The following is a 227523-nucleotide window of genomic DNA, read 5'->3' on the forward strand; positions in this document are numbered from 1 at the left end:
CGTCACGGCAGGTAAGAAGATCTAAAACCGTCCACCATGTCTCCGAACATGTGTCCACCATGTCTCCGGTACATACACCGGGAGAGGGCTAGGGCGAGGGGCTTTTGATTTTCAGCCCACAATCCCGCGAACAATGAAGAACAACAGCGACGGCCCAAGCAAACACCCCAGCCCGGTATGGAACGTAGCGGTCAACGCCCCATAAGGCACCAACCGCCGATCCGTCGCCGCCAGCCCCGCCGTCACACCGCTCACTGTCCCGGCCAAGCCACCAAACACCATCGCCGAACGCGGGTTATCCAACCCCATCCAGCGCGCCGCGACCGGCGTGCCGACCATCACCAGAATCGCCTTGATCAACCCGGTGGCAATCGACAGCGCCATCACATCCGAGGTCGCGCCAATCGCCGCACCGGTCACCGGCCCGACGATATAAGTCACCGCGCCCGCGCCAATGGTGGTCATGCTCACCGCATCGCGATAACCGAACGCCCAGGCCATGCACGCGCCGACAATGAACGGCAGGATCGTGCCCAACAACAGCGCGATCACACCAATCAACCCAGCTTTTTTCGCCTCGGTCGCCTGCACTTCAAACGCAGTGGCCACAATCGCAAAGTCACGCAGCATCGCCCCGCCCATCAGGCCGATGCCGGAGAACAACGTCAGATCCGCCAAGCCCTTCTGCCCGCCGGTCATGGTGCCGCCGACCCACGCCAAAACCAAACCAATGACGATGGCAATCGCCGAACCGTGAATGCGTCCGAACGTCAGGCGTTTGGACAGAACCACCGACACCCACATGATCACGCCGACGAAGGCGAATGCAGTGACCAGCCCATTGTGTTCCAGACCTTTCTCGATGAGATCCCACATATCAGCGACCTCCTACTGGCGTGCCGACCGGGGAAATTTCCGCCGGTTCGTCAGGCAATGGCTCGCCTTTATGCGTGCGGCTGATCAAGGCAATCGTGCAGCCACAAACCACCACCGAACCGATTGCCGCCAGCACCGCCACCGGGCCACCGTGCAGCGCAGTGACAACGTTCTGTTGCGCCGCCATCGCCACCACCACCGGAATGTACATCGCGCCCCAGAAGCCGACGCCCATCTCGCATTCCTTGGTCATGCCGCCGCGTTTCTGCATCCACAACCGCGCGCAGATCAACAGGATCATGGCGATGCCGACCCCGCCGACATTGGATTTGACGCCCAACAACACGCCGAGCATGTCACCCATGATCACCCCTGCCAGCGTACAGATCGCGAGCAGCGCCACACCGTAAATAATCATTGTTGTAGTCCTCAAAGTGCATCGTCGAATGTTGTTTTTGTTGTTCGAAGCTTGAGTCGGCGGTTTTAAGGTTGGCGACCACCCTCCTCACGCAACAGCGCCTGCAAGGTGTCGAGACGCGCACTGTCGAAGGCTGTGACCGTGCCTTGCTCGAACACCCGGCGCGCCAGCCCGGTCAGCACCGCACCGGGCGGCAGTTCGATCTGTAAACGCACGCCGCGCTCATAAGCGCTTTGCACAGTGCCGCGCCAATCCACCACGCGGCACATGTTGAAGGCGAGGTCGTCGCGCAGCGCTTCTACTTTGCTCACAGGGCGTGCGCGACTGCCGCTCAGGTAGGCGACCCGAGGGGTTTTCAGTTCAATTTTGGCGAAAGCTTCGGCGAGGGTTTGCGCCGGTTTTTCCAGCAATGGGCAGTGCGACGGCACGCTCACTGCCAAACGTTTTGCCAGACCAGCGCCGCGACTGCGCGCCAGTTCGGCCACGGTTTGCATGGCCTTGTCGCTACCCGCAATCACCACTTGGTTATCGGCGTTGATGTTGGCCAGATACACCGGCAAATCCTCGCTGTGCACCTGCGCCAGCAGCGTTTCGACTGTGGATAACTGCAGACCGATGATCGCGGTCATGCCGTAGCCTTGTGGATAAGCCTGTTGCATCAGTTCGCCGCGCAGGCTGACCAGATGCAACGCGTCGCTGAAGCTCAAAGAACCGGCAACCACCGCTGCCGGGTAAGCGCCGATGGACAGACCGGCGACGTAATCCGCTGTGAGTCCGTCCTGCAATAACTGCCGTGAAGCAGCGACACCAGCGATCAGCAGGCAGAGTTGAACCGCTCTTGTCGTGCGCAGTGCTTCGCTGGAATCGAGCAGCAAAACATCCTCACCAAGCACATCACTGGCTTCGACCAAGGTTTCGCGAGGCAAGCGCTGAAGCATGCCCGCTTGCTGCGCGCCCTGGCCGGGGAACACCAGCAGGCTGCTCACGCTGCCTGCTCCTGCGGGTTCCACGGATCAATCACCAGGCAAGCCTGATGAGCATTTTTCAGCAACACGCGCGCCGAACCGCTGGCCCATTCACGCAACGCCACAGCGCCTAGCGGCGTCTGCAATTGCATATCGACCCGGCACACGGCTTGATCGAAAATCGCGACGAATTTGCGTGCCTGATTACGGGTGATCAGTTGCGGTGTACGCAGAATCAAATCGAGGTCGCTGGCCGCGTGCATCGCGGTAGAACCACTGGCCAGTTCAAACCCGACACTGCCGCTGACACCCCAGACCCAACCGCAATCATCAAGCATTGGCCGCAGTTGTTTGAGCGCCTGCATGACCGGCAGATCGCGCTCGCTGTCGACGTGACACAGCGCTTCCGGACTGACCCGACAGGCAATCGAATCGACCGCCATAAACGCCGCCAGCCGCTGCTCGCGCAATACACCGCGCACCCCGACCGCGACGAAACCTTCCTCGCTCAACGCCCGCCGCACCACCACCGGTTGTCCGGCGGCCAGCGACTCGACTGCCCACAATGGCGCATCCGCCGGCAACTGCGCTGGGGTCATGCCCCAGAGCAGATCGTGGGCCAGAGGCGTGTTCACCACTGCGCCCTCAACAATTCGCGCACGCGGCTGGAGGCAGCACGATTCTTCGCGCCGAGACGATTGCTCAAGTCAGTGCTGGAGATATCGCCGATGGCTTGTTTGAGGCATTCGTTCACCCGTGCCAGATCCTCTGCGGTTGGCTGCTCAATCTGCTGCACCGACAGGGTTTCCCAGAGCAAACCGAGGCTCGCATAACTGTCGATGTCATAAGCCATTGGCGGCACACTGGCGGCCAGCGCTTCCAGCTCTTCAACACTGCGCAACGTCACCCGCGCCGCCGAAGCCTTGCCCATCGCATGCACCATCACGCCCGGATCACGCAGCGCGATCAATCGATTGGCCTGATAGCCATGAGCGAGAAACGCCCCGGACATCGCTTTACCGACCAACAACGCAATCACCGGATGCCCGGCCAGACGCGCACGGGCATAACTGTCCGCCGCACCGGCCAGCGCCTGATGAATGCCGAGCGCTTCTTCACGGCGACCGTAAGCCTGGCTCGGCACATCGACGATGGCGATGATCGGGCGCTTCTGCGCTTTATCGCGGTCACCCGTGATCGCGTCATCCACAGCCTTGGCCAGACCCCAGCCTTCGAGCAAACCGACTTCGCCATTGCGAGCGCGCGGGAAACGATTGTCCGGATCAGCAACCACCGCGATAAAACGCCCCAGCTCACCGTCAGCAACCTTCAACGAGGCCGGCAGCCCTTCAACAGCCACAGCGCCCGCGCTCAAGGCGTTGAACCAGTTCAAACCGCGCAATGAATAGCCACTCATGAGCGCTCTCCTTGATACAGATCGCGAACCACCGACGGTTCGATTTGCGGGTCAGTGTTCAGACTGCTGAGGCGTTGCAGAAACCACTCGGCGCGCTGGCTGCGCGGTTGCTTCGGCAAACCTTGCTGAAGCAATTCGCCGACCTGCTGACGAATCTTCGCCACGTCATCAGCGACATAACGATCGACCAGACCGCTGGCGAAACGCTGCTCGCCACCGGTCAGGCTCCAAATGAACGGCCGGTCGCGGGAGTCGTATTCTTCGATCCCGGCTTCTTGCTCAATCACCTGCGGGCCGTTCAAACCGAGACGTGCTTCCTGAGTCACCAGCAAATAGCTGCACAACGCCGCCGCAATCGACATACCACCGAAGCAACCGACGCTGCCCGCAACCACGCCGACCACCGGTTGGTACTGCTGCAAATCGACAATCGCTGCGTGAATATCAGCAATTGCCGCCAATCCGAGATTGGCTTCCTGCAAGCGCACACCACCGGTTTCCAACAGCAGCACCGCGCGGGTCGGAATGCCTTTGCGGTTGTCTTCAGCCGCCAGCTCCAGCGCGCCGGCAATCTTCGCCCCGCCGACTTCGCCGAGGCTGCCGCCCTGAAACGCGCCTTCAATCGCGGCAATGACTACCGGCAAACCGTCGAGGCTGCCCTTGGCGATCACTACACCGTCATCGGCCTGCGGCACCACGCCCTGACGTTCGAGCCACGGCGACATCACCCGTTGAAACGGGTCGAGCAATTCGCGAAAACTGCCGGCATCGAGCAAGGCTTTCGCCCGTTGCCGCGCGCCGAGTTCGACGAAGCTGTGTTTGTTGAGCAACGCGGCGCTGTCAGTCATGGCCGATCTCCTCGAAACCTTGTTCCAGACGCAAGCGCACCACCCCCGGCGTCGCGCCGAAATCGTGGATATCAATAGCCATGGCCGGCGGCGTGGTGCCGTCGAACATCCGCGCAAACAGGTGCTGCCAACGCAGTTGCGCGCCGTTGACCGAGGTCTGCACATTGATCGTCAGCTTGCCGGCCAGGCCCGGTTCGATCAGCACTTCCAGATCACCCGAGCCGACACAACCGACCAGCGCACGACCGCGTGGCGGCTGCCCGGCGGGGAATTCAAACGATAGGGTTTCCATCAAAACGCTCCCTGAAGGATGCCGTCGCGCTCGATGCGATCGAGCAGCAGCGTGGCGGCGAGCAAGTCGGCGGCGCCACCGGGCGAGGCATTCAACGCGATGAGTTGTTGATCGAGTTCGTGCAGGCGCCGACGCCCGCTGAGGCTGGCGCTGCCACCAGCGTCGAGCACCGCTTGCGCGCCGGACTGCATGGCGTGCAGGCCCTCTTCGCCGGCGCGATAGAGCACGCAGGTGTCAGCGAGGTTGGTCATGATTGCGAGCAACGCGTCGAGCCGGGCGTTTTGTTCACCGTGGCCGTTGGCGCGGCTGCGTTTGAGTTGTGGCAGGCCGCGTTGCAGCACCGATGGGAAGCCGAGTTGCGCTTCTTCACGAGCGCCGCGTGCGCCGTAACGCAGGGCGACTTGCGCGCCATGGCTCAAGGGTTTGGGTGCGTGGCGATCATCCAGCAAGGCCAGACGTGCGGCGCGCAGAGTCACGGCACCGGCGCTGGAGGATTGCGGTTCCAGTGCAGCGGCCGTCACCAACAGACCCAAGGCCCAGATCGCCCCGCGATGAGTGTTCACGCCGTTAGTGGTGGCGAGCATCGCTTGTTCACCTTCACGCCCGATACGGCCAATCGCTTCGCGCAACGTTGAATCGACTTCGCCGATCTCAACCGCCGCCTCAGCCATTTCCTTGAACGCCGGCCACAACGACAGCGCCGAAGCGTGCATCAGGCCCAGGTGCAAATCGGTGTGCGCGCCATTGCCGCGACGGTCGACCAGTGCCGGTTTCGGCGATAGATCGGCTTCGTCAATCAACGCGTCCACCGCCAGATCGGCCAATCGATCAGCCAGAGATATTGGTTTCGCTTGCAGGTTAAATGCGTGCATTACCAGCTCCTGAATTTCGCGGGCGGGTTGTACAGGCCGCCGGACCACTCGACCAGATCGGCCACGCTTTTCGCCGCGAGCAGTTCGCGGGTGGCGTCGGTGCGGCGGATACCGAGGTCTTCGGGCAAGGCGATCAGGCCTTCGCGGCGCATGCGTTCGGTGTCTTTCGGGTTGTGGCGCAGGCCGATGGCGGTGACACCCGCGACGGCGGCGATCATCGCCTGGCGCTCTTCCAGCGAGCGTGCCTTGTACAGGTAAGCGATGCCTTCTTCGGTGAGCAAGTGGGTGACGTCGTCGCCGTAGATCATGATCGGCGCCAGCGGCATACCGCTTTTCTTCGCCACTTCCACCGCGTCGAGGGTTTCGACGAAGGTCGGTTTGCCGCCCTCCTGGAACGTCTCGACCATTTGCACCACGAGTTTTTTGCCGCGTTCGAGCATCGGCTGCTGCGAGTCGTCGTGACGCATGTCCAGCCACGCCGGGGTGCCGTGACGGCGACCGCGCGGGTCGTGGCCCATGTTCGGCGCACCACCAAAACCGGCGAGGCGGCCACGGGTGACGGTCGAGGAATGGCCATCGCCATCGACCTGCAGCGTCGCGCCGATAAACAGATCCACCGCGTATTGCCCGGCGAGTTGGCAGAACATCCGGTTGGAACGCAGCGAGCCGTCACGGCCGGTGAAGAACACGTCCGGGCGCGCGGCGATGTAGTTTTCCATGCCCAGTTCGGTGCCGAAGCAATGCACGCTTTCGACCCAGCCACTCTCAATCGCCGGGATCAATGTTGGGTGCGGATTGAGCGTCCAGTTGCGGCAGATCTTGCCCTTGAGGCCGAGGGATTCGCCGTAGGTCGGCAGGATCAATTCGATGGCGGCGGTGTTGAAACCGATGCCGTGGTTGAGCGACTGCACGTTGTGTTTTTCGTAAATGCCACGGATCGCCATCATCGCCATCAACACGTGCACAGGCTTGATATGGCGTGGGTCGCGGGTGAACAGCGGTTCGATGTAGAACGGCTTGTCGGCGACCACGACGAAATCGACCCACGACGCCGGGATGTCCACGCGGGGCAGCTCGCTGACGTCGTCGACCAACTGGTTGACCTGGACGATGACAATGCCGTCGCTGAACGCGGCCGGTTCGATCAGCGCCGGGGTGTCTTCGGTGCTCGGGCCGGTGTAGATGTTGCCGGCGCGGTCGGCCATGAAACCGGCCGAGAGCACGACGTTGGGGATCAGGTCCACCACCAGTCGGGCGTAGAGTTCTATGTAGGTGTGGATTGCGCCGATTTCCAGCAGACCGTCTTCGAGCAACTGGCTGATGCGCAGGCTCTGGGTGCCGGCGAAGGAGAAATCGAGCTTACGGGCGATGCCGCGTTCGAACAGGTCGAGGTGCTCGGAGCGACCGACGCTGGGCATGATCATGTGCAGGTCGTGGAGCTTTTCCGGGTCGGCTTTGGCCAGCGAGCGCGAAAGGAAATCCGCTTGCTTCTGGTTGTTGCCTTCCAGCACCACACGGTCGCCGGGATGGATCAGCGCTTCGAGCGCGGCGACGATCTTGTCGGTGGGCAACACCACACCGTCGGCCAGCCCGCGCACCTTGTCGAGGCGGCGCTGCTTCTCATCGCGCCGCCGCGTCCAGCGCGAGTCGGGGGAAATTGTTGTTGTCATGCTCACTCCACGGGGTTCGCTGTCGTGGAGCTAAGGTAGGCGTGTGGGGTGGGGGCATCAATCAAGCGCGGTGGTGAATCGTTACGCTCAGGGTAATGATCAAGAGCCGCCCTCACCCTAGCCCTCTCCCGGAGGGAGAGGGGACTGAACGGGGGATGCTTTAGAGATACGCCGACCTGATCGTGCTTTACCGAATCCATAATCGACTCGGTTTTTCAGGTCGATGTATGACGCCAGACACCTCGGTCGGCCCCCTCTCCCTCCGGGAGAGGGCTGGGGTGAGGGTCAGCTTTTAAGTCACTCCGTCGGCACCAACCTGTCCAACAAACGGTTGACGGCCATCTCCGCCACCATCACCACCTGCGCAATACCTTGCACAGTCTTGCGGTGTGTACCTTCCACCATTGCGGCATGGTTGTTGAGCATCACCGTAGCCGAGCCGAGGGTTTCGCTGGCGTCGGCCAGCAGGGATTCGGTGTCGGCATTGGGGTTGGCCATGTACAGCGTGTTCGGGGTGTAGGGCGTGGCCATGAGGTCGGCGTTGGTCGGGCCGAGGTAATGGTCGAGGGCGCGTTCGGCGGCTTCGTGGAATTTCTTCGAATCGGGGGATTCGTAGGGGGATGCCGGGTCTGCGAGCGGGGGGTTAGGCGTTGGTTTAATCATCTTCAGGTTCCGAAATAAAGCTGGAACCACTTCTCTGCTAAAAGAAGGGGTGGCAGCTGAACGCAGGTTAGCAGACCGGGGAACCTAAGGAAGCCGGCGCGCCGAAGCGCCCTGCGCACAGCCGCCATCGAATGCAGGCGCTGAGCCTGACGATGATGCATGTGCACCCTTAGATTAACCACGAGCTGCTAAACCCGATCACTGGGAATCAGTGACGGAATCAAGTTACGCAGCATGCCCAAGGCGCACAAGCCGGCGGATTCTGGTGCATGCGTAGGCAGCGGCGCAAGGATTTGTAGGCTAGGGAGCCGTAACACCGGGTGTCTTTAAACAGATGTGCCTGGATGCGTTTATTGCGCTGCGGGGATTGAGGATTTGTCTGTCGGATTTTGGTGGATGCCGCAGGCGCTATCGCGAGCAGGCTCACTCCTACAGGGGAATGCATTCCAACTGTAGGAGTGAGCCTGCTCGCGATGAGGCCAGTCAGGCCAATGAAAATTCTGGATCAGTGAACCAGCCCAGCATCCACCAACAACTGCTCCAACCCCAACAAATCCGGCACCTTCGCCACCTGTTCCCCGACCTGCACCGCCGCCTGCTCCAACCCACACAACGGCACATCGACATAACTCAACTGACTGTCGAGCTTGTACGACCGCGGAATCCCCTGCACCAGCAGCGCGATGAACTTCAACTCCGGCAACCCGCCCAGCGCATTCAAAATCACAATCCGCGCGCGCTCGCCAATGACAATTTTCTGCCCGCACGCCGACTCAAAACTCAGCAACGGAATCTGCCGCTCGCGCCACTTCACTCGCCCCAGATACCAAGGCGGCGTATCGAGATCGAAGGCACTGGCCTGATAGTCAATCAACTCAGCGACAGCGACGTTAGGCAAAATCAAATTGCGATCCGCCAACGGCAGCAGCAACCCGGTCAGCTGACTGCTGCGCTGATTATGCCGGCGCTCATGCATGTTTCTTGCTCCAGTGGGCAATGCTTTCAAGCAGCACCGACTCTTGATACGGCTTGCCGAGGTAGTCGTTGACGCCAATCGCCATGGCGCGGTCGCGGTGTTTCTGCCCGGTACGCGAGGTGATCATGATGATCGGCAGGTGTTGCAGGCGTTCGTCGTTGCGCACCTGGGTAGCGACTTCGAAGCCGTCCATGCGCGGCATTTCGATGTCGAGCAGCATCAGGTCAGGCATGTGTTCTTCCAGCAGTAGCATGGCGTCGACACCGTCCTTGGCCGTCAGCACGTTCATACCGTGGCGTTCGAGCAAGCGGCTGGTGACCTTGCGCACGGTGACCGAGTCGTCGACCACCATCACCAGCAGCGGTTTGTGTGGTTCGCTGTCGATCTCCGGCAGCGTCGGTGTCTGCGCAACTCGCGCCTGCATCGCGCGGATTGGCGCGAGCAGATCGAGAATCAGCACCACCCGGCCATCGCCGAGAATCGTCGCGCCGGACACGCCCTGCACCGCAGCGAATTGCGCGCCGAGGCTCTTGACCACGATCTCCCGGGTGCCGGCCATGGTATCCACCAGCACCGCGATGCGCCGGTCGTTGTAGTGCACCAGCAGCACCGGCAATGGCAGATTCTGGCCAAGCAGTTTCGGCCGTAGCGCGGTTTTCAGCAGTTCACCGAGGTAGCACAGTTCATAGGTCTGGCCGCCGTACTGGTAACGCGGCGGATCAACCCGGAAGTGTCCTTCCAGATCATTCGGCAACACGCGAACGATGCCTTCGATGGTGTTCAGCGGGATCGCATATTGATCCTCACCGCACTGCACCATCAGCGCACGGTTGACCGACACGGTGAACGGCAGGCGAATGCGGAAATGCACGCCCTGCCCCGGCACCGAGTCGATGCTCATGCTGCCGCCCAGTTGCCGCACCTCTTCGTGCACCACGTCCATACCGACGCCACGTCCGGAAATCTGGGTGATCTTCTCCGCTGTGGAAAAGCCCGGCTGAAGGATGAACTGCAACACGTCGCGGTCGCTGATCTCGGCTTCCGGCGCGAGCATGCCACGCTTGATCGCCTTGCGCCGCACCGCTTCCAGCGGCACCCCGGCGCCGTCATCGCGAATGTCGAAAACGATGTCGCCGCCCTCGCGGGACAGGTCGAGGCTGATCTGCCCTTGCGCCGGTTTACCCGCCGCCAGCCGCACTTCGGCAGACTCCAGACCATGGTCGACGGCATTGCGCAGCATGTGTTCCAGCGGCGCCGCCATGCGTTCGAGCACATTGCGATCCATCTCGCCTTCGGCGTTGCCGACGACAAACGCGACGTCTTTATTCAGCTCTTCAGCGACCTGGCGAACGATGCGTTTGAGGCGCGGCAACATGCGCTCGAACGGCACCATGCGCGTACGCATCAGGCCTTCCTGCAATTCGGTGTTGATGCGGCCCTGTTGCTGCAACAGGTTCTCGGCGTCGTGATTGCGGCGGTCGAGGGTTTCCTTGAGGTCGAGCAAATCGGAGGCGGATTCAAACAGCGCCCGCGACAGTTGCTGCAACTGCGAATGGCGGTCCATTTCCAGCGGGTCGAATTCCTCGTAGCCGAGGCGTTCGGCATCGACTTGCTGACGGCTGAGAATCCGCCCCTGAGTTTCAGTGTCGAGACGGCGCAACTGATCGCGCATCCGTTCGATGGTGGTTTCCATCTCGTTCAGCGCGATCTGTGCGTCGTTGACTTGCTGTTCGATACGACCACGGAAGATCGAGGTTTCGCCGGCCAGATTGACCAGTTCATCAAGCAGTTCGGCGGAGACCTTGACCATGTCTGCGCCCGCTTCGGAGGTCGGTGGCGCCGCATCAGTCTTGACCGGCACAGGTAGCACTGGCGGCGTTTTTACCGTCACCGGATGGCTGAAATTCTGGATCGCGTTGATCAGCCGATCCGCTGGCGGACACGGTTGCCCGGCGCGCACGCCATCGAGCATTTGCGCCAAGCGATCATGCCCGCGCTGCACCAGCGCAAACAGCTCCGCCGATGGCTGCAACGCGCCGCTGGAAAGACTTTCGTAAAGGTATTCCAGCTCATGGGCGAGGTCGCCGATCGGGCCGATCTCGACCATCCGCGCACCACCCTTGAGGGTGTGCAGATCGCGCAGCAGGGTTTCCACCTCCTGACGATTGCCCGGCTCGGCCTGCCAGCGCAGCAATGCGGCGCCAGAGTTTTCGATGATGTCGAAACCTTCTTCGAGGAAGATCTCCAGCAGCTCCGGGTCGTGGCCGGCGCTGTCGTGATCAATCGTTGCTGGCGGCGTTTCGGCGACGATTGGGCCTTGGCGAACCTGACGAATCGCGTCGATCAGATCCTGCGCCGGGGTCAGCGGCTGATGGTTTTGCAACTGATCAAGCAACAGCGCCAAGCGGTCATGACTCTTGAGCAGCAAGCGCCCCAGGCTTTCGCTGTAGTGATAACGACGATCGACCAAACCTTCGTAAAGGCTTTCCAGCTCTTGAGCCAGATCGCCGATGGCCTCGACTTCAGCCATCCGCGCGCCGCCCTTGAGCGTATGCAAATCGCGCTGCAAAGAGGACAGCGGCGCAACGTTGTCCGGGTCGTTCAGCCAGCGCTGCAGGGCTTGGCCTGAGCTGTCGAGAATGTCCACCGCCTCTTCGAGGAAGATCTCGACGATCTCGTCATCGGGTTCAAGCGCCGTTGCCTTTTGCTGCAACTCGGCGGTGGCGCTGCCCAGTTCACGGATGCTCAGGGTGCGGCTGCCATCGCTGCGAATCAGGCCCATCGACGACGGGTCGAGACTCTCATCGAGCAGGTCATGCAGGGCCCGAATCCGCGCCGGTTGCGGCGTGACTTCCTGTCCGGCCGCCAGTTCGTCGAGCATGTTGATCAGCGCTTCGTGAGCGTTTTGCGCTTCCTGGAAAAACCGCTCGCTGACCGCCAGGCTGCTTTCTTCCACCGCGCCATACAGGTCGAGCAAGGCTTCACAGAGCACATCGACCGGCAGCAGATCGGCCATGTGTGCGCCTTCGCCAAGGGTGGTCAACTCATCCAGCAAGGCGCTGAGTTCCTGACGCTCGCCGGGGTGTTGCTGCCAGCGCTGCAAGAGGCTTTCGGCGTCGAGGAGGATGTCCATGCCTTGAGCGAGGAAGTTGTTGATCAGTTGCGGATCACGCTTGATCCGCAGGCCGGTGTTCGGCGCATTGAGGATGGTTTCCAGGCGCTCGGCGAGCAGTGTGTCGGTGCGTTTGATCAGCGACTGCGCACCGACAATCGGCGCCAGCGGATCATGCTTGAGCTGGCGCAAGCCGATACGAAACAGGCCTTCGGCTTCCAGCAGCAATTCCACTTCATCGAGGTCCAGCGGCAACTGATGCGCCTTGAACTCCCGAGCCAATTGATCGAGCGATGCGGCCAGTTCGGCAATCGGCAACACGCCTGCCATCGACGCGCTGCCCTTGAGCGTGTGCAGGGCGCGCTGCAATTCGTCGCTGGCCTGCAACGGCACATGCTCGGCGGCCTGATCAAGGAAGCGATTGAGGCTGGCGAGGTGGGTTTCGGCTTCCTTGCGGAAGATCTCCAGCAACAGCGGATCGAGCGCTGCGACATCGTCGACGTCTTCGGCGGCCAGCGGCTCGTCCCCCTTGGCCAAGGCGTGAGCGCGTGCAGCGAGTTGATCGACATCGCTGCGCTGCCGTTGGCTGTTGGTGGCGAATTCGCTGATCAACTCGGGCAACAACAGCACGGTGTCGGTCAGCACTTGCTGCACCACCGATCCCGGCTCGACACTTTGTTCAAGCACACGGTTGAGCAGGTTTTCCACCGACCAGGCCAACTCGCCGAGAATCAGCGCGCGGACCATGCGCCCGCTGCCCTTGAGGGTGTGGAAGGCGCGGCGCAGTTCAGTCAGCGCATCGCGATCCTGCGAATTGGCGATCCAGCGCGGCAGGTATTCGTGGAGAACTTCGAGGACCTCATCGGTCTCTTCGAGGAACACTTCGCGCAGTTCATCGTCGACCGGTTCTTCATCGGCCGGCGGCGGCATCAGGCTGCCGGGGGTGATCAGGGCCGGCGGGTTGAGCGCTGAAACCGGGCTGGCCAGAACGTCGGCCAGCGACTGCACGATTTCCGGGTCATCCAGCGCCTGCATGTCCTGCATCACCAGCGCTTCGCTCGGGCTGAGGACATCATCGAGTACTGGCACATGCGGCGCGCCGGGCTGTTCATCGGGAAAGAAACCGAGACTGGCGAGGGATTTCTGCGCGACATCCAGCAGTTGTTCGCCGGGGGCCTGCGGATCGTCGCTCAAGCGTTCGAGGTAATACTCAAGGCTGCTGATGACATCCGCCAGATGATCCAGTTGCTCCCAGCCCGGCTCATGCGGATCGATTAGCAAATGTTCGCGGATAAAACCGTTGCACGCCTCGACAAGACTCGCCGCGCGATTCAACGGAATCATCGCCAGCGCACCGCGCACCTGAGTCAGCAGCGCCGGCAACGGTTGCAGTTGCTGGCGATCCCAATCGGCGTCGATGTAATCGACGATCATGTCCTTGGCCTGTTGCAGGCAGATGCGCGCTTCCTTGATCACGATCTGGTGAATCTGCGTCAGGTCTGTGGTTGGCAGGCGCGCGTCTTCCGGATTTTCCGGCTCGACGGTGCCGACCATTCCGGCCAGCGTCGCTTCGACGTAGAGCAGCGCGCCGGCAACATCCATCAGGATCGCGTCGTTCGGTTCGCGCTGGCCTTGGGCAAGGCTGAGCACCACCGCCAATTGATCAATGATGACTTTGCGCGGCTGACCAAAACCGAGCACGGCGAGGGTGTCGGCGATCTGCCTTAATGGCGCGAGCAGGCTTTCCAGATCCGAAGTGTGCTGGCGGTCGCTGCGCACGAACAGGTCGAGGCGTTCCTTGACCCGCACCAGTTCCTCACACAGTGCAGCCAGCACCGAGCGCATCGCATCGCGGTCGGGGCCGGCCAGGCGCGCGCGTTCTTCATCGACCATCGCACTGTCGGGCAACGCGTCGTCCAGGGAGTAGCGATCTTTCATGGTCAGCATCTGCCCGGTGGGATGTTCGGCTTTGGCAATATAGAACAACAGGCTTTTCAGCAGCTCCGCCGGCGCCGGTTGATTAAGGCCGGACAGGCCTTGCTCGAGCAGGCGCTTGAGTTCTTTGTCGGCGTCCTTGAACAGGCTGCGCAGCGCCGGACTGTTGGCGATCACGCCTGCGCGCATGCCTTCGACCAGCGCCGAGGCGACCTGCCACAACGGGCTCAGGGGCGAATCACCGCTCAGCGCTTCGAGGCGGGTGAAGACTTTGGCCAAATATTCGAGGTGCGTCTGGTCATCTTGTTCGCGCAGTAAACCGACCAGCGCCATTTGCAGCATCTGGCGTAATTTGCGCAGTACGTTCGGCAGTTCCGTCGGTTCGAGCAGTGCCAGTTCGTCGGCCCGCAGCGGCGCCAGTTCGGGGAGCTGCGGGCTGAACAGACTGGTTTCCGAGAGCAGGCTTTCGCCCCGGGCGCTGCGCAGATCGTTGATCAGCGGCAGCACCACTAACGGCAAATCACGCCGAGCGCTCTGCACGCGGTCGAGGTAGACCGGCAATTGCCCGAGGGCTTGCAGCAACAGGTGCAGCGCTTCGTCGCGATGGCTGACGCGCTCGTGCTGCAGGGCTTCGACCAGATGTTCCATCTCTTCGGCGAGCAAGGCTGCGCCGTAGAACTCGACCATCTGCAGGCTGCCGTGGACCTGATGGATGTAATCCAGGCACTCGTCCAGCCCGGGAAAGGCCTGCGGATCATCGAGCACGGCTTCAATCGCCTGATGCGCGAGCCTCAGCGTTTCGGCAATTTCGCCTTTGACCCATTCGAGGGCCACATAGTCGTGCCGATCACCCATAACCACTCCACTCACGCTTTATCTGTCGCCGCCGGCAAGGTGAATCCGGACACCGAGCGCCGCAGCTGACTGGCCATCTTCGCCAGGTTGCCGATGCTTTCGGCGGTGGCCGTGGAGCCGGACGAGGTCTGCGAGGTGATCTGCTGGATCACGTTCATCGTCAGCGAGATCTGCCCGGCGGAAGACGTTTGCTGCTGCGCCGCGTTGGAGATGCTTTGAATCAGCGCCGCAAGGGTCTTCGACACACCTTCGATTTCTTCCAGGGCCACACCGGCATCCTGCGCCAGTCGCGCGCCGCGCACCACTTCGGTGGTGGTTTGCTCCATGGAAATCACGGCTTCGTTGGTGTCGGTCTGAATCGCCCGCACCAGGGTTTCGATCTGCCGGGTGGCGGCGGACGAGCGTTCGGCCAAGCGCTGCACTTCGTCGGCGACCACGGCAAAACCGCGCCCGGCATCACCGGCCATCGACGCCTGAATTGCCGCATTGAGGGCGAGGATGTTGGTCTGGTCAGCGATGTCGTCGATCAGGCTGACGATGTCGCCGATTTCCTGCGACGACTCGCCGAGACGCTTGATGCGTTTGGCAGTGTCCTGGATCTGTTCGCGAATGTTGTCCATACCGTGGATGGTGTTGTGCACCACCTCGTTGCCCTTGTTGGCGATCTCCACGGAGCGCTCGGCTACGGCAGAGGATTCGGCAGCGTTGGCCGAAACCTGATCGATGGATTCGGCCATGTCGCTGATTGCCGTCGAGGCTTCGGAAATCTGCTGGGCCTGATGCTCCGAGGCTTGCGCCAGATGCATCGCGGTGGCCTGGGTTTCCTGCACCGCTGCGGCGACCTGGCCGGCGGTGAGGTTGATCGTCGCGACCAGATCGCGCAATTGGTCGACGGAGTAGTTGATCGAGTCGGCGATGGTGCCGGTGAAGTCTTCGGTCACCGAGGCGGTCACGGTGAGGTCGCCATCGGCGAGGTCTTCGATTTCATCGAGCAGGCGCATGATCGCGTTCTGATTGCGCTCGTTCTTCTCGGCGGTTTCGCGCAGTTGCCGGTTGGTTTCGCGGACCATCACCAGACCGATGAGGATGATCGAGGCCAACGCCAGCAAGCCCAAAACGTAGCCACCGATGGTGTCGGTGTTGCGCCCGCCGGCAAGGTTCTCAAAGCGAGTGGCCAAGTGCGAGGCTTCGTCGAGCAGGGTTTGCGAGAGGCTGAAAATGTTGCTCGCCGATTCACGCACCTTGAACAGCTCTGGCGAGGTCTCGAGGATTTCATCCACCGAGCCGGAAACGAACTGGAACAGCTCGGAGATTTCGCTCAAACGCGCACGGGCGTCGCGGTCTTCGACCTGGCTGATTTTCAGTGCCGGGTTGCCTTGCAGCATACCGTTGAGCACTTGGCCGAAACGGGTGGCGTCGCGGCCGAAGGCATCGGCGGCTTGCTGGGAGTTTTCGTCGCCGGCGAGCACGGTGTTGACCGCGCCGAGGATGCGCTCGGCCAGCAGCGATTGACGCTGGGCCATCGCCACTTGCGCGGCCGGTGCACCACGCTGAAGGAGGATTTCGACGACTTTTTCGTATTCGATCTGCAACTGCGGCACGGTTTCGGCCAGGGTCGCGGCGACCTGATGCAGCGACAGCACGGTCTGTTCGCTGGAAAGAATCGCGTCGGTGTTTTTCAGCAGGCGCTCCCAATCCAGCTGCACAGCGCGCATTTCCGGGCGCACGGTGGCCGGGGCGGGAGGCAGGCCGGTGGCCGGGTCGCCCTTCTTCAGGTAACCCCAGCGCTGGGCGAAATCGTTGCGCGCATCGCTGAGCAACTTGAACGCGGCAGCCTTGCCGGCGGCGGCTTCGGTGGCGTTCTTGGCAATACGTTGCGAGAGCACGCGCAGTTCACCGGCGTGGCCGATGTACTGTTTGTCGTAGTTCGCCTGGGTGTTGAGGTAAGCGAAGTTGGCGAACAGCAGCATGATGAACACGATCAGTGCGATGAACAGCACGATGATCTGCGAGCGACTGCGCGATCCTTCCGCCGGCTTGCCTGTTTTTGCTTTTATCATCGGTCCTCGCCTGTTTGAAGCTCACCGGTAGAACCTGTAGGAGTGAGCCTGCTCGCGATTGAACGATAACGCGGTGTACTTGATACACCGCGGTGCCTGAATCGCGAGCAGGCTCACTCCTACAAGGGATCTTTGTTGTAACGGCTATATCGCAACGCTCATGAACACCGGGGATTTCGCCAACGCGAACAAGCTGAACACCCGCCAGTTCTGCTCACGGCGGAAATAGCCTTTGACGAACTCGGCCTTGGAGCCCTGGCGCTTGCTGATCGAGATCGGTTCGAAGCTGTCCTGCTCGAAATGTTGCAAGCCAATAACCTCATCGACCATCAGCCCGGCAAACACATCGCCATGCTCGACCACCAATACCCGCCGCTGTTTACGAAGCGGCGACAGCTCATGCCCGAAGAACCCGCACAGGTCCATGATCGGCAGCAGCCGCCCGCGCAGGTTAGCCACGCCCTTGACCCACGGCTTGACCCCGGGCAATTGAGTGAAGCGCGGTTCGTGCAGCACTTCGCTGACTTCGCCCATCGGCGCCACATACCAATGCTCGCCGAGGCGAAAGCCGATGCCGCTCCAGCGATCCTGGCGCGCCGGTTGCGACGGCAGGTCCGCCGCCAGCAAGCGGCAGCGCTGGTCGATTTGCCAGAGCAGTTCGAACGCGGTCAGCGATTCGCTCATGGTCGCGCGATCAGCCTTTGAGTACGTTGTTCAGGGTCTTGATCAGGGTGTCTTCATCGACCGGTTTGGTCAGGTAGTCCTTGGCGCCCTGACGGGTGCCCCAGACCTTGTCGGTTTCCTGATCCTTGGTGGTGATGATGATCACCGGGATGTGGCTGGTGTCGGCATCCTTGGTCAACTGGCGGGTCGCCTGAAAACCATTGAGACCGGGCATGACGATGTCCATCAGTACCGCGTCGGGTTTTTCCTGACGGGCCAGGGCCACGCCATCGGCGCCGTTTTCGGCCTTCAACACTTCATGACCGTGCTTTTCCAGCATGCCGGTCAGTTTGTACATTTCAGTCGGCGAATCATCGACGATCAGGATACGTGCCATGGTTTTCCCCATTTTTCTTGTCGACGCGCGGCCCGCTGGCCGAGCGTCACTGTACGTGTCTTACTGCGGCAAAACGGCGGCAAAGCCCGGAACATGGGCCTGAATCGCGTTGAGCAGTTCTTCCTTGCTGAAAGGCTTGGTCAAAAATTGATCAGAACCGACAATCCGCCCCTTGGCCTTGTCGAACAGCCCGTCACGCGATGACAGCATGATCACCGGCGTGGCCTTGAACGCACTGTTGTTCTTGATTAAAGCGCAGGTCTGATAGCCATCCAGACGCGGCATCATGATGTCGACAAAAATGATCCCGGGATGGTTGTCGGCGATCTTCGCCAGGGCGTCGAAACCGTCGATCGCCGTGATCACTTCGCAACCGACATTCTTCAACAATGTTTCGGCGGTGCGACGAATCGTTTTCGAGTCGTCGATCACCATGACCTTCAAGGCGCTGGACTGCTGTTCCATAAGAGGGCTCTACCGTCGCCTTTGCGAATCAAATTGTCCGTTTTGCGATGAGTAATGGCTGGAAACCCTTGATGTTCAAGGGCCAGCACCGCTTGGCAGTCTTTTTAGCACAGTCTCCAGATGCAATCTATCGACGGGTTTTTCCTTGACCGAAAACCCGCCCGGCGCCACTCTGGCGGCACTTTTTCAATACCGATCCGGTAGCCAATTTTCGAGGAAAACCCAATGAGCGTTCGCGTCGGGATTGTCATGGACCCTATCGCCAGCATCTCCTATAAAAAGGATAGCTCGCTGGCCATGCTGCTGGCCGCGCAGAAGCGTGGCTGGGAACTGTTCTATATGGAACAGCGCGACCTGTATCAGGGTGAAGGTCAGGCCCGGGCGCGCATGAAGCCGCTGAAAGTCTTCGCCAACCCGGAAAAATGGTTCGAACTGGACGCCGAGCAGGACAACCTGCTGAGCGATCTCGACGTGATCCTGATGCGCAAGGATCCGCCGTTCGACATGGAGTTCGTTTACTCCACCTACCTGCTCGAACAGGCCGAAACCGCTGGCGTGCTGGTGGTGAACAAACCGCAAAGCCTGCGCGACTGCAATGAAAAACTGTTCGCCACGCTGTTCCCGCAGTGCACGCCGCCGACCATCGTCAGCCGCCGCGCCGACGTGCTGCGCGAATTCGCCGCCAAGCACGGCGACGTGATCCTCAAGCCACTGGACGGCATGGGTGGTACTTCGATTTTCCGTCACCGCGCAGGCGATCCGAACCTGTCGGTGATTCTGGAAACCCTGACCGCCCTCGGTGGCCAGCAGATCATGGGCCAGGCTTACCTGCCAGCAATCAAGGACGGCGACAAACGCATCCTGATGATCGACGGCGAGCCGGTGGATTACTGCCTGGCGCGGATTCCGGCGCAGGGCGAAACCCGTGGCAACCTGGCTGCCGGTGGCCGTGGTGAAGCACGCCCGCTGACTGACAAGGATCGCTGGATTGCTGCTCAGGTCGGCCCGACCTTGCGTGAGAAAGGTCTGCTGTTCGTTGGCCTCGATGTGATCGGCGAAAGCCTCACCGAAATCAACGTCACCAGCCCGACCTGCATCCGTGAAATCGACAACGCCTTCGGCACCGACATTGGCGGCATGTTGATGGACGCGATCGCCAAGAAGCTGCAAGCCGCCGGCAAAATGCCACAAGCTTGATGCACGTCACATGCAGTCTGTCGCTTGAAGCGTGAAGCCCAAGGCGTGAAACCAACATTGCGTTATCATGCGCAGCCTCTGAAAAACGCGATGTTGGTTTTCTTGTCATGACCCTCCCGTCCGATCTGCCCGCAGAACTCGCCCACCGTGGCGTGCGCCCGGCCGATCGCCTCGGATTTACCCTGTTTCTTGCGGCGCTGATCCACTTGGCGCTGCTGCTCGGCATCGGCTTCACGATGGTCGAGCCCAAGCAAATCAGCAAAACCCTGGAAATCACCCTCGCCACCTTCAAGAGCGAAAAGAAGCCGGAGAAGGCTGACTTTCTCGCCCAAGAACATCAGGAAGGCAGCGGCACGCTGGACAAGAAGGCGATTCCAAAGACCACCGAGGTCGCGCCATTCCAGGACAATCAGGTCAAGAAAGTCACCCCGCCACCGGCCGCCAAGCCGCAAGTGCAGGAAGCCGCGCCCAAGGCTGCGGTGACCACCGTTGCGCCGAAGCCGAAAAAGGCGCCGACCAAGAAAGAAGAAACCAAGACCGAGATCAAACCGACGGTCGACGCGCCGGAGTTCGATAGCTCGCAGCTGTCCAGCGACATCGCCAGCCTCGAAGCCGAACTGGCCAAGGAACAACAGCTGTACGCCAAGCGCCCGCGTATTCACCGCTTGAGCGCGGCGTCGACCATGCGCGACAAGGGTGCCTGGTACAAGGACGACTGGCGCAAGAAGGTCGAACGTATCGGCAACCTCAATTATCCCGAAGAAGCACGGCGCAAGCAGATCTACGGCAATCTGCGCCTGATGGTCTCGATCAACCGCGACGGTTCGCTGTATGAAGTGCTGGTGCTGGAGTCTTCCGGCCAGCCGCTGCTGGATCAGGCGGCGCAGCGCATTGTTCGACTGGCGGCACCGTTTGCCCCGTTTACCGGGGACTTGTCGGATATCGACCGTCTGGAAATCATTCGTACCTGGAAATTCGCCCGGGGCGATAAGCTCTCAAGCAACTGACACACCACAGCCCCCCTGTAGGAGTGAGCCTGCTCGCGATAGCGGTATGTCAGAACCTGAACATTTGACTGACACACCGCTATCGCGAGCAGGCTCACTCCTACAGTTGATCGGTGTGTTGCTTACATCTCCAGCTTGTCAGTTTGCCCCCCGAACGCCACACTAGCGCACATGAAAAACGTCAGCCCCAGCTACCTCAAGCATCAATTCCTGATCGCCATGCCACACATGGCCGACCCGAACTTTGCCCACACCTTGACCTACATCGTCGAGCACACGGCCAATGGCGCTATGGGAATTGTGGTCAACAGGCCGCAAGAGCTGAACCTGGCCGACATTCTTGAGCAACTGCGCCCGGACATCGACCCGCCAGCACTGTGCCAGCATGTACCGATCTTTATCGGCGGCCCGGTGCAGACCGATCGCGGTTTTGTCCTGCACCCGACGGGCAAGACCTTCCAGGCCACCGCGCAGCTGGACGGCGATCTGGCTCTGTCGACCTCGCAGGACGTGCTGTTCGCCATCGCTGACGGCGTCGGCCCGGCAAAAAGCCTGATTGCCCTCGGTTACGCCGGTTGGGAAGCCGGGCAACTGGAAGCGGAACTCGCCGACAACGCCTGGCTGAACTGCCCGTACGACGCCGATATCCTCTTCAACACCAGCAGCGAATTGCGCCTCGAAGCCGCAGCCAAGCACCTGGGGATCAACCTCAGCCTGCTGACCAGCCAGGCAGGACACGCCTGATGGCCCTGCGCCTGATTCTCGGCTTCGACTACGGCACCAAACAGATCGGCGTTGCCGTCGGCCAGGTCATCACCGGCCAAGCCCGCGAGCTGTGCACCTTGAAGGCACAGAACGGCGTGCCGGACTGGAACCAGGTCGAAGCTCTTATAAAAGAATGGAAACCCGACGCCGTCGTCGTCGGCCTGCCGCTGAACATGGACGGCACGCCAAGCGACATGTGCGTACGCGCAGAAAAATTCGCCCGCCGCCTCAATGGCCGCTTCAACCTGCCCTTCTATACCCACGACGAGCGCCTGACCACGTTCGAGGCCAAAGGCGAGCGCCTGGCCCGTGGCGGCCAGAAAGGCAGTTACCGCGACAACCCGGTGGACGCCATCGCTGCCGCTCTGCTGTTGCAGGGCTGGCTCGATGAAAACACTGCATTGTTTGAATCCTGACAAGCGCTTCGGCGCTTTTCTTTTGAGTGAAAAACCGAGTCGTGTCCAAGGACCCTACTCGCCCCCAACAAGGAGCAACCATGAGCCTGCCAAATCCCGCCGATCTGATCAGCCAGATGGCGACCCGCCTCAAGGCGCACCTTGCCCAGCGTGAGATCACTGAACCGCGTTACATCGGCATTCGCACTGGCGGCATCTGGGTCGCGCAGGCCTTGCTCAAGGAACTGGGCAGCGACGCGCCACTGGGCACGCTCGATGTGTCCTTTTACCGCGACGACTTCAGCCAGAACGGTCTGCACCCGCAAGTGCGCCCGTCCGCCCTGCCCTTCGAGATCGAAGGCCAGCATCTGGTGCTGATCGACGACGTATTGATGAGCGGCCGCACCATCCGCGCCGCCATGAACGAATTGTTCGACTACGGCCGCCCGGCCAGCGTGACCCTGGTCTGCCTGCTGGACCTCGACGCCGGCGAGCTGCCGATCCGCCCGAACGTGGTTGGCGCAACCTTGTCGCTGGCCGCCCACGAGCGGGTGAAGCTGTCCGGCCCCGAGCCGCTGACGCTCGAACTGCAAGACTTCAACCTTTAATCCGCCCTATTGAGAGTCCCCTTCGCGATGACGCCTCTAGATACCAAGCGCCCGCTGCAGCTCAATGATCAGGGCCAGCTGCGCCACTTCCTCTCGCTCGACGGCCTGCGCCGCGAGTTGTTGACGGAAATCCTCGACACTGCCGACTCGTTCCTCGAAGTCGGTGCCCGGGCGGTGAAGAAAGTCCCGTTGCTGCGCGGCAAGACCGTGTGCAACGTGTTCTTCGAAAACTCCACGCGCACCCGCACCACCTTCGAACTGGCGGCCCAGCGGCTGTCGGCGGACGTGATTACCCTGAACGTGTCGACCTCGTCGGCAAGCAAGGGCGAAACCCTGCTCGACACCTTGCGCAACCTTGAAGCCATGGCCGCCGACATGTTCGTCGTGCGCCACGGTGATTCCGGTGCAGCGCACTTCATCGCCGAGCATGTTTGCCCGCAAGTGGCGATCATCAACGGCGGCGACGGCCGTCACGCTCACCCGACGCAGGGCATGCTCGACATGCTCACCATCCGTCGGCACAAGGGCGGTTTCGAAAACCTCTCGGTGGCCATCGTCGGCGACATCCTGCACTCGCGGGTGGCGCGCTCGAACATGCTCGCGCTGAAGACCCTCGGTTGCCCGGACATCCGCGTGATCGCGCCGAAAACCCTGCTGCCGATCGGCATCGAGCAATACGGCGTGAAGGTCTACACCGACATGACCGAAGGCCTGAAAGACGTCGACGTGGTGATCATGCTGCGCCTGCAGCGTGAGCGCATGACCGGCGGCCTGTTGCCGAGCGAGGGCGAGTTCTACCGCCTGTTCGGCCTGACCACCGCGCGTCTGGCCGGGGCCAAACCCGATTGCATCGTCATGCACCCGGGGCCGATCAACCGCGGGGTGGAAATCGAGTCCGCAGTGGCCGACGGCCCGCACTCGGTGATCCTCAACCAGGTCACCTACGGCATCGCGATTCGTATGGCTGTGCTGTCCATGGCCATGAGCGGGCAAACGGCCCAGCGCCAATTCGAGCAGGAGAACGCCCAGTGAAGCTCAGCATTCTCGGCGCACGCGTCATCGATCCAAGCAGCGGCCTGGATCAAATCACCGACATTCACGTTGAAGCCTGCAAGATCGTCGCCCTCGGCGCGGCCCCGGCCGGTTTCAGCGCAGTAGAAACCATCGACGCTCAAGGCCTTGTCGCCGCTCCGGGCCTCGTCGATCTGAATGTGGCCCTGCGCGAGCCGGGCTACAGCCGCAAAGGCTCAATCATCAGCGAAACCCGCGCTGCTGCGGCCGGTGGCGTGACCAGCCTGTGCTGCCCGCCGAAAACCAAACCGGTGCTCGACACCTCCGCCGTGGCCGAACTGATCCTCGACCGCGCGCGCGAAGCCGGCAACACCAAGGTGTTCCCGATTGGTGCGCTGAGCAAAGGTCTGGACGGCGAGCAACTGGCAGAACTGGTGGCGCTGCGCGACGCCGGTTGCGTGGCGTTCGGCAATGGTCTGGAGAGTTTCCGCAACACCCGCACCCTGTGCCGGGCGCTGGAATATGCGGCGACGTTCGACCTGACGGTGATTTTCAACTCGCAGGATCATGATCTGGCCGAAGGTGGTTTGGCTCACGAAGGTGCGGTTGCCAGTTTCCTCGGCCTGCCGGGGATCCCGGAAACCGCTGAAACCGTGGCCCTGGCCCGGGATCTGTTGCTGGTTGAACAAACCGGCGTGCGCGCGCATTTCAGCCAGTTGACCAGCGCTCGCGGCGTGGCCCTGATCGCTCAGGCGCAGGCGCGTGGTTTGAAGGTGACGGCGGATGTCGCGCTGTATCAGCTGATTCTGACCGACGAAGCGCTGATCGACTTCAGTAGCCTTTACCACGTGCAGCCACCGCTACGTACCCGCGCGGATCGCGATGGCCTGCGTGAAGCAGTGAAGTCCGGCGTGGTCTCGGCGATCTCCAGCCATCACCAGCCGCACGAACGTGACGCCAAATTGGCACCGTTCGGCGCGACCGAACCGGGCATCAGCAGTGTTGAGCTGTTGCTGCCATTGGCGATGACGCTGGTGGAGGATGGCTTGCTGGATCTGCCGACCTTGCTGGCGCGTTTGAGCGCTGGCCCGGCTGAAGCGCTGCGCTTGCCGGCGGGCAAACTGGCGGTGGGCGGTGCGGCGGATATCGTCCTGTTCGATCCGCAGGCTTCGACGGTGGCCGGTGAAGGCTGGTTGTCGAAGGGTGAGAATTGCCCGTTCATTGGGCACACTTTGCCGGGTGTGGTTCGCTACACGCTGGTGGATGGGCGGATCAGTCACCAGGCTTGATACCGGGTTGAGCCGATCGCGAGCAGGCTCATTCCTAAAGGGGATTTGTGTCGTTCACAGATCCCCTGTAGGAGCGAGCCTGCTCGCGAAGACTTACTGGAAGGCGCCTCTGCCTTCGGCGTTACGCACCGAGACCTGATCATTCAGCGTCCAGAAGTCATACAGCACGCCAAGAAAGAACAACCCGCCCGTCAGCAGATAGATCAGTCCGCTGATCCATTTCCCCTGATACATCCGGTGCACGCCCAATGCTCCAAGGAACGTCAGCAGAATCCACGCCACGTTGTATTCGATCGGCCCTGCGGTAAAACGCAGATCCGCCTCGCGATCCATCGCCGGGATCAGGAACAGGTCGATCAACCAGCCAATCCCCAGCAGACCGAAGGTGAAGAACCAGATCGTCCCGGTCACTGGCTTGCCGTAATAGAAGCGGTGAGCGCCGGTAAAACCGAAAATCCACAGCAGATAGCCGATGACTTTGCTGTGTGTATCTTGCGGCTGTGCAATTTGTTGATAGCGGTTCATGAAGACCTCGATTCACACGATAGATAAATATTCTTGAATTCTTTGTGACTTTTTTACAGGTAGCCGACGTACGGCAAATGTTACCGTTGCTACCGTCAAAGCCTTATAGCACCTGACTTCTGTCCGACAATTGCGTCCATTTGCCGCTTATTTGGTTCCGTTGGCTGCCAACTGAATCGACCAACGGACTCGGAATGAAAAAAAACTCTGTTATAAAGTTGCGCGCTATCACTGAAGAGCCACGCCTAATGCGACCATTTTTCAAGACATGGCTGACCATCTGCCTATTAATGCCACTGGCCGCCCACGCCACCAATCGTGAGCAACGTCTTCCTAACGTTAACGGCTTTACTCCTAAATCCCATGCTTCGGCTCCATCGAGCAAAAGCAGCAAAAGCAAAACCACCACGCTGAGCAGCAAGAGCCACAGCAAGCTGGTGCCACCGATGGCGAGCAAGGAAAGCAGCAACGTGCTGAGCCGTGCGGTAAACGTCCTCGGTACGCCTTATCGTTGGGGCGGCAGCAGCCCAAGTAAAGGTTTCGATTGCAGCGGTCTGGTGAAATACGCGTTCAACGACGCCACGTTCGACCTGCCACGCACCTCGAATGCCATGGCCAGCGGCCACGGCGAGAAAGTCGAGCGCAAGGATCTGAAGCCGGGCGACCTGATTTTCTTCAACATCAAGAGCCGTCGGGTCAACCACGTTGCCATCTACCTGGGCAACGACCGCTTCATCCACGCACCGCGTCGTGGCAAAGCGGTGAGCATCGATACGTTGAACAAGCCGTACTGGCAGCAGCACTACGTAGTGGCCAAGCGTGTGTTGCCGAAAGAACAGAGCCAGCTGCGCGTGGTTCAGCGCTAACACCATACCGATCGTTCCCACGCTCCGCGTGGGAATGCCTCAATGGACGCTCCGCGTCCGCTTCGGCAGGGACGCAGAGCGTCCCGGGCTTCATTCCCACGCAGAGCGTGGGAACGATCACTCCCTCAGAAATTATCCGGTGTACGCGCCTTCTCCCGCGCATGCTCGCGGCTGATCAAGCCCTTGGTCACCAGATCCTTCAGGCACATGTCCAGTGTCTGCATCCCCAACGACCCACCGGTCTGAATTGCCGAATACATCTGCGCGACCTTGTCCTCACGGATCAGGTTACGGATCGCCGACGTGCCCAGCATGATCTCGTGGGCCGCCACCCGCCCGCCGCCGATCTTCTTGATCAGCGTCTGCGAGACTACCGCCAGTAGCGACTCCGACAGCATCGAACGGACCATCGACTTCTCGTCACCGGGGAATACGTCGACCACCCGGTCAATGGTTTTCGCCGCTGAGGTGGTGTGCAGCGTGCCGAACACCAGATGCCCGGTTTCCGCAGCGGTCAACGCCAGGCGAATGGTTTCCAGGTCACGCATCTCGCCGACCAGGATCACATCCGGGTCTTCACGTAGCGCCGAGCGCAAAGCGGTGGCGAAACTGCGGGTATCACGATGGACTTCACGTTGATTGATCAGGCATCTGCGCGATTCGTGAACGAATTCGATCGGGTCTTCAATGGTGAGGATGTGGTGATGCCGGTGGGTATTGAGGTAATCGATCATCGCCGCCAGCGTGGTCGACTTGCCCGAACCGGTCGGCCCGGTGACCAGCACCAGCCCGCGCGGGGCGTCGGTGATCTTGCGAAAGACATCGCCCATGCCGAGGTCGTCCATGCTCAGCACTTTCGACGGAATCGTACGGAATACGGCGCCGGCGCCACGGTTCTGGTTAAAGGCATTGACCCGAAAACGCGCGACACCCGGCACTTCGAAAGAAAAGTCGGTTTCCAGATGTTTCTCGAAGTCGACCCGCTGGGTGTCGTTCATGATGTCGTAGATCAATTCGTGCACTTGCTTGTGATCCAGCGCCGGCAGATTGATCCGCCGCACATCGCCATCGACACGGATCATCGGCGGCAGACCGGCCGACAGGTGCAGGTCGGAAGCTCCCTGTTTGGCGCTGAAGGCCAGCAGTTCAGTGATATCCATAGCGCTCCTCAATTCCAGTAGAATGCCGCGAACCTTCAGACCGCCGGCGCCTCTTGATGTCCACGATAGCAGACAACATTCTTCAGGTTGGTTCGCGCATCCAGGCAGCAGCCAACGCTGCGAACCGCGACGAAAACAGCATTCAGTTGCTCGCCGTGAGCAAAACCAAACCCGCCGAGGCGTTGCGCGAAGCGTATGCCGCCGGCCTGCGTGACTTTGGTGAGAACTACCTGCAGGAAGCTTTGGGCAAACAGCTCGAACTGGCCGACCTGCCCTTGATCTGGCACTTCATCGGCCCCATTCAATCGAACAAGACTCGGGCGATTGCCGAGCATTTCGACTGGGTGCACTCCGTGGATCGCCTGAAAATCGCTCAACGCTTGTCCGAACAGCGCCCGGCTGAACTGCCGCCGCTGAACATCTGCATTCAGGTCAATGTCAGCGGTGAAGCCAGTAAATCCGGCTGCACCCCGGCGGATCTGCCGGCGCTGGCCGAAGCCATCAGCGCCCTGCCTCGGCTGAAGCTGCGCGGCTTGATGGCAATTCCCGAGCCAACCGAAGATCGCGCCGAGCAGGACGCGGCCTTCGCCGCCGTGCAGAAATTGCAGGCAAGCCTCGATCTGCCGCTCGACACACTTTCCATGGGCATGAGCCACGACCTCGAGTCGGCCATTGCCCAAGGCGCCACTTGGGTGCGTATCGGTACGGCCCTGTTCGGCGCCCGCGATTATTCCCAATCTTGAACGTTTCCAGATAAGGACCACACATGAGCAACACACGTATTGCGTTTATCGGTGCGGGCAACATGGCGGCCAGCCTGATCGGCGGCCTGCGCGCCAAAGGTCTGGAAGCGGCGCAGATCCGCGCCAGCGATCCGGGCGAAGAAACCCGCGCCAAGGTCAGCGCTGAACACGGCATCGAGACCTTCGCCGACAACCCTCAGGCCATCGACGGCGTCGATGTGATCGTGCTGGCGGTCAAGCCGCAGGCGATGAAAGCCGTGTGCGAGGCGATTCGCCCGAGCCTGAAACCGAATCAACTGGTGGTGTCGATTGCTGCCGGCATCACTTGCGCAAGCATGACCGCGTGGCTCGGCGAGCAGCCGATCGTGCGCTGCATGCCGAACACCCCGGCGCTGCTGCGTCAGGGTGTCAGCGGTTTGTATGCGACCAGCGAAGTGACCGCCGAACAACGTCAGCAAGCCGAGGAGCTGCTGTCCGCCGTGGGCATCGCCCTGTGGCTCGACGAAGAGCAGCAACTGGACGCGGTCACTGCGGTGTCCGGTTCCGGCCCGGCGTACTTCTTCCTGCTGATCGAAGCCATGACCGCTGCCGGCGTCAAACTCGGCCTGCCGAAGGACGTTGCTGAACAACTGACTCTGCAAACTGCCTTGGGCGCCGCACACATGGCGGTTTCCAGCGATGTCGACGCCGCCGAACTGCGCCGTCGCGTGACGTCGCCAAATGGCACAACCGAAGCCGCGATCAAATCATTCCAGGCCAATGGCTTTGAAGCCCTGGTCGAAACCGCACTCGGCGCCGCCGCGCACCGCTCGGCCGAAATGGCCGAACAACTGGGCAAATAAGGAGCCTTACATGATTGGATTGAACACTGCAGCGGTTTACGTGCTGCAAACCCTCGGCAGTCTGTACCTGCTGATCGTGCTGCTGCGCTTCGTGCTACAACTGGTGCGGGCGAACTTCTACAACCCGCTGTGCCAGTTCATCGTCAAAGCCACCCAGCCGCTGCTCAAGCCACTGCGCCGGATCATCCCGAGCCTGTTCGGCCTCGACATGTCGTCGCTGGTCTTGGCGATTCTGGTGCAACTGGCGCTGATGGCGCTGACCCTGCTGCTGACTTACGGCACCACCGGTAACCCGCTGCAACTGGTGATCTGGTCGCTGATCGGGGTGACCGCGCTGTTCCTGAAGATCTTCTTCTTCGCCCTGATCATCAGCGTGATCCTCTCGTGGGTCGCGCCGGGCAGCCACAATCCGGGTGCTGAGCTGGTTAATCAGATCTGCGAACCGGCATTGGCGCCGTTCCGCAAAATCCTGCCGAATCTCGGCGGTCTGGATCTGTCGCCGATCTTCGCCTTCCTGGCGCTGAAGCTGATCGACATGCTGGTGATCAACAATCTGGCGGCGATGACGATGATGCCGGAAATCCTCCGTCTGCTGATGTGAGCTGGTTTCGATGGGACGGTGACGACTTGATCCTCGAGTGTCACCTGCAACCGGCAGCCCGCAGCGATGACTTCGCCGGGCTGCACGGCGATCGTCTGAAGATTCGGCTGACTGCGCCGCCGGTCGAGGGCAAGGCCAATGCTTACCTGATGGGCTTTCTGGCCAAGGCATTTGGCGTTTCGAAGAGCCAGGTCAGTTTGCTCAGTGGTGAGTTGAACCGGCAGAAGCGGGTGAAGATCTGCTCGCCGAAGAAGTTGCCGGATTTGCCGGGGTTGGTTGGGCGCTTGTCTTGAGTTTTGCGGCGTCTGTGCCCCTCACCCCAGCCCTCTCCCCCTGGAGAGGGAGCCGATCCAGGGTGTTTTCGGAACCTGAGTTCAGCCCGGATAGATCAGGTCGGCGTAGCTCAAAAGAACACCTCGGTCGGTCCCCTCTACCTCTGGGAGAGGGCTAGGGTGAGGGCCGCTTGCCGCTAACCCCCCCGGTCTTTAGACTTACGCCTCATTTCAACGAGAGCAGGGTCGATGCCAACTGCCTTTCCCCCCGATTCTGTTGGTCTGGTGACGCCGCAAACCGCGCACTTCAGCGAACCGCTAGCGCTGGCCTGTGGCCGTTCGCTGGCCGCCTATGACCTGATCTACGAAACCTACGGCACGCTGAACGCGCAAGCGAGCAACGCCGTACTGATTTGCCACGCCTTGTCCGGTCACCACCACGCCGCTGGCTATCACAGCGTCGACGACCGTAAACCCGGTTGGTGGGACAGCTGCATCGGCCCCGGCAAACCGATCGACACCAATAAATTCTTCGTGGTCAGCCTGAATAATCTGGGCGGCTGCAACGGCTCCACCGGCCCGAGCAGCATCAACCCGGAGACCGGCAAACCGTTCGGCGCCGACTTCCCGGTACTCACCGTGGAAGACTGGGTGCACAGCCAGGCTCGCCTCGCTGATCTGCTCGGCATCGGCCAGTGGGCGGCGGTGATCGGCGGTAGCCTGGGCGGCATGCAGGCGTTGCAATGGACCATCACTTACCCGGATCGCGTGCGTCACTGCCTGGCCATCGCCTCGGCACCGAAGCTGTCGGCGCAGAACATCGCCTTCAACGAAGTCGCGCGCCAGGCGATCCTGACTGACCCTGAGTTCCACGGCGGTTCGTTCCAGGAAGCCGGCGTGATCCCCAAGCGCGGTTTGATGCTCGCACGCATGGTCGGCCACATCACTTACCTGTCCGACGATTCCATGGGCGAGAAATTCGGCCGTGGGTTGAAGAGCGAGAAGCTCAACTACGACTTCCACAGCGTCGAGTTCCAGGTCGAAAGCTACCTGCGTTATCAGGGCGAAGAGTTCTCCGGACGCTTCGACGCCAACACCTATCTATTGATGACCAAGGCGCTGGACTACTTCGATCCGGCGGCGAACTTCGACGATAACCTGGCGAAAACCTTCGAAAACGCCACGGCAAAATTTTGCGTGATGTCGTTCACCACCGACTGGCGCTTCTCCCCGGCCCGCTCGCGGGAGCTGGTGGATGCGTTGATGGCGGCGCGCAAGGACGTCAGCTATCTGGAGATCGGTGCGCCGCAGGGCCACGACGCCTTCCTGATTCCGATCCCGCGCTACTTGCAGGCGTTCGGCAATTACATGAACCGCATCACGTTGTGAGAAAGCCATGAGAGCTGATCTGGAAATCATCCAGGAATGGATCCCCGCCGGCAGCCGCGTCCTCGACTTGGGCTGCGGTGACGGCGAGTTGCTGACCTGGTTGCGCGACAACAAGAACGTCACCGGTTATGGCCTGGAAAACGACGCCGACAACATCGCCGAGTGCGTGGCCAAAGGCGTCAACGTTATCGAGCAGGATCTGGACAAGGGGTTGGGCAACTTCGCCAGCAACAGTTTCGACATCGTCGTCATGACCCAGGCCCTGCAAGCCGTGCACTACCCGGACAAGATCCTAGACGAAATGCTCCGGGTCGGTCGCCAATGCATCATCACCTTCCCGAACTTCGGTCACTGGCGCTGCCGCTGGTACCTGGCGAGCAAGGGCCGCATGCCGGTCTCCGAGTTTCTGCCGTACACCTGGTACAACACGCCGAACATCCACTTCTGCACCTTCGAAGACTTTGAAGAACTTTGCCGCGAACGTGATGCGAAGGTCATTGATCGGCTTGCCGTGGATCAACAGCACCGCCACGGGTGGGCCAGTAAGCTATGGCCTAATCTGTTAGGTGAGATCGGTATCTACCGCGTCAGCAGCCCGCAGCTTGCAGACCACAAAGTCGCGGTCTGAATCCCGTCATTTCGAGGAGACGATCATGGGTCGTTTAGCGTTGTTGTTATTGACTGCCTGCCTGAGCGCCAGCGCTCTGGCGGCCGACGTCATCAAGGGCGAACGCAAGGAAACCTTTGGCGACGTCACGGTGCACTACAACACCTTCAACTCGACGTTCCTGCAACCGGACATCGCCAAGGCCGCGGAGCTGATCCGCAGCAAGCATCAGGGCGTGATCAATGTCTCGGTAATCAAGGACGGCAAACCGTTGATCGCCAACGTCACCGGCACGGTCAAAGACCTGACCAGCAACAGCGTGCCGCTGAATTTCCGCCAGATCACCGAACAGGGCGCGATCTACTACATCGCCCAGTATCCGGTGGAACAGCAGGAAACCCGCACCTTTGAAATCAAGGTGCAGAACGGCGACAAGATCAACACCATCAATTTCAACCAAGAACTCTTTCCCGGCGAATGATGAACATCAAGCAGCTCGTACTGGCCAGCCATAACGCCGGCAAACTCAAAGAACTCCAGGCCATGCTCGGCGACTCGGTGCAACTGCGCTCGATTGGCGAGTGGAGCAAGGTCGAGCCGGAAGAAACCGGTCTGTCGTTCGTCGAGAACGCGATCCTCAAGGCACGCAACGCTGCGCGCATTTCCGGGCTGCCGGCGCTGGCCGATGACTCGGGTCTGGCGGTGGATTTCCTCGGCGGTGCGCCGGGCATCTATTCGGCGCGCTATGCCGATGGCAAAGGCGATGCGGCGAACAACGCGAAACTGCTCGATGCCTTGAAAGACGTCCCGGAAGCAGAGCGCGGCGCGCAGTTCGTCTGCGTATTGGCGCTGGTGCGCCACGCCGATGATCCGCTGCCAATCCTCTGCGAAGGCCTGTGGCACGGACGGATTCTGACCGCTGCCAGCGGCGAGCACGGTTTCGGTTATGACCCGCTGTTCTGGGTGCCGGAGCGCGACGTGTCCAGCGCTGAACTGAGCCCGGCCGACAAGAACCAGATCAGCCACCGCGCCCGAGCAATGGATCTGCTGCGCCAGCGTCTGGGCTTGAAATGACCCGTGCCTCTTCTGCGTCGTCGCTGATTGTCGGCGGCGCCGCTTCTTCGCCTCGGGCGCCGCTGCCGACGCTGCCGCCCTTGGCGCTGTACATCCACATCCCGTGGTGTGTGCGCAAATGCCCGTATTGCGATTTCAACTCGCACACCGCAAGCCCGGTGTTGCCGGAGCAGGAATACGTCGACGCCTTGCTGGCCGATCTCGATCAGGATCTGCACGCTGTTTACGGCCGCGAAATCAGCTCGATCTTCTTTGGTGGCGGCACGCCGAGCCTGTTCAGCGCCGAAGCCCTTGGGCGTTTACTCGAAGGCGTCGAGCAGCGCATTCCGTTTGCCGGTGACATCGAAATCACCCTGGAAGCCAATCCGGGCACCTTCGAGCAGGAGAAGTTCGTCGCGTACCGCAAGCTGGGGATCAATCGCCTGTCGATCGGTATCCAGAGCTTCCAGCAGGAAAAACTCAAGGCGCTGGGGCGGATTCACAACGGTGACGAAGCGGTACGTGCGGCCGGCATGGCGCGTCAGGCCGGGTTCGATAACTTCAACCTCGACTTGATGCACGGTTTGCCCGATCAATCGCTGGACGATGCCTTGAGCGATCTGCGTCAGGCCATCGCGCTGAATCCGACGCACATCTCCTGGTATCAGCTGACACTGGAACCGAACACCGTGTTCTGGAACCAGCCGCCAGTGCTGCCGGAGGACGATACGCTGTGGGACATTCAGGAAGCCGGGCAGGCGCTGCTGGCCGAGCACGGTTACGCGCAATACGAAGTGTCGGCTTATGCCCTGGCCGGGCGCCCGGCGCGGCATAACCTCAATTACTGGAGTTTTGGCGACTTCATCGGCATTGGCGCCGGTGCGCATGGCAAGCTGAGCCATCCGGACGGACGCATCGTGCGTACCTGGAAGACCCGTTTGCCAAAGGACTACCTGAATCCGGCGAAAAGCTTTCAGGCTGGCGAAAAAGCGCTGAGCAATGACGAGATGCCGTTCGAGTTTCTGATGAACGCTTTGCGCCTGACCGCAGGCGTCGAATCGCGCCTGTATCCGCAGCGCACTGGCCTGTCACTGGAAAGCCTCGCCGAGGGCCGGGCAGCGGCAGAACAAAGCGGTCTGTTGCAGGTCGAACCGTCACGTCTGGCGGCCACCGAGCGCGGACAGCTGTTCCTCAACGATTTGCTGCAACAATTTCTGAACTGATTTCAGTGCTAAGGGAAAACGCATGGATTTGATACTCGACCTGCTCGCCACCGTCTCCCGCTGGAGCCGCAGCAACCTCTCGGAAATCGCCCTGGCGCTGGTCGGCTGCCTGCTGGTGCTGTTCGGCGCTGACTTCAAAGGCTGGGTCGAGCAACGTCTGGGCAGCATCGCCGGCGCCTTGCGCGTACCGCTGATGTCGCTGCTGTGCGTGATCGGCAGCGGCGCGGCGCTGATCTATGCCACGCCTTGGGTGGTCAAGGGTTTGAGCCAGTTCAACAACTACAGCCTGGCGCCGGTGCTGCTGGTGGTACTGGTGCTGATCGGGGTGGTTGCTGATCGCCGCTGACTTGCCAGCCGATTGGGCGTTCCTACGCTTCGCGTGGGAACGATCAGATCAAAAGATCGCAGCGTGCCGCAGCTCCTACAGCGCGTGGTTCTTCCTTTTTTACTGTTAGTCAGGGACGTTCATGAGTAAAAAAACGCTGGACGAAACAAGCAAGTTTCTCAGCTTCGTGTTGCGTCACGAGCCTCAAGCGATTGGTCTTACGCTGGATTCGGATGGCTGGGCAGATATCGACGCACTGATTAATGGCGCTGCGCGTGACGGTCGTAACCTCGATCGCGATTTGATTGAAACGGTGGTGGCAAGTAGCGACAAAAAGCGTTTTGCCATTTCTACTGACGGCTTGTGCATCCGCGCTGTTCAGGGCCACTCGACGAAGACTGTCGAGTTACAGTTCGACGAGAAACCCCCACCGCAAACGCTGTATCACGGCACCGCGACGCGTTTTCTCGATTCGATCAATGAACAAGGTTTGATCCCTGGATCACGCCATCACGTGCATCTTTCGGAAGAGATCGCCACTGCCACTTCCGTAGGTCAACGCTACGGCAGCGTAGTGGTGCTCGCAGTCGCCACGCAGCAGATGCTGGAAGAAGGCTTCAAGTTCTATCAGGCCGAAAATGGCGTCTGGTTGACAGAGCAGGTGCCCGCTCGATTTCTTGCGCCCTTGTAATCTCCTAATACACAAACAACTGTGAGAGCGAACCTGCTCGCGAAGGCGTCTTAACATCCAACAACATCGTTGATTGTCAGACCGCTTTCGCGAGCAGGCTCGCTCCCACTATTGGGCCTTGGTTCAATGATTCTTCGATAAGCGGCTCTGCGCCTGAAGGATCGCCTTGAGGCCAACGGAATCCTTGCAGCCCAGCGCTATCGCTTTATCGAAGTGTTCGATATTGCCGCTGTCGCGCATATCGCTGCCGTTCACACGAGTCAACGCGAGTATGTAGTAGGCCTCAGCCCGAAACTGGTCTTCGGACAATACCAAGCCAGCTGCGCGAGCTCGCATGGCGGCCATCGGCCCGACCTTGCCGGCAGGCGCCCCGTGTTCTTCGAAACACAGCGAACGTTTGGCCTGCAACGGATAGTCGTCAGCATGCGTATCAGGCTTGAGCAGCAACTGCTCGAGAGACTGCAAGAATTTCAAATGATCAGGATTTTGCGCATCAAATCGTTCATACGCTTTGTCGCACAAATGGTAATAGCCCACCGCAGCCGCTAACAATCCATCATCCATGGCCCGCTGATAAAGACCACAGGTCTGTAAGCGCGTCTGCTCGGAAAACATCGGGTTGTCCTGCAGGCTGGCCAGAACATAGGTGGCCAGCGTGTGCCCGCCGCCCGACGCATGCTTGAGGTTGTCCACAAGAGCCTCGAGATCACCTTCGGCAACGCGCAACTGTTCAGGGGTGTATTGCACGCTTTCCCCGGCGGCCTCACGCTTGATCCGGTCATTGGCGTCGCGCTCGATCTTTGCCGCCGTTCTCTGCGCACTCGCGAAGTATTCCTCGGGGCTGACTACCCGTTCGCACGCTGCGCAACAAATGAGACCCAGAACCAGCGTGCAGGCAAAAATGGCTTTCAAGATTTGTCGTCCTTTACAAATGGGGGCCTCGAGCTTTCGGCGGATCATAGCCAAACTTGAGCAAACTCCAGAAACAACTGTAGGAGCTGCGGCACGCTGCGATCTTTTGATCTTGAAAATCAGGATCAAAAGATCGCAGCGTGCCGCAGCTCCTACAGGGGGTATTGCCTAGGACTCAGGACTGTTTTTCGAACTTCAGATCCCACACGCCATGGCCAAGACGTTCGCCGCGGCGTTCGAACTTGGTGATCGGGCGTTCGGCCGGGCGCGGTACGCATTTGCCGTCTTCGGCGAGGTTGCGGTAGCCCGGGGCGACGTTCATCACTTCCAGCATGTATTCGGCGTACGGTTCCCAGTCGGTGGCCATGTGCAGAATTCCGCCGACCTTCAACTTGCTGCGCACCAGTTCAGCGAACGAGGCCTGAACGATACGACGCTTGTGGTGACGGCTCTTGTGCCACGGATCCGGGAAAAACAGCATCAGGCGATCGAGGCTGTTGTCGGCGATGCAGCGGTTGAGCACTTCGATCGCGTCGCAATCGTAGACCCGCAGGTTGGTCAGGCCCTGAGTCAGCACGCCATTGAGCAGCGCGCCGACACCCGGACGGTGCACTTCAACGCCGATGAAATCCTGCTCCGGTGCCGCCGCGGCCATTTCCAGCAGCGAGTGGCCCATGCCGAAACCGATCTCCAGCGAGCGCGGTGCCGAACGGCCGAACACTTGATCGTAATCCACCGGCGCGTCGGCCAGCGGCAGCACGTACAGCGGCGCGCCCTGATCCAGACCGCGTTGCTGGCCTTCGGTCATGCGCCCGGCGCGCATCACGAAACTCTTGATGCGGCGGTGTTGGCGCTCGTCGCCTTCTTCCGTCTGGATAGGCGTGTCGTTCGATTCAGTCATCAATGGCTCTTACTTGATCAGACCATCCAGCGGCGAAGAGGCGCTGGCATAGAGTTTTTTCGGCATACGGCCAGCGAGGTAGGCCAGACGGCCTGCAACGATGGCGTGTTTCATGGCTTCAGCCATCATCACCGGCTGCTGGGCGTGGGCGATGGCCGAGTTCATCAGCACCGCATCGCAACCCAATTCCATGGCGATGGTCGCATCGGACGCAGTACCGACACCGGCATCGACCAGCACAGGAATCTTGGCTTCTTCGAGGATGATCTGCAGGTTGTACGGATTGCAGATCCCTAGGCCGGAACCGATCAGGCCGGCCAGCGGCATCACTGCGATGCAGCCGATTTCCGCCAGTTGCCGGGCGATGATCGGGTCATCGCTGGTGTAGACCATCACGTCGAAACCTTCTTTGACCAGCGTTTCGGCGGCCTTGAGGGTTTCGATGACGTTCGGGAACAGGGTCTTCTGGTCAGCCAGTACTTCCAGCTTCACCAGGTTGTGGCCGTCGAGCAGCTCACGGGCCAGGCGGCAGGTGCGCACGGCTTCGATGGCGTCGTAGCAACCGGCGGTGTTCGGCAGGAAGGTGTAGCGCTCCGGCGACAGCACATCGAGCAGGTTCGGCTCGCCCTCGATCTGGCCCAGGTTGGTGCGGCGCACGGCGAAGGTGACGATCTCGGCACCCGAGGCTTCGATGGCCTGACGGGTTTCTTCCATGTCACGGTACTTGCCGGTACCAACCAGCAAACGCGACTGGTAAGTACGACCGGCCAGAACAAAAGGCTTGTCGCTACGAACGATGCTCATGGGGAATCCTCTTTAGGGGTGAGGGTCTTGCAGAATTCTGTGCCCGTACGGGCCGCCCGGTCAGCCGCCGCCGATGGCGTGCACGACTTCGACGTTGTCGCCGTCGTTGAGCGTGGTGACGGCATGCTGGCTGCGCGGGACGATATCCAGATTGAGTTCGACTGCCACTCGACGTCCGGTCAGTTCCAGACGAGTGATCAGGGCCGCAACGGTCTCGCCGTCGGGCAGTTCAAGGGATTCGCCGTTCAACTGAATGCGCATGCGCAACGCCGCCATCATTTTTAGGGGCAGGCATTCTAGCCCGATCATGACCTAAAGGTCAGCACCAAGCGTCAAGCGGTTGGTTGCAAGCGCCAGGCGGCCAGCCCGAGGCAAACCCAACCGGCCAGAAACGCCAGGCCACCGAACGGGGTGATGATGCCAAGCTTGCTGATACCGGTCATGGTCAGCACGTACAGGCTGCCGGAGAACAGCAGGATGCCGGCGGCGAACGACACGCCAGCCCAAGCAACCAGTCGCCCTTGTATCTGCGTGGCCAACAGCGCCACACCGAACAGTGCCAGGGTGTGCACCAATTGATAGGTAACGCCGGTGTGGAAAATCGCCAGATACTCCGGCGTCAGGCGGTTTTTCAGACCATGGGCAGCGAATGCGCCCAAAGCGACTCCGGTGAAACCGAAAAAAGCGGCCAGCATCAAAAAGCCACGCAGCATGGGGAACTCCAGTCAGACTCGATCGGCAGGGTCTGTATAATGGCCCGCTCCACGGGTTCGGCCAAGCCATCTCTATGCTGCGTACTATTTTCCGTCGTCTCACGAAGGCCCTGCTCTGGTTCGCGGGCGGCAGCGTATTGCTGGTGCTGGTGTTTCGCTTCGTGCCGCCGCCGGGCACGGCGCTGATGGTCGAGCGCAAGGTCGAATCCTGGGTCGATGGCGAGCCGATTGATCTGCAGCGAACCTGGAAGCCGTGGGACGAGATCTCCGATGATCTCAAGGTAGCGGTGATGGCTGGCGAGGATCAGAAATTTCCTGAGCACTGGGGTTTTGACTTCAGTGCGATCCAGGCAGCGCTGGCCCACAACGAACTCGGCGGTTCAATTCGCGGCGCCAGCACCTTGAGTCAGCAAGTGTCGAAGAACCTGTTTCTCTGGGCCGGTCGCAGTTATCTGCGTAAAGGTCTGGAGGCGTGGTTTACCGCGCTGATCGAAGTGTTCTGGCCCAAGCAGCGGATTCTTGAGGTGTACCTGAACAGCGTCGAGTGGGATGACGGGGTGTTTGGTGCCGAGGCTGCGGCCCGCCATCACTTTGGCGTGAGCGCGAAGTCGCTGTCCCGGCAGCAGGCGAGTTATCTGGCTGCCGTACTGCCAAACCCACGCGTCTGGAGTGCCAGCCATCCGACCGCTTATGTGTCGCGTCGGGCCGGGTGGATTCGGCAGCAGATGAGTCAGTTGGGTGGGGATAGTTATTTGCTGGGGCTGAATGATTCGCGGCGAGCGCCTTGGTCTCGATAACACCGAGGATCTAAATGTAGGAATGAGCCTGCTCGCGATAGCGGTACATCAGTGACGGCAATGCTGACTGTCACACCGCTATCGCGAGCAGGCTCACTCCTACATTGGTTTGTGGCGAAGCAGAAATGAAAACGCCCCGATCATCGCTGATCGGGGCGTTTTTTATTGCCTGCTCGCCGGTTAGGCGGCGATCGACAACTTGAGCTTGTTCATCGCGCTCTTCTCGAGCTGACGGATCCGCTCGGCCGACACGTTGTACTTCTGCGCCAGGTCGTGCAGCGTGGCTTTCTCTTCTGCCAGCCAGCGCTGGTAGAGGATGTCGCGGCTGCGTTCGTCCAGCACTTCCAGTGCTTCGTGCAGATTGCTGTTGGAGTTGTCGCTCCAGTCGGCATCTTCCAGTTGACGGGCCGGGTCGTACCGGTGGTCTTCCAGGTAATTGGCCGGCGACTGGAAAGCGCTGTCGTCGTCGGCTTCAGCAGCCGGGTCGAAGGCCATGTCATGGCCGGTCAGGCGACTTTCCATCTCGCGCACTTCACGCGGCTCGACGCCGAGGCTTTCCGCCACACGGTGGACTTCCTCGTTGTTCAGCCACGCCAGACGTTTCTTCTGGCTGCGCAGGTTGAAGAACAGCTTGCGCTGGGCCTTGGTGGTCGCGACTTTCACAATGCGCCAGTTGCGCAGGATGAACTCGTGAATTTCCGCCTTGATCCAGTGCACGGCGAACGACACCAAACGCACACCCATTTCCGGGTTGAAGCGCTTAACGGCCTTCATCAGGCCGACGTTACCTTCCTGGATCAGGTCAGCCTGAGCCAGACCGTAGCCGGAATAGCTACGGGCAATGTGTACGACAAAACGCAGGTGGGCGAGCACCATCTGCCGAGCCGCCCCCAAATCCTGCTCATAGTAGAGACTCTCGGCCAGTTCACGCTCCTGCTCCGGCGTCAGCAATGGAATGCTGTTGACGGTGTGCACGTAAGCTTCCAGGTTCGCACCCGGAACCAACGCATACGCAGGTTGCAAAGAATTGGTCATACGAAAAAACCTCCCACTTACATACTCGTGCCTCTCGGCACTGCGAAAAATTGACCGGAAACTCAAGTACAAGTTCCCAAAAAACCGCGAGGTCAATCACGCGCAAAAAAGATTCTACTTCGGCGCCAGCTCCCTGAGATGGCGTGCGACTGCAATCCATGCACCGATATAACCCAACAGCACCGCGCCAAGCAAGAGCGACAGACCGTCGGCAACTGGCACTCCGGCCAGCGCGAAATCACTGCCGTACAAGCCGGCCAGCCCAACCACCGCGTCGTTCAGCCAGTTCAGGCCGAACGCCAATACACCCCAGGACAACAGTCCCGCACCGAAGCCATACAACGCACCCATATAAAGGAAGGGACGTCGCACATAGCTGTCAGTGCCGCCGACGAGTTTAATCACTTCTATCTCGGTGCGGCGGTTTTCAATATGAAGACGAATGGTATTGCCTATCACCAAAAGTAATGCAGAAACCAAAAGCACCGTCAAACCGAAGACAAAACGATCGCCGAGCTTGAGGATGGCGGCCAGACGCTCGACCCAGACTAGATCAAGTTGCGCCTGTTGTACCTTGGGCAGCTCGGAAAGTTTTTGTCTTAATGCTTCCAGGGTCGGCTTGTCGACTTCGTTCGGGGTGACCAGCACCACGCCCGGCAACGGGTTCTCCGGCAGCTCGCGCAGGGCTTCACCCAGCCCGGACTGCTGCTGAAACTCTTCCAGCGCCTGATCGCGGCCGACATATTCAGCATCAGCTACACCGGGCATGCCCTTGATCTGCTCACGCAACGATTCGCCCTGCTGCGGGCTGGCGTCGAGTTGCAGGTACAGCGAGATCTGCGCCGCTCGCTGCCACGAACCGCCGAGACGCTCGACGTTGTTGAGCAACAGCGAAAGCCCCATCGGCAGGCTCAACGCCACCGCCATCACCATGCACGTGAAGAAGCTGCCGATCGGCTGCTTGCCGAGACGACGCAGGCTGTCGAGCAGACTGGCGCGATGGCTTTCGATCCACGCACGAAACAGTGTGGCGAAATCCGGGCCATCGTCATCGTCGTGCTTTTTCTTCTTCGGCGGCTGCGGATCGGCGGCTTTCGGGGCCACGCGCTCGGAAACCTTGGGACTGCGTGTCGCACTCATACCCCGGCCTCCCCGTCGCCGATCAATCGGCCACGTTGCAGGGTGAGCATACGGTGGCGCATGCGCGCGATCAGCGCCAGGTCGTGACTGGCGATCAGCACGCTGGTGCCCAGCCGATTGATATCTTCGAACACGCCCATGATTTCCGCCGCCAGACGCGGGTCGAGGTTACCGGTCGGTTCGTCCGCCAACAGCAAGGCCGGGCGGTGAACGATGGCGCGGGCAATGCCGACACGCTGTTGTTGACCGGTGGACAGATCGCCCGGGTACAGATCGGTTTTATCCGACAGCGCCACGCGCTCCAGCGCCGAATCGACACGTTTGGCGATTTCGGCCTTGGACAGCCCGAGAATCTGCAGCGGCAAGGCAACGTTGTTGAACACGGTGCGATCGAACAGTAACTGGTGATTCTGGAACACCACGCCGATCTGCCGGCGCAGGAACGGAATCTGCGCGTTGCTGATCGTGCTCAGGTCTTGCCCGGCCAGCAGCAGTTTGCCGCTGGTCGGACGCTCCATCGCCAGCAACAGGCGCAACAAGGTGGATTTACCGGCACCGGAGTGGCCGGTGACAAACAAGAACTCGCCACGGCGGACTCGAAAGCTCAGCTCATGCAAGCCGACGTGACCGTTCGGGTAGCGTTTACCGACCTGTTCGAAACGAATCATGAACGCTCCCGCTCGGCAAACAGTGCCTGGACAAAGGGTTCGGCTTCAAAGGTACGCAAGTCGTCGATGCCTTCACCGACGCCGATGTAGCGGATCGGCAAGCCGAACTGCTTGGCCAGGGCGAAAATCACCCCGCCCTTGGCGGTACCGTCGAGCTTGGTCAGCGCCAGACCGGTCAGTTCGACGGTCTGGTTGAATTGCTTGGCCTGGTTGATGGCGTTCTGGCCAGTACCCGCGTCGAGCACCAGCAGCACTTCGTGCGGCGCGTCGGCGTCGAGCTTGCCGATGACCCGGCGAACCTTTTTCAGTTCTTCCATCAGGTTGTCTTTGGTGTGCAGACGACCGGCGGTGTCGGCGATCAATACGTCGATGCCACGGGCCTTGGCCGCCTGCACGGCGTCGAAGATCACCGAAGCCGAGTCGGCGCCGGTGTGCTGGGCGATCACCGGAATCTTGTTGCGCTCACCCCAGACCTGCAACTGCTCAACAGCTGCGGCGCGGAAAGTGTCACCGGCGGCGAGCATGACTTTCTTGCCTTCCAGTTGCAGTTTCTTCGCCAGTTTGCCGATGGTGGTGGTTTTGCCGGCGCCGTTGACGCCGACCACCAGAATCACGAACGGTTTGTTCTGCGAAGCGATTTTCAGCGGCTGTTCGACCGGTTTGAGCATCGCGGCCAGTTCGGCCTGCAGGGATTTGTACAGCGCGTCGGCGTCGGCCAGCTCTTTGCGGGCGACCTTCTGGGTCAGGCGCTGGATGATCTGCGTAGTGGCTTCGACACCAACGTCGGCGGTGAGCAGACGGGTTTCGAGGTCATCGAGCAGATCGTCGTCGATGGTTTTGCGGCCGAGAAACAGGCTGGCCATGCCCTCGCCGATGCTGGCGCTGGTTTTCGACAGGCCTTGCTTGAGACGGGCGAAGAAGCCGGCTTTGGTTTCTTCGGTGCGCGGGGCTTCGATGGAGGCTTCGGCAACCACTTCGACCGGCACGACTGGAGCGGCAACTACGGGAGCAGGTGCCGGTGCCGGTGCCGGTGCCGGCTCGGGCTGTTGCACGACTGGAGCAACAGGAGCAACAACGACCGGAGCAACAGGCTCAGGCGCAATAATTTCAGGAGCAGCTTCAGCCACAACGGGCGCAGGCTCGATGATCGGCTCAACCACTGACGCCGGCGCCACTTCAGGCACAAACGCAGCAGGCGCAGGGATCACTGGCGTAACGTGCGGCGCAGCCTCTTCAACCAACGCCACCGGCTCTTCCGCCACCGGCAAGGTCAGCCACGGCTCGGCCGCCGGGGTCAGCGGCAGTTCAGCCGCTACAGGCATTTCAGGCTCCGGCTCTGGCTCAACCGGTTGCAACACCGGCTCGGCAATCGGCAGGACAATCGGTGCCGGCTCTTCTTCTATAACCGGAGCAGGTTCCGGAGCAGGCTCAGGAATCGCGGGCGGCTGTTCGACGACGGGTTCCTGCGGTTTCTTACGCAGCCATCCGAACAGGCTTTTCTTCTCGCCAGCCGCAGCTGGGGTCTTCTTGTCGTCGTTGGAACCAAACATGGAGGACGGCTATCTCACGGTAGCGACGCGCCATAAGGGCGCCCCGGCAAATAAATATTCGATGCAGAACAGACTGTGTTTCATCCAGCTTGTTCACGCGCAACATTTTGTCGAGGCGCCACAGGCACCTCAAAGGTCGATTAATACGAAGGACTGGAACGGCATCGTCGGCGAAAACGCAGAGTTTAGCTGACAAACTCAAAGCTTCTTCCGGGAACCCATACAACCTATCGACCGATCAGTGGCTTGATAGGCGTGGCCGCCAGTAAAACGGATCAGTATCCTAGCACCCTCTCGCCCGCCGACGCTAAGACCAAGCGGGCAGCCCAACAGGTTAAAAAACGAATGAATGCTCTAGCCCGCCGCGCTGCAGGCCTGCTGCTCAGCACAGTCTGCCTGCCCCTTTCGGCCCTGGCGGCCGACCCGCAACCGACCCACGAATTTACCCTCGACAACGGCCTCAAGGTCGTCGTGCGCGAAGACCATCGCGCGCCCGTGGTGGTCTCGCAGGTCTGGTACAAGGTCGGTTCCAGTTACGAAACCCCGGGCCAGACCGGTCTGTCCCACGCGCTTGAGCACATGATGTTCAAGGGCAGCGAGAAAGTCGGCCCCGGCGAAGCGTCGCTGATCCTGCGCGATCTCGGTGCTGAAGAGAACGCCTTCACCAGCGACGACTTCACTGCTTACTACCAGGTGCTGGCCCGTGACCGTCTGGGCGTGGCGTTTGAACTGGAAGCCGACCGCATGGCCAATCTGCGTCTGCCGGCCGACGAGTTCGCCAAGGAAATCGAAGTCATCAAGGAAGAGCGCCGCTTGCGCACCGATGACAAGCCGATGTCCAAGGCTTACGAGCGCTACAAGGCCATGGCCTATCCGGCCAGCGGCTACCACACGCCGACCATCGGCTGGATGGCTGACCTCGACCGAATGAAGGTCGAAGAGCTGCGCCACTGGTATCAATCCTGGTATGTGCCGAACAACGCCACACTGGTGGTGGTCGGCGACGTCACCCCGGACGAAGTCAAAACCCTCGCCCAACGCTATTTCGGCCCGATCGCCAAGCGCGACGTGCCGCCGGCAAAAAAACCACTGGAATTGGCTGAACCGGGCGAACGCCAGATCACCCTGCATGTGCAGACGCAATTGCCTAGCCTGATGCTCGGTTTCAACGTACCAAGCATTGCCACGGCTGAAGACAAACGCTCGGTCAACGCCCTGCGCCTGATCTCGGCACTGCTCGACGGCGGTTACAGCGGGCGCATCCCGACGCAATTGGAGCGCGGCGAAGAGCTGGTCTCCGGCGGTTCGTCGAACTACGACGCCTACACCCGTGGCGACAGCCTGTTCACCTTGTCGGCAACGCCGAACACGCAGAAGAAAAAGACCATGGCGCAAGCCGAGGCCGGTCTGTGGAAACTGCTCGAACAGCTGAAAACCACCGCGCCGTCCGCCGAAGAACTGGAGCGCGTACGTGCGCAAGTGATTGCCGGTCTGGTCTTCGAACGCGATTCGATCACCAGCCAGGCCACGGCGATTGGTCAACTGGAAACCGTCGGCCTGTCGTGGAAACTGATGGACACCGAACTCGCCGATCTGGAAAGCGTGACCCCGCAAGACATCCAGAACGCCGCCAAGCTGTATTTCACCCGCGAACGTCTCAGCGTCGCCCACGTCCTGCCACTGGAGACGACTCATGAGTGAGCGCAAATCCCCACGCCTGATGCTGCTCGGCCTGATCGCCATTGCGGTGATCGGCTCGACGGCTTTCTATCTGTCGCCAAGTGCTGACAGCAAAGCCAGTGAAGCCCTCGACAACGCCAAGTCCAGCCAGAAGCTGCAATCACTCACCGAACTCGACGGCAAAGCCCCGGCCAGCCGCAAGCTCGACGTGCAGACCTGGAGCACCGCCGAAGGCGCCAAAGTGCTGTTCGTCGAAGCCCACGAACTGCCGATGTTCGACATGCGCCTGATCTTCGCCGCCGGCAGCAGCCAGGACGGCAGCGCCTCGGGCCTGGCGGTGCTGACCAATGCGATGCTCAACGAAGGTGTTGCCGGCAAAGACGTCGGCGCCATCGCGCAGGGCTTTGAAGGTCTCGGTGCGGATTTCGGCAACGGTGCTTTCAAGGACATGGCGCTGGCTTCGTTGCGCAGCCTGAGTGCTGCCGACAAACGCGAACCGGCCTTGAAGCTGTTCTCGGAAGTCATCGGCAAACCGACCTTCCCCGCCGACTCCTTCGCACGCATCAAGAACCAGATGCTCGCCGGATTCGAATACCAGAAACAGAACCCCGGCAAACTCGCCAGCCTTGAGCTGATGAAGCGTCTGTACGGCGATCACCCGTACGCGCATTCCAGCGACGGTAATCCGCAGAGCGTACCGAAGATCACCCTCGCGCAATTGCGTGAATTCCACGCCAAGGCCTACGCGGCCGGCAACGCGGTGATCGCGCTGGTCGGCGATCTGTCGCGCGCGGAAGCCGAGGCAATTGCCAATCAGGTCTCCTCGGCCCTGCCGAAAGGGCCGGCGTTGGCGAAGATCGCTCAGCCGCAGGAACCGAAGGCCAGCGTTAATCACATCGAGTTTCCGTCGAAGCAGACCAACCTGATGCTCGCGCAACTCGGTATCGACCGTGACGATCCGGATTACGCGGCGCTGTCGATGGGCAACCAGATCCTCGGTGGCGGCGGTTTCGGCACGCGCCTGATGAGCGAAGTGCGCGAGAAGCGCGGCCTGACCTATGGCGTGTACTCGGCGTTCAGCCCGATGCAGGCGCGTGGCCCGTTCATGATCAATCTGCAGACCCGTGCGGAAATGAGCGAAGGCACCCTGAAACTGGTGCAGGACGTACTCGCCGACTACCTGAAAACCGGGCCGACGCAGAAAGAACTCGACGACGCCAAGCGCGAACTGGCCGGCAGCTTCCCGCTGTCGACCGCAAGCAATGCCGATATCGTCGGCCAACTCGGGGCGATGGGCTTCTATAATCTGCCGCTGAGCTACCTGGACGACTTCATGCGTCAGTCGCAAAGCCTGACCGTGGAACAAGTCCGCGACGCCCTGAACAAACACCTGAGCACGGACAAAATGGTCATCGTCACCGCGGGTCCAACCGTGCCGCAAAAGCCGTTACCGGCCCCTTCTGATAAACCTGCCGAGCAACCGCTCGGGGTTCCGGAGCATTAATGGCAACTCGTTCTCCTAAAAAACCTGCGCACAACGTTCACAACGGTGTGAACCAGTTGCGCATCATTGGCGGCCAATGGCGCAGCCGCAAGCTGAGCTTCCCCGACGCACCTGGCCTGCGCCCGACGCCGGATCGCGTGCGTGAAACCCTGTTCAACTGGCTCGCGCCGTACGTTGAAGGGGCCAAGGTGCTCGACCCGTTCGCCGGCAGCGGCGCGCTGTTTCTCGAAGCGTTGTCCCGTGGCGCGGCCATGGGCCAGGCGCTGGATGCCAGCAACATTGCCGTCTCCAGCCTGAAAGAACACCTCGGCACCCTGCGCTGCACCAACGGTCAGGTACAGACCGCCGATGCGCTGCGTTATCTGGAAACCCAGACCGCAACACCGTTCGACCTGGTGTTCCTCGACCCGCCGTTCAACCAGAACCTGCTGCCGGCCGTGTGCACCTTGCTTGAAGAGCGTCAGTGGCTGGCGCCGGATTCTTGGATCTACACTGAAAGCGAGACGGCACCCTCGATTCTCGGCCTGCCGGGCAACTGGCGCCTGCACCGCGAGCAGAAATCCGGGCGAGTGCACTACGCCTTGTGGCAACGTATGGCAGAGATCGCCGGTTAACCGACCGGCCTGAACAAGCGGCGCGCTTCACCAGAGGCGCCGCCGCGCTGCATCGAGAATCATCGTGCCCCCTCCTTCAGAACGCTTCACTCCCGCCCTCGGCCTCGGCAATCCACACCTGCAAACCTTGTGGGGACCGCTGTGGCGCAAAACCGTGCATATCGAACGCGAGCGCGAACGCTTGTGGCTTGAGGACGGCGACTTCCTCGACCTCGACTGGCATGGCCCGCACACGGCTGACGCGCCGCTGGTGCTGGTGCTGCACGGCCTGACCGGCTCCTCCAATTCGCCCTATGTGGCGGGCGTGCAAAAGGCCTTGGCCGCGCAAGGCTGGGCCAGTGTCGCGCTGAATTGGCGCGGCTGCTCGGGCGAGCCGAATCTGCTGCCTCGCAGCTATCACTCCGGCGCCAGCGAAGACCTCGCCGAAGCCATCAAACACCTGCGTGCGAAACGCCCCTTGGCGCCGTTGTATGCCGTCGGTTACTCCTTGGGCGGCAATGTGTTGCTCAAGCATCTGGGCGAAACCGGCAGCGCCAGTGGTGTGCTCGGCGCGGTGGCGGTGTCAGTGCCGTTTCGTCTGGATCAATGCGCCGACCGCATCGGCCAGGGGTTTTCCAGGGTTTATCAGGCGCACTTCATGCGCGAGATGGTCGCGTACATCAAAAACAAGCAACGGCAGTTTCAGCATGATGGTCGCGAGGATGGCCTGGCGGCGTTGGCAGCGCTCGGCTCACTGGAGAACATGCGCACGTTCTGGGATTTCGATGGCCGCGTGACCGCGCCGCTGCACGGTTTTAACGATGCCGAGGATTACTACCGGCGTGCGTCGAGCCGCTATTTCCTCGGCGAGATCCGCACGCCGACCCTGATCATTCAGGCGGCGGACGATCCGTTCGTGTTCCCGCACAGCTTGCCTGCGGAAAACGAACTGTCGGCGTCGACCGCCTTTGAATTGCAGGCACGCGGCGGACACGTTGGATTCGTCGACGGCTCAGTGCGCCAGCCAGGCTACTACCTCGAACGCCGTATCCCGCGATGGCTGGCCAGCGTGCCCGCATGAGCGACCAGGGCGAATCGATCCGATTCTGGCAATCGGCGCCGCTGCCCGGCGTCGAACTGTTGTCGGCGCGCTATATCGAACAGCGCTTCGCCCCGCATGTGCATGACGGTTTTGTGATCGGCATGATCATGGCCGGCGCTCAGCGTTATCGCTACCGCGGCGCCGAGCATCTGGCGGGCAGCGGGACGCTGGTGCTGATCAACCCGGACGAGTTGCACACCGGGCACAAGGGCACCGACGACGGTTGGCTGTATCGAGCCTTCTACCCGGATACCGGCAAGATTGTTTCGCTGCTGGATGAACTTGAACTGCCCACGACAAGTTTGCCGGCATTCGGCGCCACGCTGTATCGCGACCCCGATCTGGTCAGCGGATTTGCACAATTGCACCGGTTGCTCGAAAGCCCTGCCACCGCGCTGCAACAGCAAACGGTGTGGCGCGAGATGATGTTGTTGCTGTTGCAGCGCCACGCGGCGGTGCGAGAAATCGGTAACCCCGGCAAGGAGCACCGCGCGGTGCTGATCGCCAAGGATCTGCTGCACACGCACTTGGCAGCGCCGCCGTCGCTGGAGGAGCTGGCCGCAGCGGTCAACCTGTCACCGTTCCATTTCGCCCGGGTGTTCCGCCGCGCGACTGGTATGCCGCCACACACTTGGCTGGTGCAGCAACGCATCGCCAAGGCGCGGGCACTGTTGCAGAGTGGTTGCTTGCCGCTGGAAGTCGCGACGCAGCTGGGGTTTGCCGATCAAAGCCACTTGAGCCGACAGTTCAAGCAGGCTTACGGCGTCGGGCCCGCGGCGTATCGCAGCGCCCGGATGGAAAGCTAAAAGATCGCAGCCTTCGGCAGCTCCTACAGGGAAATGCATTCCAATGTAGGAGCTGCCGAAGGCTGCGATCTTTTGATCTTATTCGCCGGTGGCGATGCCGCGAGCCGGTTCGTTGATCCATTCGCTCCACGATCCGGCATACAACGAAGCCAACGGATAACCCGCCAGGCACAACGCAAACAGGTTGTGACAGGCCGTCACCCCAGAGCCGCAATACGCAACCAGATCCGCTGGCGAACGTTCGCCGATCTTCGCGGCGAAACGCTGCTTGAGCTGATCGGCTGGCAGGAATCGTCCATCACTGGCGAGGTTGTCAGTGAACGCCGCGCACTGTGCACCCGGAATATGCCCGGCCACCGGATCGATCGGTTCAACTTCACCCTTGAAGCGCGGCAAGGCCCGAGCATCGATCAACGTCAGCGCCGGCTGCCCGAGGCGCTTTTGCAATTTCTCGGCGCTGATCAACAAGCTCATGTCCGGCTGACCACTGAAGTTGCCACGGCTCACCGTCGGCGCATCCAGGCTCAGCGGCAAACCCGCCGCGTGCCAAGCCTTGAGTCCACCATCGAGAATGAACACGCCGTCACGTTTGCCCAGCCACGCCAGCAACCACCAGGCCCGCGCCGCGTAGGCACCGGGTCCGTCGTCATACAGAACCACGTCGCTGTCATTGTCGATTCCCCAAGCCTGTAGACGCTCGATCAACGCCGCCGGCTCGGGCAGCGGATGCCGCCCGGTCACGCCCTTGACCACTGTGCCGCTGAGATCGCGCTCGAGATCGGCGAAGCTCGCACCGGCAATGTGCCCTTCGGCATAGCTGCGTTGCCCGTAATCCGGGTCTTCGAGGGCGAAACGACAATCGAGAATCACCAGCCCCGGCTGTTCCTTGCGGGCATCCAGCGTTTGCGGGCTGATCAGTTGCGCAATCGGCATAACGGGCTCCTGTGGAGTTTCAACAGAACGGTTTATTTCACGTCTTCGAGGGCCTGGGCCAGCGGTACGTAAAACTCATCAAACAATGCGTTGACCTGTTCACGCGCCTCGTCAGTGACGAACCCGGCTTCGAGGACCAATACCTGATACACGCCACGTTTAACAGCTTGCTCGCTGAGGTGGTTGGAGTTTTCACGGGTGGTGCACAGAAAGCGCACCCATGACGTCAGGATGATCCACGCGTTGAGGGTCAGGGATTCGATCTGCACGCGATCCATCTTGAGGATTCCGGCGGCGACAAAACCTTCGTAGATGGCGGCGCCTTGAATCACGCAGCGCTGGGAAAAGCGCCGGTAACGCGCAGCCAGTTCCGGATCGCTGTCGAGCAAATGTTCAAGGTCACGGTGCAGAAAGCGGTAACCCCACATCGCCGACAGCAGCTCCTTGAGATAGAAACGCTTGTCTTCAACCGTCGCGGCACGCCCCTGCGGCGGGCGCAGAAAGCTATCCACCAAGGCTTCGTACTCACTGAACAGCACGGCGATGATCGCCTGCTTGTTGGGGAAGTGGTAGTACAGGTTGCCCGGAGAAATCTCCATATGGGCGGCAATGTGGTTGGTGCTGATGCTGCGCTCGCCCTGCTGATTGAACAGCTCGAGGCTGTTCTGCACGATGCGCTCGCTGGTTTTTATTCGTGGGGCCATGGCTTGAGCTTTAATTCAGAGTGCGATGAGGGGCATCTTACGACCTATCCGGAAATGGATAAAACAAAGCTGCGCACGGAAGTCATTTGACTTTATAGAGCATAGACTCTAAAAAGTTCACCACTACAATAAATCCGGAGCCTACGATGACTGCCGACATTGCCTACCTGCAAACGCTGCAACAGCCACTGGAGGAGCTCAATCGGCTGTTCAATGCGCAACGGGCAGCGTATGCCGCCAACCCGATGCCGCCTGCCGCCCAACGCCAGCAATGGTTGAAGGCACTGCGCGATTTGTTGAGCAGTGAACGTCAGGCGTTGATCGAAGCCATCAGCGCGGATTTCAGCAACCGCAGCGCCGATGAAACCTTGCTCGCCGAATTGATGCCCAGCCTGCACGGCATTCATTACGCCAGTCGCCACCTCAAGGGCTGGATGAAACCCTCGCGGCGCAAGGTCGGCATGGCGTTCCAGCCCGCTGCGGCGAAAGTGGTCTACCAGCCGCTGGGCGTCGTCGGCGTCATTGTGCCGTGGAATTACCCGCTGTATCTGGCCATCGGGCCGTTGGTCGGCGCACTTGCGGCGGGCAATCGAGTGATGCTCAAACTCAGCGAATCGACCCCGGCCACCGGGCTGTTGCTCAAGGAATTGCTGGCGCGCATCTTCCCCGAAGATCTGGTGGGCGTGGTCCTCGGCGAGGCCGACGTGGGCGTGGCGTTCTCCCGCCTGCCGTTTGATCACCTGCTGTTCACGGGTTCCACCAGTGTCGGCAAGCACGTCATGCGCGCCGCGGCCGAAAACCTCACGCCCGTGACGCTCGAACTGGGCGGCAAATCCCCCGCCATTGTCTCCAGAGACGTGCCGCTGAAGGACGCTGCCGAACGCATCGCCTTCGGTAAAACCCTGAATGCCGGGCAAACCTGCGTCGCCCCCGATTACGTGCTGGTGCCGGAAGACCGTGTGGGCGGCTTCGTCGAAGCCTATCGTCAGGCGGTGCAAGGTTTTTATCCGAGCCTCAGCGACAACCCGGACTACACCGCGATCATCAATGACCGCCAACTGACCCGCCTCAATGGTTATGTCAGCGATGCCACCAGCAAGGGCGCGCTGCTGATTCCGCTGTTCGAGCAGGCTCAGGGCCGACGCATGCCGCACAGTCTGCTGCTGAATGTCAGCGACGACATGACCGTGATGCAGGACGAGATCTTCGGCCCGCTGCTGCCGATCGTGCCGTATCGCGATCTGGAGCAGGCATTTGCCTACATCAATCAGCGACCACGTCCTCTGGCTCTTTACTATTTCGGCTACGACAAAGGTGAGCAGACCCGCGTGCTGCACGAAACCCATTCCGGTGGGGTGTGCCTGAACGACACGCTGCTGCACGTGGCGCAGGACGACATGCCGTTCGGCGGCATCGGCCCCTCCGGCATGGGCCATTACCACGGTCACGAAGGTTTTCTGACCTTCAGCAAGGCCAAAGGCGTGTTGGTGAAACAGCGCTTCAACGCGGCCAGGCTGATTTATCCGCCGTACGGGACGTCGATCCAGAAACTGATCCAGAAGCTGTTCATTCGCTAAACATTTGTCATTGCCGGGTAATAACAATAATGCACCCAAGCCTGACCGAAACACCTGCGCTGTCGCGCCGTGGCCTGCTGAAATTCAGCCTCGGCGCCACGGCGTTCCTCGCCACTGCTGGCCTCGGCGCCAGCCTCAGCGGTTGTTCTTCCAACGTCGCAGCCAACGGCTTCATCACCTTGCGCGACGGCGATCTGCTGTTTTTGCGCGCACTGATACCAGTGATGCTCGAAGGCGCCGTGGCCACTGAAAAGATGCCGAACGCGATTGAAGGCACGTTGAAGTCGCTGGATTACAGCCTCAATCATCTGTCGCCGGAAATGCTCAAACTCACTCGCCAACTGTTCGACGTGCTCGGCATGGCCGTGACGCGCGGGCCGCTCACCGGGATCTGGGGCAGTTGGGAAAACGCCAGCCCTGAGGCGATGCGGCATTTTCTTGATCGTTGGGAGAACAGCTCACTGAGCCTGTTGCGCATGGGACATAGCTCGTTGCAGCAGATGGTGATGATGGCCTGGTACACCCGCGCCGAATCCTGGGGGCATTGCGGTTACCCCGGGCCGCCTACCGTCTGAAATCAGCGCAACGGCCTTCGCGAGCAGGCTCGCTCCCACATTGAAATGCATTCCCCCTGTAGGAGTGAGCCTGCTCGCGATGAGGCCCGCCAGAACAACAAAAACAAGAGAACCTGATCGATGCCCGTACCCGACCCATTCCGCGAAGGCCTCGCCCGAGGCTGGAAAACCTACAACGGCGCACAACTGAGCGACGACCTGAGCCTGGAAGCCGACGTAGCAATCATCGGCAGCGGTGCCGGTGGCGGCACCACCGCAGAAATCCTCAGCGCCGCCGGCTACAAGGTTCTGCTGATCGAAGAAGGCCCGCTGAAGACCAGCTCCGACTTCAAGATGCTCGAAGATCAGGCCTACAGCAGCCTCTATCAGGAAGGCATCGGGCGCATGAGCAAGGACGGCGCGATCACCATCCTGCAGGGCCGCGCGGTCGGCGGCACGACGCTGATCAACTGGACATCAAGCTTTCGCACCCCGGAGCCGACCCTCGATCACTGGGCCAAAGAACACAACGTCAAAGGCCACAGCCCGGAGGAAATGGCACCGTGGTTCGAGAAAATGGAGCAACGCCTCGGAGTCGCACCGTGGATGGTGCCGCCCAATGCCAACAACGATGTGATCCGCAAAGGCTGCGAGCAGCTCGGCTACAGCTGGCACGTGATCCCGCGTAACGTGCGCGGCTGCTGGAACCTCGGCTATTGCGGTATGGGCTGCCCGACCAACGCCAAACAATCGATGATGGTCACCACCATTCCCGCGACCCTGGAAAAGGGTGGCGAGTTGCTCTATCTGGCCCGCGCAGAAAAACTGCTGATCAGCGACGACAAGGTCACAGGTCTGCAATGCGTGGCGATGGATGAACGCTGCGTCGAACCGACCGGGCGCACCATCACCGTCAAGGCACGGCATTACGTGCTCGCGGGCGGCGGCATCAACAGTCCGGCACTGCTGCTGCGCTCCGCTGCACCGGATCCGCATAAAAACCTTGGCAAGCGCACCTTTCTGCACCCGGTGAACATGTCCGCCGCGCGCTTCGACGAAGTGGTCAATCCGTTTTACGGCGCGCCGCAATCAATCTATTCCGACCACTTCCAATGGAAGGACGGCACCACCGGACCGATGGCATTCAAACTCGAAGTACCGCCATTGCATCCCGCGCTGGCGGCGACGCTGCTCGGCGGTTTTGGCCAGGAGAGCGCGCAACACATGGCTGATCTGCCGCACACCCACGCCATGCTCGCGCTGTTGCGTGACGGCTTTCACCCGGACAGCAGTGGCGGCGCGGTCGAGTTGCGCGGCGATGGCTCACCGGTGCTCGACTACCAGGTTTCGCCGTACGCTTGGGAGGGTTTGCGCAAGGCCTTCCACGTCATGGCCGAAATCCAGTTCGCCGGTGGCGCGAAATCAGTGATGCCGATGCACGCCGACGCGCGTTACGTGAACACCTTGGCCGAAGCCCGCACGCTGATCGATGGCCTGAGCCTTGAGTTGTATCGCACACGCCTGGGCAGCGCCCACGTCATGGGCGGCTGCGCGATGGGCGAAGACCCGAAAAGCGCGGTCACCGACAGTCTCGGTCGTCATCATCAACTGGCCAATCTGTCGATTCACGACGGCTCGTTGTTCCCCACCAGCATCGGCGCCAACCCGCAGTTGTCGGTGTACGGCCTGACCGCGCAACTGGCGAGTGCACTGGCCGATCGGCTGAAAAACCCGTGAATATCCGGATTATTGCCATCGTCTATAGTGCTTTCTTACCCAACAGGCGACTTGGCCGACCGGGACGGCTGCGATACCATCCGACTCCCCAACGGACTCCCGCCAGGACGACGCGATGAACCGAGTGTTGTACCCAGGTACCTTCGACCCTATTACCAAGGGCCATGGCGATCTGGTCGAACGCGCCTCGCGCCTGTTCGATCACGTGATCATTGCGGTCGCTGCCAGCCCGAAAAAGAACCCGCTGTTCCCGCTGGAACAACGGGTTGAACTGGCTCGCGAGGTCACCAAACACCTGCCGAACGTGGAAGTGGTCGGTTTCTCGACGCTGCTCGCGCATTTCGCCAAAGAGCAGAACGCCAATGTGTTCCTGCGTGGTCTGCGCGCGGTGTCGGACTTCGAATACGAGTTTCAGCTGGCCAACATGAATCGCCAGTTGGCTCCGGATGTGGAGAGCCTGTTTCTCACCCCGTCCGAACGTTATTCGTTCATTTCTTCGACACTGGTGCGGGAAATTGCCGCATTGGGCGGCGATATCAGCAAATTCGTCCACCCCGCCGTGGCCGATGCCCTGACCCTACGCTTCAAGAAGTAGGAGCTGCCCCAGGCTGCGATCTTTGGCTTTTTGATCGCAGCCTTCGGTGCCCTTGATCGCGCCCGCGTGCACTGCGCTCGCCAATGCGGCACAATTGCGCGCATTGATTTATAGCGCCCGGGCCTGCCGCCCCGGCTGGAGTTAGCATGTCCCTGATCATCACCGACGATTGCATCAACTGCGACGTCTGCGAACCCGAGTGCCCGAACGCCGCCATCTCCCAAGGCGAAGAGATCTATGTGATCGACCCGAACCTGTGCACCCAGTGCGTCGGCCACTACGACGAACCGCAATGCCAACAGGTTTGCCCGGTGGATTGCATTCCGCTGGACGAGGCGCATCCGGAGACTGAAGAACAGTTGATGGACAAGTACCGCAAGATTACCGGCAAGGCCTGATTTTTCAGCGCCTGTACCGACGCCATCGCGAGCAGGCTCACTCCTACATTGGAACGCATTTCAACTGTAGGAGTGAGCCTGCTCGCGATGAGGCCATCAGCCACACAGCAAAACCCTGATCAGCTCACTCGCGCTGCTCAAACCCCTCCCCGATACACCCCAGGCACCGCACAAAAGCGGCTTTCGCCGGATCCACCACCAGCGCCTGCCCCGCATCGCCCACCCCGCCACCCAGCGCGGTAAACGGCAACGACACGACAAACGCCCCCGCACCGATCACCGTCGCCACCACCAATAAAGGTCGGGCAATCAGCAAGTCGCCGATCATCGCGTAGGCCGGTGGATTCTGGATGGTGTAACGCGGATCACCGCTGCCGTTTTCCGTGGCCTGAACAGCCAGACTGGAACACAGCAGCAGCGTAACAACGAGGACTTGCAAGGACTTCATGGCACGATCCTTCGGGCTGAACAGTGAGACAACTCACTATAGACCGTAGGACTTTTTCAGCCGTTTGCCTCAGCTCTGGCAGCGCGGGCAGAACACACTGGCCCGCTGACCCAGCTTCACTTCACGCAGCCCGGTGCCACAGACCTTGCAGTGTTCGCCGCCACGGCCATAAACAAACAGCTCCTGCTGGAAATAGCCCGGCTGGCCGTCGCCACCGATGAAATCACGCAGCGTGGTGCCGCCACGCTCGATGGCGGCGGCAAGAATACGTTTGATCTCGATCGCCAGCTTCAGATACCGCCCCCGGGAAATGCCTCCGGCCTCGCGGCGCGGATCAATCCCGGCAGCAAACAGCGCTTCGGTCGCATAAATATTGCCGACGCCCACGACCACCGCGTTGTCCATGATGAACGGCTTGACCGCCATGGACCGCCCCCGCGACAGCTGAAACAGACGTTCACCATCGAACAGATCGGTCAACGGCTCCGGGCCAAGGCGAATCAGCAGTTCATGATTGAGTGGATCATTGCTCCACAACATCGCGCCGAAACGTCGCGGGTCGGTGTAGCGCAGCGCCAGCCCCGATTCCAGCTCGATGTCGACGTGCTCATGCTTCAACGCCGGCAACCCGACTTCGACCAGACGCAAATTGCCCGACATGCCCAAATGGCTGATCAACGTGCCGACTTCGGCGTTGATCAACAAATACTTGGCGCGGCGCTCAACCAGCACGATGCGCTGCCCCGACAAGCGCACATCGAGGTCGTCCGGGATCGGCCAGCGCAGGCGCCGGTCACGCACGATCACCCGGCTGACACGCTGGCCTTCCAGGTGCGGGGCAATCCCCCGGCGGGTGGTTTCGACTTCCGGCAATTCAGGCATGGTGTTCTCGAATCAATGCGCGCCGAGGTCGCGGATCGTTTGTTTGAGGGTTTCGAAGTCGTAATCCGACAGTCCTACATAGTCGAGTACCAGCGGCCCGACGGCGTTCCATTCGAAATCTTCGGTCTGGTTGCCCAATACCCGATACGAAGCGCAAATGTGTTCGGCCATTTTCAGGATCGCCAACAGGTTTTTCATCTGGCTGTTGCGCGACGACTCATCGTTGAAGATCGCCAAGGCATTGTGGTGATTGGCGATGGCAGCGCTGACATGTTCCGGCAGGCGCCAGGACTTGGCGGTGTAGTAGCCAACCACCGCGTGGTTGGTGTTGAACTCGCTGTTCTCGGTGTCGACCACCCGACATTCGGCGCTGGCATTGGCGTAAGCCTTTTCCAGAACCGTCATGTAATTGGGGAACCGCTGCAGCATCAACGGCACGCCGCAATCGTGGAACAGGCCCAAGGCATAGGCTTCGTCCCCGGCCTGGGTACCGATGCGCTTGGCCAGCGTGAGGCAAGTCATCGCCACGTCCTGGGCGGTGTCCCAGAAACGGTTGAGCGTGACGATGGTGTCGTCGTTCATCTCGCCCTTGATCGACTGCGCGTTGATCAGATTGATGATCGAACGGCTGCCCAGGAGGTTCACCGCACGCTGAATCGAGGTGATCTTGTTGCTCAAGCCGTAATACGGCGAGTTGACGATTTTCAGCAGCGAGCCGGACAGGCCGGGATCCTGGGCGATCAGCTTGGCGATCACCTCCAGGTCCGGGTCGGGCATGTACTGCTCCATTTGCAGATCCACCATGATCTGCGGTTGCGCCGGCACACTGATGCCTTGCAGCGATTGTTGAATCTGTTCGGTGGTCAGCTCTTGGGACATAAGTACACACTCTGGGACAGGCGGCGATTCTAACCCCTGAAACCGCAGGGCGACACACCGATGGGCATATCGGCGGAACTTTCATTCAAGCTCAGGCTTCGGATTTTGTAGGGCGCAACGGGCAATTTCTGTTCGCTGTGCCAGCAAATTCCCGCAGACTCAGGAGCTTATCGATGACCACCTCACTCAACGGCAAGCGCGTCGCTTTTTTGGTAACCGATGGTTTCGAACAGGTTGAATTGACAGGTCCCAAGCAAGCGCTGGAGCAGGCTGGCGCGCAGGTCGACATCCTTTCCGCAGAAACCGGCAAGGTCAAAGGCTGGAATCACGACAAACCGGCGGACGATTTCCAGGTCGACCAGACGTTTCAGGGCGCCAGCAGCGAGCAGTACGACGCGATCGTCCTGCCGGGCGGCGTGCAGAACTCCGACACTATCCGCATCGATCAGGACGCCCAGCACCTGGTCAAGACCGGCGCCTCTGCCGGCAAACCGATCGCAGTGATCTGCCATGGCGGCTGGTTGCTGATCTCGGCAGGACTGGTCAACGGCAAGACCATGACCAGTTACAAGACGGTAAAGGATGACTTGGTCAACGCTGGCGCGCACTGGGTCGATAAAGAGGTGGTCAAGGATGGCAACCTGATCAGCAGCCGGCAGCCGGATGATATTCCGGCGTTCAGTCGCGAACTGATCGACGCACTGTCGGCGTAGCATTGGGGACCGCTTTCGCGAGCAGGCTCGCTCCCACAGAGGTCTTGTGACCGACACAAGACTAATGTGAGAGCGAGCCTGCTCGCGAAGAGGCGATCAGCGTTTCATCGCTCATCAAACCCGGCACAAGTCGCAACACGCTATACTCCCGCTCTTTTTTCCGGAGCGACGTCATGTCCCTGCCAAGCCTGCGCCTCAAAGCCAATGCCGACCGTCGCCTGCGCAACGGCCACCTGTGGGTCTACAGCAACGAAATCGATGTGGCCGCCACACCATTGCACGGCTTCAAGGCCGGCGATCAGGCGATCCTCGAAGCCGCCGGCGGCAAGACCTTGGGCATCGTTGCGATGAGCCCGAACAACCTGATCTGCGCCCGTCTGGTGTCCCGCGACATCAAGGTGCAACTGGACAAGTCGCTGCTGGTGCACCGTCTGAACGTTGCCCTGTCGCTGCGCGATCGCTTGTTCGACAAGCCGTTCTACCGCCTGGTCTACGGTGACTCCGATCTGCTGCCGGGTCTGGTGGTAGACCGTTTCGGCGACATCCTCGTAGTCCAGATCGCCTCGGCGACCATGGAAGCGCATAAAGATGACGTGATCGCAGCACTGACCCAAGTGCTCAAGCCAAGCGGCATCCTGTTCAAGAACGACTCCGCCGCGCGTGATGCCGAAGGCCTCAACCGCTACGTCGAAACCGTGTTCGGCCTGGTACCGGAGTGGGTTGCGCTGGAAGAGAACGGCGTGAAGTTCGAGGCCCCGGTCATCCAGGGTCAGAAAACCGGCTGGTTCTACGACCACCGCATGAACCGTGCACGCCTGGCGCCTTATGCCAAGGGTAAGCGCGTCCTCGACCTCTATAGCTATATCGGTGGCTGGGGCGTGCAGGCTGCGGCGTTCGGTGCCAGCGAAGTGTTCTGCGTCGACGCTTCGGCCTTCGCCCTCGACGGCGTTGAGCGCAACGCTGCGTTGAACGGTTTCGCCGACAAGATGACCTGCATCGAAGGCGACGTCTTCGAAGCCTTGAAAGAGCTGAAAGCCAGCGAAGAGCGCTTCGACGTAATCGTTGCCGACCCACCAGCGTTCATCAAACGCAAGAAGGACATGAAAAACGGCGAAGGCGCCTACCGTCGCCTGAACGAGCAAGCCATGCGCCTGCTCAACAAGGACGGCATTCTGGTCAGCGCTTCGTGCTCGATGCACCTGCCGGAAGACGATCTGCAGAACATTCTGCTGACCAGCGCCCGTCACCTGGATCGCAACATCCAGATGCTCGAGCGTGGCGGTCAGGGCCCGGATCATCCGGTGCACCCGGCCATCGCCGAAACCCGCTATATCAAAAGCATCACTTGCCGGCTGCTGCCTAACAGCTGATTGGCAAATCGACGGGGAGCCTTACGGCTCCCCGTTTGCGTTTACACGCACGCCCCCCTGCCTTTTTTAACGTCCAGCCTTTTACTTCCCACACCGGACTTCCGTTTGGCGTGCAGGAAATTTCCTTGCATCTTTTAACTATCTAACTTTATCCCACAAGTTCTTTCCAGCCTAAAGATGCATCCGACAAAATTACTGGAATTTTCCTACTTAATATCCGCTTGCCATTAATCCATTACAAACTATTATTGAGTTGTCACCACGAGGTGGCACTTACCAAAAATTGAACAAGGAGTTCACGTTATGAAAGTTATCTCTATGGAAGGCAACAAAATCGCAAACCTGGCTTTTCTCGTAGCGCCTAAAGCCCGCTAAGCAAGTCTAGACGCCGGAGAGTGCCGGCACTCCGGCGTCTTTCAGACTTCCAACCAGAGAAGCCCCTACATGCATATCAATCCATACTTGTTCATCCTGCCGCGCACACCAACTCAAGTAGTCTGGAATTATAAAGACCATGTTCAGCACGAACTGGATTTCGACTATTCGTCACGCCTGACACAATTAATCAGCAATCCCGAACTATTCAATAGTCGAAACACCATAGACATACAACTATTGAATGCCGGGATATTAACCATTTCAGAAACCGACAATACGGAATGGGGTTGGGATGAGTTGTCGAAAATCTATCACATCGGCACACAGAACATTCCATGCAAACATATTCCGCAAAATATTCATGAGTGGAGCAGAGAATATCTGGACCACTGCAACGAAGTATTGGCTGACCCTGCGCCTCAAGCAGGACGTGTGCTCAAAAACTCCAGCGCACGCATTGCGCTGCCCACCCCGACCACACCCGGTCACGACAACCTGACCCACGTCCTGACTCAGCGAAAAACCTGTCGCTCCTTCACGGGAGCCGCCATTTCCCTCAGCGACGTCAGCTCATTGCTGTACCTGTCCTTCGGCTACCTGCGCGAACGCGACAGTTCTGCAGACGGCATTGCTGAAGGCCTCGACGCGCGACGCAGCAGCCCATCCGGGGGCGGCTTGAATGCCTGTGAGTGTTTTTTGCTGGCACAGAACATTGAGGGCCTGGACGCCGGCGTGTATGCCTACCACCCAGCCGAACATGTCCTTACCCCCGTGAGCCCATCGCCGCAATGCGCGCTCGGCCAACTACTCGGCGGGCAGCACTTCATCAACAACCTGCCGCTGGGCCTGTTCATCACCGCTCGCTTCGACAGGTTATGGTGGAAATACCAACACTCGCGCGCCTATCGCATGGCCTTCATCGAGGCCGGTCATCTCTCGCAAACCTTCCAGCTGGTCGCCACGGCGCTGGGCCTCAATACCTGGCTGACCGGCGCGTTCGCCGATGATCAGGTCGAGTCCTTGCTCAAGATCGAAGGCAGCGCCGAACAACCGTTGTTCTTTGTCGGCTGCGGTGAAAGCGATGGTCAGGCGATGTGTCAGGAAATGCTCGATCTGTTGCACGAGGAACAGGCATGAACGAGTCCCTTGTCGAACAGGAAGAGGCTCCGGCTTCCTGGGCGCTGCGCTTTACCCTCGGCGACTGGGACACTCGCGCTTCAGTGCGCACCAGTCAGCACGACCATCAATTACCCGATGACGTGCAGCAGCAGTTGCTGAGCCGTCACTGGTTTCCTCCGGCCTTTCTGCCGTATCTGGCCCACCCGGCCATCGTCGCCGCGGGTCGTGACGTCACCCATCGCCTGACAGCCAATCATCTGGTGCATTTTCTCGACTACACAACACTGCTCGAGCACCGCATCGTCAACCGCGCTGTCGAGGTGATCGTCCACGGCGAGCTGCCTGCCTTCGTGCCAGAACGCATGAAAACCGCCGCGCTCCAGCTCTATACCGACGAGGGCTACCATGCCCTGTTCTCCAACCGTCTCGCAGAACATATCGCCAGTCTGTACGGCTTCACCCAACGCCCGCAGATGCCACTGCGCATCAGCCGGCTGAATGCCCTGATCGCCCGCACTCCCGAAAACAACCGCACGCTGGCCTGGTTTCTGCTTGGTTTCGTTTCGGAAACCATCATTGCCCGCGAGTTGCTGGACGTCTGCCGCGATAGCCTGGTGTCCAGCGTCAATGACATGTTGCGTGATCACCTTGCAGACGAAGCCCGCCATAGCCGCTACTTCACTGAGGTGTTCCATTACCTGTGGCTGACGCTGAACACTCGTCAGCGCAGCTTTGCGGCCAGAACCCTGCTGAACGTTATCGATATTTTCTTTGAGGTCGACGAGCGTTGGTTGCGACAGAGCCTGCGCAGCAACGGCATCGCCGAGCCAGCCATCGATGAAATCCTCGTCAGCCTGACCCACGCGCAAGCCAAACGTCTGCGCACCAGGACGGGTGCCATCGCCACCCTCGACGCACTGAAAAAGGCCGGTTTTTTCGCATTGCCCTACAACCGAGAACTCTTTTCCAAGGCAGGACTGCTCGATGAGTGAAGGAAAACCTGCAGTCACTGCCCAGCAACGACGCGGCGCTGTCAGCCTGTTATTGGCCATGGTTCTGCTCGGCGTGTTTCCGTTGGATGTACTGCTGCCGTCGTTCCCGGCCATGGCCGAGCACTTTCGCAGCAGCCCGGCGGATATAGCACTGTCGATCAGCCTGTTCGCCGTCGGCATTGCCTTTGCGCAATTGCTGATCGGGCCCCTGTCGGACGTGATCGGACGCAAAGGGCTGCTTCTCGCCGGCATGGCGGTGTCGATGCTCGGCGCGCTTGGTTGCACGCTGTCCAGCGATTACTCGCTGTTCCTGTTCTTTCGTCTGGTGCAGGCCTTGGGCTGCGGCTGCTTCGTGCTGTCCCAGGCGCTCGTGCAGGACCTGTTCGAAGGCGAGGAACGTGATCGCCTGCGCATCCTGATGGTCACGGCGACGGGAATTTTTATTTCAGTATCGCCATTGGCCGGCACCTTCCTGCAGGCCAGCCTCGGCTGGCGTGGCAGTTTCTGGGTGTTTGCCGCACTGGCGGCAGCTGTGCTGATCAAGGCGTGGCGCTTTCTGGACAACGGGCGGCCGGTCGCCAGCGGCAGCCCCGTCCAGTTCTTCAACGCTTACCGACGGGTGCTGGGGGACCGCGATTTCGTTGGCCTGTGGCTGATTTCGGCCTTCGCGTTCGCCTGCCACTTTTCCTTCATCGTGATTTCACCGCTGATCTTCATGAATCAATTGCAGCTGTCGCCCTACGACTTCTCAATGATCCTGCTGATATACGGTGCGGCTTACGTGGTCGGCGGCATTGTCGCCACCGTGCTCAGCCGGCGGATCACGCCCGGCCAGCAGATCGTTACCGGACTGAGCCTGATCCTGCTGTCGGGGCTGGCCATGCTGACGCTGTCGACCAACGTCGAACTGTCCGCCATCACCGTGCTGATCCCGATGTTGATCTGCACCGCTGGCACCACCATCGCACGCCCGGCAGCCACATCCCGGGCCATGGGCCTGTTTGCGGACATGGCAGGCACATCGGCCTCGGCGGGCAGCACGATCATCTTCATCTGTGGCGGCTTGATCAGCGCACTGATCAGCCTGAGCCCTGCCAATCTCCAGTCGATGCTCGGCTACTGCTTTGTGCTGCTCAGCGGCGTGGCGCTGGTACTGAACAGCCGCATCAGCGCGCGTGCCCGAAACCTTGAGGCCGCCATCATTCTGCGGCCGGGGGCGGATTGAACCTGCCGGTCGTCATCCCACAGACACCGTCGGCACTGCAACAACACTTTGCGCCATTCCCTCCAGACGCCAGCGGTGTAGAATCGGCTGATTCATCGCCATTCATCCCCCGGCGGGTTTATGAGCTCAGGCTGAGACCAGCGGCGATCCCGCAACGTCATCGGCAACTTCCGGACACACGGCCATTTCTGAGTGTTCCAGAGGTCAATAGAAGCTCACTCCCATTTAGTACCTGATTAGCCGCCCGGAGTGCTCCATGCCAGATTACCGCTCGAAAACATCCACCCACGGCCGCAACATGGCCGGCGCCCGCGCACTGTGGCGCGCCACCGGGATGAAAGATGACGACTTCAAAAAGCCGATCATCGCCATTGCCAACTCGTTCACCCAGTTCGTACCGGGCCACGTGCATCTGAAAGATCTGGGCCAACTGGTCGCCCGTGAAATCGAACGCGCCGGCGGTGTAGCGAAAGAATTCAACACCATCGCCGTGGATGACGGCATCGCCATGGGCCACGATGGCATGCTGTATTCGCTGCCGAGCCGCGAGATCATCGCCGACTCCGTCGAGTACATGGTCAACGCCCACTGCGCCGACGCCATCGTCTGCATTTCCAACTGCGACAAGATCACCCCGGGTATGTTGATGGCTGCCTTGCGCCTGAACATTCCGGTGATCTTCGTTTCCGGCGGCCCGATGGAAGCCGGCAAGACCAAACTCGCGTCCCACGGCCTCGACCTCGTCGATGCCATGGTGATCGCCGCCGACGAAAGCGCTTCTGACGAGAAAGTCGCCGAGTACGAGCGCAGCGCCTGCCCGACTTGCGGTTCGTGCTCCGGCATGTTCACCGCCAACTCGATGAACTGCCTGACCGAAGCATTGGGTCTGGCCTTGCCGGGCAACGGTTCGACCCTCGCCACCCACAGCGATCGCGAACAACTGTTCCTGCAGGCCGGTCGTACCATCGTCGAGTTGTGCAAGCGTTACTACGGCGAGAACGACGAATCGGTGCTGCCGCGCAACATTGCCAACTTCAAGGCGTTCGAGAACGCGATGATGCTCGACATCGCCATGGGCGGTTCGACCAACACCATCCTGCACTTGCTCGCTGCCGCCCAGGAAGCCGAAATCGATTTCGACCTGCGCGACATCGACCGTCTTTCGCGCAGCGTTCCACAGCTGTGCAAAGTCGCGCCGAACATCCAGAAGTACCACATGGAAGACGTGCACCGTGCCGGTGGCATCTTCAGCATCCTCGGCTCACTGGCCCGTGGCGGTCTGCTGCACACCGACCTGCCGACCGTGCACAGCCGCAGCATGGAAGAAGCCATCGCCAAGTGGGACATCACCCAGACCACCGATGAAGCGGTGCATCACTTCTTCAAGGCCGGTCCTGCCGGTATCCCGACGCAGACGGCGTTCAGCCAGTCGACCCGCTGGGAAACCCTGGATGACGACCGTGAAAACGGCTGCATCCGCAGCTTCGAACATGCCTATTCGCAGGAAGGTGGTCTGGCCGTGCTCTACGGCAACATCGCTGTCGATGGCTGCGTGGTGAAAACCGCCGGTGTCGACGAATCGATCCACGTCTTCGAAGGCAACGCGAAGATCTTCGAAAGCCAGGACAGCGCCGTACGCGGCATCCTCGCTGACGAAGTGAAAGCCGGTGACATTGTGATCATTCGCTACGAAGGCCCGAAAGGCGGCCCGGGCATGCAGGAAATGCTCTACCCAACCTCGTACCTGAAATCCAAAGGCCTGGGCAAAGCCTGCGCCTTGCTCACCGACGGGCGTTTCTCCGGCGGTACTTCGGGTCTGTCGATCGGCCACGCTTCGCCAGAAGCCGCTGCCGGCGGTGCGATCGGTCTGGTGCAAGATGGCGACAAAGTGCTGATCGACATTCCGAACCGCTCGATCAACCTGTTGGTCAGCGATGAAGAAATGGCGGCACGCCGCGCCGAGCAGGACAAGAAAGGCTGGAAACCGGTCGAGATTCGTCCACGCAAAGTGACCACCGCCCTCAAGGCTTACGCCTTGCTGGCGACCAGCGCCGACAAAGGTGCTGTGCGTAACAAAGCGATGCTTGACGGGCTGTAAGCGTCAAATCGCGGCAACAAAAAAGCCCCGCCAAAGTGCGGGGCTGATCGTTCCCACGCTCTGCGTGGGAATATCTCAAGGGACGCTCCGCGTCCAGTGACGCGGAGCGTCACGGGCTGCATTCCCACGCAGAGCGTGGGAACGATCAAACGCATTCCAATTGTAGGAGTGAGCCTGCTCGCGATGGGAGCGACCCGGTCTTACTGAATTTCTTCAGGCTTGACGATCACCCAGTTCTTGTCCGCAGTCACCGGCAACCCTTCTTTCGCCTGCGCCGCCGCGTGCTTGGCCATCATGCCGTTGATTTGCGTCATGTACTTGTCCTTGCGGTTGATCCACAAGTGAATCCCGCCCTTGGCCACGTCGACATCGTGGAACAGCATGTAACCATCGCTGGTCGGGGTATCGCCGCCAACCAGTACCGGTTTTTTCCATTCGTCGATGTAGGTGAGAATCGCCGCGTGCTTGCCGGCCATCCAGGTCGCCGGGGTCCACAGGTATGGGGTCAGCTCCAGACCGAGGTTGGCCTTCTCGTCATATTTACCGGCGGTGATCTGTTTGCGCGCGGTGGTCAGTTCGCCGGTCTTCGGATCCTTGAGCAACATCGAAACGCCAATGACGTTCTGCGGTTTGACGTTGTAGCCATACTTCGGATCTGCCGCGACCATGCGCACCAACTCTTCAGAAGCGGCAGTCATCACGTAGACCTCGATGCCGTTCTCCATCAGCTTGTTGTACAGCTCTTGCTGGCCGGTGAAGATCTTCGGCGGATTGACGTCGAGCTTCTTGACCACATCGCCTTCGTAATAAGTCGCCGGCACCGGTTTGCCCGAAGCCATCAGCTCGTCGACGTAGCCTTTGAGTTCTTTGAGGGTGAAACCGGAAAACACCTGTGCCACCCACGGGTAGCAGACCATGTCGTCGACTTCGCAGAGACGATAGTAGTAGCTGAACAGGCTCTCCTTGTGGTCGGCGGTGTCCTTGAACGGCATCAGTTTCAGGGAGGGATCGAGCTTGTCGCGGGTAATCAGGCCCTTGTTTTCCATGAACGGCAGCAAGGACTCTTCGAGGTCGTAGCGGTAACTGGTGTTGTCCATGTCGAACACCGCGTAGTTACCCTTGTTGGCATTGGCGGCGATCATCGCGTCCAGCGCCTTGGCCTGATCCGCCGGCCAGTGTTTCAGGTCGGTGGCGAAGGCTTGAGTGGCCAGACCCATGCCCACAGCCAGTGCGACAGCCAGAAATTTCGGTGCAAACTTCATAAGCCTCTTCTCCCTGATTCAAAGAGATCGACGCTAACAAATATGTGTGACAGTCCTCGTCTGTCAGCGACCGCTCACGTCCCTGTTTGCGCCAGATGCATTGCCGAGAGCGACACGCGCTTATTCCAAAAACGACGGACGCCCTGCGATTTCGGTATTAAATCATTGCAAATCAAACTGTTAGGCTTGCCGGTTCGCAGTTGCCCAAGAATGCGACTGGCACAAGTCTTATCGGAGTTTTCATGAATCTGCCGCTGATCCTCAATCTGCTGGTGTTCCTCGCCCTGCTCTTCGGTCTGGCGCAAACCCGCCACACCACGTGGAGCCTGGCGAAAAAAGTCCTGCTCGCCCTCGCGCTGGGCGTGGCCTTCGGCGTCGCGCTGCACACCGTTTACGGTGCCGGCAACCCGGTGCTGAAAGCCTCGATCGGCTGGTTCGATCTGGTCGGCAACGGCTACGTGCAGTTGCTGCAAATGATCGTCATCCCGCTGGTGTTCGCCTCGATCCTCAGCGCCGTGGCACGCCTGCACAACGCGTCGTCGCTGGGCAAAATCAGCTTCCTGACCATCGGCACCCTGCTGTTCACCACCGCGATTGCCGCCCTGATCGGTATCGGCCTGACCAACCTGTTCGGCCTCACCGCCGAAGGTCTGGTCGCCGGCACCCAGGAAATGGCCCGTCTGCAAACCATTCAGACTGACTACGCCGGCAAAGTCGCCGACCTGAATGTGCCGCAACTGCTGCTGTCGTTCATCCCGCAGAACCCGTTCGCCGATCTGGCGCGGGCCAAGCCGACCTCGATCATCAGCGTGGTGATTTTCGCTGCATTCCTCGGGGTTGCCGCGCTGCAACTGCTCAAGGATGACGTCGAGAAAGGTCAGAAAGTGATCAACGCTATCGACACCCTGCAAGCCTGGGTAATGCGTCTGGTACGTCTGGTGATGAAGCTGACCCCGTACGGCGTCTTGGCGCTGATGACCAAAGTGGTCGCCGGTTCCAACCTGCAGGACATCATCAAACTCGGCAGTTTCGTCGTGGTCTCGTACCTCGGTCTGGGCCTGATGTTTGTCGTACACGGTTTGCTGGTGTCGGCCGCCGGGATCAATCCGCTGCGATTCTTCCGCAAGATCTGGCCGGTGCTGACGTTCGCGTTCACCAGCCGCTCCAGCGCGGCGAGCATTCCGCTGAGCATTGAGGCGCAGACCCGTCGTCTGGGGATTCCGCAATCGGTGGCGAGTTTTGCCGCCTCGTTCGGTGCGACCATCGGCCAGAACGGTTGCGCCGGTCTGTACCCGGCGATGTTGGCGGTGATGGTTGCGCCGACCGTGGGCATCAACCCGCTGGATCCACTGTGGATCGCGACGTTGGTGGCGATTGTGACGTTGAGTTCGGCGGGCGTAGCCGGTGTTGGTGGCGGCGCGACGTTCGCGGCGCTGATCGTGCTGCCGGCGATGGGCTTGCCAGTGTCACTGGTGGCGTTGCTGATTTCGGTTGAGCCGCTGATTGATATGGGCCGCACGGCGTTGAACGTGAGCGGTTCGATCACGGCTGGGGCGATTACCAGTCAGGTGATGCAGCAGACCGATAAAGAGTTGCTGGATGCTGATGAGCATGCGGAGTTGGCTCAGGCTTAAGTAACGCCTGACAGACCGCTATCGCGAGCAGGCTCACTCCTACAATTGGAATGCGTTCCCCCTTGTAGGAGTGAGCTTGCTCCGGGCGGCGTTCCGACGATGCTTTTTAAGCCTTTTCCCAAACCTCAAAGCTGTACGCGGGTTTATCGCCTTCAGCCGGATTCGGCACATTCGACACCAGTTTCCACTGGTTCAAATCAAACTCAGGAAACCACGCATCCCCCTCCGGGCTCAACGCCACGCGGGTCAGATACAGACGATCCGCCTGCGCCAGCCCTTGCGCGTACAACTGCGCACCACCAATCAGCATCAGCTCATCAACGCCCTGCGCCTTCGCCCACTCCTCGGCGCGAACCACGGCAGCTTCCAGCGACGGATACACCTCGGCACCTTCGAGCAGCAGATCGGCCTGACGGCTGACCACGATGTTCAAACGCCCCGGCAGCGGACGACCGAGCGAATCCCAGGTCTTGCGCCCCATGATAATCGGCTTGCCGAGCGTCGTGGCCTTGAAGTATTTGAAGTCCCCCGGCAGGTGCCAGGGCATGCTGTTGTCGACGCCGATCACGCGGTTTTCACCAAGGGCTGCGATCAGGCTGAGGGGGAGTGATTTAGTCATGCCGGCGAGGATACCAGAGCCGCGCGTACCCGGATAAGCGCCACAGCGGTTATGCTCAGCGCTCAATTGAGCGACGGGATGCCGCGTGACTGAACTGACTCCACTGCAAAACCTCTGGCTCACCGAGACCGTGCGCCTGCGCGAAGAACACGCAGGCCCCTTGGATGACCTGGAAGCCAATCGTCTGGCGCGTACGGCCGGCGGCGATCTGCCGGGCCGCATTCAACGCCGCGCGCTTTGGCTGGCCGAGCGTGACGGGCTGACCAATGCCCTCAGACACTGGCTGCAAGGCGCGCGTCTGGCGCTGGTGTTGCTGATGATCTTCGCGGTATTGAGCGGCGCCGGTCTGGCCTTCGCCGCACTCGGCCAAACGCCGGTCAATGTGTTCTGGGCCTTGGGCAGTCTGCTCGGGCTGAACCTGATACTGTTGCTGAGCTGGCTGCTGGGTTTGATCTTTGCCGGCGAACACGGTGCCACGCTCGGACGGTTGTGGTTATGGCTCAGCGAGAAAATGGCTCGCGACGCCAAAGCCGCGCAACTGGCGCCCGCCCTGCTGCTGATGCTGCAACGCAAGAAACTCAATCGCTGGGCGCTCGGTTCGCTGGTCAACGGTTTGTGGCTGCTGGCGATGTTCAGCGCATTGATTCTGCTGCTGACATTGATGGCGACCCGGCGCTACGGCTTTGTCTGGGAAACCACGATTCTCAGCGCCGACACCTTTATCAACGTCACTCATGCCCTGGGCTATCTGCCGTCGCTGCTCGGTTTCAATGTGCCGACGGTGGAGATGATCCGCGCCAGCGGCGACGGCGCGCTCGACATCGAAAGCGCCCGTCAGGCCTGGGCGACATGGCTGGTCGGCGTGTTGGTGGTCTACGGCGTGCTACCGCGTCTGCTGCTGACGCTGTTGTGTTTCTGGCGCTGGAACAGCGGCAAAGCCGCGCTGCGTCTGGACTTGAACCTGCCCGGCTACGCGCAGCTGCGCGAACGTCTGATGCCGACCAGCGAACGCCTCGGCGTCAATGATCCGGAGCCTGCGCAATTGCATCGGGTTGAAAGCAGCGTTGGTGAGCTGGTCAGCGAAGGCGCGTTGCTGGTCGCCATCGAACTCGACGAACAACGCCCATGGCCACCGGCATTGCCGAAAAACGTCAGCGACGCCGGCATTCTCGACAGCCGCGAATCACGCCATAAACTCCTCGAACAACTCAGTCGCTTTCCGCCAGCACGTCTGGCGATTGCCTGCGATCCACGGCGCTCGCCGGATCGCGGCAGCCTCGCGCTGATTGCTGAACTGGCGCGTAGCGCTGGCGAAACCCGCGTGTGGCTGCTGCAAGCGCCGCCCGGCGAAGCACTGGATGCCGAACGCCTCGGCGACTGGCACATCGCGCTGCAACAGCTTGATCTGAAGTTTGCCGATTGCGCGCCGCTGAACTGGTTGGAGACTGGCCATGACTGAAGCCTGGAAAGCGCCGCTGAAACTCGCGGTGGTCGGCCACACCAACGTCGGCAAGACCTCCCTGCTGCGCACGCTGACCCGCGATGTCGGCTTCGGCGAAGTCTCGCATCGCCCGAGCACCACGCGGCATGTCGAAGGCGCGCGGTTGTCGGTAGACGGCGAACCGTTGCTCGACCTGTACGACACGCCGGGACTGGAAGACGCCATCGCCCTGCTGGATTTTCTTGAGCGCCTGGAACGCCCTGGCGAACGTCTTGATGGCCCGGCGCGACTGGCGCGGTTTCTCGACGGCAGCGAGGCGCGCCAGCGTTTCGAGCAGGAAGCCAAAGTCCTGCGACAGCTGCTCGCCTCGGACGCCGGGTTGTATGTGATCGACGCGCGCGAACCGGTGCTGGCTAAATATCGTGATGAGCTGGAAGTGCTCGCCAGTTGTGGCAAACCGCTGCTGCCGGTGCTGAATTTTGTCAGCAGCGCCAATCATCGCGAGCCGGATTGGCGCGAGGCACTGGCGCGGCTAGGGCTGCATGCGCTGGTGCGTTTCGACAGCGTGGCGCCGCCTGAAGATGGCGAGCGCCGGCTGTATGAAAGCCTCGCGCTGCTGCTGGAAAACGCCCGGCCACAACTGGAGCGGTTGATAGCCGATCAGCAGGCGCAGCGCCTCGCACGGCAGCAAAGTGCGGCGCGTTTGATTGCTGAATTATTGATCGACTGTGCGGCTTGCCGGCGCAGTGTGGTCAGCGAGGCCGAGCGGGAACAGCAGGCCATCAGCGAACTGCGCAAGGCTGTGCGCCAGCGCGAACAGAAGTGTGTTGAGGCGTTGCTCAAACTCTATGCGTTTCGCCCGCAGGATGCGGCGGCGAGTGATTTGCCGTTGCTGGATGGGCGTTGGGGCGATGACCTGTTCAACCCGGAAACCTTGAAGCAACTCGGTGTGCGCGTGGGCGGCGGGATTGCTGCCGGCGCGGCGGCCGGGGCTGGCGTGGATTTGCTGGTTGGCGGGATTACTCTTGGTGCAGCGGCGTTGGCGGGGGCGATTGCCGGTGGCGCGCTACAGACGGCGCGCAGTTATGGCAGTCGCTTGCTGGGCAAGATCAAAGGGCAGCGTGAGCTGACGGTGGATGACGGGGTGTTGCGATTGTTGGCGTTGCGTCAGCGGCAGTTGGTGTTGGCGCTGGATCAGCGTGGGCATGCGGCGATGGACGCGGTTCAGGTGGCGACGCCGCAGGACAAGAACTGGCGTGAGGGCAAGTTGCCGGAAGCGCTGAACAAGGCGCGGGCGCATCCGCAGTGGTCGTCGTTGAATCCGCAGGCGAAGTTGAATCAGGCGGAGCGGCAGGAGCAGATTGAGTCTTTGGCCAAAGATTTGTAGCGGCTGATCTGGCGCTATCGCGAGCAGGCTCACTCCTACAGTGGATCGCGTTCACCTTGTAGGAGTGAGCCTGCTCGCGATGGCAGCACCTCGCTCCAGCGACTTACGCAGCCAACAATCGCGCCGCTTTCTCCTTCAATACGGCCAGATCAATCACCGGCACCGCCATCTCCTTGGCCAGCTCATCCCATTGCCTCATCCGCAAGCTGACCGCACACAACGGATCCCGCTCAAACACATCCGCCTCCGCCTCCGTCATCACCCCGCCCTGATACTCCAGCGTCCGCCGACTCGCCTCACTCAACCGATCAAAATACTCCGGCTCACGCAACGTCAGATACCGCTTGGCCTGCACGTGATATTCCACCAACCGCGCCATGCGCTCGCTGAAACCGGCCTCACGCAAATAATCCGCGCCCAGCCGCTCATGACTGACCACGCCATAACCGCCCATATTCTCCGCGCCTTCGGCACACAAATGGCCGATGTCGTGGAAGAACGCCGCCAACACCACTTCATCATCAAAGCCTTCGGCGATTGCCAGTTCGGCGGCCTGAGACATGTGCTCGATCTGCGACACCGGTTCGCCGATGTAATCGCTGGCGCCGAAGCGTTCATACAACCCGAATACACGCGCGACGACTTGCTCGTGAAATGTCATCAAACTTCCTCCAGCAACTGCGCAACATTGCGTTCAGCCAGCGCCGGGCCGACGCTCATGCCGACCCCGGTGTGCATCAGCGCTACACTCAACCCCGGTGCCGGGCGCAGCGACGAAAACGGCCCCGGCCCCCGAGCACCATAGACGCCCTGCCAACGCTCGACCACTTGCACTTTGCAGCCTAGCGTCTGCTCGGCCAGCTCAAGCATCCAGTTATCGACTTGCTCGGCGTTGAACGGTGAAGGGTCGCTGCCGTAATGGTGTGAGTCGCCGATGATCAGTTCGCCGTACGGCGTCGGGCTGATCAGCAGGTGGATGCCGTTGTCGTGCAGGTGCGGTTGCTCACGCAGGATCTGCGCCTGCACCGCCGCCGCTTCCGGCAGATCGGCGAAGGCGCCGTAGTGCACGCAGCTCAGGCCGGTGAGCAAGGCGTGCTGCAGATTCAGGTCGATCTGCGGTTTGGCGCGGAGCATTTGCAGGCGGCAGATTTGCGGGTCGAGCGCGGCGATCGGCTCCGCGAGCAAGGTCTGATAATCGTGGCCGGAGCAGACGATGATCTGCTTCGCGGTGAAGCTGCCGACGGTACTGTGCAGGTGACCGGGTTCGACGTCGCGCACTAATGTCGAGAAGTGAAACTCGACGCCGAGGTCGCGGCGCAGGTAGTCGATCAGCGCTGGGATCGCTTCACGCGAATACAGCTGTTGATCGTCGATGCCGTGGAGGGCGGCGCGGTGGTGGCTGAACTGGCCGTTGTAGAGATCACGCAGGGCGGCGCCGCGCAGCAGGTCGACGTTGTAGCCGTGTTCCACGGCGCGGCCGGCACAGAAGGTGTCGAGCAGGTGTTCTTCGGCTTCGGTTCTTGCGAAGAGATAAGAGCCGTTGCGCTTGATTTGCAGGCCGGCGAGTTGCGCCCAGTCGCCCCAAATCTCGCGGCTGGCCTTGGCTAGCTCAAGCATTTGGCCGGGTGGTTGGCCAGTGACCAGCGCCTGGCCGAAGTTGCGCACCGAGGCGCCGAGAGGGGTGGCGGTGCGTTCGAAAACGGCGACCTTGAGACCGCGTTTGGCGGCGGCGTAGGCATGGGACAGGCCAAGGATGCCGGCGCCTACGATCAGCAGGTCTTTGAGTTGTGTCATGAGGCTACCTCAATGATCGTTCCCACGCTCCGCGTGGGAATGCAGCCAAGGACGCTCTGCGTCCATAGTGACGCGGAGCGTCACGGGATTCATTCCCACGCGGAGCGTGGGAACGATCGGCAACGGTTACTTGGCCGCCACTTTCTCGGACTTGCCGTCATAGCGCTTGCGCCACTCGGTCAGGATTTCGTCGCGATTCTTCGAGGCCCAGGCAAAGTCGTTCTTGATCAGGCGCTGCTCGTAGTCGGCCGGCAGTTCGGTCTGCGGCTTGGCGATGCCCGGTTGCGCAAGAACAGCGAAGTTCTCCTTGTACAGATCCATCGCCTCAGCGCTTGCGGAGAAGTCAGCCAGTTTCTTCGCGGCCTCTTCATGCGGCGTGCCTTTGATCACGGCGGTCGCTTCGATCTCCCAGCCCAGACCTTCCTTCGGCAGAATGATGTCCAGCGGCGCGCCTTGACGCTTGAGCTGTACCGCTGGGTATTCAAAGGAAATCCCGATCGGAAACTCGCCCGCCGCCGCCAGTTTGCAAGGCTTGGAACCGGAGTGAACGTACTGGCCGATGTTCTGGTGCAGACCGTCCATGTAGGCCCAGCCCTGCTTCTCGCCGAAGGTTTGCAGCCAAGCGCTGACGTCGAGGAAACCGGTGCCGGACGACGCCGGGTTGGGCATGACGATCTTGCCCTTGTACTCAGGCTTGGTCAGATCCTGCCAGCTCACTGGCTTGCTCAGACCTTGCTTCTCGGCCTCGACGGTGTTGAAGCAAATCGTTGCGGCCCAGACGTCCATGCCGACCCACGCTGGCGGGTTGGCGGCGTCGCGGTAGTTCGCGCCGATCTTGCCGAGATCCTTCGGCGCGTAGCTTTGCAGCATGCCTTGCTGATCGAGGATCGCCAGGCTCGAAGCAGCCAGGCCCCACACCGCGTCAGCCTGCGGACGGGCCTTTTCGGCGAGCAGTTTGGCGGTGATGATCCCGGTGGAATCGCGTACCCATTTGATCTCGACGTCCGGGTTGGCCTTTTCGAAGGCATCCTTGTAGGACTTCAGTTGCTCGGCTTCGAGGGCGGTGTACACCGTCAACTCGGTTTTTGCCGCGAAGGCATTCAGGCTGAAAGTAGCGAACACAGCAGCGGCCAGGGCCAAAGGCTTGAACATGATCGGTATCCTGTCTTTTGAGTTGAGGGTGTGAATCAGTGACCAGGCGCGGTTTGTCGCCAGGCTTGAGAACGGCGCAGCAAGCCGCGCGAAGCCCACGCCAGCAGCAAGGACACGCCCGCCGAAGTGAACAGAATCAGGGTCGACATCGCCGCCGCGCCGCCGACGTTGCCGGCGTCATCCATGTTCAGCACCGCGACCGCCGCGAGGATGGTGTCGGGGCTGTAGAGGAAGATCGCGGCAGAAACCGTGGTCATCGCCGAGACGAACAGGTAGCGCACGATGTCGAGCAGCGCCGGCAGGCAGATCGGTACGGTGACGCGCAGGTAGTGGCGGTACAGCGGCGCCTTGAGCGACAACGCGGCGGCTTCGAACTCGCCGTCGAGTTGGCGCAGCGCGGTGGTCGCGGTCATTTGTGCAGTGGTCAGGTAGTGCGCAATGGTGCAGACAATCAGCAGCGTCATCGTCCCGTACAGCACATGCAGCGGGTTACCCGTGAGGTTGAAGAAGAAGACGTAACCCAGACCGAGCACCAGCCCCGGCACCGCCATCGGCACGAAACTGAGCATGCGCAAGGTCAGGTTGAGGCCACGTTGGCTGCGGGTTTTCTCCATCAGATAGGCGCCGGTAAAAATCAGCACGCTGCCGATCAGCGCCGTGCCCAATGCCATCTTCAAACTGTTGCTGTAAGCCAGCCAGCCACCGCCAGCGGTTTCGTTGAACTGGTAGTGGTTGAGTGACAGCGACAGGTTGTACGGCCAGAATTTCACCAAGGAGGAGAACACCGCCATGCCGAACACCAGAATCAACGCGGCACTGATCAGCAAGACAATCGCCAGATAGCAGCCATCACGTAACTTCGACGGCGCCGGTTTGAACACCTGCGCGCGACCGCTCATGGAATCACCGTGACGCCGACGTAGCCAGGCGTCGACGCCGAAGCTGAACAGCGCCGGCAGCAACAGCACCATGCCGATCAATGCGCCGCGACCGAACTGTTGTTGGCCGACCACAGCTTTGTAGGCTTCCAGCGCCAGCACTTGATAGTCGCCACCGACCACCACCGGCACACCGAAGTCGGTGATGGTCAGGGTGAACACCAGACAGAACGCGGCGAACACAGCCTGACGCGTCGCCGGCCAGGTGATGCTGCGAAACGCCTTGGCCGGACTGGCGCCCATGCTCGACGCTGCATCGAACAGTCGCGCATCGGCCAGCGACAACGCCGAGAGCAGAATCATCAACGCATGCGGGAAGGTGTAAATCACCTCGCCAAGCACAATCCCCCAGAACCCGTAGATGTTGTCCGAGAGCAACCCGCGCAACATGCCCTGGTTGCCGAACAGATAGACCAGTGCAATGCCTGGCAGCATCGACGGCGCCATCAGCGGCAGCAGGGAAATCCCGCGCCAGATGCCTTTCGCCGGAATCAACGTGCGTTGCAGCGCGTAGGCAAACAGGTAGGCCAGCGGTACGACGATGGCCGCGACGCTGAGGGAAACTTTCAGGCTGTTGCCGAGCAGCCAGTGGAAATTCTCGCTGGTCACCAGCTCCTTCGCCGCGACCCAGCCACCGCCCTGCTCGGCTTCACTGCTGAAGCCACGCCAGAAGATCGCCAGCAACGGCAGCAATACCGCGACGCCGAGTAACAGCAGCAAGAGCACTTTGCCGCCGACGACAAAAATGCGATCGCCGATCTCGGCTTTCGAAGTCTGGCGCACCTGCTTGTGCGGTAGCGGCAGCGCGAGGTTGCTGTTCATCAGGCAAACACCTGCAGGCTGCGCGGCGGCAAGGCGACCATGATTTGCTGGGCGCCGAGGCGCGGCATGGCTTCCGGCGCGAGTTCGGCGAGCAAGGCGTGGCCCGGCAGTTGATCGAGTTCGAAGCTCATGCGGCAGCGGTTGCCGAGGAAGGTGATTTCGCGGACTTTGGCCGGGAACAGGTTTTCTTCGTGCACCGGTGGATTGACGTTGATCGCTTCCGGGCGGCAAAACAAACGGCCCGAGGCGCGCTGAATGCTGCCATCGCTGAGGCGCAGATTCATCCCGCCGACCTGCGCGTGGCTGTCACTGCTGCGCTGGAACGGCAGCCAGTTGCCCTGCCCGACAAACTCGGCCACGAACGGTGTGGCCGGGCGGTTGTAGATTTCCTGCGGGGTGGCGTACTGCTCGACGCGGCCGTTGTTCATCACGGCGATGCGATCAGCCATGAGCATCGCTTCGTCCTGATTGTGCGTGACCATCAGGGTGGTGATGCCGAGGCTGCGTTGCAGTTGGCGCAGTTCGGTGCACAGATGCTCACGGACACGGGCGTCGAGGGCGGACATCGGTTCATCGAGCAACAGCAGCGACGGTGCCGGCGCCAAGGCCCGAGCCAGAGCAACGCGCTGTTGCTGGCCGCCGGACAACTGGCCGGGGTACTTTTTCTCGCTGCCGGTGAGGCCGACCAGTTCCAGCATCTGTCCGACGCGCTGGCGCACTTCATCGCGACCGCTGCCAGCAAGGCCGTAGGCAATGTTCGCCTCGACGGTCAGATTGGGGAACAGCGCGTAAGACTGGAACAGAATCCCGTAGTCGCGGGCTTGCGGGGCGAGGTGCGAGACGTCGCGGTCACCGAGGTACAGCTCGCCGCTGTCCTGCTTCTCCAGACCGGCGATGCAGCGCAGCAAGGTGGTTTTGCCGCAGCCCGACGGGCCGAGCAGGCACACCAGTTCACCGGCGGCGACGTCGAGGGAGACATTATCCAGCGCAGTAAACGCGCCGAAGCGTTTCTGCACGCCGCGCACTTTCATCGGCGCACCGGGGTTGGTCAGGGCAGTTGCGATGGCAGGATTCATGGACAGACCTCATCAAGCAGATGGGGCCAATCCTAGAGTTGTAATGCGTCCGTCATGTGGCAACGAGGCAAAAACGGCCGATAGTGGTATTCAGGGATTTTGGTTCACCAGAGATCGTTCCCACGCTCTGCGTGGGAATGCCTCATCGGACGCTCCGCGTTCGGCTGTTGGGACGCAGAGCGTCCCGGGCTGCGTTCCCACGCGGAGCGTGGGAACGATCATTACGCGGGGGACATTTCTTGGGCCAAGCCGAGGAACGCCGCCGGCAACCGCGCGCCCTTGCGCTCTTTCAGGCAATAGAGGTACTCAGGAATCTGCGGCGCATTCTCGATCGTCAGCACGCGCAACTGCGGATCATGCGGCACTTCCTGGCGGGCAATGATGCTGATGCCGATATTGCGCAACACCGCCTCACGAATCGACTCACGACTGCCAATCTCCAGCAACGGACCGAAACTCACCCCCGCAGTCGCCAGCAACTCTTCGGTCAACCGCCGTGTAGTCGAACCGGATTCACGCATCAACAACGTGTGCCCGGCCAGTGCACTCAACGCCACATGTTCCTGTGCCGCCAGCGGATGATTGCGATGCACCGCCAGCACCAGCGGATCCGTGCCCAGCACCCGGCGGATCAACCGCGCGTCATCGAGCAATTGCGACGACGCGGCGATATCCACCCGATAGTCCTCCAACGCTTCGAGCACCTGCTGCGAATTACCGATTTCCACCGACACTTCCACCTGCGGCAGGCGCTCGCGAAAGGTCTTCACCAGATCGAGGATGTAATAAGGCGCCGTAGCGGCGATGCGCAACGTGCCCTGCACCTGACCGCTGTTGCGCAGGAAAAATTCGATGTCGGCTTCCTGCTGCAACAGCGTCTTGACCATCGGCAGCAACCGCGCGCCTTCGTCGCTGACGCTCAGGCGTCGACCGCCACGGTAGAACAGCTCCACCGAATACTGACTTTCCAGATTGCGGATCTGCGTGGTCACGGTCGGTTGGCTGAGGCCGAGTTTTTTCGCCGCCAGCGTGATGCTGCCCAGGCGGGCGACCATGTAAAACGCTTTCAGCTCGGCACTCAGCACAACCTTTCCTCATCTATTTGCGCAGCAGGCGCAAACCGTTGAACACCACCAACAGGCTCACGCCCATGTCGGCAAACACCGCCATCCACATGGTGGCGAGTCCGGCGAAGGTTACCGCAAGAAAGATAGCCTTGATCACCAGCGCCAGCGCGATGTTCTGTTTCAGGATGCTGGCGGTATTGCGCGACAGGCTGATGAACGCCGGGATCTTGCGCAGATCATCGTCCATCAGGGCGACATCGGCGGTTTCAATCGCGGTATCAGTACCGGCAGCAGCCATGGCAAAACCGATCTCGGCGCGGGCCAGTGCCGGCGCGTCGTTGATGCCGTCGCCGACCATGCCGACCCGCCGACCCTGTGCATAAAGGTCTTCGATGGCTTGCAGTTTGTCGGTCGGCAGCAAATAGCCACGTGCCTCGTCGATGCCGACCTGCGCGGCAATCGCCTGGGCGGTGTGGACGTTGTCGCCGGTGAGCATCAGGGTTTTCACCCCCAGTGCATGCAACTGGCGGATCGCTTCGCGGCTGGTTTCCTTGACGGTATCGGCCACGGCGAACAGCGCCAGCGGGCCGGAGCTAGCGAGCAGCAGCACCACGGATTTGCCCTGTTTCTCCAGGGCGAAGAGTTTTTCTTCCAGTGCTGGCGAGCACAGGCCGAGTTCTTCGACCAGACGATGGTTGCCCAAATGGTAAGTCTGGCCATTGATTTCGCCTTTGACGCCACGACCGCCCAGCGCTTCGAAGTTATCCACAATCAGCGCGGCGAAGTTTTTATCCACAGCAGCGTTGGCGATGGCCAGCGACACCGGGTGATCGGAGCGACCGGCCAGTGCAGCGGCGATTGCCGGTGCGGTGGCATCGGCGATTGGGTCGAGGGACAGGTAATCGGTCTGCACCGGTTTGCCATGGGTGATCGTGCCGGTTTTATCCAGCGCCAGATAATCCAGTTTGAAACCGCCCTCCAGATACACGCCGCCCTTGACCAGAATGCCTTTGCGCGCCGCTGCGGCGAGGCCGCTGACGATGGTCACCGGGGTGGAAATCACCAGTGCACATGGGCACGCCACCACCAACAGCACCAGCGCGCGGTAGATCCAGTCGAACCACACGGCGCCCATGAACAGCGGCGGAATGATCGCCACGGCCAAGGCAAACACGAACACCACCGGCGTGTAGATTTTCGAAAACTGATCGACGAAGCGCTGGGTCGGTGCGCGCGCGCCTTGGGCCTGCTCGACGGCGTGGATGATTCGCGCCAGTGTCGAATTGTTCGCCGCTGCGGTCACCGTGTATTCCAGCGAACCGGCCTGGTTGATGGTGCCGGCGAAGACTTTATCACCGACGGTTTTTTCGACCGGCAGGCTTTCGCCGGTGATCGGTGCCTGGTCGATGGTCGAGTTGCCGCTGAGCACTTCGCCGTCTAGCGCAATGCGCTCGCCGGGTTTCACTCGTACGCGGGCGCCGAGTTCGACGCTTTTCACGTCCAGCTCAATCCACGAACCGTCAGCCTGCAACACCGTGGCTTGCTCCGGCGTCATCTGCATCAGACCACTGATCGCGTTGCGCGCACGGTCCAGCGAGCGCGCTTCGATCAACTCGGCGACGGTGAACAGGAACATCACCATCGCCGCTTCCGGCCATTGGCCGATAAGGATGGCACCGGTGACGGCGATGCTCATCAGCGCGTTGATGTTGAGGTTGCGGTTTTTCAGGGCGATCCAGCCCTTTTTATAGGTGGTCAGGCCACCGCTGAGGATCGACACCAGCGCGATGATCGCCACCACCCAGGTCGGTGCCGCGTTGGTGAAGTGGATGACTTCAGCGGCGAGCGCGCCGACACCGGACAACGCCAGCGGCCACCAGTGTTTTTTAACCGGTGCCGGGGCCGGCGCTTCGACGCCCGCCTCCAGCGGCTCGGCGTGCATGCCGAGGGATTTGATCGCCTCGATGATCGGTTCGGTGCCTGGCAGATTGTGGGTCACACCGAGTACGCGATTGATCAGATTGAATTCCAGTTGCTGCACACCGGCGAGTTTGCCGAGCTTGTTCTGAATCAGGCTTTGCTCGGTCGGGCAGTCCATCGCCTCGATGCGGAAGCTGCTCAGGCGCGCATCGGCACTGGTTTTTTCGCCCAATTGCACCAACGCAGGCGCAGCGACTTTCGACGAGCAGCAGGAATCTGCGTGCGCATGAACCGGTGCCGGCGCTGCGACTTTTGACCCACAGCAAGCATCGCCGCCGTGTGAATGTTTATGCACAGGCTGCAATTTATGACTGTGATCGTGGCCGTCGCCGGGCTTATGGGTGTGCTGGGAATCGCTCATTGGTCGCGTCCGTGAAGGTGCCTGTTGCCAAGTAAAGACCCTGTAGCCACTATAGGGTCAAGCACCCTTTTGGAGATTGCCGTCATGAAGATCGGAGAACTGGCCAGACTCACCGACTGCGCCGTGGAAACCATCCGCTATTATGAGCGCGAAAACCTGCTGCCGGAACCGGCCCGCAGCGACGGCAACTACCGCGTCTACACTCAGGCCCACGCCGAACGCCTGACCTTCATCCGCAACTGCCGCACCCTCGACATGACCCTCGAAGAAATCCGCAGCCTGCTCGCCTTGCGTGATAGCCCGCAGGACCAATGCGAGAGCGTCAATGCATTGATCGATGAGCATATTCAGCATGTGAAGGCGCGGATTGATGGCTTGTTGGCGTTGCAGACACAGCTGCTCGACCTGCGCCAACGTTGTGGCGAAGGGCCGATGGCTGATCAATGCGGGATATTGCAGCGGCTGGAAGTGAGTGGCGGGGTTGTCGCGACGGAAGTGGAACACTCCCACGTAGGCCGCAGCCACGGCCATTAAGACTCACGCAAAACCAAATGTGGGAGCGAGCCTGCTCGCGAAAGCGGTGTATCAGTCGACATCTCTATGACTGACACGCCCTCTTCGCGAGCAGGCTCGCTCCCACAGGGGTTTTATGCAACGGCTTAGACCGCCATTGGCGCGGTCATTGGCGCGTGGTGCTCATAGCCTTCCAGCGAGAAGTCGCTCGGTTCGACCAGTTCCAGCCATTCCGGCTGGTACACACCCGTCTTGGCAAACTCCGGCACGCGGTCGGAGATTTTCAGTTTCGGCATGGCGAATGGCTCGCGCTTGAGCTGTTCGTTGAGCATGTCCAGATGGTTCTCGTAGACGTGCGCATCACCGATGAAATAGGTGAACCAGCGCGGCGTGTAGCCGGTCAGGCGACCGATCAGGCTCAGCAGCGCGGCGCCTTCGGTGAGGTTGAATGGGGTGCCCAGACCCAGATCGTTGGAGCGGATGTAGAGGGTCAGGGAAATTTCCTTGGTCTCGACATTCGGGTGGAACTGGTACAGCAGGTGGCACGGCGGCAGGGCCATTTCATCCAGCTGGGCGACGTTCCAGCCGTGGAACAGAATACGACGACTGCCCGGATCGTTGATGATCGTGTCGACGCACTGACGCACCTGGTCGATGGCTTTGTACAGCACCACGTAGGCCTGGCCGTCTTCTTCGCCCTGAGCGATCTGCTTGTAGCCGTTGCTCAAGGTTTGCTCGATGGCGGCGGTGTTGCTCAGCGGGATCTGCTTGTACGCCGGCCATTTGCGCCATTGCACGCCGTAGATTTCGCCGAGGTCATCGTCGCCCTGACGGAACGGGTTGGCCAGCCACTGCGCGTTTTCGTTGGCGTTCTGGTCCCAGACCTTGCAGCCCAGCGCACGGAATTCAGCGGCGTTGTTCACGCCACGGAGAAATCCGCACATCTCGCCGATGGCCGATTTGAAGGCCATTTTGCGCGTGGTGATCGCCGGAAAACCTTCCTGCAGATCGAAACGCAGCATCGCACCCGGAAAGCTGATGGTGTTGATGCCGGTGCGGTTGGCCTGTTTGCTGCCGTTCTTGATGACGTGCGAGACCAGTTCGAGATATTGCTTCATGAGTTACCTGTGTCCTTTGAGCCCCGGCGTCGCGCGCCGGGGTTCGTAGTTTAAGCCGTCGGCGCGAGCGGTGCTGCCGGTGCGCGACGATAGGCCAGCCAGATCAGGAACAGCCCGCCGACGATCATCGGCACGCAGAGCACCTGGCCCATGGTCAGCCAGTTCCAGGCCAGATAGCCCAACTGCGCATCCGGTACGCGGACGAATTCGACGATGAAACGGAAGATGCCGTAGAACAGCGCGAACATGCCAGAAACGGCCATGGTCGGACGCGGTTTGCGCGAGAAAATCCACAGGATCAGGAACAGCGCCACGCCTTCGAGCGCGAACTGATACAGCTGCGACGGGTGACGCGGCAGCTGCGCCGGATCGCTGAATGGCGGGAAGACCATGGCCCACGGCACGTCGGTGGCTTTGCCCCACAACTCGGCGTTGATGAAGTTACCGATGCGCCCGGCGCCCAGACCGATCGGCACCATTGGCGCGACGAAGTCCATCAACTGGAAGAACGACTTGCCATTGCGCTTGCCGAACCACAACGCGGCCAGCATCACCCCGATGAAGCCGCCGTGGAACGACATGCCGCCCTTCCACACTTCGAAAATCAGCGTCGGGTTGGCCAGATAAGCGCTCAGATCGTAGAACAGCACATAGCCCAGACGTCCGCCGACGATCACGCCCATCGACATCCAGAAGACCATGTCGGAGAGTTTCTCCTTGGTCCAGGTCGGGTCGAAACGGTTGAGCCGGCGCGACGCCAGCAGCCACGCACCGCCGATGCCGATCAGGTACATCAGACCGTACCAGTGGATTTTCAGCGGACCGATGGCCAAAGCCACCGGGTCGATCTGCGGGTAAGGCAGCATTGCGACTCCTCGTTAGAGTTGAAACCAAAATTCCCGGGCGACGCTGCCACCTCAGGATTAAGCCAGGATTGCGACGGTTACAGCAGGAAGCTCACACCCACGCTGAACAGCAAAGCGGCGAACAGCCGTTTCAGCAAGCGCGGCGACAACCGATGCGCCAAACGCGCGCCGATACGGGCGAAGATCATGCTGGTCAGGGCGATGCCCAACAACGCCGGCAAATACACAAAACCGAGACTATGCGGCGGCAACAACGGATCGTGCCAGCCCAGAATCATGAAACTTAATGCACTGACCAAGGCGATTGGCAGACCGCAGGCCGACGAGGTCGCCACCGCTTGCTGCATCGGCACGCTGCGCCAGGTCAGGAACGGCACGGTCAGCGAACCACCGCCGACGCCAAAAATCGCCGAGGCCCAGCCGATCACACTGCCGGCCACGGTCAGACCGAGTTTACCCGGCACCGTTCGGCTGGCCTTGGGTTTGATGTCCAGCGCCAGTTGCACCGAGATGATCAAGGCAAACACGCCGATGATCTTTTGCAAGTGCGGGCCGGAAATCGCTTCAGCGGTCAGCGCACCGAAACCTGCACCGAGCAGAATGCCGACGGCCATCCACATGAAGATCGGCCAGCGCACCGCGCCTCGTCGATGATGCTCACGCACGGCGTTGACCGAGGTGAAGATGATCGTCGCCAGCGACGTCCCGACCGCCAGATGGGTGAGAATCGATTGATCAAAGCCCTGCAAGGTGAAACTGAACACCAGCACCGGGACGATGATGATCCCGCCGCCGACGCCAAACAGTCCGGCCAGCACGCCCGCACAGGCGCCCAGCGCCAGATAGAGCAGAAATTCCATGACCGTCTCCCCAGACCGCATCCCAAAACCGGAGCGGCATGGTAACGGATGCACACCCTTTGGCTCCACTGGCGATGGATGCACGGACGCCGGATGCGTAGAGTGAGCAAAAAACACACAAGGACCACCTTATGTGCCTGATTGTTTTCGCCTGGCGCCCGGGCCATGCCCAGCCGCTGATCGTCGCGGCCAACCGTGACGAATTCTACGCCCGGCCGAGCCTGCCGCTGGCGCAATGGCCGGAAGCGCCGCATGTGCATGCCGGGCGTGATCTTGAAGCCGGCGGCACCTGGCTGGGGATTGGTGCTAACGGGCGCTTTGCGGCGCTGACCAATATTCGTGATCCGCAGCAGCCGCCGGCGCGTAAATCGCGAGGGGAACTGGTGGCGCGGTTTCTGACCGGTGATCTGTCGATTGATGATTATTTGATCGATGTGGTTGGGCGTTCGGCGGAATATGCCGGGTTCAACCTGCTGCTCGGCAATAGTCATGAGCTGTGGCATTTCAATGCGCGGCTGTCAGAGCCGATCATGCTGGAGCCCGGTGTTTACGGGCTCTCCAATGCCGGGCTGGATACGCCGTGGCCGAAGTTGCTCAAGGCCAAGGCTGGGTTGAGTGCGGTGCTGGATGATCCGCAACCACAGCACTTGCTCGATTTGCTAAGCGATGCCCAGACCGCGCCGGATGTGGAATTGCCGGATACCGGGGTGGGTCTGGCGACGGAGTCATTGTTGTCGAGTGTGTTTATTGCCAGCCAGAGTTATGGGACGCGGGCGAGTACGGCGTTGGTGGTGCAGGCGGATGGGACGCGGCGGATGGTCGAGCGGAGTTTTGGGCCGTATGGCGGGCATCTTGGGGAAGTTGAGGTTTGTGTCTAAGAGCAAACCCTCACCCCAGCCCTCTCCCAAAGGGAGAGGGGGCCGACCGAGGTGTCTTGGGCCATACATCGACCTGAAAGACTGAGTTGATTATGGATTCAACACAGAACTTTCAGGTCGGCGGAGTTCTGCAGCATCCCCCAATCAGTCCCCTCTCCCTCTGGGAGAGGGTTAGGCGGGCGGCGTTCCGATGAGGGGCTTTTGATCTTCAGAGCGCTTTGACCACTGCCGGCGGATGCATCTTCGACAACCCAAGGTTCTTCAGCGCCAATTGCAGCGAGCTGTGGATAACTTGCGGGTTATCAATGGTCATCAGCTCCGCCAGCAGATCCTTGGCCTTGCTCAGATTGACCTGGCGCAGCATCCACTTCACTTTCGGCAAGTTGGTGGCGTTCATCGACAAACTGTCGAAGCCCATCGCCATCAACAGCACCGCCGCCGCCGGATCGCCGGCCATCTCGCCGCAGATACTCACCGGTTTGCCTTCGGCATGGGCATCGCGCACCACGGTTTGCAGGGCTTGCAGCACCGCCGGATGCAGATAATCGTAGAGATCGGCCACACGTGGGTTGTTGCGGTCAACCGCCAGCAGATACTGGGTCAAGTCGTTGGAACCGACGGACAGGAAGTCGACCATCCGCGCCAGTTCCTTGGTCTGATACACCGCCGCCGGAATTTCGATCATCACGCCAATCGGCGGCATCGGCACGTCGGTGCCTTCGTCGCGCACTTCGCCCCAGGCCCGATGGATCAGGTGCAGGGCTTCTTCGAGTTCGTGGGTGCCGGAGATCATCGGCAGCAGAATCCGCAGGTTGTTCAGGCCTTCGCTGGCCTTGAGCATTGCGCGGGTCTGCACCAGGAAGATTTCCGGGTGGTCGAGAGTCACGCGAATACCGCGCCAGCCGAGGAACGGGTTGTCTTCCTTGATCGGGAAGTACGACAGCGACTTGTCACCGCCGATGTCGAGGCTGCGCATGGTCACCGGTTGCGGGTGGAACGCGGCGAGCTGCTCGCGGTAGATCGCCAGTTGTTCCTTCTCGCTCGGGAAGCGCTGGTTGATCATGAACGGCACTTCGGTACGGTACAGGCCGACACCTTCGGCGCCGCGCTTCTGCGCCCGCGCCACATCGGCGAGCAGACCGGTGTTGACCCACAGCGGCATGCGGTGACCATCGAGGGTCACGCACGGCAGGTCGCGCAGGGTGTCGAGGCCCAGCGCCAGTTGTTTCTCTTCTTCGACGACTTCGGCGAACTGCTTGCGCAGCACTTCGCTCGGGTTGGTGTAAACCTCGCCGCGTGTGCCGTCGACGATCATTTCGATGCCGTCGACCTTGGCGTACGGCAGGTCGACCAGACCCATCACCGTCGGAATACCCATCGCCCGGGCCAGGATCGCCACGTGGGAGTTACCCGAACCGAGTACCGAGACCAGACCGACCAGCGTGCCTTCCGGCACTTCGCCGAGCATCGCCGGCGTCAGCTCTTCACTGACCAGAATGGTCTTTTCCGGGTAGACCAGATTCTGCTGACGCTCTTCCTGCAAGTAGGCGAGCAGGCGCCGACCGAGGTCTTTGACGTCCGAGGCGCGCTCACGCAGGTAGGCGTCGTCCATCAGTTCGAAACGGTTGACGTGTTCCGTGACCACCTGGCGCAGCGCGCCCTGGGCCCACTGGCCGGTCTTGATCACGGTGGTGATTTCGCTGCCCAGCGACGCATCGTCGAGCATCATCAGGTAGACGTCGAACAGCGCGCGCTCTTCCGGGCGCAGTTGGGTCGCGAGCTTGGCGGACAGCGCGCGCATGTCGGCGCGCACGCCTTCGATGGCGGTCTTGAACAGCGCCAGCTCGGCGTTGATGTCGGTGATGGTCTTGTCCGGCACCACGTCCAGATCAGCCGGCGGCAGCATGACCACTGCAGTACCGACCGCCGCACCCGGCGAACCCGGCACGCCGACGAACTTGGCTTCCTGAATGCCTTTGCCCTGACGGCCCAGACCCCGGATCGAACCTGTGGCCTCGGCGTGGGCGATAACGCCGGCGAGCTGCGCGCTCATCGTCACGAGGAAGGCTTCTTCACCTTCGTCGAACTGACGGCGTTCCTTTTGCTGGATGACCAACACGCCGACGACGCGGCGGTGGTGGATGATCGGTGCACCGAGGAACGAGGCATAACGCTCTTCACCGGTTTCGGCGAAGTAACGGTAGCGCGGGTGATCCGCAGCGTTTTCGAGGTTCAGGGGTTCTTCACGCGTGCCGACCAGACCCACCAGACCTTCGTTGGGTGCCATGCTGACCTTGCCGATCGAGCGCTTGTTCAAGCCCTCGGTGGCCATCAGGACGAAGCGGTTGGTCTCGGGATCAAGCAGGTAGACCGAGCAGACCTGGCTGCCCATGGCCTCTTTGACGCGCAACACAATAATCCCCAACGCCGCCTTGAGATCCTTGGCGGAGTTAACTTCCTGGACGATCTTGCGCAGCGTATTGAGCATGGCTCGGGGTCGAACTCCGTCGTCAGTCGCGCGCTAAAAGGCGCGGGGCAAGCTCTTTGAGGGCGCGGCGATACACCTCGCGCTTGAATGTCACCACCTGGCCCAACGGATACCAATAGCTGACCCAGCGCCAGCCATCGAACTCCGGTTTACCGGTCAAATCCATCCGCACCCGCTGCTCGTTGGAGATCAGGCGCAGGAGAAACCATTTCTGTTTCTGGCCGATGCACAGCGGTTGGCTGTGGGTACGCACCAGACGTTGCGGCAAACGATAGCGCAACCAGCCCCGAGTACAGGCCAGTATTTCAACATCTTCACGTTCCAGGCCAACTTCTTCGTTCAGCTCGCGGTACAAGGCGTCTTCCGGCGTCTCTTCAGGGTTGATTCCCCCTTGCGGAAACTGCCAGGCATCTTGATTGATACGGCGAGCCCATAGCACCTGGCCGGCGTCATTCGTCAGAATGATCCCGACATTGGGGCGGAAACCATCGGGGTCGATCACGGCAACAACCTCGCAAACGCATGTCGCCGCATTGTTCCACAAAGGTTGATAAGGCGGCAACGAAGCTTCCTACCTTATGTGCACTCTTGTGAAAAGACCGTATTCTTGTCGCCTTTTTACAGACTTATCAGCGGGTAACTGCAATGCGCCTGGCACTCTTCGATTTGGACAACACCCTTCTGGGCGGCGACAGCGATCACGCTTGGGGCGACTATCTGTGTGAACGCGGCTTCCTCGATCCGATTGCGTACAAAGCGCGCAACGACGAGTTCTATCAGGATTACCTGGCCGGCAAACTGGATAACGCCGCGTACCTGAACTTCTGCCTGGAGATCCTCGGCCGCACCGAAATGGCCGTGCTCGATCAGTGGCACAACGATTACATGCGCGACTGCATCGAACCGATCGTGCTGCCGCAGGCGCTGGAACTGCTGAAAAAACACCGAGACGCTGGCGACAAACTGGTGATTATCACCGCGACCAACCGCTTCGTGACGGCGCCGATTGCTGTGCGACTGGGCGTTGAAACCCTGATCGCCACTGAATGTGAAATGGTTGATGGCCGTTACAGCGGGCGCAGCACTGATATTCCGTGCTTCCGTGAAGGCAAGGTGACGCGCCTGAACCGTTGGCTGGAAGAGACCGGGCATTCGCTGGACGACAGCTATTTCTATAGCGATTCGATGAATGACTTGCCGTTGCTGGAGCAGGTGGCGAATCCCGTCGCTGTGGATCCGGATCCGAATCTGCGGGCTGAAGCCGAGAAGCGTGGCTGGCCGGTGATTTCGTTGCGCGGCTGATATCGCTATCGCGAGCAGGCTCACTCCTACAGTTGACCGCGTTTCAACGTTGGAACGCGGTCAACTGTAGGAGTGAGCCTGCTCGCGATTGGGTCTACGCGATCTCAAGCCCTAGACAGGCTTGGCCCCCATCAACGCCGCAATGGCGAGAAATCCGATGCCGCTGACAATCGCCAGCGCCAACGTGAATTTCCAGTTACCAACCCCGCTAGTCCACAACCGATTAAGCCGCACCAGCAACCACACTGCACTCAACGTGGCCACGGCATAGATCACGCTGGACCCCAGAATCCAGAACTGCCCCAGTGGCCAGCCGATCAGGTGGACCAACCACCAGCCGGTGAAAGGCATGCTCAGCATACCGATCAGCATCAAACACCAGATAAACAACCAGGGACGCTGCATCGTGCTGGCCGGCCCTTCGCTGCGATTACGCCAGGTCAGAGCGGCGAGCCCCAGCCCGCTCGCGAGTATGACCACGGTCGCCGCGACGTGAAGGACTTTCAGGGTGGTCAGGGTTTCCATGTACTTCTCTTCCTTGGGCCATGCCCATCAGCGTAGCCGCTCAGCCAAGAAACAGCTGATAGGCCGGGTTCTCGCTTTCGTCCCAGTACGGATAACCGATTTCCTCAAGCGCCGCCGGCACCAGATGACGCTCGTCGTGCGGCACTTGCAGGCCCGCGACCACACGGCCATCGGCAGCGCCGTGGTTGCGGTAATGGAACATCGAAATGTTCCAGCGCCCACCGAGCTTATTAAGGAAGTTGAACAGCGCGCCCGGACGTTCCGGGAATTCGAAGCGGAACACCACTTCATCAATGACATGCGCCGCGTGACCGCCAACCATGTGGCGGATGTGCAGCTTGGCCAGTTCGTTGTCGGTCAGGTCGATAACCGGGAAGCCCTGCTCGGTCAGGCTCGCCAGCAGCGCGCTGCGCGGGTCGTTTTCCGGGTGAGTCTGCACGCCGACGAAGATGTGCGCTTCGCTGCCGGTGTTGTAGCGGTAGTTGAATTCGGTGATCTGGCGCTTGCCCACAGCCTCGCAGAACGCTTTGAAGCTGCCGGCCTTCTCGGGGATAGTCACGGCGATGATCGCCTCGCGGCCTTCACCCAGTTCGGCGCGCTCGGCGACATGGCGCAAGCGGTCGAAGTTGACGTTGGCGCCGGAGTCGATCGCCACAAAAGTCTGGCCGCTGACACCGCGCTGCTCGACGTACTTCTTGATCCCGGCCACGCCCAACGCGCCAGCAGGTTCGGTGATCGAGCGGGTATCGTCGTAGATATCCTTGATTGCCGCACAGATCTCGTCGGTGCTGACGGTGATCACTTCATCCACATAGTCCTTGCAGATGTCGAAGGTGTGCTGACCGATCTGCGCCACGGCCACGCCGTCGGCAAAGATGCCCACGGTCGGCAGCACCACGCGCTCACCGGCGGCCATCGCCGCTTGCAGGCAATTGGAGTCGTCAGGCTCGACGCCGATGACCTTGATGTCCGGGCGCAGGTATTTCACGTACGCAGCGATACCGGCGATCAGACCGCCACCGCCGACCGGGACGAAAATCGCGTCCAGCGGCTGCGGGTGCTGGCGCAGGATTTCCATCGCCACGGTGCCCTGCCCGGCAATGGTGTGCGGATCATCGTACGGGTGGATGTAGACGTAGCCTTTCTCATCGACCAGCTTCAGCGAGTAGGCCAGGGCTTCCGGGAACGAATCACCGTGCAGCACCACTTTGCCACCGCGCGAACGCACGCCTTCGACTTTGATTTCCGGAGTGGTCTTGGGCATGACGATGGTGGCTTTGACGCCCAGTACTTTCGCCGCCAGGGCCAGGCCTTGCGCGTGGTTGCCCGCCGATGCGGTGACTACGCCACGGGCGCGCTCTTCATCGCTCAGTTGCGTCAGCTTGTTGTAGGCGCCGCGAATCTTGAACGAGAACACCGGCTGCAAGTCTTCGCGCTTGAGCCAAATGTCATTGCCCAGCCGCTCGGAGAGCTGGCGAGCGTTCTGCAGCGGGGTTTCTACGGCAACGTCATAAACGCGCGAGGTGAGGATCTTTTTGACGTACTGTTCGAGCATCGGAAAGCATCACTGAGCGGTTGAGCGGGACCGAGGAGTCTAACCCGGCTTTTGCCCGCACGACCACACGAATCCAGAGGTTTTAGCCGCGCTTGCGGCTATAATGCCGGCCTTTCCGTTCTCTCCTTGCCCGCTTCCGGAGCCCGCATGACCCAGGATCAACTCAAACAGGCAGTGGCTCAGGCCGCCGTCGACTTCATCCTTCCGAAACTCGACGACAAAAGCATCGTCGGGGTCGGCACCGGCTCCACTGCCAACTGTTTCATCGACGCACTGGCTCAGCACAAGGGTGCGTTCGATGGCGCAGTCGCCAGTTCTGAAGCCACCGCCGCGCGCCTCAAGGGTCACGGGATTCCGGTGTATGAGCTGAACACCGTCAGCGACCTGGAGTTCTACGTCGACGGCGCCGATGAAAGCGACGCGCATCTGAACCTGATCAAGGGCGGCGGCGCGGCCCTGACCCGCGAGAAGATCGTTGCGGCCGTGGCCAAAACCTTCATCTGCATCGCCGACGCCAGCAAACTGGTGCCGGTGCTGGGCGAGTTCCCGCTGCCAGTCGAAGTGATCCCGATGGCCCGCAGCCACGTCGCCCGCCAACTGGTGAAACTGGGCGGCGACCCGGTGTACCGCGAAGGCGTGCTGACTGACAACGGCAACATCATTCTCGATGTGTTCAACCTGCAGATCACCAACCCGGTGGAACTGGAAGCGCAGATCAATGCGATTGTCGGCGTGGTCACCAACGGTTTGTTCGCGGCGCGTCCGGCGGATCTGTTGTTGCTGGGTACCAGCGAAGGCGTGAAAACCCTGAAGGCTGAGTAAGTCCAGTCACCCACACATCTGTGGACAGACGAATAAACCGGTAGGAGTGAGCCTGCTCGCGATAGCGGTGTGTCAGTTGATATAAATGTCGACTGGCACACCGCTATCGCGAGCAGGCTCACTCCTACATTGGTTTTGTGGTGTTGGTTAGTTTGGCGTTGGTTTTTTGAAGACGTAGAACAGGTTCGGTTCGCTCACCAGGTACAGCGTGCCGTCATCATCCATCGCAATCCCTTCCGCCTGCGGCACGGTTTTCTTCAAACCCTGGCGCCCGCCACTGATCGACATGGTGCTCAAAGGGCGCCCGTCGACATCCAGCTCCAGAATCAACCGCGACTCATCCGACAGCGCCAGCAAATGCCCGCTGCGCTCGTCGTACTGCAAACTCGACAGATCGCGCACGAACATCCCGGCATCGCGCTTGGGGTTGTTGATCACGTGCACCGCGTAGGACTTTTCCGGGTTGAAGTGCGGAAAGCCATGCACTTCGTAGATCAGCATCGGATCGCGCTCTTTTGCAACGAACAGGCGCTTGCCGACTGAATCATAGGCCAACCCCTCGAATCCCTTGTTGCCACTCATGTGCACACCGAGGGTCATCTGCTCGGCGTCGGCCGCATCGAGGAAGGTCGTGTCTTTTTCCAGATGAATCTTGATCAGCCGCTGCTGGCGCTCATCAGTGATCACGTAAGTATCGGCGCTGATGAACTCGACCGCTTCCGGGTCGCCGAAGCCGATCAGGGCGATGCGCCGCAGGATCTTGCCCTCCAGCGACAACTCGACCAGTTCGGCATTCTTGTTGGTCACGGTGAACAGGCTTTTGCGCACCGGATCGAAGGTCAATGCTGAAACATCGTCGTTCAGCCCGTCGATGACCCGCGCCTCGATCTCGACCCGATATTGGTCCAGAGCAATGGACTCACTGCTCTGCGTCTGCCACAACGTATGCAGGTTGAACCAGGCACGCTCGAACAGGCGCATGTATTGGCCGATCGCAATCAACGCGATCAGGGCCATCACCGACAGAAGGATAAACAGAGGTTTGGGACGGGCAAGTCGACGCATTCGGGCGGGCTCGAAGTCAAAACAGGCGGATGAAATATCACGCACGTCTGAACTGAAGCTTAATGGCCACTTGCCTGTCAGGACAATCAGACTTGTCTGAAATTGCCGCGAGGACAGTTATCGCTGTTTTTCGAAGCGATAAAACAGGTTCGGCTCGCTGACCATGTACAGCGTGCCCGCCTCGTCCATGGTCACGCCTTCGGCGCGAGGAATGGTTTTCTTCAGGCCGTTGAAACCGCCAAGCAAGGTCATGAAACTGACCTGTTCGCCCTTCTCATCCAGCTCCAGGAGCAAGTGCGAATCAGCGGACAACACCAGCGTGTGCCCGGTGCGCGGGTCGATCGCCAAGGCAGACAGGTTACGGATATCCAGTTCGTCGCTGTCCAGCTTCTGTTTGTCGCCCTTCAGCGTCTGGCTGCCGTCGCTTTTCCAGGTAAACAACGCCGGCGGTCGTTCCTCGCCCAGCAGCAGTTGCTGATTGCGCGGGTCCCAGGTGATGGCTTCGAAAGCCTTGTTCTGATCTTTCGACGGGCCGAGGTCGTATTTCGGGAAATCGGCGATATTCAGCTCGCGGGTGTTGGCGTCGACTTTGACGATAGAGAGCATGTGCTCACGCTCGTCGACAATCGCCATCAAGCCGTTTTCCATGACGGTCAGGCCTTCGGGATTGCTCCAGCCCTTGAGCGGCATCTTGCGTAGAACATCGCCTTGCAGGCTCAGCTCAGCGAGAAACGGGTTCTTGCCCATCACCGAAAACAGGGTTTTGGTCTGCGGGTTATAGGACAGGTCGGAGGCTTCGTCCTTCTCCATGCCCGGCAGCAACTTTGCATCGATCACTGCGCGATAGTCCGGTAGCCAGACGCTTTCCTTCTGCTCGGCCGGGCTCTCGAAGCGCTCAAGTACCCAGAGCACGCCACGGTCATCCCAATGCATGGCGAACGCCAGGCCATAAGCGGCGACAATGGCCAGTAGCAGCCAGGAATACCAACGCAGGGCAAAACGAGAGCGGCGGACGGGTTTGAGCTGAGTTGGAGAGGACATCGAAGGACGCGTTCCGAAAATTCAGGCTATGGGTAATAGCACAAAGAGACCGGCTCAGACGCCAGAATTACGGAAATTATCCAGACAGGATGTGAAAAAAACGGCAAATGGCGGGATTGTCGTGTGTTGCCGGCAACTTTCAGGGCGCCACAAAACAATGTGGGAGCGAGCCTGCTCGCGAAAGACGGAGTGTCAGGCAACGATGATGTCGACTGACCTGGCGCCTTCGCGAGCAGGCTCGCTCCCACAGGGGATTTGCGGCGTGGCGATTAGCGCACGCTGCTGGTGAAGCTGCTCGCACCGACCAGTTCGAGGACGATGTCTTCACCAACGTTCAGCGGGCCGACGCCGACTGGCGTGCCGGTGAGGATCACGTCCCCCGCCTGCAGCGAGAAGCAGCCAGCCATGTGCTGGATCATCGGCACGATCGGGTTGAGCATCGCGCTGCTGTTGCCGTCCTGACGCACTTCGCCGTTGATGGTCAGGCGAATACCGATGTCGGTCAGATCAGCGAAGGTGCTGCCGACCACGAACGGAGCAATTACCGCTGCGCCGTCGAACGACTTGGCGATTTCCCACGGCAGGCCCTTGGCTTTCAGCTCGGCCTGCTTGTCGCGCAGGGTCAGGTCCAGCGCCGGGGCGAAACCGGAGATGGCGTCGAGCACTTCTTCACGGCTTGGCTTGGTCGACAATGGCTTGCCGATCAATACGGCGATTTCTGCTTCGTAGTGCACCGAGCCGCGCTCGGTCGGAATGGCAAAACCGCCTTCCAGCGGCACCACGCAACTGCCCGGCTTGATGAACAGCAACGGCTCGGTAGGTACCGGGTTATCCAGTTCCTTGGCGTGTTCGGCGTAATTACGGCCAATGCACACGACTTTCCCGATCGGGAAGTGGATGCGCGTGCCGTCGACGTACTGGTGCTGATAGCTCATTTACCGACTCCTGCCTTCATTGATTCATCAAAGATTACAGATCAAACCGCGAAGATCTTGCCCGGGTTCATGATGCCGTTCGGGTCGAACACCGCTTTAACCGCTTTCATGTACTCGATCTCAACCGGCGAGCGGCTGTAGGTCAAGTAATCGCGCTTGGTCATGCCCACGCCGTGCTCGGCGGAGATCGAACCGTTGTACTTCTCGACGGTTTCGAACACCCACTTGTTGACGGTCGCGCACTTGGCGAAGAACTCGTCCTTGCTCAGGTTATCCGGCTTGAGGATGTTCAAGTGCAGGTTGCCGTCGCCGATGTGGCCGAACCAGACGATTTCAAAGTCCGGATAGTGCTCGCCGACGATCGCGTCGATTTCCTTCAGGAACGCCGGTACTTTCGACACGGTGACCGAGATGTCGTTCTTGTACGGCGTCCAGTGCGAGATGGTCTCGGAGATGTACTCGCGCAGCTTCCACAGGTTCTGCAGCTGGGTTTCGCTCTGGCTCATCACGCCGTCCAGCACCCAGCCCTGCTCGACGCAGTGCTCGAAGGTTTCCAGTGCGCTGTTGGCCACTTCTTCGGTGGTCGCTTCAAACTCCAGCAACGCGTAGAACGGGCAATCGGTTTCGAACGGCGCCGGTACGTCGCCACGGCCCATGACTTTGGCCAGGGCTTTGTCGGAGAAGAATTCGAACGCGGTCAGGTCGAGCTTGCCCTGGAAAGCGTGCAGCACCGGCATGATCGAATCGAAATCGGCGGTGCCGAGGACCATCGCGGTGAGGTTTTTCGGCGCGCGGTCGAGGCGCATGGTCGCTTCGACGACGAAACCCAGCGTGCCTTCAGCGCCGATGAACAGCTGGCGCAGGTCGTAACCGGTGGCGTTCTTGATCAGGTCTTTGTTCAGCTCCAGCACATCGCCCTTGCCGGTGACGACTTTCATGCCAGCCACCCAGTTGCGGGTCATGCCGTAGCGAATCACTTTGATCCCGCCGGCATTGGTGCCGATGTTGCCGCCAATCTGGCTGGAACCTGCCGAGGCGAAGTCGACCGGGTAATACAGGCCTTTTTCTTCGGCGACGTTCTGCAAATGCTCAGTGACCACCCCCGGCTGACAAACGGCGGTGCGGTCAGTGAGGTTCACGTCGAGAATCTGATTCATGTAGTCGAACGAGACCACCACTTCACCATTCGCCGCCACCGCAGCGGCGGAAAGCCCGGTGCGCCCGCCCGACGGCACCAGCGCCACCTTGTGCGTATTGGCCCAGCGGACAACCGCCTGCACCTGCTCGATGGTCTTGGGAAACACAATGGCGCTGGGCGCCGGGGCGAAGTGCTTGGTCCAATCCTTGCCGTATGCATTCAGGGAGTCGGCGTCGGTCAGGACCTTGCCAGGCTCGACCAGGGTCTTCAGTTCATCAATCAGGGCAGGATTGGTCATCGACAGAACTCTCGAACAATTCATGGTCATCCTGAGAACGCTTCACGTCGCAGGAATGAGTGTTTAGCGGGGAGGCTATGCTAGCATATCGACCCCGCAGGACAGTGCCCAAGGCCAGATCCGCGGAGACGACTTTCTTGTCGTCCGGGTCAGCGTCTGTTGACCATTTCCTGCCATTTTTCTCCGGGATACAGGTTTACGCAGATGAGCAAGACTTCTCTCGATAAGAGCAAGATCAAGTTCCTTCTTCTCGAAGGCGTCCACCAATCGGCTGTCGACGTCCTCAAGGCGGCGGGCTACACCAGCATCGAATACCTGACAGGTTCCTTGCCGGAAGCCCAGCTCAAGGAAAAGATCGCTGACGCTCACTTCATCGGCATTCGTTCGCGCACCCAACTGACCGAAGAGATCTTCGATCACGCGAAGAAGCTGGTTGCGGTCGGCTGTTTCTGCATCGGCACCAACCAGGTTGACCTGAGTGCTGCCCGTGAGCGCGGTATTGCCGTGTTCAACGCGCCGTACTCCAACACCCGCTCCGTAGCCGAGCTGGTGCTGGCCGAAGCGATCCTGCTGCTGCGCGGCATCCCGGAGAAAAACGCTTCCTGCCACCGTGGCGGCTGGATCAAATCCGCAGCCAATTCCTTCGAGATCCGTGGCAAGAAACTGGGCATCGTCGGCTACGGCTCGATCGGTACGCAGCTGTCGGTTCTGGCTGAGGGCCTGGGCATGCAGGTGTACTTCTACGACACCGTGACCAAGCTGCCACTGGGCAACGCGACCCAGATCGGTAGCCTGACCGAGCTGCTGGGCATGTCCGACATCGTCACCCTGCACGTTCCGGAAACCGCTGCGACCCAGTGGATGATCGGCGAGAAGGAAATCCGCGCCATCAAGAAGGGCGGCATCCTGATCAACGCGGCGCGCGGTACCGTGGTCGAGCTGGACGCCTTGGCGGACGCGATCAAGGACAAGCACCTGATCGGCGCGGCCATCGACGTCTTCCCGGTGGAGCCACGCTCCAACGACGAAGAATTCGAAAGCCCGCTGCGTGGCCTCGACAACGTCATCCTGACCCCGCACATCGGCGGTTCGACCGCCGAAGCGCAAGCCAACATCGGTCTGGAAGTGGCAGAGAAACTGGTCAAGTACAGCGACAACGGTACCTCCGTTTCGTCGGTGAACTTCCCGGAAGTGGCCCTGCCGGCTCACCCTGGCAAGCACCGCCTGCTGCACATCCACGAGAACATCCCGGGCGTGATGAGCGAGATCAACAAGGTCTTCGCCGAAAACGGCATCAACATCTCCGGTCAGTTCCTGCAGACCAACGAGAAGGTTGGCTACGTGGTGATCGACGTCGACGCCGAGTACTCGGATCTGGCGCAAGAGAAGCTGCAGCACATCAACGGCACCATCCGTAGCCGTGTGTTGTTCTGATCGAACGCTGAGCGACAAAAAAGGGAGCCTTCGGGCTCCCTTTTTCATGCACGGCGAAACGGTTATTCGACGTTGATGGTGATTTTCTTCGAGACGATTGGCGGATCGAATGCCATGTGACCGCTGTCGCCAAGTTCCAGCTGCAAGGTGTGTTTGCCCGGGGCGAGCTTGATGTCAGCCTGGGTCTGCGCCTTGCCGAAGTGCATATGGTTGGCATCGGTAGGGACAACCGAACCAGCAGGAACAATGTCCTTGGCGTCGATCAGCAGGTGATGGTGACCGGTGTTCTTGGTGACATCACCGGCCGGCGCCAGGGCGACGTCCTTGGTACCGAATTTGACGGTGAAAGTCTGCGAAACCGTGGCCCCGTCCTCGGGAGAAACGATGAACACTTCGGCGCCTTTTGGCGCGGGTGTGGCAGCACTGGCCAGCACCGAAACACCCATCAGCACACCCGCCAACGTTGCACGTGACATAAAGCTTTTCATTTTCTTCTCCAGTTTTCCGTAAAATCCGCACGGTCATGACAACTTCATGACCATTCGTTGTCGAAGGCACTCGACAACCATAGCAAAGCGAGCCTGACTCAGAGCGTCGCATTAATGATTTCAAAGGAGTGACCATGCGCTTTTTGCCTGGCCTGATCTGCCTGCTACCCCTTTTGAGCCCTTTGGCTCACGCCGAACTGATTGATGACGTCAACGACCGTGGCGAGCTGCGCATAGCCCTTGAGGCTAATACACCGCCCTTCAATTACAAGGATGACGGCGACAAACTCACGGGGTTCGAGGTCGAGCTTGGACAACTGTTGGCTAACGAGCTGGATGTTCGCGCCGACTTCATCGTCACCGACGAGGCCGATCTGCTCCAGGGCGTCGAAAGCGGCAAGTACGACGTCGCGCTCAATCACATAGCACTGACACCCGAACTCAAGGATCGTTTCGACTTCAGCGAACCTTATGGCAAGGTCGATTCGCAGTTGCTGGCGAAGAAAGATGAACAGCCGCAGCCGATGGTTCTGGTGCAGACATTGACCGAGGCAAAGCCAAAGGCCAGCGCGCCGGTGGAATTGGCGATACCGTTTCAGAAGGGTAATCCGGCGTTTCAGGCCAGCCTTGCGAGTGCGATGCAGCGGATCAAAGCGGATGGGCGTCTGGCGGCGCTGTCCGAGAAGTGGCTCGCCGAACCCAAGTGAACACAAAACCTGTAGGAGTGAGCCTGCTCGCGATGGCGTCAGGTCAGTTGACATAACCGTTAACTGACACACCGCGATCGCGAGCAGGCTCACTCCTGCACGGGACCTGTGGAGAGGTTTTTAGTCGAGTTGGGCCAAGGCTTCTGCGGCTTGCGGCAATTCGAGCTCGCTGAAAACCTGCACACCATGGCGCTTGAGCAGCGCAGCGGTGACGCCTTCGCCGGAGACCTTCACACCGCTGAACGTCCCGTCATACGTCAGCAAATTCCCGCAAGAAGGACTGTTGGCTTTCAGCACCGCCACGCGGATGCCGTGTTTTCGCACCAGCTCCAGCGCCTGCCGCGCGCCATCCAGAAACTGCGCACTGACATCCTCGCCATCAGTGGTGATCACCGCAGCGACGCCATCCAGCACCTCAGCACCCTGCCCGCCCGGAATCTCCGCCGCCGCCCGTGGCGTCGGCAACCCCCCGGCAACCTCCGGACACAACGGCACCACCCGCCCTTCGGCAATCCACTGTTCAAGCAGATCAAACGGCCCGCTCGCGCCACCGTCATAACGCACGCGATGACCCAACAGGCAGCGGCTGACCAGAATCCTGTCCATCTCAGAACGGCTCGTTGCCACGGCGACGGAACCAGCCGGTCAGCGACAGGCGCTCGCGGTGCGCCGGCAATACTTCGTGCGGCACTTCGCCGGAAAGAAACACCACCAGACAGCCGCCGGTAGGCTGCACGTCATGCACGCGCTCATCGTTCAGGTACATGCGCAACTGACCACCGTCCTCCGGCAGCCACGCGTCATTGAGGTAGACCACCACCGAGACCATGCGCTTGTCATCGTCGCGAAAACGGTCGACATGCCGGCGATAAAACGCGCCGGGCGGATACAGGGCGAAATGGCATTCAAAATCTTCGAGGCCGAGGAACAAGCCCCGGTTGAGCGCCTCGCGCAGGCTCTCCATCAGATTCAGGTAACGATCGCTGGACTCGGCCTGACCGGGGTCGATCCACTGAATATGGTCGCCACGAATTCCTTCGCGAATCTCTGAAAACGGCCCACGGCCAACCGCTGCCGGCGCCAGCTCACCTTCGGCCTCACGTTTACGGCACTCAGCGGCCAGCTCGCGGGTCAAACCGGCGGGCAGGAAGATGTTCTGCTGCGACCAGCCATGCTCGGCCAGGTCGTCGACAATGCGTAACAGCAGCGGGTGTTCAGAGGATATTTGCATGGCGCGCATAGTATGCCGCCGGCGAAAAATCCGACAGAGCCACGCGGCGGCTTGATACGAATTCTCGACAAGTACCGGCACCGCACGGAGAATAGTCCGCTGCTGACAGGAGTCCCTATGCGCCGTTTGCTTTTTTCACTGTTGATGTTCTGCGTTTTGCCCGCCTGGGCGGACGGCCACGATCAGCTGTACAAGGTCGCCGGCTGGCCAGAACAACGCGCGCATTTCAACGACGCCCTGACGGCTGCACAGCAGCGTTATCAGAACAGTCTGCCGCCCGCCGTTTTTCAAGCGCTGGTCAACAATAGTAACCAGCGCTTCGCCCCGCAGGCCGTGGATCAACGCGCCGAAGCACAACTGCGGCAGAAGCTTGCCGACCCGAAACCGGCACTGACCTTCTTTCAATCGCCACTGGGCAAAAAAATCGTCGCCGCTGAACTGCTCGCGACCCGTCGCGATCAACTGGCGAAAAACGCCAAAGGGCTGCCGAAGATGCAGGTCAGCGACAGCCGTCTGCTGATCATCGGCCACCTCGCTCAAGCATTACCTGCCCGTGAAGCCGGCGCCGAAGTCAGCCTGGCGATTGCCGGCGTCGCGGCAGACAGCTTGAGCTCGATGATTCCGGGACTGCTCGGCGGTGGTCAGGCGCAGGGTATGTTGAACGGTCAGCGTCAGCGCTTGATGGATCAGATTGGCGCGGACATGAACAACACGTTGCTCTATGTCTATCGCGATCTGTCGGATGAAGAGCTGGAAGAGTTTGCGACGTTTGCCGAGTCGGCTGAGGGCAAGGCCTACTATCAGGCGGCGTTGGCGGCGATTCGGGCGGGGTTGGCGGTCGGGCAATGATCTTCGTCGTCTCTTAGACCGCTATCGCGAGCAGGCTCACTCCTACAGGGGTACGCATTCCAAATGTAGGAGTGAGCCTGCTCGCGAAGGGGCCCTCACAAGCGCTAGAGATTCCGGCCCCTGATGCGCTTGCTCAAGAACTCGAAATACTCCTCACGCATCTCCACCGTCTCATTCGCCAGATGATGCCGGGCCTCGGCCAGTAGCAGAATCTGCGGCCGGTCGAACTTCCACTTCAACACCTGCAAATTGTGCTGCCAGTCCACCGTCATGTCCGCCTGCCCCTGAATGATCAGTGGCCGTCGCGGACTTTTTTTCGCGTGCTCGACGCGGATGATCCAGCGCGACAATGCACCGACCCATTTCGTCGGCAAGCGTCGCGGCTGTAACGGATCGGTCTGCAGAAACGGCAGAAAATCCGGATCGTTGGAGTTCTCGCTGAAGCGTCGCGTGACACCTCGTACAAAAGGCCTGAGCAGGTAATAACTCAGTTGCGACCAGCCCCACGCCCGTGGCCGCACCAGCGGCGCGAGCAAAATCACCTGCCCCTGCGCCGGACTGTTTTGCGCGTGATTGAGTAAATGATCGACCACAATCGCCCCGCCGGTGCTCTGCCCGCACAAATGCCACGGCTGCGGCAGCGCGATCGATTGCGCCTCGGTGAACAAGGCTTGCAGAACGTCCTGATATTCCGAGAAGTCGCGAATGCTCGCGCGCGGCCCGCTCGATAGACCATGGCCCGGCAAATCGCAGGCGATCACGGCAAAGTCCTGATCCAGCGCCCACTCGATCACATGCCGGTAGAGCCCGGTGTGATCGTAATAACCATGCAGCAGAAACAGCGTCGCCTTGACCTTCTCCGGCCACCAGCAATGGCTGACTACTTCATAACCATCGACCTCGAAACGGCCCATGCCACGCCAGACATCGCGATGGGGAAAATCGGTTTTATAAAACTGCTGGTACGCCTTGGCCTCGTCCGACAACGGCTGCCACTCGGCCAATGGCTTGAGGCTGGCGCGGATTTGATCGGGGTCGAAAGTGGCAGGCATGCGGGAATTCCAAAACGGTAAACAGACTTTATCGGCCTGCGATATTCATCTGTCGTGGCAGACATGGCAAGCTAGCCCACCTTTTCGGGATCGAAAACCATGCGTTCGCCCTACCGCACCGCACTGTTTGCCAGTCTGCTCGCGCTGATCTGCGCCGGGGTGCTGTGGGCCGCGTACGACTGGTTTCAGGGGCGTTACCTGCGCGCATTCAGCGAACACACCGCGGTATTTTCCGGTGATCCGCTGCGCCTGCCGGACAATCTCGCCGGTCCCGGCAAGATCCGTCTGGTGCATTTCTGGGACCCGGCCTGCCCGTGCAATGTCGGCAACCAACAGCATCTGACCGAGATGGTCGAGCAGTTCGGCGCCAAGGGTGTCGAGTTCTTCGCGGTGCAAAAGACTGGCAGCCACGGGCAGTTGCCGGCCAACCTCAGCAGTCTGAAAACCATCACGATATTGCCCGGCTCCGAGCAAGTCCCCGCCAGCCCGGCCGTGGCGATCTGGGACCGCAGCGGCAAACTGGCCTACTTCGGTCCGTACAGCGAAGGCCTGACCTGCAATTCCAGCAACAGTTTTATCGAACCGATTTTGAATGCCCTGACGGAAGATCGCCCGGTCAACGCCACGCACACCCTGGCAGTCGGTTGTTACTGCCCGTGGCCGGTTGAGACTCAGTAAGGCATTCCGGACTTTTCAAGGACAGCGCTGCACGGCACAGAAGGTCTGTGCTAATTGTTTGCAGCCCGACGGGCGGCAATCCCGCCTGCACAAGGAGTCACCATGAAGCGCGTGTTCACCGTACTTGGCTTGCTCATCGTTGTTCTGCTTGCCGGCGTCGGCTGGTATGTCTACAGCAAACAACCCACGCGCCAGGGCCAGGTCGAACTACGCAACCTGCAGGGTTCGGTGACCGTGCGCTACGACGAACGCGGTGTGCCGCACATTCGTGCCGAGAACGAAACCGACCTCTACCGCGCGCTCGGCTATGTGCATGCCCAGGATCGGCTGTTCCAGATGGAAGCGATGCGCCGTCTGGCCCGTGGCGAACTGGCCGAAGTGCTCGGGCCGAAACTGCTCGACACCGACAAACTGTTCCGCAGCCTGCGCATCCGTGAGCGCGCCGCCAGTTACGTTGCCAGTCTCGATAAACAGTCGCCGGCGTGGAAGGGCCTGCAAGCCTATCTGGATGGCATCAACCAATATCAGGACACCCACGCTGCGCCAATCGAGTTCGACGTGCTGGGCATCCCCAAAAGACCGTTCACGGCAGAAGACAGCATCAGTGTCGCCGGTTACATGGCCTACAGCTTTGCCGCCGCGTTTCGCACCGAACCGTTGCTGACCTACGTGCGCGATCAGTTGGGCGCCGATTACCTCACCGTCTTCGATCTCGACTGGCAGCCCAAGGGCGTGCTGGTCAACGGTCATGCCAAGCAGGTGCCAGCGCTCGCCGCCGGCGACTGGAAAGACCTCAACGCCCTTGCTCGCCTCAGCGAACAGGCACTGATCGACAACGGCTTGCCGCAGTTCGAAGGCAGCAACGCCTGGGTGATCTCGGGCAGTCGCAGCCAGAGCGGCAAACCGCTGCTGGCCGGTGACCCGCACATTCGTTTCTCAGTGCCGTCGGTGTGGTACGAGGCGCAGTTGTCGGCGCCGGGTTTTGAGCTGTACGGCCATCATCAGGCGCTGGTGCCGTTTGCGTTTCTGGGGCACAACCTCGATTTCGGCTGGAGCCTGACCATGTTCCAGAACGACGATCTGGATCTGATCGCCGAGAAGGTCAACCCGGATAACCCGAATCAGGTCTGGTATCGCGGCCAGTGGATCGACATGCTCGTCACGCAGCAGCAGATCAACGTGAAGGGCCAGGCGCCGGTGACCCTCACCCTGCGTCAATCGCCTCACGGGCCGATCGTCAACGATGCGCTCGGCACGGCCGCCGGCAAAACCCCGATTGCGATGTGGTGGGCCTTCCTCGAAACGCCAAACCCGATCCTCGAAGGCTTCTACCAGCTCAACCGCGCCGACACCTTGGCCAAGGCTCGCACCGCAGCGGCGAAAGTGCAGGCACCGGGGCTGAATCTGGTTTACGCCAACGCCAAGGGTGATATCGCCTGGTGGGCCTCGGCATTGCTGCCCAAGCGCCCGGCCGGGGTCAGACCAGAATTCATTCTCGATGGCAGCAGCAATCAGGCAGACAAGGACGGTTTCTACCCGTTCAGCGCCAATCCGCAGGAAGAGAACCCGGCGCGCGGCTACATCGTTTCGGCCAACTTCCAGCCGCTGTCACCGACCGGCATGGAGATTCCCGGCTACTACAACCTCGCCGATCGCGGTCAACAGCTCGATCGCCAGCTCAGCGACAAGAGCCTGAAGTGGACCAACGAGGCCAACCAGAAATTGCAACTGGGCACCGCCACCGGTTACGGCCCGCGCCTGTTGGTGCCGCTATTGCCGGTGTTGCGTGAGGTGGTCAGCGATCCGGCACAGTTGAAACTGGTCGAGCAACTGGCGCAGTGGCCGGGCGACTATCCGCTGGATTCGGTCAATGCAACGGTGTTCAACCAGTTCCTCTACGACCTCACCGATGCGGCGATGCGTGATGAGCTGGGCAATGATTTCTTCGACACTTTGCTGTCGACGCGGGTGATCGATGCGGCGCTGCCGAGGCTGGCGGCGAATGCCGATTCGCCGTGGTGGGATAACCGCAGCACACCGAACAAGGAGACCCGTGCCGATGTTGTGCGCACGGCGTGGCAGGCGAGCATGCAGCATTTGAAGCTGACCCTCGGCGACAACACTGCCGAGTGGAAATGGGGCACGGCGCACACATTGACCCATGGCCATCCGTTGGGGCAGCAGAAGCCGCTGGATCGAATATTCAACGTCGGGCCGTTTGCGGCGCCGGGCAGTCATGAAGTGCCGAACAATCTGTCGGCGAAGATCGGCCCGGCGCCATGGCCGGTGACTTACGGGCCGTCGACGCGGCGCTTGGTGGATTTTGCCGATCCGGCGCATGGGTTGACGATAAACCCGGTTGGGCAGAGTGGTGTGCCGTTTGATAGCCACTATGACGATCAGGCTGAGGCGTATGTCGACGGGATGTATGTGCAGGCGCATTTCAGTGAGGAAGAGGTGACGGCGAATACGCGCAGTACGTTGAAGCTGTTGCCGGCGCGGGCACCTTAAAAGCCCCTCACCCTAGCCCTCTCCCAGAGGTAGAGGGGACTGACCGAGGTGTCTTTTGTCATACATCGACCTGAAAGAGCGGTGTCGATTATGGATTCGGCACAGCAATTTCACGTCGGCGTATCTCCTCAATATCCCCGTCTCGGCCCCCTCTCCCTCTGGGCGGTCCGACGTTTCGGGAGGGCTGGGGTGAGGGTGAGGTTTAAAGCACCACCGCAAAATTCAGCCGAAACTGCTGCGGCGTCACGCCTAACCTTCGGTTAAACACCCCGCGCATATGCTGCGCATCGCGAAACCCGCACTGATACGCCACCGTCTTCAACGGCGCCGCGGTGCTTTCCAGCATCACCCGCGCCGCATCCACCCGCGCCCGCTCGACAAACTCCGCCGGGGTGACTTTGGCTTCCCGGGCAAACACTCGGGAGAAATTGCGCGCACTCATGTTCGCCGCATTGGCCAGATCGGCAATCGTCAGATCGCCAGTGAGATTGGCCAGCACATACAACTGCACCATCGCCACCGCCGACGTCGGCTCTGCATGCGGCGTCAGGAACGGACTGAACTGCGACTGGCCACCAGAGCGCTGGGTGAACACCACCAGTCGCTTGGCCACGCTCAGCGCCACTTCAGCGCCGTGATCCCGCGCCAGCAAATACAACGACAGATCGATCCCCGCCGTCACCCCCGCCGAGGTATAGAGCGCGCCGTCCTCGACATACAAGCGATCCGCTTCGACCTGCGTGGTCGGACACAACTGCGCCAGCGCCTCGGCGTCGTTCCAGTGCGTGGTGACGGTGCGCCCCTCCAACAATCCGGCCCGCGCCAACATGAACGCGCCGTTGCAGATCGAACCGTAGCGCTGCGCCCGTGAACACGCCCCGCGCAGCCAATCATCAAATGTCGCGCCAAAATCCATGAATGGCAGTTGCGGGCCGCCAGCGACCAGCAACAGGTCGTAGGCCTCGAGGGCTTCGCTGAAGTGGCGATGGGCATTCAGGCTCAAACCGTTGGAACAGGCCATCGAGCCGTGCTCCACGCCGATCACTTCGAGCCGATAGTGATCCTCGGCCGCCAGGAAGCGGTTGGCCTCGGCGAACACATCCATCGGGCCGCTGACATCCAGTGACTGCACTCCGGCGAACACAACGATGGCGACGGTTTTAGTCATGACTGTGGATTCCCTTTCAAGAGCAAAAGATCGCCGCCTGCGGCAGCTCCTACAGGGGAATGCGGGCTTCTGTAGGAGCTGCCGCAGGCGGCGATCTTTTAGCTTGGCACGATTTGCAGGTGGATTGGCAAGGATCGCAGCCATGCGCCGATTGTTCGCTTTCAGCGTCGGGAACAGACTTTCCCCATCAGCGCCACGACGGCGCTTTCAGAAAGGAAAGCACCATGAGCACAACCATCGCCGGCATCAAAATCCCCGACAGCGCCCTCGCCCGCGCCACCACCGAGTACATCCGCGACATCGAATCCGACCTGCTTTTTCACCATTCGCGCCGGGTGTTTTTGTTCGGCGCGCTGAGCGGTGAGCGCCAGCAACTGGCCTACGATCCGGAGCTGCTTTACGTCGGCGCGATGTTCCATGACCTCGGTCTGGTCGAAGGTCATCGCAGCGATGACGAGCGTTTTGAGGTGGACGGTGCTAACGCAGCGGCGGCGTTTCTCAAACCGTACGGGTTGAGCGATGACGACATCGAGCAGGTCTGGCTGTCGATTGCCCTGCACACCACGCCGGGCGTGCCCAAGCATCTGCGTCCAACGGTGGCGCTGGTGACCGCTGGTGTGGAAATGGACGTGCTGGGTATGGATTACGCAGCCTTCAGCACCGTGCAGCGTGAGGCGGTGGTGCATGCGCACCCGCGTGGGGAAGGTTTCAAGGAATGCATCATCTGCGCGTTTGCCGATGGCTTGCGGCATCGTCCGCAGACCACGTTTGGCAATGTGAAGACCGATGTGCTGAAGGATCAGCAGCCGGGTTTCAAGCCGATGAACTTTGTCGAGGTCATCCGCCAATCACCCTGGACTGCGTAAATCCCATTGTAGGAGTGAGCCTGCTCGCGATAGCGGTGTTTCAGCTGAAAAATCCCTGGCTGATACACCGCTATCGCGAGCAGGCTCACTCCTACATTTGGAATTGGGTTGCCCTCGAGAATGAGGCCAACCCATTAGTGCTTACGCGGCTTCCGGGCTTGGCGCCCGGCGCACGTCCGGCTGCTTCCACGAATCGGCTGCGCTTTCTTCGATGGCTTGCTGGATGGCTTTCTTGCGGGCTTCTTCGGCACGGCGGCTGAAGAACCAGACCATGAAAGTCACGATCGATACCGCCAGCAGAATCAGACTCGCCACGGCGTTGATCTCCGGCTTCACGCCCAGGCGCACCGCCGAGAACACTTCCATTGGCAGGGTCGTCGAACCCGGGCCGGAAACGAAGCTCGCCAGCACCAGGTCATCCAGCGACAGCGCGAAGGACATCATGCCGCCCGCCGCCAGTGATGGCGCGATCATCGGGATGGTGATCAGGAAGAACACCTTCCACGGCCGTGCACCCAGATCCATCGCCGCTTCTTCGATCGACAGGTCCAGTTCACGCAGGCGGGCGGAGACTACCACCGCCACATACGCCGCACAGAACGTCGTGTGAGCGATCCAGATGGTGACGATGCCGCGTTCCTGCGGCCAGCCGATCATCTGCGCCATGGCCACGAACAACAGCAACAGCGACAGACCGGTGATCACTTCCGGCATCACCAACGGCGCTGTCACCAGGCCGCCGAACAGCGTGCGGCCCTTGAAGCGCGTGATGCGCGTCAGTACGAACGCTGCCAGTGTGCCCAGCGCCACCGCGGCAACCGCGGTGTAGCAGGCAATTTCCAGCGAGCGCAGCACCGAGCCCATCAGTTGGGTGTTGTCGAGCAGGCCGACGTACCACTTGATCGACCAGCCGCCCCACACCGTTACCAGTTTGGAGGCGTTGAACGAGTAGATCACCAGGATCAGCATCGGCAGGTAGATGAACAACAGACCGATGACCAGCATCAGGCTGGAGAAACGGATGCGCTTCATTCTTTACCCTCCATTTCCTTGGCCTGACTGCGGTTGAACAGAATGATCGGCACGATCAGGATCGCCAGCATCACCACCGCCAGCGCGGACGCCACCGGCCAGTCACGGTTGTTGAAGAACTCTTGCCAGAGCACTTTACCGATCATCAGGGTTTCCGGACCGCCGAGCAGTTCCGGGATCACGAACTCGCCGACCACCGGGATGAACACCAGCATGCAGCCGGCAATGATCCCGTTCTTGGACAGCGGAATGGTGATTTTCCAGAAGCTGTTGAAGGTGCTTGAACCAAGGTCGGAAGCGGCTTCCAGCAAGCTTTGATCGTGCTTCACCAGGTTGGCGTACAGCGGCAGAATCATGAACGGCAGATACGAGTAGACGACGCCGATGTATACCGCGAGGTTGGTGTTGAGGATCTGCAGCGGCTCGTCAATGAAGCCCATGCTCATCAGGAAACCGTTGAGCAGACCGTTGTTGCTGAGTATGCCCATCCACGCGTAAACGCGGATCAGGATCGCGGTCCAGGTCGGCATCATGATCAGCAGCACCAGCACCGTTTGCATCTCTTTACGGGCAGTGGCGATGGCGTAGGCCATCGGGTAGCCGATCAGCAGGCAGAGGATGGTGCTGATCAGCGCCATCTTCAGCGAGCCGAGGTAAGCGGCGATGTACAACTCGTCGCCCGCCAGCATCGCGTAGTTGCCCAGGTTCAGCAGCAGTTGCAGCTTCTGCTCGGCGTACGTGTAGATCTCGGTGTACGGCGGGATGGCCACGTCGGCTTCGGCGAAGCTGATCTTCAGGACGATGAAGAACGGCAGCATGAAGAACAGGAACAGCCAGATGAACGGGACCCCGATGACCAGTTGGCGGCCATTGGGGATTATTCGGTTGATGCGGCGTTTGAATTTGCGCATGTTCATGAGCGAAGTACCACGCCGCTGTCGTCTTCCCACCACACGTAAACCTGATCACCCCAGGTCGGACGCGCGCCACGGCGCTCGGCATTGGCCACGAACGACTGCACCAGTTTGCCGCTCGGCAATTCGACGTAGAACACCGAGTGACCGCCGAGGTAGGCGATGTCGTGGACCTTGCCGCTCGACCAGTTGTATTCGCAGGTCGGTTGGTCGGCGGTGACCAGCAGCTTCTCCGGACGGATCGCGTAGGTTACGGACTTGTCCTGCACCGAGGTGCTGATGCCGTGGCCGACGTAGATCTGCCGGTCGAGGTCCTTGCAGGTGATGGTCGCGTGGCCTTCGGCGTCGTCGATCACTTCGCCTTCGAAGATGTTGACGTTGCCGATGAATTCGCAGACCAGACGGCTGGTCGGGGTTTCGTAGATGTCGATCGGGCTGCCGATCTGGGCGATCCAGCCCAGGTGCATGATCGCGATGCGCTCGGCCATGGTCATGGCCTCTTCCTGGTCGTGGGTCACCATCACGCAGGTCACCCCCACGCGCTCGATGATTTCCACCAGTTCCAGCTGCATCTGCGAACGCAGTTTCTTGTCGAGTGCGCCCATCGGTTCGTCGAGCAGCAGCAGCTTCGGCCGCTTGGCCAGCGAACGCGCCAGTGCCACACGCTGACGCTGACCACCGGACAGTTGATGCGGCTTGCGCTTGGCGTACTGGCTCATCTGCACCAGCTTGAGCATTTCGGCCACTCGCGCATCGACTTCAAACGCCGGAATCTTGTCCTGCTTGAGGCCGAAGGCGATGTTCTGCGCCACGGTCATGTGCGGGAACAAGGCGTACGACTGGAACATCATGTTGATCGGTCGTTCGTACGGCGGCATGTCGGTGATGTCGACGCCGTCGAGGAAAATGCGCCCCTCCGTGGGCCGTTCGAACCCTGCCAGCATCCGCAGCAGAGTGGATTTGCCCGATCCCGAACCGCCGAGCAAGGCGAAAATCTCGCCTTTCTTGATTTCCAGGGACACATCGTCCACGGCAATCGTCTCGTCGAACTTCTTCGTGACCCGGTCGATCTTGACCAACACCTGTTTCGGTGTCTGGTCGCCCTCGAGGGCTTTCTTATAGGCGCCGGAGGCAACTGCCATTTACGAAACTCCCAGATAAAAACAATGCAGTCCGCCCCGCAAGGCGAACCCAGGATAGTGTGTGCCTTACATCCCCGACTTGACCTTGGTCCAGCTGCGGGTCATCAGGCGCTGAATGTTCGGTGGCAACTCGGTCGACACATAAGCCTTGTCGATAACGGCCTGCGGCGGATACACCGACGCATCGGTGCGGATGGATTGTTCCATCAACTTGTCCGAACCCGGGTTGGGGTTGGCATAACCGACGTAATCACTGACCTGAGCGATCACCTCAGGTTTCAGCAGATAGTTGATGAAGGCGTGGGCCTCCTTCACGTTCGACGAATCCTTCGGAATCGCCAGCATGTCGAACCACAATGCGCCGCCCTCTTTCGGCACCGTGTAGGCGATGTTCACGCCCTTCTTGGCTTCGGCTGCGCGGTTCTTCGCCTGGAAGATATCGCCGGAGAAACCGATGGCTACGCAGATGTCGCCGTTGGCCAGATCACCGATGTATTTCGAGGAATGGAAGTAGGTCACGTAAGGACGCACCGCGAGCAACTTGTCAGTGGCCTTTTCGTAGTCCTCGGGGTTGGTGCTGTTGGCATTCAGGCCCAGATAGTTGAGCACGGTCGGCATCATTTCATCCGCTGAATCGAGGAATGCCACGCCACAGCTTTGCAGCTTCTTGATGTTCTCGGGCTCGAACAAAACGCCCCACGAATCGATCTTGTCGACACCCAAAACGGCCTTCACTTTATCGACGTTGTAACCGATGCCGTTGGTTCCCCACAGGTACGGCACGGCGTACAGGTTGCCCGGATCGTTCTGCTCCAGACGCTTGAGCAGCGCCGGGTCGAGATTGGAATAATTGGGCAGCTGCGAGCGGTCGAGCTTCTGGAACGCGCCCGCCTTGATCTGCTTGCCGAGGAAGTGGTTCGACGGCACGACCACGTCGTAACCGGTACGCCCGGCCAGCAACTTGCCTTCAAGGGTTTCATTGGAATCGAAGACGTCATAGACCGGTTTGATTCCGGTGGCTTTCTGGAAGTCCGCCAGGGTCGTCTCGCCGATGTAATCGGACCAGTTATAAATATGCACCGTACCGGCGGCCTGGGCTCCGACAGCAATCGTCAGGCCGGCAGTGGCCAGCAGGGCTTTGCGCAAAGAAGAAAAAATAGGCAAGTGGAGGTCCTCTAAATTAGTTGGGCCCAAGTTGCCCCGCGCTGCATGACAGCCATGGCTGCCCGGCAACAAAACCGGCGCGCAACTTACCCTCGAAAAACCGTTCCAGCAAAACTTTCTGTCATTTAATTGTCCCGCTGGCCATCGTCACGGAGACGATGGCCAGCGGTTGCGGCTTCAAACGGCTTATTTGCCGGATTTGATCTTGGTCCAACTGCGAGTGATCAGACGCAAGGTCGCTGCATCCTGATCGCTGATCGCATACAGCTGTTTCTTCACTTCCGCCGAAGGGTAAATGCTCGGATCGCTGGTGATGTCTTTGTCCACCAATGGCGTTGCCGCCTTGTTGCCGTTCGGGAAACGTACGGCGTTGGTGATCTCGGCCATCACTTCCGGCTGCAGCAGATAGTTCATGAACTTGTAAGCGGCTTCGACGTTTTCGGCATCCTTGGGAATGGCGACCATGTCATAGAACGTACCGGCACCTTCCTTCGGAATGGTGTAAGCCAGTTTGACCTTGTCACCGGCCTCCTTGGCGCGGGTCTTGGACTGTTCCAGGTCACCCGAATAACCGACGGCGACGCAGATGTTGCCGTTGGCCAGATCGGAGATGTATTTGGACGAGTGGAAATACGCAACCGATGGGCGAACCTTGAGGAACAGGTCTTCGGCGGCTTTCAGATCAGCCTTGTCCTTGCTGTTGGTCGGCTTGCCCAGGTAGTGCAAGGCCGCCGGAATCATTTCGGTCGGAGCGTCGAGGAAGCTCACGCCGCAGCTTTTGAGTTTTTCGATATTCTCGGGTTTGAACACGATGTCCCAGGAATCGATCTTGTCGATGCCCAGTGCAGCCTTGACCTTCTCCGGGTTGTAGCCGATGCCGATCGAGCCCCACATGTACGGGAAGGCGTGTTTGTTGCCTTGGTCGCTGGCATCGCCAACCGCTTTGAGCAGGTCTTCGTCGAGGTTCTTCCAGTTCGGCAACTTGGACTTGTCCAGTTCCTGATACACGCCAGCCTTGATCTGCTTGGCCAGGAAGTTGTTGGAGGGCACCACCACGTCATACCCGGATTTGCCCGCCAGCAGTTTGGCTTCGAGGGTTTCGTTGCTGTCGAAAACGTCGTAGACGACTTTGATGCCCGACTCTTTCTCGAACTTGGCCACGGTGTCCGGAGCGATGTAGTCCGACCAGTTGTAGACGTGCAACACCTTGTCGTCCGCCTGAACCGCACCCGCCATCATGCCCGCCACGGACAGCGCGAGAAGTGTCTTGCCAGCAAGCTTTTTGCCTAATGCCTTCATGCGTAATGCTCCAAATTTTCTTTTTTTGAACCACTTTGTTCAGCGGCCGAACCCGGGCAACTGGAACCGCGGCTAGTCTGGCAAGATCCGGGGCGGTCTTTCAAGAAAAGACCAGCCTTTCTGACAGCTTTGAGCGAGAGCGCCGCAGCTCCCTCGCTCAGAGCCTAGCACTTAGCCCTGCAACGCACTGAGGGTCAGATCCAGGCATTTGCGTGCCTTTGTAACCAGCTCATCGATCTCCGCTTTGCTGATCACCAGCGGTGGCGCGATGATCATGGTGTCGCCCACAGCGCGCATGATCAGGCCGTTGTCGAAGCAGAACTGGCGGCAGATCATGCCGACGCCCTTACCTTCGTAACGCTTGCGCGTGGCCTTGTCCTGCACCAGCTCGATCGCGCCCAACAGACCGACCCCGCGAACTTCACCCACCAACGGGTGATCGTTCAGTTCCCGCAGACGTTTCTGCAAATACGGTGCCGTTTCGTTGTGCGCGTTCTCGATAATTTTTTCGTCGCGCAGAATGCGGATGTTTTCCAGACCCACCGCTGCCGCCACCGGGTGACCGGAGTAGGTGAAGCCGTGGTTGAAATCGCCGCCCTCGTTGAGCACCGCAACAACGGTGTCGCGCACGATCAGGCCACCCATCGGGATGTAACCGGAGGTCAGGCCTTTGGCGATGGTCATCATGTCGGGTTTGAGGTCGTAGAAATCGCTACCGAACCACTCACCGGTACGGCCGAAACCGCAGATCACTTCGTCCGCGACGAACAGGATGTCGTACTTGGCGAGGATTTCCTTGATGCGCGGCCAGTAGGTGTCTGGCGGAATGATCACGCCGCCGGCGCCCTGGATCGGCTCGGCAATAAAGGCACCGACGTTGTCCACGCCGACTTCGAGAATCTTTTCTTCCAGCTGATTGGCTGCCCAGATGCCGAATTCTTCCGGGGACATATCGCCGCCTTCAGCGAACCAGTACGGCTGCGCGATGTGGACGATGCCCGGGATCGGCAGGTCGCCTTGTTCGTGCATATACGTCATGCCACCGAGGCTCGCGCCGGCCACGGTCGAACCGTGATAACCGTTCTTGCGGCTGATGATGACTTTTTTGTCCGGCTGGCCCTTGATCGCCCAGTAGTGGCGAACCATGCGCAGCATGGTGTCGTTGCCTTCGGAGCCGGAACCGGTGAAGAACACGTGGTTCATGCCTTCTGGCGCGACGTCGGCAATCGACTTGGCCAGTTCCAGCGCCGGCGGGTGCGCGGTCTGGAAGAACAGGTTGTAGTACGGCAGTTCGCGCATCTGTTTGGCGGCCGCGTCGGCCAGCTCATCGCGACCATAACCGATGGCCACACACCACAGACCGGCCATGCCGTCGAGAATCTTGTTGCCTTCGCTGTCCCACAGGTAAACGCCCTTGGCGTTGGTGATGATCCGCGGGCCTTTCTCTTTCAGCTGCTTGAAGTCGCTGAACGGGGCCAGGTGGTGATCATTGCTGAGTGCTTGCCACTCGCGGGTTTGCGGGTTGTTGCTGGTCATGCCAATTCTCCTTGTTATCGGTGAAGGCGCGGTTTTTTGAGGGCCGCGCCTGGCGTATCAGACGGCGAAGAGCAGGTACTCACGCTCCCAGGAACTGATCACGCGCTTGAAGTTTTCATGCTCGGCCCGTTTTACCGCGACGTAGCCAGTGATGAAGGTTTTGCCCAGGTACTTCTCGATGGTCGCGCTGTTTTCCATGCGCTCCAGCGCGTCTTCGATGGTCAACGGCAGGCGCAGGTTGCGGCGTTCATAACCACGACCCACCACTGGCGCGCTCGGGTTGAGGCCTTCGACCATGCCGATGTAACCGCAGAGCAGGCTCGCGGCGATCGCCAGGTAGGGGTTAGCGTCAGCGCCCGGCAGGCGGTTCTCGACACGGCGGTTCTGCGGGCCGGCATCCGGTACGCGCAGGCCGACGGTGCGGTTTTCTTCGCCCCACTCGACGTTCACCGGTGCCGAGGTGTCCGGCAGAAAGCGGCGGAACGAGTTGACGTTCGGCGCGAACAACGGCAACAGCTCAGGAATCAGCTTCTGCAAACCACCGATGTGGTGCAGGAACAGCTGGCTCATGGTGCCGTCTTCATTAGAGAAAACGTTTTTGCCGGTCTCGATGTCGATGATGCTCTGGTGCAAGTGCATCGCACTGCCCGGCTCGCCGGTCATCGGCTTGGCCATAAAGGTCGCGGCCACGTCGTGCTTGAGCGCGGCTTCGCGCATGGTGCGTTTGAACACCAGGATCTGGTCGGCCAGCGACAGCGCGTCGCCGTGACGGAAGTTGATTTCCATCTGCGCCGTGCCGTCTTCGTGGATCAGCGTGTCGAGGTCCAGTTCCTGCAGTTCGCACCAGTCGTAGACGTCTTCGAACAGCGGATCGAATTCGTTCGCCGCTTCAATCGAGAACGACTGACGACCGATTTCCGGACGGCCCGAGCGACCGATTGGCGGCTGCAATGGATAGTCAGGGTCGTCGCTGCGCTTGGTCAGGTAAAACTCCATTTCCGGCGCCACGATTGGCTGCCAGCCTTTGTCGGCATAGAGTTTGAGGACTTTCTTGAGGACGTTGCGCGGCGACAGCTCGATCGGGTTGCCTTGCTTGTCGTAGGTGTCGTGGATCACTTGCGCAGTCGGCTCGATGGCCCACGGCACCATGTACACGGCGTTCTGGTCGGGGCGGCAGATCATGTCGATGTCGGCCGGGTCGAGCAGTTCGTAATAGATGTCGTCTTCGACGTAGTCGCCGGTCACGGTCTGCAACAGCACGCTCTCGGGCAGGCGCATGCCTTTTTCGGCGATGAACTTGTTGGTCGGCGAGATCTTGCCCCGGGTGATACCGGTCAAGTCGGCGATCATGCATTCGACTTCTGTGATCTTGTGGTCTTTCAACCAATCGGTGAGCTGGTCGAGGTTGTTACTCATAAATGCCTCTGGGCTGAGTCTCCTGACATGATGTCAGGCAAAGTTTGACGCTTTGAGCGTCGCGTTAAAGGGGGGCTTGCTCGCGCAGTGCCGGCTTACGCCTGGCACCGCGCATAGACAATGAAAGAGGAGCTTACCTGCCCTTTACGCTGGCGTTGCATTTCCTGTGCACACTCAAGGCGTGCAGAATCACGAGCACGGTTGGGCAAGCGGCACAGGCTTTGAGGGTGAAAGCGATCTATATTGGAAGGGGACGCCATAAACAGGATGCTTTCCCGTACGTCCAGAATATCGGACGCTGGCGCTTGAACGGCCATGGACGGGAACATCGTCGGCAACTGGCAAGCCATGCTGGCTGCGCTACGGACGGATTTGTCGCCACTGATGTGATAAGCATGCAGACCGGACTGTTGCGAGCAGTCGGTGATGCCGATTAACGGCAGGCGAGACATGAAGCACCCCGGTATTATTGCTGTTATGGGTTTGATCGGAGCTTAGCCTTGTTCATTTTTTTACACAACACCCCCGTAAAAAATACAACACGGCCTGCTCAAGCCCGCGGGTGCACAGTCTTCCAAGGACAAAAAAACGCCCGAAAGTGCCCCATAAATGCCCTCGCAGCGCTTTTTTAGGGCAAAAAAGGCCTCGCTTGACTTCGGCAGGCCGTTCGGGTTGACTGAAACCAGAAAAGATCAATGATTGATATTTTTAACAACAAAGGTGTTGCATCATGTCGGTACCCCCGCGTGCCGTTCAGCTTAACGAAGCGAACGCGTTCCTTAAGGAACATCCTGAGGTTCTGTACGTTGACCTTCTGATTGCGGATATGAATGGTGTGGTGCGCGGCAAGCGCATTGAACGCACCAGCCTCCACAAGGTTTACGAGAAAGGCATCAACCTGCCGGCCTCTCTATTTGCTCTGGATATCAATGGCTCTACGGTGGAAAGCACCGGCCTGGGCCTGGACATCGGCGACGCCGATCGTATCTGCTATCCCATCCCCGATACCCTGTGCAACGAGCCATGGCAGAAGCGCCCGACCGCGCAACTGTTGATGACCATGCACGAACTCGAAGGCGACCCATTCTTCGCCGATCCGCGCGAAGTGCTCCGTCAAGTTGTTGCAAAGTTTGACGAGCTGGGCCTGACCATCTGCGCGGCCTTCGAACTTGAGTTCTACCTGATCGACCAGGAAAACGTGAACGGCCGTCCTCAGCCGCCACGCTCGCCAATCTCCGGTAAACGCCCGCACTCGACTCAGGTCTATCTCATCGACGACCTCGACGAATACGTCGACTGCCTCCAGGACATTCTGGAAGGCGCGAAAGAGCAAGGCATCCCGGCCGACGCCATCGTCAAGGAAAGTGCCCCGGCGCAGTTCGAAGTGAACCTGCACCACGTCGCTGACCCGATCAAGGCGTGCGACTACGCGGTACTGCTCAAGCGTCTGATCAAGAACATCGCTTACGACCATGAGATGGACACCACCTTCATGGCCAAGCCGTACCCGGGCCAGGCAGGTAATGGTCTGCACGTACACATTTCGATTCTGGATAAAGAAGGCAAAAACATTTTTGCCAGCGAGGATCCCGAGCAGAACGCCGCGCTGCGTCACGCGATCGGCGGTGTGCTCGAGACCCTGCCCGCGCAGATGGCTTTCCTCTGCCCGAACGTCAACTCCTACCGTCGTTTCGGCGCACAGTTCTACGTGCCGAACTCGCCGTGCTGGGGCCTGGACAACCGCACCGTGGCGATTCGCGTACCGACCGGCTCGTCCGATGCCGTGCGTATCGAACACCGCGTGGCCGGTGCCGACGCCAACCCGTACCTGCTGATGGCTTCGGTACTGGCCGGCGTGCACCACGGTCTGACCAACAAGATCGAGCCGGGCGCGCCTGTCGAAGGCAACAGCTACGAGCAGAACGAGCAAAGCCTGCCGAACAACCTGCGCGATGCTTTGCGCGAGCTGGACGACAGCGAGGTGATGGCCAAGTACATCGATCCGAAGTACATCGATATCTTCGTCGCCTGCAAGGAAAGCGAGCTGGAGGAGTTTGAACACTCCATCTCCGACCTTGAGTACAACTGGTATCTGCATACCGTTTAAGCGGATTGCAGCTTCAGGAAAAACGCCGTTGGCTGATTCAGCCAACGGCGTTTTTTTATGGCCGCCTGCGGCGGATCGCGGGCAAGCCAGCTCCCACAGGGATTTTCTGCGCACATAAATCCCGGTTCACTGAAGATCACTGTGGGAGCTGGCTTGCCAGCGATGGCGGTCGACAAGACAACACAAGAGCCGGCTCGTACAATGCCCGCTGCCCCGCAGGAGACTTCCATGACGCGACCCGCCCCCGTCCGCAAACCCCGTGCCCGCAGCCAGGCGCGCATCGATTCAATACTCGACGCCGCGCGTACATTGCTGGCCGCTGAGGGTGTGGCGAGTCTGTCGATCTACAGCGTCGCCGAGCGCGCGCAGATTCCACCCTCCTCCGTGTACCACTTTTTCGCCAGCGTCCCGGCATTGCTCGAAGCGCTGACGGCGGATGTCCACGCCGCATTTCGCGCCTGCCTGCAAGCGCCGATCGATCATGAAGCCCTGCGTGACTGGCGCGACCTGTCGCGATTGGTCGAACAACGGATGCTGGAGATCTACGACGAAGACGCCGCCGCACGGCAGTTGATCCTCGCGCAGCATGGTCTGACCGAAGTCACTCAGGCTGACCGCCAGCATGACATTGAGCTGGGCGACCTGATGCACAAGTTGTTCGATCATCACTTCGAGTTGCCGAGGCTGCCGGAGGATGTCGATGTGTTTGCCTTGGCGATGGAGCTGGGTGACCGGGTTTATGCGCGTTCGGTGCAGCAGCATGGGCAGATCACGCCGCGCATGGCCGAGGAAGGGATGCGCGTGTTTGATGCCTACATTGGGCTGTATCTGCCGCCGTATCTACCCAAGCGCTGAGCCATGATCGTTCCCACGCTCTGCGTGGGAATGCAGCCCGTGACGCTCCGCGTCACTGGACGCGGAGCGTCCCTAGAGGCATTCCCACGCGGAGCGTGGGAACGATCACAAAAAACCCCGCAGGGCTCACGCCCTCCGGGGTTGTTTTTTACTCACCGGCTTACAACTTGGCGATCGACACCTCGGTGGATTTCACAAAGGCGATCACTTCGCTGCCGACCACCAGTTCCAGCTCCTTGACCGAGCGGGTGGTGATCACCGAAGTGACAATGCCCGAAGCGGTCTGCACGTCGATTTCCGACAGCACGTCACCGAGGACGATTTCCTTGATCGAGCCTTTGAACTGGTTACGGACGTTGATGGCTTTGATAGTCATGGCAATGATTCCTGTCGTTTGCTTGAGTTATTGAGCCCAACGCAGTTGCGTAGGCAGTGGTGAAACAGGTTCCGGCGCCGGCGGTTCGCCGGGCAGGGAAAGAACACGGTTAAGCACTTCGGTTTCCAGCGCTGCAAGACGATGCGAACCACGTACCCGTGGGCGCGGCAGTTCCACATGCAGATCAAGGCCGACTTCGCCGTCCTCGATCAGAATCACCCGGTCGGCAATCGCCACCGCTTCGCTGACGTCGTGGGTCACCAGCAGCACGGTGAAGCCGTGTTGCTGCCAGAGACGTTCGATCAATTGCTGCATTTCAATCCGGGTCAGCGCATCCAGCGCACCGAGCGGTTCGTCGAGCAACAGCAGACGCGGCTGATGGATCAGTGCGCGTGCCAGTGCAACGCGCTGCTTCTGCCCGCCGGACAACGCCGCCGGCCACTCATTGGCGCGATCTGCCAGCCCCACCGCGTCCAGCGCCTCGAGCGCCTTGGGACGCCAGTTGCCTTTAAGGCCGAGGCCGACGTTGTCAATGATCTTCTTCCACGGCAGCAGACGCGCTTCCTGGAACATCAATCGGGTGTCTTCCCGCGCATCGCTGAGCGGCGCAGAACCGGCCAGCAAGTCGCCGCCAGTCGGTTGATCGAGGCCGGCGAGCAAGCGCAGCAAAGTACTTTTGCCGCAACCACTGCGCCCGACCACAGCGACGAATTGCCCCGCCGGAATGTGCAGATCGATGTCACGCAGCACTTGCCGCGCGCCGAAGGTTTTCTGCAGGTTGCGCACGGCCAGCGGTATCCCGCGCAGCAGGCGTGGAGGTTGTTGAGCGGTCATGCCGCACCTCCTTTGGCAACCTGATACGCCGGGTGCCAGCGCAGCCACACACGTTCAAGTCCACGGGCCGCAAGGTCGGCGAGTTTGCCGAGCACCGCGTAAAGCAGGATCGCCAGCACCACCACGTCGGTCTGCAAAAACTCCCGGGCGTTCATCGCCAGATAGCCGATGCCGGAGCTGGCGGAAATGGTTTCAGCGACGATCAGCGTCAGCCACATAAAGCCCAGGGCAAAACGCACGCCAACCAGAATCGAAGGCAGCGCGCCCGGCAGAATCACCTGCCAGAACAGGCTGAAACCGCTCAGGCCATAACTGCGCGCCATCTCCACCAACGCCGGATCGACGTTGCGGATGCCGTGATAGGTGTTGAGGTAAATCGGGAACAGCGTGCCCAACGCCACCAGAAAAATCTTCGCCGACTCGTCGATGCCGAACCACAGGATCACCAACGGAATCAGCGCCAGGTGCGGCACGTTGCGGATCATCTGCACCGAGCTGTCGAGCAGGCGTTCGCCCCATTTCGACAGGCCGGTGATGAAACCCAGGACCAGACCGATGCTGCCGCCGATGGTGAAACCGAGTGCCGCGCGCCAGCCGCTGATCGCCAAGTGCGTCCAGATTTCACCGCTGCGCACCAGGCTCACGCCGGCTTCGATCACCGCCACCGGTGCCGGCAGAATCCGTGTCGACAACCAACCCGCCGACACCGACAACTGCCACACCGCCAGCAACAATACCGGCAACGCCCAAGGCGCGAGGCTGTGGATGATTTTCTTCATGGCGCGCCTCAGCTCTGCGACGCGGCTTTGGGAAGAATGTCGTTGGCAACCATCTCGCCGAACGGGCTGACATAACCGGCGCTTTTCGGCAGTTCCGGACGCTCGATGTCGAGGTGCGGGAACAGCAGTTCGGCGACGCGATACGATTCTTCGAGGTGTGGATAACCGGAGAAGATGAAGGTGTCGATGCCAAGATCGGCGTATTCCTTCACGCGCGCTGCCACGGTCGGGCCATCGCCAACCAGCGCCGTACCGGCACCGCCGCGTACCAGGCCAACACCGGCCCACAGGTTCGGGCTGACTTCGAGGTTGTCGCGGCTGCCACCGTGCAGCGCGGCCATGCGTTGCTGGCCGACCGAATCGAAACGCGCCAGCGAGGCTTGAGCGCGAGCGATGGTGTCGTCGTCCAGGTGCGAGATCAGCCGATCCGCCGCTTGCCACGCTTCAGCGTTGGTTTCGCGAACGATCACGTGCAGTCGAATACCGAAGCGCACGGTGCGGCCGAGCTTGGCGGCTTTGGCGCGCACTTGTGCAATCTTCTCGGCCACCGCGGCTGGCGGCTCGCCCCAGGTCAGGACCATTTCCACTTGTTCGGCGGCCAGATCTTGCGCCGCTTCCGAGGAACCACCGAAGTACAACGGCGGACGCGGCTGCTGGATCGGCGGATAGAGCAATTTCGCGCCCTTCACGCTGATGTGCTGACCGTCGTAATCGACGGTTTCGCCTTCGAGCACACGACGCCAGATGCGGGTGAATTCCACCGAGGCCTGATAACGCTCTTCGTGGCTGAGAAACAAACCGTCACCGGCCAATTCTTCCGGGTCACCGCCAGTCACCAGGTTGAACAGCGCACGCCCGCCAGACAGACGATCCAGCGTGGCTGCCTGCCGCGCTGCCACCGTCGGGGAAATGATCCCGGGGCGCAGGGCAACGAGGAATTTCAGGCGCTGGGTCACCGGGATCAGCGACGCGGCCACCAGCCACGAGTCTTCACAGGAACGGCCGGTCGGAATCAGCACGCCGCCGAAACCCAGACGATCCGCCGCTTGCGCGACCTGTTGCAGATAACCGTGGTCGACGGCGCGAGCGCCTTCGGCGGTGCCAAGGTAATGGCCGTCGCCGTGGGTAGGCAGGAACCAGAAGATATTGAGGCTCATGGAGTGGTCTCCTTAGGAATTCGAGTTACTGGGCTTGGGTGGCCGAGCTTTGGGCCACAGCGGCCGGTGGTGTCCAGATCACATCCTTGATGCTCAGCGGCTTGGGAATCAGCTTGAGCTGGAAGAACGTGTCAGCGATTTTCTGCTGCGCGGCGACCACTTCCGGGGTCAGGAACAGCGCGCCGTAGCCCTGGCGTTTCACCGAGGTCAGGGTGATGTCCGCCGGCAGGCCGAGCAGTGGCGCGACTTGCTGGGTCACGTCTTCAGGATTGGCTTTCGACCACTCGCCGACCGCACGCACTTCTTCCACGAGAGTCTTGATCACCTGAGGATTTTTCTCTGCGTAAGGCTTGGTCGCGAGATAGAACTGATGGTTGTCGACGATGCCTTTGCCGTCGCGCAGGGTGTGCGCTTGCAGTTGTTTCTCGGCGGCGGCCTGGTACGGATCCCAGATAACCCAGGCGTCGACGCTGCCACGTTCGAACGCAGCGCGAGCATCGGCGGGCGGCAGGAATACGGTTTGGATGTCGCTGTATTTGAGTCCGGCGTCTTCCAGCGCACGCACCAGCAGGTAGTGGACGTTGGAGCCTTTGTTCAGGGCGACTTTCTTGCCTTTGAGATCGGCCACCGATTTGATCGGCGAGTCTTTCGGCACGAGGATCGCTTCGCTGTTTGGCGCTGGCGGTTCGTAGGCGACGTAAAGCAGATCGGCGCCAGCAGCCTGAGCGAACACCGGTGGAGTTTCGCCGGTGACACCGAAGTCGATCGAGCCGACGTTCAGGCCTTCAAGAAGTTGCGGGCCGCCGGGGAATTCAGTCCATTGCACGTCGACGCCTTGAGCGGCAAGACGTTTTTCCAAAGTACCCTTGGCTTTGAGCAGCACCAGCGTGCCGTACTTCTGGTAACCGATCCGAAGGGTCTCGGCTTGAGCTTGAGTGATGGCGCCGAAGGTGACAGCCGCAGCAAACAGAGCGACCAGACCACGACGCAAAAATACAGTGCGCATAGCGCTCTCCTTTTTGCTGTTGGGTTTTGGCTGCACCTGCTTAACCGTTAGCGGCTGAGTAAGGTGAAGTACATCAAATGCGGGTGAGGCTTAAATGCTCCAGCGAGCACTCAACAAACGTTCGTTCAACAGACCCGGCTCCAGCGGTTTCGGCCGGCGGGCCATGGCGCCGACAAACTGGTCCAGCGCTTCATGCAGACGCTGCTCCAGCGCTGGTGCCAGTTGTGCTGCGGCACTGCCTTCGCCGTACGCAATCTGGCTGTCCTCGGCGAAAATCCCCTGGAGCATTTCCTGGGCTTTCAACGCCGACAGCACAGGCTTGAGGGCGTAATCGACCACCAGCATGTGGGCGATGCTGCCGCCGGTGGCCATCGGCAAGACAATCTTGTGATTCAGGGCGCGCTCGGGCAGCAGATCCAGCAGCGTTTTCAATGCGCCGGAGAACGACGCTTTGTAAACAGGTGTGGCGATCAACAGGCCGTCGGCGTTTTCAATCTGTTGCAGCAGGTCGAGCACCTTCGGGCTGTCGAAGCGGGCGTGGAGCAGATCTTCGGCCGGGAAATCCCGAATCTGATAACTCACCACTTCCACGCCTTGCGCCTGCAACCAGCGTTGCGAGCGTTCCAGCAGCACCCCGGAACGGGAGCGCAGGCTGGGACTGCCACCGAGTGAGACGACCAGCATTGAGACAATTCCTTAAGCATTACAGGCGATTCGCGGGTTGCGATCTCGCTTCGATGGGAGTGACCTTACCAGCTGATTTATATATCCATAAATCATATTTATTCATTTGGTTATGCTTTTTGGAGATATAAGGTCTGCGTTGTTTCAGGCGAAAAAAAAGGCCGTCGAAACGGCCTGAAATCCCCTGCTTAGTAGCTACCACTGATCGTTCCCACGCTCTGCGTGGGAATGAATCCATGGACGCTCCGCGTCCACTGTGACGCGGAGCGTCACGGGCGGCATTCCCACGCGGACGGTTCGACGCCTCGACGTGGGAACGATCTGCCCGGTGAGATCACTTATTCGGCTGTGGCGTCAGGCGCAGGTACGGTTTCACCGCGCGATAGCCCTTCGGAAAGCGCTGCTTGATCTCATCTTCATCCTTGAGCGAAGGCACAATCACCACCTCTTCACCGTCCTGCCAGTTGGCCGGTGTAGCCACCTTGTAGTTGTCGGTGAGCTGCAGCGAATCGATCACCCGCAGAATCTCGTGGAAATTACGCCCGGTGCTCGCCGGGTAAGTAATGGTCAGGCGAACCTTCTTGTTCGGATCGATGACGAACAGCGAACGCACGGTCAGCGTGTCATTGGCGTTCGGGTGGATCAGGTCATACAGATCCGAAACCTTGCGATCGGCATCGGCCAGGATCGGGAAGTTGACGATGGTGTTCTGGGTTTCGTTGATGTCTTCGATCCACTTGTGGTGCGAATCCACCGGGTCGACCGACAAGGCGATGGCTTTGACGCCGCGCTTGGAAAATTCATCTTTGAGTTTGGCGGTGAAGCCCAGTTCGGTGGTGCACACCGGGGTGAAGTCTGCCGGGTGGGAGAACAGCACGCCCCAGCTATCGCCCAGCCACTCGTGAAAACGAATCTTGCCGGCGCTGGAATCCTGTTCGAAGTCGGGGGCGATGTCGCCGAGTCTGAGGCTCATGGTGCTGCTCCTGATGAGGTATTGGAGAACTCAACTGTAGCTCGGGATTTGCCATCATGAAAAAGAATAAATAAATAGATATCTAGATCATAAATGAATATTAAACATCTGTTCACTGGACGCCCGGCGGCATCCCGACGAACATCGGCCGCAAGGTTCGAGAAGGCCTTGAGTTGCTGTAAAGAGGGGAATTTCGGGGAGGGCTTACGGGGGTGAGCCTGACTCGAAAACGCAAAAGCCCCGTCCGGCGCGATGCCGGACGGGGCTTTTTTTACATCAACGAATCGAGACGCGCTATTACAGCAGCGGGATCGAGTAGCTGACGATCAGGCGGTTTTCGTCCTGCGAACGGGTGCTCGGCAGATCGGTGCGCCATACAGCGTTTTTCCACATCAGGCCGACGTTCTTGAACGGACCTTCCGGTACAACGTAACCGATGGTGAAGTCGCGTTCCCACTCGGAGCTGTTCGAACCGTTCTCACGACCGTTGGTGCCAACGGTATCGATCGAATCGCCTTTGAGGTAAACCACACCGGCGGTCAGGCCAGGTACGCCAACTTTAGCGAAGTCATACGAGTAGCGAGCCTGCCAGGTTTTTTCGCCGGCACGACCGAACTTCTGGATCTGCATGTCGGTGATGGTGTAGTTCGACGAACCGTCGCCCTGGTTCAGCCAAGGGAAGTCGCTGCTGCCATTGGAAACCTGGTAACCGCCACCGAAGGTGTGGCCTTCAACGGTGTACAGGAACAGGCCGCTGTACAGGTTGTTGTCGACTTCACCGCGACCGTTACGCACGCCGGTGTAGTTACCGGTGCTGTAGTAGGCTGGATCGGTACCGTTTTTGCCGTCATCGGAGCTGTTGAAGTAACGGAAATCGGATTTCAATACGCCCGGGCCGATTGCCCAGTTGTGAACCAGACCCAGGAAGTGCTGCTTGTAGAAGTCTTCCAGGTTGCCGTAGTAGTACTGGGCAGTCAGGTCTTTGGTGATCTTGTAGTCACCACCGGCGTAGATGAACTTGTTGCTGTCACGGAAACCGGTACCACGGGTGTTTGCACCGCTGATGGACAGGTTTTCGTTGTTGCTGGAGTTACGACCTTTCACAGCTTCGATCTGACCGCCGACCAGAGTCAGGTCCTTGATTTCGCCGGAAGTGATCTGGCCACCCTGCCAGGTTTGTGGCAGCAGACGACCGTCGTTGGTGACGATTACCGGGTTCTTCGGCTGCAGAGTGCCGAGCTTCAGTTCAGTCTGGGAGATCTTGGCTTTGGCAGTCAGACCCAGGCTGGAGAAGTTGTCCACGGCTTTACCGTTGGATTCGCTCGGGAACACAGTGCCGCCGTAAGCGGTACCGCTGTTGCCGTTGGTGCCGCCGCCCGAATCCAGACGCACGCCCAGCAGGCCGATGGCGTCGATACCGAAGCCGACGGTGCCTTGGGTGTAGCCGGAGATGAAACGCAGATCGAAGCCTTGGCCCCACTCTTCGTTCTTGTTCGGGCCAGTGCCGTCGCGGTTGTCGGTGTTGATGTAGAAGTTACGCAGCCCCAGAGTTGCCTTGCTGTCTTCGATGAAACCGGCGGCGCCTGCCTGCTGCGCCAAAACCCCTACGGCCACAGCCAGGGCCAAGGTGGACTTGTTCATGTAAAGCTCCTCTCGTTTCTAATTTTTGTGTTCCTGGTCCCGGGTCTATTGCCCTGGATCCTAAGATGCGCGATTAGCGCCAGACCGTGACCGACAAGTCAATCGTAACTATGTATGTCTACGACCAAGGTCTAATCGCAGTGATTTGGTCCCTGCAGATTACTGATTTCCCGTTAACCAAAAAAAGAATTATTTAATTCTTTTTAATACCATTCGAGTATATGGCCCATTAATGGCCACCTGCAGCGGGATACAGGATATCGGCTACTAAGCTCATTCCTAAATGGTATTTGTTAGCCTTTTTTTAGATCGATTAGCTTTGGCGTATTCAAATCACGTCAAACCCTATCCAAAAGGCGACGCCATCATGGCCAAACGCGCACTATCGAGTCAATTTGTTACAGTTTGTGTATCGGCGATATTTTCTTTTTCCGCACAGGCAGCCAACCTCACCGTTGGCTACCAAACCGGTATCGACCCGAGCAAAGTCCCGCAGGCTGACGGTGTCTACGAGAAAACCATTGGCGAGAAGATCGACTGGCGTCGTTTCAACAGCGGCCCGGAAGTTGTGACAGCCATTGCTTCGGGCGACGTGCAGATCGGCAATCTCGGTTCCAGCCCGTTGGCGGCGGCGGCCTCGCGTAATCTGCCGATCGTGGCGTTCATTGTTTCGGCGCAGATCAACGCCGCCGAAGCACTGGTGGTGCGCAATGGCAGCGGCATCAATACCCCGCAGGATCTGGTCGGCAAGACCATCGCCACACCCTTCGTTTCCACCTCCCATTACAGCCTGCTCGGTGCCCTGAAGCATTGGGGTCTGGACGCTTCGAAAGTCAAAGTGGTGAACCTGCAACCCGCAGAGATCGCCGCAGCGTGGAAGCGCGGCGATATTGACGGGGCATTTGTCTGGTCGCCAGCGCTGGGTGAAATTCGCAAGACCGGCAAGACCCTGACCGATGCGGCGCAGGTCGGTCAGTGGGGCGCGCCGACCTTCGAAGTCTGGGTGGCTCGCAAGGATTTTGCCGAGAAGCATCCAGAGGTTGTAGCAAAGTTTGCCAAGGTCACGCTGGACTCGTTTGCTGATTACGCGGCGCACAAAGACAGCTGGACGGCTGACTCGGTGCCTGTACAGAAAATCGCCAAACTGACCGGTGCCAATGCCGCCGACGTGCCGGAATTGCTTGCCGGTTCCGCATTCCCGGATGCCAAGGCACAACAAACCACGGCGCTGCTGGACGGCGGCACGGCGAAGGCGATTGGCGAAACGGCAAAGTTTTTGAAGGAACAGGGCAAGGTTGAAACGGTGCTGCCGGACTACTCACCGTACGTGAGCGCCAAATTCATCACCGAGTAATTGATCGTTCCCGCGCTCTGCGTGGGAATGCAGCCCGGGACGCTCCGCGTCCCATCAAAAGCCGAACGCGGAGCGTCCGTTGAGGCATTCCCACGCAGAGCGTGGGAACGATCGAATGGACCAACTCGGTTAGAGGGTTTTTTCGAAGATCTTCGAGTTACGCTGATAGTTGTACAGCGACGCCCGCGCCGCTGGCAGGCGCTCGACACTGCTTGGCTCGAACCCACGCTCGCGGAACCAGTGCGCAGTACGCGTGGTGAGCACGAACAAGGTTTTCAAGCCCTGCGCCCGTGCACGGGTTTCGATGCGTTCCAGCAGTTCATCGCCGCGACCGCCATGGCGATACTCCGGATTCACCGCCAGGCATGCCAGCTCACCGGCATCGGAATCGGCAATCTGATACAGCGCCGCGCAGGCGATGATCATGCCTTCGCGTTCGACCACGCTGAACTGCTCGATCTCGCGCTCCAGCACTTCGCGCGAACGACGCACCAGAATCCCCTGCTCTTCCAGCGGGCTGATCAGGTCGAGCAAGCCGCCGACGTCTTCAATCGCCGCCTCGCGGACCAATTCGAATTGTTCTTGCGCCACCAACGTACCGCCACCGTCACGGGTGAACAGCTCGGTCAGCAGCGCGCCGTCTTCGGCGTAACTGACGATATGGCTGCGCGCCACGCCGCCACGGCAAGCTTCGGCTGCAGCATCGAGCAATTCCGCCTGATAGTTGCTGCCCAAGCGCTGCAAATGCGCCGGCACTTGTTGCGGACGCAGTTCGCGCACCAGTTTGCCGTTCTCGTCGATCAGGCCGAGGTCGGCGCCGAACAGCAGCAGCTTGTCGGCGCCCAGATCGATGGCAGCGCGGGTGGCGACGTCTTCGCAGGCCAGGTTGAAGATCTCACCGGTCGGCGAGTAGCCCAACGGCGACAGCAGCACGATCGAGCGCTCGTCGAGCAAACGGTTGATGCCTTTGCGGTCGACCCGGCGCACTTCGCCGGTGTGGTGATAGTCGACGCCTTCCAGCACGCCGATCGGCCGCGCCGTGACGAGGTTGCCGCTGGCCACGCGCAGACGCGAGCCCTGCATCGGCGACGAGGCCATGTCCATCGACAGCCGCGCTTCGATGGCGATGCGCAGCTGACCAACCGCATCGATCACACATTCCAGCGTAGCGGCATCGGTGATGCGCATGCCGTGGTGGTAATGCGGGGTCAGGCCACGAGCAGCGAGGCGGGTTTCGATCTGCGGGCGCGAACCGTGCACCAGCACCAAACGCACGCCAAGGCTGTGCAGCAGGACGATGTCGTGGACGATGTTGCCGAAATTCGGATGTTCGACGCCGTCGCCGGGCAGCATGACGACGAAGGTGCAGTCGCGGTGGGCATTGATGTAAGGAGATGCGTGGCGAAGCCAATTGACGTATTCGGGCATGAACCTGGGCCTGTAATAAATAGCAGCCTAAAAAGGGGCGAAACGGAAAACTCACAGCGGGCTGATGGTTATCGTCGGAACAGGCTTGGCGACACGCGCGCTCTCCTCATGAATACGGGTTGGATTCCCACTAATTTAACGACTTGCCCCTGTAGGAGCTGCCGCAGGCTCGGGCCGCGATCGGACGATCTTTTGATCTTCTGAAACAAAAGCAAAAGATCGCAGCCTTCGGCAGCTCCTACAAGGGATGCGTTCAATTCTTCAGGCAGTAATGTTCAATCAGTTGCCGTAATAGATGCACGGTAGGCTGCAAACGTGACATTTCAAGGTATTCGCCGGGCTGATGCGCGCAGGCGATGTCGCCGGGGCCGAGCACGATGGTTTCGCAGCCAAGGCGCTGAAGATAGGGCGCTTCGGTGCCAAACGCTACTGCTTCGGCGCTGTGACCGGTGAGCTTTTCGGCGATGCGCACCAGTTCAGCGTCTTCGGCTTGCTCGAACGGCGGCACTTCCGGGAACAATGGTTTGTAGTCGATTTTCACCTGATGCCGCTCGGCCACCGGGTTGAGCTTGCGCAGAATCTCCGCGCGCAGGACTTTCGGGTCCATCCCCGGCAACGGCCGCAGGTCGAATTCCAGCGAGCACTGGCCGCAGATGCGGTTCGGGTTGTCACCGCCATGGATGCAACCGAAGTTCATCGTCGGTTGCGGCACGCTGAACTGCGGATTGTTGAATTCACGCTGCCACAGCAGGCGCAGGCCGCGCAGTTCGCCAATCGCATCGTGCATCGCTTCGAGGGCGCTATGACCCAGGCGCGGATCCGACGAATGGCCGCTCTGCCCGAGAATGTCGATGCGCTCCATCATGATGCCTTTGTGCATGCGGATCGGCTTGAGCCCGGTCGGCTCGCCGATCACCGCCGCACGGCCCAGCGGACGCCCGGCCTCAGCCAGTGCGCGGGCGCCGGACATTGAGCTTTCTTCATCGCAGGTGGCGAGGATCAGTAACGGTTGCTTGAACGGCTGATCGAGCAGCGGCTGCACGGCTTCGATGATCAGCGCGAAAAAGCCTTTCATGTCGCAACTGCCCAGGCCGACCCAGCGGCCATCGACTTCGGTGAGCTTCAGCGGGTCGGTCTGCCACAACGCATCGTCGTACGGCACCGTGTCGCTGTGCCCGGCCAGCACCAGCCCGCCGGGGCCGCTGCCGAAACTGGCGAGCAGGTTGAATTTGCCGGGGCTGACCTGCTGGATATCGCAGCTGAAACCCAGGTCGCCCAGCCAACCGGCGAGCAAATCGATCACCGCCCGGTTGGATTGATCTAGGTTCGGTTGGGTACAGCTGACCGACGGCGCGGCGATCAGCGCCGCGAACTGGTCTTGCATGGACGGCAAAGGCATCGCTGACTCCAACTCCCGATTTGAAGTCCATCATAGAACCATCCGGCGTCAGGAATAAACCGCCGCAGGGCGTAGGACGAATCAGTCCTGTACACTGCACGGCCTTGGCAGCCACATATTCCCCCGGCTGCGCTCCCGATCCTGGATTTTCCGGCCATGCAGAAAGAAACCGAAATCAAACTCCGCGTCAGCCGCGAAACCCTCGCCGCCCTGCGCGAGCACCCGTTACTGAAGAAACGCAACAAAAGTGGCTGGGAACGCCGTGAGTTGATGAACCAGTACTTCGACACGCCCGAGCGCGATCTGGCCCAGGCGAAAGTCGCCCTGCGCCTGCGCAAGGACGGTGACGAAGTGATTCAGACCCTCAAGACCCGTGGCCAGAGCGTCGCCGGTCTGTCCGAGCGTAACGAATACGACTGGAAGTTGCCGAAAGCCAAGCTCGACGTGAAGAAACTCGACGGCGAATGCTGGCCCGAGTCGCTGGCCGAGCTGGACAAGAAAACCCTCAAGCCGATCTTCACCACCGATTTCGTCCGCGAACGCGCCGAAATCGCCTGGGGCCGTGGCAAGACGAAAGTGGTCATCGAAGCCGCGCTGGACCTCGGTCACGTTGTGGTCGGCAAGCAGAAAGAAGAAATCTGCGAGCTGGAACTGGAATTGCGCGAAGGCGAGCCCGCCGCGCTGCTGGAGCTCGCCGCTGAACTGGCTGAAACCCTGGCACTGATGCCGTGCGACATCAGCAAGGCTGAGCGCGGCTATCGTCTGTACGACGCCAACAGCTACTCGCTGAGCCTGCCGGCGCCGGAGTTGACCGCAGAAACCCAGCTCGACGACGCCTTCGCCGCACTGAGCTGGCACTTGCTCGGCAGCAGTCAGCGTCTGGCGGAACAGTATCGTTTCAATGGTCACTGGCGCCTGTTGCTCGACTGGGTCGAGAACCTCGCGGAAATGCGCGCCCTGCTCAGCAGCCTCGGCCAGGCCGCACCGCGTCAGTCGACCCACGACTTGCGCGTTGCTCTGGATGCGTTGCTGGAAGACTGGCGCCCGCTGGTACAGGCCGGTATCGAAGACGAAGACGTGCGCAAAGCTGCCCCAGAGCAGTTCCTCGAAGAACTCGAAGACCCGCGCTGGGGCCTGTTCTCGCTGAACACTTCGCGCTGGTTGCTGGCTCGCACCTGGACCGCCGAGCGCAACGTGCGTGGCAACCGTCAGGGCGGCGCGCAGTTGCACAGCTGGCTCCCGCGCACCTTGGGCGAAGAAGCGACGGCCCTGCAGTTGCAGCGTTATCAGCAGCAGCCGGAAGATCTGGCCGAACAACTGCCGCGTATCGAGCGCATTCAGGTCTGGCTGCATCACGCCCGTAACGTGCTGGAGATCCCGGAAATGGATCGCTTGTACGGCGAGCTGAACAAGCTGGCGCAACTGGCCAACGAGCCGACGATCACTGACGAACTGCTCGACGCACGCAAGCAGCAGGCGATTGCGGTTTACCAGAATCGCGCATGGAAAATGCTCCTGCGCATGTAACACCTCTGTGATGATCATTCCCACGCTGATCGTTCCCACGCTCTGCGTGGGAATGCAGCCCGGGACGCTCCGCGTCCCAAAGCGGACGCAGAGCGTCCATTGAGGCATTCCCACGCGGAGCGTGGGAACGATCAGGGTCAGACCGGGAGACTGGTGGTGGATTTGATCTCCGACAGCGCCACAATCGAATTCACTTCCTGTATCCCCGGCACCAGCGACAGCTTTTCGAAGAAGAACCGTTCATACGCCTCAATGTCCGCCGCGACAATCCGCAACAAAAAATCCACCGCGCCCATCAGCACATAACACTCCAGCACCTCCGGAAACCCGCGAATCGCTTCGGTGAACTCGGTGAAGTTCGAACGCCCATGCGCGTTGAGTTTGATCTCGGCAAAGATCTGCGTGTTGAGGCCAATCTTCTTGCGATCAAGCAAGGTCACCTGACCGCGAATGATCCCCTCCTCCTTCATCCGCTGAATCCGCCGCCAGCACGGCGATTGCGACAGGCCGACCTGCTCGGCGATCTGTGCGCTCGACAGTGATGCGTCCTCTTGCAGCAGGGCGAGAATCTTGCGGTCGTAGCTGTCCAGCTCGCTGTGCATATAAAAACCTCTAATGGAATATTCTGCGAATTGATCCAGTCGATCATTCGCCAATAAAGCCGATCATAGCCAAGAAATACCCCGCACCTAATGTAAAAATTCCTCCAGAGATTTTGGAGACTCCTCATGCCGCACCTCGAAGCCGTCACCACCACGCCCACCCGCGCCGACGTCTGGAACGTCAACAACGCCCATTGCCTGGCGCAGTATCAAATCCTCGCCGAGGCCGAGCCGGATCTGCTGGTGCGCGTGCTCAATCTGTTCGCCTTGCAATTCCTTACACCCGAGCAGGTCAACGTGCAGCGGATGGACGACGTGATGTCGATCGACCTGGTCATGGGCGGTTTGAGCTGGCATCGCGCACAAGTGATCGCGGAAAAACTTCGTAACCTGATCAGTGTTTGCTCGGTGAACCTGCAAAACGCCGACAGCGCTTGGGACGCCCCTGCGCAAGCCGCTGGCTGACAAATCCGGCAACGCCTTCGTCGGGTAGTGGCCCAACGGTCAGCGGGGCCGCGACTATCCTTTTGCGCACTGTCGCTCAAAAGGAAGCCCGCATGTCCGTTCAACTCGCCACTCAGGACCGCTGGCTGGAACTCAATGATGTGTTGCGTGAACTGGTCGCCCAAGGCTTTATCGGCCAGGACGCTGCAGAGCAGGCGCTGAATGCTCGCCGCCGCCACGCCGCCCATGGCCAGATGCACCCGCTGGAATTCATCGCCAGCCAGCAGCTCGACGACCTCAGCCGTCCGGGCAAACACCTCGACCTGGAAAGCCTGACCCTGTGGCTGGCGCAGCAGGCCGGCCAGCCGTATTTGCGTATCGACCCGTTGAAAATCAACGTCGCCGCAATCACCCCGCTGATGTCTTACGCCTTCGCGCAACGGCACAGGATTCTCGCGATAGCGGTTGACCGCGATTCGGTGACCGTGGCCAGTGCCCAGCCCTACGTCACCGCTTGGGAAGCCGATCTGACTCACGTGTTGAAACTGCCGATCAAACGGGTTGTGGCCAACCCGGCGGATATCCAGCGTTTCAGCGTCGAGTTTTTCCGCCTGGCAAAATCGGTCAGCGGCGCCAGCAGTGCCGACGCCCAGGGCGGCAACCTCGGCAACTTCGAACAACTGCTTAACCTCGGCGCCAGCGATCAGGAGCCAGATGCCAACGACGCGCACATCGTCAATATCGTCGACTGGCTGTTCCAGTACGCCTTCCAGCAACGCGCCAGCGATATCCACATCGAACCACGGCGCGAGCAAGGCACGGTGCGGTTTCGTATCGACGGCGTGCTGCACAACGTTTATCAATTCCCGCCGCAGGTGACCATGGCGATTGTCAGTCGCCTGAAAAGCCTCGGCCGAATGAATGTCGCCGAGAAGCGCAAACCCCAGGACGGCCGGGTCAAAACCAAGACTCCAGACGGCGGCGAAGTCGAGCTGCGCCTGTCGACGTTGCCCACTGCGTTCGGCGAAAAAATGGTCATGCGGATTTTCGATCCGGACGTGCTGCTCAAGGATTTCGACCAACTGGGTTTCAGCGCCGATGACCTGCGGCGCTGGCAGGACATGACCCGTCAGCCCAACGGCATCATTCTGGTCACCGGGCCAACCGGTTCGGGTAAAACCACCACGTTGTACACCACGCTGAAAAAACTGGCGACGCCGGAAGTGAACCTCTGCACGATCGAAGACCCGATCGAAATGGTCGAGCCGGCGTTCAACCAGATGCAGGTGCAGCACAACATCGACCTGAGCTTCGCCGCCGGCGTGCGTGCGTTGATGCGGCAAGACCCGGACATCATCATGATCGGCGAGATCCGCGACCTCGAAACCGCCGAAATGGCCATTCAGGCCGCGCTCACCGGGCACTTGGTGCTGTCGACTTTGCACACCAACGACGCCCCCAGTGCGATCAGTCGCCTGCTCGAACTCGGCGTACCGCATTACCTGATCAAGGCCACCGTGCTCGGGGTCATGGCTCAGCGTCTGGTGCGCACCTTGTGCCCGTACTGCAAGGCGCCGTTGAATCTCGAAGAGCCAGACTGGCAAACCTTGACCCGCCCTTGGCAGGCACCGCTGCCGAGCAATGCGCAACGCGCCATAGGCTGCCTCGAATGCCGCGACACCGGCTATCACGGCCGCGCCGGGGTCTATGAAATCATGCAACTGAGCGACAGCCTCAAGGCGTTCATCACCCCGGACACCGATCTCACGGCAATCCACCGCCAGGCGTTCAAGGAAGGCATGCGCAGCCTGCGCCTGTCCGGTGCGCAGAAAGTCGCGGCTGGGCTGACGACGGTTGAGGAGGTGCTGCGGGTGACGCCGCAGAGTGAGCTGAAATAGCTCGTCACGGAACTGGATCGGGGGATTGGCAATCCAACGCCACAGTTAACCCCCAGGAGTCATCTCATCATGCGTCTCAAACTTGCTGTCGCCACACTGGCCTTGCTGTCCCTTCCCGTTGGTTCGGCCATGGCGGACAGCTTTTGGCGTAACGTCATCTCGTCCGGTGCCACCACCGGTTCGACCTACCTGACCTTCAAGGATCACAAGCTGATCATCGCTGCCCAGGACGACGCCGGCAGTTTCGTCGCCAGTGACGGCGGGATTCGTGGGCCGTATCTGGAAGCGGCGATGCAGAAAGTCCGCGCCGACAATCCGGGCCTGCAGGCGACTGATATGGAATTGGCAAACGCGATTCTGGCGAAGAACGCCGTGGCTTCCGAGTAAGCCTTTCGCACACAAAGATGCCGCTCAATCGAGCGGCATTTTTTTGCCCGGATTACAGGATCAGCACAATCCCTTGTAGGAGTGAGCCTGCTCGCGATAGCGGTGAATCAGTCACCGGAGAATTTGCCTGATACACCGCTATCGCGAGCAGGCTCACTCCTACAGGGGAACTGTGTAAACCTGAGTATCAGCGGTAATCGTCCACCGGGACGCAGGCGCAGAACAGGTTGCGATCGCCGTAGACATTGTCGACCCGATTCACCGCCGGCCAATATTTATGCACCTTGGTGTGCGCATCCGGGGTGATGCCTTGCTCGATGCTGTAGGGCCGTTCCCAAACTCCGGTGACATCCGCCAGCGTATGCGGTGCCCGTTTGAGCGGGTTGTCCTCGGCCGGCCAATTGCCGTTCTGCACTTCGGTGATTTCTGCGCGAATGCTCAACATGGCGCCGATAAACCGGTCCAGTTCAGCCTTCGATTCGCTCTCGGTCGGTTCGACCATCAACGTCCCCGGCACCGGGAAGGACATGGTCGGCGCATGGAAACCGTAATCCATCAAGCGCTTGGCGACGTCCTCCTCACTGATTCCGGTCAGCGCCTTCAATGGCCGCAAATCGAGAATGCATTCATGCGCGACCCGGCCGTTGCGCCCGGTGTACAACACCGGGAACGCACCGGATAAATGCTGCGCCAGGTAATTCGCCGCGAGAATCGCCACCTCGCTGGCGTCCGCCAGTTGCGGGCCCATCATGGCGATGTACATCCAGCTGATCGGCAGAATGCTCGCACTGCCCCACGGCGCCGCACTGACCGCCGTGTTCTGCGCTTGTGGCCCGTCAATCGGCACCACCGGATGATTGGCGACGAACGGCGCCAGATGCGCGCGAATGCCGATCGGCCCCATGCCCGGCCCGCCGCCGCCATGGGGAATGCAGAAGGTCTTGTGCAAATTCATGTGCGACACGTCAGCGCCAATGTCCGCCGGCCGCGCCAACCCGACTTGCGCGTTGAGGTTGGCGCCGTCCATGTACACCTGACCGCCATGCTGGTGGATAACGTCGCAGATTTCGCTGATGCCCTCCTCGTACACGCCGTGGGTCGACGGATAGGTTGCCATCAGGCACGACAGTTTTGCCCCGGCCTCCGCTGCCTTGGCTTTCAAGTCATCAAGATCAACGTTGCCGGCCTCGTCGCACTCGACGATCACCACCCGTAACCCGACCATTTGCGCCGAGGCCGGGTTGGTACCGTGGGCTGACGACGGAATCAGGCACACATCGCGCCCGCCCTGTTGCCGGCTCTCGTGGTATTTACGAATCGCCAGCAGCCCGGCGTATTCGCCCTGCGCACCGGAATTGGGCTGCATGCAGATCGCATCGAATCCGGTGATCGCGCACAACCAGCGCTCCAGCTCTTCGATCATCAGCGTGTAGCCGACGGCTTGCTCGCGCGGCACGAACGGATGCAGGTTGGCGAATTGCGGCCAGGTGATCGGGATCATTTCGCTGGTGGCGTTGAGTTTCATGGTGCAGGAGCCCAGCGGGATCATCGACTGATTGAGTGCCAGATCCTTGTTTTCCAGTTGTTTGAGGTAGCGCAGCATCTCGGTTTCGCTGTGATGGGCGTTGAAGACCGGATGGCGCAGGTAGGGTGTTTTGCGCTGGAGGCTGTCGGGGATGCCGGAAACAAGCGCTTCAGCATCAAGTTCGTCGACGTTCAATCCATGATCGGCACCGAGCAGCACATCGAACAGCTTGGCCACGGTGCTCTCATCGCACGTCTCATCGAGACTCAGCCCCACTCGACCGCGCCCGAGTATTCTCAGATTGATCTGTGCAGCTTGAGCGCTTTCGATGACCGCCGTTTGCGCACCGCCGACGTCCAGCGTCAGCGTGTCGAAAAACTGCGCATTGAACCGGTTGATGCCTTTTCGCTCAAGTCCCGCCGCCAGAATGCAGGTGAGCCGGTGCACCCGCTGAGCGATGCGCTTCAGACCTTCCGGCCCGTGATAGACCGCGTAGAAACTGGCAATGTTGGCCAGCAGCACCTGCGCCGTGCAGATGTTCGAATTGGCCTTCTCGCGGCGGATATGTTGCTCGCGGGTTTGCAGGGCCATGCGCAGCGCCACATTGCCCCGGGCGTCCTTCGACACGCCGATGATCCGCCCGGGAATCGCCCGTTTGTATTCCTCACGGCTGGCGAAGAACGCCGCATGCGGGCCGCCGTAACCCATGGGCACGCCGAATCGTTGAGACGAACCGAACACCACATCCGCGCCCAATTCGCCCGGCGGCGTCAGCAACAACAGACTCAACAAATCCGTCGCGACGCAGGCCAGCGCCTGTTGCGCATGCAAGTGATCGATCAACGGCCGCAGATCGTGAATCTCGCCGTGGGTGTCGGGATACTGCAGCAGCGCGCCGAACACCTGATGCTGTTTCAAGTTGTCCACAGCGTCGATAATCAGCTCGAAGCCGAAACCTTCCGCGCGGGTCTGCACCACGGAAATGGTTTGCGGATGACAGTTCTCATCGACGAAAAACAGATTGCTCTTCGACTTCGCCACACGCTTGGCCAGCGCCATCGCTTCCGCCGCTGCCGTGGCTTCATCGAGCAGCGAGGCGTTGGCCAACTCCAGACCGGTGAGGTCGATGGTCAGTTGCTGAAAATTCAGCAGCGCTTCGAGCCGGCCCTGGGCGATTTCCGGTTGATAGGGTGTGTACGCGGTGTACCAGCCGGGATTTTCCAGCACATTGCGCAGGATAACGGTCGGGGTGAGGGTGCCGTGGTAGCCCATGCCGATCAGGCTGGTCCAGACCTGATTCTGCTCGGCGTAACCACGCAGCTTGGCCAGTGCGGCTTGTTCATCCAGCGCCGGTGGCAAATCCAGTGCGCGATTGAAGCGAATGCCCGGCGGCACGGTCTGCTCGATCAGCTCGACGCGGCTGCCGAGGCCGAGACTGTCGAGCATCGCTTGTTGCTCGGCGGCATCGGGGCCGAGGTGGCGGCGCAGGAAGGCATCAGGGTCGCGTAACTGGCTCAGGGACGGCAACTGGGACATGACGGGCTCTCTCTTGGCTGGCGCTCGGCGTCAATGCAACACGGTCAAACCAGCATAGCAGCCGATGTGGCAACCCATTTTCAGTGCACCGCATACCCCTGTAGGAGTGAGCCTGCTCGCGATAGCGTTCCTTCAGACACCTTAAGGCTGACTGACCCACCGCTATCGCGAGCAGGCTCACTCCTACAGGGGATTGCATCGTGCATGAAAAAGCCCCGACGGGTCGGGGCTTTGCGGTGTTGCTTAATGCTTACTCGCCGATGGCAGCCTTGTAAGCGGCAGCATCCAGCAGCTTGTCCAGCTCGGCCTTGTCGCTTGGCTTGAGCTTGAAGATCCACGCGCCGTACGGGTCGGAGTTCAGCAGTTCCGGGGAGCCACCCAGCTCTTCGTTGACCGCGATGACTTCACCGCTGATCGGCGAATAGATGTCGGACGCGGCTTTCACCGATTCAACCACACCGGCTTGATCTTCAGCGGCGAAGACTTTGCCGACTTCGGTCAGTTCGACGAACACCACGTCGCCCAGCGCTTCCTGCGCGTGATCGCTGATGCCCACGGTGACGGTGCCGTCCGCTTCCAGACGTGCCCATTCATGACTCTCGGCAAAACGCAGTTCAGCGGGGATATTGCTCATCTTCGGTGTCCTCGGGAATTGGGTCAGCGGTCATGCCCGCCGGAAAAAGGTTAGATCAAAGTTTTGCCATGGCGTACGAAGGTCGGTTTGACCACCCGTACCGGGTACCACTTGCCACGGATTTCCACTTCGGCGCGGTCGGCAGTAGCCATTGGAACACGCGCCAGGGCAATCGATTTGCTTAGCGTAGGAGAGAAACTACCACTGGTGATCTCCCCTTCGCCAACATCGGCGATGCGAACCACCTGATGGGCGCGCAAAACACCGCGCTCTTCCAGCACCAGACCAACCAGTTTGTGCGCAACCCCGGCGGCTTTTTCCGCCTCAACGGCAGCGCGGCCGATGAACTGGCGCGAGGCCGGTTCCCAGGCAATGCTCCAGGCCATGTTCGAGGCCAGCGGCGAGACGTCTTGATGAATGTCCTGACCGTAAAGGTTCATCCCGGCTTCCACCCGCAGGGTGTCGCGGGCACCGAGGCCGATCGGCGAAATGCCGGCGCCGACCAGGTCGTTGAAGAACCCCGGCGCCTGACTGGCGGGCAGACAGATTTCCAGGCCATCCTCACCGGTGTAGCCGGTACGGGCGATGAACCAGTCGCCGTCGGTGTAGCCTTCGAAGGGTTTGAGGTGCTGGATCAGCGTGGCGCGAGACTGGGTCACCAGTTCGGCAATCTTGTGCCGGGCCTGCGGGCCTTGAATGGCGAGCATCGCCAGCTCGGAGCGCTCGTGCAGTTGCACGTCGTAATCGCCGCGCTGCGCGTTCATCCAGGCCAGATCCTGATCGCGGGTGGAGGCGTTGAACACCAGACGATAAGCGTCGTCGAGGCGGTAGACGATCATGTCATCGACGATGCCGCCGCGCTCATTGAGCATGGTGCTGTACAACGCACGCCCGGGGCGGTGCAGGCGGTCGACATCGTTGGCCAGCAAATGCTGCAGCCAGGTTTTGGCCTGGGAGCCGGTGACATCGATCACGGTCATGTGGGATACATCGAATACCCCGCAATCGCGGCGCACTTCGTGGTGCTCCTCGACCTGCGAGCCGTAATGCAGTGGCATGTCCCAACCGCCAAAATCGACCATCTTCGCGCCGAGGGCGAGATGCAGGTCATACAGAGGCGTACGCTGTCCCATGGGTTTCTCCTTCCGGGCGTGGCGAGGGTGCGGACAGCCGCTGCACGGGATGAAAGCCTTGATATACAAGGCTCTCAGCCGATCCCAGCGAACCGGTCTGTCAGACGAACCGCACCGAATGCCGCGCATTGTAGCCGCATGATTGAGGACTGACGACTAAGTGTTTCGGTGCGCCGAGCGGCGGATCAGGCCGATGACCGGCAACAAGCCAACCAGAACCAGGGTCAGCGCCGGCAACGAAGCCCGCGCCCATTCGCCTTCGCTGGTCATTTCAAAGATCCGCACCGCCAGCGTATCCCAGCCAAACGGGCGCATCAGCAGGGTCGCGGGCATTTCCTTGAGCACATCGACGAACACCAGCAACGCCGCGCTTAACGTGCCGGGCAACAACAGTGGCAGATACACTTTGAAAAACAGTCGCGGCCCACTGACACCGAGGCTACGTGCTGCTTCAGGCAAAGATGGCCGTATACGCGCCAGACTATTTTCCAGCGGGCCGTATGCGACCGCGATAAAGCGCACCAGATACGCCATCAGCAACGCCGCCAGACTGCCCAGCAGTAACGGTTTGCCCGCACCGCCGAGCCAGCCCGAAAGCGGAATCACCAGCTCGCGATCCAGGTAACTGAACGCCAGCATGATCGACACCGCCAGCACCGAGCCCGGCAGGGCGTAACCGAGATTGGCCAGGCCTACGCCGGAGTCGATCGCCGGCGTCGGCGCCAGTCGCCGGGCGAAGGCCAGCAACAACGCGACGCTGACGGTAATCAACGCCGCCATGCCACCCAGATAGAGGGTGTGCAGGATCAGCCCGGCATAGCGCTCATCCAGGTCGAAACGTCCACGCTGCCAGAACCAGACAATCAGTTGCAGCATCGGAATCACGAAGGCGCAGGCGAAGACCAGCCCGCACCAGCTCATCGCCGCAAGCGCCTTGAATCCGCGCAAGTGATACAGCGCTTTCACCCGAGGCCGCTCGTTGCTCGCCCGGTTGGCGCCGCGCGCACGACGTTCGCCATACAGCACCAGCATCACCACCAGCAGCAACAGACTGGCCAGTTGCGCCGCGCTCGACAGGCTGAAGAAGCCGTACCAGGTTTTGTAGATCGCGGTGGTGAAGGTGTCGAAGTTGAACACCGACACCGCACCGAAATCAGCGAGTGTTTCCATCAGCGCCAGCGCCACACCGGCGCCAATGGCCGGGCGTGCCATCGGCAACGCTACGCGCCAGAAGGCTTGCCACGGCGATTGACCGAGCACCCGTGCGGCTTCCATCAAGCCTTTGCCTTGCGCAAGAAACGCAGTACGTGCCAGCAAATAGACGTAGGGATAGAAAACCAGCACCAGCACGATAATCACCCCGCCAGTGGAGCGCACCCGTGGCAGGCGCAGGCCAGTCCCGAACCATTCCCTGAGCAGGGTTTGCACCGGGCCGGCGAAATCCAGCAGACCGACGAAGACAAAGGCCAGCACATACGCGGGAATGGCGAAGGGCAGCATCAGCGCCCAGTCGAGCCAGCGCCGCCCGGGGAATTCGCAGAGGCTGGTGAGCCAGGCCAGGCTGACGCCGAGCAGCGTCACGCCGACGCCGACGCCGAGTACCAGAGTCAGCGTGTTGCCGAGCAGACGCGGCATCTGGGTTTGCCACAGGTGCGACCAGATTTGTTGGTCGATGGTCTGCCAGGACAGCAGCAGAACGCTCAGCGGCAACAGCACCAGCGCGGCAATGGCGAAGACGATGGGGTACCAGCGGCGTTGGGCGGGGTGGGCCAAGGAAACAGTCTCGTTCAAATGATTGTGCCCACGCTCTGCGTGGGCACACATCCTGTGACGCTCTGCGTCACGCTGTCGGCGGCACGACGCAGAGCGTCGATGGATGCATTCCCACGCAGAGCGTGGGAACGATCAGTGTCGCGTGGCGCAGTATAAACGCCGAGTCAGTTCCAACCCGCCCGATCCATCATCCGGATCGCTTCAGCCTGACGCTTGCCCGCCACTTCAACCGGCAACGTATCGGCAACAAACTTGCCCCACGCCGCCACTTCTTCCGAAGGCGCCACCGCCGGGTTGGCCGGGAACTCCTGGTTCACGTCAGCAAAAATCTTCTGCGCCTCAGGCGTGGTCATCCATTCAACCAGCGCCTTGGCCGCTTCCGGGTGCGGCGCATGCTTGGTCAGGCCGATGCCCGACAGGTTCACGTGCACACCGCGATCGGCCTGGTTCGGCCAGAACAGTTTCACCGGCAGCTCCGGCTTCTGCTTGTGCAGGCGACCGTAGTAGTAAGTGTTGACGATGCCGACGTCGCACTGCCCGGCATTGATCGCTTCGAGCACAGCGACGTCATCGGAGAACACATCAGTGGACAGGTTGTTGACCCAGCCCTTGAGGATTTTTTCGGTCTTCTCGGCGCCATGGACTTCGATCATGGTCGCGGTCAGCGACTGGTTGTAGACCTTCTTCGCCGTGCGCAGACACAGGCGCCCTTCCCAGTTCTTGTCGGCCAGCGCTTCGTAGGTGGTCAGTTCGCCCGGCTTCACGCGTTCGGTGGAGTAAGCGATGGTCCGCGCGCGCAGGCTCAGGCCGGTCCACGCATGGCTGGATGAGCGATATTGCAGAGGAATGTTGGCGTCGATGGTTTTCGAGGTGAACGGCTGGAGGATGCCCATTTGCTCGGCCTGCCAGAGGTTGCCGGCATCCACGGTGAGCAGCAGGTCGGCGGTGGCGCTTTCACCTTCGGCTTTGATGCGCTGCATCAGCGGCGCTTCCTTGTCGGTGATGAACTTGATCTTCACCCCGGTCTTGGCGGTGTAGGCATCGAACACCGGTTTGATCAGCTCATCGATGCGCGACGAGTAAACCACCACCTCATCAGCGGCCTGGGCCGTTGTACTGCCGATCAGGGTCAGGGCCATTGCGGTCAGAAGACGCTTGGGTGCCAACATGGGAGTGGTCTCTCGGTCGGGAAATGTGGGCCAAATGATAAGGACTCACATTTACCACCTCAATCGAACTCTTTTTGAAGGAGTTACCAGATGTTGCACAGTTTGAAAATTGTGGTGCCTGGACAGGCGCCATCGCGAGCAGCCTCACTCCTACATTTGAAATGCGCTCCCCTGTAGGAGTGAGCCTGCTCGCGATGAGGCCATCAGCAGCAACGAAATGATCAAGGTTTGGCGAGGGCCGGAAGATCCCCGGTCAACCCGAGGGCTTCACGCACAAACAGCGCCTTCGCCTCCGGCATCTGCTCCACCAGCTTCAACCCGGCATTGCGCAACCAGCGCACCGGCAACGGATCCGCCTGAAACAGCCGCTCAAACCCTTCCATCGCCGCCATCAACGCGAGGTTGTGCGGCATGCGCCGACGCTCGTAACGGCTCAGCACCTTCACATCGGCCAAACGCTCACCGCGCTCTGCCGCCTGCAACAGCACTTCCGCCAGCACCGCCGCATCAAGGAAACCAAGGTTCACACCTTGCCCTGCCAACGGGTGAATGGTGTGCGCCGCATCGCCGATCAACGCCAGGCCTTCAGCCACATAACGTTTGGCATGACGCTGACGCAGCGGCACGCACAAGCGCGGATCAGCGCTGATGACTTCGCCGAGACGCCCCTCAAAGGCGCGCTCCAGCTCACGGCAGAAATCCGCTTCCTCCAGCGCCATCAAACGCTCGGCTTCACTCGGTGTGGTGGACCAGACGATCGAACACCAATCCTGCTGCCCGTCACGCTCCAGCGGCAGAAACGCCAATGGCCCGTGATCGGTGAAGCGCTGCCACGCGGTCATCTGATGCGGCCTGCTGCTGCGCACGCTGGTGACGATGGCGTGATGCAGGTAATCCCACTCACGCGTCGCCACGCCAGTCAGGCGTCGCACGGCCGAGTTGGCGCCGTCAGCGGCAATCACCAGCGGTGCGCGCAGCTGACGACCATCGGCCAGCGTCAGCAGCCAGTCATCGCCCGAACGGCGCATCTGTTCCAGCCGCGCATTGGCGAGCATGCCCAGATCGCAATCGTGCAAACGGTCAAGCAAGGCGTCCTGAACCACGCGGTTTTCGACGATGTGGCCAAGCACTTCGGCATGCACGCTGCTCGCCGAAAAATGAATCTGCCCGGTGCCGCTGCCGTCCCACACATGCATGTCGGTGTACGGGCTGCTGCGCCGAGCGGCGATGCCATCCCACACGCCGAGGCGTTCAAGAATCCGCTGGCTGGCCGCTGACAGGGCGCTCACCCGCGGTTCAAACGCAGCTTCGGCGTCGAACGGTTTGACGCTCAGCGGGCTGCCGTCGAGCAGCAGGACTTCCAGCCCGCTGTCCTGCAACGCCAACGCCAGGGCGCTGCCGACCATTCCGGCTCCGACAATCAGCAGATCTGCGCGCATGTCCATGCTTTAAGCCTGTCTCGCTTGCGGCTTGAGCCGCACGTAAAGGGTTTTACCGACCCGCGCCACCAGATTGCCGGCGCCGTCATGAATGTCGACCTGCAACTGCGGCAGGTATTTCTCGCCACTGGCGGTCTGCCGGCGAATCTCGTCGAGCAAGGTTTCGTCGATATTGAAGCGGGCGAACACCGGGCCTTTGCCCGGCGCAATGAAATCGATGTCGGCGGCCTTGTCCCAGACGATGTACTTCGAGCCGAGGTTTTCCATGAGCATCAGCATGAAGAACGGATCGACCATCGAATACAGGCTGCCGCCGAACTGGGTGCCGACGTAGTTGCGGTTGTACCAGCCGAGGCCCATCGACACTTGAACGTCGCGGAAGTCATCGCTGATATGGCGAACGCGCACGCCAGCGCCGAGGTACGGCGGGTAAAAAGTCATGACCCAGCGCATCAACCGCGCCTTGCCGAATTTTTTAGTCAACCACTTAAGCATCCGGACGCGTCCCCAACCCCATGGCCTGCCGCGCAAACCAGCGCTTGGCCGGTGGCAACAAGTCGAGGCCGAGCAGGCCGATGTTGCGGCCCAGCGACACCAATGGCTGCGTGCTGCCGAACAGCCGCGTGACCTGATCGGAGAAACCGACAGTGAGATCCTGATCGAGACGCTGACGCTCGCGATACGCCTGCAACGTGGCGAAATCGCCCAGCGGTTTGTCGCTGGCCAACAGCGCAGCGGCCAAGGCATCGGCATCCCGCAGTGACAGGTTGAAACCCTGCCCGGCAATCGGGTGCAGGCTGTGCGCCGCGTTGCCGAGCACGGCCAGATGCGAACGCACTTGCTCTTCGGCCTCGACCAGCGTCAGCGGATATAAATGCCGCGCACCAACCTGTTTCAGCGTGCCGAGGCGGTAACCGAACACGCCCTGCAATTCGCTGAGGAAATCACGCTCGCTCAAGTCAGCCAAACGCTGCGCGTCCATGCCCAAACGGGTCCAGACCAGGGCGCAGCGGTTTTCCGGCAGCGGCAGCAGCGCCATCGGCCCTTCATCAGTGAAGCGCTCGAAAGCCATGCCGTTGTGCGCTTCGCTCGGGGTGATGTTGGCGATCAGCGCGCTCTGGTTGTACGGACGCTTGCGCACGTTGATGCCCAGTTGTTCGCGCAGCCCGGAGCGCCCGCCATCGGCGAGCACTGCAAGATCGCATTCCAGAGTGGTTTCATCATTGAGGGTCAGGCGATAGCCGTCGGGCAGTGGCTCCATGCGCGTGACTTCCGCCGGGCAGCGCCACGTGATCACGTCTTTGTCGAGGTGCTGCCACAGGCACTGGCCGAGCCAGGCGTTTTCCACCACATAACCGAGCGCTGGCACGCCCTCCTCCATCGCCGACAATCGCGCGGTGGAAAAACGACCACGGTCGGAGACGTGAATCTGTTTGATCGGTTCGGCACGGCGGGAGATTTCCTGCCACACGCCCAACCGTTGATAAATCTGCCGCGAGCCAAAAGACAACGCCGACGAACGCGCGTCGTAACTCGGCTGCCAGCTGTCACCAGGAGCGAACGGTTCGATCAGCACGATCTTCCAGCCACGCGCCTTGGCCCCGGCCTGCAAGGCCAACGCCAGACTGGCGCCGACCAGACCGCCACCGATGATTGCCAGATTGACTCGACTCATGCCGCGTGTGTCCTTGCTTGCGCCATCAGCGCTTCGATTTCAGCGACGGTTTTCGGCACGCCGGTGGTGAGGATTTCACAGCCTGTCTTGGTCACGACCACGTCGTCCTCGATACGCACGCCAATGCCGCGCCATTTCTTCGCGACGTTTTGATTGTCCGGGGCGATGTAGATGCCCGGCTCCACCGTCAGCGCCATGCCGACTTCCAGCACGCGCCATTCGCCGCCGACCTTGTACTCGCCGACGTCGTGAACATCCATGCCCAGCCAGTGGCCGGCGCGGTGCATGTAAAAGGCTTTGTAGGCTTCGCTGGCGATCAACTCGTCGACCTCGCCTTGCAGCAATCCGAGCTTCACCAACCCGGTGGTGATCACTCGAACCGTGGCTTCGTGCGCCTGATTCCAGTGCTTGTTCGGGGCGATTTCGGCGAACGCGGCTTCTTGCGAGGCCAGCACCAATTCGTAGATCGCTTTCTGCTCAGGCGAAAACTTGCCGTTGACCGGCCAGGTGCGGGTGATGTCGCTGGCGTAGCAGTCGATTTCGCAACCGGCGTCGATGAGCACCAGATCGCCATCCTTGAGCAGCGCGTCATTCTGCTGGTAATGCAGGATGCAGCTGTTGCGCCCGGCGGCGACGATCGAACCGTAGGCCGGCATTTTCGCCCCGCCCTTGCGGAATTCGTAATCGAGCTCGGCTTCGAGGCTGTACTCGTAGAGCCCGGCCCGACTGGCCTGCATCGCGCGAATATGCGCCTGCGCCGAGATCCGTGCGGCTTCGCGCATCACCTTCACCTCTGCCGCCGATTTATACAGGCGCATGTCGTGCAGCAGATGATCCAGCGCAACGAATTCGTTCGGCGGCTGGGCACCGAGGTGCGCCTTGGAGCGGATCACGTTGATCCAGTCCATCAGATGCCGGTCGAATTCGGGGTTGCTGCCCATCGCCGAATACACCCGGTCGCGGCCTTCGATCAGGCCCGGGAGAATGTCGTCGATGTCGGTGATCGGGAAGGCGTCGTCGGCGCCGAAGTCGCGGATCGCACCCTCTTGTCCTGCGCGCAAGCCGTCCCACAATTCGCGTTCGGCGTTGCGTTCACGGCAGAACAGCACGTATTCACCATGCTCGCGGCCGGGCATCAAGACGATGACGGCTTGCGGCTCGGGAAACCCGCTGAGGTACTGAAAGTCGCTGTCCTGACGGTAGACGTGCTCGACGTCGCGGTTGCGTATCGCCACCGCGGCGGCCGGCAGGATCGCGATGCTGTTGGGTTCCATCTGCGCCATCAGGGCCTTGCGGCGACGGCTGTATTCCGCTTTGGGGATATGGGTCATGGGCAGATGGCTTTCCCTGGCACGCGATTAATGCAGCGACGGCTTGGCGGCTGGCGGCACGTCGGCTTTCTTGGTTTCCGAGAACAGCAGCAACGGCGCGACGCGCAGGTACTCCATGACTTCCATGTAGTCGGTCTCGCCGTCTTCGGATTCTTCCAGGGCGTCTTGCACCTGGGAAATGGCGGCCAGATCCTGCAACACTTCGGTGGCTTCAGTGCTGAGCATGCTGCTGTCGCGGCAGTTCAGGCCGAAACCGCTGAGGAAGCCCTGGCACCACTCGCCCAGTGCAGCGGCGCGGTCGGCCAGCGGTGCGTCATCGGTCGGCAGCAGCAGAACGACGGTAACGTCGTCGCCGGTCAGCTCGCCTTTGACCATCTCTTGCAGGCCGATCAGGGCGTTGCGGACGTTGTCCTGGATATCGCCTTCGAGCAGTTCGGCGGCGTCGATCAACCAGCCTTCGTTATCGAAGCCGGCACCGGCGCAGCTGCGTCCGAGCAGTACGCCATGCAGTTCGGCAGGCGAGACGTTGTGGCCGCTGGAGGTCAGCAGGGTGGCAAAGGCTTGGTACGGGGAATTCGCAATGGTCATGGGCAGCTAGGCGCCAGACGGCGCTATGTCTAGAATGAAGGCCTTGTATCCTACATCGACAGACTCGCCAAGACTATTAAAGGCTGTCCGCCAGCTATCCCATCAGACAGACTCCAACTCAGTGGACACAATGGAAGACACCGACCTGCAAGCGCTGATGGCCAGACTCGAACTGCTGATTGGTCGAGTCGAGCAACTAAAGAGTCAAAACGCACTCTTACTAGCTCAGGAAAAAACCTGGCGCGAGGAACGCGCTCACCTCATTGAAAAAAACGAAATCGCCCGGCGTAAGGTCGAATCGATGATTTCGCGCCTCAAGGCCCTGGAGCAAGACTCATGAGTTCAAGCAATAGCGTCACCGTGCAGATCCTCGATAAAGAGTATTCGATCATCTGCCCGCAGGAAGAACGCAGCAATCTGGTCAGTGCCGCGCGCTACCTGGATGGCAAGATGCGCGAGATCCGCAGCAGCGGCAAAGTCATCGGCGCCGACCGTATCGCCGTGATGGCCGCGCTGAACATCACCCACGACCTCTTGCACAAAGAAGAGCGCCCGGACATCCAGGCCAGTGGTTCGACCCGTGAACAGGTGCGCGACTTGCTTGATCGTGTCGATCTGGTGCTCGCCGACGATCAGAACACCACCAAGGGCTGATTCGACTGGCCGCTTGCGGTATACTCGCGGCACTCCCTGGGGTGCTTGCCAGTTGACGATGTCCCTGAGCCGATTCGCACTACCCTGGAAGTTGCACGTTGGGCTGGTGTGCATGTCCGCTAGACGGAAAGCCTTAAAGTCTACTGCATCTTCCACCTTGAACTTTCGGGTTCAAGGGCTAAGTTGACAGCGGTTCATCCGGGGAGCCTGATTCGAATCCGATGTCGGTGAAAACCGCCATCGGATTTTTTATGCGTACGTTTTCGTCCAACCTGCCGAAGCCGAACCATGACCGAACCCGCGCTGCTGCCCCGCCCGCAACTCCGCCGCCTGCTGCGCAAGGCACGCCGCGCACTGAGCAAAAGCGAACAACGCCAGGCCGCCAAAGGCCTGTACCGGCAACTGGCGCAAGACCCGCATTTTCGCCGGGCCAAACATATCTCTCTGTATCTGCCCACCGACGGTGAAATCGATCCGCGCCTGCTGCTGCGTGAAGCGCAGCGTCGGGGCAAGGCCACCTATCTGCCGGTGCTCAGCGCCTGGCCGCGTACCAAAATGGTCTTTCAGCGCATCCGCCCCGGCGAGAAACTCCAACCCAACCGCTTCCGCATTCTCGAGCCACGGGCCAATCTGGCGCAGCAACGCAAGGTCTGGGCGCTGGATCTGGTGTTGTTGCCACTGGTGGGTTTTGACGATGTCGGCGGGCGACTGGGGATGGGCGGCGGTTTCTATGATCGCAGCCTGGCGTATCTGGCGCGGCGCAAAAGCTGGCGCAAGCCGACGCTGCTGGGTCTGGCCCATGAATGTCAGAAAGTCGAACGCTTGGCACAGGCAAGCTGGGATGTACCGTTACAAGGCACGGTCAGCGACAAGGCGTGGTATTTCGCGGGATAGGACGCCGCGCAGAACAGCGGCGTCGAGAATGCAGTTTCAGCGCTTGAACGCGGTCGACTGTTGCACCTGTTGCGCGATTTCAATCGGCGCGTCGGCCTTGTTCGACCAAAGGCTCTGCGCGTAACCGGTAGTCACGACGCCCAGGCCAAACAAAATTACCAAAGTCCATAGTAGATCCGGTTTGCGTTTCATCGATTGCCCCCCTCAAGGCACATCATCACGATGACAGCAGCGGTTTCCGTTCGTAGGCCGTGCAGCAGCGTCAAGCTTTAAAGGCCGGCATTTTGCGACAACGTGAACCTCTGCGCAAACGCTGACGTCAACCGACCGTCGGTTTGTCATAAAATTGCCCGACAACCTGCCCAATGACCGTTTCAGGAGCACACGACATGGCCTATTGGCTGATGAAATCCGAACCCGACGAACTTTCGATCAAAGGTCTGGAAAAGCTCGGAAAAGCGCGCTGGGACGGGGTTCGCAACTATCAGGCGCGCAATTTCCTGCGGGCGATGGCGGTGGGCGATGAGTTCTTTTTCTACCATTCCAGCTGCCCGGAGCCGGGAATTGCCGGGATTGGCAAAATAGTCGAAGCGGCGTACCCGGATCCCACCGCACTGGAGCCGGAGAGTCATTACTTCGATCCCAAGGCTACCCCGGAGAAAAATGCCTGGAGTGCGATTGACGTTGAACACGTCGAGACGTTTGCGCGGGTGTTGAAACTGGATTATCTGAAGCAGCAGACGGCGCTGGCGCAGATGCCGTTAGTGCAGAAGGGGTCGAGGTTGTCGGTGATGCCGGTGACGGCGGAGCAATGGGCGGCGGTGATTGCGCTCAAGCCTTGAAGAATATGTTGCCTGAAACATCGCCATCGCGAGCAGGCTCACTCCTACAGGGGAACGCATTCCAACTGTAGGAGTGAGCCTGCTCGCGATGGGGCCAGCCCGGACAACGAATGGCTTATTGAATGATCAGGTTATTGAACAACAGATCTTCAACCACCGGCTTGCCGGTCTCGTCATTCATCACTTGCTGGGTCTGCTTCAACGCTTCCTGACGCAGCTTCTCTTTACCTTCGATGCTGCCCATCGCCTCGGTGGTCTGCTGCGTGAACAGCGCCACCAGTTGATTGCGGATCAACGGTTCGTTGGCCTTGACCAGTTTGGCCGACTCCTCGCCGGTCACACGCAGCGCCACGTCAGCCTTGTAAACCTTGAGCTTCGGCGTGCCATCGAGCCCGTAATTACCCACGAACGGCGGGCTCAGGGTGATATAGCTCACCTTTGGCGCTTCACCTTCTTTGGCTTCTTCGGCCAGCGCTGCCACAGGCAGAGACAGGGCCAGCAACAACATGATCCACGCTTTCACAATTCGCTCCTTTTCCGGTTTGCGGCCTAGCATAACGACCCGCCGCGCAAGCACAAGCTTATGGCTGACTATCAGGGCCGGGCATGCTCGTTGACCCGTTGACTGACACACCTACACTTATCGGCCATCACTCCCAAAGGAATAGCCCTGATGAAAGCCGTGCTGTGCAAAGCCTTCGGCCCTGCCGAATCGCTGGTGCTGGAAGAGGTCGCCAGCCCCGCCCCGAAGAAGAACGAAATCCTGCTGGACGTGCACGCCGCCGGGGTCAACTTCCCGGACACGCTGATCATCGAGGGCAAGTACCAGTTCAAACCGCCCTTCCCGTTCTCGCCAGGTGGCGAAGCGGCTGGCGTGGTGCGCGAAGTCGGGGAAAAGGTCAGCCACCTCAAGGTCGGCGACCGCGTCATGGCCCTGACCGGTTGGGGCAGCTTTGCCGAACAGGTCGCGGTGCCGGGCTACAACGTGCTGCCGATTCCGCCGTCGATGGACTTCAACACTGCCGCCGCCTTCAGCATGACCTACGGCACTTCGATGCACGCGCTCAAGCAGCGCGCCAACCTGCAACCGGGCGAAACCTTGCTGGTGCTCGGCGCATCCGGCGGCGTCGGCTTGGCGGCGGTGGAGATCGGCAAAGCCATGGGCGCCCGCGTGATTGCCGCCGCCAGCAGCGCGGAAAAACTCGCCATAGCCAAAGCTGCCGGCGCCGATGAGCTGATCAACTACAGCGAATCGAACCTCAAGGACGAAATCAAACGCCTCACCGACGGCCAGGGTGCCGACGTGATTTACGATCCGGTCGGCGGTGATCTGTTCGACCAGGCCATCCGCGCCATTGCCTGGAATGGTCGCCTGCTGGTGGTCGGCTTCGCCAGCGGGCGCATCCCGGAACTGCCGGTCAACCTTGCTCTGCTCAAGGGCGCGGCAGTGCTCGGCGTGTTCTGGGGCTCCTTCGCCCAGCGCCAGCCGCAGGACAACGCGGCGAACTTCCAGCAGTTGTTCGGCTGGTTCGCCGAGGGCAAGTTGAAACCGCTGGTGTCGCAGGTCTATCCATTGAGCGAGGCGGCGCAGGCGATCAATGATCTTGGGCAGCGCAAGGCTGTCGGGAAGGTTGTGGTCCAGGTTCGCTAATCAAAAGACCAAAACGCTTCAATTGCCGGGCGACCCCGCAACATCGCCCGGCATCAGTTGCTCCTGCACCTTCTCACTACGCGACTCAATCAACTGCCCCTTGTCGTCGAAGTGCAAAACAATCAGCCAGTCATAAACATCCACCGGCCATTTCGGCTGGCCGACCAGTGCCGGGCCATTGCCGCCGAATGCGCCGATGAGTTTATTGATGTGCCCATGGTGCCAGGCGATCAGTACGGTTTTCGCCTGATTGTCCTTGCGTAGCAGGCTGACCAGTTTGTCGACGTCGTTATTGGCGAATGGCTGTTCGATGGGCAGTTGCAGGCGTTGCGCCAGCGGCATCAGCGTCTGTCGTGGGCGGATGCTTTGTGGGCTGTCGGCGGTGGCGATCAGGCGTTGCGGGGTCAGTGTTTCGTCGCGCAGTTTCAGCGCAGTGAAATAGTCGGCGTAGGCGGCAGCGCGCTGCTGACCTTGGGCATTGAGCTCTCGGCCCACGTCCGGTTTTTCCGCATGACGGACGATCAGCACGGTGACATTGCGCAGCCCCGTTCCGCCAGATCCCTGAGCAAAACTCAGCGCCAGAACCGAAACGGTAACGGCGACCACCATCAGCAATCGGGGCAATAACCTGCGAATCTTCGGGGCCATCATTTATCTCTGCGCGATCAGTCAGTGGATTGATCGCGAGTCTAAGACACAACGCCTCGACCACTACAAAAACGCCGCGTTCTTACAGCTGAGCGACAGGTTCGTAAAAGAACGCGCGACTTCCAACATTTTCCGCTATTTGCTCGATGCGAACCGGTGCTATTTTCGGTAACGAAACTGTAACATTCGCATCCGCAGTCAAAACAAGAAATCTGGAGCTCTTGAATGTTTGCTTTCTTTCGTCCTGCCGCACATCAGGCTCCATTGCCTGAAGAAAAAATAGACAGCACGTACCGACGCCTGCGCTGGCAGATCTTCGCCGGTATTTTCATTGGCTACGCGGGTTATTACCTGCTGCGCAAAAACTTCTCCCTGGCCATGCCGTACCTGATCGACGAAGGCTACAGCCGCGGTGATCTGGGCCTGGCGATGTCGGCCATCGCCATCGCGTATGGCTTGTCGAAATTCCTCATGGGCCTGGTGTCCGACCGTTCCAACCCGCGCTTCTTTCTGCCGTTCGGCCTGCTGGTCTCGGCGGGGGTAATGTTCGTGTTCGGTTTCGCGCCTTGGGCGACGTCCAGCGTGACCATGATGTTCATCCTGCTGTTCATCAACGGCTGGGCCCAAGGCATGGGTTGGCCGCCAAGTGGGCGGACCATGGTGCACTGGTGGTCGCAGAAGGAACGGGGCGGCGTGGTGTCCGTGTGGAACGTGGCGCACAACGTCGGCGGCGGCCTGATCGGCCCGTTGTTCCTGCTCGGCATGGGCCTGTTCAACGACTGGCACGCGGCGTTCTACGTACCGGCAGCCGTGGCGCTGGGCGTAGCGGTATTTGCGTTCATCACCATGCGCGACACCCCACAATCGGTTGGCCTGCCGCCGATCGAGAAGTACAAGAACGATTACCCGGAAGGCTACGATTCCAGCCACGAAGACGAATTCAGCGCCAAGGAAATCTTCGTCAAATACGTGCTGCGCAACAAAATGCTCTGGTACATCGCGCTGGCCAACGTTTTCGTTTATCTGCTGCGCTACGGCGTGCTGGACTGGGCGCCGACCTACCTGAAGGAAGCCAAGGGTTTCACCGTGGATAAAACCTCGTGGGCCTATTTCTTCTACGAGTGGGCGGGTATTCCGGGCACGCTGCTGTGCGGCTGGATGTCGGACAAGATCTTCCGTGGCAACCGTGGCCTGACCGGCATGGTGTTCATGGCGCTGGTGACCGTTGCGACGCTGGTTTACTGGCTGAATCCGGCCGGCAACCCGATGGTCGACATGATCGCCCTGCTGTCGATCGGCTTCCTGATCTACGGCCCGGTGATGTTGATCGGCTTGCAGGCACTGGAGCTGGCGCCGAAAAAAGCCGCCGGCACCGCTGCGGGTTTCACCGGTCTGTTTGGTTATCTGGGGGGTTCGGTCGCGGCCAGTGCGGCGATGGGCTACACCGTTGACCATTTCGGCTGGGACGGTGGTTTTGTCCTGCTGGTGGGCGCTTGCCTGTTGGCGATGGCCTTCCTGGCCCCGACCCTGCGACACAAGAATGTCGCGAGTCAAAGTCGTGAAGCGGTCGCTTGATCGCTTGGTGATTTACAGCGCTTGAGCCGCGCCTCCAGATTGCGGTCTGGCATGGCGTGGCTGCGCAGGGCGTGTGCGGTCTGCTCGACATAATCGCGAGTGGTGCCGTAACGCCCGCTGGCGCTCTCGAACACCTGGCTCAGCACGTGATCCGGCAAGTTGCCGGCATAGCTGGGCAGGTGTCGCTCCAACACAAATCCCAAGGCCTGCACCTGGCTACCGTCGGCGAGACGGCAGTTGAGCCAGTGTGGCCGATAGGATGGCACTGGCATCTCGCGTTTCCACAGCGCGTACAACGCAGCGTCGAGATTGTCTTCCGGCAAGCGATAAGCGAAGCCGCTGCACGAACCGCCGCGATCCAGACCAAACACCAGCCCCGGCATTTCCGGGGTACCCCGGTGCTCATGCGACCACAGGTACAAGCCGCGATGGTAGCCGTGCACACGTCCGCGCACGCGCTCCACCGCCGAACACTCAGGCCGCCAGATCAACGAACCATAGGCGAACAGCCACACCGGCCCGCCCTTGTGGCGCGCCATGGTCGATTGCATGGAAGCGAGAAGTTGTTCGTGCGTCAGCTGCGGCCCAAGATCGAGCCGCGGAGGGTAATTCAAATTCAGAAAAGCGTTTTCAATGGCGCTCATGGCGAATAGCGTTCAGCTCCCCGCGGGTAAAGAATTACTTAATAGAACGCACCGCTGTAACAATAAGGCACATATGCTTTAAGGCAATTTAAGTGCCATGGCACAGTTCTTAATTGATTGCCTGATTGATATATAACCTAGCGGTATTTATGCAATTACATAAATACCGATCGGCTATATAGAGAGTTATAACGACTCAAGAGCGCGGCTCAAGAGCGCGGCGCGTAGGCAAATACATCGGCGCGCATTTGATGAGCGTCCATCCCCGCCTCAACCAATGCGTCCAGCGTGCCGTAGACCATCGCCGGTGAGCCGCTGGCGTAGACGTGCAAGGGTTTCAGATCGGGGAAGTCTTCACAGACCGCCTCGTGCAACATGCCGCAGCGCCCTTCCCAGCCGCATTGATCGCTGACGACCTTGTGCAGGAACAGGTTGGGCAACTTCAGCCATTCGTCCCAATGTTCGATTTCATAGAAATCTTCCGGACGGCGCACGCCCCAGTACAGATGTACGGGATGCTTGAAGCCATTGGCGCGGCAGTGTTCGATCAGCGCGTGAATCTGGCCCATCCCGGTGCCAGCGGCAACCAGTACCAGCGGCCCGTCAGGCAACTCGGCCAGATGGGTGTCGCCGAACGGCAGCTCGACACGCACCATGGCGTTGCGCTGCAGCTGTTCGATCAGGCTCAATGCACTGGCTTCGCGCGCCAACACGTGAATTTCCAGATCACGCCCGCCGTGCGGTGCCGAGGCCATGGAGAACGCCGACTTTTCGCCGCTCTCGCGTTCGATCATCAAGTATTGTCCAGCGTGATAACGCGGTGGCTTGCCGGCCGGCGCACGCAGGCGCACGCGCCAGGTATCGCCACCGACGTCCCGGCATTCAATGACCTGACACGACAGGCTGCGCACTGGCAGTTCTCCCAGCGCGAGCACGCCATCCCACAGCAGGATGCAGTCTTCCAGCGGCTCGGCTATGCAAGTGTAGAACTCGCCGTGGTCGTGCACCTTGCCGTCCTGGGCGACGCTGCCTTCAACCAGCAGCGCCGCACACACGTGACAATTGCCGTTGCGGCAGCTTTGCGGGCATTCGTAGCCCAGGCGCCGCGCACCATCGAGAATCCGCTCACCGGGCTGTATCTCAAGCACTGCTCCGGAGGGCTGCAGGGTTACACGCATCAATCTATTCCTAACTGATTCCAGATGGCATCGATCCGTTGGGTGACGGCGTCGTCCTTGACGATCACACGGCCCCACTCGCGAGTGGTTTCACCCGGCCACTTGTGGGTAGCATCGAGGCCCATTTTCGAACCCAGGCCAGAAATCGGCGAGGCGAAGTCGAGGTAGTCGATCGGCGTGTTATCGATCATCACCGTGTCGCGCTTGGGGTCCATGCGCGTGGTGATGGCCCAGATCACGTCGTTCCAGTCGCGGGCGTTGATATCGTCGTCGGTGACGATAACGAACTTGGTGTACATGAACTGTCGCAAAAACGACCAGACACCGAGCATCACGCGCTTGGCATGCCCCGGATACGACTTCTTCATGGTCACGATGGCCATGCGGTACGAGCAGCCTTCCGGCGGCAGGTAGAAGTCAGTGATCTCCGGGAACTGCTTCTGCAGGATCGGCACGAACACTTCGTTCAGCGCTACACCGAGAATCGCCGGTTCATCTGGCGGACGGCCGGTGTAGGTGCTGTGGTAGATCGGCTTGATCCGGTGGGTGATGCGTTCGACGGTGAACACCGGGAAGCTGTCGACTTCGTTGTAGTAGCCAGTGTGGTCGCCGTACGGGCCTTCGTCAGCCATTTCGCCGGGATGGATCACGCCTTCGAGGATGATCTCGGCAGTGGCCGGCACTTGCAGGTCGTTGCCACGGCACTTGACCAGTTCGGTGCGATTACCGCGCAACAGACCGGCGAAAGCGTATTCGGAGAGGCTGTCCGGCACCGGCGTCACGGCGCCGAGGATGGTCGCCGGATCCGCGCCCAGCGCCACGGACACCGGGAACGGCTGCCCCGGATGCTTCTCGCACCATTCGCGATAGTCCAGCGCGCCGCCACGGTGGCTGAGCCAGCGCATGATCACCTTGTTGCGGCCGATCACTTGCTGACGGTAGATACCGAGGTTCTGACGTTCCTTGTTCGGGCCCTTGGTGACGGTCAGGCCCCAAGTGATCAGCGGACCGACGTCGCCAGGCCAGCAGGTCTGTACCGGCAGCATCGCCAGGTCGACGTCGTCGCCCTCGATGACCACTTCCTGGCACACCGCGTCTTTAACGACTTTCGGCGCCATCGAGATGATCTTGCGGAAGATCGGTAGCTTCGACCACGCATCTTTCAAGCCCTTCGGCGGCTCGGGTTCCTTGAGGAACGCCAGCAGCTTGCCGATTTCGCGCAACTCGCTGACCGACTCGGCGCCCATGCCCATGGCCACCCGTTCAGGCGTGCCGAACAGGTTACCGAGCACCGGAATGTCGTAGCCGGTTGGCTTCTCGAACAGCAGCGCCGGGCCCTTGGCCCGCAGCGTGCGGTCACACACCTCAGTCATCTCCAGCACCGGCGAGACGGGAATCTGGATGCGTTTCAACTCTCCGCGCTGCTCAAGCTGCTGCACGAAATCCCGAAGATCCTTGAATTTCATTGACGATGGCACCCTCAAAATAGGCGTACATCCTACCTGCTCTGCAGCCCTGTGGCAGCCTGTCGCTGCTTACTTGGCTGCATTCGTCCAGGCCTTGCCGGGGTTTTCCCGGCTCTGCAGGTTGATGAACAACGGTTCCATGATCGGTGCTACCAGCCGCGCGCCAACCTCCGAGAGGTGATTGTCGTCGGTGTACAGCGAGTAGCCCTCGAGTTCGGCGTGACACAGACCGCGCTCATCACACAGCCGTGGTGCCGGGTCGACCACATGCACCGCCGGGTCTTTGCCCAACTCAGCGAACAACTGACTGATGAACACCTGACGTTCGTGGTGGACGGCAACCTGTTGGCCAACGCCCTCGACCGAACGATCCAGCATCGCCAGTCGCGTCAGGCGATACGGCGGGCTGAACGGCTGTAACGGCGCCTCTTTGACCAGCCAGACGCGATGTCCGCTGGCACGCAATTGTGCGACCCGCGCACGCAGGCCATCGGCCAGACGCTGCTCGGCCGCCGCACGATCGTAACGACCGTCGGGAGTTCTCAGGACGTGGCCCAGGTCGCCATTGGCGTCACCATAGATGTACAGACTCCAGCGCGCGACCAGCACCACATCGCTGACGGTTTTCTCTTTCAGCGCCTGCTCGATGCGGCGGTTGAAATGCGCACACACCGGACCATGCTCCAGACCTTCCACCGGAATGCAGCCGGGGGAACTGGCGAGAATCACGCTGACATCGTGAGCCTTCGCACCGTCGTCGAACACCGGAATCAGCGCCGTCGCATGACTGTCGCCCCAGACCATCGCCTGCGCAGGCAGATTGGCAACGCCAAAATGACAGAACAACTTGTCGTCGGGCGTCTTGTCGTCCGCCAGACAGGCCATCAACTCCGGCCGCCAATCGTGACCTCGGGCGTATTGCAGGGCCTGATCAGACAGGCGCCACGGCAAGCCATCGGTCCAGCGCAGGGTTTGTCCGGCCAGCGCCAGCACCAGCACACCCAGAGCACCCGCGAGCAGAATCGGCCGACGACCGGCGAGCAACCGACGCTCGCGGAACGGCGTTTCGATGAATTTCCACGACAGGTAACCCAGCACCAGCGTCAGCAGGATCAGGCCGGCGCTGTCCAGCGCACTGGTCTCTTCGATACTGGCGTAGCTGGAGAATACGAACACCGGCCAGTGCCACAAGTACCAGGAATAGGAAATCAGGCCGAAACCGACCATCACTTTGCTGCTCAGAAATTGACCAACCACCGTCTCGCGATGACCGTTGGCAAAAATCAGCAGCACCACACCGAGCACTGGCAACAGCGCCGCCGCACCCGGGAATGGCGTGGCATTGTCGTAGCCGAACACCGCCAGCAGGATCAGGCCCATGCCGAGCAGGCTCAGCCATTGCGCGGCCATTGGCTTCAGGCGCCAGGCGTGCTTCGGCGCGACCGCCAGCATGGCCCCGGCCAACAGTTCCCAAGCGCGCATCGGCAGCAGAAAGAAAGCTTTCTCAGGATGGTGACTGACCGCCCAGACGCTCAGGCCGAAGGACACCAGCAGTACGCCAAACAGCGCCAGCCGCCAGTGTTTCAAGCGGCTCGACAGCAAGGTCAGCAACAGCGGGAAGATAATGTAGAACTGCTCTTCAACCGCCAGCGACCAGGTGTGCAACATCGGTTTGAGGTCAGACGCGACGTCGAAATAGCCGTCCTGACGCATGAACAGGATGTTTGAGACGAACAGCACTTGATAGCGCACCGAGCGCCCCAGCTCTTCGTAATCCTTGGGCGCCATCAAGAACCAGCCCACCGCCAGCACCGCAATGATCATCGCAAACAGCGCTGGCAGAATCCGCCGCGCACGGCGTGCCCAGAACTCGACGAAGCTGAAACGCCCGGCCTGACGCTGGTTCCAGATGATCGAGGTGATGAGGTAGCCGGAAATCACGAAGAATACGTCCACGCCGACAAAACCGCCGGTAAACCCCGGGACGCCAAAGTGGAACAGCACCACGGCGATGACCGCGACTGCCCGCAAGCCGTCGATATCCCTTCGATAAGCGAGTGTGCTCATAAATCTTTAATGCCAATCAATTGGTTATTATTTGTACAGCCTGATTCTCTTGTCTGGAAACGGTCACGTACGCTGCTGCCCATTCTGCAAGGCACAGACCTTACCAGATCGCTAACGTCCCATTGCCCGGACAAAATCCACGCAAAAAAATGGCGCCCCCGTGGGGACGCCATTTTTACCGGCTCAGCCTGCGATGTTACTTGCGCTTCATCGACAGGAAGAACTCGTCGTTGGTCTTGGTCGTTTTCAGCTTGTCGACCAGGAACTCGATGGCAGCGACTTCGTCCATCGGGTGCAGCAGCTTGCGCAGAATCCACATGCGCTGCAGCTCGTCGTCAGCCGTCAGCAACTCTTCGCGGCGGGTGCCGGAGCGGTTGATGTTGATGGCCGGGAACACGCGCTTCTCGGCGATCTTGCGATCCAGAGGCAGTTCCATGTTGCCTGTACCCTTGAACTCTTCGTAGATCACTTCGTCCATCTTCGAGCCGGTTTCAACCAGCGCGGTGGCGATAATGGTCAGCGAGCCGCCTTCTTCGATGTTACGTGCCGCACCGAAGAAACGCTTTGGTTTCTCGAGAGCGTGAGCATCGACACCACCGGTCAATACCTTGCCGGAGCTCGGGATCACGGTGTTGTAGGCACGGGCCAGACGGGTGATGGAGTCGAGCAGGATCACCACGTCTTTCTTGTGCTCGACCAGGCGTTTGGCCTTCTCGATCACCATTTCGGCCACTTGCACGTGACGGGTCGGCGGCTCGTCGAAAGTCGAGGCAACCACTTCGCCGCGCACGGTGCGCTGCATTTCGGTCACTTCTTCCGGACGCTCGTCGATCAGCAGCACGATCAGGTGAACTTCAGGATTGTTACGTGCGATGTTCGCCGCGATGTTCTGCAGCATGATCGTCTTACCGGCTTTCGGCGGTGCAACGATCAGACCGCGCTGACCTTTGCCGATCGGAGCGCACAGATCGATCACACGACCGGTCAAGTCTTCGGTGGAACCGTTACCGGCTTCCATCTTCATGCGTACGGTCGGGAACAGCGGAGTCAGGTTCTCGAAAAGAATCTTGTTTTTCGCGTTCTCGGGACGATCGAAGTTGATCGTGTCGACCTTGAGCAGGGCGAAATACCGCTCGCCTTCCTTCGGAGGGCGGATCTTGCCAACGATGGTGTCACCGGTGCGCAAGTTGAAGCGGCGGATCTGGCTTGGCGAGACGTAGATGTCGTCCGGGCCAGCCAGGTAGGAAGCGTCAGCGGAGCGCAGGAAGCCGAAGCCGTCCTGGAGAATCTCCAGCACGCCATCACCGGAGATTTCCTCGCCGCTTTTCGCGTGCTTTTTCAGCAGGGAGAAAATCACGTCCTGCTTGCGCGAACGGGCCATATTTTCTATGCCCATCTGTTCGGCCAATTCGAGCAGTTCGGTAATCGGCTTTTGCTTGAGTTCAGTCAGATTCATATAGGAATGACGTAATCATTTATGGAGGGGGGAAATTAAGCTTTTGGCTTAATGAGGCCGCGCCGCGGAGAAGGCGACAGGATCGCGTACTTATTCGAAAAGGAGTGCGTCGGCGACGGCTAGCAGGGGGCAGTGGAGAAACCAGTGCGGGGCCGAATGTACCACCTGAGTTTCAGAGCGTCTAGCCCTGAATACGCAAAAAGCCCCGCAATTTGCGAGGCTTTTTTTTCGGGCACTTTACAGCGACGCTTAGATGTTGGCGTCGAGGAAAGCAGCCAGTTGCGACTTCGACAGGGCGCCGACTTTGGTCGCAGCGACATCACCGTTCTTGAACAGCATCAAGGTCGGGATACCACGTACGCCATGCTTGGCCGGGGTTTCCTGGTTCTCGTCGATGTTCAGTTTGGCAACGGTCAGCTTGCCTTTGTAAGTCTCGGCAATCTCGTCCAGAACCGGAGCGATCATTTTGCAAGGACCGCACCATTCAGCCCAGTAATCGACCAGGACAGCGCCTTCGGCCTTGAGGACGTCAACGTCGAAGCTAGCGTCGGTGACGTGTTTGATAAGATCGCTGCTCATGGAATTCTCCAGGTTGTAAGCAAAAAAACGTGGCCCATCATAGCCGCCCTTCCCCTGTTCAGGAAGCCGCAGTTGATTGAGTCTTGCTATGGCACTCGATGAGTCTGGGTATAGCTCAAGTCACGCCGTGGCGGGGGCAATGAAGGAGATTCCAGTGCGCAGGGCCGCGTTGCGCACGTGTTCCTGCATGGCTTTCTGCGCAGCACCCGAGGCCCGGCGCGCGAGGGCGCGGAGGATCTTGCGGTGTTCCTGCCAGGTTTCCATGGCGCGTTCGGCACGGATGAACGGTAGTTTCTGGCTTTCCAGGAACATCTCGGCGCTGGCCGTGAGGATGCTCAGCATCGCTTGATTGCCGCTGGCCAGCAGGATCCGTCGGTGGAATTCGAAGTCCAGTTTCGCCGCAGCCTCAAAGTCGCCAGCCTTCAATTGCTCGCGCATGGCCGCGACGTTGTCTTCCAGCGCATCAAGATCAGACGTGCTCAAGGTCACCGCAGCCAGCCCGGCGGCAAACCCTTCGAGCGCATAGCGCAATTGAAAGATATCCAGCGGCGACGCTTGCGCCGCAAATGACCACCCCGGCGCGCTATCGCCGCGCGACAACTCCACTGGCGACTGCACGAACACGCCTTTGCCCGGCTGGATACTGACCACGCCCAGCGCACTCAGCGACGATAGCGCTTCACGCAACGACGCCCGGCTCACGCCCAATTGCAGCGCCAGATCCCGTTGCGACGGCAAGGCATCGCCCGCGCCGAAGCCCTGTTCGCTGATCAGTTTGCGGATCGCTTGCAGCGCCACTTCGGGTACTGCACGGGAAATCGAGTTCATGGTTTTTCAGACGCACCAAGCCAATGTGCGGCTAGTTGTAAAGCTATTCGCCGAGTCCGGCAAGTCGTGCCCCAGCAGGGTTCGGTGTTGCGTACCGATGCGCGATAGCAGTGCGAAAAACAACCTGACTGTTCAGACCAGTAAGACCGAATAAAGCCGCTGAATCTGCGGCCTGCCGGGATGAAAATCGGCTATTGGCACGGCGCATGCTCTGTCCCAACGCAGAAATCACTTCACGCCGATCCGGAGATTTGCCATGACCCTGCGTTACCGCGCCCTCCTCGCCGCCCTGTTTTCCAGCCTGTTGCTTAGCCAGATCCCCGCCCACGCCGACGGCCTCGACGACGTGGTCAAACGCGGCACGCTGAAAGTCGCCGTGCCGCAGGACTTCCCGCCATTCGGCTCGGTCGGTCCGGACATGAAGCCCCGCGGTCTGGACATCGACACGGCGAAACTGCTGGCCGACCAGCTCAAGGTCAAACTTGAACTGACCCCGGTCAACAGCACCAACCGAATCCCGTTCCTGACCACCGGCAAGGTCGACCTGGTGATTTCCAGCCTCGGCAAAAACCCTGAGCGCGAAAAAGTCATCGACTTCTCCCGCGCCTACGCCCCGTTCTACCTTGCGGTATTCGGCCCACCAGACGCCGCCATTACCAGCCTCGACGACCTCAAGGGCAAGACCATCAGCGTCACCCGTGGCGCCATCGAAGACATCGAACTGAGCAAAGTCGCCCCCGAAGGCGTGACCATCAAACGCTTCGAAGACAACAACTCGACCATTGCCGCCTACCTCGCCGGCCAAGTCGACCTGATCGCCAGTGGCAACGTGGTCATGGTCGCGATCAGCGAAAAGAACCCGAAACGTGTGCCGGCGCTGAAAGTGAAGCTCAAGGATTCGCCGGTCTACGTCGGCGTCAACAAGAACGAAACGGCGCTGCTGGCCAAGGTCAACGACATCCTGACCACCGCCAAGGCTGACGGCGCACTGGAAAAGAATTCACAGACCTGGCTGAAAGAGCCGCTGCCGGCCGATCTCTGATCGACTGCGCGGGAGACCTTCATGGCTTATCAGTTCGATTTCATGCCGGTGGTGGAAAACACCGACCTGTTGCTGCGCGGGGCGCTGTTTACCCTTGAGCTGACGGCCATTGGCGCGTTGCTTGGGGTGGGCGTCGGGATTGTCGGGGCGTTGGTGCGGGCGTGGAACATCCGCCCGTTCTCGGCAATTTTCGGCGTCTACGTCGAGTTGATCCGCAACACGCCGTTTCTGGTGCAGTTGTTCTTCATCTTCTTCGGCCTGCCGTCGCTGGGCGTGCAGATTTCCGAGTGGCAAGCGGCGGTGCTGGCGATGGTGATCAACCTTGGCGCCTATTCGACCGAGATCATCCGTGCGGGTATTCAAGCAATCCCCCGCGGACAGCTGGAAGCCGCAGCGGCGCTGGCGATGACGCGCTTCGAGGCGTTCCGTCATGTGGTTCTGCTGCCGGCACTGGGCAAGGTCTGGCCGGCGCTGAGTAGTCAGATCATCATCGTCATGCTCGGCTCGGCGGTGTGCTCGCAGATCGCCACCGAAGAACTCAGCTTCGCTGCCAACTTCATTCAGTCGCGCAACTTCCGCGCCTTTGAAACCTACGCGCTGACCACACTGATCTACCTGTGCATGGCACTGCTGATCCGCCAGTTGCTCAACTGGATCGGTCGCCGCTACATCAGTCGAAGCGGGAGCCGCACATGAGCGATTTCACCTTCTGGGACATCCTGCGCAACCTGCTCACCGGCCTGCAATGGACGCTGGCATTGTCACTGGTGGCGTTTATCGGCGGCGGGATCGTCGGGTTGCTGATCCTGATCATGCGCATTTCGAAAAGCCCTGTGCCGAGCAGCATTGCCCGCACCTGGATCGAACTGTTCCAAGGCACGCCGCTGCTGATGCAACTGTTTCTGGTGTTCTTCGGCGTGGCGTTGGCCGGGATCGAAATTTCGCCGTGGATGGCCGCAGCGATTGCCCTGACCTTGTTCACCAGTGCCTATCTGGCGGAGATCTGGCGCGGTTGCGTCGAGTCGATCTCCAATGGCCAGTGGGAAGCCTCGGCGAGCCTGGCACTCAATCCTTTGGAGCAACTGCGCTACGTGATCCTGCCGCAAGCGTTGCGCATTGCCGTGGCGCCGACTGTGGGTTTCTCGGTGCAAGTGGTCAAAGGCACCGCCGTGACCTCGATCATCGGCTTCACCGAGCTGACCAAGACCGGCGGCATGCTCGCCAACGCCACGTTTGAACCGTTCATGGTCTACGGCTTCGTCGCCCTCGGCTACTTCCTGCTCTGCTACCCCTTGTCCCTCAGTGCGCGCTACCTGGAAAGGAGACTGCATGCCTCTGCTTAGAATTTCCGCCCTGCATAAATACTACGGCGATCACCACGTGCTAAAAGGCATCGACCTCAGCGTCGAGGAAGGCCAGGTGGTGGCGATCATCGGCCGCAGCGGCTCGGGCAAATCCACCCTGCTGCGCACCCTCAATGGCCTGGAGTCAATCAACGACGGCGTGATCGAAGTCGATGGCGAATACCTCGACGCCGCCCGCGCCGACCTGCGCAGCTTGCGGCAGAAGGTCGGCATGGTCTTTCAGCAGTTCAACCTGTTCCCGCACCTGACCGTGGGTGAAAATGTCATGCTCGCGCCGCAAGTGGTGCAGAAAGTGCCGAAGGCCAAAGCGGCGGAACTGGCTCGCGAGATGCTGGAGCGGGTCGGTCTGGGCGAGAAATTCGATGCCTTCCCGGATCGGCTGTCCGGCGGCCAGCAACAGCGCGTGGCGATTGCCCGGGCGCTGGCGATGTCGCCGAAGGTTTTGCTGTGCGACGAGATCACCTCGGCGCTCGACCCGGAACTGGTCAATGAAGTGCTTAGCGTGGTGCGGCAACTGGCCAGGGAAGGCATGACGCTGATCATGGTCACCCACGAAATGCGCTTTGCCCGCGAGGTGGGAGACAAATTGGTGTTCATGCACCACGGCAAGGTGCATGAGGTGGGGGATCCGAAAGTGTTGTTTGCCAACCCGCAGACGGCGGAGCTGGCGAACTTTATTGGCACAGTTGAAGCAACAGCCTGAGAGAAATACAGGGGCTTCCAGGCTCTCATCGCGAGCAGGCTCACTCCTACATGGGAATGCGTTCACCTGTAGGAGTGAGCCTGCTCGCGATTGACCGCGCAGCGGTCACCGACTTTCTGCGCTGAATCAACGGTTTGAACCATGCGCGTTGGCGCCAGCGTTTGATCGTGGCACGATGTCGAGGTTATCGACCGAGACCCCCTGACCATGCCGCAATCCCAAGCCAAGAATCTGTCCCTGATCGCCGCAATCGACCTGGGCTCCAACAGCTTTCACATGGTCGTGGCCAAGGCCCAGAACGGCGAAATCCGCATTCTCGAGCGCCTCGGCGAGAAGGTTCAGCTGGCCGCCGGCATCGACGATGAGCGCAAGCTCAACGAAGAATCGATGCAGCGCGGGCTCGATTGCCTCAAGCGCTTTGCCCAACTGATCAACGGTATGCCGCTGGGCGCCGTGCGTATCGTTGGCACCAACGCCTTGCGGGAAGCGCGCAACCGCCTCGAATTCATCCACCGCGCCGAAGAAATCCTCGGCCACCCGGTGGAAGTCATCTCCGGCCGTGAGGAGGCGCGCCTGATCTACCTCGGCGTCTCGCACACCCTCGCCGACACTCCGGGCAAACGCCTGGTGGCCGACATCGGCGGCGGCAGTACCGAATTCATCATCGGCCAGCGCTTTGAGCCGCTGCTGCGCGAAAGCCTGCAAATGGGCTGCGTCAGCTTCACCCAGCGCTATTTCAAGGACGGCAAGATCACCCCGGCCCGCTATGCCCAGGCGTACACGGCGGCGCGGCTGGAGATCATGAGCATCGAACACGCCCTGCACCGGCTGACCTGGGATGAAGCCATCGGCTCCTCGGGCACCATCCGCGCGATCGGCCTGGCGCTGAAGGCCGGCGGCCATGGCACTGGCGAAGTGAACGCCGAAGGTCTGGCCTGGCTCAAGCGTCGCCTGTTCAAGCTCGGTGATGTCGACAAGATCGATTTCGAAGGCATCAAACCGGATCGCCGGACCATTTTCCCGGCGGGACTGGCGATTCTCGAAGCGATTTTCGATGCCCTCGAACTGCAACGCATGGACCACTGCGACGGCGCGCTGCGTGAAGGCGTGCTCTATGACCTGCTAGGTCGTCATCATCACGAAGACGTGCGCGAACGCACCCTGACCTCGTTAATGGAGCGCTACCACGTCGATCTGGAACAGGCGGCGCGAGTCGAGCGCAAAGCCCTGCACGCGTTCGATCAGGTCGCGGCGGACTGGGAACTGGATGACGGTATCTGGCGCGAACTCCTCGGCTGGGCAGCGAAAGTGCACGAAGTCGGCCTCGACATTGCCCACTATCACTACCATAAGCACGGCGCCTACCTGATCGAGCACTCCGACCTTGCCGGCTTCTCCCGCGAAGACCAACAGATGCTCGCGCTATTGGTGCGCGGCCATCGCCGCAACATTCCCAAGGACAAATTTGCTGACTTCGGTGACGACGGCGACAAGCTGATTCGCCTGTGCGTACTGCTGCGCTTTGCGATCCTCTTCCACCACATTCGTGGCACGCAGGCGATGCCGCAGGTGGTGTTGCGCGCGAAGGGCAACAACCTGGATGTGGAATTCCCGGAGAACTGGCTGGATGAGAATCAGCTGACTCAGGCGGATTTCGGTCTCGAAGCGGATTGGCTGACACGGGTGGGCATCGTCCTCACCGTCCACTGATACACCGCAAATCCCCCCTGTAGGAGCTGCCGCAGGCTGCGATCTTTTGATCTTGTTTCTACAGGATCAAGATCAAAAGATCGCAGCCTTCGGCAGCTCCTACAGGTGTGTGGATGACAGGTACAAAAAAGGCGATCCATGGGGATCGCCTTTTTTATTGGGTTTGTTTGAGATGGGGGGCGGGCCTGCCCCTCACCCCAGACCACTCCCGAGGTAGAGGGAGCCGATTTGAGGGCTGTTCAAACCTGAGTTCGTCTCGATTTCTCAGGTCGGCGTATAGCGCAAGACACCTCGGTCAGTCCCCTCTCCCTCTGGGAGAGGGTTAGGGTGAGGGGCTTTTGACTTCAAGGCCTCAACTGCTCACCGGCAAGATCGGGCTACCCAAGCGTTCCAGCAACGTCGCCTGCGCGCTGCGCGGGTTCTGGTTGCCGGTTGGCGTGTTGCGGATGTAACGGCCATCCGATTGCAGGCTCCAGCTGTGGGTGTTGTCGGTCAGGTACAGCTCCAGCTCTTTCTTCACCCGGGTCAGCAGTTTCTTGCCTTCGACCGGGAAGCAAGTCTCGACGCGCTTGTCGAGGTTGCGTTCCATCCAGTCGGCGCTGGAGAGGAACATCTGCTCTTCACCGCCATTGAGGAAATAGAACACGCGGGTGTGTTCCAGGAAGCGACCAATGATCGAGCGCACATGAATGTTGTGCGAAACCCCGGCAATCCCCGGGCGCAGACAGCACATGCCGCGCACCACCAGATCGATGCGCACACCGGACTGGCTGGCCTTGTACAGCGCGCGGATGATCTTCGGATCGGTCAGCGAGTTGAACTTGGCGATGATGTGCGCCGGTTTGCCTTCGACGGCGAACTGGGTCTCGCGGGCAATCATGTCGAGCATGCCCTTTTTCAGGGTAAACGGCGCATGCAGCAGCTTTTTCATGCGCAGGGTCTTGCCCATGCCGATCAACTGGCTGAACAGTTTGCCGACGTCTTCGCACAAGGCATCGTCAGAGGTCAGCAAACTGTAGTCGGTGTACAGCTTGGCGTTACCGGCGTGGTAGTTACCGGTGCCGAGGTGCGCGTAGCGGACGATCTCGCCGGCCTCGCGACGCAGGATCAGCATCATCTTGGCGTGGGTCTTGAAGCCGACCACGCCGTAGATCACCACCGCACCGGCCGCTTGCAGACGGCTGGCCAGTTGCAGGTTGGACTCTTCGTCGAACCGCGCGCGCAGCTCGATGACCGCCGTCACTTCCTTGCCGTTACGCGCGGCATCCACCAGCGCATCGACGATCTCGGAGTTGGCACCGGAGCGGTACAGGGTCTGGCGCACAGCGAGAACGTGAGGATCTTTCGCGGCTTGGCGCAGCAGGTCGACCACCGGGGTGAACGACTCGAAGGGGTGCAGCAAGAGGATGTCCTGCTTGCTGACCACACTGAAGATGTTTTCGCTGTTCTGCAGCAGTTTCGGAATCTGCGGGGTGAACGGCGTGTATTGCAGCTCCGGGTGGCTGTCCAGGCCGGTGATGCTGAACAGCCGCGTCAGGTTGACCGGGCCGTTGACCTGATACAGCTCGCTCTCGCTCAGGTTGAACTGTTTGAGCAAGTAGTCCGAGAGATGTTTCGGGCAAGTGTCAGCGACTTCCAGACGCACCGCATCACCGTAGCGACGCGAGAACAACTCGCCACGCAGCGCGCGGGCCAGGTCTTCGACATCTTCGGAGTCGAGCGCCAGATCGGCGTTTCGGGTCAGACGGAACTGGTAGCAGCCCTTCACCTTCATGCCCTGGAACAGGTCATCGGCGTGAGCGTGGATCATCGACGACAGGAACACATAGTTGTCGCCCGGGCCGCCGACTTCTTCCGGCACCTTGATGATCCGTGGCAGCAGGCGCGGTGCCGGGATGATCGCCAGACCGGAATCGCGACCGAAGGCGTCGATGCCTTCCAGCTCGACGATGAAGTTCAGGCTCTTGTTCACCAGCAACGGGAACGGGTGCGTCGGGTCGAGGCCGATCGGGGTGATGATCGGCGCAATCTCGTCGCGGAAATAGCGGCGTACCCAGGTCTTGAGCTTGACCGTCCAGTTACGGCGACGGATGAAGCGCACCTGATGCTTTTCCAGCTCCGGCAGCAGAATGTCATTGAGGATTGCGTACTGGCGGTCAACGTGGCCGTGGACCAGTTCGCTGATACGCGCCAGTGCTTGATGCGGTTGCAGGCCATCGGCACCGGCCTGTTCACGGGCGAAGGTGATCTGTTTTTTCAGGCCGGCCACGCGAATTTCGAAGAATTCATCCAGGTTGCTGGAGAAAATCAGCAGGAATTTCAGCCGCTCCAGCAATGGATAGGACTCGTCCAGCGCCTGTTCCAGCACACGGATGTTGAACTGCAATTGCGAAAGCTCACGGTGGATATACAGGCTGCTGTCATCCAGACCGGGAATGGCAATCGCCGGCACCGCCACAGCGGTTTCGGCCACCGGCGCGGATGGCGCTGGCTCCAGTTCCGGCGGGGTTTCAGTGATTTGCTCGACCACCGGTTGAGCTTCTTTTACGGCAACTTCAGTGAGTCCTTCGGTATTCATCGAATGTTCCTGGGAGGGCTATTTCTGCTCTCGTAACAATTGAGCGGCACGAACGGCAAAGTAAGTCAGGATGCCATCTGCACCGGCACGTTTAAAGGCGGTCAGTGATTCGAGAATCACCGCTTCGCTCAACCAGCCATTCTGGATCGCTGCCATGTGCATGGCGTATTCGCCACTGACCTGATAGACGAAGGTCGGCACTTTGAAGGCATCTTTTACCCGGAAAAGAATATCCAGATACGGCATGCCGGGTTTGACCATGACCATGTCCGCGCCTTCAGACAAGTCCGCACCGACTTCGTGCAACGCTTCGTCGCTGTTGGCCGGATCCATCTGATAAGAGGCTTTGTTGGCCTTGCCGAGGTTAGAGGCCGAACCCACGGCATCGCGGAACGGCCCGTAGTAGGCGCTGGCGTACTTGGCCGAATAAGCCATGATCCGCACGTTGACGTGGCCAGCGATTTCCAGCGCTTCGCGAATGGCCTGGATGCGACCGTCCATCATGTCCGACGGCGCGACGACCTGGGCGCCGGCTTCGGCATGGGACAAGGCCTGGCGGACCAGTGCATCAACGGTGATGTCGTTCTGCACGTAGCCTTCGTCGTCGAGGATGCCGTCCTGACCGTGGGTGGTGAACGGATCGAGCGCAACGTCGGTGATCACCCCCAGCTCCGGGAAGCGCTCACGCAGGGCGCGGGTTGCGCGCTGGGCAATGCCTTCAGGATTCCACGCTTCGGCAGCGTCGAGGGATTTCAATTCGGCAGGAGTTACCGGGAACAATGCCAGCGCCGGAATCCCCAGCTCGACCCACTTGGCAGCTTCTTCGAGCAGCAAATCGATGCTCAAGCGCTCTACGCCGGGCATAGAGGTCACGGCTTCGCGGCGGTTTTCACCGTCGAGCACGAATACCGGCAGGATCAGATCGTCGACCGTCAGCACATTTTCCCGGACCAGCCGACGCGAAAAATCATCACGGCGATTACGACGCAGGCGCGTTGCAGGGAACAGACGGTTGGCTGGGGTAAAGCTCACGGCAGACTCCTGAGCCCGCGCAAACGGGCGAGCGTGACAGTTATAGACGGCCATTATGACGAACAGATGACAGTTGTGTGAGGTCCGCGACATGTAGCCGCATTCCATTCTCAGTGTAGGAATTGTTCACGTCGAGACACATTTGGACACTTTCATGAATGTGTCCGAAGGGTTAGGCTGCGCGTTCATTTCGCCAGCACCCAGACAATGCTCCAACAATTTCTGCATGACTTTGGCTACTTTGCCTTGTTTCTCGGCACGTTCTTCGAAGGCGAAACCATTCTGGTGCTCGCGGGCTTCCTCGCGTTCCGTGGATACATGGACATCAATATTGTGGTGGTCGTGGCGTTCTTCGGCAGCTATGCCGGCGATCAGCTGTGGTACTTCATGGGGCGCAAGCACGGGCGCAAATTGCTCGCGCGCAAACCACGCTGGCAGATGATGGGTGACCGCGCGCTGGAACACATTCGCAGGCATCCGGATATCTGGGTGCTGAGCTTCCGCTTCGTCTATGGCCTGCGCACGGTGATGCCGGTGGCGATCGGCCTGTCGGGTTATCCGCCGGGACGTTACCTGCTGCTGAACGGCATTGGCGCAGCGATCTGGGCCACGGCGCTGGCTGCTGCCGCTTATCACTTCGGCGCGGTGCTGGAAGGCATGCTCGGCAGTATCAAAAAATATGAGCTGTGGGTGCTCGGTGCGTTGCTGGTGCTGGGCGTCGGCCTGTGGCTGCGTCGGCGCTTCAAGAATGCCCGTCTGGCGAAACAGGTTTACGCCGACGAGCAAGCAGCAAAAGCCTTGCAACTGCAGCAAGCCGAACAGGCAAAAACCGTCGACCCTAAGACGCCAGCCGAATAACGCACTGGCGACTCACGTACAGCCCGCCAACACTGAGCAGGCTGTAACCGAGCAGGCCCGCCCACATCAGCGGGCTGGCCGGCCAAAGCCCGACCAGCGGCGCCAGCCACAGCAGCGGCACGTTCAACCCCAGCCGCAACAGTTCGACCTTCAGCGCCCACGGGCGATTCTCCAAGGCCACGCCCAACGCAAACACCCCGAAAGCCACCGCGCTCCAGCCGAGTAACAGCGCGGCCGTCGGCAGGCTACGCTCCAGGTTCATCAGATAACTGCCCAGCGCGATGTAGACGCAAAACTGCAGCGCCACATACCACTGCAGGCGCCGCTCGAGCGGCACGTCGAATTTGCGGAATCGAGCCAGATCCGGCTTGCTCATCGGGTACTTCGCCGCCACGTCCGCCGGCCGCCAACCGGTGCGCATGAACCAGATCCGCAGCTTGTCCCACGGGTGCTTGGCCCGGCGTGCGTCATCCCACAATTGCGCATAAAACTGCAGGTTGGCCCACAGCGGATTCCAGCTCGCCAATGGCGTGGTCACACCGAAAATCACCGGTTCGTTATCGTCCTCTTCCTGAAACGTGCCGAACAACCGGTCCCAAAGAATGAACACCCCGCCGTAGTTGCGATCCATGTAGAGAGCGTTCTGTGCATGGTGAGCCCGATGATTGGATGGCGTAACGAAGCACCACTCGAACCAGCCGAGCTTGGGAATGTGCCTGGTGTGCACCCAGAATTGATACAGCAGGTTGAGCGCCGCGACGCTGACAAACACCAGCAGCGGCACGCCAAGCAACGCCATCGGCAGGTAGAAAACCCAGCCGAGCAGAAACCCGGTGCTGGTCTGGCGCAACGCGGTGGAGAGGTTGTACTCCTCGCTCTGGTGATGCACCGAATGCGCGGCCCAGAGGATATTGCGCTCATGCCCCATGCGGTGCAGCCAGTAGTAGCAGAAGTCGTAGAGGACGAACGCAAACACCCAGACCCAGACGCGGTCCGTCGGCAGCCTGAGCCAGGCCAGATGTTCCAGGGCAAACGCGTACGTGAGCAGCCCGACACCTTTGGTCAGCAACCCGGTGGTGGTCGACAAAACACCGGTGCTGATGCTGTTCACCGCGTCCGCCAGGCGATAGTTGCTGACCCCGCGCCAGCGGTCGGCAATCAGTTCAACCGCGATCAATACGAGGAAAAACGGCACCGCATACAGAATGAAGTCCATGACGCGCCCTGACTGAAGTCTTGAGGACTGATCCTAGGTGTAGCCGCCCATTAACCCTATGGCAACGCGCGACAATTTAGTGGACATTTAGCGCCATGAATCTGGAGAGAAAACCATGAGCAAAAAAGTTGCAGTGATCCTGTCCGGCAGTGGCGTATACGACGGCGCCGAGATCCATGAGAGCGTCATCACCCTGCTGCGCCTCGACCAACGCGGCGCCCAGGTGCAGTGCTTCGCCCCGAACATCGCGCAATTGCATGTGATCAACCACCTGACCGGCGAAGAAATGCCCGAGTCGCGCAATGTGCTGGTGGAATCGGCGCGGATTGCCCGTGGCAACATCAAGGACATCCGCGAGGCCGACGTTGACGACTTCGACGCACTGATCGTGCCCGGCGGCTTTGGTGCGGCGAAAAACCTGTCCAACTTTGCCGTCGAAGGCGCTGGCTGCAGCGTGCAGCCTGAAGTGCTGGCGCTGGCGGAGGCATTCGCCGAAGCAGGCAAACCAGTGGGCCTGATGTGCATCTCGCCGGCATTGGCCGCGAAGATCTACGGCCCGGGCGTGACCTGCACCATCGGCAATGATGCCGACACCGCCACGGCAATGAACAAGATGGGCGCCACCCACGAAGATTGCGCGGTGACCGAGATCATTGAAGACAAGGCGCGCAAACTGGTGACGACCCCGGCTTACATGCTGGCGCAGAACATCAGCGAGGCAGCCTCGGGCATCAACAAACTCGTCGACCGAGTATTAGAGCTGACCCACGAAAATGACGCCTGACACGGTCTATTGTAGGAGTGAGCCTGCTCGCGATGGCGGTGTGTCAGGCAACATATCTGTTGAATGATCGACCGCTATCGCGAGCAGGCTCACTCCTACAAGGGATTTGTGTGGGGCTCAGGTGTTGCGGGTCAGGCGCGTGAGGATCCGGTCCAGCGCATTGGCAAACGCCTGCTTTTCGCGGTCGCCAAACGGCGCGGGGCCGCCGCTCATCTGGCCTTGCTCACGCAGGTCGGTGAACAGATTGCGCACTGCCAGCCGTTCACCCATGTTCTGCGCATCGAACTCCTTGCCGCGCGGGTCGAGCGCCGCCACGCCCTTCTTCACCAGCCGATCGGCCAGCGGGATATCGCTGCAGATCACCAGTTCCCCCGGCACCGCGTGTTCGACCAGATAATCGTCCGCCGCATCCGGCCCGCTCGGCACCACGATCAGCTTGACGATGGCCAGCCCCGGCTTGATCTGCGGCTGCCCGGCCACCATTACCACTTCGAACTGGCGCTTGAGGGCGAACTTCACCACCAGATCCTTCGCCGCCCGAGGGCAAGCGTCGGCATCGATCCATACACGCATTTTTTACCTCCAAAAAATTCGCGAGCAAGTCGAATGTGAGCACCGTCACTCCCACAGGTTACGCGCAAATCCTGTGGGAGTGACGGTGCGACGATTCGACTTGCTCGCGAATGTGAGCGCAGCGAATGCTGTTAAGCGGCTACCCGCCGCTTCTCAGCCACCCAACTACGCCCATACAACACAACAATCGCCACAATCGCCACGGCCTGCGCCGTCAACGAATACGCATCGGCATGAATCCCCAGCCAGTCAAACTCAAAGAACGCCACTGGCCGCGTGCCGAAGATCCCGGCCTCCTGCAACGCCTTCACGCCATGCCCGGCGAACACCACCGACAATGCGCACAGCAACGCCGCGTTGATGCTGAAGAACAGCGTCAGCGGCAGTTTCGCCGAGCCACGCAGGATCACCCACGCCAGTCCGACCAGCAGCACCAGCGCCGTCGCGCCACCGGCGAGCACCGCGTCATGCCCGGCCGGGCCGGCCTGCAGCCACAGGGTTTCGTAGAACAGGATCACCTCGAACAACTCGCGGTACACCGAGAAGAACGCCAGAATCGCAAAGCCGAAGCGTCCGCCACCGCCGACCAGACTGCTCTTGATGTAATCCTGCCAAGCCGCTGCATGGCGACGGTCGTGCATCCACACGCCAAGCCACAGCACCATCACACTGGCGAACAGCGCCGTCGCGCCTTCCAGCAGCTCACGCTGCGAGCCGCTGACATCGATGACATACGCTGCCAACGCCCAGGTGCCGAGGCCGGCCAACAGCGCCAAACCCCAACCGACGTTGACACTGCGCACCGCCGATTGCTGACCGGTATTGCGCAGGAAGGCAAGGATAGCCGCCAGCACCAGAATCGCTTCCAGGCCTTCGCGCAGCAAAATCAGCAGACCGGAGATGTAGCTGAGCGACCAGCTCAAGCCATCGCTGCCCAACAGGCCGGCGGACTCTTTCAGCTTGGCCTTGGCCGCGTCCAGACGCTGCTCGGCCTGCTCGACGGGCAAACCGTCCTGCAATGACTGCCGGTACGCCATCAACGACTTCTCAGTATCCTTGCGCACGTTGGCATCGACGTTATCCAGCGAACTCTCGACCAGTTCGAAGCCTTCCAGATACGCCGCCACCGACAGGTCGTAGGCCTGATCGTGCTCGCCGGCGCGGTAGGCGGCAAGGCTCTTGTCCAGTGTCGCTGCGGTGTAGTCGAGCAACTGCGCCGGGCCACGCTTGACCTGCGGCGGTTGCGCCCGTTGTGCACGGAAGGTCGCGGCGGCGGGCATACCTTCGGCGGCCAGCACTTCGGCTGGGGTCTGGCGGGCCAGATCGGCGATGTTGTAGGTCTTCTCGGATTTGGCGGCCGCAGCCTCGGCGCTGAAGCCCGCGATGTAGGTGGCCAGATCCCAACGCTGACGATCATCGAGCTGGTCGGCAAACGCCGGCATGTCAGTGCCTTCAACACCTTGGCCGAGGGTGTTGTAGATCGCATAAAGGCTCAGATGGTCCATCCGCGCAGCGTCACGCAGATTGGCCGGCGCCGGCGTCATGCCCAGGCCTGCCGGGCCGTCGCCGACACCGCTGGCGCCGTGGCACACCGAGCAATTCTGCGCATAGAGCGGCGCGCCACGGGTGGGATCCGGAGTGATGATCGGCGCTTGGCTGACTTCATACGCCACCGCCAGTTGCGCGCCCAGTTGCCGCGCCTGACGGGCGACTTGCGCACCGTCCTGCTTGGCGGTGATGGCAGCGTGCAAGACACTGATGCCCTGTTCCAGCGCGGCTTTTTCAGGATTGCCCGGCATGCCCGCGATCAGGCTTTGCAGCGCTTGGGTGAACTCCAGTTGCTCACGGTATTCGGCATCATCGACGACTGTTCCAGCCTCGACCGTCGGCGGGTAATCCGCGCTGATGTAATCAAGCAGGTGCAGCGCTTGCGGAGCGCCTTCCACGGTATCGGCCAGCAGGTTGAAGCTGCTCAGCGCGCACAGCGGGAACACCAGCCAGGCCAGGAATCGGGACGAGGCAATCATGAACAGTTCTCAAATGGAAATGCGAAGTTACATATTGTTCACTTCGCAGGCGTTTCCCTCAAGCTTTGTCGGCATTCAGCGTAAAGGTGCCGTGATATTGCGGTAATGCTCAGCCATGAATTCGACGAAAACCTTTACCTTGAGCGCAACGTGGCGAGCGTGGGGATACAGCGCGTAATAGTGCCGCTGGCCGAGGCTGCAATCCGGCAGGATGTGCACCAGACGTCCGCTCAACAAGTCGTCCTGCACCGTAGCCCGGGTGAACGCGGCAATACCGACGCCAGCCAGTGCGGCGGCGTGCAGCGAGCTGATCGAATCGGTTTTGAAGCGACCTTGGGGATTGACTGGTGTGGTTGCGCCATGGGAATCAGTCAGCAACCAATCGCTTCCAGCAGTGAATCCCAGCATCTGATGTTCCGCCAATTCGCGTATCTGTCGCACCAAACCATGCCGAGCCACGTAGGCCGGCGAAGCCACCAGCAGCATCGGCGACACTGTCAGCAATCGCGCCACCAGCGATGAATCCTCCAACGCCCCGCAAATGCGCAGGGCCACATCGAAGCCCTCGGCAATCAGATCGACAAAACGGTCATCGCAGGACAAATCGACTTCAATTTCGGGATAGCGCTGCTGAAACGCCGGCAACCAGTTGGCCAGTTCCAGCGTACCGATGACCATGGGTGCGCTGATACGCAAAACGCCGCTGGGGCTTTCATGGGCTTGCGCCACGGCGACGGCAGCCTGATCGAGGCGCTCGAGAATGTCCACGCACGCGGCGTAATACTGCTGGCCCGCGGTGGTCAGGCTGAAGCGTCGGGTGTTGCGATTGATCAGCCGCGTGCCGAGTTCAGCTTCCAACTGCTGCAACTGCCGGGAGATGGTCGAGTGCGTGGTGTCGAGCCGTTCGGCAGCGGCGCTGAAGCCGTGACACTCGACGATGCAACGGAACGCACGCATGGCCAGCAGTTGATTCATCAGGGCACCGGTTTGAATTGAACAGCGGGGGTGCAAGCCTAGCTCAACCAGTGCTGGCCTGGCACCTGACAGGCCGCGCAGACGCTATGCAAAACAGCCAAGCACATTGCCACCACTGATCCTTATAATGCGCCACATCAGCCCCTTTGCGCCCAAGGAAGAAGCCACCGTCATGCGTCACTGCCTGCTGTTGACTGTGCTGCTCAGCATCGTTGCGCAACTCAACGGATGCGCCGCTTACCGCAATTACGACCTGGAAATGCAGCAAACCACCGATCAACTGATGATGGGCAATGTCGATGCCGCGCTGTACCTGATCGAGTGGAACAACCCGTGGGAATCCAAGGATCTGCTCTATTACTTCGAAAAAGGCGCGGTCCTCAGCCTCGGCAGCTTGCTGCCCGAGAGCCAGATGGCCTGGCGCAGTGCTGACCAGATGATTGCCCAGCGCGAAGACGCCGTGCCTTCCGCACCGATGAAATTCCTCGGTCAATTAGGCCGGGAAATGGGCGTCATGTTGGTCAATGACAAACTGCAGCGCTACGACGGTTATGACTACGAAAAGGTCATGCTGACCACGCAAATGGCCCTCAACCAATTGTCCGTCAACGACTTCGAAGGCGCCCGGACCGACATCAAGAAAACCCACGAGCGCGAAGCGCTGATCGCCCGAGCGCGCGAGCACCAGTACGACGAAGCCGAAGAGCTAGCCAAGGCACAGGGCATCAAGGTGCATTACAAGGACCTGCGGGGCTACCCGGTGACCACCCTTGATGCGCCGTCGGTCATCGAATTGAAAAACGGTTACCAGAGTGCATTCAGCCATTATCTGGCCGGTTTCACCTATGAGGCCTTGGGCGAGCGTGATCTGGCTGCACCGGGCTATCGGCAAGCCATCGAACTGCGCCCCAACGTACCTTTTCTCGAGCAAGCGTTACGCAATCTCGACAAACCGCCGGCGCAGGCTGACGAAAGCGACGTGTTGATCGTGGTGCAAAGTGGCCTGGCCCCTGCCCGCGCCTCGGTCAAAGTACTGATTCCAGTGCAGCTCAATGAAACCCTGGTCATCGAGGCACCGATTTCCTTTCCGGTGATGGTGCCGGACGCGGTCACGCCGTCTTTCGACTCGATCAAGGTCGATGCGCGCAAACGCCCCTTGAGCCTCATCAACAGCGTTACCGACATGGCGACGCGCACCTTGCGTGATGACATGCCCGATATCATTGAATCGGCGCGGTTCCGCGCCAATATGGCGGCCGTCGGCCAAGCTTCTTACAACACCCAAAACCCCACCAAGGCCTCACTGGTCGTGACCGAAAAAGATTTATTCGAAGAGGCGGATACCCGCACCTGGCGCACCCTGCCCGATAAGACCCTGGTAGCGCGACTGCGCCTGAAAAAGGGCAACCACACCATCAATGCGCCCAATGCTGCCGGTACGCTGACCGTTCGCATTGATCGTGATCACCAGGTCATCAACCTGCGGGCATTCGGCGACCGGTTATTTATCATCGGCACGGCTTACGTACCGCCGACAGCGGCGGTGTCGGACCTGAAAGGGAAATGACTCAAGTCGTGCGTTGGCGCTTGAAGAAAATCGGGCAGACCGTCAATCTGCCGAGCATCGGCGTGTGCCCCGTCACCCGCCTCGGACAACCTCAAGAACGGAGTCTTTGCATGCGCTTCAAACTCATCGCGGTGGCGGCCTTCGCCTTGCTGACCAGCGGTTGCGCAACGCCTCCACCGTCACCCCCGGCCCCGGGCAGCGCGGCGAGCAAAGTGGTGGCGATGGGCGAGCTGAAGAACATTGCGATCGGTAACATGCGCGTCGCCCGGGAAAACGGCTTCATGACTGTTGGCGTGCAATTGAACAACACCGACAAGCGCAACAAGACCTTCTATTACCGTTTCGCCTGGCTCAGTGCTGAAGGCTTTCCAGTCGCCGACGATGAAGTCTGGAAACCCCAGTTGATCTACGGCGGACAGAACAGCTTCCTCCAGAGCATCGCTCCCACCCCGAAAGCCGTGGACTTTCGTCTGGAACTCCAGACGCCTTGAACCCGACGCCCTATTTCGTTCCAGAGAGCACTCCCATGTTTGCACGCGTCTCCTGCCTCGCCGTTTTCGCCTTGCTGGTCTCCGGTTGTGTCGACAACTCGCCAACCCTGGGCAGCAACAATATCAGTTACGGCGACCCCAGAGCGGTTGAAACCGTCACCAACGAGTTCGGCTCCACCGACCTGCAGATGATCGCCGAGTCGATGACCCGCTCGCTGGCCCAGTCCGGGGTTCTGCAGGGCCGTCCGGTGGTTCAGGTCTACGACGTGATGAACAAGACCAGCGAATACATCGACACCCGCGAAATAACCACCAGCATCAAGACCCAGTTGATGAAATCCGGGGTGGCCCGCTTCGCCAGCGACAACACCGCGATGCAAAGCCAGATCGATCAGCTCAAGCTGCAAAACCAGAGCGGCCTGTACAAGAAGAGCACCGTGGCCAAGACTGGCAACATGATCGCCGCCAAATACCGGCTTGAAGGTTCGATCAGCTCGATCGTCAAGCGCAGCAGCGATTACAAGGACGTCTTCTACAAATTCAGCCTGCAACTGATCGATGTCGAAAGCGGTCTGGCCGAATGGATGGACGAAAAAGAAATCCGCAAAACCACGGAGCGTTGATCGATGCGCACATGGATTGGCCTGTTGGCCCTGGCTTGCGCGTTCAGCGTGCAGGCGGCCCCGAAAGTCGCCGTTGCCGACCTGGCGTACGAGGAACGTGTGGAGCAATACATTCATACCATCTCGGCGCAGAGCAATCACCAGGAGAGCTATTACGGCGCCAGCGGCTCATCGAGCTATGAGGAATACGAAACGCCCAACAGCTACATCCAGCAGACCGAATTGCGCCGGTTCACCGGCGACATCAAAGGCGAAATCCTCCGTACCGGCATGTTCCAGTTGATCCAAGGCAAACCGTACACGGCGTCGTCCAAGGGCGATGTCTACGACGTGATCAAGCGGATCAAGGCTGGCAGCTACAAGGGCGCCGACTATGTGCTGTTCGGCACGGTGTCCGACATCGACTTCACTCAGGACATGAACGAGCTGGCGAACACCGACAGCTATTCGGCGGTACTGGCCCTGACCCTGGTCGCGGATTTCAGCCTGATCAATACCAAGACCTACGAAATCATCTCGGCCTTCACCGCGATGGGTGAAGCGCAGGACACCAAACTGGTGAACAGCCGGGACATCCATGTGTCGCTGAACCGTCCACGGGTAGTCCGTGACGTGTCCAAGGCCTTGGGTGAGGATGTCGCCGGGCAATTGAGCCAGCAGCTCGGCGGTGGCAGTTACGAACCATCGCGCGAGCCGGCTCAGCGCAACAATCTGCCGCCAGATACGGCGCCGGTGATTTTGCGCTGAGTAACTCGCAGGCAATAAAAAGGCGACCTCGGGAGGTCGCCTTTTTTGTGCCTGTGGGGTTTACGCGGCGGCTTTGCGCAACGTCGCCATAAACGCCGCCGCGCCGATGAACAGCCCGGCAAACGTGCGGTTCATGCGTTTCTGCTGCTGCGGTGTGCGCAACAGACGCAAGACCTTCGACGCCAGACCGGTGTAACCGGCCATCACAATCAGGTCGACACAGACCATGGTCACGCCGATCACCACGTACTGAATCAACAGCGGTGCATGCGGGTTGATGAACTGCGGCAGCACCGCGAGCATGAACACCAACGCCTTGGGGTTGCTGATGTTGACCAGAAAGCCACGGAACACCAGCGCCAGCGGCTTGCCGATCGGCCGCACCGCCGCGTCATCGCTCATGTCCATGGGCAGCGCGCGCCATTGCTTGATGGCCAGATACACCAGGTAGGCGACGCCGAACCATTTGATCGCGTGGAAGGCCGTGGCCGAAGCGGTGAGGATCGCGCCAACGCCGGCACCGACAATCGCAATCTGTACAGCCAGACCGATTTGCAGACCGAGCGCATTCCAGTAGCCGCGCCAGAACCCGTATTGCAGACCGCTGGACATCGACGCAATGGCGCCAGCACCCGGGGAAAGGCTGATCACCCAGCAGGCGGCAAAAAACGCCAGCCATGTTTGAAGCTCCATCGCACACCTCACATCTGAATCGTGACAGACGCTCAAGCTAATGCGGATTGGGCCTAAAAGCAAAAAATCGCGGCCTGCGGCAGCTCCTACATGGGAATGCGATCCTTGTAGGAGCTGCCGCAGGCTCGGGCCGCGATCGGACGATCTTTTGATCTTGCTTTAAGACTTACTTCTCAAACCCGCTGGAAGGAAACACATCCGTCCCGCGCCAACGCCGCACCGAGCGCTGGAAGAACAAGCTGTTCGGCACCTGCACCATCGCGCTGCCAGTCCCCAACTCTTCCGCCTCGATCAACGTGGTGTAGAGCAGATTGATCGCCACCACCCGGCCTTTGACGCCCGGCTTGTCGGTGGTGTCCACCAGCTCAACGATATCGCCCAGGCGAAACGGCCCGACCGTGAAGATCAGAATCGCGCAGAGCAAATTCGACAGCACACTCCACATCGCGAAGAACGCGACCGCCGCCACCGCGACGAAACCCGACAACGCCGTCCACAACACCGTGGCCGAGACGCCGAGGCGCTCCAGGACGAAGATCAGCGCACTGCCCATGATCAGCCAGCGCAGCACTCCACGCAGCGGCATCAGCAATTGCGGCGGGAACGGATAGCGCTCGCCCAATCGGGTCAGGCCTTTGGCGACGAAGCGCTGAGTGAGGTAACCGGCCAGCAGGATCAGCAGAATCTGCACCGTAAACCAGATCGGCTCGACCCACACCGCCGGCAGCGGCAGCTTGAACGCTTCCATCAGGACAGCGCCTCCAGCTCCGCCTGCATGCTTTCCAGCACCTCGAGGGCTTCCATCCACGCTTCTTCCAGCTCGCCTTCGCGAACCTTCAGCTTGGCCTGTTCGGCCAGCAGATCACGCAACTCGTTCTTGCGCGCCGGCTCGTAGATGTCGCTGTCGCCGAGGCTGGCATCGACCTTGGCGAGCTTCTCGTGGAGCTTGCCCAGTTCGGCTTCGAGCTTGTCGGCCTCGCGCTTGTGCGGCGCCAGTTGCTGACGCAACGCCGCAGCGGCCTGACGCTGGGCCTTCTTGTCGGTCTTGTCCGGGTTCACCGGAGTATTACTGACAGGGGCATTGCGCTGACGGTATTCCACCAGCCAGCGTGCGTAGTCTTCGAGGTCGCCATCGAACTCCTCGACCTTGCCGTCAGCGACCAGGTAGAAGTTATCGGTGGTGCTCTTGAGCAAGTGCCGATCGTGAGACACCACCAACACTGCGCCGCTGAATTCCTGCAATGCCATGGTTAGCGCCAGGCGCATTTCCAGGTCGAGGTGGTTGGTCGGTTCGTCGAGCAGCAGCAGGTTCGGCCGTTCCCAGGCGATCAGCGCCAAGGCCAGTCGGGCCTTTTCGCCACCGGAGAAATTCAGCACCGGTTCGTCGATGCGTGCGCCACGGAAATCGAAACCACCGAGGAAGTCGCGCAGGGTCTGCTCGCGCTCGGTCGGCGCCAGACGCTGCAAATGCAGCAACGGGCTGGCCTTGGCGTCCAGCGAATCGAGCTGATGCTGAGCGAAGTAACCGACCACGGTGTTCTCGCCACGGGTCAGGCGCCCACCCAGCGGAGACAGCTCGCCGGCAAGGTTCTTGATCAGGGTCGATTTACCCGCGCCGTTCGGGCCGAGCAGGCCGATCCGCGCACCCGGGGTCAGTTGCAGCTTGACCTTCTCCAGGATGGTTTTGTCGCCGTAACCCAGACGCGCGTCGGACAGGTCGATCAGCGGGCTGGAGATCTTGGTCGACTCGCGGAAGACGAAGTCGAACGGCGAGTCGACGTGGGCGGCCGACAGTTCTTCCATCCGCTCCAGGGCCTTGATCCGGCTCTGTGCCTGACGGGCCTTGGTCGCTTGCGCCTTGAAGCGGGCGATGTAGCTTTCCATGTGCGCACGTTGCGCCTGCTGCTTCTCGTAGGCCTGTTGCTGTTGGGCCAGACGCTCGGCTCGGGCGCGTTCGAACGCGGTATAGCCGCCGCGATAGAGGGTGATTTTGCGCTGATCGACATGTGCCACGTGATCGACGACTTCGTCAAGGAAATCGCGGTCGTGGGAGATCAGCAGCAAGGTGCCCGGGTAGCTTTTCAGCCACTCTTCGAGCCAGATGATCGCGTCGAGGTCCAAGTGGTTGGTCGGCTCGTCGAGCAGCAACAGATCCGACGGGCACATCAGCGCTTGCGCCAGGTTCAGACGCATGCGCCAGCCACCGGAGAAATCCCCGACCTGACGATCCATCTGTTCGTTGGTGAAACCCAGGCCGGCGAGCAACTTGCGCGCCCGCGCATCGGCGGTGTAACCGTCGGCACTGTCGAGTTCCGAGTGCAGGCGGGCCTGAGCGGCACCGTCGTGCGCCGCTTCGGCAGCGGCGAGGTCACGTTGCACCTCGCGTAGACGCAGGTCGCCATCGAGCACATAGTCGACGGCAAGACGCTCGAGCGTCTCGATTTCCTGGCGCATGTGAGCGATGCGCCAGTCAGCCGGCAGGAAGCAATCACCCGAGTCCGGGTGCAGTTCACCCCGAATCAAGGCGAACAGGCTCGATTTGCCGGCGCCGTTGGCACCGATGAGGCCGGCTTTGTGGCCGGCGTGCAGGGTCAGCTCGGCGTCTTCTAGCAGACGTTGCGGGCCACGCTGTAAAGTCAGGTTCTGAAGTCGGATCATAATGGCGGCGGAGTCTACCAGCTTCGCTCACAACTGGCGCGAGTAGCACGATGTCCTCTGACCTGTGGAGCTTTTCCCTTGCCACCTACGCCCGACCGGGCGTGGAAGACGCCTGCCTGCAACTGCAAACGGCGGGCGCCAATGTGTGCCTGCTGCTGTGCGGTTTATGGCTGGAGCAGCGCGCAGTGACTTGCGATGAACAACGCGTTCGCCAGCTTCAGGCGCTGACCGAACCGTGGGATATCGATGTGGTGCAGCCGCTGCGAACACTGCGCATGCAATGGAAATCGCGTGCGGCGGATGATGCGGTGGTGAAAGGCATGCGCGAGCAGATCAAGTCACTCGAGCTGGAAGCTGAGCGAGCATTGCTGTCACGGCTTGAAGGTGTGGCGCAGGAATGGACGCGAAACGACGCAGGTTCGATCACCTGGCTTGAAGGCTTGGCCGGCACTGCAGCCAACCCGAACCGCGACGCGCTGCAAGTGCTGCGCGTCGCGGCGACCGGCACTTAGGAAGCGCTGGTCGGGTTATTGCTGACGCTCGACGCAGCGGCTGGCGATGGCGCAGTCGAAGGGGTCGAGGTAGTCGCGGCTGGAGCAGGTGCCGATGGCGCAGCCGAGGTTGTCGGTGCGGCAGGCTTGGCGGCAGGCGCGGTAGCCGGTTTGGCGGCAGCTGGTTTGGCAGCGGCTGGCTTTTTAACGGCTGGTTTTGCAGCTGGCTTGGCGGCTGGTTTCGCAGCAGCAGGCTTGGCAGCAGCAGTCGCTGGTTTGGCAGCAGCGGCCGGTTTAGCGGCTGGCTTGGCTGCCGGTTTGGCGGCAGCTTTCACGGCTGGTTTTGCAGCCGGTTTTGCAGCAGCTTTGGCTGGCGCTTTTGCAGCAGGTTTGGCTGCAGCTGGTTTAGCGGCAGTCTTGGCGGCTGGTTTTGCAGCAGCGGTTTTAGCAGCAGGTTTTGCAACCGCTTTGGCAGCTGGTTTAGCGGCGGTTTTCGCTGGAGCAGCTTTGGCTGCGGCTGGCTTCGCAGCTGGTTTAGCAGCGGCGGCACGGGTAGCCGGCTTGGCAGCGGCAGTGCGCGCAGCAGGTTTTGCCGCTGTGGTTTTAGCTGCTGGTTTTGCAGCGCTCGCCGCAGCAGGTTTCTTCGCTGCAGGTTTTGCAGCCGCTTTAACAGCTGGTTTTGCAGCGGCTTTCACCGGTACTTTTGCAGCGGGCTTGGCAGCGGTTTTAGCAGCAGCTTTTGCAGCAGGCTTGGCCGCCGCAGTTTTCGCTGGAGCTTTGGCTGCAGCGGGTTTGGCCGCGGCTTTCTTCGCCGGTGCCGCTGCTGGTTTGGCCGAGCGAGTCGACAATACTTTGCCCACGGCTTCTTGAACGCGGCCCACACCCTGAGCAAGTTTCAGGCTTTCCTGGGCGTCGCGCTTGAGTTGCAGGATGTAGCTGCGCGTATCGGACTGACGATCCTTCAGCGCATCGAGCAGGTCTTCGAGTTCTTTCACTGCGCCCTTGGCTTTGGTCTGTGCCTTGGCTTTACCGGCAGCAGCTGCGTCCTGCAATTTGGTGCGGGATTTGTGCAGTTTTTCCTGCGCCTTGCCGCGTTGCTTTTCCAGTTTGGCGAGCAGTTTTTCAGCATCAGCCAAGGCTTGCGAGCAAGCGTTTTCCAAATGCTCGAGCAAGCTGCCCGAGAGTTGTTGGAGTAAGTGCAACGGAGTATTTACAGGCTTCTTGGTGGCCGACATGGTTTACCTCCTGGCTGACGTGAGTGCGGCTCATACTAGACCTCTGCAGTTACCGCCGCTAGGGCATCTTGACAGTATCGATTGCGTTGCGTTGCACCGAAGTGAAAATGTTCTGCGCGAAGGCAAAAGCAGTTCACCGTTGCAGACGTTCGCGCTGGCATAATCCACCGCATCTCAGGACGGAGAGTGCCCATGTCGCGCTACCTTTTTTTATCCCTCTGCATGGTTTTTTCGGCAGCCCACGCCGACGAAAAAACCACCGCGAATGACGCTCATGATCTGGCCTACAGCCTCGGTGCAAGCCTGGGCGAACGGTTGCGTCAGGAAGTGCCACAATTGCAGATTCAGGCATTGATCGAAGGCTTGCAGCAAGCCTATCAGGGCAAGCCACTGGCACTGAGCGAAGCTCGTATCGAACAGATCCTCGCCGATCACGAATCGCAGAATGCCGAGCGTTCTTCGCAACCTTCGAGCGACGCCGCGATGGAAAACGAACAGCGTTTTCTCACCACCGAAAAAGCCAAACCGGGTGTGAAGGAATTGGCTGACGGCATCCTGCTGACCGAGCTGGCACCAGGCACCGGGGCCAAGGCCGGCCCGGATGGAAAAGTGCAGGTGTTGTATACAGGTCGCCTGCCTGATGGCACGGTGTTCGATCAAAACACCCAGCCGCAATGGTTCAACCTCGACAGCGTGATTGCCGGTTGGCGCACTGCATTGCAAAACATGCCGGTGGGGGCGAAATGGCGCTTGGTGATTCCTTCGGATCAGGCCTATGGCGCCGACGGTGCCGGTGACCTGATCGCACCGTTCACGCCGCTGGTGTTCGAGGTGGAATTGCGCGGCGCGACGAGTTGATCAGGCAATAAAAAACGGTGCGCTTTCGGGCGCACCGTTTTTTTTGATCAGCGTTCGGGATCAGGCCTGAACTGGATCTTCTTCCTTGTGTGCTGTGTGCAGCACTTCAATCAAACAGTCTTCGAGTTCGAAGCGCTCGTGCAGCAGGCCACCGAGCTCTTTGAATTTCTCGGCAACGCATTTGCCTTCATCGCACAGATCGTTGAAAGCGAGCAGCTTCTCGGTGATGACATCGATACGCGGATAGATCGTATCGGCAAGTTCAAGGCCGCGCTTGTCGTTGAACGCCTTGGCTTCGCCAGTCAGCTGTTCGTAGATTTCGAAGTGCCCTGCCGAGACGTAATCGACCAGCACGCCGCAGAACTCCTGCAAAGGCTTGCGGCTCTCGGACAGCGACTCAGGCTGCGCACCGAGCTTGTCGTAGGCACCGATCAGATCTTCACGCTCCTGCAACCAGCGGTCGATCAGCAGATGAACTCCACCCCAGCGTTCCTGAGCATTCTGACAACTTTCGAGCATGGCGATCTCTCTTCCCTTGTGGGTCATGCTGCTCTACACCCGCGCCCCTCTTTTGATGTTGGCTTGGGGGTCGGCCGGGCAGAGCGTCATCGAGCAACATAAATCCAATGACACGTGCGGGCCAGATTATGCCCGCACGCCTATGGCTTCAAGGTACGCAGGAGATAAAGTTCATACAAGTGTTTAATCCCTGATCGGCCTGCGGTGCGACGCTTCGCCGCTGAGCGGTTGTTGCAGAGCGTTCCAGACCAGTCGTATCAGTTGGTAAAACGCCAGAATCGACATTGCCACAAAAAACAGCAGACTCCATTCAGGGATGCTCAGGTCGAACAGCGTCCAGGAAATTTCCACACAATCGGCGGTGCCGCTCACCATGCGCAGGACCGCGCACAACCAGGGCATGTTGCTGAAGAATGTCTCGGGAGCAGGCGAACATTCGACCAGTTGTAGCACCGAATCGCTCTGCATCAACACCTGCCGCCAGGCCGCCGCCGTACCTCCGAGGCTCGCGCAAAGCGCAAACACCCAGTAGAGCGAGAGACCGGCACGTCGCGGCCCATGTACCGCCGCCAGACCACAGCAGACGGTCAGCAGTGTCATGCACAGTCGCTGAACCAGGCACAGGCTGCACGGCACCAGCCCAACCGCGTATTCAAGGTAATAGGAAGCTCCCAGGGCGACAGCCCCCGCAGTGAAAGCAATGAAAAACAAGGAGCGTGAGCAGGCCAACGACATGGCTTTTCCGTAACAGTAGAGACAGGCAGTTACGGTAGAGGAAAGCGCGTCGGCCTTTCAAGGCAGGCAGCTGCCGACACTTCACCAGAGGTGTAGGGAAATCCCGACAGGCAAGAGAGGAATTGATGTAGGACGCTGTAGGACTTTGCCTGGGACGCGTCTTGGCGAGGATTTTTCCGTCATCCGGTGCAGGAGGGAGCACGCCCCTCCCCCTGTGATTTCATGCATGAACCGGAACCGGCAATGGCGCGGCCAGAAGACGCTCATCGAGCAGGCCAAGGCCTTCTTGAAACAGTTGATTACTGCGTTCGGTATCGCCGAGCTGTGCAAGCAGGCGTGCCAGCTCTGCACAGGCTTCGGGATTACGCTGTACGCGCAGGCTGCTTTCCAGATAGTCCCGAGCCTTGCCCCACAAACTGGTTTGCAGGCACAGACGTCCCAGGGTCAACAGCAGGCTTGGATCGGCCGGGTGCTCTTTGAGCCAGCCTTCCGCCGTTTGCAACTGGCGCGCCGGATCGCTGCCGCGCACCAGGCCATAAAGACGCGCCAGATGACTGTCGTACTTGCGCTTGATAGCGGTTCGCAGCACTTCCTCCGCTTCGACCTGAGCGCCCAGCTGACGTAGCTGTTCCGCATACGCCAATACCAGCGGCGGCTCCTGACGCTGCGCCGAGGTGAGCTGTTCCCATGCGCGCTTGAGCGACTGCAGCCCTACCGTCCCGTCCTCCTCGCGATGCGCCGCCAGCGAAAGGTTCTCACCCCAGGCACGACGCTCCAGTTCAGTCAGTTCTGCTGGCGGCAGAACTTTATCCTTGCGCAGCTCCGGCAACAGACGGATCACCGACGACCACTCACCGCGCTGTTGATGCAAGCGCTGCAACTGACGCAACGTCTGCGCATTGCGCGGGTGGCGCTCATGCATCGCCTGCAGCGTGACCAGCGCACCATCGGTATCACCGCGATCGGTCTGCAACTGCGCATGACTCAAGGCAATCGCCAACTCGGCTTGCGGCTGACGTTCCAGTGCACGCTCCAGCAAGTGATCGCACTCTTCGTAATTACCCTGCTCGTTGGCCGCACGTGCAGCGCCAAGGTAGTACAAAAGCGGTTGGCGCTCGGCTTCAGCTGCGCGAGACAAATGCCGCTGCGCGCTGGCCCAACGGCCTTCCGCCAGATCCAGTTGACCGTGCTCGATGGCCACCTGCACGCGACGACTGCGATTGCGCCGCGACCATGGATTGACCACGCCGCTGGAGGTCATGACCAGTTCGACCAGCGCCTTGATGCCCCAGATCAGCAGCCACAACACCGCGATCACCGCGAGTGTCGCCCACAAGCTCGCTTCATAGCGCAAGCTCTGGTAAGCGATCAGCACGTAACCGGAATGCTGCGCCACGGCAAAACCCAACGCCGCCGTCGCCGCGATCACCAGAAACACGATTACATACAGGCGTTTCATGGCGTGGCCTCCTGCGCGGTGTTGGCGGCAGGTTTGGCGAACGGTTTCACCGACTCTTCAGCATTGACGTTACGTCGCTCCAGATATGCCTGCACCGCACTCAGGGTGCCAGCCAGATCCGGGGTATTGACCGTGACCGGTTCCTTGCTCAGCTCGGCGACCTGCTCCAGCATCACTTTGCTTTGCGGGTTGTCCGGATTGAAATTGCCTTTGAGCACATCCCGCGCCTCGGCCAGCGCCTGGGTGTAGACCGGCGCCTGACCATTCAGGGCTGCCCACTGCGCCTGCTCAAGCGCCAGGCTCAAGGCCAGGCGCACCTGACTCAGGCTCTGCCCGGCCAGCAGCGGTCGCACATTCTTGTCAGCGTTGAAATCGATGCGGATGTAGCGCGAAACCTGATCCCACCATTGCGCCCAGCGACTGGCGCCATCGCCATCGGCGGTCAGGCCCAGCAGCGATTCACCACGATCCTTGTACTCCGGCGCCAGCTCGGTGAGGTCGATGACCTGATCGCGCAACGCGCCGAGGCGCAGGAACAGACCGGTGCGATCCGGTTGTGCCGTGCTGCGCAAAGCGACGAGGGTTTTCGCCACTTGCTCGCGAGCGGCAAACGAGCCGGGGTCATTCTGTTCACGAAGGATTTCATCCGCGCCTTGCACCAAGGCCTGTGCGCTGCTGATGTCCTGCAATGCCGAAAGACGCAGGCTGGCCAGACGCAACAAGTGCTCGGCCTCGGCCAGACGCCAGTCCTTGCGGCTGGCCCCCAGCACTGTTTCCAGACGCTGATTGAGGCGCTGCTGATCACCCTGAAGCTGCGTCACCAGACGCTGGCGCTCGGCAAGTTCATCGGCGCCCGGCAACTGCGCGAGGCGCTCGGTCAGACGCTGTTCATTGAGCTTCAGGCTCTGCGCCTGATCGTTCAATGCCTGCACTTCACCGGACTGCTGTTGCGTGTTGATCTGCAGGTGGCGCACCTGCCAGACACCCCAGCCCCCGATCGCGACGCCGGCAGCGCCGAGCAACAGGGCGACGATGGCCAGTCCATTGCCTCGGCGCGGCTCTGTGGCCGGCGGTGGGGTTTCAACCTGGGCGTCGATCACAGGCTGGACATCATCTTTAGGCAAGGCTGTTTCGCTCACGTATCCATCCTTTGCATTAGAAAACGGACTGGGGATGTTCCCGCAGCGCCGTCAGCAAAGCCGCGGCACTCGCGCCGCGGCAATCCACAACTGTTTGAGCCCCGGCGGCACGTGCCAGCTCGGCGACCCTTGGGCTTGGAACAAACAACGGCAACTGCGCAATGCTCGACCAGGCATCGCCGGCCATCTGCTGCAAGTGCTCGAAACCCTGTCCACTGCTGACCACCAGCCCGTTCAAGCGTTCCGCTTCAATCCGCCGCGACAGCTCCTGCGGCGGATAGGCTGGCAGGTCACGTCGATACAATTCCAGATACTCGACACTAGCACCAAGCGCACGCAGGCGCTCGGCGAGTAGCTCGCGGCCGCCCTCACCACGCAGGATCAACACCTGCGCACCGGGCTGACTGACGGCCTCACGCAGACGCGGTAATTGCAGCAATGCTTCGCTATCATCGCCGGCGGCCGGGAAGTTCGCGTCCAGACCATGATCGCTAAGAATCTGCGCAGTTGCCGCGCCGACGCTGAACCACGGCATCGCCAGCGAAGACGAATTACCGAGCAGATCCAGCGCAATGCGAGCCGCCGGTTTGCTGACCACGACTACCGCTTTGCAACCCGGCAACCGCGCAATCGCCTGACGAATTTTCGCAGAGACCGGCAGCGGAACAATGTCCAGAAGCGGCAAACAGCTACTGAAAATCCCCTGCTCGGCCAACGTCTGCGCCAGCGCCGCACAGTCCTCCGCAGGGCGCGTCAGCAGCAGGCGCCAACCGGTCACTCGTGACCTGCCTCGCCGTAGACCGCTTTGAGAATATCGGCAGCACCCTGGCGCAACAGGTCTTCGGCAACCTGCACACCGAGCGCTTCGGCCTCGGCACGTGGTGCCCGGGCTTCAGCGCTGAGCAGCTTGCCACCGCTCGGCTCACCGACCAGACCGCGCAACCACAACTGCTCGCCTTCGAGCACGGCGTAGCAGGCGATCGGCACTTGGCAGCCGCCATTCAAATGTTTGTTGAGGGCACGCTCGGCGGTGACGCGCGACGTGGTATCGGCGTGGTGCAGCGGCGCGAGCAAGGCGTGGATTTCAGTGTCGGCACTGCGGCATTCGATGCCGACCGCGCCCTGACCACCGGCCGGCAGGCTGTCATCGACGCTGATCGCCGAGGTGATGCGATCTTCAAAACCGAGACGGATCAGGCCGGCCGCCGCAAGGATGATCGCGTCGTACTCACCGGCATCGAGCTTGGCCAGACGGGTGTTGACGTTGCCGCGCAGGAAGCGGATCTCAAGATCCGGGCGGCGCGTCAGCAATTGCGCCTGACGACGCAGGCTCGAGGTACCGACGATGGCGCCGGCAGGCAACGCGTCGAGGCTGGCATAGGTATTGGAAACGAAGGCATCGCGCGGGTCTTCACGTTCGCAGATGCAGAACAGACCGAGGCCTTCAGGGAAGTCCATCGGCACGTCTTTCATCGAATGCACGGCGATGTCGGCTTGGTTTTCCAGCAGTGCGGTTTCCAGTTCCTTGACGAACAGGCCCTTGCCGCCGATCTTCGACAATGGCGAATCGAGCAGCTTGTCGCCGCGACTGACCATGGGCACCAGCGTCACCAGCAGGCCCGGGTGGGCCGCTTCCAGACGGGCTTTGACGTATTCGGCCTGCCAGAGGGCCAGCGCACTTTTACGGGTGGCGATGCGGATTTCGCGAGAGGACATGGATCAATCCGTACTGAATAGATACGGCGGATAATAACAGCTCAGCCAAATCCACTTTGACTTGAATCAGAGTCGGCGCGGCCTCCCTGGCCTGCAATGCCCGGTGAAAAGAAGTTCGAAGCACCGGAAAATACCGGGCTACAGGCCCTGCATCATTTTGCGCACACCGGCGACATGCCGACGGCTAACGATCAGCGCATCGCCATTGAGCCCTTTGAGGAACAACTGGAAATGCCCCAGCGGCGTACGTTGCAGACGTTCGATGCGGTCGCGGGCGACCAGGGCGTTGCGGTGGATACGCACAAAGCGCTCGCCGAACTCGTCTTCCAGCGCCTTCAGCGGTTCGTCCAGCAGCACTTCACCGGCCTCGTGGCGCAAGGTCACGTATTTATGGTCCGCAATGAAATAGACCACCTGATCCAGCGGGATCAGTTCGATACCTTTGCGGGTGCGGGCGCTGATGTGGCTGCGCGGGCCGGTGCCGCTTTCGGCAGCGGGACGGGTCAGGGCCGAGAGTTGCGCCCGGTTGGGACGTTCAGCCCGTTTCAGGGCGTCATGCAGATGTTCGGTTCGCACGGGTTTCACCACATAGCCCACGGCGCTGGCCTGCAGGGCTTCCACGGCAAATTCATCGGGGCTGGTGCAAAACACCACGGCGGGCGGCGTTTCTCGTTCGCACAGACGGGCAGCAACCTGCAGGCCATCGAGGCCTGGCATGCGGATATCGAGCAGCACGATATCCGGCTTGTGGCTGTCGATCAGTGCCAACGCCTCCTCGCCATTCGTGGCGCTGGGCTCCAGAACTGTATAACCCTCGAGCTCGCTCACCATTCGGCTGAGGCGCTCGCGAGCCAGTGGTTCGTCATCAACGATCAGGACATTCATATTGCGCTGGATTCCTGCGTGAGTCTCGCACAAGGATAGCGTAGACAGGTGAAGTGACGTCCGTCACCGCGATCCACGCTAAGACTAGCCCGAGCGCCAAAAAGTGCCGTACGTCGGCCAGCAATATTTGCCAGTGTCCGGTTCGTACCGCTCGAAGCCCGCCGTTTCTCGCGTTTTTCACGGGGATTGCCGAAGGACAATTGCACCCACCCCCTCTTCTTATAGTCGGCGGTCAGACCTTTGCGCGATCCGCAGTCACGCCGACCCTTATGTCCTACTGTAGACGCTCGTCGGAACGACATTGCTCAATCGAAAAATATCCTTGCGCAAATCCGCCGGGGGCAGCGCCGACTATGGCCGAGCCAATGAGAAAAAAACGTATCGACCGGTGTCAGCGACAGTCCGGGCAACCCTGTTATTATCCGCGCCAGCGTTTCACGCCTTTTTTCTTCAAGCCGATACGAGCGAATTCATGAGCACTGACAAGACCAATCAGTCCTGGGGCGGCCGCTTCAGTGAACCCGTCGACGCCTTCGTCGCCCGCTTCACCGCCTCCGTCACTTTCGACCAGCGCCTGTATCGCCACGACATCATGGGCTCGATCGCCCACGCCACCATGCTGGCCAAGGTCGGCGTGCTGACCGATGCCGAGCGCGACAGCATCATTGATGGCCTGAAGACCATTCAGGGCGAAATCGAGGCCGGCCAGTTCGACTGGCGCATCGATCTCGAAGACGTGCATATGAACATCGAGGCGCGCCTGACCGATCGCATCGGCGTCACCGGCAAGAAGCTGCACACCGGGCGCAGCCGTAACGATCAGGTGGCCACCGACATCCGCCTGTGGCTGCGCGACGAAATCGACCTGATCCTCGCCGAAATCACCCGCCTGCAAAAAGGCCTGCTGGAACAAGCCGAGCGCGAAGCCGCGAGCATCATGCCCGGCTTCACCCACTTGCAGACCGCGCAGCCAGTGACCTTCGGGCACCACATGCTGGCCTGGTTCGAAATGCTCAGCCGCGACTACGAGCGTCTGGTCGACTGCCGCAAGCGCACCAACCGCATGCCACTGGGCAGTGCTGCGCTGGCCGGCACCACCTACCCGATCGACCGCGAATACACCGCGCAACTGCTGGGTTTCGATGCTGTGGGCGGCAACTCGCTGGACAACGTTTCCGATCGCGACTTCGCCATCGAATTCTGCTCGGCCGCGAGCATCGCGATGATGCACTTGTCGCGTTTCTCCGAAGAGCTGGTGCTGTGGACCAGCGCGCAATTCCAGTTCATCGATCTGCCGGACCGTTTCTGCACCGGCAGCTCGATCATGCCGCAAAAGAAAAACCCTGACGTGCCAGAGCTGGTGCGCGGCAAGACCGGCCGTGTGTTCGGCGCACTGATGGGCCTGCTGACCTTGATGAAGGGCCAACCGCTGGCCTACAACAAGGACAACCAGGAAGACAAAGAGCCGCTGTTCGACGCTGCCGATACGCTGCGCGACTCGCTGCGGGCCTTCGCCGACATGATTCCGGCGATCAAACCGAAGCACGCGATCATGCGTGAAGCAGCGCTACGTGGTTTCTCCACCGCGACCGATCTGGCGGACTATCTGGTGCGTCGTGGCTTGCCGTTCCGTGATTGCCACGAGATCGTTGGCCACGCCGTGAAATACGGCGTGGACACTGGCAAGGATCTGGCCGAGATGAGCCTGGAAGAACTGCGCCAGTTCAGCGACCAGATCGAGCAGGACGTGTTTGCCGTGCTGACCCTGGAAGGCTCGGTGAATGCCCGTGACCATATCGGCGGCACTGCGCCGGCGCAGGTCAAAGCGGCTGTGGTGCGCGGTCAGGCCCTGATCGCTAGCCGCTAACAGCCAAAAGCCAAAAGCATCGCGAGCAGGCTCACTCCTACATTGGAATGCGTTCCCCTGCAGGAGTGAGCCTGCTCGCGATAGCTGCCTTCAACTCACTACAAACCTCACTTCTTGGCAGCGATCATCGCCAAAAACGCCGGCATCGCCGCTTCCTTGTCCGCCGCAATCTTCTGCACATGCGGATTCTGCTCAAGCTTCTCCAGCAATGCTTTCGCCTGCGGCATCTCTGCCAGCAAATCAATCCCGAACAGCTTCTGCCCGACCGCACAGGCCAGCGGTACGCTGTAGAGGAAGTACAAATCGGCAATGCTCAGGCTGTCGCCCGCCACGTACGGGGCGAATTTGCCGTGCCGGCCCAGCGCCGCAAAACCCAGCTGCAATTCAGTCTTGGTCTTTTCCTTGATCGCCTCCGGCAGGCTCATGCCGAAAAATGCTTCGCCATAACAGGCACGCCCCGGCAACTCGATGTACAGCTCGATTTCCTTGGCGATCGCCAGCACCTGCGCGCGCTCGAACGGATCGCTCGGCAGCAGCGGCGTGCCTTTTTGGGTCTGTTCGAGGTATTCGAGGATGATCGCCGTTTCGTTGATAAAGCCCGCGTCTACGCCCAGCACCGGTACTTTGCCGCGCGGGCTGATGGCCAGTGATTCCGGGGTCGGCGTCGGGTAGAACGTGACCTCTTCGAACGGCAGGCCTTTTTCCAGCAGCGCCAGTTTGACCATGTTGTAGTAGTTGCTGACTGAGAATCCGTAGAGCTTGAGCATCACATAGCCTCCAGGCCGTGCGGGGTGGGCAGTGCCTGTTTATAGATCGCCGGGGCAAATCCCGCCAGCAGCATCACGCCGCTGAATGCGGGTAAACTGGCGCCTTTCCATGAGGAGCCTGCCATGAGCGAGCCGACAGACATCGACAACGACGAAGAAGAGTTCACCGAGGCTACTTTGATCGAAGCCATCGAGAACCAGATCGAAAGCGACAACCCACCAGCAGCCAAAGCGACCTTCAACAAGCTGACACTAGTGGGTGTGGAGCGCGAAGAGATCCTCAATCTGATGGCGCATGTGCTGGCCTACGAGATTGACGCGATGCTTGATGAAGACCGTGCATTTGATACCGAATGGTACGAAGCGGCGTTGCGTGCATTGCCGGAATTACCGCCAGAAAAGCAGTAAGCCCCGATCCTGTAGGAGTGAGCCTGCTCGCGATAGCGTCCTGTCAGTGAAGACTATGCTGACAGGCACTCCGCTATCGCGAGCAGGCTCACTCCTACAATGTTTGTAACGTATCCATCCAGCCAACTCCCGGGCCCCGACTACACTGGAATCCGCCTCAAGACAAAATCCCTGATCTGAGCACTGGACATGCCGCAAAAGCGGGTTCACCTTAGGGGCGCTGTCGTCCAATTCCTAGAAAGTCTGGAGTCCTTATGTCGCTTACCCCTGAGTTGGTTGCCGAACTGGAAGTCCTCGCACTCTTTCCCCTGGACAGTTCCCAGGAAGGTTTGAAAATTCATCAGACCGCTGCCCCGAAACATATTTCTGCCGCCAAACGCCTCTTTGAAAAAGACCTGACCGATCAGCCCGATGGCGGTTATCTGACCAGCCTCGGTCGCGACGCCGCACAAAATGTGCAAACCGTGCTGACCATTCTGAGAGAGCAGGAAACCGCCTGATCCTCCCCGACTTTGCCCACGGGAACTCCTGCCACGGGATTTCCGCGGGCCTGCCCGGTCGCTCGCGATAGAAATCTGACGTCAAAAACAAATTCAGCTTAAAAGTCCCGCTGCGCTAAGGCTAAACTGCCTGACATTCCGAGACCCTCTACATCCGAGCCTGCGAGCCGGTTTGAGCTGACATGACGCGCACCCACGAAATCCGCCCTGACCTGGACGAAGGTATCGACCGCAAGGTCCTCAGCCAGCTGCGCGCACGCTTTCTCAAACTCAATGAAGGCCGCCTCGGCCGCGCCCTTGAAGGCCTGTCGACACGCCAACAGAGCGTGTTGACGCTGTTGCCGCTGTTCTTTCACGTCAACCATCCGCTGCTGCCGGGATATGTCTCGGGCAGTACACCGGCCGGAGTGTCCAATTACGAGCCAGACGCCGATGCGCTTGCCGAAGCTCAGCGCCTGACCCGTTCGTTTTCCTACAAGCCGCGCCATGGCAGCAATCCGCCGCGACCGATTCATGGCCTTTTCCTGATGGGCAGCCTTGGCACGCTGGCGCAGGCCGATCAGAGCGACATGGACGTGTGGGTTTGCCACGCGCCAGACCTGAGCGAAAACGAACTCGCCGAACTGAGCAAAAAATGTCAGTTGCTCGAAATCTGGGCGGCCAGCCAAGGTGCCGAAGCGCATTTCTTTCTCATCGACCCGGTACGTTTCGTCAAAGGCGAACGCGACACCCAGCTCAGTTCGGAAAACTGCGGTACCACTCAGCACTATCTGCTACTGGACGAGTTCTACCGCACGGCGATCTGGCTGGCCGGGCGCACGCCGATCTGGTGGCTGGTGCCGGTCTACGAAGAAACCGCCTACGACCAATACACCCACACGTTGCTGTCGAAGCGTTTTATTCGGGCCGACGAAACCCTCGACCTCGGCCACTTGGCGACGATTCCGCCGGGCGAGTTCATTGGCGCCGGCCTGTGGCAATTGTTCAAGGGCATCGAGTCACCCTACAAATCGGTACTCAAACTGCTGCTGACCGAGGTCTACGCCAGCGAACACCCGCGCGTGCAGTGCCTGAGCCTGCGCTTCAAGAAAGCTGTGTTCGCCAATCAGCTCGATCTCGACGAGCTGGACCCGTACATGGTCGTGTACCGGCGCATCGAGGAATATCTGACTGCGCGCAATGAGCCGGAACGCTTGGAACTGGTGCGCCGCGCGCTGTACCTGAAGGTCAACCGCAAGCTCACCGGCAACAGCCGCACCCAAAGCTGGCAGCGTTCATTGCTGGAAAGGCTGGCCAGTGAATGGCATTGGGATCAGCGCCAACTCGCCCTGCTCGATAGCCGCAGCCAGTGGAAAGTCCGTCAAGTCAGCGCCGAGCGCCGCGCGCTGGTCAACGAACTGAATTACAGCTACCGCTTCCTGACCCAGTTCGCCCGTACCGAGCAGACTGTCAGCCTGATCAACAAGCGCGATCTCAACGTCCTCGGTCGCCGTCTCTACGCTGCGTTCGAACGCAAGGCCGACAAGGTCGAGTTCATCAATCCCGGTATCGCCCCGGATCTGGCTGAAGATACTTTGACCCTGGTGCAGTCGCGCAATAAAAAGGAACCGGGGCAAACTCAGTGGGGCCTCTACAACGGCAGCCTGACCGCGCTGGAGTGGGAACACTTCGCACCGATCAAGCGCAGTCGCGAGCTGCTCGAACTGCTGACCTGGTGCCACCGCAACGGCGTGATCGACAGCAGCACGCGACTGGCTCTGCATCCCGGCAACAGCGACCTGAGCGAGTTCGAGCTGTTCAACCTGCTCGGCAGCCTGCAACAGTGCATCGCCCTGCCCTTGGCCACCGTGGCCGAAGAGCCGTTGCTGCGCGCCGCCGTGCCGAGTGAAGTGCTGATGCTGGTCAACGTCGGCGTCGACCCGCTCAAGCATCACCGCGACCTGAATATCCTGATGACCACCGAGCGCACTGACTCATTGAGCTACGCCGGTGTGCGCGAAAACCTCGTGCTGACCCTCGATCAGGTCACGCTCAACAGCTGGAACGAGGTGTTGGTCAACCGTTTCGACGGGCCGCACGCTTTGCTCGACTGCCTACGCGACTACCTCAACAATCTGCCACGCGGACCGTTGCAGCCCTCGCTGAAAGTGCGCTGCTTCTGCCACAACCGCGCGCAATTCATCGCCCGCCGCGTCGAGGAAATCGTCGACACCGCGCAAAACCTGCTGCTCAGTGATTTGAACCACCGCTATTTGATTCAGGTGCAGCAGCACTATCACGTTTTGGAGTTGGTGCCGGGCCAGGTCAACCATGTCGCCCTCGCCACCCTGCCGGCGTTGCTGGATTACCTCGGTGAAGAGCAGCCGCGCTACAGCCCGCTGCATCTGGACCCGATGGCGCTGGAAGAACACGACCTCGCGCTGATCCTGCCGATGGGCCAGCCGGAATGCATTCAGGTGTTCTATCGGATCACCGAGCAGCAGGCCGAGCTGTACGTGCTGGATGAATTCAATGCACTGTGGCAGCAGCATTTGCCGTACCACGACGAGCAGAGTCTGCTGGTGCCGCTGCAGCGTTTCCTGCAATCGATCCTGTTCCGCCGCGAAGCGGTGCTACCGATGGATGCCAGCGCGGAGGTGCGCCTCGACACTTTGTATTACCAGTTATTGCCTTCCGGCCAAGGGCGCGCACGACGAGTGGAAGTGCGACCAGCACCGCAGACGCCGGTGAACAAGCCGTTCTACGACGTGCAGGCGATCGTCGGCAAAGCTGCACCGGGCGAAGTGCAGGTCACTTTGTATTGCAATCAACGGGAATTCAGCGAGCTGGAGCATGGCGACCAGCTGTTCAGCGTGGTCGCCCGGGAGATCGTCGAGCAGCGCCGCGAAAGCGAACGCTATCGCTGCTACATCACCGACCTCGACCTTTCGGGCCTGCTCGGTGATGGGCAGAGCTCAAGCAATCTGTATCTGCGCTACAAGGCTGACCTGGAGCGCGCCCTGAACGAGGCGCTCGAACAGGTCTGAGGCGGGGTTACTCGGGGAAGGCGCCACCGTTGGCCGGCTGCGACTCGACTTCGAGCAGGGTCAGCTTGAGGGTCTTGCCACCGGGTGCCGGCCAGTCGATGTGCTGACCGACCTTCAGGCCCAGCAGTGCGCTGCCGACGGGCGCCAGAATGGAGATCTTGCCTTCATCGGCGTTGGCATCCTTGGGGTAGACCAGCGTCAGGTGGTAATCCTTGCCACTGCCTTCTTCGCGGCAATGCACACGGGAATTCATGGTCACGACATCGGCGGGCACTTCATCGTGGCCGACCACGGTATCGGCGCGGTCCAGCTCGGTTTGCAGCGCAATCACGCCCGGCGCAGCCTGGTCTTTCTCGTTCAGGTTGTCGATCAGGCGCTCCAGACGTTGCACGTCCAGACGGGTAAGGGTGATGGAAGGTGCGGTCATGATCCGGGCAGACTCCTTTCTTCTGCACACAAAAAAAGCAAAACCCCGCCAAAAAAGACGGGGTTTTCACCAGGCCTCGATGGGTTGAGGCGTGTTCGGACACTATCACAGCTCAAAAAATATACAAGTCATCCACCCGGCCACCCCTGTAGGAGCTGCCGCAGGCTGCGATCTTTGCTTCTAAAGATTAAAGATCAAAAGATCGCAGCCTTCGGCAGCTCCTACATTGAGGAGTTGCGTCGGTCTGCGGCCTGAGCGCAGATGACCCGGCGGCGCTCGTCGTCCGCCGAGCGCCATTCGCGTATGTCTTCGACATGGCGGAAGCAGCCGAGGCAGACCTTTTGCTCGTCCAGTCGGCACACGCCGCTGCACGGCGAAGGCACTGCCGCGCTGACATTGCTGTAAAGCGGCTTCGGTGGACGAACGGGAGCGGTATCAGTCACGGAATCACAGACCTTCGAAATCGAATTCGGCGCCGGCCTGTTGCTTGACGATGCGCTCGAGCATTTCGCCCAGTTGCTCTTCGCTCTTGTCGCACATCCAGCGCTCGCTTTCTTCGTCGTAGTCGAAGTGGAAACCACCGGACACCGCCGCCAGCCACAGCTGACGCAGCGGCTCCTGACGGCTGAAGATCAGCTGCGAGCCGTTTTCGAACTTGACGGTGAGCACACCGGCCGAGTTCTCCATGTCGATATCCAGGTCGCTTTCATCAAAGATGTCTTCCAGTTTTTCCTGGGTTTCATCGACCAGATCGTGGAAACGGGCTTCGGACAAACTCATTGCGGCAACCTCAAAAAATGTCTGATCAGGCTCAAGCGCCGAAAGATACGGACGCTGCCGGCCGATTGCAAAGATTAACGACCAAGCACCCTGCCCCACGCCTGACACCCAACCCTTGTAGGAGTGAGCCTGCTCGCGATAGCGGTGTGTCAGTCAACATATATGTATCTGACACTTCGCTATCGTCAGATCGCCGCCCGGAGCAGGCTCACTCCTACAGGAGATTGCGGCGGTTCGGGCAGCTTTGGGCAAGCCCCGCCGGACGGGAACCCCCTCGCATAGGCAAGCTGCCGGGTGGCCGGTATACTCCGGCGCAATTAACGCATTTTCAAGGATTTCGCCATGAAGCGCCTGATCTCTTCCCTTGCTGCGCTCGTCGCGGTTGCCTGCCTCGTTTCGGCCTGTGGTCAAAAAGGCCCGCTGTACCTGCCGGATGACGATCAGGACCCGGCCGAGCAAGCCCAGTCTTCGCAGAAGCAACCGTCCAAAGCACACAAGCACGACGTTTACCAATAAGGGATCGCCATGGACGCTTTTAACTACCGTGGCGGGGAACTGTTCGCGGAAGGTGTGGCGCTGTCCGCCATTGCCGATCGCTTCGGCACGCCTACTTATGTTTACTCGCGCGCACACATCGAAGCCCAGTATCTGGCTTACGCCGATGCGCTGGCTGGCATGCCGCACCTGGTCTGCTTTGCGGTCAAAGCCAACTCCAACCTCGGCGTGCTGAATGTCCTGGCCCGTCTCGGCGCCGGTTTCGACATCGTTTCCCGTGGCGAGCTGGAGCGCGTACTGGCTGCTGGCGGCAGCGCTGACAAGATCGTCTTCTCCGGTGTCGGCAAGACCCGTGACGACATGCGTCGCGCACTGGAAGTCGGCGTGCACTGCTTCAACGTCGAATCCACCGACGAGTTGGAACGCCTGCAAGTGGTCGCCGCCGAGCTGGGCGTTCGCGCCCCGGTATCGCTGCGTGTGAACCCGGACGTCGATGCCGGCACCCACCCGTACATTTCCACCGGTCTCAAAGAGAACAAGTTCGGCATCGCCATTGCTGACGCCGAAGACGTGTACGTGCGTGCCGCGCATCTGCCGAACCTGGAAGTGGTTGGCGTCGACTGCCACATCGGTTCGCAACTGACCACGCTGCCACCGTTCCTCGATGCCCTCGACCGTCTGCTGGATCTGGTCGATCGTCTCGGCGATTGCGGCATTCACCTGCGCCACATCGATCTCGGTGGTGGTTTGGGCGTGCGTTATCGCGATGAAGAGCCGCCATTGGCTGCCGATTACATCAAAGCCGTGCGCGAGCGTCTGAACGGTCGTGATCTGGCGCTGGTGTTCGAGCCAGGCCGTTTCATCGTTGCCAACGCCGGCGTGCTGCTGACTCAGGTCGAGTACCTCAAGCACACCGAACACAAAGACTTCGCCATCGTCGACGCAGCGATGAACGACCTGATCCGCCCGGCGCTGTATCAGGCGTGGATGGACGTTACGGCGGTCAAACCGCGTGACACCGCTGCGCGCAAATACGACATCGTTGGCCCGATCTGCGAAACCGGTGACTTCCTCGCCAAGGATCGCGAATTGGCCTTGGCCGAAGGCGATCTGCTGGCCGTGCATTCGGCCGGTGCCTACGGTTTTGTGATGAGCTCCAACTACAACACTCGCGGCCGCGCCGCCGAAGTGCTGGTAGATGGCGATCAGGTATTTGAAGTGCGTCGCCGCGAAACCGTGGCCGAGCTGTTTGCCGGCGAAAGCCTGCTGCCGGAGTAACCCATGCTGCTGCGTTTTACTAAAATGCACGGCTTGGGCAATGACTTCATGGTTCTCGACCTGGTCAGCCAGCACGCGCATATTCAGCCAAAGCACGCCAAGCAATGGGGCGACCGCCACACCGGCATAGGTTTCGACCAGCTGCTGATCGTCGAGGCGCCGAGCAACCCGGACGTGGATTTCCGTTACCGGATTTTCAACTCCGACGGCTCGGAAGTTGAGCAGTGCGGCAACGGTGCGCGCTGCTTTGCGCGCTTCGTGCTCGACAAGCGTCTGACCGCGAAACGGCAGATCCGCGTCGAGACCAAGGGCGGCATCATCGAACTGGACGTGCGTAACGACGGCCAGATCGGCGTGAACATGGGCGCCCCGCGTCTGGTGCCAGCGGATATTCCGTTCGACGCGCCAGCGCAAGCCATCAGCTACCAGCTGGAAGTCGACGGCACCACGGTCGAACTGGCCGCCGTGTCGATGGGCAACCCTCACGCAGTGCTGCGCGTGCAGGACATCAACAGCGCACCGGTGCATGAACTGGGGCCGAAAATCGAACACCATCCGCGCTTCCCCGCGCGAGTGAATGTTGGTTTTCTCCAGGTCATCGACCGCAACCGCGCGCAACTGCGCGTGTGGGAACGTGGCGCCGGGGAAACCCAGGCCTGCGGCACCGGCGCGTGTGCAGCGGCTGTCGCTGCGATCAGCCAGGGGTGGATGGATTCGCCACTATTGATCGACCTGCCCGGCGGGCGTCTGTCCATTGAATGGGCAGGCCCTGGCCAACCGGTGCTGATGACCGGTCCGGCAGTGCGTGTATACGAAGGACAAGTACGTCTTTGAGTGAGCAGAAACCATGACCGATAAGCCTCAGGTACCCGCCCGACAGTCCGACGAATCAGCGTCCGAGAGCCTGGAGGCGGCAGCGGTTGCCGCATACCTCGAGGCGCATCCGGACTTCTTCGTCGAGCACGAAGAACTGCTGCCTGCACTGCGCATTCCGCACCAGCGTGGCGATACCGTTTCGCTGGTCGAGCGGCAGATGACCATCCTGCGTGACCGCAACATCGAGATGCGTCATCGCCTCTCGCAGTTGATGGACGTCGCCCGCGACAACGATCGCCTGTTCGACAAGACCCGTCGCCTCATTCTTTCCTTGATGGATGCCAGCAGCCTCGAAGACGTGGTGATCAGCGTCGAAGACAGTCTGCGCCAGGACTTTCAGGTGCCTTTTGTCAGCCTGATTTTGCTCGGTGACAACCCGGCGCCGGTCGGTCGTTGGGTGACCCACGCCGACGCCCAAGTCGCTATCGGCGGCCTGCTCACCGAAGGCAAAAGCGTCAGCGGCACCCTGCGCGAGCACGAGCTGGATTTCCTCTTCGGCGAAGAACAGCGCAAGCAGATCGGTTCCACTGCCGTCGTTGCGGTCAGCCATCAGGGCATCCATGGCATTCTGGCAATCGCCAGCCGTGATCCGCAGCACTACAAGAGTTCGGTCGGCACGCTGTTCTTGAGCTACATCGCCGAAGTCATGGGCCGCGTGCTGCCACGGGTCAACAGCTCCCTGCGCTCGGTACGCTGAACATGGAACGACAACTGGACGCTTACTGCGAACATCTGCGCAGTGAGCGGCAGGTGTCGCCGCACACACTGTCGGCCTACCGCCGCGACCTCGATAAAGTCCTCGGCTGGTGCGTAAAACAGAACATCGGCAGTTGGGCGGCACTGGATATCCAGCGCCTGCGCAGCCTGATCGCCCGTTTGCATGCGCAGGGCCAGTCTTCGCGCAGTCTCGCCCGATTGCTTTCGGCGGTGCGCGGGCTCTATCACTATCTGAATCGCGAAGGACTTTGCGACCATGATCCGGCGACCGGTCTGGCGCCGCCGAAAGGCGAGCGCCGCCTGCCGAAAACCCTCGATACCGACCGTGCGCTGCAGTTGCTTGAAGGTGCGGTCGAAGATGATTTTCTCGCACGGCGCGATCAGGCGATTCTGGAATTGTTCTACTCCTCCGGTCTGCGCCTCTCCGAACTGACCGGGCTTAATCTTGATCAACTTGATCTGGCCGATGGCATGGTTCAAGTACTCGGCAAAGGCAGCAAGACCCGACTGCTACCGGTGGGCAAAAAGGCCCGCGAAGCGCTCGAACAATGGCTGCCATTGCGGGCCATGACCAATCCGGCGGACGACGCTGTATTCGTCAGCCAGCAAGGTCGACGCCTCGGTCCACGAGCGATTCAGGTGCGGGTCAAACTGGCCGGTGAGCGTGAACTGGGGCAAAACCTGCACCCGCACATGCTGCGGCACTCCTTCGCCAGCCACTTGCTGGAGTCTTCGCAGGACCTGCGCGCTGTGCAGGAATTGCTTGGCCACTCTGACATCAAGACCACGCAGATCTACACCCACCTGGACTTCCAGCACCTGGCGGCGGTCTACGACAGCGCCCATCCACGGGCCAAACGCATGAAAGGCGACGATTCATGAGTATCCAGTTGATCACCTTCGACCTCGACGACACCCTCTGGGACACCGCGCCAGTGATCGTCAGCGCCGAAGCGGTATTGCGCGAATGGCTGAGCGAACATGCGCCGAATCTCGGCGCGGTGCCGGTGGAGCATTTGTGGGCGATTCGTGAGCAAGTGCTGGCAAATGAGCCGGGGCTGAAACATCGGATCAGCGCGCTGCGTCGGCGGGTGTTGTTTCATGCGATGGAAGACGCTGGATATGCCCATGGCGAAGCCAACGAGCTGGCAGACAAGGGTTTTGAAGTGTTTCTGCATGCCCGGCATCAGATCGAAGTGTTCCCTGAAGTGGAGCCGGTGCTGGAGATTCTCGCCAATGATTACGCGCTTGGCGTAGTCACCAATGGCAATGCCGATGTGCGGCGATTGGGCCTGGCGGATTACTTCAAGTTTGCGCTGTGTGCGGAAGATATCGGCATCGCCAAGCCGGATGCGCGGTTGTTCCACGAGGCCTTGCAGCGCGGGGGCGCTACAGCCGAAACCGCTGTGCATATCGGCGATCATCCGGGTGATGACATTGCCGGGGCGCAGCAGGCGGGGTTGCGGGCGATCTGGTTTAACCCGGCGGGCAAGGTCTGGGAAGCGGAGCGCTTGCCGGATGCTGAAATCCGTAGCCTGACTGACTTGCCAGCCGTACTCGCGCGCTGGAATGCCAGCTCGAACTGACACAGTTCCCTTGTAGGAGTGAGCCTGCTCGCGATAGCGGTGTGTCAGATACATCAAGGTGGACTGACACACCGCTATCGCGAGCAGGCTCACTCCTACAGGGGGATCGTGGCGCTTGCGGAGTTTCAGGCATGAAAAAGCCCGCAGCGACGGCGGGCTTTTTCAGCAAGCAAGCGGCACGCCTCAGATAGGGCGGCTACCGTACTTGTTGTCCGGCTTCTTCGGAGGATCGGCGACCACATTGGCCTCCACTTCCTGAACCTTGCCGCCGCGAGACAGGAATTCTTCCATGGCCTTGGCCAGGGCGTCGCGCTCCTTGTTCTTGGCTTCAATGCTCGGCAACTCGTCTACCGACACCGCAGCCTTGGCTTTGCCTTTGGCAGCCGGGGCCGGCGTATCGTCGCCGCCATCGTCATCGGCAACGTCTTCCGCTGCCGCTTCCAAGCCTTCCTCGGCCTCGTCTTCGTCGCCTACTTCGAGGTCGTCGTTTTCCAGATCATCGTCGCTCATGTTCTACCTCATGACTTGCGAAAAGCAGATTAGTTATAGACCAGCTTTGGCAACTGTCGAAAGTCGCCGTTAAAAAATCAGTAACCATTGATGACCAACGGTTTACGCCCCATCACCGTGCAAGGTGGCGAGGACTTTTCGAGCACCGCCATGATCACGGTGCTCGCCCAGATAAACGCCTTGCCAGGTCCCCAGTGCCAGACGGCCTGCCGAAACCGGCAGACTGACCTGGCAACCAAGCACGCTGGCCTTGAAGTGCGCCGGGAGGTCGTCCAGGCCTTCGTCGTTATGCTCATAGCCGTCTGTTCCTTGTGGGATCAGACGATTGAAAAATCGTTCGAAGTCGCGACGGACCGCCGGATCGGCGTTCTCGTTGATGGTCAACGACGCCGAGGTATGCTGCAGCCACAAATGCAACAGACCGACCCGGCACTCCCTGAGTTCAGGCAGCCCTTTGATCAACTCGTCCGTTACCAGATGAAAGCCCCGGGGCCGTGCCCGCAGGGTTATCAGAGTCTGTTGCCACATACAGTTCTCCGCACGTTCGGGGCGCATTCTAGCGCGCTCTGGGAAAAAACAAAGGCCCTAATATTCGCTCAATGATGTAAGCCATTGGCCGGTGAAAAACGCCCGTCGTAAACACGACTAAAGACGTACGAAAAATCCTTTCAGCTTCTCTCTCAATGACAAATTCCAGACAAAAAAATGCCCGGCGAACCGGGCAAGTTTTTTTGATGCGCGTACTTACAGGTTGTAGCCGCGTTCGTTGTGTTGTGCCAGATCGAGACCGACCGACTCTTCTTCCTCGGTCACACGCAGACCCATCACGGCGTCCAGGACTTTGAGGATGATAAAGGTGACGATCGCGGTGTAGATCACCGTGAAGCCCACGCCTTTGACCTGAATCCACACTTGCGCACCGATATCAGTCACGGTGCCGAAGCCACCCAGAGCGGGAGCTGCAAACACACCGGTCAGAATCGCACCGAGGATACCGCCGATACCGTGCACGCCGAACGCGTCCAGGGAATCGTCATAACCGAGTTTGCGTTTCAGGGTGGTGGCGCAGAAGAAGCACACCACGCCTGCCGCCAGACCGATCACCAGCGCGCCCATCGGGCCCACGGTGCCGGCTGCCGGAGTGATTGCCACCAGCCCGGCAACCACACCCGAGGCGATGCCCAGTGCGCTTGGCTTGCCGTGGGTGACCCACTCGGCAAACATCCAGCCCAGCGCGGCCGCAGCGGTAGCGATTTGAGTGACCAGCATCGCCATGCCGGCGGTGCCGTTGGCCGCCGCAGCGGAACCGGCGTTGAAGCCGAACCAGCCGACCCACAGCATCGCTGCGCCCATCAGGGTGTAACCGAGATTGTGCGGAGCCATCGGGGTGGTCGGGAAGCCTTTACGCTTGCCCAACACCAGGCAGGCAATCAGGCCGGCCACACCGGCGTTGATGTGCACCACGGTGCCGCCCGCGAAGTCGAGCACGCCCCAGTCCCACATCAGGCCGCCGTTGCCGGACCAGACCATGTGCGCGATCGGTGCATAAACCAGGGTGAACCAGATAGCCATGAAGATCAGCATCGCGGAGAACTTCATCCGCTCGGCGAACGCACCGACGATCAGCGCCGGGGTGATGATCGCGAAGGTCATCTGGAAGGTGATGAACACCGCCTCAGGGAACAACGCCGCAGGACCGGTCAGGCTCGAAGGCGTGACACCGGCGAGGAACGCCTTGCCCATGCCGCCGAAGAACGAGTTGAAATTGACAACGCCCTGCTCCATGCCGGTGGTGTCGAACGCAATGCTGTAGCCATAAATGACCCACAGGATGCTGATCAGACCGGTAATGGCGAAGCACTGCATCATCACGGAAAGAATGTTTTTCGAGCGAACCATGCCGCCGTAGAACAGCGCCAGGCCGGGGATGGTCATGAACAGCACAAGTGCCGTCGAGGTGAGCATCCAGGCCGTGTCGCCGGAATTGAGGACCGGGGCCGCCACTTCGTCTGCCGCCATTGCAAGGCTTGGCATTACGATAGACAACAGGGCTCCTAGCCCTGCGAATTTACGCAGAGTCATATTGTTTTCTCCTGGGGCGTTGGGGTTTGTGGCGGCGTTTAAATCGCGTCGGTATCGGTTTCGCCGGTACGGATGCGAATCGCCTGTTCCAGATTGACCACGAAGATCTTGCCGTCACCGATCTTGCCGGTGTTGGCCGCTTTGGTTATCGCCTCGATAACCCGATCCAGATCCTTGTCGTCGATGGCCACGTCGATTTTCACCTTGGGCAGAAAATCGACCACATATTCCGCGCCGCGATACAGCTCGGTGTGACCCTTCTGCCGGCCGAAGCCTTTGACTTCAGTAACGGTAATGCCCTGCACGCCGATTTCGGACAGCGACTCGCGCACGTCGTCCAACTTGAACGGCTTGATGATGGCAGTGACTAGCTTCATGAAAACTCTCTCCCGAATTGGTGGACTTGCCCCAGGAAAACAAACCCGACTCAAGTCTAAGCGCAGTGCCTGGCTTTGTAACGCATCGTCGGCCGTACCTGCCCGACTGACGCCAGCTAACCGCTGCCGACGAAACTCCCCGCTTCGTCTGCCGCACTGCATTCGTCACAGCGACTGCATCAGTGCATGGGTCGAAGGTGACTAAGCAGAAACCTTGCCATCTCGCCAAAATCCCCTGATTTCAAGCCCTTGGCCGCTGCTGCAAGCCATCCCGTGCGAAAGGCCCAGCGGATACGCACAACAACGGTGCGTCGCCGTCCGTCCGCCTGCGCGAAAAGCGTGCATCCCTGACCACGGGATTGACTATAGACACTGCGTGATACACTGCCGGCCATTGTTTCCAGGACATCCACCATGCTCGCGCCCAAAGACTTCCTCGACGCCCTGAGCGGCACCGCCTCCCGCCTGTTCAACGGCGACACCCCGCTGCCGAAAGCCGAAATCGAAAGCCAGTTCAAGATGCTGCTGCAAAGTGCCTTCAGCAAACTGGACCTGGTCAGCCGTGAAGAGTTTGATAGCCAGATGGTTGTGTTGGCGCGCACTCGGGCACGCCTCGAAAGCCTCGAAGCCAAAGTCGCCGAGATGGAAGCCAAGCTGACACCGCCCGCTGAATAATCCGCGCCCTATGTAGGAGCTGCCGAAGGCTGCGATCTTTTGATCTCAAGCCCTTCAACCATCCCGGCAACGTCCTACAACCTGCACCACCGCCGTCCGATTGCGCCGAAAAGCCCAGGTTTCTAAGCTCACCCGATGCTGAATGTTCAGCACCGGGTTTGGCGACCCGAACAGCTTAAGGCGCACGACAACCATGATGGCGGCTACATTTACCGCCACATCGTTTCATGGCGGTTGTGCGTGGGAGACCTTCGGGTCTGCCGGGTTCCTTTTGCTCCGGTTCGCCAACCCGCGTACAACTGCCACCCAATCGTTTGGCGACGATTGAGGGCAGCCCCTTAAGCAAGAGGAACTGCTCAATGAATCAAGAAGAGACTTATCTGACCCCGCACATCTTCACCCGCCACAAACTCCCCCTCCACGCCCTCCTCATCCAGAACCAACCCTGGTTCTGCGCCCGAGACCTGAGCCGCCTGCTGCACATCTACCTCAACGAACGCATGCTGCGAAAACTCGACCCCGACCAATACGAAACCCACAAAACCTTGATCCACAACCAGATCGAAAACACCCTGCTGATAAGCGAATCAGGCATCTACGCCCTCCTCGTCTACCACTACTGCCCCGAATACCGAGCGCTGCGCGAATGGCTCACCCACCAAGTCATACCCACCCTGCGCGACGCCCAACACCCCACCACAAGCGAACGCCCACACCTCAGCTTGCTCAGTTGGCCGGACATGACGTTGAGTTTGTTGCACTGGAATAATCAGCCGTGGATACGGTTGCAGGATGTGCCGCTGATGATGGTGGAACGGGAGCAGACCAAGCGCCCAATGACGGGGCCATGGTGGAAAAGGGCTTCGCGGATGCTGCAATCGCTATAAACCCACATGCCGGAGCTGGGCCCTGCGCAAATCGTAAGTCGATTGGAGATTCATCCAGAACTCAGGCGTAGTGTTGAGATGAGTGGCAAGGCTGATTGCCAGATCGGCGCAGATTCTGAGCTGGCATATCACAAGCTTTTCGATCTCACGTTCGGGCCAGTTCGTGGGCATGACCAGATCCATGACGGTCATGCCCAACGGCTCCATGAATTCCTTATTCAGAACCTCGCCCGGATGAATCGGGCGCATACCATTGCGATCCATTTTTCGCCTCCAGAGGCTGCGTTGAGTGGCCAAACTGGAGCATTGGGTGCGATGAGACAATGACTCTCCGCCCCTTTTCGCCAAGGTCCTTCAGCTATTTGGGCATGATCCTACAAGTATTAGCTCTTGCGCCTGATTCTACTCCCCCCTTCATTATCCTATGATTTGACCGAGTCCCAGCGAATCTCCCAATGAGCCTTCCAGAGCGCTACGAATCAGATTCAAGCAGCACATAAAGCTGGCAGGCTTCAAATTTCGCGGTGCTTCACCATGCAAATGTCAATTTATCCAATCAGCTTGCCATCACTCCATCACAAGCTAATCTATGGCTTGCAAAGTCGTTGATTTCGTGATTATTGACTGTAGAATGCACCGATTTTTAAAGTCAAACCTCGTATGCATTGAGAGGAAGGGAAACGAAATGAAGAGATCTGATGACACAAAAATTTATCAAAATGATAAATCGCCACGTCTGGACAACAATCAGAGCTCCAACATTATCGGCTTCGCTGCTTTCAAAGAAAAAAAAGCCGACGATGAATATAAAAAAGCAATAAATAATATTTTGGCTCGCGCGCAAAAAGTTGACTGGTAACCCGCCAGCTACTCTTGCTCGCGCAAGGAAAGGCGCGAAAAATGTCAGCAGTCCCCAAGGAAAATTATCCTCAAAGCAGTGACAGCCATTCAAACATGCGAACAATTGGGGAGCGCATAGAAGGTCGTCGTAGCGACGAAATAGTTATTGCATTCTGCGGCCCTGTTGGCTGCAACCTAGCCGATGTAATACGAACTATTCGGGCTCAGTTTGAAGAATACGGCTACCTAACTGAACACATTAAGATTAGCGATATAATTAAAGACTATTACAGAGAGAACGGATTACCTTCGAGACTCTCAAAATTATCTTTAAGCCCTTCACTAGGAAAAGAGCGATATACAACACTACAAGATCTTGGCAATGACTTACGCCAACGCTTCGATTCCAAAATACTAGCAGCACTCGCCATGGCAAAAGTAGCCGCCAACCGCGACATTGCTATGCGCAAAAATGATGTAGAAAAACCACCAAAAACCGTCTACATAGTCGACCAGCTAAAACATCCCGAAGAAGCTGAACTTTTCAAGCTCGTTTATGGAAATATATTTTATCTAATTGGCGTTTTAAGCCCCCAGAATGTCAGATTTAACTACTTAACAAGGACTGAGCGCATACCTGGTCATGACGCACAGTTTTTGATAGATCGGGACAGGGACGAATTACGAACCTCTTATGGGCAAAAATTAGAGAAAACAGTCCAACTTGCCGATTATTTTATCCGAAATAATCAGGATTCCATTTCAAATCTGTTACACCCCTGTCAACGTTTCGTTGCTCTAGTCCATGGAAAGAATGGAGTTACACCTACTAAAGACGAGTCAGGAATGTACGCCGCTTATTCCGCATCGTTAAAGTCCGCCTGTTTAAGTAGACAAGTGGGTGCCGCAATAGCAAATAAAGAGGGCAATGTAATTTCTTTAGGGTGGAATGATGTACCGAAATTTGGTGGTGGCCTCTACACTTCCGACTCAACAAATGATCAGAGATGCATTTATCATGGGGGAAAATGCTACAACGACATTCATAAGTCAGCACTGATCCAAGATATTGTGAAAATTGTTAGCCAGAAAATAACTGTGACCGATGATGTAAAGGACGAGCTAGCAAAACTCATCCAAAAAGAAACTAGAGCAGGATCCATTATTGAATTCTCTAGAGCTATTCATGCTGAAATGGAAGCTATATTAGGACTCGCGCGCTCGCAAGGAAACTCTACTGACTCCTGCGTTCTTTATACGACTACGTTTCCATGCCACAACTGCGCCAGGCATATTATCGCAGCGGGAATCAAACGTGTAGTCTACATTGAACCTTATGAAAAAAGCCTTGCCTTAGACCTCCATGAAGATGCGATTACAACCGATGAAAACCATATTGGAAAAACTTTGTTTGAAACATTTTCAGGTGTAGCGCCTAGCAAATACGCATCATTTTTCATAGCTCGCGGCAATAGGAAGGACAGCTCAGGAACGGCAATTGATATCATCAAAACAGACGCAACCCACATTGGAACAGAGTACCTTGACCCCTATCAAACTATCGAGGGTAAAGTTGTTCAGGATCTTATGTCTAAGGTTTCCCCCCCTACACTAACACCGCCACCAATTCCCCCAATAGATATTCCGCCACCGCCGCCCCCTCCCACACCTCCAAGAGCGGCTTGAAAATGAAGATGGTGAGAATATCTCTCCATCTTCTACTTCAAACTTAAACACTTCCCGTTTTCTAAAACAAACCCAAGTAATATTTGGTTTATATTTACCCTCGTAATCTCCCGCCAAATGCCCCCCGCCCAACTATCCTTCAAAAACCCGCAGGAAGCGGCTCCCCGATTCAGCTCAAGGAACGACCATGTCCCTCTCCATCGTCCACAGTCGCGCCCAGATTGGCGTGGAAGCCCCCGCTGTCACCGTCGAAGTCCATCTGGCCAACGGTCTGCCGTCGCTGACCATGGTCGGCCTGCCCGAGGCAGCGGTGAAGGAGAGCAAGGATCGAGTGCGCAGTGCGATCATCAACTCCGGGCTGCAGTTTCCGGCGCGGCGGATCACCTTGAATCTGGCGCCGGCGGATCTGCCCAAGGATGGCGGGCGGTTTGATCTGGCGATTGCCTTGGGAATTCTGTCGGCGAGTGTGCAGGTGCCGTGTCTGACGCTGGATGATGTGGAATGTCTGGGAGAGTTGGCATTGTCCGGCGCAGTAAGGGCGGTGCGCGGGGTGTTGCCGGCAGCATTGGCGGCGCGCAAGGCGGGGCGTGCGCTGGTGGTGCCGCGAGCGAATGCCGAGGAGGCCTGCCTGGCTTCGGGGTTGAAGGTGTTTGCGGTGGATCATCTGCTCGAGGCGGTGGCGCATTTCAATGGGCATACGCCGGTTGAGCCCTATGTATCCGATGGATTGATGCACGCCAGCAAGCCTTATCCCGACTTGAATGAAGTGCAAGGGCAAGTAGCGGCCAAACGAGCGTTGCTGATTGCTGCTGCGGGTGCCCATAACTTGTTGTTCAGCGGGCCGCCGGGGACGGGCAAGACATTGTTGGCGAGTCGCCTGCCGGGGCTGTTGCCGCCGCTGGCCGAGAGTGAAGCACTGGAGGTGGCGGCGATTCAGTCAGTCGCCAGTGGCGCCCCGCTGACCCATTGGCCGCAGCGCCCCTTCCGTCAACCGCACCACTCGGCATCAGGGCCGGCACTCGTTGGTGGCAGCTCGAAACCACAACCCGGCGAAATCACCCTCGCCCATCACGGCGTGCTGTTTCTCGATGAGCTGCCGGAATTTGATCGCAAGGTATTGGAGGTTTTACGCGAGCCTTTGGAGTCAGGGCACATCGTGATTTCCCGAGCCAAGGATCGCGTGCGCTTTCCGGCACGTTTCCAATTGGTCGCAGCAATGAACCCCTGCCCCTGTGGATATCTTGGCGAGCCGAGCGGCAAGTGTTCGTGCACACCAGACATGGTGCAGCGCTACCGCAACAAGCTGTCGGGGCCGCTGCTGGACCGGATCGATTTGCACCTTACAGTGGCGCGGGAAGCCACGGCGCTGAATCCTGCGATTAAGCCCGGCGAGGACAGCGCCAGCGCTGCCGCATTGGTGGCCGAGGCGCGGGAGCGCCAGCAAAAGCGCCAAGGCTGTGCCAATGCGTTTCTCGATCTGCCGGGTTTGAAGCAGTACTGCAAGTTATCCACAGCCGACGAAGCCTGGTTGGAGTCGGCCTGTGAGCGTTTAACGCTATCCCTACGCTCGGCCCATCGCCTGCTCAAGGTCGCCCGGACACTGGCAGACCTTGAGCAAGTCGATGCAATCAAACGCGAACACTTGGCCGAAGCGCTGCAATACCGGCCAGCGACACCTTAATGCTCGGTCAGATCAACCAGCGGCGTCTGCCGCACTTCGGTGTCGCGTCCGGCCTGAATTTCGGTCACACGCTTCAAGGCATTATCCACAGCACCTTTGTCCGCGAGCAGGCTGTAGCTGATCTGGAACTGTTTGTGTTCTTTGGGTGCGATAGTCGGCACCAGATTCAGCGGACGCTGATAGCGGCGGTTATAAGAAAAGCTGGTACCCGGCTCCAGCCCGGTGACATAGCCCTGACCTTGAGTATCGGTGTTTTTCCACAGGGAAAACACCGGCAACTGCTGGGTGTTGAAGCCAACAGAAACACCGAGGCTACCGGCCTTGTTATGCAGAACAGTCAGGGTTTCGCCTTTGGCGTCGGCATAGGGCACGACGTTGTAGACGGTTTCGTCGTAGTCCTTGGTCGGCGCGCGATAAGTCTGCCAGTCGGCCAGATCACCCTTGGCCTTGTCGTTGAACGGCGAGACCTGTTTGACCGGTGCCGCAAACCGGGCGCCTTGCTCAAGAAACGGCGTACTGAAGTTACTGTGATACAGCGCCTGATATTCCTTCGGATAGTCGCCATTGTTGGTCAGCGAATCGTTCAGCGCGAACGCTGTGCTGCCCGGCACCGTGACCAGTTCGGTCACTACAGAGAAATCGACCTTCTTGAACGCCTGCTCTTTCAGCTCGCCACGCAGGCTGATGGCGTACGGCGGTTTTTCGTCGATGTGCAGGGTGACCTTGCTGGCCGGGATGTTCGCGGCGCGACCGTGCAGGGTCAGCAGCTCACCGTTGTCCATGCCCGGATGACCGACCCATTCGTAACCACAGCGGGTCACCAGCTCGTTGAAGCCTTCCAGCCAACCCAGACCGCCACGGCCATTGAGCTCGATAAAGGCCGGATTGACCACGTCCTTGACCGGCGAATCCCAGCCCATGCGCACAGCGCCGACCGTGGCCTGCAAGACATTCATGCCGCGGGTCGGCACCACCGAGAGCTTCATCGTGCCGTTATCGATGTCGACAATGCTCACACCCTCCTGTCGACCGCCGTGCAGGGTGCGTAGGGTCACGGAGAAGGCTTTGTCGGTTTTGACGCCCAGTTGCTCGCTGGTAATGGACCAGTTTTGCGCGGGCTTGTCGGTGTCGAGCAGGACGTAATCCCAAGCCATGGCCTGGGAAGCCGCCGCCATCGTAGCGAGGGCAACAGCGAGTTTGAGCGAAGTCATGAGCGTGCCTTTTATTGGATTTGTAGGTTTTTTATAGCGCTGATGAATCGTTTCAGCAAGCGTAAAAAACCCTTATCCATGCCGCCCTTCAGTCACTGGCAAAATAATCCCGAGCGCGGTCGGCATTCTTCAGCTAGCCTCGTTCGGTTTTGGCCTATCGGCTGATTGACGGCGACATCATAATGACATTAAGGTCGCCAGCTAAATGCAGGAGCAAGGCACAGGCAGTTCCGCCTGTCATTGCGCAACGGAACATATGGAGTATGGATGCGCGGGGCACTACTACGCAGCGGTAAGAGCGGTTCATTCACTGCCTTGGGCGAAACAGGCCAACCGGTTTACCGGGCGGCGCTGCAGTTGCGCGAAGCAATTCGCCGCAAGAATCCCGACCTGGTCGATCACCTGGCCATTCCTCAGAGCGATGAACTCGGCAACCAGATCGACTGGTACAGCGGCCTCGACGGTGATGTGATCCCGTGGAGCAGCGCGACCGAAGAAGAGCGCGCGCCTGCCCGTCGCCAACTTGAAGCCTTGAAAACTGCGCTCGAAGAATTGAGCCAGCGTTTCCTCGGCACTGACTCGGACGAGCCGCAGCAAGGCGACAAAGCCGTGTTCGGCAAGTTGCTCAAGCGCGTCATCCATTTCCCCGACGAAAACTTCGTTTATCTGGTGCAAGGCAAACCCGTGCTGACCTTCTGGGGTTTCGAGCACGCCGGCGCCGATCGCAACCGTGATCCGCTGCACTGCCTCTATCAGGTTCCGCCAGTTTTCACCTTGCCTCCCGAAACGCCAGCGCCGGTAGCGGCCCCGATCGCGCCGGTGGTTCCGGTCGTGACGCGCCCATGGTGGCGACGCTGGTGGTGGTGGCTGTTGCTGCTGCCGTTACTGTTGCTGCTGTTGTGGCTGTTGCTCGGTTTGCGTGGCTGTGTACCGATTCCACTGGTGGCCGTCGACTTGCTGCCCGAGGGCGTCGTGCCCGTAGAAAGACAGGTTGAACCACTGCCCGTCGGCACCGCGACCACGCTCAATGGCGTCCCGGTGACCGGCACTGGCGCGGGCATCGACACCGGCGCAGCCGTGCTCGGTACAGAGGGCACACAAGGGGCAGAAGTCCCGGCGCTCGACGGCAACGAACCAGCCGCAGAGAACGCAGGCGTGAGCCAGGATCCGGCGGCCGAAACGCCTGCCAATGCTGCGCAAAACCCGACTGCGCCACCTGCCCCAACACAGGCAGAAGCTGACAAAGCCGCCGCAGCCAAAGCAGGCCCGGCCCTGAGCATTCCGCCCGATGCCGCTGACGGCGCCGCCAATTTCCTCGATGGCCAATACCGCGCTGGCGCTGGCATTCAAGACCGCCGCACCGGCAAACCGCTGCGCCTGGAATACCAGTTCAAGGACGGCAAGGGCGAAGTGACGGTGCATCAGGCCGATGGCTCGAAATGCAGCGGCCCGGTCGCCGCCTCCATGAAGGGCGGCAGCCTCGCCATCGACAGTCAGGGCCAGGCCGTTTGCGGCGATGGCAGCACCTACGACATGCCCAAGGTCAACTGCCGCAAGGGAGCGACTACGGTCGCCGATTGCACTGGCGGTTATGGCAAAGATCAATTCCCCATGTCCATGCGGCAGATGGGCGAATAAGCACGGAATAACGCGAAATGTTGCCTGAAGTCACCCAGTTCGAAGACACCGTCACGCTTGTCAGCGACACCGGCATCCAGTTCATGGATTTCGCCCTGCGCCTGGACCCTCGCAAGGAACCGGCGGGCGAGTTCGCTCAGATGATCAGCGGGCTGGTGTGCCGGTTGATGTACAACGAAGAGAAAGACTTCTACTTCTACGAGCCCGAACCGGAAAAGATCGAGAAGGCCAAACCGGCGTTCAGCCTCGACATGAAAAGCAGCCTCGACCTGCTCAACGGCGTCTGGCTGCCGATCCCGTTTTTCCGCTTCATGCCGCCGCACCGCTTTGACGAAGGTCCGAGCAACTGGTCGCGCATGCGCCTGGTCAAACTCGACTCGCCCGACATCGACGGCAATACGCATCGCCTGACCATGGCCTTCGACAGCCGCGTGATGCCCAAGCGTGACGGCACCGCCTACCTTGCGCCAAACGAAGAAGACATCAGCTCCGGCGTGTCTTTCAAACTGGCGACCAAGGCCAGTGAGACCCGCTGGTTCCTCGCTCAGCCGTGGGTCAACGAATGGTTGCTCGAGCTGTTCAACGAGGGCAACAGCCATCGCTCGCGTGAAGAACTCGACATCGACATTCGCGCCAACCATCACCTGGCGCATTACCTCAACGTGCTGAGCCTGCTGGGCAAGCCGTCAACCGCGATGCAGTCGACGGCGCGGCCGAAAGTCGATATTCCAGAGCTCAAAGTGGTCGCCAACGACAGCAACGGTCAGCCGATCCTGGTCGATCTGGTACTCGACGTCGGCAACTCGCGTACCTGCGGCATCCTCATCGAAAACCACGGTCAGGCCGGCTCTGGGCTCAAGCACAACTACGTGCTGGAACTGCGCGACCTGATCACCCCGGAACACACCTACAACCAGCCGTTCGAAAGCCGTGTCGAATTCGCCCAGGCGAACTTCGGCAAAGACCATTGCTCGGTCAAAAGTGGCCGGCACGACGCATTCCAGTGGGCAACGATCGCCCGCGTCGGTAACGAGGCCGGACGTCTGGCCAGCCGCCGTCGCGGCACCGAAGGCTCGACGGGCCTGTCGAGTCCGAAACGTTATCTGTGGGACGAAAAGGCTTACGCGCCGGGCTGGCGTTTCAACTGCTCGTACGTCAAGACCGACAACGAGCCCTACGCCACTGCCGCGCCGTTTTCACACCTGATCAACGAAACCGGCGAAGCGCTTTACAGCCTCGACGAAGATGACCGTTTGCCGGTGTTCATGCCGCGTTATTCGCGCAGTTCGCTGATGACCTTCATGCTCGCCGAAGTGCTGGCGCAGGCGCTGTCGCAAATCAACAGCCCGGCCCAGCGCTCGCGTCAGGGCCACACTCGCTCGCCGCGTCAGCTCAACAGCATCACCCTGACCGTGCCACCGGGGATGCCCCAGGCCGAGCGCAGCATTCTCAACGAGCGGATGTTGCAGGCCATCGGCCTGGTGTGGAAAAGCCTCGGCTGGCACGCCGGCGAAGAGGATCCACACGAAAAAGAAGGCGTCAGCCCGCGCACGCCGATCCCGAGCATTCGCGTCGAATGGGACGAAGCGTCCTGCGGCCAGTTGGTCTACCTGTACACCGAGGTCAACGAGAACTTCGCTGGTCACCCGGAGGAGTTCTTCGACACCATCGCCCGGCCTGACAAGACCGACCGCGAGCGCATCACGCTGGCGACCATCGATATCGGCGGCGGCACCACCGACCTGGTCATCACCGATTACCGCCTCGACCGCGCCGGCAATACCGGCAGCGGCAGCAACGTGCACATCGTGCCCGAGCAGCGTTTTCGCGACGGTTTCAAAGTGGCCGGTGACGACATTCTGCTCGACGTGATTCAGGACTTCATTCTGCCGAGCTTCGAAAAAGCCCTGCAGAACGCCGGGGTGAAAGCGCCGGACTCGTTGATGTCACGGCTGTGTGGCGACGAATCGGTCAGCGCGCAGGACGTGATCCTGCGCCAGCAACTGAACCTGCAAGTGTTCTCGCCCCTCGGCCTGGCGTTGCTCAAGGCCTACGAACACTACGATCCGCAAGTCCCGCAGGAAGTCACGCCGCAGAGCTATCGGCAGTTGCTCGGCGACCATGCGATCAGCCAGACCGTGCTCGAATACGTGAATGCCGCCGTGCGCCGCGATGTTGGCGGGCAGAGCAATTTCGATCTGTACGAAGCGCAGATCAGCTTCGATCTGCAAAAGCTGCACGCCGCGTTCCTCAACGATCAGATCAACATCACCAAGATCCTCGGTGCACTGTGTGAAGTGGTCGCCCAGTACCCGTGCGACGTCTTGCTGCTGACGGGCCGGCCATCGCGCCTGCCGGGCATTCAGGCGTTTATCCGCAAGGTCTTGCCGCTGCCTCCGGGGCGCATTCTGGCCCTGCAGAATTACCGCACCGGCGGCTGGTACCCGTTCCACAAGAACGGCCGCATCGACGACCCGAAAAGTACCGCATCGGTCGGCGCCATGCTCTGCCTGCTGTGCGCCAACCACAGCGTGCCGAACTTCTACTTCCGCTCTTCGGCGCTGAAACCGTACTCGACGGTCAAGCACATTGGCGTGATCGACCTGAACAATGTGATCAAGGATGCCGACGTGCTGTACCGCGACATCCAGTCAGAAGACTACAAGATCAAGTTGCCGGAAATCGGCGCGGGCGATGACGCCGACACGCCACAGCTGGAAATGCGTGGCGATCTGCGTCTGGGCTTCCGCCAATTGGCGGCCGATCGCTGGTCGGCCTCGCCGTTGTACACCTTGCGTTTCACCAAGACGGGGCGAGAGAAGTTCTCCCGTGCGATCGGTGAAAACGGTAGCGCGCCGCTGCTCAAGGTGCGCTTCGAGGTGAAGAGCGCCGACCAATACACGAAAAAACAGGATCTGGTCAGCGACCGCCTCTCGGTGCGGGCCATCGAATCCAACAGTAGCAACGTCAGCTTCAACCCGCGCAGCGACCTCGAGCTGGAACTCAACACCATGCTCGACGCCGGCCTGAGCGAGACCAAGTACTGGCTCGACAGTGGAAGTGTGAAACGCAAATGAACGACCTGACCCCCGAGCAACGCCAGCTCTCTGCCCAATGGGCTGCGGTTTACGAAGGTGCCGGTCAGGCACTGGACTGGATTGACCAGACGCGCGGCAACGCGCCACGTCTGGACAGCGAAGCCGACAACCTGAACATCCGCCTGCATCGCGCCCGCAACCTGGCTCACAGCCTCGGTCGCGTGGCCTGCACGCCGATGACCATCGGCTTTTTCGGTTTGTCCCAGGCCGGCAAGTCCTACCTGATTTCAGCGTTGGCGGCGGGTCAGAACGGCAAACTGGAGACCGACTACGGTGGCCAGCGCCTGGACTTCATCCGCCACATCAACCCGGTCGGTGGCGGCAAGGAAGCGACCGGTCTGGTGACGCGCTTCAGTCGTCGCGCCACACCGAGCCAGGACCCACAGTTCCCGGTGGAGCTGACGCTGTTCAAGGAAATCGAGCTGGCGAAGATTCTCGCCAACTCCTGGTTCAAGGACTTCGACCTTGAGCGGATTTCCTACGAGATCGACGAAGAACGCATCCAGCGCGTCCTGAAACCGTTCGAAGGCCGCGAAAACGGGCCGCTGCAACCGGGCGTCAACGCCGACGATCTGGTATCGCTGTGGGATTACCTGCGGGACAACTTCCGCAACTCGGTGAAAAAACTCGAACACCTGTACTGGCCGAAAGCCCTGCAACTGGCGCCACGCCTGAATTATCAGGAGCGTGCCGAGCTGTTCGCCATTCTCTGGGGCGAGCAACGCGAGCTGACCCGCGTGTATCAACAACTGTCCGGCGCGCTGCACAAGCTCGGCCTGCCCGAGACCGTGTTCGCGCCGCTGAAAGCCTTGGTGACGTTCGAGAACGACACCTACAGCCAGCGCGACAGCATCATGAACGTCGACATTCTCGAGCGCTTCGGCAGCCCGGCGGATTTGCCGGTCGACGTGCGCCCACAAGTCGGCGGACGCCTGCAAAACAGTCAGGGCATTCCGGTCGCGCAACTGGCGGCGTTAACCGCCGAGATGACCTTCGGCCTGATCGAGCCGCCGGCGGACGACATCGTCAATCAGGTCGACCTGCTCGACTTCCCCGGTTATCGCGGACGCAAGAAACTTCACGAGATTGCCGACTCCAGCGACCCGGAATCGGCGACCAAGGACAACTCGGTTTCGCAGTTGATTCTGCGCGGCAAGGTCGCCTACCTGTTCGAACGCTACACCGACAATCAGGAAATGAACGCGCTGGTGGTCTGCACCGGCTCGACCAAGCAGAGTGACGTCAACGACGTCGGCCCGGTGCTGACACGCTGGATCGAAAAGACTCAGGGCGCCGATGCCGCTGAGCGCAGCAAACGCGCGACCGGACTGATCTGGGCGCTGACCATGCTCGACCTGCGGGTGACCAACTCGCTGAGCCTGACCGCCGATCAATACGACGAGAGCTGGAACGGCATGGTCAAACTGACCATGCTCGAGCGCTTCGGCAGCCTCAACTGGATGAACGACTGGGCCGGCACGCCGTTCCAGAACACCTTCCTGGTGCGCAAACCGCGGATGGACGCGGCGTTTATCGTGCAGGACGCCAGTGGCGCCGAAACCGGCCTCAATAGCAATTATCAAAGCCGCGTCGAAGCGCTGGGCAGCAGCTTCGCCAGCAACGCGCTGGTGTGCAAACACGTCGCCAACCCGGCCAAGGCCTGGGCGGAAATGCTCAAAGATGATGACGGTGGTATCAGCCACTTCAGCGGCAGTTTCACCGGCGTGGCCAACATCGAATTCAAACTGCAGCGCATCCGCGAGCAGCTCGGCGAATGCCTCGAAGGCCTGACCACTCACGGCCTCAGCACGTGGTATCACGCCGACGGTGACGGTGCGGCAGCGGCCAAGAAAGCCCAGGCGCAGATGATTCTGTCCGGTCTGGGTCGACGCCCGGCGGTGCTCGGCGAGTTGATCGATCAGCTCGACATGAGCAGCGAAGAAGTGCGCGACCTGTACCTCAGCGGCGTCTACGAAACTGACGAAGAGCCGACCGCCAGCGATGAGCCGGTCAGCACCCCGCCGAGCCAGAGCCTGTACGGCAACGACGCCGGTTTCGATTTCGACTTCGGCAGCGACCTCGGGCAGGACAGTGCGCCCGTTAGCAGCAAAACCAGCAGCGCCGCGCCGGAACTGCAAAGCAATGAACACCGCTTTGCCAAAGCGGCGTTCAAAGCCTGGATCGCCCATTTGCGCGAACTCACCACCCGGCAAAGTCTGCTCAACCTGCTGGGTCTGGAAAAAGCGCTGCTCGAGGCCGTGGTCGATGAATTGATCACCGCCGGCTACCGCCATGATTTGCCGGGCCAACTCAGCCGCGCCGTACTCAAACGCGCGCAAAGCGGCGCGCGACGCGATCAACTGGTCGAGCGCCAGGTACTGGAAGTGCAGCGCGTGCTGCGCGATTTCGTTTCCTGGTTTGGCTACATCCAGAAACCTGTGAGCGAGCGCCCGAACAGTCGGGCCGGTGCCAAGGCGCCGCTGTTTTCGTTCTATACCGACATCGGCCCGGGACAAGTTCCGGTGCTGCCGGCACAGCCGTCGAATCAGGCGCAGCTGTTTCTCGGCGACTGGCTCTCGGGCCTGGCCTACATCACGCTGGACAACGCCGGCCATGGTGCCGGTCGCGAAATCACCCCTGAACAGAACGAACGGCTGGGCCAAGTGCTCACCGCTTTCGCAGCGAGATAAGCAATGCCAATTCGTGTCGACCTGCTCGCGTTAGAGCCCAATGTCCCTGGCCGTGCCTGCCTGACCGTAAAAAAATGGACAGGCGCCGAGCAACAGCTGGAGTTTTCCATTCAGCGTAACCAGGACAGTTTCTATCTCCAGGAAGGACAAGTCTGGAGCAACAACCCGTTCTGGTTTCAGGTGGCGCGTTTCGACGTTGCCGCCAGCGGTGAAGCACTGGAAGCCCAGGTTGGCCCGGAAGTCGTCGACCCGTTGCTGGAAGGTGGCGCCAATTCGCAATTTCGCATCGAACTGCGCGAGCAGGGGCCGGGGCATACCGACGTTGGTGTGGTTCGACCGGGCGTCGGGCTATTGCCTTCCACCGCCGGCGGTGAAACCCGCTCGACTTACGGCGCTGCGCAACTGAGTACGCCGAAAGCTCCGGAACCCGAGATTCCCGAGTTGCCTGAGCTGGTACTGCCTGACCTCGAGGCGCCCGTTGAACCTGAGCCGATTACCCCTGAGCCTCTCTACACCCCGCCGCCAGCACCGGTGAAGAAGAGCAACAAAGGTTTGATCGGTCTGCTCATCGTGCTGTTGCTGCTGATCGCCGCAGCCGTCGGTTTCTGGCTGATGAAACGTGCCCCGGAACCTGCCGCTCCGGCGGTCGCCACGACGCCGCCGGCGAGTGCCGATGCCGCGGCCTGCACCCTGGAAAGCATGAACAGCCTGCCCGAGCTGACGTTCGTCCAGACCTGCATCAAGGCCGCGCCCGACAGCGCCAAGCTGCTGGAGATCATCAACCAGGCCAAGGCTGGCAAACACTGCGGTGTCGCCCAGCGTCTGTACGCCAACCGCGCCCAGGCCGGTGACGCTCTGATCGCCAACGCCTATGCCCATGAATACGATCCGAAGTACCTCAAAGCCAGCGATTGCTTCCCTACAGCGGACAACGCCACCGCTGCTTACTGGTACGAAACGATCCTGACGCAAGATCCGAATAATGCCGAAGCCAAGCAGCGTTTCGAGGAGTTGCAGAAGTGATGCGCACCTCCATCAATCGTTTCCTGCTCAGCGGTGCCGCGCTGCTCGCACTGTGCATCGGCTCGCTGGCCCAGGCCGATGACAAACCGTTGATTCAGGCCGGCAAAAAAACCCTGTTCCAGCGTGTGCTCACCACCCCGGGCTGCAAGATCAGCCCGACGGCGGGCGGTGCGGCCGGCAACGAGCAACCGGTGTTCAGCCGTTTCTACGTCTACGAGCGCGCCCAGGCGAGCAACGCCGAGTGGCTGAAAGTCGGCCCCGACAGTTACGGCAAAACCATCGGCTGGCTGCCCGCCAGTTGCACCACTGACTGGAAAATGCAGCTGACCCTGGCCTTCACCAACCCGGCCAACCGCGACCGACTGCTGTTTTTCAAAGAACGCACCACGGTCGAAGGTATCCTTGATGCGCCGGATCCGGTGAGCAAAGTCGCCCCACTGCGGGCCACGCTGAAGAAAGGCCAGCAGGCCCCCGGCGTGCTGGCCGAAGAACCTGAATACTTCGTCGACCTGCAAAAGCAGTTCTACCTGCTGCCGGTGCTCAGCGGCGAAGAAGTCATGACCGAAGCGGGTTTCCGCACGCGCCTGCTCAATGTCGCATCGGTCAGCAAAGCCGAGGCAAAAGACACCAAAGGTGTGGCTGCTGGCGGCGCGTCCGGCGGCAAGGAAGCCGAAGACAAGGCCACCAGCCAACTGAAGGAATTCAGTGCGGCGGTGGTGTTTGTCATCGACTCGACGATCTCCATGGACCCGTACATCGACCGCACCCGTGAGGCGATCCGCAAGGTCTATCAGCAGATCGAATCGCAGAACCTCGGCAAACAAGTGAAGTTCGGCCTCGTTGCTTTCCGCTCCAGCACCGATGCGGTGCCGGGCCTGGAATACACCACGAAGATGTACGCCGACCCGACCAAGGTGAAGGACAGCGCGGACTTCCTCGCCAAGGTCGCCGACCTCAAGCAGGCCAAGGTTTCCAGCAGCAGTTTCGACGAAGATGCCTACGCCGGTGTGATGCACAGTATCGACAAGGTCGACTGGAGCCAGTTCGGCGCGCGTTACGTGGTACTGATCACCGATGCCGGCGCCATCGAAGGCGATGACAAACTGTCGAAAACCGGTTTGAGCGCTGCCCAGGTCCGCCTCGAAGCCACCAATCCGGGCGTGGCGATTTACACCCTGCACCTGAAAACGCCGGCGGGGATCAAAGACCACGCCAAAGCCGAAGCGCAGTACCAGAACCTGTCGACGTACCCGGGCACCAACACCTCGCTTTACTACCCGGTGAACGCTGGCGACATTCAGGAGTTCGGGCGCAAGGTCGACACCCTCGCCGCCGCCATCACCTCGCAGGTAAAAGCCGCCTACATGGGCGAAGATGCCATCGGCAGCGCGGCGAACGCCAAGCAGGATCCGGCCGAGAAGAAGATGCTCGACGATGCGGCCCTGATCGGCCACGCCATGCAACTGGCGTATCTGGGCGAGAAGACCAACAGCAAGGCCCCGCCGGTGTTCAAGGCGTGGATCACCGACCGCGACCTGATCAAGCAGAACATCCCGACCACCGACGTGCGCGTGCTACTGACCAAATCCCAGCTCAGCGACTTGAGCGATGTGATGAAGCAGATCCTCGACGCGGCCAACGAAGGCCTGATTTCGCCGACGGAAATGTTCGATCGCCTGCGCTCGGTCGCCGCGACCATGGGCGCCGACCCCAATCAGCTCAAACAGAATGGCAATGCCAAACTGGCGGACATGGGTGTGCTCGGCGAGTACCTCGAAGACCTGCCGTACCAGAGCGAAGTGTTGAACCTCGACGAAGAGACCTGGAAGAGCTGGGACGGTCTGGCGCAAGAGAAATTCATCCGCACGCTCAACACCAAACTGCGCCACTACCAGCGCTACAACGCTGACGTCGACCGTTGGGTGGCATTGGCCAAGGACAGCGATGCGCGGGATAACGTTTATCCCGTGCCTCTGGAAATGATGCCCTGACGAGACGCTGATGCTCGATATCAAGAACCTGCTGGTGCGCCGCGGTGCGGGCGCACTGGCGCATCACGTGCGTCTGCCGCAATTGCAGGTCGGTGCCGGGGAAATCCTCGCCATCACCGGCGAGAGTGGCAGCGGCAAAAGCACGCTGCTCGAAGCCATCGGCCTGTTGCTCGCGCCGGTCGAGCTCGAACGCTTTCGCCTGGGCAAAACAACGTCGGCCACACAACCGGCGCAGGACATTGCTCGCCTGCTGGCCAGCGATGACCAGCCGGGGCTGGCGGCGGTGCGTTCGCGGGATTTGGGCTTCATTTTGCAAAGTGGCGGCTTGCTGCCGTTCCTGAGTGTGCGCGACAACATCAGCCTGCCACGTCGCTTGCTGGGGATGCGGGCACAAAGCGCTCACATCGACCACGCGGTCGAGGTGCTGCGCCTGCAGGGTTTGCTGGATAAGAAGCCACAGGCTTTGTCGATCGGTGAACGTCAGCGAGTCGCCTGCGTGCGCGCGATTGCCCATGAACCGCTGCTGCTGTTGGCGGATGAGCCGACCGCCGCTCTCGATCCGCACAGCGCCCGACGCTTGTTCGAATTGTTGCTGAGCCTGGTCTCGAGCATGGGCTTGAGCGCCCTGGTGGTTTCCCATGATTGGGCGTTGCTCAAGGATTTCGGTTTGCCACGGCTCGGCGCCATCAGCCGTCAGGGAGAGACACTG

At 60.3% G+C, this 227523-nt stretch carries 219 protein-coding genes, 1 other RNA gene and 2 pseudogenes (1 of these 222 only partly in view); 98 read left to right on the top strand and 124 right to left on the bottom strand.

Features of this window, described 5'->3' with window-relative positions; all coding sequences use genetic code 11:
- Positions 1-111 precede the first annotated feature (111 nt).
- The 16 genes from madM to pilG form a co-directional block, all read right to left on the bottom strand.
- Positions 112-876 (bottom strand): malonate transporter subunit MadM, encoded by a 765-nt coding sequence (gene madM, locus CQ009_RS00005; protein ID WP_007913704.1) that lies wholly within the window; start codon positions 874-876, stop codon positions 112-114.
- A gap of 1 nt (position 877) precedes the next feature.
- Complete coding sequence (gene madL / locus CQ009_RS00010) at positions 878-1294, bottom strand: malonate transporter subunit MadL (RefSeq protein WP_038358777.1); 417 nt, start codon at positions 1292-1294, stop codon at positions 878-880.
- Positions 1295-1359: 65 nt separating this feature from the next.
- Positions 1360-2280, bottom strand: a complete 921-nt coding sequence (gene mdcH, locus CQ009_RS00015; RefSeq protein WP_105704564.1) for a malonate decarboxylase subunit epsilon — start codon at positions 2278-2280, stop codon at positions 1360-1362.
- Positions 2277-2897, bottom strand: coding sequence for a malonate decarboxylase holo-ACP synthase (locus tag CQ009_RS00020; protein ID WP_105704565.1), 621 nt, complete (start codon positions 2895-2897; stop codon positions 2277-2279). Before CQ009_RS00020 ends, mdcH begins: the two co-directional genes overlap by 4 nt.
- Positions 2891-3676: a biotin-independent malonate decarboxylase subunit gamma gene (gene mdcE, locus CQ009_RS00025; protein WP_105704566.1), complete on the bottom strand. Its 786-nt coding sequence runs from the start codon at positions 3674-3676 to the stop codon at positions 2891-2893. Before mdcE ends, CQ009_RS00020 begins: the two co-directional genes overlap by 7 nt.
- On the bottom strand, positions 3673-4524 hold the full coding sequence (locus tag CQ009_RS00030; RefSeq protein WP_064388093.1) for a biotin-independent malonate decarboxylase subunit beta: 852 nt from the start codon (positions 4522-4524) through the stop codon (positions 3673-3675). The genes mdcE and CQ009_RS00030 overlap by 4 nt, the downstream gene beginning before the upstream one ends.
- On the bottom strand, positions 4517-4816 hold the full coding sequence (locus tag CQ009_RS00035; protein WP_007913697.1) for a malonate decarboxylase subunit delta: 300 nt from the start codon (positions 4814-4816) through the stop codon (positions 4517-4519). Before CQ009_RS00035 ends, CQ009_RS00030 begins: the two co-directional genes overlap by 8 nt.
- Positions 4816-5688 carry a triphosphoribosyl-dephospho-CoA synthase gene (locus CQ009_RS00040; RefSeq protein WP_105704567.1) on the bottom strand — a complete coding sequence of 291 codons (873 nt, stop codon included), beginning with the start codon at positions 5686-5688 and terminating at the stop codon, positions 4816-4818. Before CQ009_RS00040 ends, CQ009_RS00035 begins: the two co-directional genes overlap by 1 nt.
- Positions 5688-7358 carry a malonate decarboxylase subunit alpha gene (gene mdcA / locus CQ009_RS00045; protein WP_093429846.1) on the bottom strand — a complete coding sequence of 557 codons (1671 nt, stop codon included), beginning with the start codon at positions 7356-7358 and terminating at the stop codon, positions 5688-5690. Before mdcA ends, CQ009_RS00040 begins: the two co-directional genes overlap by 1 nt.
- A gap of 297 nt (positions 7359-7655) precedes the next feature.
- A complete protein-coding gene (locus CQ009_RS00050; RefSeq protein WP_077574893.1) occupies positions 7656-8021 on the bottom strand; it encodes a DUF6124 family protein in 366 nt (121 codons plus the stop codon).
- A 505-nt stretch (positions 8022-8526) separates the two neighbouring features.
- Entirely contained in the window at positions 8527-8997 is a 471-nt protein-coding gene (locus CQ009_RS00055; RefSeq protein ID WP_064388089.1) for a chemotaxis protein CheW, read from the bottom strand.
- Complete coding sequence (locus CQ009_RS00060) at positions 8990-14899, bottom strand: Hpt domain-containing protein (RefSeq protein ID WP_105704568.1); 5910 nt, start codon at positions 14897-14899, stop codon at positions 8990-8992. The genes CQ009_RS00055 and CQ009_RS00060 overlap by 8 nt, the downstream gene beginning before the upstream one ends.
- Before the next feature lie 11 nt (positions 14900-14910).
- Complete coding sequence (locus CQ009_RS00065; RefSeq protein ID WP_105704569.1) at positions 14911-16959, bottom strand: methyl-accepting chemotaxis protein; 2049 nt, start codon at positions 16957-16959, stop codon at positions 14911-14913.
- Between the two features lie 144 nt (positions 16960-17103).
- Positions 17104-17643, bottom strand: a complete 540-nt coding sequence (locus tag CQ009_RS00070; protein ID WP_007913675.1) for a chemotaxis protein CheW — start codon at positions 17641-17643, stop codon at positions 17104-17106.
- A 10-nt stretch (positions 17644-17653) separates the two neighbouring features.
- Positions 17654-18019, bottom strand: coding sequence for a twitching motility response regulator PilH (pilH, locus tag CQ009_RS00075; protein ID WP_007913674.1), 366 nt, complete (start codon positions 18017-18019; stop codon positions 17654-17656).
- A 60-nt stretch (positions 18020-18079) separates the two neighbouring features.
- Positions 18080-18484, bottom strand: coding sequence for a twitching motility response regulator PilG (pilG, locus tag CQ009_RS00080; RefSeq protein WP_007913673.1), 405 nt, complete (start codon positions 18482-18484; stop codon positions 18080-18082).
- A 225-nt stretch (positions 18485-18709) separates the two neighbouring features.
- Here pilG and gshB point away from each other — a divergent pair, with 225 nt between their 5' ends.
- The 7 genes from gshB (at position 18710) to CQ009_RS00115 (ending at position 24756) form a co-directional block, all read left to right on the top strand.
- A complete protein-coding gene (gshB, locus tag CQ009_RS00085) occupies positions 18710-19681 on the top strand; it encodes a glutathione synthase (RefSeq protein ID WP_038358804.1) in 972 nt (323 codons plus the stop codon).
- A gap of 107 nt (positions 19682-19788) precedes the next feature.
- Positions 19789-20688, top strand: a complete 900-nt coding sequence (locus CQ009_RS00090; RefSeq protein ID WP_105704570.1) for an energy transducer TonB — start codon at positions 19789-19791, stop codon at positions 20686-20688.
- 171 nt (positions 20689-20859) lie between these two features.
- A complete protein-coding gene (locus tag CQ009_RS00095; protein WP_105704571.1) occupies positions 20860-21432 on the top strand; it encodes a YqgE/AlgH family protein in 573 nt (190 codons plus the stop codon).
- On the top strand, positions 21432-21869 hold the full coding sequence (ruvX, locus tag CQ009_RS00100; RefSeq protein WP_064589634.1) for a Holliday junction resolvase RuvX: 438 nt from the start codon (positions 21432-21434) through the stop codon (positions 21867-21869). Before CQ009_RS00095 ends, ruvX begins: the two co-directional genes overlap by 1 nt.
- An 80-nt stretch (positions 21870-21949) precedes the next feature.
- Positions 21950-22456 carry a bifunctional pyr operon transcriptional regulator/uracil phosphoribosyltransferase PyrR gene (pyrR, locus tag CQ009_RS00105; protein ID WP_034153653.1) on the top strand — a complete coding sequence of 169 codons (507 nt, stop codon included), beginning with the start codon at positions 21950-21952 and terminating at the stop codon, positions 22454-22456.
- A 27-nt stretch (positions 22457-22483) separates the two neighbouring features.
- Complete coding sequence (locus CQ009_RS00110) at positions 22484-23488, top strand: aspartate carbamoyltransferase catalytic subunit (RefSeq protein ID WP_007913665.1); 1005 nt, start codon at positions 22484-22486, stop codon at positions 23486-23488.
- A complete protein-coding gene (locus CQ009_RS00115; RefSeq protein ID WP_105704572.1) occupies positions 23485-24756 on the top strand; it encodes a dihydroorotase in 1272 nt (423 codons plus the stop codon). Before CQ009_RS00110 ends, CQ009_RS00115 begins: the two co-directional genes overlap by 4 nt.
- A 93-nt stretch (positions 24757-24849) precedes the next feature.
- On the opposite strand, the gene CQ009_RS00120 is transcribed toward CQ009_RS00115, so the two are convergent.
- Positions 24850-25263 carry a TM2 domain-containing protein gene (locus CQ009_RS00120; RefSeq protein ID WP_161806643.1) on the bottom strand — a complete coding sequence of 138 codons (414 nt, stop codon included), beginning with the start codon at positions 25261-25263 and terminating at the stop codon, positions 24850-24852.
- Between the two features lie 266 nt (positions 25264-25529).
- Here CQ009_RS00120 and CQ009_RS00125 point away from each other — a divergent pair, with 266 nt between their 5' ends.
- On the top strand, positions 25530-26147 hold the full coding sequence (locus CQ009_RS00125) for a C40 family peptidase (RefSeq protein ID WP_105704573.1): 618 nt from the start codon (positions 25530-25532) through the stop codon (positions 26145-26147).
- Between the two features lie 125 nt (positions 26148-26272).
- On the opposite strand, the gene CQ009_RS00135 is transcribed toward CQ009_RS00125, so the two are convergent.
- The gene (locus tag CQ009_RS00135) at positions 26273-27307 is read right to left on the bottom strand and encodes a type IV pilus twitching motility protein PilT (protein ID WP_105704575.1); all 1035 of its coding nucleotides are present in this window, start codon (positions 27305-27307) and stop codon (positions 26273-26275) included.
- A 56-nt stretch (positions 27308-27363) separates the two neighbouring features.
- Between CQ009_RS00135 and CQ009_RS00140 the strand changes: the two genes are divergently transcribed.
- From CQ009_RS00140 to CQ009_RS00190, 11 genes are all read left to right on the top strand, one after another.
- Positions 27364-28050, top strand: a complete 687-nt coding sequence (locus CQ009_RS00140; protein ID WP_105704576.1) for a YggS family pyridoxal phosphate-dependent enzyme — start codon at positions 27364-27366, stop codon at positions 28048-28050.
- Positions 28051-28073: 23 nt separating this feature from the next.
- Entirely contained in the window at positions 28074-28892 is an 819-nt protein-coding gene (gene proC, locus CQ009_RS00145) for a pyrroline-5-carboxylate reductase (RefSeq protein ID WP_105704577.1), read from the top strand.
- Between the two features lie 10 nt (positions 28893-28902).
- On the top strand, positions 28903-29493 hold the full coding sequence (locus tag CQ009_RS00150) for a YggT family protein (protein ID WP_064388077.1): 591 nt from the start codon (positions 28903-28905) through the stop codon (positions 29491-29493).
- On the top strand, positions 29490-29786 hold the full coding sequence (locus CQ009_RS00155) for a DUF167 domain-containing protein (protein ID WP_007913642.1): 297 nt from the start codon (positions 29490-29492) through the stop codon (positions 29784-29786). Before CQ009_RS00150 ends, CQ009_RS00155 begins: the two co-directional genes overlap by 4 nt.
- Positions 29787-30014: 228 nt before the next feature.
- Positions 30015-31154 (top strand): homoserine O-acetyltransferase, encoded by a 1140-nt coding sequence (locus tag CQ009_RS00160; RefSeq protein WP_105704578.1) that lies wholly within the window; start codon positions 30015-30017, stop codon positions 31152-31154.
- A gap of 7 nt (positions 31155-31161) precedes the next feature.
- Entirely contained in the window at positions 31162-31782 is a 621-nt protein-coding gene (metW, locus tag CQ009_RS00165) for a methionine biosynthesis protein MetW (protein ID WP_095121520.1), read from the top strand.
- Between the two features lie 25 nt (positions 31783-31807).
- On the top strand, positions 31808-32242 hold the full coding sequence (locus CQ009_RS00170) for a DUF4426 domain-containing protein (protein WP_064388074.1): 435 nt from the start codon (positions 31808-31810) through the stop codon (positions 32240-32242).
- Entirely contained in the window at positions 32239-32835 is a 597-nt protein-coding gene (gene rdgB / locus CQ009_RS00175; protein WP_064116272.1) for an RdgB/HAM1 family non-canonical purine NTP pyrophosphatase, read from the top strand. Before CQ009_RS00170 ends, rdgB begins: the two co-directional genes overlap by 4 nt.
- The gene (hemW, locus tag CQ009_RS00180; protein WP_064388072.1) at positions 32832-34037 is read left to right on the top strand and encodes a radical SAM family heme chaperone HemW; all 1206 of its coding nucleotides are present in this window, start codon (positions 32832-32834) and stop codon (positions 34035-34037) included. The genes rdgB and hemW overlap by 4 nt, the downstream gene beginning before the upstream one ends.
- Positions 34038-34059: 22 nt before the next feature.
- The gene (locus CQ009_RS00185; RefSeq protein WP_064116274.1) at positions 34060-34383 is read left to right on the top strand and encodes a DUF3392 domain-containing protein; all 324 of its coding nucleotides are present in this window, start codon (positions 34060-34062) and stop codon (positions 34381-34383) included.
- 121 nt (positions 34384-34504) lie between these two features.
- A complete protein-coding gene (locus CQ009_RS00190; RefSeq protein WP_064388071.1) occupies positions 34505-35053 on the top strand; it encodes an RNA 2'-phosphotransferase in 549 nt (182 codons plus the stop codon).
- A gap of 123 nt (positions 35054-35176) precedes the next feature.
- Here the strand turns inward: CQ009_RS00190 and CQ009_RS00195 are convergent, their stop codons facing one another.
- From CQ009_RS00195 to CQ009_RS00215, 5 genes are all read right to left on the bottom strand, one after another.
- Positions 35177-35965: a hypothetical protein gene (locus CQ009_RS00195; RefSeq protein WP_105704579.1), complete on the bottom strand. Its 789-nt coding sequence runs from the start codon at positions 35963-35965 to the stop codon at positions 35177-35179.
- Between the two features lie 175 nt (positions 35966-36140).
- Positions 36141-36866 carry a tRNA (guanosine(46)-N7)-methyltransferase TrmB gene (gene trmB / locus CQ009_RS00200; protein WP_064388069.1) on the bottom strand — a complete coding sequence of 242 codons (726 nt, stop codon included), beginning with the start codon at positions 36864-36866 and terminating at the stop codon, positions 36141-36143.
- A 9-nt stretch (positions 36867-36875) separates the two neighbouring features.
- Positions 36876-37670: a thiazole synthase gene (locus CQ009_RS00205; protein WP_007913621.1), complete on the bottom strand. Its 795-nt coding sequence runs from the start codon at positions 37668-37670 to the stop codon at positions 36876-36878.
- Positions 37671-37730: 60 nt separating this feature from the next.
- A complete protein-coding gene (gene thiS / locus CQ009_RS00210) occupies positions 37731-37931 on the bottom strand; it encodes a sulfur carrier protein ThiS (protein WP_161806642.1) in 201 nt (66 codons plus the stop codon).
- A 71-nt stretch (positions 37932-38002) separates the two neighbouring features.
- On the bottom strand, positions 38003-38383 hold the full coding sequence (locus tag CQ009_RS00215; RefSeq protein WP_064388068.1) for a DUF423 domain-containing protein: 381 nt from the start codon (positions 38381-38383) through the stop codon (positions 38003-38005).
- Between the two features lie 74 nt (positions 38384-38457).
- On the opposite strand from CQ009_RS00215, the gene mtgA reads away from it, so the two are divergent.
- Positions 38458-39180, top strand: coding sequence for a monofunctional biosynthetic peptidoglycan transglycosylase (gene mtgA, locus CQ009_RS00220; protein WP_007913618.1), 723 nt, complete (start codon positions 38458-38460; stop codon positions 39178-39180).
- 180 nt (positions 39181-39360) lie between these two features.
- On the opposite strand, the gene rpoH is transcribed toward mtgA, so the two are convergent.
- The 4 genes from rpoH to ftsY all read right to left on the bottom strand — a co-directional run bounded on the left by rpoH (position 39361) and on the right by ftsY (position 43573).
- Entirely contained in the window at positions 39361-40215 is an 855-nt protein-coding gene (rpoH, locus tag CQ009_RS00225) for an RNA polymerase sigma factor RpoH (RefSeq protein WP_007913617.1), read from the bottom strand.
- A 114-nt stretch (positions 40216-40329) separates the two neighbouring features.
- A complete protein-coding gene (gene ftsX, locus CQ009_RS00230) occupies positions 40330-41355 on the bottom strand; it encodes a permease-like cell division protein FtsX (protein ID WP_064388067.1) in 1026 nt (341 codons plus the stop codon).
- Positions 41352-42023, bottom strand: a complete 672-nt coding sequence (gene ftsE, locus CQ009_RS00235; protein WP_003229148.1) for a cell division ATP-binding protein FtsE — start codon at positions 42021-42023, stop codon at positions 41352-41354. The genes ftsX and ftsE overlap by 4 nt, the downstream gene beginning before the upstream one ends.
- The gene (ftsY, locus tag CQ009_RS00240; protein ID WP_105704580.1) at positions 42020-43573 is read right to left on the bottom strand and encodes a signal recognition particle-docking protein FtsY; all 1554 of its coding nucleotides are present in this window, start codon (positions 43571-43573) and stop codon (positions 42020-42022) included. The genes ftsE and ftsY overlap by 4 nt, the downstream gene beginning before the upstream one ends.
- Here ftsY and CQ009_RS00245 point away from each other — a divergent pair.
- The 6 genes from CQ009_RS00245 to CQ009_RS00270 all read left to right on the top strand — a co-directional run bounded on the left by CQ009_RS00245 (position 43572) and on the right by CQ009_RS00270 (position 49258).
- A complete protein-coding gene (locus tag CQ009_RS00245; protein ID WP_025112092.1) occupies positions 43572-43766 on the top strand; it encodes a hypothetical protein in 195 nt (64 codons plus the stop codon). The two genes, ftsY and CQ009_RS00245, sit on opposite strands and share 2 nt — an antisense overlap.
- A 152-nt stretch (positions 43767-43918) precedes the next feature.
- Positions 43919-45274 carry a pitrilysin family protein gene (locus tag CQ009_RS00250; protein ID WP_008077830.1) on the top strand — a complete coding sequence of 452 codons (1356 nt, stop codon included), beginning with the start codon at positions 43919-43921 and terminating at the stop codon, positions 45272-45274.
- The gene (locus CQ009_RS00255; RefSeq protein ID WP_064388065.1) at positions 45267-46757 is read left to right on the top strand and encodes a pitrilysin family protein; all 1491 of its coding nucleotides are present in this window, start codon (positions 45267-45269) and stop codon (positions 46755-46757) included. Before CQ009_RS00250 ends, CQ009_RS00255 begins: the two co-directional genes overlap by 8 nt.
- Positions 46757-47371, top strand: coding sequence for a 16S rRNA (guanine(966)-N(2))-methyltransferase RsmD (rsmD, locus tag CQ009_RS00260; protein WP_105704581.1), 615 nt, complete (start codon positions 46757-46759; stop codon positions 47369-47371). Before CQ009_RS00255 ends, rsmD begins: the two co-directional genes overlap by 1 nt.
- Positions 47372-47435: 64 nt before the next feature.
- Positions 47436-48431 (top strand): hydrolase, encoded by a 996-nt coding sequence (locus CQ009_RS00265; protein ID WP_105704582.1) that lies wholly within the window; start codon positions 47436-47438, stop codon positions 48429-48431.
- Positions 48428-49258, top strand: coding sequence for an AraC family transcriptional regulator (locus CQ009_RS00270; protein ID WP_105704800.1), 831 nt, complete (start codon positions 48428-48430; stop codon positions 49256-49258). Before CQ009_RS00265 ends, CQ009_RS00270 begins: the two co-directional genes overlap by 4 nt.
- Positions 49259-49336: 78 nt before the next feature.
- Here the strand turns inward: CQ009_RS00270 and CQ009_RS00275 are convergent, their stop codons facing one another.
- Both CQ009_RS00275 and CQ009_RS00280 read right to left on the bottom strand, forming a co-directional pair.
- On the bottom strand, positions 49337-50191 hold the full coding sequence (locus CQ009_RS00275) for a sulfurtransferase (RefSeq protein WP_105704583.1): 855 nt from the start codon (positions 50189-50191) through the stop codon (positions 49337-49339).
- A 32-nt stretch (positions 50192-50223) separates the two neighbouring features.
- Positions 50224-50895 carry a TetR/AcrR family transcriptional regulator gene (locus tag CQ009_RS00280; protein ID WP_064388061.1) on the bottom strand — a complete coding sequence of 224 codons (672 nt, stop codon included), beginning with the start codon at positions 50893-50895 and terminating at the stop codon, positions 50224-50226.
- A gap of 146 nt (positions 50896-51041) precedes the next feature.
- Here CQ009_RS00280 and CQ009_RS00285 point away from each other — a divergent pair, with 146 nt between their 5' ends.
- The 5 genes from CQ009_RS00285 (at position 51042) to CQ009_RS00305 (ending at position 55756) form a co-directional block, all read left to right on the top strand.
- A complete protein-coding gene (locus tag CQ009_RS00285) occupies positions 51042-52472 on the top strand; it encodes a coniferyl aldehyde dehydrogenase (protein WP_105704584.1) in 1431 nt (476 codons plus the stop codon).
- 29 nt (positions 52473-52501) lie between these two features.
- Positions 52502-53047, top strand: coding sequence for a twin-arginine translocation pathway signal protein (locus tag CQ009_RS00290; RefSeq protein WP_105704585.1), 546 nt, complete (start codon positions 52502-52504; stop codon positions 53045-53047).
- A gap of 120 nt (positions 53048-53167) precedes the next feature.
- On the top strand, positions 53168-54763 hold the full coding sequence (locus tag CQ009_RS00295) for a GMC family oxidoreductase (protein ID WP_105704586.1): 1596 nt from the start codon (positions 53168-53170) through the stop codon (positions 54761-54763).
- Positions 54764-54878: 115 nt separating this feature from the next.
- On the top strand, positions 54879-55358 hold the full coding sequence (gene coaD / locus CQ009_RS00300) for a pantetheine-phosphate adenylyltransferase (protein ID WP_003229157.1): 480 nt from the start codon (positions 54879-54881) through the stop codon (positions 55356-55358).
- Between the two features lie 146 nt (positions 55359-55504).
- The gene (locus tag CQ009_RS00305) at positions 55505-55756 is read left to right on the top strand and encodes a YfhL family 4Fe-4S dicluster ferredoxin (protein WP_017734768.1); all 252 of its coding nucleotides are present in this window, start codon (positions 55505-55507) and stop codon (positions 55754-55756) included.
- A 124-nt stretch (positions 55757-55880) separates the two neighbouring features.
- On the opposite strand, the gene CQ009_RS00310 is transcribed toward CQ009_RS00305, so the two are convergent.
- From CQ009_RS00310 to CQ009_RS00320, 3 genes are all read right to left on the bottom strand, one after another.
- Positions 55881-56204 (bottom strand): hypothetical protein, encoded by a 324-nt coding sequence (locus tag CQ009_RS00310; protein WP_064388057.1) that lies wholly within the window; start codon positions 56202-56204, stop codon positions 55881-55883.
- Positions 56205-56273: 69 nt separating this feature from the next.
- A complete protein-coding gene (gene mutM, locus CQ009_RS00315) occupies positions 56274-57086 on the bottom strand; it encodes a bifunctional DNA-formamidopyrimidine glycosylase/DNA-(apurinic or apyrimidinic site) lyase (protein WP_064388056.1) in 813 nt (270 codons plus the stop codon).
- Positions 57087-57098: 12 nt separating this feature from the next.
- Complete coding sequence (locus tag CQ009_RS00320) at positions 57099-57911, bottom strand: HDOD domain-containing protein (RefSeq protein ID WP_177330936.1); 813 nt, start codon at positions 57909-57911, stop codon at positions 57099-57101.
- 227 nt (positions 57912-58138) lie between these two features.
- Here CQ009_RS00320 and CQ009_RS00325 point away from each other — a divergent pair, with 227 nt between their 5' ends.
- From CQ009_RS00325 to ilvD, 6 genes are all read left to right on the top strand, one after another.
- Entirely contained in the window at positions 58139-58678 is a 540-nt protein-coding gene (locus tag CQ009_RS00325; RefSeq protein WP_064388054.1) for a type 1 glutamine amidotransferase domain-containing protein, read from the top strand.
- 173 nt (positions 58679-58851) lie between these two features.
- A complete protein-coding gene (locus CQ009_RS00330) occupies positions 58852-60048 on the top strand; it encodes a class I SAM-dependent rRNA methyltransferase (RefSeq protein ID WP_105704587.1) in 1197 nt (398 codons plus the stop codon).
- Between the two features lie 444 nt (positions 60049-60492).
- Complete coding sequence (locus tag CQ009_RS00335; RefSeq protein WP_105704588.1) at positions 60493-61563, top strand: SagB family peptide dehydrogenase; 1071 nt, start codon at positions 60493-60495, stop codon at positions 61561-61563.
- Complete coding sequence (locus tag CQ009_RS00340) at positions 61560-62537, top strand: diiron oxygenase (protein ID WP_105704589.1); 978 nt, start codon at positions 61560-61562, stop codon at positions 62535-62537. The genes CQ009_RS00335 and CQ009_RS00340 overlap by 4 nt, the downstream gene beginning before the upstream one ends.
- Positions 62530-63762, top strand: a complete 1233-nt coding sequence (locus tag CQ009_RS00345; protein ID WP_105704590.1) for an MFS transporter — start codon at positions 62530-62532, stop codon at positions 63760-63762. The genes CQ009_RS00340 and CQ009_RS00345 overlap by 8 nt, the downstream gene beginning before the upstream one ends.
- Positions 63763-64018: 256 nt before the next feature.
- On the top strand, positions 64019-65860 hold the full coding sequence (gene ilvD / locus CQ009_RS00350; protein ID WP_105704591.1) for a dihydroxy-acid dehydratase: 1842 nt from the start codon (positions 64019-64021) through the stop codon (positions 65858-65860).
- Between the two features lie 200 nt (positions 65861-66060).
- Here the strand turns inward: ilvD and CQ009_RS00355 are convergent, their stop codons facing one another.
- Positions 66061-67122, bottom strand: a complete 1062-nt coding sequence (locus tag CQ009_RS00355; RefSeq protein WP_105704592.1) for a phosphorylcholine phosphatase — start codon at positions 67120-67122, stop codon at positions 66061-66063.
- Between the two features lie 242 nt (positions 67123-67364).
- Between CQ009_RS00355 and CQ009_RS00360 the strand changes: the two genes are divergently transcribed.
- The gene (locus CQ009_RS00360; protein ID WP_105704593.1) at positions 67365-68756 is read left to right on the top strand and encodes an L-cystine transporter; all 1392 of its coding nucleotides are present in this window, start codon (positions 67365-67367) and stop codon (positions 68754-68756) included.
- Between the two features lie 106 nt (positions 68757-68862).
- Here CQ009_RS00360 and CQ009_RS00365 read toward each other — a convergent pair whose 3' ends face one another.
- Positions 68863-69375, bottom strand: a complete 513-nt coding sequence (locus CQ009_RS00365) for a dihydrofolate reductase (RefSeq protein ID WP_105704594.1) — start codon at positions 69373-69375, stop codon at positions 68863-68865.
- Positions 69376-69460: 85 nt separating this feature from the next.
- Here CQ009_RS00365 and CQ009_RS00370 point away from each other — a divergent pair, with 85 nt between their 5' ends.
- Both CQ009_RS00370 and CQ009_RS00375 read left to right on the top strand, forming a co-directional pair.
- Positions 69461-70834, top strand: coding sequence for a DUF2868 domain-containing protein (locus CQ009_RS00370; protein WP_064388045.1), 1374 nt, complete (start codon positions 69461-69463; stop codon positions 70832-70834).
- Positions 70827-72203, top strand: a complete 1377-nt coding sequence (locus tag CQ009_RS00375; RefSeq protein WP_105704595.1) for a GTPase/DUF3482 domain-containing protein — start codon at positions 70827-70829, stop codon at positions 72201-72203. The genes CQ009_RS00370 and CQ009_RS00375 overlap by 8 nt, the downstream gene beginning before the upstream one ends.
- A gap of 103 nt (positions 72204-72306) precedes the next feature.
- Here the strand turns inward: CQ009_RS00375 and CQ009_RS00380 are convergent, their stop codons facing one another.
- The 7 genes from CQ009_RS00380 to CQ009_RS00410 form a co-directional block, all read right to left on the bottom strand.
- Positions 72307-72864, bottom strand: coding sequence for a phosphonate degradation HD-domain oxygenase (locus CQ009_RS00380; protein WP_105704596.1), 558 nt, complete (start codon positions 72862-72864; stop codon positions 72307-72309).
- Complete coding sequence (locus CQ009_RS00385) at positions 72864-73997, bottom strand: TIGR03364 family FAD-dependent oxidoreductase (RefSeq protein WP_105704597.1); 1134 nt, start codon at positions 73995-73997, stop codon at positions 72864-72866. The genes CQ009_RS00380 and CQ009_RS00385 overlap by 1 nt, the downstream gene beginning before the upstream one ends.
- A 126-nt stretch (positions 73998-74123) precedes the next feature.
- Complete coding sequence (locus tag CQ009_RS00390) at positions 74124-75149, bottom strand: putative 2-aminoethylphosphonate ABC transporter substrate-binding protein (RefSeq protein WP_105704598.1); 1026 nt, start codon at positions 75147-75149, stop codon at positions 74124-74126.
- Between the two features lie 35 nt (positions 75150-75184).
- Positions 75185-76909, bottom strand: a complete 1725-nt coding sequence (locus tag CQ009_RS00395; RefSeq protein WP_105704599.1) for a putative 2-aminoethylphosphonate ABC transporter permease subunit — start codon at positions 76907-76909, stop codon at positions 75185-75187.
- A complete protein-coding gene (locus CQ009_RS00400; RefSeq protein ID WP_105704600.1) occupies positions 76909-77985 on the bottom strand; it encodes a putative 2-aminoethylphosphonate ABC transporter ATP-binding protein in 1077 nt (358 codons plus the stop codon). The genes CQ009_RS00395 and CQ009_RS00400 overlap by 1 nt, the downstream gene beginning before the upstream one ends.
- Before the next feature lie 221 nt (positions 77986-78206).
- The gene (locus tag CQ009_RS00405) at positions 78207-79070 is read right to left on the bottom strand and encodes a LysR family transcriptional regulator (RefSeq protein ID WP_064388038.1); all 864 of its coding nucleotides are present in this window, start codon (positions 79068-79070) and stop codon (positions 78207-78209) included.
- 13 nt (positions 79071-79083) lie between these two features.
- Positions 79084-81393, bottom strand: a complete 2310-nt coding sequence (locus CQ009_RS00410; RefSeq protein ID WP_105704601.1) for a heavy metal translocating P-type ATPase — start codon at positions 81391-81393, stop codon at positions 79084-79086.
- Between the two features lie 84 nt (positions 81394-81477).
- On the opposite strand from CQ009_RS00410, the gene cadR reads away from it, so the two are divergent.
- Entirely contained in the window at positions 81478-81927 is a 450-nt protein-coding gene (gene cadR, locus CQ009_RS00415) for a Cd(II)/Pb(II)-responsive transcriptional regulator (RefSeq protein ID WP_105704602.1), read from the top strand.
- Positions 81928-82052: 125 nt separating this feature from the next.
- Here the strand turns inward: cadR and CQ009_RS00420 are convergent, their stop codons facing one another.
- From CQ009_RS00420 to CQ009_RS00430, 3 genes are all read right to left on the bottom strand, one after another.
- Entirely contained in the window at positions 82053-83024 is a 972-nt protein-coding gene (locus CQ009_RS00420; RefSeq protein ID WP_064388035.1) for a thymidylate synthase, read from the bottom strand.
- A gap of 50 nt (positions 83025-83074) precedes the next feature.
- A complete protein-coding gene (gene lgt / locus CQ009_RS00425) occupies positions 83075-83890 on the bottom strand; it encodes a prolipoprotein diacylglyceryl transferase (protein WP_007913003.1) in 816 nt (271 codons plus the stop codon).
- Positions 83891-83967: 77 nt separating this feature from the next.
- The gene (locus CQ009_RS00430; RefSeq protein WP_102901369.1) at positions 83968-84750 is read right to left on the bottom strand and encodes a sulfite exporter TauE/SafE family protein; all 783 of its coding nucleotides are present in this window, start codon (positions 84748-84750) and stop codon (positions 83968-83970) included.
- 131 nt (positions 84751-84881) lie between these two features.
- On the opposite strand from CQ009_RS00430, the gene CQ009_RS00435 reads away from it, so the two are divergent.
- Positions 84882-85628 carry an NRDE family protein gene (locus CQ009_RS00435; protein WP_105704603.1) on the top strand — a complete coding sequence of 249 codons (747 nt, stop codon included), beginning with the start codon at positions 84882-84884 and terminating at the stop codon, positions 85626-85628.
- A gap of 208 nt (positions 85629-85836) precedes the next feature.
- On the opposite strand, the gene ptsP is transcribed toward CQ009_RS00435, so the two are convergent.
- Positions 85837-88116, bottom strand: coding sequence for a phosphoenolpyruvate--protein phosphotransferase (gene ptsP, locus CQ009_RS00440; protein WP_064388033.1), 2280 nt, complete (start codon positions 88114-88116; stop codon positions 85837-85839).
- Positions 88117-88138: 22 nt separating this feature from the next.
- The gene (locus CQ009_RS00445; protein ID WP_003229203.1) at positions 88139-88618 is read right to left on the bottom strand and encodes an RNA pyrophosphohydrolase; all 480 of its coding nucleotides are present in this window, start codon (positions 88616-88618) and stop codon (positions 88139-88141) included.
- A 143-nt stretch (positions 88619-88761) separates the two neighbouring features.
- Here CQ009_RS00445 and CQ009_RS00450 point away from each other — a divergent pair, with 143 nt between their 5' ends.
- The gene (locus CQ009_RS00450; RefSeq protein WP_105704604.1) at positions 88762-89418 is read left to right on the top strand and encodes an HAD family phosphatase; all 657 of its coding nucleotides are present in this window, start codon (positions 88762-88764) and stop codon (positions 89416-89418) included.
- Between the two features lie 111 nt (positions 89419-89529).
- Here the strand turns inward: CQ009_RS00450 and CQ009_RS00455 are convergent, their stop codons facing one another.
- Positions 89530-89943, bottom strand: a complete 414-nt coding sequence (locus tag CQ009_RS00455) for a DUF2269 family protein (RefSeq protein ID WP_105704605.1) — start codon at positions 89941-89943, stop codon at positions 89530-89532.
- A 40-nt stretch (positions 89944-89983) separates the two neighbouring features.
- Positions 89984-91498, bottom strand: coding sequence for a threonine ammonia-lyase, biosynthetic (gene ilvA, locus CQ009_RS00460; protein ID WP_064388030.1), 1515 nt, complete (start codon positions 91496-91498; stop codon positions 89984-89986).
- A gap of 147 nt (positions 91499-91645) precedes the next feature.
- On the opposite strand from ilvA, the gene rpiA reads away from it, so the two are divergent.
- Positions 91646-92320, top strand: coding sequence for a ribose-5-phosphate isomerase RpiA (gene rpiA / locus CQ009_RS00465; protein WP_007913886.1), 675 nt, complete (start codon positions 91646-91648; stop codon positions 92318-92320).
- A 147-nt stretch (positions 92321-92467) separates the two neighbouring features.
- Here the strand turns inward: rpiA and CQ009_RS00470 are convergent, their stop codons facing one another.
- The 4 genes from CQ009_RS00470 to CQ009_RS00490 all read right to left on the bottom strand — a co-directional run bounded on the left by CQ009_RS00470 (position 92468) and on the right by CQ009_RS00490 (position 96797).
- The gene (locus CQ009_RS00470; RefSeq protein ID WP_064388029.1) at positions 92468-93385 is read right to left on the bottom strand and encodes an SdiA-regulated domain-containing protein; all 918 of its coding nucleotides are present in this window, start codon (positions 93383-93385) and stop codon (positions 92468-92470) included.
- A gap of 117 nt (positions 93386-93502) precedes the next feature.
- A complete protein-coding gene (locus CQ009_RS00475) occupies positions 93503-94426 on the bottom strand; it encodes an SdiA-regulated domain-containing protein (protein WP_064388028.1) in 924 nt (307 codons plus the stop codon).
- A gap of 269 nt (positions 94427-94695) precedes the next feature.
- Positions 94696-95361: a fumarylacetoacetate hydrolase family protein gene (locus CQ009_RS00485; protein ID WP_105704607.1), complete on the bottom strand. Its 666-nt coding sequence runs from the start codon at positions 95359-95361 to the stop codon at positions 94696-94698.
- Between the two features lie 41 nt (positions 95362-95402).
- Positions 95403-96797 (bottom strand): FAD-binding oxidoreductase, encoded by a 1395-nt coding sequence (locus tag CQ009_RS00490; RefSeq protein ID WP_064116316.1) that lies wholly within the window; start codon positions 96795-96797, stop codon positions 95403-95405.
- 204 nt (positions 96798-97001) lie between these two features.
- Between CQ009_RS00490 and serA the strand changes: the two genes are divergently transcribed.
- Positions 97002-98231, top strand: coding sequence for a phosphoglycerate dehydrogenase (serA, locus tag CQ009_RS00500; protein WP_008085296.1), 1230 nt, complete (start codon positions 97002-97004; stop codon positions 98229-98231).
- 62 nt (positions 98232-98293) lie between these two features.
- Here serA and CQ009_RS00505 read toward each other — a convergent pair whose 3' ends face one another.
- Positions 98294-98719, bottom strand: coding sequence for a DUF4399 domain-containing protein (locus CQ009_RS00505; protein ID WP_064388026.1), 426 nt, complete (start codon positions 98717-98719; stop codon positions 98294-98296).
- A gap of 134 nt (positions 98720-98853) precedes the next feature.
- Between CQ009_RS00505 and CQ009_RS00510 the strand changes: the two genes are divergently transcribed.
- Positions 98854-99426, top strand: a complete 573-nt coding sequence (locus tag CQ009_RS00510; RefSeq protein ID WP_105704608.1) for a transporter substrate-binding domain-containing protein — start codon at positions 98854-98856, stop codon at positions 99424-99426.
- 120 nt (positions 99427-99546) lie between these two features.
- Here the strand turns inward: CQ009_RS00510 and CQ009_RS00515 are convergent, their stop codons facing one another.
- Entirely contained in the window at positions 99547-100032 is a 486-nt protein-coding gene (locus CQ009_RS00515) for a DUF523 domain-containing protein (RefSeq protein ID WP_105704609.1), read from the bottom strand.
- 1 nt (position 100033) lies between these two features.
- Positions 100034-100666 carry a 2OG-Fe(II) oxygenase gene (locus tag CQ009_RS00520; protein WP_064388023.1) on the bottom strand — a complete coding sequence of 211 codons (633 nt, stop codon included), beginning with the start codon at positions 100664-100666 and terminating at the stop codon, positions 100034-100036.
- Between the two features lie 108 nt (positions 100667-100774).
- On the opposite strand from CQ009_RS00520, the gene CQ009_RS00525 reads away from it, so the two are divergent.
- Positions 100775-101506: a DUF2059 domain-containing protein gene (locus CQ009_RS00525; RefSeq protein WP_064388022.1), complete on the top strand. Its 732-nt coding sequence runs from the start codon at positions 100775-100777 to the stop codon at positions 101504-101506.
- A gap of 104 nt (positions 101507-101610) precedes the next feature.
- Here the strand turns inward: CQ009_RS00525 and CQ009_RS00530 are convergent, their stop codons facing one another.
- Positions 101611-102558, bottom strand: a complete 948-nt coding sequence (locus CQ009_RS00530; RefSeq protein ID WP_105704610.1) for an alpha/beta hydrolase — start codon at positions 102556-102558, stop codon at positions 101611-101613.
- 99 nt (positions 102559-102657) lie between these two features.
- On the opposite strand from CQ009_RS00530, the gene CQ009_RS00535 reads away from it, so the two are divergent.
- Positions 102658-103236 (top strand): DUF6436 domain-containing protein, encoded by a 579-nt coding sequence (locus CQ009_RS00535; RefSeq protein WP_064388020.1) that lies wholly within the window; start codon positions 102658-102660, stop codon positions 103234-103236.
- Between the two features lie 102 nt (positions 103237-103338).
- The gene (locus tag CQ009_RS00540) at positions 103339-105747 is read left to right on the top strand and encodes a penicillin acylase family protein (RefSeq protein WP_105704611.1); all 2409 of its coding nucleotides are present in this window, start codon (positions 103339-103341) and stop codon (positions 105745-105747) included.
- A gap of 202 nt (positions 105748-105949) precedes the next feature.
- On the opposite strand, the gene CQ009_RS00545 is transcribed toward CQ009_RS00540, so the two are convergent.
- Complete coding sequence (locus tag CQ009_RS00545) at positions 105950-106915, bottom strand: GlxA family transcriptional regulator (RefSeq protein WP_105704612.1); 966 nt, start codon at positions 106913-106915, stop codon at positions 105950-105952.
- 224 nt (positions 106916-107139) lie between these two features.
- Here CQ009_RS00545 and CQ009_RS00550 point away from each other — a divergent pair, with 224 nt between their 5' ends.
- Positions 107140-107781: an HD domain-containing protein gene (locus CQ009_RS00550; protein ID WP_105704613.1), complete on the top strand. Its 642-nt coding sequence runs from the start codon at positions 107140-107142 to the stop codon at positions 107779-107781.
- Positions 107782-107922: 141 nt separating this feature from the next.
- Here the strand turns inward: CQ009_RS00550 and CQ009_RS00560 are convergent, their stop codons facing one another.
- The 8 genes from CQ009_RS00560 to CQ009_RS29730 form a co-directional block, all read right to left on the bottom strand.
- Positions 107923-108813: an ABC transporter permease subunit gene (locus CQ009_RS00560; protein WP_007913861.1), complete on the bottom strand. Its 891-nt coding sequence runs from the start codon at positions 108811-108813 to the stop codon at positions 107923-107925.
- A complete protein-coding gene (locus CQ009_RS00565) occupies positions 108810-109691 on the bottom strand; it encodes an ABC transporter permease subunit (RefSeq protein ID WP_177430974.1) in 882 nt (293 codons plus the stop codon). Before CQ009_RS00565 ends, CQ009_RS00560 begins: the two co-directional genes overlap by 4 nt.
- 35 nt (positions 109692-109726) lie before the next feature.
- Positions 109727-110869, bottom strand: coding sequence for an ABC transporter ATP-binding protein (locus tag CQ009_RS00570; protein WP_038358978.1), 1143 nt, complete (start codon positions 110867-110869; stop codon positions 109727-109729).
- Between the two features lie 66 nt (positions 110870-110935).
- Positions 110936-112033 carry a polyamine ABC transporter substrate-binding protein gene (locus CQ009_RS00575; protein ID WP_064389460.1) on the bottom strand — a complete coding sequence of 366 codons (1098 nt, stop codon included), beginning with the start codon at positions 112031-112033 and terminating at the stop codon, positions 110936-110938.
- 186 nt (positions 112034-112219) lie between these two features.
- Positions 112220-113332, bottom strand: a complete 1113-nt coding sequence (locus tag CQ009_RS00580) for a polyamine ABC transporter substrate-binding protein (protein ID WP_064389461.1) — start codon at positions 113330-113332, stop codon at positions 112220-112222.
- A gap of 171 nt (positions 113333-113503) precedes the next feature.
- Positions 113504-114868, bottom strand: coding sequence for an aspartate aminotransferase family protein (locus tag CQ009_RS00585; protein WP_105704615.1), 1365 nt, complete (start codon positions 114866-114868; stop codon positions 113504-113506).
- Positions 114869-114925: 57 nt separating this feature from the next.
- Entirely contained in the window at positions 114926-116284 is a 1359-nt protein-coding gene (locus tag CQ009_RS00590) for a glutamine synthetase family protein (RefSeq protein ID WP_007913846.1), read from the bottom strand.
- Positions 116285-116379: 95 nt separating this feature from the next.
- Complete coding sequence (locus CQ009_RS29730; protein WP_146117518.1) at positions 116380-116736, bottom strand: gamma-glutamyl-gamma-aminobutyrate hydrolase family protein; 357 nt, start codon at positions 116734-116736, stop codon at positions 116380-116382.
- A gap of 278 nt (positions 116737-117014) precedes the next feature.
- On the opposite strand from CQ009_RS29730, the gene CQ009_RS00595 reads away from it, so the two are divergent.
- A complete protein-coding gene (locus tag CQ009_RS00595) occupies positions 117015-118391 on the top strand; it encodes a glutamine synthetase family protein (RefSeq protein ID WP_007913842.1) in 1377 nt (458 codons plus the stop codon).
- Positions 118392-118619: 228 nt separating this feature from the next.
- Positions 118620-119246 carry a TetR/AcrR family transcriptional regulator gene (locus tag CQ009_RS00605; RefSeq protein WP_034151970.1) on the top strand — a complete coding sequence of 209 codons (627 nt, stop codon included), beginning with the start codon at positions 118620-118622 and terminating at the stop codon, positions 119244-119246.
- Positions 119247-119406: 160 nt separating this feature from the next.
- On the opposite strand, the gene CQ009_RS00610 is transcribed toward CQ009_RS00605, so the two are convergent.
- The 8 genes from CQ009_RS00610 to CQ009_RS00645 form a co-directional block, all read right to left on the bottom strand.
- Positions 119407-119622: a molybdopterin-binding protein gene (locus tag CQ009_RS00610; protein ID WP_003229256.1), complete on the bottom strand. Its 216-nt coding sequence runs from the start codon at positions 119620-119622 to the stop codon at positions 119407-119409.
- Positions 119623-119649: 27 nt separating this feature from the next.
- The gene (gene ssuB, locus CQ009_RS00615) at positions 119650-120456 is read right to left on the bottom strand and encodes an aliphatic sulfonates ABC transporter ATP-binding protein (RefSeq protein ID WP_007913838.1); all 807 of its coding nucleotides are present in this window, start codon (positions 120454-120456) and stop codon (positions 119650-119652) included.
- The gene (ssuC, locus tag CQ009_RS00620) at positions 120453-121235 is read right to left on the bottom strand and encodes an aliphatic sulfonate ABC transporter permease SsuC (protein WP_003229260.1); all 783 of its coding nucleotides are present in this window, start codon (positions 121233-121235) and stop codon (positions 120453-120455) included. Before ssuC ends, ssuB begins: the two co-directional genes overlap by 4 nt.
- An 8-nt stretch (positions 121236-121243) precedes the next feature.
- A complete protein-coding gene (gene ssuD, locus CQ009_RS00625) occupies positions 121244-122392 on the bottom strand; it encodes an FMNH2-dependent alkanesulfonate monooxygenase (RefSeq protein WP_018928626.1) in 1149 nt (382 codons plus the stop codon).
- A 25-nt stretch (positions 122393-122417) separates the two neighbouring features.
- On the bottom strand, positions 122418-123398 hold the full coding sequence (locus CQ009_RS00630; protein ID WP_064389465.1) for a sulfonate ABC transporter substrate-binding protein: 981 nt from the start codon (positions 123396-123398) through the stop codon (positions 122418-122420).
- A gap of 90 nt (positions 123399-123488) precedes the next feature.
- Complete coding sequence (gene ssuE / locus CQ009_RS00635) at positions 123489-124082, bottom strand: NADPH-dependent FMN reductase (protein ID WP_064389466.1); 594 nt, start codon at positions 124080-124082, stop codon at positions 123489-123491.
- 334 nt (positions 124083-124416) lie between these two features.
- On the bottom strand, positions 124417-125055 hold the full coding sequence (locus tag CQ009_RS00640) for a peroxiredoxin (RefSeq protein WP_064389467.1): 639 nt from the start codon (positions 125053-125055) through the stop codon (positions 124417-124419).
- Between the two features lie 297 nt (positions 125056-125352).
- Positions 125353-126696, bottom strand: a complete 1344-nt coding sequence (locus CQ009_RS00645) for an OprD family porin (protein ID WP_064389468.1) — start codon at positions 126694-126696, stop codon at positions 125353-125355.
- A gap of 367 nt (positions 126697-127063) precedes the next feature.
- Here CQ009_RS00645 and tauA point away from each other — a divergent pair, with 367 nt between their 5' ends.
- Entirely contained in the window at positions 127064-128050 is a 987-nt protein-coding gene (tauA, locus tag CQ009_RS00650; RefSeq protein WP_301303259.1) for a taurine ABC transporter substrate-binding protein, read from the top strand.
- A gap of 129 nt (positions 128051-128179) precedes the next feature.
- On the opposite strand, the gene argA is transcribed toward tauA, so the two are convergent.
- Together argA and argE are read right to left on the bottom strand one after the other, a co-directional pair.
- The gene (argA, locus tag CQ009_RS00655; protein WP_064389470.1) at positions 128180-129478 is read right to left on the bottom strand and encodes an amino-acid N-acetyltransferase; all 1299 of its coding nucleotides are present in this window, start codon (positions 129476-129478) and stop codon (positions 128180-128182) included.
- A 253-nt stretch (positions 129479-129731) separates the two neighbouring features.
- Positions 129732-130877, bottom strand: coding sequence for an acetylornithine deacetylase (gene argE, locus CQ009_RS00660; RefSeq protein ID WP_105704617.1), 1146 nt, complete (start codon positions 130875-130877; stop codon positions 129732-129734).
- Between the two features lie 156 nt (positions 130878-131033).
- On the opposite strand from argE, the gene CQ009_RS00665 reads away from it, so the two are divergent.
- Entirely contained in the window at positions 131034-132404 is a 1371-nt protein-coding gene (locus CQ009_RS00665) for an inorganic triphosphatase (RefSeq protein WP_064389472.1), read from the top strand.
- Positions 132405-132541: 137 nt separating this feature from the next.
- Here the strand turns inward: CQ009_RS00665 and CQ009_RS00670 are convergent, their stop codons facing one another.
- Positions 132542-133006 carry an Lrp/AsnC family transcriptional regulator gene (locus tag CQ009_RS00670; RefSeq protein ID WP_016983809.1) on the bottom strand — a complete coding sequence of 155 codons (465 nt, stop codon included), beginning with the start codon at positions 133004-133006 and terminating at the stop codon, positions 132542-132544.
- A gap of 126 nt (positions 133007-133132) precedes the next feature.
- On the opposite strand from CQ009_RS00670, the gene CQ009_RS00675 reads away from it, so the two are divergent.
- The 3 genes from CQ009_RS00675 (at position 133133) to CQ009_RS00685 (ending at position 135735) form a co-directional block, all read left to right on the top strand.
- Complete coding sequence (locus CQ009_RS00675; RefSeq protein ID WP_105704618.1) at positions 133133-133471, top strand: hypothetical protein; 339 nt, start codon at positions 133133-133135, stop codon at positions 133469-133471.
- A 92-nt stretch (positions 133472-133563) separates the two neighbouring features.
- Positions 133564-135348, top strand: coding sequence for a GspE/PulE family protein (locus CQ009_RS00680; RefSeq protein ID WP_105704619.1), 1785 nt, complete (start codon positions 133564-133566; stop codon positions 135346-135348).
- A gap of 66 nt (positions 135349-135414) precedes the next feature.
- Positions 135415-135735, top strand: a complete 321-nt coding sequence (locus CQ009_RS00685) for a DUF2388 domain-containing protein (RefSeq protein ID WP_171057234.1) — start codon at positions 135415-135417, stop codon at positions 135733-135735.
- Between the two features lie 187 nt (positions 135736-135922).
- On the opposite strand, the gene gcvP is transcribed toward CQ009_RS00685, so the two are convergent.
- From gcvP to CQ009_RS00740, 10 genes are all read right to left on the bottom strand, one after another.
- Positions 135923-138796 (bottom strand): aminomethyl-transferring glycine dehydrogenase, encoded by a 2874-nt coding sequence (gene gcvP, locus CQ009_RS00690; protein WP_105704620.1) that lies wholly within the window; start codon positions 138794-138796, stop codon positions 135923-135925.
- A 250-nt stretch (positions 138797-139046) separates the two neighbouring features.
- Positions 139047-139430, bottom strand: coding sequence for a glycine cleavage system protein GcvH (gene gcvH, locus CQ009_RS00700; RefSeq protein WP_064389477.1), 384 nt, complete (start codon positions 139428-139430; stop codon positions 139047-139049).
- Positions 139431-139480: 50 nt separating this feature from the next.
- On the bottom strand, positions 139481-140563 hold the full coding sequence (gene gcvT, locus CQ009_RS00705) for a glycine cleavage system aminomethyltransferase GcvT (RefSeq protein WP_064389478.1): 1083 nt from the start codon (positions 140561-140563) through the stop codon (positions 139481-139483).
- Between the two features lie 156 nt (positions 140564-140719).
- On the bottom strand, positions 140720-142336 hold the full coding sequence (locus tag CQ009_RS00710) for an iron ABC transporter permease (RefSeq protein ID WP_105704621.1): 1617 nt from the start codon (positions 142334-142336) through the stop codon (positions 140720-140722).
- A 164-nt stretch (positions 142337-142500) separates the two neighbouring features.
- Positions 142501-143505: an extracellular solute-binding protein gene (locus CQ009_RS00715; RefSeq protein ID WP_064389480.1), complete on the bottom strand. Its 1005-nt coding sequence runs from the start codon at positions 143503-143505 to the stop codon at positions 142501-142503.
- A 221-nt stretch (positions 143506-143726) separates the two neighbouring features.
- Complete coding sequence (locus CQ009_RS00720; RefSeq protein ID WP_177430973.1) at positions 143727-144944, bottom strand: 2-octaprenyl-3-methyl-6-methoxy-1,4-benzoquinol hydroxylase; 1218 nt, start codon at positions 144942-144944, stop codon at positions 143727-143729.
- Positions 144945-144953: 9 nt separating this feature from the next.
- Complete coding sequence (locus CQ009_RS00725) at positions 144954-145439, bottom strand: DUF4442 domain-containing protein (RefSeq protein WP_105704623.1); 486 nt, start codon at positions 145437-145439, stop codon at positions 144954-144956.
- A complete protein-coding gene (gene ubiH, locus CQ009_RS00730; RefSeq protein ID WP_105704624.1) occupies positions 145432-146619 on the bottom strand; it encodes a 2-octaprenyl-6-methoxyphenyl hydroxylase in 1188 nt (395 codons plus the stop codon). Before ubiH ends, CQ009_RS00725 begins: the two co-directional genes overlap by 8 nt.
- On the bottom strand, positions 146616-147950 hold the full coding sequence (gene pepP, locus CQ009_RS00735) for a Xaa-Pro aminopeptidase (RefSeq protein ID WP_105704625.1): 1335 nt from the start codon (positions 147948-147950) through the stop codon (positions 146616-146618). The genes ubiH and pepP overlap by 4 nt, the downstream gene beginning before the upstream one ends.
- Before the next feature lie 27 nt (positions 147951-147977).
- Positions 147978-148538: a YecA family protein gene (locus tag CQ009_RS00740; RefSeq protein ID WP_007911199.1), complete on the bottom strand. Its 561-nt coding sequence runs from the start codon at positions 148536-148538 to the stop codon at positions 147978-147980.
- Positions 148539-148668: 130 nt separating this feature from the next.
- On the opposite strand from CQ009_RS00740, the gene CQ009_RS00745 reads away from it, so the two are divergent.
- From CQ009_RS00745 to CQ009_RS00760, 4 genes are all read left to right on the top strand, one after another.
- On the top strand, positions 148669-148878 hold the full coding sequence (locus tag CQ009_RS00745; RefSeq protein WP_007911197.1) for a TIGR02449 family protein: 210 nt from the start codon (positions 148669-148671) through the stop codon (positions 148876-148878).
- Positions 148875-149192, top strand: a complete 318-nt coding sequence (locus tag CQ009_RS00750; RefSeq protein ID WP_034151990.1) for a cell division protein ZapA — start codon at positions 148875-148877, stop codon at positions 149190-149192. The genes CQ009_RS00745 and CQ009_RS00750 overlap by 4 nt, the downstream gene beginning before the upstream one ends.
- Positions 149193-149222: 30 nt before the next feature.
- A non-coding RNA gene (ssrS, locus tag CQ009_RS00755) (6S RNA) lies at positions 149223-149401 on the top strand.
- A 79-nt stretch (positions 149402-149480) separates the two neighbouring features.
- Positions 149481-150086: a 5-formyltetrahydrofolate cyclo-ligase gene (locus tag CQ009_RS00760; RefSeq protein ID WP_064389485.1), complete on the top strand. Its 606-nt coding sequence runs from the start codon at positions 149481-149483 to the stop codon at positions 150084-150086.
- A gap of 36 nt (positions 150087-150122) precedes the next feature.
- On the opposite strand, the gene CQ009_RS30015 is transcribed toward CQ009_RS00760, so the two are convergent.
- Positions 150123-150278, bottom strand: a complete 156-nt coding sequence (locus CQ009_RS30015) for a hypothetical protein (protein ID WP_163005287.1) — start codon at positions 150276-150278, stop codon at positions 150123-150125.
- A 197-nt stretch (positions 150279-150475) separates the two neighbouring features.
- On the opposite strand from CQ009_RS30015, the gene CQ009_RS00765 reads away from it, so the two are divergent.
- Entirely contained in the window at positions 150476-150928 is a 453-nt protein-coding gene (locus CQ009_RS00765) for an EVE domain-containing protein (protein ID WP_105704626.1), read from the top strand.
- A 115-nt stretch (positions 150929-151043) separates the two neighbouring features.
- Here the strand turns inward: CQ009_RS00765 and CQ009_RS00770 are convergent, their stop codons facing one another.
- On the bottom strand, positions 151044-151451 hold the full coding sequence (locus tag CQ009_RS00770; protein ID WP_034151993.1) for a flagellar basal body-associated protein FliL: 408 nt from the start codon (positions 151449-151451) through the stop codon (positions 151044-151046).
- Positions 151452-151601: 150 nt separating this feature from the next.
- Here CQ009_RS00770 and CQ009_RS00775 point away from each other — a divergent pair, with 150 nt between their 5' ends.
- The gene (locus CQ009_RS00775; protein ID WP_105704627.1) at positions 151602-152579 is read left to right on the top strand and encodes an NADPH:quinone oxidoreductase family protein; all 978 of its coding nucleotides are present in this window, start codon (positions 151602-151604) and stop codon (positions 152577-152579) included.
- Positions 152580-152597: 18 nt separating this feature from the next.
- Here CQ009_RS00775 and CQ009_RS00780 read toward each other — a convergent pair whose 3' ends face one another.
- A complete protein-coding gene (locus CQ009_RS00780) occupies positions 152598-153227 on the bottom strand; it encodes a flagellar basal body-associated protein FliL (protein WP_105704628.1) in 630 nt (209 codons plus the stop codon).
- A gap of 225 nt (positions 153228-153452) precedes the next feature.
- On the opposite strand from CQ009_RS00780, the gene glpT reads away from it, so the two are divergent.
- Positions 153453-154802, top strand: coding sequence for a glycerol-3-phosphate transporter (gene glpT, locus CQ009_RS00785; protein ID WP_105704629.1), 1350 nt, complete (start codon positions 153453-153455; stop codon positions 154800-154802).
- On the opposite strand, the gene CQ009_RS00790 is transcribed toward glpT, so the two are convergent.
- The 7 genes from CQ009_RS00790 to CQ009_RS00820 all read right to left on the bottom strand — a co-directional run bounded on the left by CQ009_RS00790 (position 154778) and on the right by CQ009_RS00820 (position 163020).
- The gene (locus tag CQ009_RS00790) at positions 154778-155446 is read right to left on the bottom strand and encodes a gamma-glutamylcyclotransferase (RefSeq protein ID WP_105704630.1); all 669 of its coding nucleotides are present in this window, start codon (positions 155444-155446) and stop codon (positions 154778-154780) included. The two genes, glpT and CQ009_RS00790, sit on opposite strands and share 25 nt — an antisense overlap.
- A 209-nt stretch (positions 155447-155655) precedes the next feature.
- Positions 155656-156624 (bottom strand): CDP-6-deoxy-delta-3,4-glucoseen reductase, encoded by a 969-nt coding sequence (locus CQ009_RS00795; protein ID WP_105704631.1) that lies wholly within the window; start codon positions 156622-156624, stop codon positions 155656-155658.
- On the bottom strand, positions 156624-158090 hold the full coding sequence (ubiD, locus tag CQ009_RS00800) for a 4-hydroxy-3-polyprenylbenzoate decarboxylase (protein ID WP_034151998.1): 1467 nt from the start codon (positions 158088-158090) through the stop codon (positions 156624-156626). Before ubiD ends, CQ009_RS00795 begins: the two co-directional genes overlap by 1 nt.
- A gap of 69 nt (positions 158091-158159) precedes the next feature.
- Positions 158160-160157 (bottom strand): acyltransferase family protein, encoded by a 1998-nt coding sequence (locus tag CQ009_RS00805; RefSeq protein ID WP_105704632.1) that lies wholly within the window; start codon positions 160155-160157, stop codon positions 158160-158162.
- A 196-nt stretch (positions 160158-160353) separates the two neighbouring features.
- On the bottom strand, positions 160354-161613 hold the full coding sequence (rho, locus tag CQ009_RS00810; RefSeq protein WP_003229334.1) for a transcription termination factor Rho: 1260 nt from the start codon (positions 161611-161613) through the stop codon (positions 160354-160356).
- 249 nt (positions 161614-161862) lie between these two features.
- The gene (trxA, locus tag CQ009_RS00815) at positions 161863-162192 is read right to left on the bottom strand and encodes a thioredoxin TrxA (RefSeq protein WP_064389493.1); all 330 of its coding nucleotides are present in this window, start codon (positions 162190-162192) and stop codon (positions 161863-161865) included.
- A 120-nt stretch (positions 162193-162312) separates the two neighbouring features.
- Positions 162313-163020, bottom strand: coding sequence for a FadR/GntR family transcriptional regulator (locus CQ009_RS00820; protein WP_105704633.1), 708 nt, complete (start codon positions 163018-163020; stop codon positions 162313-162315).
- 256 nt (positions 163021-163276) lie between these two features.
- Between CQ009_RS00820 and CQ009_RS00825 the strand changes: the two genes are divergently transcribed.
- The 5 genes from CQ009_RS00825 to ppx all read left to right on the top strand — a co-directional run bounded on the left by CQ009_RS00825 (position 163277) and on the right by ppx (position 167839).
- The gene (locus tag CQ009_RS00825) at positions 163277-164062 is read left to right on the top strand and encodes a transporter substrate-binding domain-containing protein (protein WP_064389495.1); all 786 of its coding nucleotides are present in this window, start codon (positions 163277-163279) and stop codon (positions 164060-164062) included.
- A 21-nt stretch (positions 164063-164083) separates the two neighbouring features.
- On the top strand, positions 164084-164758 hold the full coding sequence (locus CQ009_RS00830) for an amino acid ABC transporter permease (protein ID WP_064389496.1): 675 nt from the start codon (positions 164084-164086) through the stop codon (positions 164756-164758).
- Positions 164755-165405: an amino acid ABC transporter permease gene (locus CQ009_RS00835; protein WP_105704634.1), complete on the top strand. Its 651-nt coding sequence runs from the start codon at positions 164755-164757 to the stop codon at positions 165403-165405. The genes CQ009_RS00830 and CQ009_RS00835 overlap by 4 nt, the downstream gene beginning before the upstream one ends.
- A complete protein-coding gene (locus CQ009_RS00840) occupies positions 165392-166129 on the top strand; it encodes an amino acid ABC transporter ATP-binding protein (protein WP_105704635.1) in 738 nt (245 codons plus the stop codon). The genes CQ009_RS00835 and CQ009_RS00840 overlap by 14 nt, the downstream gene beginning before the upstream one ends.
- 207 nt (positions 166130-166336) lie before the next feature.
- Positions 166337-167839: an exopolyphosphatase gene (gene ppx / locus CQ009_RS00845; RefSeq protein ID WP_064389499.1), complete on the top strand. Its 1503-nt coding sequence runs from the start codon at positions 166337-166339 to the stop codon at positions 167837-167839.
- 352 nt (positions 167840-168191) lie between these two features.
- Here ppx and ppk1 read toward each other — a convergent pair whose 3' ends face one another.
- Entirely contained in the window at positions 168192-170417 is a 2226-nt protein-coding gene (gene ppk1, locus CQ009_RS00850; protein ID WP_064389500.1) for a polyphosphate kinase 1, read from the bottom strand.
- Between the two features lie 18 nt (positions 170418-170435).
- Positions 170436-171449 (bottom strand): porphobilinogen synthase, encoded by a 1014-nt coding sequence (gene hemB / locus CQ009_RS00855; protein ID WP_105704636.1) that lies wholly within the window; start codon positions 171447-171449, stop codon positions 170436-170438.
- Between the two features lie 207 nt (positions 171450-171656).
- Here hemB and CQ009_RS00860 point away from each other — a divergent pair, with 207 nt between their 5' ends.
- Positions 171657-172307: a DedA family protein gene (locus tag CQ009_RS00860; RefSeq protein ID WP_105704637.1), complete on the top strand. Its 651-nt coding sequence runs from the start codon at positions 171657-171659 to the stop codon at positions 172305-172307.
- On the opposite strand, the gene CQ009_RS00865 is transcribed toward CQ009_RS00860, so the two are convergent.
- Positions 172288-173523: a sterol desaturase family protein gene (locus CQ009_RS00865; protein WP_105704638.1), complete on the bottom strand. Its 1236-nt coding sequence runs from the start codon at positions 173521-173523 to the stop codon at positions 172288-172290. The genes CQ009_RS00860 and CQ009_RS00865 overlap by 20 nt on opposite strands.
- A gap of 115 nt (positions 173524-173638) precedes the next feature.
- On the opposite strand from CQ009_RS00865, the gene elbB reads away from it, so the two are divergent.
- Entirely contained in the window at positions 173639-174307 is a 669-nt protein-coding gene (gene elbB / locus CQ009_RS00870; protein WP_038359087.1) for an isoprenoid biosynthesis glyoxalase ElbB, read from the top strand.
- A gap of 117 nt (positions 174308-174424) precedes the next feature.
- Here the strand turns inward: elbB and CQ009_RS00875 are convergent, their stop codons facing one another.
- From CQ009_RS00875 to CQ009_RS00885, 3 genes are all read right to left on the bottom strand, one after another.
- Positions 174425-174880, bottom strand: coding sequence for a YaiI/YqxD family protein (locus tag CQ009_RS00875; RefSeq protein ID WP_105704639.1), 456 nt, complete (start codon positions 174878-174880; stop codon positions 174425-174427).
- A 131-nt stretch (positions 174881-175011) separates the two neighbouring features.
- Positions 175012-176907, bottom strand: a complete 1896-nt coding sequence (locus CQ009_RS00880) for an FTR1 family protein (protein WP_105704640.1) — start codon at positions 176905-176907, stop codon at positions 175012-175014.
- Positions 176908-176982: 75 nt separating this feature from the next.
- Positions 176983-177882 carry a LysR family transcriptional regulator gene (locus tag CQ009_RS00885; RefSeq protein WP_105704641.1) on the bottom strand — a complete coding sequence of 300 codons (900 nt, stop codon included), beginning with the start codon at positions 177880-177882 and terminating at the stop codon, positions 176983-176985.
- Between the two features lie 172 nt (positions 177883-178054).
- Here CQ009_RS00885 and CQ009_RS00890 point away from each other — a divergent pair, with 172 nt between their 5' ends.
- From CQ009_RS00890 to CQ009_RS00905, 4 genes are all read left to right on the top strand, one after another.
- Positions 178055-179449, top strand: coding sequence for a COG3014 family protein (locus CQ009_RS00890; RefSeq protein ID WP_105704802.1), 1395 nt, complete (start codon positions 178055-178057; stop codon positions 179447-179449).
- 110 nt (positions 179450-179559) lie between these two features.
- Entirely contained in the window at positions 179560-179940 is a 381-nt protein-coding gene (locus tag CQ009_RS00895) for a YcfL family protein (RefSeq protein ID WP_105704803.1), read from the top strand.
- A 35-nt stretch (positions 179941-179975) separates the two neighbouring features.
- Positions 179976-180563: a penicillin-binding protein activator LpoB gene (gene lpoB, locus CQ009_RS00900; protein WP_105704642.1), complete on the top strand. Its 588-nt coding sequence runs from the start codon at positions 179976-179978 to the stop codon at positions 180561-180563.
- 3 nt (positions 180564-180566) lie between these two features.
- Entirely contained in the window at positions 180567-181310 is a 744-nt protein-coding gene (locus CQ009_RS00905) for a penicillin-binding protein activator LpoB (RefSeq protein WP_064389508.1), read from the top strand.
- A 60-nt stretch (positions 181311-181370) separates the two neighbouring features.
- Here CQ009_RS00905 and rhtB read toward each other — a convergent pair whose 3' ends face one another.
- The 3 genes from rhtB to CQ009_RS00920 all read right to left on the bottom strand — a co-directional run bounded on the left by rhtB (position 181371) and on the right by CQ009_RS00920 (position 184661).
- Positions 181371-182003 (bottom strand): homoserine/homoserine lactone efflux protein, encoded by a 633-nt coding sequence (gene rhtB / locus CQ009_RS00910; protein WP_034152015.1) that lies wholly within the window; start codon positions 182001-182003, stop codon positions 181371-181373.
- A 166-nt stretch (positions 182004-182169) separates the two neighbouring features.
- A complete protein-coding gene (locus tag CQ009_RS00915) occupies positions 182170-182751 on the bottom strand; it encodes a mechanosensitive ion channel family protein (RefSeq protein ID WP_016985893.1) in 582 nt (193 codons plus the stop codon).
- Entirely contained in the window at positions 182751-184661 is a 1911-nt protein-coding gene (locus CQ009_RS00920; protein ID WP_038359116.1) for an ATP-binding cassette domain-containing protein, read from the bottom strand. Before CQ009_RS00920 ends, CQ009_RS00915 begins: the two co-directional genes overlap by 1 nt.
- A 50-nt stretch (positions 184662-184711) precedes the next feature.
- Here CQ009_RS00920 and CQ009_RS00925 point away from each other — a divergent pair, with 50 nt between their 5' ends.
- A complete protein-coding gene (locus CQ009_RS00925) occupies positions 184712-185173 on the top strand; it encodes a TIGR02444 family protein (protein WP_064389509.1) in 462 nt (153 codons plus the stop codon).
- On the opposite strand, the gene CQ009_RS00930 is transcribed toward CQ009_RS00925, so the two are convergent.
- Positions 185170-186387, bottom strand: a complete 1218-nt coding sequence (locus CQ009_RS00930; RefSeq protein WP_105704643.1) for an AlgP family protein — start codon at positions 186385-186387, stop codon at positions 185170-185172. The genes CQ009_RS00925 and CQ009_RS00930 overlap by 4 nt on opposite strands.
- 192 nt (positions 186388-186579) lie before the next feature.
- Between CQ009_RS00930 and CQ009_RS00935 the strand changes: the two genes are divergently transcribed.
- Positions 186580-187245, top strand: coding sequence for an FKBP-type peptidyl-prolyl cis-trans isomerase (locus tag CQ009_RS00935; RefSeq protein ID WP_064389511.1), 666 nt, complete (start codon positions 186580-186582; stop codon positions 187243-187245).
- 60 nt (positions 187246-187305) lie between these two features.
- Here the strand turns inward: CQ009_RS00935 and CQ009_RS00940 are convergent, their stop codons facing one another.
- From CQ009_RS00940 to CQ009_RS30335, 8 genes and pseudogenes are all read right to left on the bottom strand, one after another.
- Positions 187306-187764: an Rsd/AlgQ family anti-sigma factor gene (locus CQ009_RS00940; RefSeq protein ID WP_064389512.1), complete on the bottom strand. Its 459-nt coding sequence runs from the start codon at positions 187762-187764 to the stop codon at positions 187306-187308.
- Between the two features lie 183 nt (positions 187765-187947).
- Positions 187948-188499 (bottom strand): disulfide bond formation protein B, encoded by a 552-nt coding sequence (locus tag CQ009_RS00945; RefSeq protein ID WP_064389513.1) that lies wholly within the window; start codon positions 188497-188499, stop codon positions 187948-187950.
- A 220-nt stretch (positions 188500-188719) separates the two neighbouring features.
- The gene (locus tag CQ009_RS00950) at positions 188720-189958 is read right to left on the bottom strand and encodes a heme biosynthesis protein HemY (protein ID WP_105704644.1); all 1239 of its coding nucleotides are present in this window, start codon (positions 189956-189958) and stop codon (positions 188720-188722) included.
- Positions 189955-191097 carry a uroporphyrinogen-III C-methyltransferase gene (locus CQ009_RS00955; protein WP_105704645.1) on the bottom strand — a complete coding sequence of 381 codons (1143 nt, stop codon included), beginning with the start codon at positions 191095-191097 and terminating at the stop codon, positions 189955-189957. Before CQ009_RS00955 ends, CQ009_RS00950 begins: the two co-directional genes overlap by 4 nt.
- A gap of 16 nt (positions 191098-191113) precedes the next feature.
- Positions 191114-191875, bottom strand: a complete 762-nt coding sequence (locus CQ009_RS00960; RefSeq protein WP_105704646.1) for a uroporphyrinogen-III synthase — start codon at positions 191873-191875, stop codon at positions 191114-191116.
- Positions 191872-192813: a hydroxymethylbilane synthase gene (hemC, locus tag CQ009_RS00965; protein ID WP_064389517.1), complete on the bottom strand. Its 942-nt coding sequence runs from the start codon at positions 192811-192813 to the stop codon at positions 191872-191874. The genes CQ009_RS00960 and hemC overlap by 4 nt, the downstream gene beginning before the upstream one ends.
- A 138-nt stretch (positions 192814-192951) precedes the next feature.
- Positions 192952-193698 (bottom strand): LytTR family DNA-binding domain-containing protein, encoded by a 747-nt coding sequence (locus CQ009_RS00970; protein ID WP_007911111.1) that lies wholly within the window; start codon positions 193696-193698, stop codon positions 192952-192954.
- A pseudogene (locus CQ009_RS30335) lies at positions 193695-193928 on the bottom strand (sensor histidine kinase); the annotation flags it as partial. The pseudogene CQ009_RS30335 and the gene CQ009_RS00970, both read right to left, overlap by 4 nt.
- 242 nt (positions 193929-194170) lie before the next feature.
- On the opposite strand from CQ009_RS30335, the gene argH reads away from it, so the two are divergent.
- The gene (gene argH, locus CQ009_RS00975) at positions 194171-195565 is read left to right on the top strand and encodes an argininosuccinate lyase (RefSeq protein WP_007911110.1); all 1395 of its coding nucleotides are present in this window, start codon (positions 194171-194173) and stop codon (positions 195563-195565) included.
- A gap of 107 nt (positions 195566-195672) precedes the next feature.
- Here the strand turns inward: argH and CQ009_RS00980 are convergent, their stop codons facing one another.
- A complete protein-coding gene (locus CQ009_RS00980) occupies positions 195673-196332 on the bottom strand; it encodes a glutathione S-transferase family protein (protein WP_105704647.1) in 660 nt (219 codons plus the stop codon).
- 123 nt (positions 196333-196455) lie between these two features.
- Here CQ009_RS00980 and CQ009_RS00985 point away from each other — a divergent pair, with 123 nt between their 5' ends.
- From CQ009_RS00985 to CQ009_RS00995, 3 genes are all read left to right on the top strand, one after another.
- Positions 196456-196740 carry a hypothetical protein gene (locus CQ009_RS00985; protein WP_038359149.1) on the top strand — a complete coding sequence of 95 codons (285 nt, stop codon included), beginning with the start codon at positions 196456-196458 and terminating at the stop codon, positions 196738-196740.
- Positions 196741-196994: 254 nt separating this feature from the next.
- Positions 196995-197240, top strand: coding sequence for a TIGR02647 family protein (locus CQ009_RS00990; RefSeq protein ID WP_008084565.1), 246 nt, complete (start codon positions 196995-196997; stop codon positions 197238-197240).
- Between the two features lie 182 nt (positions 197241-197422).
- On the top strand, positions 197423-200266 hold the full coding sequence (locus tag CQ009_RS00995; RefSeq protein ID WP_105704648.1) for a class I adenylate cyclase: 2844 nt from the start codon (positions 197423-197425) through the stop codon (positions 200264-200266).
- Between the two features lie 7 nt (positions 200267-200273).
- On the opposite strand, the gene rnk is transcribed toward CQ009_RS00995, so the two are convergent.
- The 3 genes from rnk to cyaY form a co-directional block, all read right to left on the bottom strand.
- Complete coding sequence (gene rnk, locus CQ009_RS01000; protein ID WP_053124969.1) at positions 200274-200693, bottom strand: nucleoside diphosphate kinase regulator; 420 nt, start codon at positions 200691-200693, stop codon at positions 200274-200276.
- A 221-nt stretch (positions 200694-200914) separates the two neighbouring features.
- Entirely contained in the window at positions 200915-201136 is a 222-nt protein-coding gene (locus CQ009_RS01005) for a DUF1289 domain-containing protein (RefSeq protein WP_105704649.1), read from the bottom strand.
- Positions 201137-201140: 4 nt separating this feature from the next.
- The gene (gene cyaY, locus CQ009_RS01010) at positions 201141-201473 is read right to left on the bottom strand and encodes an iron donor protein CyaY (protein WP_007911100.1); all 333 of its coding nucleotides are present in this window, start codon (positions 201471-201473) and stop codon (positions 201141-201143) included.
- A gap of 342 nt (positions 201474-201815) precedes the next feature.
- Between cyaY and CQ009_RS01015 the strand changes: the two genes are divergently transcribed.
- Genes CQ009_RS01015 through CQ009_RS01040 form a run of 6 tightly spaced genes read left to right on the top strand, consistent with a single transcriptional unit; the run spans position 201816 to position 206425 of the window.
- The gene (locus CQ009_RS01015) at positions 201816-201989 is read left to right on the top strand and encodes a lipoprotein (RefSeq protein WP_007911098.1); all 174 of its coding nucleotides are present in this window, start codon (positions 201816-201818) and stop codon (positions 201987-201989) included.
- A 9-nt stretch (positions 201990-201998) separates the two neighbouring features.
- Positions 201999-203246: a diaminopimelate decarboxylase gene (lysA, locus tag CQ009_RS01020; RefSeq protein ID WP_064389521.1), complete on the top strand. Its 1248-nt coding sequence runs from the start codon at positions 201999-202001 to the stop codon at positions 203244-203246.
- 3 nt (positions 203247-203249) lie between these two features.
- Positions 203250-204080, top strand: a complete 831-nt coding sequence (dapF, locus tag CQ009_RS01025) for a diaminopimelate epimerase (protein ID WP_064389522.1) — start codon at positions 203250-203252, stop codon at positions 204078-204080.
- A gap of 13 nt (positions 204081-204093) precedes the next feature.
- Entirely contained in the window at positions 204094-204819 is a 726-nt protein-coding gene (locus tag CQ009_RS01030; protein WP_064389523.1) for a DUF484 family protein, read from the top strand.
- A 2-nt stretch (positions 204820-204821) separates the two neighbouring features.
- Positions 204822-205721, top strand: a complete 900-nt coding sequence (gene xerC, locus CQ009_RS01035; RefSeq protein WP_007950060.1) for a tyrosine recombinase XerC — start codon at positions 204822-204824, stop codon at positions 205719-205721.
- The gene (locus CQ009_RS01040; RefSeq protein WP_105704650.1) at positions 205718-206425 is read left to right on the top strand and encodes an HAD family hydrolase; all 708 of its coding nucleotides are present in this window, start codon (positions 205718-205720) and stop codon (positions 206423-206425) included. The genes xerC and CQ009_RS01040 overlap by 4 nt, the downstream gene beginning before the upstream one ends.
- Before the next feature lie 183 nt (positions 206426-206608).
- Here CQ009_RS01040 and sutA read toward each other — a convergent pair whose 3' ends face one another.
- The 4 genes from sutA to glnK form a co-directional block, all read right to left on the bottom strand.
- The gene (gene sutA, locus CQ009_RS01050) at positions 206609-206935 is read right to left on the bottom strand and encodes a transcriptional regulator SutA (protein ID WP_007920420.1); all 327 of its coding nucleotides are present in this window, start codon (positions 206933-206935) and stop codon (positions 206609-206611) included.
- Between the two features lie 102 nt (positions 206936-207037).
- The gene (locus CQ009_RS01055) at positions 207038-207463 is read right to left on the bottom strand and encodes a secondary thiamine-phosphate synthase enzyme YjbQ (protein WP_105704651.1); all 426 of its coding nucleotides are present in this window, start codon (positions 207461-207463) and stop codon (positions 207038-207040) included.
- Positions 207464-207679: 216 nt separating this feature from the next.
- Positions 207680-209017 (bottom strand): ammonium transporter, encoded by a 1338-nt coding sequence (locus tag CQ009_RS01060; RefSeq protein WP_038359173.1) that lies wholly within the window; start codon positions 209015-209017, stop codon positions 207680-207682.
- 38 nt (positions 209018-209055) lie between these two features.
- Positions 209056-209394: a P-II family nitrogen regulator gene (gene glnK, locus CQ009_RS01065; protein ID WP_002555808.1), complete on the bottom strand. Its 339-nt coding sequence runs from the start codon at positions 209392-209394 to the stop codon at positions 209056-209058.
- A 414-nt stretch (positions 209395-209808) separates the two neighbouring features.
- Here glnK and CQ009_RS01070 point away from each other — a divergent pair, with 414 nt between their 5' ends.
- Complete coding sequence (locus CQ009_RS01070; RefSeq protein WP_008086041.1) at positions 209809-210069, top strand: accessory factor UbiK family protein; 261 nt, start codon at positions 209809-209811, stop codon at positions 210067-210069.
- A gap of 359 nt (positions 210070-210428) precedes the next feature.
- Positions 210429-210956, top strand: a complete 528-nt coding sequence (locus tag CQ009_RS01075; protein ID WP_105704652.1) for a Bro-N domain-containing protein — start codon at positions 210429-210431, stop codon at positions 210954-210956.
- On the opposite strand, the gene CQ009_RS01080 is transcribed toward CQ009_RS01075, so the two are convergent.
- A complete protein-coding gene (locus CQ009_RS01080; RefSeq protein WP_105704653.1) occupies positions 210951-211220 on the bottom strand; it encodes a HigA family addiction module antitoxin in 270 nt (89 codons plus the stop codon). The genes CQ009_RS01075 and CQ009_RS01080 overlap by 6 nt on opposite strands.
- 421 nt (positions 211221-211641) lie before the next feature.
- Between CQ009_RS01080 and CQ009_RS29910 the strand changes: the two genes are divergently transcribed.
- From CQ009_RS29910 to CQ009_RS01090, 3 genes are all read left to right on the top strand, one after another.
- Complete coding sequence (locus CQ009_RS29910; RefSeq protein WP_158260934.1) at positions 211642-211815, top strand: hypothetical protein; 174 nt, start codon at positions 211642-211644, stop codon at positions 211813-211815.
- Positions 211816-211856: 41 nt separating this feature from the next.
- Complete coding sequence (locus CQ009_RS01085) at positions 211857-213482, top strand: anti-phage dCTP deaminase (RefSeq protein ID WP_105704654.1); 1626 nt, start codon at positions 211857-211859, stop codon at positions 213480-213482.
- 187 nt (positions 213483-213669) lie between these two features.
- Positions 213670-215163: a YifB family Mg chelatase-like AAA ATPase gene (locus tag CQ009_RS01090; protein WP_105704655.1), complete on the top strand. Its 1494-nt coding sequence runs from the start codon at positions 213670-213672 to the stop codon at positions 215161-215163.
- On the opposite strand, the gene CQ009_RS01095 is transcribed toward CQ009_RS01090, so the two are convergent.
- Positions 215160-216374 carry an aldose 1-epimerase family protein gene (locus CQ009_RS01095; protein ID WP_105704656.1) on the bottom strand — a complete coding sequence of 405 codons (1215 nt, stop codon included), beginning with the start codon at positions 216372-216374 and terminating at the stop codon, positions 215160-215162. The genes CQ009_RS01090 and CQ009_RS01095 overlap by 4 nt on opposite strands.
- 267 nt (positions 216375-216641) lie before the next feature.
- Here CQ009_RS01095 and CQ009_RS01100 point away from each other — a divergent pair, with 267 nt between their 5' ends.
- The 6 genes and pseudogenes from CQ009_RS01100 to CQ009_RS01125 form a co-directional block, all read left to right on the top strand.
- Positions 216642-218012 carry an SrfA family protein gene (locus CQ009_RS01100; protein WP_105704657.1) on the top strand — a complete coding sequence of 457 codons (1371 nt, stop codon included), beginning with the start codon at positions 216642-216644 and terminating at the stop codon, positions 218010-218012.
- Positions 218013-218029: 17 nt separating this feature from the next.
- Positions 218030-221089, top strand: coding sequence for a virulence factor SrfB (locus CQ009_RS01105; protein ID WP_105704658.1), 3060 nt, complete (start codon positions 218030-218032; stop codon positions 221087-221089).
- Entirely contained in the window at positions 221086-223800 is a 2715-nt protein-coding gene (locus CQ009_RS01110; RefSeq protein ID WP_105704659.1) for a putative virulence factor, read from the top strand. Before CQ009_RS01105 ends, CQ009_RS01110 begins: the two co-directional genes overlap by 4 nt.
- 3 nt (positions 223801-223803) lie before the next feature.
- The gene (locus tag CQ009_RS01115; protein WP_105704660.1) at positions 223804-224823 is read left to right on the top strand and encodes a hypothetical protein; all 1020 of its coding nucleotides are present in this window, start codon (positions 223804-223806) and stop codon (positions 224821-224823) included.
- Entirely contained in the window at positions 224823-226814 is a 1992-nt protein-coding gene (locus CQ009_RS01120) for a vWA domain-containing protein (protein WP_105704661.1), read from the top strand. Before CQ009_RS01115 ends, CQ009_RS01120 begins: the two co-directional genes overlap by 1 nt.
- 85 nt (positions 226815-226899) lie before the next feature.
- Positions 226900-227523, top strand: a pseudogene (locus CQ009_RS01125) (ABC transporter ATP-binding protein) (its annotated part continues 18 nt past the right edge of the window); the annotation flags it as partial.

This window comes from Pseudomonas sp. MYb2 (assembly GCF_002979955.1).
In the GTDB taxonomy this organism is placed as follows: Bacteria; Pseudomonadota; Gammaproteobacteria; order Pseudomonadales; family Pseudomonadaceae; genus Aquipseudomonas.

Bases quoted from the DNA above. Each gene is read 5' to 3' on its own strand.
- madM (WP_007913704.1), bottom strand. From the start codon at position 876: ATGTGGGATCTCATCGAGAAAGGTCTGGAACACAATGGGCTGGTCACT.
- madL (WP_038358777.1), bottom strand. From the start codon at position 1,294: ATGATTATTTACGGTGTGGCGCTGCTCGCGATCTGTACGCTGGCAGGG.
- mdcE (WP_105704566.1), bottom strand. From the start codon at position 3,676: ATGAGTGGCTATTCATTGCGCGGTTTGAACTGGTTCAACGCCTTGAGC.
- CQ009_RS00030 (WP_064388093.1), bottom strand. From the start codon at position 4,524: ATGACTGACAGCGCCGCGTTGCTCAACAAACACAGCTTCGTCGAACTC.
- CQ009_RS00035 (WP_007913697.1), bottom strand. From the start codon at position 4,816: ATGGAAACCCTATCGTTTGAATTCCCCGCCGGGCAGCCGCCACGCGGT.
- CQ009_RS00040 (WP_105704567.1), bottom strand. From the start codon at position 5,688: ATGCACGCATTTAACCTGCAAGCGAAACCAATATCTCTGGCTGATCGA.
- mdcA (WP_093429846.1), bottom strand. From the start codon at position 7,358: ATGACAACAACAATTTCCCCCGACTCGCGCTGGACGCGGCGGCGCGAT.
- CQ009_RS00050 (WP_077574893.1), bottom strand. From the start codon at position 8,021: ATGATTAAACCAACGCCTAACCCCCCGCTCGCAGACCCGGCATCCCCC.
- CQ009_RS00055 (WP_064388089.1), bottom strand. From the start codon at position 8,997: ATGCATGAGCGCCGGCATAATCAGCGCAGCAGTCAGCTGACCGGGTTG.
- CQ009_RS00060 (WP_105704568.1), bottom strand. From the start codon at position 14,899: ATGGGTGATCGGCACGACTATGTGGCCCTCGAATGGGTCAAAGGCGAA.
- CQ009_RS00065 (WP_105704569.1), bottom strand. From the start codon at position 16,959: ATGATAAAAGCAAAAACAGGCAAGCCGGCGGAAGGATCGCGCAGTCGC.
- CQ009_RS00070 (WP_007913675.1), bottom strand. From the start codon at position 17,643: ATGAGCGAATCGCTGACCGCGTTCGAACTGCTCTGGCAAATCGACCAG.
- pilH (WP_007913674.1), bottom strand. From the start codon at position 18,019: ATGGCACGTATCCTGATCGTCGATGATTCGCCGACTGAAATGTACAAA.
- pilG (WP_007913673.1), bottom strand. From the start codon at position 18,484: ATGGAACAGCAGTCCAGCGCCTTGAAGGTCATGGTGATCGACGACTCG.
- gshB (WP_038358804.1), top strand. From the start codon at position 18,710: ATGAGCGTTCGCGTCGGGATTGTCATGGACCCTATCGCCAGCATCTCC.
- CQ009_RS00090 (WP_105704570.1), top strand. From the start codon at position 19,789: ATGACCCTCCCGTCCGATCTGCCCGCAGAACTCGCCCACCGTGGCGTG.
- CQ009_RS00095 (WP_105704571.1), top strand. From the start codon at position 20,860: ATGAAAAACGTCAGCCCCAGCTACCTCAAGCATCAATTCCTGATCGCC.
- ruvX (WP_064589634.1), top strand. From the start codon at position 21,432: ATGGCCCTGCGCCTGATTCTCGGCTTCGACTACGGCACCAAACAGATC.
- pyrR (WP_034153653.1), top strand. From the start codon at position 21,950: ATGAGCCTGCCAAATCCCGCCGATCTGATCAGCCAGATGGCGACCCGC.
- CQ009_RS00110 (WP_007913665.1), top strand. From the start codon at position 22,484: ATGACGCCTCTAGATACCAAGCGCCCGCTGCAGCTCAATGATCAGGGC.
- CQ009_RS00125 (WP_105704573.1), top strand. From the start codon at position 25,530: ATGCGACCATTTTTCAAGACATGGCTGACCATCTGCCTATTAATGCCA.
- CQ009_RS00135 (WP_105704575.1), bottom strand. From the start codon at position 27,307: ATGGATATCACTGAACTGCTGGCCTTCAGCGCCAAACAGGGAGCTTCC.
- CQ009_RS00140 (WP_105704576.1), top strand. From the start codon at position 27,364: ATGTCCACGATAGCAGACAACATTCTTCAGGTTGGTTCGCGCATCCAG.
- proC (WP_105704577.1), top strand. From the start codon at position 28,074: ATGAGCAACACACGTATTGCGTTTATCGGTGCGGGCAACATGGCGGCC.
- CQ009_RS00150 (WP_064388077.1), top strand. From the start codon at position 28,903: ATGATTGGATTGAACACTGCAGCGGTTTACGTGCTGCAAACCCTCGGC.
- CQ009_RS00160 (WP_105704578.1), top strand. From the start codon at position 30,015: ATGCCAACTGCCTTTCCCCCCGATTCTGTTGGTCTGGTGACGCCGCAA.
- metW (WP_095121520.1), top strand. From the start codon at position 31,162: ATGAGAGCTGATCTGGAAATCATCCAGGAATGGATCCCCGCCGGCAGC.
- CQ009_RS00170 (WP_064388074.1), top strand. From the start codon at position 31,808: ATGGGTCGTTTAGCGTTGTTGTTATTGACTGCCTGCCTGAGCGCCAGC.
- rdgB (WP_064116272.1), top strand. From the start codon at position 32,239: ATGATGAACATCAAGCAGCTCGTACTGGCCAGCCATAACGCCGGCAAA.
- hemW (WP_064388072.1), top strand. From the start codon at position 32,832: ATGACCCGTGCCTCTTCTGCGTCGTCGCTGATTGTCGGCGGCGCCGCT.
- CQ009_RS00185 (WP_064116274.1), top strand. From the start codon at position 34,060: ATGGATTTGATACTCGACCTGCTCGCCACCGTCTCCCGCTGGAGCCGC.
- CQ009_RS00190 (WP_064388071.1), top strand. From the start codon at position 34,505: ATGAGTAAAAAAACGCTGGACGAAACAAGCAAGTTTCTCAGCTTCGTG.
- trmB (WP_064388069.1), bottom strand. From the start codon at position 36,866: ATGACTGAATCGAACGACACGCCTATCCAGACGGAAGAAGGCGACGAG.
- CQ009_RS00205 (WP_007913621.1), bottom strand. From the start codon at position 37,670: ATGAGCATCGTTCGTAGCGACAAGCCTTTTGTTCTGGCCGGTCGTACT.
- thiS (WP_161806642.1), bottom strand. From the start codon at position 37,931: ATGCGCATTCAGTTGAACGGCGAATCCCTTGAACTGCCCGACGGCGAG.
- CQ009_RS00215 (WP_064388068.1), bottom strand. From the start codon at position 38,383: ATGCTGCGTGGCTTTTTGATGCTGGCCGCTTTTTTCGGTTTCACCGGA.
- mtgA (WP_007913618.1), top strand. From the start codon at position 38,458: ATGCTGCGTACTATTTTCCGTCGTCTCACGAAGGCCCTGCTCTGGTTC.
- rpoH (WP_007913617.1), bottom strand. From the start codon at position 40,215: ATGACCAATTCTTTGCAACCTGCGTATGCGTTGGTTCCGGGTGCGAAC.
- ftsX (WP_064388067.1), bottom strand. From the start codon at position 41,355: ATGAGTGCGACACGCAGTCCCAAGGTTTCCGAGCGCGTGGCCCCGAAA.
- ftsE (WP_003229148.1), bottom strand. From the start codon at position 42,023: ATGATTCGTTTCGAACAGGTCGGTAAACGCTACCCGAACGGTCACGTC.
- CQ009_RS00245 (WP_025112092.1), top strand. From the start codon at position 43,572: ATGGAGGACGGCTATCTCACGGTAGCGACGCGCCATAAGGGCGCCCCG.
- ftsY (WP_105704580.1), bottom strand. From the start codon at position 43,573: ATGTTTGGTTCCAACGACGACAAGAAGACCCCAGCTGCGGCTGGCGAG.
- CQ009_RS00250 (WP_008077830.1), top strand. From the start codon at position 43,919: ATGAATGCTCTAGCCCGCCGCGCTGCAGGCCTGCTGCTCAGCACAGTC.
- CQ009_RS00255 (WP_064388065.1), top strand. From the start codon at position 45,267: ATGAGTGAGCGCAAATCCCCACGCCTGATGCTGCTCGGCCTGATCGCC.
- rsmD (WP_105704581.1), top strand. From the start codon at position 46,757: ATGGCAACTCGTTCTCCTAAAAAACCTGCGCACAACGTTCACAACGGT.
- CQ009_RS00270 (WP_105704800.1), top strand. From the start codon at position 48,428: ATGAGCGACCAGGGCGAATCGATCCGATTCTGGCAATCGGCGCCGCTG.
- CQ009_RS00275 (WP_105704583.1), bottom strand. From the start codon at position 50,191: ATGCCGATTGCGCAACTGATCAGCCCGCAAACGCTGGATGCCCGCAAG.
- CQ009_RS00280 (WP_064388061.1), bottom strand. From the start codon at position 50,895: ATGGCCCCACGAATAAAAACCAGCGAGCGCATCGTGCAGAACAGCCTC.
- CQ009_RS00285 (WP_105704584.1), top strand. From the start codon at position 51,042: ATGACTGCCGACATTGCCTACCTGCAAACGCTGCAACAGCCACTGGAG.
- CQ009_RS00290 (WP_105704585.1), top strand. From the start codon at position 52,502: ATGCACCCAAGCCTGACCGAAACACCTGCGCTGTCGCGCCGTGGCCTG.
- CQ009_RS00295 (WP_105704586.1), top strand. From the start codon at position 53,168: ATGCCCGTACCCGACCCATTCCGCGAAGGCCTCGCCCGAGGCTGGAAA.
- coaD (WP_003229157.1), top strand. From the start codon at position 54,879: ATGAACCGAGTGTTGTACCCAGGTACCTTCGACCCTATTACCAAGGGC.
- CQ009_RS00305 (WP_017734768.1), top strand. From the start codon at position 55,505: ATGTCCCTGATCATCACCGACGATTGCATCAACTGCGACGTCTGCGAA.
- CQ009_RS00310 (WP_064388057.1), bottom strand. From the start codon at position 56,204: ATGAAGTCCTTGCAAGTCCTCGTTGTTACGCTGCTGCTGTGTTCCAGT.
- mutM (WP_064388056.1), bottom strand. From the start codon at position 57,086: ATGCCTGAATTGCCGGAAGTCGAAACCACCCGCCGGGGGATTGCCCCG.
- CQ009_RS00325 (WP_064388054.1), top strand. From the start codon at position 58,139: ATGACCACCTCACTCAACGGCAAGCGCGTCGCTTTTTTGGTAACCGAT.
- CQ009_RS00330 (WP_105704587.1), top strand. From the start codon at position 58,852: ATGTCCCTGCCAAGCCTGCGCCTCAAAGCCAATGCCGACCGTCGCCTG.
- CQ009_RS00335 (WP_105704588.1), top strand. From the start codon at position 60,493: ATGCATATCAATCCATACTTGTTCATCCTGCCGCGCACACCAACTCAA.
- CQ009_RS00340 (WP_105704589.1), top strand. From the start codon at position 61,560: ATGAACGAGTCCCTTGTCGAACAGGAAGAGGCTCCGGCTTCCTGGGCG.
- CQ009_RS00345 (WP_105704590.1), top strand. From the start codon at position 62,530: ATGAGTGAAGGAAAACCTGCAGTCACTGCCCAGCAACGACGCGGCGCT.
- ilvD (WP_105704591.1), top strand. From the start codon at position 64,019: ATGCCAGATTACCGCTCGAAAACATCCACCCACGGCCGCAACATGGCC.
- CQ009_RS00355 (WP_105704592.1), bottom strand. From the start codon at position 67,122: ATGAAGTTTGCACCGAAATTTCTGGCTGTCGCACTGGCTGTGGGCATG.
- CQ009_RS00360 (WP_105704593.1), top strand. From the start codon at position 67,365: ATGAATCTGCCGCTGATCCTCAATCTGCTGGTGTTCCTCGCCCTGCTC.
- CQ009_RS00365 (WP_105704594.1), bottom strand. From the start codon at position 69,375: ATGACTAAATCACTCCCCCTCAGCCTGATCGCAGCCCTTGGTGAAAAC.
- CQ009_RS00375 (WP_105704595.1), top strand. From the start codon at position 70,827: ATGACTGAAGCCTGGAAAGCGCCGCTGAAACTCGCGGTGGTCGGCCAC.
- CQ009_RS00380 (WP_105704596.1), bottom strand. From the start codon at position 72,864: ATGACATTTCACGAGCAAGTCGTCGCGCGTGTATTCGGGTTGTATGAA.
- CQ009_RS00385 (WP_105704597.1), bottom strand. From the start codon at position 73,997: ATGACACAACTCAAAGACCTGCTGATCGTAGGCGCCGGCATCCTTGGC.
- CQ009_RS00390 (WP_105704598.1), bottom strand. From the start codon at position 75,149: ATGTTCAAGCCTTTGGCCCTGGCCGCTGCTGTGTTCGCTACTTTCAGC.
- CQ009_RS00395 (WP_105704599.1), bottom strand. From the start codon at position 76,909: ATGAACAGCAACCTCGCGCTGCCGCTACCGCACAAGCAGGTGCGCCAG.
- CQ009_RS00400 (WP_105704600.1), bottom strand. From the start codon at position 77,985: ATGAATCCTGCCATCGCAACTGCCCTGACCAACCCCGGTGCGCCGATG.
- CQ009_RS00410 (WP_105704601.1), bottom strand. From the start codon at position 81,393: ATGAGCGATTCCCAGCACACCCATAAGCCCGGCGACGGCCACGATCAC.
- cadR (WP_105704602.1), top strand. From the start codon at position 81,478: ATGAAGATCGGAGAACTGGCCAGACTCACCGACTGCGCCGTGGAAACC.
- CQ009_RS00420 (WP_064388035.1), bottom strand. From the start codon at position 83,024: ATGAAGCAATATCTCGAACTGGTCTCGCACGTCATCAAGAACGGCAGC.
- lgt (WP_007913003.1), bottom strand. From the start codon at position 83,890: ATGCTGCCTTACCCGCAGATCGACCCGGTGGCTTTGGCCATCGGTCCG.
- CQ009_RS00430 (WP_102901369.1), bottom strand. From the start codon at position 84,750: ATGGAATTTCTGCTCTATCTGGCGCTGGGCGCCTGTGCGGGCGTGCTG.
- CQ009_RS00435 (WP_105704603.1), top strand. From the start codon at position 84,882: ATGTGCCTGATTGTTTTCGCCTGGCGCCCGGGCCATGCCCAGCCGCTG.
- ptsP (WP_064388033.1), bottom strand. From the start codon at position 88,116: ATGCTCAATACGCTGCGCAAGATCGTCCAGGAAGTTAACTCCGCCAAG.
- CQ009_RS00450 (WP_105704604.1), top strand. From the start codon at position 88,762: ATGCGCCTGGCACTCTTCGATTTGGACAACACCCTTCTGGGCGGCGAC.
- CQ009_RS00455 (WP_105704605.1), bottom strand. From the start codon at position 89,943: ATGGAAACCCTGACCACCCTGAAAGTCCTTCACGTCGCGGCGACCGTG.
- ilvA (WP_064388030.1), bottom strand. From the start codon at position 91,498: ATGCTCGAACAGTACGTCAAAAAGATCCTCACCTCGCGCGTTTATGAC.
- rpiA (WP_007913886.1), top strand. From the start codon at position 91,646: ATGACCCAGGATCAACTCAAACAGGCAGTGGCTCAGGCCGCCGTCGAC.
- CQ009_RS00470 (WP_064388029.1), bottom strand. From the start codon at position 93,385: ATGCGTCGACTTGCCCGTCCCAAACCTCTGTTTATCCTTCTGTCGGTG.
- CQ009_RS00475 (WP_064388028.1), bottom strand. From the start codon at position 94,426: ATGTCCTCTCCAACTCAGCTCAAACCCGTCCGCCGCTCTCGTTTTGCC.
- CQ009_RS00485 (WP_105704607.1), bottom strand. From the start codon at position 95,361: ATGAGCTATCAGCACCAGTACGTCGACGGCACGCGCATCCACTTCCCG.
- CQ009_RS00490 (WP_064116316.1), bottom strand. From the start codon at position 96,797: ATGACCAATCCTGCCCTGATTGATGAACTGAAGACCCTGGTCGAGCCT.
- serA (WP_008085296.1), top strand. From the start codon at position 97,002: ATGAGCAAGACTTCTCTCGATAAGAGCAAGATCAAGTTCCTTCTTCTC.
- CQ009_RS00505 (WP_064388026.1), bottom strand. From the start codon at position 98,719: ATGAAAAGCTTTATGTCACGTGCAACGTTGGCGGGTGTGCTGATGGGT.
- CQ009_RS00510 (WP_105704608.1), top strand. From the start codon at position 98,854: ATGCGCTTTTTGCCTGGCCTGATCTGCCTGCTACCCCTTTTGAGCCCT.
- CQ009_RS00515 (WP_105704609.1), bottom strand. From the start codon at position 100,032: ATGGACAGGATTCTGGTCAGCCGCTGCCTGTTGGGTCATCGCGTGCGT.
- CQ009_RS00520 (WP_064388023.1), bottom strand. From the start codon at position 100,666: ATGCGCGCCATGCAAATATCCTCTGAACACCCGCTGCTGTTACGCATT.
- CQ009_RS00525 (WP_064388022.1), top strand. From the start codon at position 100,775: ATGCGCCGTTTGCTTTTTTCACTGTTGATGTTCTGCGTTTTGCCCGCC.
- CQ009_RS00530 (WP_105704610.1), bottom strand. From the start codon at position 102,558: ATGCCTGCCACTTTCGACCCCGATCAAATCCGCGCCAGCCTCAAGCCA.
- CQ009_RS00535 (WP_064388020.1), top strand. From the start codon at position 102,658: ATGCGTTCGCCCTACCGCACCGCACTGTTTGCCAGTCTGCTCGCGCTG.
- CQ009_RS00540 (WP_105704611.1), top strand. From the start codon at position 103,339: ATGAAGCGCGTGTTCACCGTACTTGGCTTGCTCATCGTTGTTCTGCTT.
- CQ009_RS00545 (WP_105704612.1), bottom strand. From the start codon at position 106,915: ATGACTAAAACCGTCGCCATCGTTGTGTTCGCCGGAGTGCAGTCACTG.
- CQ009_RS00550 (WP_105704613.1), top strand. From the start codon at position 107,140: ATGAGCACAACCATCGCCGGCATCAAAATCCCCGACAGCGCCCTCGCC.
- CQ009_RS00560 (WP_007913861.1), bottom strand. From the start codon at position 108,813: ATGAAGCGCATCCGTTTCTCCAGCCTGATGCTGGTCATCGGTCTGTTG.
- CQ009_RS00570 (WP_038358978.1), bottom strand. From the start codon at position 110,869: ATGGCAGTTGCCTCCGGCGCCTATAAGAAAGCCCTCGAGGGCGACCAG.
- CQ009_RS00580 (WP_064389461.1), bottom strand. From the start codon at position 113,332: ATGAAGGCATTAGGCAAAAAGCTTGCTGGCAAGACACTTCTCGCGCTG.
- CQ009_RS00585 (WP_105704615.1), bottom strand. From the start codon at position 114,868: ATGACCAGCAACAACCCGCAAACCCGCGAGTGGCAAGCACTCAGCAAT.
- CQ009_RS00590 (WP_007913846.1), bottom strand. From the start codon at position 116,284: ATGAGTAACAACCTCGACCAGCTCACCGATTGGTTGAAAGACCACAAG.
- CQ009_RS29730 (WP_146117518.1), bottom strand. From the start codon at position 116,736: ATGTCTCGCCTGCCGTTAATCGGCATCACCGACTGCTCGCAACAGTCC.
- CQ009_RS00595 (WP_007913842.1), top strand. From the start codon at position 117,015: ATGTCGGTACCCCCGCGTGCCGTTCAGCTTAACGAAGCGAACGCGTTC.
- CQ009_RS00605 (WP_034151970.1), top strand. From the start codon at position 118,620: ATGACGCGACCCGCCCCCGTCCGCAAACCCCGTGCCCGCAGCCAGGCG.
- CQ009_RS00610 (WP_003229256.1), bottom strand. From the start codon at position 119,622: ATGACTATCAAAGCCATCAACGTCCGTAACCAGTTCAAAGGCTCGATC.
- ssuB (WP_007913838.1), bottom strand. From the start codon at position 120,456: ATGACCGCTCAACAACCTCCACGCCTGCTGCGCGGGATACCGCTGGCC.
- ssuC (WP_003229260.1), bottom strand. From the start codon at position 121,235: ATGAAGAAAATCATCCACAGCCTCGCGCCTTGGGCGTTGCCGGTATTG.
- ssuD (WP_018928626.1), bottom strand. From the start codon at position 122,392: ATGAGCCTCAATATCTTCTGGTTCCTGCCTACCCACGGCGACGGCCAT.
- CQ009_RS00630 (WP_064389465.1), bottom strand. From the start codon at position 123,398: ATGCGCACTGTATTTTTGCGTCGTGGTCTGGTCGCTCTGTTTGCTGCG.
- ssuE (WP_064389466.1), bottom strand. From the start codon at position 124,082: ATGCTGGTCGTCTCACTCGGTGGCAGTCCCAGCCTGCGCTCCCGTTCC.
- CQ009_RS00640 (WP_064389467.1), bottom strand. From the start codon at position 125,055: ATGAGCCTCAGACTCGGCGACATCGCCCCCGACTTCGAACAGGATTCC.
- CQ009_RS00645 (WP_064389468.1), bottom strand. From the start codon at position 126,696: ATGAACAAGTCCACCTTGGCCCTGGCTGTGGCCGTAGGGGTTTTGGCG.
- tauA (WP_301303259.1), top strand. From the start codon at position 127,064: ATGGCCAAACGCGCACTATCGAGTCAATTTGTTACAGTTTGTGTATCG.
- argA (WP_064389470.1), bottom strand. From the start codon at position 129,478: ATGCCCGAATACGTCAATTGGCTTCGCCACGCATCTCCTTACATCAAT.
- argE (WP_105704617.1), bottom strand. From the start codon at position 130,877: ATGCCTTTGCCGTCCATGCAAGACCAGTTCGCGGCGCTGATCGCCGCG.
- CQ009_RS00665 (WP_064389472.1), top strand. From the start codon at position 131,034: ATGCAGAAAGAAACCGAAATCAAACTCCGCGTCAGCCGCGAAACCCTC.
- CQ009_RS00670 (WP_016983809.1), bottom strand. From the start codon at position 133,006: ATGCACAGCGAGCTGGACAGCTACGACCGCAAGATTCTCGCCCTGCTG.
- CQ009_RS00675 (WP_105704618.1), top strand. From the start codon at position 133,133: ATGCCGCACCTCGAAGCCGTCACCACCACGCCCACCCGCGCCGACGTC.
- CQ009_RS00680 (WP_105704619.1), top strand. From the start codon at position 133,564: ATGTCCGTTCAACTCGCCACTCAGGACCGCTGGCTGGAACTCAATGAT.
- gcvP (WP_105704620.1), bottom strand. From the start codon at position 138,796: ATGTCCCAGTTGCCGTCCCTGAGCCAGTTACGCGACCCTGATGCCTTC.
- gcvH (WP_064389477.1), bottom strand. From the start codon at position 139,430: ATGAGCAATATCCCCGCTGAACTGCGTTTTGCCGAGAGTCATGAATGG.
- gcvT (WP_064389478.1), bottom strand. From the start codon at position 140,563: ATGGGACAGCGTACGCCTCTGTATGACCTGCATCTCGCCCTCGGCGCG.
- CQ009_RS00715 (WP_064389480.1), bottom strand. From the start codon at position 143,505: ATGTTGGCACCCAAGCGTCTTCTGACCGCAATGGCCCTGACCCTGATC.
- CQ009_RS00720 (WP_177430973.1), bottom strand. From the start codon at position 144,944: ATGCGCGCAGATCTGCTGATTGTCGGAGCCGGAATGGTCGGCAGCGCC.
- CQ009_RS00725 (WP_105704623.1), bottom strand. From the start codon at position 145,439: ATGCTTAAGTGGTTGACTAAAAAATTCGGCAAGGCGCGGTTGATGCGC.
- ubiH (WP_105704624.1), bottom strand. From the start codon at position 146,619: ATGAGTCGAGTCAATCTGGCAATCATCGGTGGCGGTCTGGTCGGCGCC.
- pepP (WP_105704625.1), bottom strand. From the start codon at position 147,950: ATGACCCATATCCCCAAAGCGGAATACAGCCGTCGCCGCAAGGCCCTG.
- CQ009_RS00740 (WP_007911199.1), bottom strand. From the start codon at position 148,538: ATGACCATTGCGAATTCCCCGTACCAAGCCTTTGCCACCCTGCTGACC.
- CQ009_RS00745 (WP_007911197.1), top strand. From the start codon at position 148,669: ATGGAAGACACCGACCTGCAAGCGCTGATGGCCAGACTCGAACTGCTG.
- CQ009_RS00750 (WP_034151990.1), top strand. From the start codon at position 148,875: ATGAGTTCAAGCAATAGCGTCACCGTGCAGATCCTCGATAAAGAGTAT.
- CQ009_RS00760 (WP_064389485.1), top strand. From the start codon at position 149,481: ATGACCGAACCCGCGCTGCTGCCCCGCCCGCAACTCCGCCGCCTGCTG.
- CQ009_RS30015 (WP_163005287.1), bottom strand. From the start codon at position 150,278: ATGAAACGCAAACCGGATCTACTATGGACTTTGGTAATTTTGTTTGGC.
- CQ009_RS00765 (WP_105704626.1), top strand. From the start codon at position 150,476: ATGGCCTATTGGCTGATGAAATCCGAACCCGACGAACTTTCGATCAAA.
- CQ009_RS00775 (WP_105704627.1), top strand. From the start codon at position 151,602: ATGAAAGCCGTGCTGTGCAAAGCCTTCGGCCCTGCCGAATCGCTGGTG.
- CQ009_RS00780 (WP_105704628.1), bottom strand. From the start codon at position 153,227: ATGGCCCCGAAGATTCGCAGGTTATTGCCCCGATTGCTGATGGTGGTC.
- glpT (WP_105704629.1), top strand. From the start codon at position 153,453: ATGTTTGCTTTCTTTCGTCCTGCCGCACATCAGGCTCCATTGCCTGAA.
- CQ009_RS00790 (WP_105704630.1), bottom strand. From the start codon at position 155,446: ATGAGCGCCATTGAAAACGCTTTTCTGAATTTGAATTACCCTCCGCGG.
- CQ009_RS00795 (WP_105704631.1), bottom strand. From the start codon at position 156,624: ATGCGTGTAACCCTGCAGCCCTCCGGAGCAGTGCTTGAGATACAGCCC.
- ubiD (WP_034151998.1), bottom strand. From the start codon at position 158,090: ATGAAATTCAAGGATCTTCGGGATTTCGTGCAGCAGCTTGAGCAGCGC.
- CQ009_RS00805 (WP_105704632.1), bottom strand. From the start codon at position 160,157: ATGAGCACACTCGCTTATCGAAGGGATATCGACGGCTTGCGGGCAGTC.
- rho (WP_003229334.1), bottom strand. From the start codon at position 161,613: ATGAATCTGACTGAACTCAAGCAAAAGCCGATTACCGAACTGCTCGAA.
- trxA (WP_064389493.1), bottom strand. From the start codon at position 162,192: ATGAGCAGCGATCTTATCAAACACGTCACCGACGCTAGCTTCGACGTT.
- CQ009_RS00820 (WP_105704633.1), bottom strand. From the start codon at position 163,020: ATGAACTCGATTTCCCGTGCAGTACCCGAAGTGGCGCTGCAAGCGATC.
- CQ009_RS00825 (WP_064389495.1), top strand. From the start codon at position 163,277: ATGACCCTGCGTTACCGCGCCCTCCTCGCCGCCCTGTTTTCCAGCCTG.
- CQ009_RS00830 (WP_064389496.1), top strand. From the start codon at position 164,084: ATGGCTTATCAGTTCGATTTCATGCCGGTGGTGGAAAACACCGACCTG.
- CQ009_RS00835 (WP_105704634.1), top strand. From the start codon at position 164,755: ATGAGCGATTTCACCTTCTGGGACATCCTGCGCAACCTGCTCACCGGC.
- CQ009_RS00840 (WP_105704635.1), top strand. From the start codon at position 165,392: ATGCCTCTGCTTAGAATTTCCGCCCTGCATAAATACTACGGCGATCAC.
- ppx (WP_064389499.1), top strand. From the start codon at position 166,337: ATGCCGCAATCCCAAGCCAAGAATCTGTCCCTGATCGCCGCAATCGAC.
- ppk1 (WP_064389500.1), bottom strand. From the start codon at position 170,417: ATGAATACCGAAGGACTCACTGAAGTTGCCGTAAAAGAAGCTCAACCG.
- CQ009_RS00860 (WP_105704637.1), top strand. From the start codon at position 171,657: ATGCTCCAACAATTTCTGCATGACTTTGGCTACTTTGCCTTGTTTCTC.
- CQ009_RS00865 (WP_105704638.1), bottom strand. From the start codon at position 173,523: ATGGACTTCATTCTGTATGCGGTGCCGTTTTTCCTCGTATTGATCGCG.
- elbB (WP_038359087.1), top strand. From the start codon at position 173,639: ATGAGCAAAAAAGTTGCAGTGATCCTGTCCGGCAGTGGCGTATACGAC.
- CQ009_RS00875 (WP_105704639.1), bottom strand. From the start codon at position 174,880: ATGCGTGTATGGATCGATGCCGACGCTTGCCCTCGGGCGGCGAAGGAT.
- CQ009_RS00880 (WP_105704640.1), bottom strand. From the start codon at position 176,907: ATGATTGCCTCGTCCCGATTCCTGGCCTGGCTGGTGTTCCCGCTGTGC.
- CQ009_RS00885 (WP_105704641.1), bottom strand. From the start codon at position 177,882: ATGAATCAACTGCTGGCCATGCGTGCGTTCCGTTGCATCGTCGAGTGT.
- CQ009_RS00890 (WP_105704802.1), top strand. From the start codon at position 178,055: ATGCGTCACTGCCTGCTGTTGACTGTGCTGCTCAGCATCGTTGCGCAA.
- CQ009_RS00895 (WP_105704803.1), top strand. From the start codon at position 179,560: ATGCGCTTCAAACTCATCGCGGTGGCGGCCTTCGCCTTGCTGACCAGC.
- lpoB (WP_105704642.1), top strand. From the start codon at position 179,976: ATGTTTGCACGCGTCTCCTGCCTCGCCGTTTTCGCCTTGCTGGTCTCC.
- CQ009_RS00905 (WP_064389508.1), top strand. From the start codon at position 180,567: ATGCGCACATGGATTGGCCTGTTGGCCCTGGCTTGCGCGTTCAGCGTG.
- rhtB (WP_034152015.1), bottom strand. From the start codon at position 182,003: ATGGAGCTTCAAACATGGCTGGCGTTTTTTGCCGCCTGCTGGGTGATC.
- CQ009_RS00915 (WP_016985893.1), bottom strand. From the start codon at position 182,751: ATGGAAGCGTTCAAGCTGCCGCTGCCGGCGGTGTGGGTCGAGCCGATC.
- CQ009_RS00920 (WP_038359116.1), bottom strand. From the start codon at position 184,661: ATGATCCGACTTCAGAACCTGACTTTACAGCGTGGCCCGCAACGTCTG.
- CQ009_RS00925 (WP_064389509.1), top strand. From the start codon at position 184,712: ATGTCCTCTGACCTGTGGAGCTTTTCCCTTGCCACCTACGCCCGACCG.
- CQ009_RS00930 (WP_105704643.1), bottom strand. From the start codon at position 186,387: ATGTCGGCCACCAAGAAGCCTGTAAATACTCCGTTGCACTTACTCCAA.
- CQ009_RS00935 (WP_064389511.1), top strand. From the start codon at position 186,580: ATGTCGCGCTACCTTTTTTTATCCCTCTGCATGGTTTTTTCGGCAGCC.
- CQ009_RS00940 (WP_064389512.1), bottom strand. From the start codon at position 187,764: ATGCTCGAAAGTTGTCAGAATGCTCAGGAACGCTGGGGTGGAGTTCAT.
- CQ009_RS00945 (WP_064389513.1), bottom strand. From the start codon at position 188,499: ATGTCGTTGGCCTGCTCACGCTCCTTGTTTTTCATTGCTTTCACTGCG.
- CQ009_RS00950 (WP_105704644.1), bottom strand. From the start codon at position 189,958: ATGAAACGCCTGTATGTAATCGTGTTTCTGGTGATCGCGGCGACGGCG.
- hemC (WP_064389517.1), bottom strand. From the start codon at position 192,813: ATGTCCTCTCGCGAAATCCGCATCGCCACCCGTAAAAGTGCGCTGGCC.
- CQ009_RS00970 (WP_007911111.1), bottom strand. From the start codon at position 193,698: ATGAATGTCCTGATCGTTGATGACGAACCACTGGCTCGCGAGCGCCTC.
- argH (WP_007911110.1), top strand. From the start codon at position 194,171: ATGAGCACTGACAAGACCAATCAGTCCTGGGGCGGCCGCTTCAGTGAA.
- CQ009_RS00980 (WP_105704647.1), bottom strand. From the start codon at position 196,332: ATGCTCAAGCTCTACGGATTCTCAGTCAGCAACTACTACAACATGGTC.
- CQ009_RS00985 (WP_038359149.1), top strand. From the start codon at position 196,456: ATGAGCGAGCCGACAGACATCGACAACGACGAAGAAGAGTTCACCGAG.
- CQ009_RS00990 (WP_008084565.1), top strand. From the start codon at position 196,995: ATGTCGCTTACCCCTGAGTTGGTTGCCGAACTGGAAGTCCTCGCACTC.
- CQ009_RS00995 (WP_105704648.1), top strand. From the start codon at position 197,423: ATGACGCGCACCCACGAAATCCGCCCTGACCTGGACGAAGGTATCGAC.
- rnk (WP_053124969.1), bottom strand. From the start codon at position 200,693: ATGACCGCACCTTCCATCACCCTTACCCGTCTGGACGTGCAACGTCTG.
- cyaY (WP_007911100.1), bottom strand. From the start codon at position 201,473: ATGAGTTTGTCCGAAGCCCGTTTCCACGATCTGGTCGATGAAACCCAG.
- CQ009_RS01015 (WP_007911098.1), top strand. From the start codon at position 201,816: ATGAAGCGCCTGATCTCTTCCCTTGCTGCGCTCGTCGCGGTTGCCTGC.
- lysA (WP_064389521.1), top strand. From the start codon at position 201,999: ATGGACGCTTTTAACTACCGTGGCGGGGAACTGTTCGCGGAAGGTGTG.
- dapF (WP_064389522.1), top strand. From the start codon at position 203,250: ATGCTGCTGCGTTTTACTAAAATGCACGGCTTGGGCAATGACTTCATG.
- CQ009_RS01030 (WP_064389523.1), top strand. From the start codon at position 204,094: ATGACCGATAAGCCTCAGGTACCCGCCCGACAGTCCGACGAATCAGCG.
- xerC (WP_007950060.1), top strand. From the start codon at position 204,822: ATGGAACGACAACTGGACGCTTACTGCGAACATCTGCGCAGTGAGCGG.
- CQ009_RS01040 (WP_105704650.1), top strand. From the start codon at position 205,718: ATGAGTATCCAGTTGATCACCTTCGACCTCGACGACACCCTCTGGGAC.
- sutA (WP_007920420.1), bottom strand. From the start codon at position 206,935: ATGAGCGACGATGATCTGGAAAACGACGACCTCGAAGTAGGCGACGAA.
- CQ009_RS01055 (WP_105704651.1), bottom strand. From the start codon at position 207,463: ATGTGGCAACAGACTCTGATAACCCTGCGGGCACGGCCCCGGGGCTTT.
- CQ009_RS01060 (WP_038359173.1), bottom strand. From the start codon at position 209,017: ATGACTCTGCGTAAATTCGCAGGGCTAGGAGCCCTGTTGTCTATCGTA.
- glnK (WP_002555808.1), bottom strand. From the start codon at position 209,394: ATGAAGCTAGTCACTGCCATCATCAAGCCGTTCAAGTTGGACGACGTG.
- CQ009_RS01070 (WP_008086041.1), top strand. From the start codon at position 209,809: ATGCTCGCGCCCAAAGACTTCCTCGACGCCCTGAGCGGCACCGCCTCC.
- CQ009_RS01075 (WP_105704652.1), top strand. From the start codon at position 210,429: ATGAATCAAGAAGAGACTTATCTGACCCCGCACATCTTCACCCGCCAC.
- CQ009_RS01080 (WP_105704653.1), bottom strand. From the start codon at position 211,220: ATGGATCGCAATGGTATGCGCCCGATTCATCCGGGCGAGGTTCTGAAT.
- CQ009_RS29910 (WP_158260934.1), top strand. From the start codon at position 211,642: ATGAAGAGATCTGATGACACAAAAATTTATCAAAATGATAAATCGCCA.
- CQ009_RS01085 (WP_105704654.1), top strand. From the start codon at position 211,857: ATGTCAGCAGTCCCCAAGGAAAATTATCCTCAAAGCAGTGACAGCCAT.
- CQ009_RS01090 (WP_105704655.1), top strand. From the start codon at position 213,670: ATGTCCCTCTCCATCGTCCACAGTCGCGCCCAGATTGGCGTGGAAGCC.
- CQ009_RS01095 (WP_105704656.1), bottom strand. From the start codon at position 216,374: ATGACTTCGCTCAAACTCGCTGTTGCCCTCGCTACGATGGCGGCGGCT.
- CQ009_RS01100 (WP_105704657.1), top strand. From the start codon at position 216,642: ATGCGCGGGGCACTACTACGCAGCGGTAAGAGCGGTTCATTCACTGCC.
- CQ009_RS01105 (WP_105704658.1), top strand. From the start codon at position 218,030: ATGTTGCCTGAAGTCACCCAGTTCGAAGACACCGTCACGCTTGTCAGC.
- CQ009_RS01110 (WP_105704659.1), top strand. From the start codon at position 221,086: ATGAACGACCTGACCCCCGAGCAACGCCAGCTCTCTGCCCAATGGGCT.
- CQ009_RS01115 (WP_105704660.1), top strand. From the start codon at position 223,804: ATGCCAATTCGTGTCGACCTGCTCGCGTTAGAGCCCAATGTCCCTGGC.
- CQ009_RS01120 (WP_105704661.1), top strand. From the start codon at position 224,823: ATGCGCACCTCCATCAATCGTTTCCTGCTCAGCGGTGCCGCGCTGCTC.